Here is a 229,987-nt window from a genome sequence, read left to right on the forward strand (position 1 = left end):
TTCGCGTGACGACCGTGGTGGTGAGCGCAGGTACGGTTCGCGTGACGACCGTGGTGGTGAGCGCAGCAGGTACGGTTCGCGTGACGACCGTGGTGGTGAGCGCAGGTACGGTTCGCGTGACGACCGTGGTGGTGAGCGCAGCAGGTACGGTTCGCGTGACGACCGTGGTGGTGAGCGCAGCAGGTACGGTTCGCGTGACGACCGTGGTGGTGAGCGCAGCAGGTACGGTTCGCGTGACGACCGTGGTGGCGACCGGAAGTACGGTTCGCGTGACGATCGTGGTGGCGACCGGAAGTACGGTTCGCGCGATGATCGTGGTGGCGAGCGCACGTACACGCCGCGCGGCACGGGTGATCGCAGGTACGGCTCGCGCGATGACCGCGCCGGTCGCGACGAGCGCCGCTCGGACCGGCCCGGCGGCTCGCGCGACCACCGTTCTTCGCACGGCCGCGTCGCGGGACGCCCGGCGCAGCGCTCCTCGGACCGTGAGCGGACTCCGCGACAGGCCGGTCACGGAGCTGCCGAGCTCGCTGTCCGGCCGCGTCACGACGACCCGCCGATCGCCGACCGCATCACGCCGAGGGACCTGGACTCGGCCGCACGCGCCGAACTCAAGACGCTCTCGAAGGAGAACGCGGAGTGGGTCGCGCGGCACCTGGTCGCCGCAGCCGAGGCGCTCGAGGACGATCCCGCGCTCGCGCACCGGCACGCACTCTCCGCATCCCGCCGTGCCGGCCGTGTCGCCGTCGTCCGCGAGACACTGGCGATCACCGCGTACGCGACGGGCGACTTCGCCCTCGCCCTCCGCGAGCTGCGCACCTACCGACGGATCTCCGGCAGCGACGACCAGATCGCCCTCATGGTGGACAGCGAGCGCGGCGTCGGACGACCCGATCGCGCCCTGGAGCTCGGTCGGTCCGTCGATCGCGCGACGCTGCCGGCCGCAGTGCAGGCCGCACTCGCGATCGCGATGTCCGGGGCGCGGCTCGACCTCGAGCAGCCCGAACTGGCGCTCGCGGAGCTCGAAGTGCCGCAGCTCGATCCGGACCGCGCATTCTCGTACAGCCCGGCGCTGTTCTCCGCGTACGCGGAGGTGCTCGACGAACTCGGTCGTTCCGGGGATGCCGCGCGCTGGCGCGAGCTGTCGGATCGCGCCGAGGCCGCGCTCGAGGGCGCGCGTCCCGACTTCATCGAGGTCTTCGAACTCGAGGTCGAGGAGGAGCCGGTCGAGATCGAGGGCGACGCAGCGCAGGTCGTGACCGACGGCCCCGCCGGCACCGACGACGACGCGGCCACGACCGCGCCCGGGCCCGAGGCGGACACCGACGCCGAGGGCGACCCGGCCGACGCGATCGAGCCCGAGGTGGCCGCGATCCTGGCCGAGACCGCCGACCTCGACGACGAGACGGGCGCGGGCCCGGACGCCGGACGCGGATGAGCCCGCTCTTCGGCTCGCGCCGTGGCGCGTCAACGCCGCTCGACGGCGTCGACGCGGTCTTCGCCGACCTCGACGGCGTGGTCTACGCCGGACCGCACGCCATCCCGCACGCGGTGGAGAGCCTGAATCGGGTCGGCGAGTCGCTCCCGGTCGCGTACATCACGAACAACGCCTCGCGCAGCGACGAACAGGTCGCGGCGCATCTGACGTCGCTCGGGCTGTCGCCCACGCCACGCGATGTCGTGACCTCGCCGCAGGCCGCGATGCGGCTGCTCGCGGCATCCGTCGCCCCAGCGTCCCTGGTGCTCGTCGTCGGCGGGGACGGCATCGTCACGGAGCTCGAACGCGGCGGCTACCGGGTCACGCGCTCGGCCGACGACGCTCCCGATGCCGTCATGCAGGGATTCCATCCGGACGTCGGGTGGCGGCAGCTGGCCGAGGCCGCCTTCGCACTCAACGCGCACGGCGGGCCGGGGGAGCCCGGTGGCATCCCCTGGATCGCGACGAACATGGACTGGACGATCCCGGTCGAGCGTGGCATCGCGCCCGGCAACGGGACCCTCGTCTCCGCCGTGCACACCGCGGCGGGACGATTCCCGGAGGTCGCCGGCAAGCCCGAGACGCCGATCTTCGACGAGGCGCGTGAACGCTTCGAAGCGGAGCATCCGCTCATGATCGGCGACCGCCTGGACACCGACATCCGAGGCGCGAACCGCGCCGGCATCGCCTCGCTCGTCGTGCTCACGGGCATCGACCGGGCGAAGCAGGTGCTGGCAGCGGATGCCGCGAGCCGCCCGGATTTCATCGTCTCCGATCTCCGCGAGCTCCATGAGCCGTACCCGGAGATCGAACGTCGCCGAGGCGGTGTCCGCGTCCGCGGAGCGGAGGTGCGCATCGACGGGCGCCGCGTCGTGATCGAGCGGGACGGCGACGACGCGCTGGACCTCCTGCGTGCCGCGTGTGCGGCCATCTGGGAGAGCGGGACGGCGATCCACGCGCTCGACGTGCCGGAGCGTCTCTACCGCTGAATGCAGCGGATCCACGTGTCCGGGTCGGTCCCTCGCGCGCGTGGGCCGTGCGGAGTCGATCGTGGTACGAGGTAGCGTGGGGGTCGTGAGCACAGGAGACTTCGACGCAGGCGACCCGGCGGCGGCACCGGAGGATCTGGCGGCGGCGGCCGCCGATGCGCTCTCCGCGATCGAGGCGTCGCCCCTGGAGGAGCGCGCCGCCGGGTTCGACGCGATGGCGGAGCAACTCCGGCGCGAACTCGAGCGATCCGATCCCGCGCGATCCGCGAGCTGATCGGTGACGGCCCAGCGACTCGATGCGGCGTTGGCGGCGCGCGGCCTCGCACGGTCGCGCACGCACGCGGCGACCCTCATCGCCGAGGGCGCGGTCCGCGTCGACGGCGAGCCCGTCACGAAGGCCGCGCACCGCGTGGCGGAGGACGCCGTCCTCGAGGTCGCCGCAGCGGACCACTACGTGAGCCGCGCCGCGCACAAGCTCATCGCGGCGCTCGACGCCTTCGGCGTCGACCCGACCGGCCGGGTCGTGCTCGATGCGGGCGCCTCCACGGGCGGGTTCACCCAAGTGCTGCTCGAGCGTGGAGCGGCGACCGTGCTGGCGGTCGACGTCGGCCACGGCCAGCTCGCGCCCGAACTGCACGGGCTGCCCGGGCTGGTCCTGGTCGAGGGGTGCAACGTGCGGCACCTCGATGCGGTCGCGCTCGGCCGCCTGACGGGAGTCGACGCCCCGCCGACGCTCGTGACGGCCGACCTGTCCTTCATCTCGCTGACGACGGTGCTGCCCGCCCTGCGGGCGACCGCATCCCCCGATGCCGAGTTCGTGCTCCTCGTGAAGCCGCAGTTCGAGGTCGGGCGGAGCGGCACGAGGGAGGGCGTCGTGCGCGATCCCGCCGCGCGCGGCGACGCGGTGATGAACGTGCTCTGGGCCGCGCACGACCTCGGGCTGCGGACGGCGGGCGTCCTGTCCTCCCCGATCGCCGGAACGCACGGCAATCGCGAGGTCCTCGTGCTGCTCAGCCCGACGCGCGGCGCCGATCCGTCAGAATGGTCCAGTCAGGTCCGAGTAGCGACGGGAGGCGTCACGGCGTGAGCGATGCACGGTTCTTCCTCGTGGTCTCGCACACCGGTCGGTCGTCGGCCCTCGACGCCACGGCCGACGTGTGCGGGCAGCTGGTCGCGGCCGGCGCCGTGCCCGTCGTGGCCGCAGAGCAGTGGCACGACGTCATGACGGCACTGCCCGAGCTCGAGGGCATGGTCAAGCGGTTCGAAGAGGTCTCGCCGAAGCACATCGAGCTCGTCATCGTCCTCGGCGGCGACGGCACGATCCTCCGCGCGGCGGAGCTCACGCGCGAGCACCCCGTTCCGCTGCTCGGCGTCAACCTCGGCCACGTCGGGTTCCTCGCGGAGAGCGAACGCGACGATCTCGGCTACACGGTCGGCCGCGCGCTGGCGCGCGACTACACGGTCGAGGAGCGCATGACGCTCTCCGTGCGAGCGAAGATCGGCGAAGACGTCGTCTACGAGGGGTGGGCGCTGAACGAGGCGACCGTCGAGAAGGCCGAACGCGAACGCATGCTCGAGGTGGTCATCGAGGTCGACCGCCGCCCGTTGTCCTCGTTCGGGTGCGACGGCGTCGTCATGTCGACCCCGACCGGCTCGACGGCCTACTCGTTCTCGGCCGGCGGTCCCGTCGTCTGGCCGGCGGTCGAAGCGCTGCTGCTCGTGCCGCTCAGTGCGCACGCGCTGTTCGCCCGGCCGCTCGTCGTCGGCCCCGACTCGTCGCTCGCCGTCGAGGTGCTCCAGCGGACGGAGGCGGCGGCGGTGATCTGGTGCGACGGCCGGCGGATGTTCGAGCTCCCGCCGGGCGCCCGGGTCATCGTCCGACGGTCCACGGTGCCCGTGCGCCTCGCCCGGCTGCACCAGGCGCCGTTCACCGACCGGCTGGTGAACAAGTTCCAGCTGCCCGTCACGGGCTGGAAGGGGCCGGTCGCCGGTGATTGAGGAACTCGGAATCCGCGACCTGGGAGTCATCGCCGACGCCACGCTGCCGCTCGGTCCCGGCTTCACCGCCGTGACCGGCGAGACCGGCGCTGGAAAGACGATGGTGGTCACGGCGCTCGGCCTCCTGCTCGGAGCGCGCTCCGATGCCGGCACGGTCCGCTCCGGCGCGAAGCAGGCATGGGTCGAGGGTCGGTGGCTCCTCACCGACCCCGAGTCCGTGGCGGAACGCGTGGCCGATGCGGGCGGCGAGATCGACGCGGGCGAGCTGCTCCTCGGGCGCTCGGTGTCCGCCGAAGGTCGCAGTCGTGCCATCGTCGGCGGACGCAGTGCCCCGGTGGGCGTCCTCGCCGAGCTCGCGGACCACCTCGTCGTCGTGCACGGCCAGGCCGACCAGCAGCGACTCCGTTCGGCGACCGCGCAGCGCGATGCGCTCGACCGATTCGCCGGGCCCGCACTCGCCGACGCGCTGGCTGCGTACCGAGAGGCCTTCCGGGCCTGGCGCGTCGAGGCCGACGAGCTCCGGTCGCTGCGGGAACACCACGACGAGCGGCTCCGCGAGGCGGAGGAACTCCGCCTCGCCCTCGACGAACTCGAGACCGCCGACCCCCAGCGCGGCGAGGACGACGCGCTGCAGGAGCGCGCGGAGCGCCTCACCAACCTCGAGGACCTCCGCCTGGCCGCGGCCCAGGCGAGGGAGCTCATCTCGGCCGAGGTCGCCGGCGACGACACGCCCGACGCGATCACCCTCGTGGAGTCGGCGCGCCGCCAGGTCGACCGCGTGGTCGCCCACGATGCCGCGCTCGCGCCGATCGCCGAGGCGGTGGCGAGTGCCGGCTTCGCCCTCGCGGATGCCGCGACCGAGCTGTCCGGGTACCTCGCGGGGCTCGACGCCGACGGCGCCGCGGAACTCGAAGCGGTCCAGGAGCGACGCGCGGTCCTCGCGAACCTCGCGCGACGGCACGGCACGCTCGACGAGGCGATCGCGTTCCGGCACGACGGCGGACTCCGGCTCGTCGAACTCGACGGCGACGACGACCGGATCGATGCCCTCGAGCGCGCCGTCGAACGGCGCGCCGCCGAGGTCGACGAACTCGCCGACCGGATCTCCGCCCTGCGCGCCGACGCGGCATCCAGCCTCGCCGCCGCGGTGACGGCGGAACTGGCCGCGCTCGCCATGCCCGACGCCGAGCTGACCGTGACGGTCGAGTCGCTCGCCGAGCCCGCCTCGCACGGTCGCGACCAGGTCTCGATCCTGCTGCGCCCGCACCCCGGCACCGAGCCGAGGCCCGTCGCCAAGGGCGCCTCCGGCGGCGAGCTGTCGCGCGTGATGCTCGCGATCGAGGTCGTCATCGCGGGTGCCGATCCCGTGCCGACGTTCGTGTTCGACGAGGTCGACGCCGGCGTCGGCGGGGCCGCGGCGATCGAGATCGGCCGACGTCTCGCGCGACTCGCCGAGCGCTCGCAGGTCATCGTCGTCACCCACCTCGCTCAGGTCGCGGCGTTCGCGTCGAACCACCTCAGCGTCGTCAAGGGCACGGACGGCCGCGTCACCGCCTCGAGCGTGCGGCAGCTCGAGGGCGCCGAGCGGGAGGCCGAGATGGCACGACTGCTCTCCGGCCTCGCCGACTCCGCATCCGGCCTCGCGCACGCGCGCGAACTCCTCGAGATCGCCGACGCCGACGCCGCCTGACGACGACACGCCCGGCGGGTCGGTTCGGTGGGGCGAGTTCGACGCGTGATTCGCCCGCGATCTCGCGGGACGCGGCACCCGTCGTCGCAGTTCGGCGAAGGCTCGGACCATTCCCAGCCGGGAGTCGGATAGACTACAAGCCCGTGGTGGATGATCGCGGCGCAGACATTTCGAACACTGAACTCACGAACACCGTGACCAAGCACATCTTCGTGACTGGTGGTGTCGTTTCCTCTCTGGGCAAGGGCCTGACGGCGGCAAGCCTCGGCAACCTGCTCACGGCGCGGGGCCTGCGGGTGGTGATGCAGAAGCTCGACCCCTACCTCAACGTCGATCCGGGCACCATGAACCCGTTCCAGCACGGCGAAGTCTTCGTGACCGACGACGGAGCCGAGACCGACCTCGACATCGGGCACTACGAGCGCTTCCTCGACATCGACCTGTCGCAGGCCGCCAACGTCACGACCGGGCAGATCTACTCGACCGTCATCGCCAAGGAGCGGCGCGGCGAGTACCTCGGCGACACCGTGCAGGTGATCCCGCACATCACCGACGAGATCAAGCGCCGCATGCGCCTCCAGGCGACCGAGACGCCGAAGCCGGACGTCATCATCACCGAGATCGGCGGCACGGTCGGCGACATCGAGTCGCAGCCGTTCATCGAGTCCGCGCGCCAGGTCCGGCACGAGCTCGGGCGCACGAACGTGTTCTTCGTGCACGTCTCGCTCGTGCCGTTCATGGGCGCGTCGGGGGAGCAGAAGACGAAGCCGACGCAGCACTCGGTCGCCGCGCTCCGCTCGATCGGCATCCAGCCCGATGCCCTCGTGCTGCGCAGCGACCGCCCGGTCACCGAGGCGAACAAGCGCAAGATCGCGCTCATGTGCGACGTCGACGAGGCCGCCGTGGTGAACGCGGTCGACGTGCCGTCGATCTACGACATCCCCACGATGCTCCACGAGCAGGGCCTCGACGCGTACCTCATCGAGGCGCTCGGGCTCGGCGACAAGGCCGCCGAGGTCGACTGGTCGGCGTGGGCCGACCTGCTCCGCGTCGTGCACGACCCGGCGCACGAGGTCACGATCGGGCTCGTCGGGAAGTACATCGACCTGCCCGACGCCTACCTGTCGGTCACCGAGGCGCTCCGCGCCGGCGGCTTCGCCAACGAGACCAAGGTGAACATCGAGTGGATCCCGTCCGACGAGTGCCGAACCCCCGAGGGGGCGAAGGAGAAGCTGTCGCACCTCGACGGGATCTGCGTGCCCGGCGGCTTCGGCGTGCGCGGCATCGAGGGCAAGCTCGGTGCGCTGCACTTCGCACGCGAGAACGGCATCCCGACGCTCGGGCTCTGCCTCGGCCTGCAGTGCATGGTGATCGAGTACTCGCGGAACGTGGCGGGGCTCCCCGGCGCATCCTCGAGCGAGTTCGACCCCGACACCGAGTTCCCGGTCATCGCGACCATGGAGGAGCAGGTCGAGATCATCGCCGGCGGCGACCTGGGCGGCACCATGCGCCTCGGCCTCTACCCGGCGGCGCTCGACGAGGGCTCGATCGTCGCCGAGCTGTACGGCGCGACCGAGGTGTCGGAGCGGCACCGCCATCGGTACGAGGTGAACAACGCGTATCGCGACCGCATCGCCGAGGCGGGCATGGTCTTCTCCGGCATGTCGCCGAGCCGGCACCTCGTCGAGTTCGTGGAGCTGCCGCGCGACATGCACCCGTTCTACGTCGCCACCCAGGCGCACCCCGAGCTCCGGAGCCGCCCGAACGACGCCCACCCGCTGTTCCGCGGCCTCGTCGGGGCGGCGCTCGAGCGGCGCAAGGCGAGCCTGCTGTTCGACGACGTCGAGGACGCCTGACATGACGGCCGAGGTCGGCGGGCCGGTCGATCCGACCGCCGACCTGCCCGTCGACGAGTACGTCGACCTGCCGCTCCTCGACCGTGAGACCGTCTTCGAGGGGCGCATCTGGGACGTGCGCCGCGACCGGCTCGAGTACGGACAGGACGCGACCCCGATCGTCCGCGAGTACGTGGCGCACCCCGGTGCCGTCGCGATCCTCGCGCTCGGCGACGACGACCGCGTCCTGCTGATCAAGCAGTACCGCCAACCGGTCCGCGCGCGCGATTGGGAGATCCCCGCGGGCCTCCTCGACGTCGCGGGTGAACCGCCCCTCGAGGCGGCGAAGCGCGAGCTCGCCGAGGAGGCGGACCTCGTGGCATCCGACTGGGCGGTCCTGGCCGATTACTTCACGACCCCGGGCGGCAGCGACGAGGCCATCCGCATCTTCCTGGCCCGCGACCTCGCAGCGGCACCGGAGACGCACGCCCGCGAGGACGAGGAGGCCGACATGGAGGTCGGATGGGTCGGCCTCGACGACTGCGTCGACGCCGTCCTCGCCCGTCGGGTCGGCAATCCCTCGCTCACCGTCGGCGTGCTCGCGGCCGTCGCCGCGCGTGCTCGCGGCTGGGCGACGCTCGGACCCGCGGACGCGGCCTGGCCGGCGCATCCCGACCACAGGCCGGCCGCCGGGTGAGCTCGCGCGCGGTCGACGACTACCTGCGCCACCTCACGGTGGAGCGAGGACTCGCGCGCAACAGCCTCGCCTCGTACCGGCGCGACCTCGCGATCTACGCCGACTGGCTGGATCGCGCCGGCATCGCCGGACCCGAGGCCGTCGCCGAGGCCGACCTGTCGGCGTTCGTGCGCTACCTGGGCTCGGAGCGGGAGCCGACGCTCGCGGTCTCGTCGATCGCGCGGGTGCTCTCCGCGGTGCGGGGCCTGCACCGCTTCCTCGCCGAGGAGGGACGTACGCCCACCGACCCGGCCAAGGACCTCCGCCCGCCCAAGCTGCCGATGCGTCTGCCGAAGGCGATCCCCGTGGAGCAGGTCGCCGCGATCATCGAGGCCGCCCGCGTCGGCGAGGAGGTCACGGCGCTGCGCGACGTCGCGCTGCTCGAACTGCTCTACGCGACCGGCGCGCGCGTCTCCGAGGCCACGGCGCTCAACGTCGACGACCTCGTCGACGAGGAGGTCGTGCGGCTGTTCGGCAAGGGCGGCACCGAGCGGATCGTGCCCGTCGGCAGCTACGCGCGGGCCGCGCTCGACGCGTACCTCGTGCGGTCCCGACCCGTGCTGTCGGTGCGGGGGAGCGCGACGCCCGCGCTGTTCCTCGGCGTCCGCGGGAGGCGGATGTCGCGCCAGGCCGTGTGGCAGGTGCTGCAGGATGCGGCGGAGCGGGCCGGGGTCGCGGCATCCGTCTCACCGCACACACTGCGGCACTCCTTCGCGACGCACCTGCTCGCGGGCGGCGCCGACGTGCGCGTCGTCCAGGAGCTCCTCGGGCACGCGTCCGTGTCGACCACCCAGATCTACACCCTGGTCACGGCCGATACACTCCGGGAGATGTACACGGTCGCCCACCCCCGCGCTCGTTAGAATCGACCAAGCATTCCGGAATCGACGGGGAGAGAGAGCCGCACCGTGACCTACGAACACGACCCGGTGGACGGCACCGCCACGCTGGAGTCGTCGGACCTGGGTCCCACCGGCCGCCCCGCACGCGACTTCCCGGAGCCCGCACCGCTCCGGTCCCACGGACCGGCCCGGATCATCGCGCTCTGCAATCAGAAGGGCGGCGTCGGCAAGACCACGACGACGATCAACCTCGGCGCGGCACTGGCCGACTACGGACGTCGCGTGCTCGCGGTCGACTTCGATCCGCAGGGCGCGCTGTCGGCGGGCCTCGGCGTGCAGACGCACGACGTCCCGACGATCTACGACCTTCTCCTCTCGCGCAGCGTCTCGCCGGCCGATGCCATCCAGCGCACGGGGGTCGAGGGTCTCGACGTCATCCCCGCGAACATCGACCTGTCGGCCGCCGAGGTGCACCTCGTGACCGAGGTCGCGCGCGAGCAGATCCTCGCGGGCGTGCTCCGCAAGGTGTCCGCCGACTACGACGTGGTGCTGATCGACTGCCAGCCGTCGCTCGGCCTCCTCACCGTGAACGCCCTCACGGCGAGCCACGGCGTGGTGATCCCGCTCGAGTGCGAGTACTTCGCGCTGCGCGGCGTCGCGCTGCTCATCGAGACCATCGACAAGGTGCGCGACCGGCTGAACCCGGCGATCACGCTCGACGGGATCCTCGCAACCATGTACGACGCGCGCACGCTGCACTCCCGCGAGGTGCTCGAGCGGGTCGTCGACGCGTTCGACGAGAAGGTGCTCGAAACCGTGATCACGCGCACCGTGAAGTTCCCGGATGCCACGGTCGCCGCGACGCCGATCACGGAGTTCGCGCCCGAGCACCCCGCCTCGCGGGCGTACCGTCAGCTCGCGAGGGAGCTGGTCGACCGTGGCGCGGTCGCCTGAGCCCAGGGCGGCGACGAACACCCCGGCGGGCGACACGGGCGAGGCGCCCGAGCCGGCCGATGCCGCCGTCGCCGCCGAGCCGGCGCCCGAGCCCGGCTTCCGCGTCGCCCTGTCGAACTTCGAGGGGCCATTCGACCTGCTGCTCTCACTCATCGCCAAGCACGAGCTCGACATCACCGAGGTGTCGCTGTCGGCGGTGACGGACGAGTTCATCGCGTACCTCCGCGGCATCGACAGCGACGAGGAACTCGACCGAGCGAGCGAGTTCCTCGTCGTCGCGGCCACGCTCCTCGACCTGAAGGTCGCCGGGCTCCTGCCGCAGGGCGAGCTCGTCGACGCCGAGGACGTCGCGCTCCTCGAGGCGCGCGACCTGCTGTTCGCGCGACTGCTGCAGTACCGCGCGTTCAAGGAGGCGGCGCGCTGGTTCGGCGGCCGGATCGAGGTCGAGTCGCTGCGGCACGCCCGCACGGTCAAGCTCGAGGAGCGCTTCCGCCAGCGCACGCCCGAGCTGCGCTGGACGCTCGGGCCGGCCGACTTCGCCGCACTCGCCACGCTCGCGCTCACGCCGCGCGAACTGCCGACGGTGGGCCTCGACCACCTGCACGCCCCGCTCGTCTCGATCCGCGAGCAGGCGGCGCATGTCGTCGCCGTGCTCCGCCGCGGGGAGCCCGTCACGTTCCGGCGGCTCATCGCGGGCGTCGACCGGCCCGGCGTCGTCGTGGCACGGTTCCTCGCGGTCCTCGAGCTGTACCGGCACGACGCGATCGGGTTCGACCAGCTCGAACCCCTCGGGGAGCTGACGCTGCGCTGGGCGGGGAACGAGAACTGGTCCGACGATCGACTGGACAGCCTGGGAGCCGACTATGACGAGTGAGACGGATGCCGCGATGCCGACGGACGACGCGATGGCACGGGATGCCGAGGCGCCGACAGGCGACGCGGCGCGCGCCGAACCCGCGGCCGCGGCCGCGGCCGACGAGCGTCCCGAGGTGTCGGTCGCGACCCCCCTCGACGTTCCGGGCCAGCCCCGCCTCGACCTCGACCGCGCCATCGAGGCACTGCTGTTCATCGCCGACGAGCCCCAGGGCCTCGTGCACCTCGCCGCGGCCGTCGCGCGCCCGATCGCCGAGGTGAAGGCGTCGATCGCGCGCCTCGTCGCGGACTACGACGGCGGGGCGCCGTCCGGTGAGCCGCGCACCGACGCGGGCGAGCAGCCGGCGGCCGGCGGCATCCGTCGCGCCTTCGAACTTCGCGAGGTGGGCGGCGGCTGGCGCTTCTACGCCCGCACGGAGTACGACGCGCTGATCACCGACGCGGTGCTCGCGCAGACGTCGACGAAGCTCTCGCAGGCGGCGCTCGAGACGCTCGCGGTGATCGCCTACAAGCAGCCGATCTCGCGGTCGTCGATCGCCTCGATCCGCGCCGTGAACGTCGACTCGGTCGTGCGCACGCTCTACGGTCGCGGCCTCATCACCGAGGTCGACACCGACGAGGAGACCGGCGCGATCCTGTACGGCACGACCGACCTGCTGCTCACGAACCTCGGCATCGCGTCGCTCGACGACCTGCCGCCGATCTCGCCGCTGCTCGACGGCGGCCAGGAGGGATTCGAACGTGACCTCGTCTGACCGGCCGGGAGGCCACGGCGACGCACCCGAGGGCGTCCGGCTGCAGAAGGCGCTGGCCGCGGCCGGCGTCGCGAGCCGGCGCGTCGTGGAGAACCTGATCGTCGAGGGACGCATCGAGGTGAACGGCCGCGTCGTCACCGAGCTCGGCAGCCGCATCGACCCGCTCGCCGACCGGGTCTCGGTCGACGGCGTCGCGGTGCAGCTCGACCAGGACAAGCGCTACTTCATGCTGAACAAGCCGCGCGGCGTCGTCTCGACGATGCGCGACGAGCAGGGCCGCCCCGACCTGCGCCGATTCACCGACCCGCTCGACGTGCGCGTGTTCAACGTCGGCCGCCTCGACGGCGACACGAGCGGCCTGCTGCTGCTCACCAACGACGGCGAGCTCGCGCACGTGCTCGCGCACCCGTCGTTCGGCGTCGAGAAGACGTACATCGCGAAGGTGACCGGGCGGATGACGCCGCAGACGCTGCAGCGCCTGAAGCGCGGCGTCGACCTCGACGACGGCCCGATCCGCGCGGACCGCGCGAAGATCCTGCAGGCGCAGGGCGACCAGCGGCACACGATGGTCGAGGTCACCTTGCACTCCGGCCGCAACCGGATCGTGCGACGCATGCTCGACGCGGTCGGCCACCCGGTCGTCGAGCTCGTGCGCCGGCAATTCGGGCCGCTGCACCTCGGCACGCTGAAGTCGGGCGCGGTGCGCGAGTTGACTAGAGTCGAACTCGGCCAGCTGCTCACCATCGTGCGCGCGGCGGACGCCGAGCGGAAGGGGAACGGGTAGGTGGTCGAGTCACGACTCATCGGACCGGTCCGCGTCGTCGGCGCCGGCCTGCTCGGCACGAGCGTCGCGCTCGGGCTCCGCACTCGCGGAATCGACGTGATCCTCGCCGACGCGTCACCGACGCACGTCGCGATCGCCGTCGACCTCGGCGCCGGACGACGTGCGCAGCCCGACGATGCGCCGCAGCTCATCGTGGTGGCGGTGCCGCCCGATGTCACGGCGAGCGTCGTCGCGGCCGAGCTCGCGGCGTTCCCCGAGGCGATCGTGACGGATGTCGCGAGCGTGAAGTCCGGGATCCTCGCGGAGCTCGAGGCCGACGGTGCCGACGTGTCGCGCTACATCGGCTCGCACCCGCTGGCCGGACGCGAGCGCGGGGGACCGCTCGCCGCTCGCGCCGACCTCTTCGCCGGCCGCCCCTGGGTGGTCGCCGCGCACGACGAGATCAGCTACCGGCGCGCGAGCGCGATCGACGACCTCATCCTCGACCTCGGCGCGACGCTCGTCGAGATGACGCCGGAGGAGCACGATGCGGGCGTGGCGCTGATCTCGCACGTGCCGCAGGTGGTCTCGAGCATCATGGCGCGACGATTCCTCGACGCGCCGAACGCCGCACTGGGGCTCGCGGGGCAGGGCGTGCGGGACGTGACCCGCGTCGCCGCGAGCGACCCCGACCTGTGGGTGCAGATCCTCGGCGCCAACGCGTCGCCGGTGCGCGACATCCTCATCTCCTACCGGGAGGACCTCGACCGCTTCATCGACGCGCTCGCCGACCCGGCCGCGCCCGGCGCCCGTCGCCGCGTCGCCGAGGAGCTCACGGGCGGCAACACCGGCGTCGCCCGCCTGCCAGGCAAGCACGGCACCGACAAGCGGTTCACGACGATCATCGTCATGATCGACGACCGTCCGGGGCAGCTCGCGCGCCTCCTCGCCGAGATCGGCGAGATCGGCGTGAACCTCGAAGACCTCCGCCTCGAGCACTCGCCCGGCCGCCAGGTCGGCCTCGCCGAAGTGCAGGTCGTGCCCGAGGCGGCCGACCGACTGACCACCGAGCTGGCCGCACGCGGCTGGCGGATCGCAGGATGACCATGCAGCACCAGCCCGTCCACCCCGTCGTCGTCGCCGTCGACGGACCCGCCGGAAGCGGCAAGTCGAGCGTCTCGAAGGAGGTCGCGCGACGCCTCGGCTGGGGCTTCCTCGACACCGGCGCCGCGTACCGGGCGCTGGCCTGGCATGCGGAGGCGTCCGGAGTGGACACGGCGGACGCGGCATCCGTCGTCTCGTGCCTCGACTCGTTCGACTACCGCATCGGCACCGACCCGACGGGCTACACCGTGCACGTTGGCTCGACGGACGTCACGCAGGCGATCCGCGAGCCCGGGATCTCGGGCGTCGTGAGCCGGGTGGCGCGAGTGCCTGAGGTGCGTTCGCACCTCATCGAGCTGTTCCGGGCGATCATGGCGGCCGAGCGGCGCGGCGGGATCGTCGTCGAGGGCCGCGACATCACGACCGTGGTCGCGCCCGACGCGCCAGCGCGGATCCTGCTCACCGCGTCGGAGGAGGTGCGGATGGCGCGGCGCTCGGCGGAGCTGGTCGGGCACTCGGCCGCCGCCACCGGCCAGCAGCTGCGGGCGCGCGACGCGGCCGACTCGAAGGTCGTCGACTTCATGAACGCCGCGGACGGCGTCGTGACGGTCGACTCGACCGACCTCGACTTCGACGAGACCGTCGAGGCGATGCTCGCCGTCATCCGGGACGCTCAGGTTCGAACTGGTTGAATAGACAGGTTGTGCGCTCGCGCGCGCGACCCCGAGACACCCAGGAGTTGGAATGACCGATCGCGACGACGAGTTCGACGCCCCCGAGGACGATCTCGCCGAGCGCCTCGCCGGCGTCGACGAGGAGCTCGCCGAGCAGCGCGCCGCCGCCCTCCGGTCGGGCCTCGACGACTACGACCTGGCGGACGAGGACCTCGACCTGCTCGAGCTCTCCGAGGAGGGCGAAGAGGGCATCCGCTACCTCCCGGCGCTGCCGGTCATCGCCATCGTCGGCCGGCCCAACGTGGGCAAGTCGGCGCTCGTGAACCGCATCCTCGGCCGTCGCGAGGCCGTCGTCGAGGACACGCCGGGCGTGACCCGCGACCGCGTGTCGTACAAGGGCGAGTGGCTCGACCGCCGCTTCACGCTCGTCGACACGGGCGGCTGGGAGCCCGATGCGAAGGGCATCGACGCGTCCGTCGCCGCGCAGGCCGAGGTCGCGATCGACCTCTCCGACGTGGTGCTGTTCGTGGTGGACGCGACCGTGGGCGCGACCGCGACCGACGAGCACGTCGTCCGGCTCCTCCGCAAGACGAAGAAGCCCGTCTTCCTCGTCGCGAACAAGGTCGACGACGCCCGCCAGGAGCCCGAGGCCGCCGCGCTCTGGAACCTCGGCCTCGGCGAGCCGTACCCGGTCTCCGCGCTGCACGGGCGCGGGGTCGCCGACATGCTCGAAGAGGTGTTCAAGGTCCTCCCGCAGGTCTCGGCGGTCGCGAAGGACGAGTTCGGCGGTCCTCGCCGGGTCGCGATCCTCGGCCGGCCGAACGTGGGCAAGTCGAGCCTGCTGAACAAGGCCGCCCGCGAGGAGCGCGTCGTCGTCAACGACCTCGCCGGCACCACGCGCGACCCGGTCGACGAGCAGATCGAGCTCGGCGGCAAGGTGTGGCGGTTCGTCGACACGGCCGGCATCCGGCGCCGCGTGCACCTGCAGCAGGGCGCCGACTTCTACGCGTCGCTGCGCACGCAGGCCGCGCTCGAGAAGGCCGAGGTCGCGGTCGTGCTGCTCGACGTCTCCCAGCCGATCTCCGAGCAGGACGTCCGCATCATCGACCTCGTGCTCGAGTCGGGTCGCGCACTCGTCCTCGCGTACAACAAGTGGGACCTCCTGGACGACGACCGCCGTCGCTACCTCGAGCGCGAGATCGAGCAGGACCTGCACCACGTGCAGTGGGCGCCGCGCGTGAACATCTCCGCGAAGACCGGTCGTCACCTCGAGAAGCTCGTTCCCGCCCTGGAGACTGCGCTGGAGTCGTGGGACACCCGCATCCCCACCGGCAAGTTCAACGCGTTCCTCACCGAGCTCGTCCAGGCCCACCCGCACCCGCTGCGGGGCGGCAAGCAGCCGCGCATCCTGTTCGGCACCCAGGCTTCGACGCGTCCGCCGACGTTCGTGCTGTTCACGACGGGGTTCCTGGACCCCGGCTACCGCCGGTTCATCCAGCGGCGCCTGCGCGAGATCTACGGCTTCGTCGGCACGCCGATCGTGCTGAACATGCGCGTGCGCGAGCGCCGGCAGCGGCCGTAACGGGTCCGGTCGACGAGCCGATCGAACGGCGCGCGGATGCCTCGGTCGAACGGAACGCGATGGAACTGACCGTGCGCGTGAAGCCGGGCAGCCGGCGCGGGCCACTCGTCGAGCCGACGCCGGGCGACCCCGTTGCATCCGTCACCGTGCACGTTCGCGAGCGCGCCGTGGACGGCGCAGCGAACGCGGGCGTCGTCGCGGCACTCGCCGCGCACTACGGCGTCCGCAGGGCCGACGTCGAGATCCTGCGCGGGCACACCGCACGGATCAAGCGGGTGCGGGTCGACGGCGTGCGATCGGTTGGAGGGGCCACGCGGGCGCCTCGATCGCCCGGGGACGGCTGAAGGCCGTCGCCACGCCGGATGAGGCGAGCACCGAGTCGGGGTGACGCGTCGCGAGGTCGCCGAACCCGCACGCCGCGAGCAACCCGTCGTCGATCTCGAGGAGCTCGGCGCGCCGCAGCGACCACGGCTCGTGCGTGTTCCGTGCCCACGCCGTTCGGCCGAGATGTTGCTCGTGGAAGCCCCAGCGGGCGGTGAGGAACTGCGCGAGGCCTGCATCGGGGGCGTCGACGCGCACAGGCTCGCCGAGGCGGGCGCGGATGCGCGTCGACGGGCCGCCGGGGCCGTGACGACGGCTGTGGAAGTCGAGCTCGTGGCCGGAGGCATCCACCCGATGCACGACCCGTGAGCTCGCCCAGTGGTAGGGGAGGCCGAACGCGAGTCGGGCGGCGATGACCGGCAGCAGGCGCCCGGCCTCGAGGGTGCGGAACACCACGCCGCGGTTGCCGTCGTGGTCGATCGAGTAGAGGCGCACGTTGACCTCGACGAACGTCCCCAGGCGGTGCATCGGGGGCAGCGGCGGGAAGCGGGTGTCGGTCAGGACGAAGGGGATGAGGCCGACCCAGGTCGCGCGGTCGACGACGTCGGGCCGGGTCCCCGCCGGGAGGAGGGGCGCCACCCGCTCGGGCTCGACGCGCCAGTGGAGGAAGACGAGATCGCGCCAGCGCTGCTCGACCACGGTGCGGCCGGGCAGCGGCGGAGCTTCGAGCGGCAGTCCCTGCACGGTGCCATCTTCGCGCGACCGGCCGTACCGCCGGAAGGGCCCCCGGCGGTTGACTCGCCGCCGCGCCGCGCCGGACGATGGTCGCGTGGACGCAGCGGACGGCGAGGCATCGGCGGGGGAGCGCGTCGCCGATGCTGCTGACGACGACGCCGGCACCGTCGTCGTCGTCGCACTCCGCGCCGTCCGCGACCGACTCCGCGGGTTCCTTCCCGGCGCGCTCGCCGATGAGCCCGATGCGCTGCATCAACTCCGCACGAACGTGCGCCGGCTGCGGAGCGTGCTCGCGGCGTACGGCGCCGTGCTCGACGTGTCGGTCGTGACGGGGCTGCGACGACGACTCCGAGAACTCGGACAGGAGCTCGGAACGGTGCGCGACCTGGAGGTGCGCGTCCAGGTGGCCGAGGCGGCGCTCGCCGACGGCGACGAGGCCGGACGGTTCGCGTCCGAGGCGCAGCGCGAACGGGTCCGCGGCATCCTGGTCGACGACGAGCGGGCCGCACATGACCTCGCGCACGCCCGGTTCGTCGAGCGGCAGGAACTGCCGCGGGCCGTCGAGCGGCTCGAGGAGCTCGACCGGGTGCTCGCGGCGCCGCCGTTCACGCAACGCGCGACCCGGGACGTGACGACCGAGCTCGGGAGGCTGCTCGGCCGTGAGGCCGAGCGCGCCGGTCGGCGTGCTCATCGCCTGCCCGACCAACCGTCGCTCGACGAACTGCACGACCTCCGCAAGGCGTCCCGCCGCCTCCGCTACGCCGCGGAGGCGCTCTCCGAGGCGCCCGTGCGGCTGTTCGGGCAGCGCGCCGCCGATCTCGCGGATGCGGGCGACGACATCCACGACGTCCTCGGCGACCACCGCGACGAACTGCTGTTCGCCGAGCACCTCCGGCGCGCGGCCGCGCACGCGGCGCACGCGGGGGAACCGGCCGACGTGCTGCAGCGACTCGCCGAGGACGCGGACGCGCGCGCCGCGGCGCACCTCGCCGAGCTGCCGGGCGCGGTCAGGGCGCTGCGGAAGGCCGCGAGGGCCTGGAGCACGCACCGTCCGCATTGACCTCCTCGCCGGGTCGGCGTTCAGTCGAGCGGATGCTGCATGACCACCCGGTGCGGCTTCGGCCTGGCGACCTCGCTGAACCCCACCGCCTCGAACATCGACACGGTGCCCGGGAAGAGGTCTGCCGCGGGCGGCTTCGAACGTGCGGTCGGGTCGACGGCGTACGCCTCGAGCAGGGTCGCGCCGTGCTCGCGGGCGGTCTCGACGGCGGCGGCCGCGAGCGCACGCCCCACGCCGCGGCGCCGGAAGGCGCGAGGCACCACGAAGCACGTGACCGCCCAGATCGACGGGTCGTCGAAGTCGTCGTCGGGTGAGGCCGAGGCGACCGGGCTGTGTCGGAGCCGCTCGAGACCGCTGCGCGGCTCGACCGCGCACCACCCGACCGGGGTCTCGCCGTCGTACGCGATGATGCCCGGCCCCGTGCCGGGGGCGGCCAGTTGCTCCTCGAGGCGACCGCGCAGTTCGTCGCGGCTCGCCGACTCCCACGCGGAGCCCCGGAGCTTGTACCACTGGCACCAGCACGTCGCCGGATCGCCGCGCGTGCCGAAGACGGCCTCGACGTCGCCGAACGGCACCGATGACGCCGAGACCACGCGCAGGGTCGAGGCACCCTCGCCGTCGGCGGCGGCCCCATCGTCGGAGGCGTCGGTCGGGTCGGCAGGCAGGGCGGCGTCGCTCATGCAGTGACGCTAACCCGAGCCGGGGACATCCGTCACGCGTGCGTCGGATCGAGGCGCAGCGCGCGGAGGTCCTGTGCGAGGACGCGAAGATCGTCGGGATCCGCCGTGAACGCCTCGCCGAGCGCCGCCTTCCCGAGCATGGCCGCGGCGCGCGGGTACCTGCGCTGGTAGTCGGCGAGGAGCCCGACCCGCTCGTCCTCGTCGAGGTCGACGGCTCGGGCGTCGAACCGTTGCGAGCGCCAGTCGACACGCACGTCCGGGTGCACGAGCGCGTTGCGGTACCAGTCCGTCCTCGGCCCGCGACTGGCGACGACCCAGAGCGTCGGGGGAGCGGCCGGCGCGCTCGCGACATCGCCCTTCACGACCTCGAGCACGGTGGCGCGCGGGATCCCGCTCGTCCGCCCGCGCGCGGTGAGCATGAGGAACCGACCGCCCATGAGCCACCCGAGTCGCGCTCGATACAGGGTTGAGGGTGCGCGGTAGAACCAGGCGAGCAGGGGGCCGGGCTTCTTCATCGCCATGGGCCCACACTATGCAGCGGGCGCTGGGCGGTGCGGATGCCCCGCGGTGGAGTACCGCCGGAGCGAATCGTGCAGCAGGGTGATAGTGAAGTATCATCACGGTATGGATGCGCCCGTGACCGTGCTCGATCGGCTCCTCGAGATCAGCGACCTGTTCCAGCGCGACCTCGCCCGCGAGTTCGCGGGCAGTTCGCTGACGCCCGCGCGGACGCGCGTGCTGTGGGACCTCGTGCACGCGGGTCCCTCGACCCAGCACGCCCTCGCGACCCGGCTCGAGGTGAGTCCGCGAAACATCACGGGCCTCGTCGACGCGCTCGAGGCATCCGGGTACGTCCGGCGCGAGCCGCACCCCGGCGACCGCCGCGCCGTCCTCGTCTCGCTCACGCCGTCGGCGGCCGAGCTCATGCACGAGATGCAGCGCGACCACGCCGAGCTCTCCGACGTGCTCCTCGGTGCCGTCGCGCCGGCGGACCGCGAGGCGTTCCAGCGCGGGGTCGACGCGGTCGCCGACCGGCTGCGCGAACTCGTCGAGGCCGCCGAGGCCGGCCGGACGGCCGCCCGTGCGGGGGCCGAACGATGACCGCCGACGTCGACCGAGTGCCCGCGGCATCCGTCGCCCGCCGTACGGGCGGGTTCGTGCTGCGGGCGCTGAAGCTCGAACTCCGCATCTACGCGAGCATCGGGCGCCTCATCGCCCGTCGACCCGCCATCGCGCCGGGGGCCACCGGGTTCGGCTACCACGCGCCCGTCATCACGATCCTGTGGATCTTCATCGTGCTCTCGGCCGTCGAGATCCCCGTGCTCGACCTGATCGTGCACCGCTGGCCGGTCGTCCGCGTCGTCGTGCTCGTCGCCGGCATCTGGGGCCTCACCTGGATGCTCGGGCTGCTCGCCGCGTACCTCATGCGGCCGCACACGGTCGGCCCGGAGGGCATCCGCGTGCGCGAGGGTCTCGAGACCGACGTGCTGCTCGCCTGGGACGACATCGCGTCGATCGCGCGCGTGAAGCGCGTCGACGAGCCGAAGACGTCGAAGATCACTGAGACGGACGGCACGCGCACGCTGTCGCTCCGGATGCAGCACGAGACCGCCGTGGCGATCGAGCTCGAGCGGCCGACGCTCGTGCGGCTGCCGGGAACGGCACCGCGGGGCGGCGACCAGATGGTCGACGAGGTGCGGATCTGGGTCGACGACGTCGACGGGTTCATGGCCGCCGTGCGGCCTCATATCTGACGCCTGATCGGGTTCGCGGGGCGCCTGCGAGCGCGCACCCGCCGCAAGGACGCAGTGCCCCGCCGTGTGCACGAGCACTCCTCCGGATGCCGCTATGATGGTCGAGTTGCCTTCGACGGAGACGCTGAGGGCATCGGGCTGTGGCGCAGCTTGGTAGCGCACTTGACTGGGGGTCAAGGGGTCGCAGGTTCAAATCCTGTCAGCCCGACCGGGAAGAGGCCCGGAATCACGCGGAAGTCGCGGGTTCCGGGCCTCTTGCGTTTCCCGTGTAAACGCGCCGTACGCCAACGCGTACGCCAACGCGCTCAGGCGTTGCGGGCGCGCTCGGGCACGACAGCGTGAGCGACGCCGATGAGGATGGCCTCGCGGCGTCCGCATCGATGGCGCCGAGGTCACCGGAGTAGACGTTTACGCAACCGTTCGCCTGGTCGACCGCGAGCGCGAGCGCGGCGCCACCGGTGTTCTCGAACCGGACGAGCACGCGCGCGAGTGTCGAGTGAGGCATGGCGCCACGCTAGGTCGTGCCGCCGACGCCCTCGATGGATTCGACCCGTTCGCGTCACGCCGCCTCTGAGTAGCCGGTCAGGTGGCAGTGGAAGCGGCCATCCGGTGTGCGCTCGAGGTCGTGCGGCTCATCGCAGGAGGCACACGGGCGAACCTCTGCGTCCCTACCATTGCGCCAGTCAGAGGGCTCGGGGAAGTTCCCGTAGGGGCCGCTGGACTCCGTCGCGGTGGCTGTGATGGACATACAGGTAGTATACAGTCAACACTCAGGAAAACCTCAGGTAATGCTGGGTCGTTGGTCTGATGCTCCGAGCGCTCAGGTTGCAGGCTGCTTCAGGAGCAGGTAGACGTCCCGCTGGTCGGGATCACCGAGCCAGAACCCGAGTTCGGTGCCGCCGTATCCGCGGACGGCGAGCATGGTGCCGCGCTTCCCTGCTTCGAGGGCGAGGTCGATGGTGGAGTCCTCCTCGTCCACCCGCCACGTGCAGTCCCCCGTGTTGACCGGATTCCCGGTCGGCTTCCCATCGGGCCCGGGCGGGTCGAGCGAGAGTGCACCCTCAGGGATGTCTGTGAGTTGGCATGTGCCGTCGGCGTAAAAGGCGATCCGCCCACCGTCCTCCGGGTTCATCCAGGCGCCCACGACGTCCTCCGGTTCTGGGATCGGCGGGGGAACGAGGTACTCGGGCGCGTTCCAACATGCGGTGAGAGTAAGCACCAGGCTGGCTGCGGCGACGAACGCGATCGATCGGGTTTGCTGCTGTCGGGGTGAGGCAATCGCATGCGTCATGCCGGGCCTACCGCTTTCTGTCGATCCTGACGACATCTCTCGAGCACCTGAAGACCACGGGATGAGCACGAGGACATACTTCCAGCCAGCGGACGACGCCAGGAACACAAGGCTCGTGGATCACACCCTCGCTTGATCAACACGCCCTAGGAGTGCGCCGCTCGCGTCGTTGCGGATCGAGAGGAGCCGCGATTCGACTAGCGGCGTTGGCGACCCCGTGAAACACGAAAGGCCCCGCACCTCATGAGAGGGCGGGGCCTTGGTATGCGCGGTGTAGCGGCGCTGTGGTGGTCGCTCACGCCAGAACGTGCGGGACTGATGGGGTCATCATGTCTCCCGCACTTGAATCGTGAGCACGGCGTGTGGGTGTCTGTCCTACGCTGGGCCGGACAGGCGGGCGACTTCGACGACCTAGGGGCTCCGATGCAGTACAGCGAGGCGGATCGGCTCGCGTTTCTGCGACGCCAGGAGCCCGAGGCGAGCCCCGAGCAACTCCGGACGCTCCGAGCGTCACTATGGACGGATGCCCGGATCGATATGGCGATAGCGCTGGGTGGATAGCACCACTGGCGATGCGCGAGGTTGAACTCCCAGACTCGCGCGCGCACAGCCTCGCTATGCCGCACCGGGAGGGGAGTAAGGGGGAGGGGGGAGGCACCCCCCACCCGGGGGCCACGCACGATAGTGGGCCATTGGCGCCATGACATGGATTGAACACCGGCGTGTCGGACGGCTACATGTCGCCTGTCGATGGCACGCTCGTAGTGACAAAGAGAGCCCGAACTACGGGTTGTGTCACCCCGTATCGGGCCCTCTCGAACTTGGCGGTTCAAAGAGAAGGTAGCGGAACGGCGCGGTCAGGCCAAGTACCGTCGCCGGTTTGTTCGATGCCGGTCGCGGGTGGCGTTGTCGGATTGGAACACAAGATGTCCGCCTACCTGATCACCTACGACCTCAACAAGCCGGGTGCTAGGTACGACGACCTCTACGAGGCGATCAAGTCCTACGGGACGTACTGCCACCTCGTGGACTCCACCTGGATCGTTGTGTCGAACTCCTCGGCGAAGTCGGTCTACGAGAAGTTGAAGCCGAACCTTGACAGCGGCGACCACATCTTCGTGGTCGACATCTCCTCGCAGGACCGCTACGGCTGGCTGCCCAAGAACATCTGGGACTGGATCAACAAGCACGTGTAGTCGGGAGGACCGGGTGTCCGTGACAAGACACTCGGTTCACTGCCTGACCACACGGGGGCCCCGGGGAGAGGAAACCCGGGGCCCCGCCCATGAACGGGAGGGCGCTGTCCCGTTCGGGCGACGCTCGACCAACCCCATCCCGTCGAGCGTGCGCCGGGTCTACTTGCCCGGGGCTCGCCGCGCGGGACGGTCGTGTCCCGGCGCGGAGCGGACCACGGGACGCGGGCCACGAGACCTGACGAGGACGCCGCACAGGCGCACGGGACGCGCCACGCGGTCCAGGTGGGACGAACAGTCCCCCACCCGCGCGCCTATCGTCGAAGGCATGAGCCCACTCTTCGACCCGACCGAGAAGGCGCCGCCAGACGAGGCCATGCGATTGCGTATGTTCCTGTCGTGCGTAGATGACTACCGCGCGTTGTCATCCTCGCTCGCGTTGCCGACGGGCGTGAATCTGGTGTCGCGTTTGAATGCTGATGATGCGTACTGGCGGAGTGTGCTCCACAGCGCCGCGCTGCGGAAGTTCTACGCGCCGAGGGATCAAGTCGCGCTGACAAAGGTGCTCAAGGCGCTGCGCCAATGCGTCACGGTTACGCCTCAGGTCGAGGCTGTGCTCGAGGCGTTTGCCGAGCAGGCCGAGGAGGTCCCGAGCGCAGTCGTCTACGTGGTGAATGGAGAGCCGGTGAGCCTCTGGAACCTCTTGGAGGTCGACCTCTATGGCCGCCACCTCCATGCCGATTACGGCAAATGGGAGGCCTCGAAGCGTCGGGAGCCCAAGGGCTATCTCAGCGAGATGGTCGATTGGTGCAACGGCGCAGCAGGCGTGGCCTTGGCGCTGTCGGACTACGTTCGACACCTCGAGCAGGACGGTCACCTCGCACTCAACGAGGGCTAGGGGCGCGGCGGGGAGGGCAAGAGGCCACCTCTCGCTACCCTGTGGATCGTGGCAAGCGAGTGGTGGGTCCCGTTGACCGCGGTTATCGGCGCCGCGACGGGCATCTACGGCTCAGTGCGAGCGTGGCGAACCGCGCACGAGGACCGACGTCTGCGCGTGGAGTGGGACCTATCGCACTTCCAGAACGATGCATGGTCGCTCACGTCCCGACTGCCGTATACCGCTCTGGACGTCGACCTTGTGCCTCCCGCGCGCGGCGGCTTCGACAAGCCGCCGCCGTCGCCGCTTGTGCTGGGACCGAACGAGGGTGTCACGTTCCAACCGCTGCGACGCCTGACATTCGGTCCGGGCGAACCTGGGAGTGTGTGGACTGTCCGTTGGCGGCGTTTCCGGCGCGGGCGACTCAGGGAGCGCGCTCTGCTGCTTCCGCCTCCCGCGGAGCGCTAGGCCTCGTCGGTTGTGGCCGCCGCTGCAAGCAGGACAGCGGCGACCACAACCTCGTTGGGCGGCCATCCCGACCAAGGATGACCGCGCGGCGCCTCTCGACTTGTCTGACGCGAACACGACGAGGGAGGCCGCACGCCGCCGCAGCCGATAACCCCTCCGGTGCGCGCGTGGTCTCGGCGCCGCCTAGGAGGAGGCGGCGTGTTCCGAGCGCTCGCCGTAGTCGCCATGACACGCGACGCGACGAGGAACTCAGCCGCGTCATTGCGACTGAGGGGACTTGGGTAGCAGGCTTGGGCGTCGCCTTGCTGTGCGGCGGACTATCGCGCCCGTCGGCGGCGTTTCCTGCGCCGTTGGAGCCGTGCCACGAGTCCGGACTCGGTGACCAGCGGGGCAGGACGCGACCTTGGCCGCTTGCGGCGGCTCACTGGCCGTCCGCCGCCTCACGTGCGCGCAGCGCGAGCGCTCGAATCTCTCGTCGCGCGCTGAGGCGTGCGAGCGCGTCGCGGGCGGCGGAACGGCGGAGCGCGTGCGCAGCGTCGAACGTCACACCGAGGCGCCGTGCCTGTCTCTCGATGGCGGCGCGCTCGCTGGGTTCGAGGTCGGTCGGGTCAGAGGGGAGGGCGCCTGAGACGGCGTGCGCGACGGCGAAGTCGACGACGTCCTCGCGGCGAGGGGGGTGATTCATTGGCTCGGCTTTCCTTGAGGTGAGGTCGGGGTGTAGGCGCTGGCGCCGACACCCCCGACCGGTGTGCGCGGTTAGGCGGCGGTGTTGACTCGCACGGCGCCGCCGTCGGTCAGGAGGGTGACGGTTCCGTCTTCGTTGTCGACGGGGAGCGGCATGGGCTGCACGGCGACGAGTGCCTCGACGATGCTTCGGTCGGCGGCGGTGTTCGCGTCGAACGCGCGGAGGTGAGTCAGGGCGAATCCGTTCTCGCGGACGCTGGCGCCGTAGGGCGCGCCAGCCGGCACCTCGGGGGCGCGGACCACGAGCGCGTAGGCCTCGGGGATGAAGCCGATGACGTCGTCGGCGGCGATTCGGGTCGACTCGTGGACCTCGAAGCCGCGGACCTTGCCGTTCTCATCGAACGCGTCGGCGTCGAGCAGGTCGGCGTAGACGTTTGCGCCGACCGCGGCGATGAGGCGCGCGTCGGCGGGAACGCCGTTGCTGCGGAGCGTGCGGCGGATGGCGGTGAACGTCTTCGCCGGGTCGGCGGCGCTGTAGGTCAGGGCGGTGGCCGCGGTCGCGCTCATGGCGTCTGCCGTGGCCGCCTCGATGTGCTTCGCGATGCTCGACGCCTGGGGACGCAGGACCTGTGCGGCGTGGTCCTCGAGCGCGAGGTCGAGGTCTCCCGGGGCGAGCGCGACGTTGCTATAGGCGAGGGTGTCGAGGGTGACGCTGATGCCGACCTCGGCGATGGTGTCGACGGCCATGGCGGTGGTCGTGTCGAACGCGTTGCGGGTGCGGCTCGGGACGGCGCCGGGCACACGAACACGGACGGTCGAGCCGCGCCCGCCGACGAACTCGTTGGCGAGGTCCTTGTAGAGGAGTGCGGCGAGGTTCATGTCCTGGCCGACGATGTTGGCGGCGACGGAAGCGACGGCGTCGGCGGTGAGAATGTCGTTGGTCATTTCTGGGGGTCTCCGTTCGAGAGGGAAGGGGGTGAAGGGGACCGCGCTGCGGTGACGTGGTCGCTGGGCTCTTGCCGTTGGCGACGTCGGTCAGAGGTGGACGCCGAGGGCGCCGCGGGGAGGTGCGAGTGTTCCGGATGGCGCTGCCTGAGGGAACGGGGTTAGGGCGAGGCGCTTACGCGTACGGTCGTCTGCCGGTAGGGGGCGAGGGCCGTCTCGAGGGCGTCGCTGGCGCTGTTCAGGGCGTCGGCGGCGACCGCCAAGGCGGATTCGGCGCGGAGCACTGCGGCGCGCAGCGCGAGGCGGTCGGGATTGCCGCCCACGCTCGCGGTCGGGTCGGCATGGCCGGAGGTACGAACCGGGCCTCCGCCATTCGGTGACGACGGGCGCGCGGGCGTCGCCCATTGCTCGGCGGTGGCCTCAGTGAGGATGACCGCGAGTCGAGCGAGCGAATCGCAGTGGTGCCGGGTCGCGGTGGCGGTTGTGCTCACGGTGCTCCTTGGGAAGGGTCGGAGGTCGCCAGGACGGCCTCGAGAATGCGGGTGTACGCGGTCGCGCGCGCGCGGTGAAGCCGGGCGCGGCAGCGCCCCGAGCACGTGATCGCCGGTTGTGCGCTGTCGAACACGGCGCCGCAGGCGCGGCACCTCTGGGAAAACATCGGGGGAACTCCTTCGCGGGGCGTTCGTAACGCCGCACGCTCAAAAAGAGCCGCCCCTCTTGGGGGGGGGCTCACTATAGGAGGGCGCCAGTCACCCCGTACTTTCGGCCTCACGGGCCCGGGTGCGGATGGCGGCGGCCCGTTCACGGCATCCGCGGCACGTGCGGCGCCGCTCGAACTCCTCGATAGGCCTCGAGTGGCCGCCCATGGCGCAACGGCGGACGCCGCGCTCGATGGCGTCACGCTGCCGCCGACGGAGCCCCGCGAGGGCTTGCTCGACGTCGACGCCCGCGGCGAGGGCGGCGGCGGTGACGCGGGCGGTTGGAGTGGATGGGGTCGGGTTGGGAGTGTTCACGAAGTAGGAGGGCGCCAGCCCGGCGATCCCTGCCCAGGCGCCGCGGGCGCGGAGCCGCTTGGGGAAGGCTCGGCGCCGGGCGATGTAGGAAGTGTCGAAACTCCTACATTTCCCCTATTACTCATTGAGGAGGAGGAGCCTAGAGAGGCAATAGGGAGAATGTAGGAGTTTCGACACTTCCTACATGCGTCGGCTCCAACGGGCTCCGATCTGGCGCCGAAGGGCCCGCCGTCGCGGCGTAGGACCCGCCTAGACGCTGGCGCGCCCGGCGTCGGCGACGAACGCCTCGAGGGCCTCGCGCCTGATGCGGCGCGCGCGCCCGATCTTGAGTGACGGGATGGTGCCGTCGGCGAGGAGTTCGTAGACGGTCGACCGCCCGACTCCGAGGAGGCGGGCTGCGGCGTCGGGGCTGTAGAGGAGGGGAGTGTCGATCATTATGGGCGGGGCCTTTCCATGGCGAGCGGACATGCTCGGACTAGTGCGGACGCCAGAGGAGGGCGCCAGCCTCAGGGCCGGTGCCCATGTCGGGGGCGCATGACCCCTTGACTCGACGGGCTTGTGTTAACCTCGAGCCCGTCGAATGGAGAGGGATGCCAGGCAAGCAGGCGAACGGGGCGGGGTCGGTCAAGTACCGCGATGACAAGGGGCTCTGGGAGGCGCGGTTCACCTACGCCGACCCGGTGACGGGGGCCACCAAGCGGGCGACGTGCTACGGCAAGTCACGGCGCGAGGCGGTCGCCAAGATGCGGGAACGCCGCGAGCGCGTCGAGGCTGGCAAGCCTGTCCGCGACTCGCGGGAGACCGTCGGCGTTTACGTCGAGCGGTGGATCTCGACAACGCTCGAGGTGAGCGACCGGAAGCCGACCACCAAGTCGACCTACGCGACCCTCGCGCGTAAGCACCTCATCGGCGGTGAAGTCGGCGCCATCACGCTCGAGAAGTTGCGCCCCACAGACGTCGAGGCGCTCATCCTCTCGCTGCGGGAGGTCGGCCTCTCGTCCTCGACGATCCGCCAGACGTACACGGTGCTTCGCATGGCCCTCGACGCCGCGGAGCGCGATGGGCTCGTCGCTCGCAATGTCGCAGCGCTCGTCAAGCGCCCGGGGGTGGAACGAGTCGAGGCTCGGTCCCTGACTCCGGACGAGGTCGGGCGGGTGCTCGAGGCGGTCAAGGGCTCGCGCTATGAGCCCGTCATCGTCCTCCTCGCGCGCACCGGGATGCGGCGGGGTGAAGCGCTCGCGCTCCGGTGGCAGGACGTCGACCTCGAGGGCGCGGCGCTACGCGTGCGCTCGACGGTCTCGAGCATCGGTGGGCGGCTCGTCACCACCGAGCCGAAGACAGAGCGCTCACGACGCACGGTGAACCTCACGGCGGGGACTGTCGCCATGCTGCGGCGGCATCGAGCCGCGCAAGCCGAGACCCGTCTCCGCGCCGGAGCGCTCTGGCACGACCTCGGGCTCGTGTTTTCGACGGACGAGGGCAAACACCTCGACCCGCACAACGTCGCCCGCGCAATGCGGAAGGCGGCGAGCAATGCGGGGCTCGAGGGCGTCGGCCTCCACACGCTCCGGCACTCAGCGGCGTCGACCATGCTCGGCGCGGGCGTGCCCATCACGGACGTGTCGCGGATGCTCGGGCACTCGAGTGTCAGCATCACGGGAGACATCTACGGACACGTCACGACGGACGGGCAGCGTCGGGCCGCGGAGGTCCTCGCGGCGGCGCTCGGGGAGTAGCGCCGTACGCCAACGCGTACGCCAACGCCACCCCGCGAACGGCCCAGAACGGCCTTGGACGAGTGTGGACGCTCAGGCGGCGCGTTGGGGCTCTCTGCCCCGGAAATCCGGGCAAGTTGGCGGAGGTTGGTGGACCTCAGCGGACGCTCCCGGAAGCGCCGGGTTCATCTGGGGGTCAAGGGGTCGCAGGTTCAAATCCTGTCAGCCCGACCAGAGCGAAGTCCCGGCGGATCGAATCCGCCGGGACTTCTGCGTTCCGGCCGTGGTCATGGCCACCGCGAGCACCCGTATCGTGAGGCCATGGAGATCGTCCCGGCGGCGGGCGCCGTGATCACCGACGACGACGGGCGCGTGCTGCTCGTCAAGCGCGGCGCGGCGCCGCAGCGCGGCCGGTGGTCGGTGCCCGGCGGCCGGCTCGAGCCGGGGGAGTCGTTCGCGGATGCCGCGGCGCGGGAGGTGCTCGAGGAGACCGGGCTGCGCGTCGCCGTGGGGCGTGAGCTGTGGCGCCTCCGGTTGCCGACCGCGGACGGGCGCGAATTCGACATCCGCGACTTCGCCGCGACCGTCGAGGGCGGGGCGCTCGCCGCGTCCGACGACGCCGCGGACGCGCGCTGGTTCGCGCCGCGCGAGTTGCACCGCGTGCGGGTCACGACCCACCTGGTGGCGTACCTGCGTCGGGCCGGGGTCGTCGACCCCCTGCCGTTCGTCGACGAGCACGCCGTCGAGGCGGCGGCGGGCCGCGATGCGGCGTGGACGGCGCTCGTCGCCCTCGTCTCGCACGCGGCATCCGCTCGGTTCGCCCGCCTGCTCGGCGCCGAGGACGTCGCGAGCGGCGATGTCGCCGTGCCGGATCCCGGTGCGGTCGTGCCCGGCTTCCACGTCGCCACGGCCGAGCCGCCGGAGCGGCTGGCGCTCGCCGGCCGGCACCGGTTCTCCGACTACGAGCTCGTCTTCCGGATCGATGCGCTCGGGCCGGGTCGGAGCCGGCTCCGCGCCGAGACGAGGGCCATCTTCCCCGGATGGCGCGGCACCGCGTATCGCACCCTGCTCATGGGGCTCGGCCTGCACCGGGCCGCGACGCGGCGGATGCTGCGTTCCGTGCGGCGCCGTGCCGAGGCATCCGTTCGCGCGTGGTGACGAACCGACGGGGCGGGTTCAGTCGAGCACGGACGCGGTCTCGATCGTGCGACGCAGCGTCTCGGTGAACCGGGACGCGGGCGCGCCGTCGATGAGCGCGTGGTCGAAGCTGAGGGTGATCGGCAGCATGCGGCGCGCCACGACTCGGCCCTCTCGGACGACGGCACGATCGGCGACGCCGCCGACCGTCGCGATCACGGTCAACGGAGCGAGCGGAACGGCCCACCCCCAGCTGCGGGAGAACATGCCGATCGAGGTCACGCCGACGGCGGGCCCGAACGCCGCCGCGACGCCGGGCACGGTCCCCGCGACGCGGATCGCGGTGCGCCGGAGCGGCCCCGGCAGTGCGAGGACGGCGCGCATCGCACCCCGCGGGCGGTGATCCACGCCCGGCCCGGTCTTGACCGCATGCAGCAGCGCGGTGACCTCCGCGGGCGTCGTCCGGTCGGCGTCGCGGACGGTCACGACGTCGAGCGTCGCACGCCCCGCCCAGTGCCGCTCGACCGTGGCGCCGATGTCGACCCGGTCGAAGGCGAGCACGCGGCGGCCCGCCCGGCGGACGTTGACATCGGGATGCTCCGCGACGGCTCGCGCGAGCGAAGCGACGACGAAGCCCGTCCACGACACGTGCGGCTCGGCGGCCGAGAGCCGCGCATCGGCCTCCGAGACGTCGAGTTCGACCAGCGCGTGCACCTGGAAGCGGCGCCGCGCGCCCGCGAGGCGGTCGAGCACCGGGCGACGTTCGCGGGGGATCGGCGTGAGCGTGTAGCCGGGTGCCAGCCCGCCCTCGCCGCCGGGCGCGGACCCGGTCGACTGCCGAGCGGCGGGCCTCACCTGACGCCGTCCCACAGGCCGCGCTCCCAGGCGCGCGGGTCCACGACCACCCGCGACTCGGCGTCGAAGCGCATCGTCGCGCGCAGCTCTGCGTCGTACCGCGGCCAGTGCTCGCCCGGGTCGCCGGAGGTCGCGAACGCGACCCACGCGCCGTGCATCGCGTCGGCGAGCGGATGCGGCGGAGTCGCGCCGAGCATCGGGCCGAACAGCGGCGCATCGGGGGAGAGGGTGTCGAACACGAACGGGATCTCCAGGGCGTGCACCGCCCCGAGCCCCGGCGACGGCCAGGCGAACTCGTACATGTAGGTGCGGCCGCCGGCGGCCGTGCGCGCGTGTGCCTCCGCGAGTCGGATCGCGGGGATCCGCATCCACCAGTCGGTCTGCACGGCGGCGAGCAGGTCGCCCGGGACCGCTCCCGGATTCCGTTCGCGGTAGGCGGCGAGCGAGGTCACCGGCGGGAGGTCGTACGCCGCGCGCGACTGGGAGCCGAACCGTGCGACCGGCCCGGTGAGGATGTCGTCGGTGACCTGCGCGAACGCGCCGCTCACCACGAGCCACAGACGCCAGTCGTCGGCGTTCGTGCCGACGACGATGTCGACGTCGCGCGCGGCGCCCGCCCCGATGCGCTCGATCGGCGGCGCGGGGATCACCTCGCCGTCGACGACCGGCTGCCAGGGCATGGTCGTCGCCACGAGCGGCATGCCCCAGCGATCGGGGTCGGGGTGGGCCATCAGGTCGGCCTTCAGCTCGGCCTGGGCCGCGAGCAGGCGGGGCACGCCGACGGCGGCGATCGCATCGCGCGTCGCGGCCGCCCCGAGTCGCTCGGCGAGGAGCCCGGCCACCCGGGTCGCATCGGCCCTCGAGAGCACATGGTGCGCCGCACCGCTCTGCAGGATCGCGCGGCGGAACAGCCGGCCGGCGGCGGGCATCGCCAGGAGCGTCCCGATGCTCATGGCGCCGGCCGACTCGCCGAAGACCGTCACGTTCGCGGGGTCCCCGCCGAACGCGGCGATCCGATCGCGAACCCACTCGAGTGCCGCGACCTGATCGAGGAGGCCGCGGTTCGCCGTGCCGTCCTCGAGCATCAGGAACCCCTCGGCGCCCGGCCGCCAGTTGATGACGACGCACACGACACCGTCGCGGGCGAACCGGCGTCCGTCGTAGGCGGCCGTCGAACTGAGCTCGAACATCCCGCCCTGGATCCACACCATGACCGGGAGCCGCGCCGCGCCCGGGTCGGGCGTCCAGACGTTGAGGTTCAGCACGTCCTTCGCCGGTGCGGCGTGCTCGAGTCCGGCGAACGCGGCATCGACGCCTCGCCAGTCCTCCGCGGCGCCCGCCGCGGCGCCCGCCGCGGCGCCGCCCGTCGGCGGCGGGGCGACCTGCGGCGGTTCCGGCCCGAGCGCCCCGGCGTCGCGCACTCCGTCCCACGGCTCGACCGGTCGCGGCGGGAGCAGGCGGTTCGCACCGAACGGCGGTGCCGCGTACGGCACCCCGAGGAAGGTGTGCACGCCATCGACGATCCTGCCCCGCACCGCGCCGTGGTCGGTCCTGACCACCGTGTCCATGACCCCACGCTGCACCGCCGCCCCGCCGGCGTCCGGGGCGAAGGTCCCGCATCGACCCGTCGCGCCCGCGCAGTAGGCTGACGGCGGCATCCGCGCGAGGGAGGAGACCGAGATGGGCTTCACACGCGCCGAACTCGAGTCGTACCGCGACGCGACCGTCGACGACCTCATGCCCGAGCACCCGCGGCTCGTGTTCGTCGGCATCAACCCCGGGCTCTGGACCGCCGCGACCGGAACGCACTTCGCCCACCCGGGCAACCGGTTCTACCCCGCGCTCGTCGCGGCCGGGATCCTCCCGCACCGTCCCGACTTCGCCGAGGGCGTCACGGACGCCGACCGCCGCATGTTCCTCGACGCCGGCATCGGCATCACCAACCTCGTGCACCGCGCGACCGCGCGCGCCGACGAACTCGCCAGGACCGAGCTCCGTGAGGGCGCAGCGCGCCTCGAGCGCGACATCGCCGGGTGGCATCCGCGCGTCGTCGCCGTCGTCGGCCTCACCGCGTACCGGCAGGGCTTCGACCGCCCGAAGGCCCGCGCCGGGCGACAGGAGGAGCGGATCGCGGGCGCCGAGCTCTGGGTCGTCCCGAACCCCAGCGGGCTCAATGCCCACGCGACCGTCGACGACCTCGCGCGCGCCTACGCCGGGCCGGCGCTCGCCGCAGGCATCGTCGGCGTCGCGCCGCCCGCCGACTGAGCGCTCAGTCGCTCCGACGCGACCAGAGCTCGAGCCCGCCGATGCGCTCCACCACGGTGAACTCGCGCTCGAACTCCTCGCGGTGGGCGGGGTCGAGCCAGCCGAGCTCGTCGGGATCCAGTGCCGCGCCGTCGGCGTCGGCCAGGTAGGACCACCAGCGCTCCTGCCACTCCTCCGAGCCGAGGAAGCGGTCGCGGGTGAGACGGCCGGCATCGGGAAGCGTCAACGCGAGGCTCAGGGGATCGACGTCCATCGTGCATCTCGCTTCGATGTTCGCACCCACGTGATCGGCCACGACGAGCACCGAGGGCATCCCGGCGACGCACTCGTGTTCGGCCGCCCAGTCCGCGACGACGGATGCGGAGGGCCGCGGGCCGACGATCACGACGTCCCCCACGGCCATCAGCGCGATCACGGCGAGGCCGCCCGCGGCCACGAGACGACGGGCCCGCGCTCGCCGGATGCGGCCGACGGCGGCGCCGAGGGCGAGGGCGAGGGGCGCCATGAGCCACACCGCGTAGTGGTAGAACGAGACGCCGGATGCCGCGAGCACGATCGCGTGAGCGAGGGTCACGATCGCCCACCACGCCTCCGGCGGCCACGAGCCCGGGCGCGTCCGCCGGCCGATCTCTCCGACGAGGGGCAGGGCGGCGACGGCGAGCGCGACGACGACGCCGGCGGCCGACGCGGCGGTCGGAATGGCCTCGCGGACCGCCGGGAAGGCGAAGTAGGGCGAGAGGTAGTCCGCCCGCTCGGCGAGGTCGACGTCGTTCCCGGCCCGACCGAGCTGGGCGCTCACGGTGAGCTGCCACATCGCGCCGGGGTCGGCGATGAGGAACGGCAGGCCGATGACGGCGGCGACGAGCGCTCCCGATGCGAGGTATCGGAGCGCTGCACCGCGCCCGAGACGGCTCCAGATCATCCAGCCGACGATGGGGACGTCGATCGCGACCCAGAACTTGACCATGAGCGCCACGCCGAGTCCCGCGCCCGCGATGAACGGGGCGGACCGGCGGCCACCGAGGACGGCGAGGAGCGCGACGAGCAGTCCGAGGTTGAGGTAGGGCTCGAGCAGGTAGGTCCGCTCGGTCGCGACCGCCATGCCCCACGTGGCGTACAGCCCGGCGCCGACGAGCACGGCGGCGACGCCGAAGCGGCGGAGCAGGACGCCGATCAGCACGGTGTTCGCGGTGCCCACCGCGATCGTGAGCAGACGTGCCCCGGCGAGGCCGACGGCCTCGTTCGTGATCTCGGCCCACCCGGCGAACGGGAGGAGGAGCAGCAGCGACCCGGGCGGATGGACGTAGCCGAAGTCCGCGTACGGAAGCCGGCCGTGGAGCATCGAGACGGCGCCGGCGAACATCACGCCGTCGTCGTTCTCGCGCAGCCAGAGGAGGGCGTCCGGGAAGGCGAACGCCGCCGCGCGGATGACGAGCGCGACGACCCCGACGGCGATGATCGCGACCGTCGTCGCCTCACGGCGGGTTCCGGTCGCGCTCGTCGGCGCGGCGGTTGCCTCGGTCACGGTCTCCTCCTGGCGTGAGGTCGGCGCGGGAGCGTGGCGCGGGCGGCGCCGCTGCGGACGACCCTAGCGTCTCCGGCGACGGACGATGGGTCCGGGCATGGCGGTCGACTCGACGACCCGGCATCGGCAAGTCGGAACGACATCGCTATTATTCCGAGTTATCATCGCAACACGGAATACGATCGCGTTCATTCCGAGGAGAGGTGGCATGGCGAACGCAGGCACCGGTTGGCCCGCGCACGGTTCGCGCACGGTGCCCTGGCGGCAGTCCGGGCGCCACGGCACGCGGGCGGATCGGATGCTGCGCGAGATCACGGTCTCGTTGCCGCCCACGATCGCCCGCCTCGACTACCGCCCCGACCCGTCGCTCACGGTCGCGCTCGCCGATGCGGCGCGAGCGGTCATCGCCGTGGACACCGATCCGCGCGGGCAGCTCGGGGCGCTCGGCGGGCTCCTCCTGCGCACCGAGTCCGTGTCGTCGTCCCGTATCGAGCAGGTCGACGCGAGCATGGACGACTACGCCCGGGCGGTCGCCGGCATCCGCTCGAACGAGTCCGCGTCGTCGATGGTCGCCGCCACGCGGGCGCTCGGCCGGATGATCGATCGGGCGGGGACGTCGCGGCGGATCGAGCTCGACGACGTGCTCGACGCGCATCGCACACTGATGGCCGACGACCCGGTCGACGCGCGGTACGCCGGGAGGGTCCGCGACGTGCAGAACTGGATCAGCGGGTCCGACCACTCGCCGATCGGCGCGGTGCACGTCCCGCCGCCGCCCGAGCTCGTGCCGGAGCTGCTCGACGACCTTCTCGCCTTCAGCGCGCGCGACGACCTCGATCCGGTCGCCCAGGCGGCGATCGCGCACGCCCAGTTCGAGTCGATCCACCCCTTCACCGACGGGAACGGCCGGATCGGCCGGGCGCTCATCAACGCCGTCTTCCGGCGTCGGGGGCTCACGTCGCGCACCGTCGTGCCCGTGGCGTCCGCCATGCTCGCCGAGCGCGACCGCTACTTCTCGCTCGTCAACGGCTACCGCGACGGCCACGTCGACGCGTTCGTGGCCGACCTCGCGCGCGGCACGCGGATCGCCGCGGTCGAGTCGCGTGGGGCGGCCGACCGGCTCGCTGACCTGCCCGGCTACTGGCGGGACCTCACGCGGCCGCGAGCGGGGAGCGCGGCGGCGAAGCTGCTCGACGTGCTCGCCGAGCACCCGATCCTGGGCGCCGAGGAGGCGCAGGCGTTGACCGGTGCGCCGCTGTCGAGCGTGTACACCGCACTCGATCGCCTCGAGGCCGACGGCGTCATCCGCCAGGTCACCGCACGGCAGCGGAACCGCGTGTGGGGCGTCGTCGACCTGCTCGCCGAGCTCGACGACCTCGCGGCGCGGATCGCGGCTGCGGTGCGCTCGGACGAGTGAGGAGCCGTTCGCAGGGGAGGAGTCGGCGCGGATGAGCGCATAATGGATTGATGGATCCATCAATCCATCGAGGAGTCACCGTGTTCACCGACGCCAGCCGCCCGCTCTACGAGGTCAAGGCCAACCTCTTCAAGGGGCTCGCGCACCCCCTGCGCGTGCGCGTGCTCGAGGTGCTCGCGGCGTCGCCCGATTCCGAGACGCCGGTCTCCGCACTGCTGGACGCCACCGGGCTGGAGGCGTCCCACCTCTCGCAGCACCTCGCCGTGCTGCGCAACTACCGGCTCGTGACCGCCGAGCGCCGCGGCAACCAGGTGTCGTACCGGCTCGCCTACCCGCAGGTCGCCGACCTCCTGCGCGTCGCAAGGGCGCTCCTCGGCGAGATACTGCAGGCCACCGAACGTCAGCTCGTCGAGCAGGCGGGCCTGCCCGACCTGCCGGCACTGACGGATGGCCCGGCCGCAACGGCCGCGTCGACCGGCGCGGCGGCCCGGCCATGACGACGACGACCGAGCGGCGCGCACGCCGCGGCATCCGCTCGCTGCTGCCCGGCGTCGCGGACTACCGCGGCCTCCGGCGGACGTGGCGGGGCGACCTCGTCGCCGGCGTCACGGTCGGGATCGTGGCGCTGCCACTCGCGCTCGCCTTCGGCGTGAGCTCCGGCGCCGGCGCCGCGAGCGGCCTCGTCACGGCGATCGTCGCGGGCGTCGTCGCCGCGGTCTTCGGCGGCTCGAACGTGCAGGTCTCCGGGCCGACGGGGGCGATGGTCGTCGTGCTGGCGCCGATCATCGCGACCCACGGCGTCGGCGCGCTCGCGATCGTGGGGCTGCTCGCCGGAGCCATCGTGCTCGTGGCCGGCGTCCTGCGGCTCGGGCGCGCCGTCACGTTCATCCCCTGGCCGGTGATCGAGGGGTTCACTCTGGGGATCGCCGTGATCATCTTCCTGCAGCAGGTGCCGGCCGCACTCGGCGTCCCGGCCACCGAGGGCGCGAACGCGGTCGTCGGCGCGATCGACGCGGTGCTCGGGGCGTCCTGGCCGGATTCGGCGTGGGCGCTCGCCGTCGTCGCGACGGTCGCCGCGATCATGCTCATCGCGCCGCGCATCCATCCGCTCGTGCCCGGGTCGATCGTGGCGATCGTCGTCGTCACGCTGGTGGTCGTGCTCACCGGTATCCCCGTCGCGACGATCGGGGCCCTGCCCAGCGGCCTCCCGGCGCCGACGCTGCCGGCCGTCGACCCCGCGACCCTCGCCGCGCTCGCGCTTCCCGCGGCCACGGTCGCCGCCCTCGCCGCGATCGAATCCCTGCTGTCGGCGCGGGTCGCCGCATCCATCTCCGACACCGGGTCGTTCGACGCCGACCGGGAGCTCGTCGGTCAGGGCCTCGCCTCGATCGCCTCGGCGCTGTTCGGCGGCATGCCCGCCACCGGGGCGATCGCGCGGACGGCCGTGAACGTCCGCACGGGCGGGCGCACGAGGCTCTCGGCGATCGTGCACGCCGTGCTGCTCGCCGCGATCGTCGCGGTCGGGGCCTCCGTCGTGGCATCCATCCCGCTCGCGGCGCTCGCCGGCGTCCTCATGGTCACGGCCACGCGCATGATCTCGGTCGCGACCGTGCGCTCGGTCGTCGGGTCGACGCGGGCGGATGCGATCGTGTTCGTCGCGACGGCCGTCATCACGGTGAGCGTGGACCTCATCACGGCGGTGCTCGTCGGCATCGCCGTCGCGGCGTTCCTCGCGCTGCGCGCGCTCGCGCGTTCGAGCGGGGTGCATCGTGAGGAGCTTCCCGGGCCCGCCGAGGTCGGCGACGAGCGGGTCGCACTGTTCCGGCTCGACGGGGCGCTCTTCTTCGGGGCGGCCGAGCGCATGCTCGAGCGCGTCGGCGCGATGCGCGACGTCGACGTCGTCATCATCCGGATGTCGCAGCTCCAGATCCTCGACGCGACCGGTGCGCAGGTCGTCACCGAGCTGGTCCACGCCCTCGAGCGGCGCGGCGTGACCGTCCTGGTGAAGGGGATCCAGGACCGCCACCTCGAGCTCGCGCGGCGGGTCGGCGTCATCGACTCGCTGCGGCACCGCAACCACCTCTTCGACGACCTCGCCGGGGCGGTCGCGCACGCGCGAAGCCACGTCCGCCGCGCGTCCGCCGCGATGTGACGTCCGGGGGCGGCCCGACGTACGATCGAGTCACGCCGGCCGGGGCGCTCGGGAGGGAGCACCACTGGCCAGCTGGCATCCGATCCTCGCCGCCGACGAGCCCGAACCGGGGCGGTGGCGGCTCGTCGACTCGCTCGGTCGCGAGTACGGCCGGGTCGACATCGTGCGCCTCGACGGCGCCGTGCGCTACCGGGCCGAGTTCGAGGGGCGACTGCTCGGTTGGGGCACCACCTTGCGCGGCGCATGCGAGCGCGTGCACCAGGCGTTCGTTCGCTCGCACGGCCCGGGGGAGTGGCAGGGGTACCCCGATTTCACGCCTGCCGAGACCTGAGGATCGCTCTCCCATGGAGGTGAGCATCCGTCGACTGTTCGGATGACTTTCACAGGGAATGGGCACGACTCGTGGAGAAAGGGTGTGCAGACTGGCGACTTCGCCGCGGCGACCCCCCTTTCAAGCACCGAGACGAGAATCGCGGCGCCCGAGGACAGCACCTCGAGCGCCGCCCACGAGATTTCATGCGCAACCAGAACAGTTCCCCCAGCACCACCCCGACCACCACCGACGAGTCCGTCGTCGCCACGCGCGCCCGGGTGCGACGCACCCGTCGCAACCGCCGAGCCGCCTGGATCGCCTCCGGCGCGGTCGTCGCCGTCGGCGCGCTCGTCGGCTCGGGCTTCGCCGTCCAGTCGGCCGTCGCCGACCAGGAGCGTCGCGTCGCCGAGACCGCCGCCATCGCCGAGGGCGCCGACCGCGGGATCGACCAGCTCGACGCCGCAGGCGGCCTCCTCGAGGCCCACGCCGTGAAGACGGCCGAGGACACGCTCAAGGCCGCGGACGCCACGATCGCGAAGGCGAAGGGCAAGGCGGATGCCACCGAGCTCGCCTCGTCGGTCGCCAGCCTCGAGCACTACACCTACCTCGCCCCCGAGCGCGTGTTCGAGCTCGCGAGCCTCACGTCCGAGAAGGTCGACCAGGTGAAGGCCAAGGTCACGGCGTACGAGAAGAAGGCCGCGGAGAAGGCCGCCGCCGAGAAGGCCGCGGCTGAGAAGGCCGCCGCCGAGAAGGCCGCGGCCGAGGCCGCCGCCGCCGAGCAGGCCGCGCCCGCAGCGCCGTCCTACCCGAGCGGTCCTGCCAACCCGAGCGGCGCGCAGGCGACCGCGCGCGACCTGATGGCCTCGATGTACGGCTGGGGCGACGACCAGTTCGGCTGCCTCGTGGACCTCTGGAACAAGGAGTCGGGCTGGAACGTCTACGCCCAGAACCCGTCGAGCGGTGCGTACGGCATCCCGCAGGCGCTGCCCGGCGACAAGATGGCGACCGCCGGTGCCGACTGGGCCACCAACGCGGCCACCCAGATCACCTGGGGCCTCGGCTACATCGCCGGCCGCTACGGCACGCCCTGCGGCGCCTGGTCGCACTCGGTCTCGGTCGGCTGGTACTGATCCCGGCCGTCCGCGCGGACGGATTCGAACTCACCCAGTGGCGGTCGGCGTCTCGAACGTCGACAACCACCGGCTGAGCACACGCTCGAGCACCGCTCGTTCGCCGGCGTCGATCGCCGCGAGCAGGCGGTGCTCGTTCGTCATGTGGGCCGTCATGACCTCGTCGATGAGCTCGCGGCCGGCGGGCGTCAGCGCGATGACGCGCCCTCGTCCGTCGACGTCGCTCGCGCGCCGCGTCACGAGTCCGCGTGCGACGAGGCGATCGACGCGCTTGGTCACCGCGCCGCTCGTGACCATGGTCGAGGCCGCGAGGTCGCCCGGGGTCCGCTCGAACGGGTCGCCGGCCCGGCGCAGCGTGGCGAGCACGTCGAACTCGCCCTCTGAGAGCCCGAACCGGTCGTAGACGGCGACCAGTTCGTCGGTGAGTGCGTTCGCCAGTCGGTGCAGGCGGCCGATCACCCCCTGCGGGGAGACGTCGAGGTCGGGTCGCTCGCGGCGCCATTCGCGCATGATGCGAGCGACTCGGTCGTCCGTGCCATCCGTCGTCATGCCGGACACTATATCTTCCAAGGAAGGTATAGTGTCTTCCATGGAAACTACATGGCGCTGGGTGCTCGTGACGGCGATCGCGCCGATCGCATGGGGGAGCACGTACTGGGTGACGCGGGAGTTCCTCCCGTCGGACGCCCCGCTCTGGGGTGCCGCGTTCCGCGCGCTCCCGGCCGGGCTGCTCCTGCTCGCCGTGCGCCCGCGACGCCCCCGCGGGGCATGGTGGTGGCGCGCGGCCGTCCTCGGCACCCTCAACGTCGGCGTGTTCTTCGCACTCATCTACCTCGTCGCGCAACTGCTGCCGACGAGCCTGGCGTCGACGATCATGGCGACCTCGCCCGCCGCGATGATGCTGCTCGCCTGGCTGCTCGCGAGCGAGCGGCTCCGACTGCTCCCGCTCCTCGGCGCCGGGCTCGGCATCGCCGGGGTCGCGCTCATGCTCGCGGGCGACGGCGTCGCGCCGCCACCCCTCGGCATCGCCGCATCCGTCGGCGCCATGATCCTCTCGTCGTTCGGCTACATCCTCGCCAAGCGCTGGCGCGCGGGCACGGACGTGCTCTCGATCACGTCGTGGCAGCTGCTCGCGGGGGGCCTGCTCCTGCTGCCGGCGGCCCTCGTCGTCGAGGGGCCGCCGCCCGCGCTCGACGCGGAGGGCCTCATCGGCTTCGCGTACGTGAGCGCGATCGCGACGGCCGTCGCCTTCGCCGCGTGGTTCGCCGGGCTCTCCCGGCTGCAGGCCGGGACGGTCGGGCTCGTCGGACTCCTGAACCCGGTCACCGGCGTGCTGCTCGGCGTGCTCGTCGCGGGCGAGCGACTCGGAGGGTGGCAGGTCGCGGGCCTCGGCATCGTGCTCGTCGGGATCGTCATCGGGCAGCCCGCCGCGCAACGGCCCGTCTCGTGGGCCCGCGAGCGCCTCGCCCAGCGGGCGGTCGGGACGGTCACGCGCCCGAGGCCCGCGCTCGGGCACCGGACCGAAGTCCCATCGCCCCGTCCGGCCGACTGCTAGCCTGCGCCGAAGGTGCCGCGCCCGGTGCTCCGGCTGCGGCGGAACGGGGGGATCATGGCTCGCGGCCCGTGGCGTCGGAACACCGGATCTCCGTCGGAATCGGATCCTGGCCCGGAGGAGGCGGCACTCGTCCCTCGCGCCTCGGTCGCCCTGCCCCGCGCGAGCATCATCCTGCTCGGGTTCGCGGGTGCCGTCGTCGTCATGTTCGGACTCGCGGCGGCCCGATCCGTGGTCGCGCCGGCGTTCCTCGCGCTGGTCCTGACGATCTGCGTCCATCCGGTGCGGGTCGGACTCATCCGGCGGGGCGTCCCCGTGGGGATCGCCACCGGCGGCGCCATCGTCTCGGTCTTCGCCCTGCTCGCCGGCTTCGTCGTGACGCTCGTGTTCGCGCTGGCGCAGTTCGCGACCCTCCTGCCGGAGTACACGCCGCAGATCCAGGCGGCGGCCGCCAACATCGGCGACGCGCTCGAGGGCGTCGGCATCGGCTCGCAGCAGGCCCAGGCCATCGTCGACGGGCTGGAGCCCTCGCGCATCATCGACGTCGTGTCCGCGGTGCTCGGCGGCGTCGCCGGCATCACGTTCTCGCTGGTCGTCATCCTCACTCTCCTGATCCTCATGGCGATGGACGGGACCTACGCGCCGGCCATCCTCTCCCAGCTGCGGCCCCGTCGCCCAGCGCTCGTGGACGCGCTCGTCCTCTACACGCGGAACGTGCGGCGGTACATGGTCGTCACGACCGCCCTCGGCGCCGCGCAGGGCGTGCTGAACTGGATCGCCCTCCTGGTGCTCCAGGTGCCGGGAGCGCTCCTCTGGGGCGTCCTGTCGTTCATCTGCAGCTTCATCCCGAACATCGGCTACTTCATCGCGATCGTGCCGCCCCTCGTCTTCGGCTTCCTCTCGGGCGGCTGGCCGGTGTTCATCGCCGTCCTCCTCGTGTACGGCATCGTGAACGCGGTGGTGCAGTCGATCGTGCAGCCCAAGGTGGTCGGCGGCGCGGTTCGCCTGAGCGAGACCATCACGTTCGTCTCGGTCCTCTTCTGGGCGCTCGTGATCGGGCCGATCGGCGCCGTGCTCGCGGTGCCGCTCACGCTCCTCGTGCGTTCGGTGCTGCTCGACGCCGACCCGACCCTCGCCTGGTGGCGACCGGCGACGGGGGACGTCGACGAGACGAAGGGGATCGCCGCCGAGCTCTCCGCCCAGGCGCGCGCGCAGGCGAAGGCCGACCGCGCCGCGCGCCCGCCGCGGGGGCGGGCGGCGCGCACGTCAAGGCCGTGATCCCCGGCGGTGCGCTCGCTAGCCTGACGGGATGAGCGAGCAGACGGGCGAGACGGCCGCCGGCGGCGGAATCCGCGAGCGGGTCACCCGCATCGTGCGGTGGGTGCTCAGCACCAAGCCCGCACGCGCGTTCCTGCTGTACCAGGAGCAGCACGGGGCGATGCTCGCCGACAGCGTGACCTACCGGACGCTCTTCTCGGTCTTCGCGGGCACGTTCCTCGGCTTCGCGATCGCGGGGATCTGGCTCTCCGGCAATCCCGACGCGATCGACGCGATCGTGGCGACCGTGAGCGGAGTCATCCCCGGCCTGATCGGCGAGGGGGCGGTGCTCGACCCCGACACGCTGATCCAGCCCATCACGCTGAGCATCGCCGGAACGCTCGCGCTCATCGGTGTCGTCGGAGCGGCCATCGGCGCGATCCGCTCGCTCCGGATCGCGCTCCGCCAGCTCGCCGGGCGCCCCGACGACGACAGCTTCTTCCTCTGGCAGTTGCTTCGCGACCTCGCGATCGCGATCGGCTTCGGCGGGCTCCTCCTGGCGGGTGCCGCCGTGACGGTCGTCGGGACGGGTGCGCTCGATGCGGTCGTCGGCTGGCTCGGTCGCCCGTTCGGCGGGGTCCTGTTCGACACCGGATCGCGCACGCTCTCGGTGCTCGTCGCCTTCGCGATCGACACCGTGGTCATCGCCGGACTGTTCCGGTTGCTCGCCGGGCTCCGCCCCGGCGCCCGTGCGTTGTGGTCGGGGTCGCTCCTCGGCGGCGCCGGACTGACGGTGCTCCAGGTGCTCTCGAGCCTCTTCGTCGGGGGAGCGACGAGCAATCCGCTGCTGGCCTCGTTCGGTTCGCTCATCGCGTTGCTCATCTGGCTCAACCTGTCGAGCCAGGTGGTGCTCATCGCCAGCGCCTACATCGTCACCGGCGTCGACGAGGCGCGCGACCGGGTGGCCGCGAGGTACGGCGCGACGTCGATGGCGCTGCGACGCCTGAAGCGCGCCGAGCGACGGGCAGCGGATGCTGCGGCCGAGGTCGCCGCCGCTCGTGACGCTCTGCCCGGCGTGACCGACCCGGCGGCGGGCGGACGGCGTTGACCGGGGGCCGCGCGCGAACGGCGGCACGGCCGTCGACGAGCGGCAGGGAGTCGATGCCCGCCTCCGACGAGGATGCACGGGCGCTGGTGCCACTCGCGAGGCGCACGCCAGACTGGTCGCGTGCCGACCGTCCTCCAGCTCACCCGCTCCGTCGTCGCGCCGATCACGCGGACCCGGCTGTTCCGCGCCATCGCCCCGGTCCTCCTCCCGCCCCTCGAGGCGGTCCTCGGGGCGCTGAGCGGCGGGCGGCTGCAGCTGGCGTCCCTGCTCGTGCCGTCGCTGGTGCTGCACAGCGTCGGCGCGCGGACGGGCGCGGCCCGATCGGTGCACCTGATGTACACGCCCGACGGGCACGGGCGCGCGATCGTGGCGGGCACGAGCTTCGCTCGCGATCGCCATCCGGCCTGGACGTACAACCTGATGGCGCACCCCGACGCGTGGATCACCGTGCGCGGCCGGACGCTCAGGGTGCGCGCGAGCCGCGTGCGGGGGGCCGAACGCGACGCGGCGTGGTCCCGGATCGAGGCGCAGTGGCCCGGCTACCGCGGGTACGAGCGCGACTCGGGTCGCGTCGTGCGGCTGTTCGTGCTGCGCCCGGTGGGCGAGCTCGCAGCGCCGCCGCGCGACCCCGCTCCGGCCGCCGACGGACCCCTCGACGGCCCGCCGGCGTCGGATTAGGCTGCACCGCATGTGCAGGAACATCCGAACCCTCCACAACTTCGAGCCCGCCGCCACGAGCGACGAGGTCCGGGCCGCCGCGCTCCAGTACGTCCGGAAGGTCAGCGGCTCGACGCACCCCTCGAAGGCGAACCAGGCGGCGTTCGACGAGGCCGTCGAGGAGGTCGCGCACGTCACGCAGCACCTGCTCGACCACCTGGTCACGTCGGCGCCGCCGAAGGACCGCGAGGTCGAGGCGGCGAAGGCGCGCGCTCGTGCCGCCCAGCGCTACGCCACGGCGAGCGCGTGAGCGGCGTCGGGGGCGCGCGGTAGCGTCGCGTCATGGCCCGCGACGCGACGACCCTCGAGATCGACGGACCCCACGGCGTGCGCGTCGTGCGGGTCTCCAGCCCCGAACGGGTGGTGTGGCCCGAGGCGGGCATCACGAAGCTCGAGCTCGCCGAGTACTTCATCGCCGTCGGCGAGGCGTTCGTCGCAGCGAACGGCGACCGACCCGTCTCCCTCGAGCGCTTCCGCGACGGCATCGGCGGCGAGTCGTTCTTCTCGAAGAACCCGCCGAAGGGCGCGCCGGAGTGGATGCGCGACGTGATGGTGACGTATCCGAGCGGTCGCAGCCATCCGCAGCTCGTCATCGACGAACCCGCCGGTGCGGTGTGGGCGGCGCAGATGAACACGATCGTATTCCACCCGTGGGCCTCGCGCGCCGGCGCACCCGACTTTCCGGACCAACTGCGCATCGACCTCGACCCGCAACCCGGCACCGGGTTCGCCGAGGCGGTCCCGGCCGCGTTCGCGTTGCGCGACCTGCTCGAGGAGGTCGGGCTGACGGGGTTCGTCAAGACCTCCGGCAATCGCGGCATCCACGTCTTCGCGCCGATCGAGCCGGTGCACGAGTTCCTCGACGTGCGGCACGCGGTCATCGCCCTCGGGCGCGAACTCGAGCGGCGGATGCCCGACCGCATCACCACGGCGTGGTGGAAGGAGGAGCGCGGCGAGCGGATCTTCGTCGACTTCAACCAGGCCAACCGCGACCGGACGATGGCCGGCGCCTACAGTCCGCGCGCACTGCCCGGCGCCGCGGTGTCGTGCCCGCTCGAGTGGGAGGAGCTCGACGCGGCGGAGCCCGCGACGTTCACGGTGCGGACGGTGCCCGATCGGCTCCGCGAACTCGGCGACCCCTGGGCGGCGATGCACGACGCCCCCGGGCGCATCGACACGCTGCTCGAGTGGTGGCAGCGCGACCTGGACGACGGGCTGGGCGAACTGCCGTTCCCGCCGGACTTCCCGAAGATGCCGGGGGAGCCCACGCGCGTGCAGCCGAGCCGTGCGCGCAAGCCCGACGCCGACTGAACGTCAGGCCTCGGTCGCGAGGGCCCCGCGTACGGGCGACGGTGGTCCGTGCACCTCGCGGTGCAGTCGTTCCATGCGGGCGTCGAGCTCGGCGGCGGTGCGGGCGGCGTCGGTCAACTGGTCGAGCAGCTCGTCGGGCACCCGGCGATCGAACTTGTAGTAGATCTTGTGCTCGAGGCTCGCCCAGAAGTCCATCGCGATCGTGCGGATCTGCACCTCGACGGCGACCGGGTGGGCGCCCGTCGAGAGGAAGACCGGGACCTCGACGATGAGGTGGAGGCTCTGGTACCCGTTCGCCTTCGGCTCGGCGATGTAGTCCTTCACCGTGATGACGCGCACGTCCTCCTGCGCGGTGAGGAGTTCGGCGATCCGGTAGGCATCCGAGACGAAGCTGCACGTCACGCGGACGCCGGCGATGTCGGTGATCGTCGACCGGATCGCGTCGAACGAGGGCCCGATGCCCTTGCGGCGCATCTTGTCGACCACGCTGTCGAGGCTCTTCAGGCGGCTCGAGATGTGCTCGATCGGGTTGTACGCGTGGGCCTGGCTGAACTCCTCGCGCAGGATCGAGAGCTTCGTGATCACTTCGTCCATGCCGAACTTGTAGCGCTGCATGAACCGCTCGGTCTCGTCGCGAAGCGCCCGCATCTCGTCGAGGGTCTGCCCGTCGATCGTGTCGAGCGTGCGCTGCGCCCGGTCGGTCAGCATCGGCTGCGGGGCGGGGCGGGCTGGCGGGGTTCCGTCGAGCGGCGTCACGTCGCCAACGCTACGGTGCGAACCTCGGTGTTCCCTCTGCGGGACCGATGCGCGGGCCATGGATACGGCCGCCGCCCGATCACTCGACGGCGTCGAGGTATCGCCAGCGGTCCTCGCGCAGGAATCGGCTCGTCTCGCGCAGCACGCCGCGTTCGTCCCCGTGGGCGTACCTCGCGGCGAACTCCACGACGCCCTCGCGGTCGAGCGGGCCGCCGCGTTCCGTGCGCACGATCTCGAGCGAGCGCCAGCGCACCTCCGGGTCGAGTTCCAGTCGCTCGGGCCGGGTCGACGGGTGCCACGTGGCGAGCAGGTACCCGGCATCGCCGACGACGAACGCGGTGTAGCGCGAGCGCATGAGCTGCACCGCGGTCGGCGCGGCGCGGCCGACGAGGAGCGAACCGCAGCATTCGCCGTAGGTGCTTCCGCTCCCGCACGGGCAGCGGGCATCGTCGGTCGGCCTCGGGAACGTGCGGTCGGGCTCCATGCGTTCCAGTCTGGCGCAGCGACGGTCATGGTCTGCCCAGCAGAAGTCGAGGATTCGTTCAGGAATACCGTGCAGAGTAGGGGATTCGTGCGCCCGGGCCGTCGGCTCGGGCCCGTCCATGCCCTCGCTCGGAGGGCCACCGACCCCCAGGTTCCGAGCCACCCCACGCCTATGCAGTCTTCCAACTCGATCACGCCTGCCCCCACCGAGACCCCCGACACCGACGGGAGCATCCCATTCCGCACCGAGGCGGCGACCCGCCGCGTCGTGCGGCGGAACCGCGTCGGCCGTCGACGCCGCCTGATCCTCGCCGGCGCGCTCGTCGCCGTCGGCGCGATCGCCGGGACGGGGCTCACCGTCAACGCCTCGCTCGCCGCGCAGCGCGTCGCCGAGACCAGCGCACTCACGGCGTCCACCGGCCTCGCTGCGGAGCAGCTCGGCGCCTACGCCGGCGTCGCGCAGTCGAAGGTCCACGCCGAGGCGGAGGACACGCTGACCCTCGCCGAGAACACGCTCTCGGACGTGGAGGGCAAGATCGACGCCGAGCCGCTCGCGTCGTCGGTCGCCACGCTCGGCGACTACGAAGCGCTTCCGATCGACGAGGTCCGGGACCTCACGATCTCGACCCGTGCGGAGATCCGCAAGGCGGAGGAGGCCGCGACCGCGCACGACCGCGAGGTCGCCGAGCGCGAGGCCGCCGAGGCGCTCGCCCGCGCGAACACGCCGGAGGGCGCCAAGCAGACCGCGCGAGCCCTGGCCGCCTCCCAGTACGGCTGGGGCGAGGCCGAGTTCCAGTGCCTCGTGCAGCTCTGGACCAAGGAGTCCGGTTGGAACTACCAGGCCGTGAACGCCTCGAGCGGCGCCTACGGCATCGTCCAGGCCTGGCCCGCCGAGAAGCTCGCGACGGCCGGCGCCGACTGGCGCACCAACGCGGCGACCCAGATCAAGTGGGGCCTCGACTACATCTCCCGTGGCTACGGCAGCCCGTGCGCCGCATGGGGGCACTCGCAGTCCCTCAACTGGTACTGAGCGACCGAATCGTTCGTGAGCCGTCGATCCGACCGGGTCGGCGGCTCACGCCGTCCGCGGGTCCAGCAGGGCGCGCCGGGTCGGATGCCGGTCGAACCACTGCTCGACGTACCAGCAGCTCGGCACGATCCGCAGCCCGGAGCGGGCCTCCACGTCGTCGACCGCGAACCCCACGAGTTCGGACGCGAGGCCGCAGCCGCGGTACGGGGGATTCGTGAACGTCCGCACGAACGCGACGGTGCCGTCGAGTTCTCGGTAGTCCAGCGCACTGGCGACCTGCCCGTCGATGCGGAGCACGTAGCGCCGGTGTTCGGGTTCGTGGACGAGTTCCTTCACCCGCCCAAGGCTACGCCCGGGTGGGCGCATCGCCCGTCAGCGACCGCGGAGTCGATCGAGGTCGCGCCGTTCGCGCTTGGTCGGCCGCCCCGCTCCGCGATCACGCGACGGAACGGATGCCACGGCTTCGCGTGGCGATGGCGCGGGGGTCCGGTCGTCGACGGCCGCGGCGGCGAGCTCGGCCGAGACGCGCTTCACGATCGGCCGACGGACGATGAGGATGCGGTCGAACCCGTGCAGCCGGACGCGCACCTCGTCACCCGGCCGCACCGGCTGCGCCGCCTTCGCCCGCTCGCCGTTCACCCGCACGTGCCCGGCCCGGCACGCCGCGGTCGCGGCCGAGCGCGTCTTGCACACCCGCACCGCCCACAGCCACGCGTCCACGCGCGCCGCATCGAGGTCCGCCATCGTTCCAGCCTAGGACGGCGGCGGGCTCCGGATCACCGGGTCATCGCACCAGGGCCCACCAGATCATCAGCATCGTCACGAGGAACCCCACGACGTAGTTGATGAGGATGAAGTGCCGCCAGCCCCGGTTCGAGGCGCCGGATCCGGCATCCGTCACCGAACGGTAGGGCCATGCCGCCCACAGGTAGGGGAGCACGAGCACCGCCGCCAGCGGCCCCGGCCACTCGGTGGCGAGCATGAGGAGCCCCGCCGCCGCCCACAGTCCGAGGGCGATCCGCACCGTCGTCGCCGCGCCGAACGCCGTGGCGATCGACGCGATCCCCGCTTCCCGGTCGGGGACCACGTCCTGCACGGCGCCGAACGCGTGGCTCGCCATCCCCCAGAAGAAGAAGGCGACGAGCAGCGCTATGAGCGGCCACGTGAACTCCGCACCGGCCACGGCGAGGCCGTACACCGCCGGGCTCGCGAAGTGCGTGCTCGAGGTGACGGAATCGAGCACCGGGCGCTCCTTGAAGCGGAGTCCCGGCACCGAGTAGGCGAAGACCGCGAACAGGCTGATCGCGAGCACGACCCACGACCAGGGTTCGTCGGTCACGCCGAGCCAGAGCATGACCGCCACGAGCGGCGCAGCGGTCGCGATGCCAGCCCACACGACCGTGCGATGGAGGCTCGGATCGAGCAGCGCCCCCTCGGCGCCGCCCTTCCTCGGGTTGCGAAGGTCGGACTCGTAGTCGAAGACGTCGTTGACGCCGTACATGAGCAGGTTGTACGGCACGAGGAAGAAGAGCGTGCCGACGACGAGGAGCGCGTCGACGCGTCCCGTCGTCAGCACGTACGCGGCCGCGAACGGGAACGCGGTGTTGATCCAGCTGATCGGCCGTGACGAGAGCAGGACCTGCCCGGCGCGGTGCCTGAACCCGCCGCGGGGCTGTGCGGCGCTCATCCGCCCGTCCCCTCGGCGCCGCCGTCGGGGCGCACGCGACCGATGAGGCTCCAGATCGCCGGCAGGAGCAGTACGCCGGCGAGCGGGTACAGGAAGTCCTCGATCGGAGCGAGGCCGACGGCCAGGCCCGATCGATGCGCATCGTCGTACGCGACGATGCCCGTGCCGACGATCAGGGAGTCGAAGACGGCCGTGAGGACGAACAGCACGACGGCCGCGATCCCGGTGGCGATCGCGCGGTGACGTGAGGCCGTGCGTCCCCGTGGGCGCACCGCCCAGGCCGCGATCGCGGCGACGGCGAGGAACGGCAGGCTGATCAGCAGGTACGTCAACGGAGGCCCTCCCGTTCGGGCGCCGAGGCCCGGCGGTCGCGCGCCGCGAGGAGGCGCTCGCCGCCGAGCACCAGCACGAGCGTGAGGTAGCAGAGGAAGGTCAGGAACACCGGTTCTTCGAGGGGCAGTTCGGGCGCGAGCTCGATCCCGGTCACGATCGAGGATGCGCCGCGGAAGAACACGCCGGTGACGATGCCCGCCGCGTCCCACACCAGGAAGAACGCGACGCCCAGCGCGACGGTCGCCGCGGCACGGAGCGGCGCGCGCCAGAACACGAGCCGCCAGCGGGCGTCGATGAGCGCCATGCATCCGAGGACGACGAGGAGGCCCGCGAGGTAGGCGAACCCCGTCATGCGACGGTCGTGCTCGGGTCGGCGGGTTCGTGCTCGGTCGCGCCCGCGGGTTCGGCGATGGGCCCGGGCGACCGGTCGCCCCGCACCCGCTTCAGCACGTTCTCGGCGCTGATCAGGCACATCGGCAGGCCGATCCCCGGAACGGTCGACCCGCCGGCGTAGTACAACCCGTCCACCCGCCGCGACCGGTTCGTGCCGCGGAGGAAGGCGGACTGTCGGAGCGTGTGCGCGGGCCCCAGCGCGCCGCCCTGCCACGAGTTGAGGTCCGCTGCGAAGTCCGACGGTCCGACCGTGCGGCGCACGACGATGCGGTCCGTCAGGTCGCCGGCACCCGTGACCTCGGCGATCCGACGGATGGCGCGGTCCGCGGTCTCCTCGACGAGTCGGTCGCCGGTGCCGTCCTCGCCACCGCGGCCGATCGCGGTGTCGGCGGGCACCGGGACCAGCAGGAACAGGTTGGTGTCGCCGGAGGGCGCCACCGAGGCGTCCGTCGCACTGGGCATGCAGGCGTAGAACGACGCGGGGTCGGGAACGTGGGGATCGGATCCGAAGATCGCGCCGAAGTTCGCGTGCCAGTCCTCGGTGAAGAAGAGCGTGTGGTGGGCGAGGCCGGGCACCTGCCCGCGGATGCCGAGCATGGCGAGCACTGCGCCCGGGCCGGGGTTGCGGCGGCGCCACCAGGCCTCCGGGTACGTCTGCGCGAACCGGGGGAGCAGCTCGGTCTCCGTGTGGTGCAGGTCGGCCGCCGAGACGATGCGGTGCGCCGGTGCGACGACGACGCGACCGGATGCCGACCGGAAGCGGGCGCCCGCGACCGCGGGACGGGCGCCGCCCGACGTCAGCTCGATCGACTCGACGCGCGCACCGGTGATGATGTCGACGCCGGCCGCCACGGCGATCGCGGCGATGCGCTCGATGAGCTCGGCGAACCCGCCGCGCGGGTAGAACACGCCCTGCTCCAGGTCCATGTGGCTCATCAGGTGGTACAGCGCGGGCGTCGCATCGGGCGACGAGCCGAGGAACACCGCCGGGTAGCCGAGCACCTGCCGAAGGCGGCGGTCGTGCACGGCGCGGGCGGTGAACCGCTCGAGCGGCGTCGAGAGGAGCGACGCGAACCGCCGCGACTGCCGGAGGACCTCGCCGGAGAGGAGGGACCGGGGGTCGTCGAAGTTGGTGTACAGGAACCGTCGTCGGGCGATGTCGTAGGCGGACGCCGCCGAGTCGAGGTAGCGCTCGAGCGCGGCACCCGCCCCGGGCTCGATGGACTCGAACAGCGCGACGTTCTCCGCGCGCGTGGTCTGCACGTCGAGCGGTTCGTCATGGCCGTCGGCCCAGACCCGGTAGCCGGGATCGAGCTGCACGAGGTCGAGTTCTGCCGCGGCGCTGGTTCCGAACAGGCGGAAGAAGTGGTCGAAGACCTCGGGCATCAGGTACCAGGACGGCCCCGTGTCGAAGCGGAACCCGCGACTCGACCAGCTGCCGGCGCGACCGCCCAGGACGTCGCGCGCCTCCAGGAGCGTGACGCGGTGGCCGTCCCTGGCGAGGAGCGCCGAGGTCGCGAGGCCCGCGATCCCGCCCCCGATCACTACGATCCGCTCGGATTCCCCGATCATCGTCGATTCCCTCCGGTGGTGAGCGCTGAGCGGACGGCGATCGCGAGCTTCTCGCCGTCCGGGACGCGGATGCGCGTCGCGATGATCTCGGCGGCGGGCGTGGCGCGGCATCGCGCCGACAGGCTCGCGAACAGGCCGTGGGCCGCCGCGACCGCGCTCCGCGCGCGTCTCGGCAGGTCGGGGAGCGCGGTCGCGGCGATCGCGAGGTCGCGGTCGATGTCGTCGAGGATCGCCGTCTTGTCGGCCTCGGTGAAGGCGTCCGGGTCGACGCCCGGGAAGTAGTTCCTGCCGAGGGTCCGCCAGTCGACCGCGAGGTCCCGCAGGAAGTTGATCTTCTGGAACGCCGCGCCGAGGTGGATCGCGCCCCGCACGAGGCGTTCCCGTCGATCGGGGTCGACCGCCTCGGCGCCGCCGTGCGCACCGGCTGCGAGGAAGGTCGCCAGGCACATCAGACCGACGACCTCGGCGGAGCCGTGGATGTACGGTCCGATCTCATCCGGCGCGAACGGGGCGGGATCGAGGTCGCGGCGCATCGAGGCGAAGAAGGGGCGCGTGAGCTCGGTCCCGAAGCCCGTCTCGCGAGCGACCTGCGCGAACGCGTGCACCACGAGGTTCGCGGAGTACCCGCACGCCATCGCCCGCTCCGTCTCCGCCTCGAGTCCGTCCAGGACCTCGAGCTGCTCGCCCAGGGTGAGCCCGGCCTCGGCCGCGGCACCGTCCACGACCTCGTCCGCGACCCGGACGAGCGCATACACCGACCTGATGCGTCGCCGGGACTCCGGTTCGAGGAGCCGGGCGGCCGCACCGAACGAGGTCGAGTAGCGGGCGATGACCGTCGCCGAGCTCGCCTCGGCCGCATCGGCGTATCGCTCGAGGAGCGAGGGGTCGTGCCGCCGGCTCATCGCACCCGCTCCGTCGCGCGCTGGGCGAACTCGCCGAGCTCGGCGCGGAGCGCCGGCGGCAGGTCGGCGGCGTCGAGTTCGTAGCGGGCGAGCGTGACGTGCTCGTGGGCGAGGGCCAGTGCCGCGTCGAGTGCGCCGCACGCGCGGAGCTCGTCGCGGAGCCCCTCGGCCGACTCGTCGTCGAGCGACGGGTCACCGAGGCGGGCCCGGATGAAGGGCCACGACGACGTGGTCGCGGCATGGGCGATCAGCGCTGTCCGCTTGCCCTCCCGCAGGTCGGCCGACGCCGACTTGCCGGTGACCACCGGATCGCCGAAGACCCCGAGCACGTCGTCGACGATCTGGAACGCGACCCCGGCGAGCCGACCGAAGCGGCAGAGCGCCGCCACCGCGGCCTCCGGAGCACCGGCCAGCACGGCGCCGGCGGCGAGCGGCGCCTCGAACGAGTAGACGGCGGTCTTCTGCTCGAGCGTCGCGAGCACGCCGTCGAGCGCCGGCGCGGATCCGTCGAGCGTCGAGACGACGTCGGCGAGTTCCCCTGCGGCCGAGACGAACACCGCGCGGTCCAGGATGTCGAGCAGCGATTCGCGGCACGCCCGATCGACCGGCAGCATCGCGAGTTCGCGATGGGCGCGGCTGAGCGCGAGGTCGCCGGCGAGCACGGCGGCGGTCGCCGCCCACACCTCGCCCGTGCGTGCGTCGCCGCCGTGCGCCTCCGCTCGCGCCGCGAAACGGCCGGCGACGTTCGGAGCACCTCGGCGGACGGTGTCGCGATCGATCAGGTCGTCGTGGATCAGGAACGCGGTGTGGAGCAGTTCGAACGCGAGGGCCACGTGCGTGACGAGCGCACGGTCCGTGCCGCCGAAGCCGCGGTACGCGGCCCACACCAGGCGCGGTCGGACGCGCTTGCCGCCGGAGCTCTGCTGCTCGATCGACTCCCAGAGCGCCGTGTAGTGGCTCCCGTACGCTCCGGCCCGATCCCGCGCGTCGGCGAAGAACCGGCGGAGCTCCTCGTCGATGGCGGAGTCGAGCAGTTCAGGCACGGAACAGCTCCAGCTCCTTCGCCTGCAGCACGAGCCAAGGGCTGAAGGCCCACGGTGCCGCCCCCACAGCGGTGGCGAGCGCGCGCGGGTCGACCCAGCGGTACTCCGCCACCTCGCGCGGGTTCGGGTCGGGCTCGCCTGCGGCGGTCGCGACGTACACGGGGCACACCTCGTTCTCGACGATCCCGTTGGCGTCGGTGGCACGGTAGCGGAACAGGGGGAGTGCCAGCTCGACGGTGTCGAGCTCGAGCCCGAGCTCGAAGTCCGCGCGGCGGCGCACGGCGTGGATCAGCGGCTCGGCCGGCTTCGGGTGACCGCAGAACGAGTTCGTCCAGACGCCGGCCCAGGTCTGCTTCGTCACGGCGCGACGGGTGACGAGCACCTCGCCGATGGGGTTGACGATATGGCACGAGAACGCGAGGTGCAGCGCCGTGTCGGGTCCGTGCGCAGCGCTCTTCGGAGCGCGGCCGATGGGCGTGCCCGACTCGTCGAGCAGGACCACCTCGTCCTCGACGGTCTCGGTCGTGTGGTTCATGGTGGCCTCCTCGTCCGTTGGGCGATGCGCCGAACCTGGGGTTCGTGTCCCCGAAGCTAGCAGCGGCCGCGAGTCGGGCGGAACAACCGAAAGTTGGACCGGCACGTCTCGGGTGTGCGGCGGATGCCGCGCACGGACATCGTGCGTCATGCTTGACGGGTGACGGGCGAGAGCGGGGACGGATGGGCCGAGGGGCCCGATGGCGCGCGGTACTGGGGCCGGTACGGGGCGGCCGGCCTGCTGCTCGTCGAGCCCGGCGGGGCCGTGCTGCTGCAGCACCGAGCGGCCTGGAGCCACTTCGGCGGCACGTGGGGCATCCCCGGTGGCGCGCGCCATCGCGGCGAATCCGCGCTCGACGCCGCGGTGCGCGAGGCGACCGAGGAGACCGGCATGCCCCCGGGCGTCGTGACCGCGCGGTTCGAGAGCGTCCTCGACCTCGGCTTCTGGTCCTACACCACCGTCGTGGCGGACGCCGCGCGGCGCTTCGAGCCTCGCCTGGCCGATCCCGAGAGCATCGCCCTGCGCTGGACGCCGATCCTCGCCGTCGAGGGGCTGCCGCTGCATCCGCGATTCGCCGAGGCCTGGCCGGCGTTGCGCGACCGGCTCCACGACCCTGCCGCTCGCTAGGATCGGAGCGTGGCCGAGAAGAGCACGGGGGTGTCGGATCGGATCTGGACGCTGCCCAACGTCCTGAGCATGCTCAGGCTGCTGCTCGTGCCGGTCTTCCTCGTCCTCGTCGTCCTCGGCGACTACGTCCCGGCGCTCGTGGTGCTCATCGTCGCGAGCCTCAGCGACCTCCTCGACGGGTACCTCGCGCGTCGCCTCGGCCAGGTGACGCGTCTCGGCCAGCTGCTCGATCCCGCTGCCGACCGCCTGTACATCTTCGCCGCGCTCATCGGACTGGCCGCCAACGACCTCGTGCCGTGGTGGATCGTCGTGGTCATCGTGGCCCGCGACCTCTTCCTCGTGGTGCTGGGCGTCGTACTCGCGAACCACGGGTACGGTCCGCTCCCCGTCCACCAGCTCGGCAAGGCGGCGACGTTCGCGCTCTTCACCGGGCTGCCCATCATCATGCTCGGGCTGGCGTTCCCCGTCCTCCAGCCCGTGAGCGAGCCCTTCGGATGGGCGGTCACGATCTGGGGTGCGTTCCTGTACTGGTGGGCGGGCGTCATCTACGCGATCGAGACCGCGCGTGTCGTCCGCGAGACGCGGGTGTCCGGGCCACCGGCATCCGATACGCTTGAGCCGGGAGGTTAGCGGTGGCGGATTCCGACATGACCCAGACCGGTGCGAACGGCGGGGAGCGCGAGCCGTCGGCTGAGACGTCGGCGCATCGCGTCGGTCAGCCGAACGACACGACGATGGGGTTCAGCCGTGAGGCTGCAGCGCAGCTGAGCGCGCTCGACGCCGACGTGAGCGCGGCCGAGCAGGAGGCCATCGCGGCGTTGCCGTCGGCCTCGGCCCTGCTCATCGTCCGCCGAGGCCCGAACGTCGGCGCCCGGTTCCTCCTCGATACCGAGGTCACCTCGGTCGGACGGCATCCCGACGCCGACATCTTCCTCGACGACGTCACCGTGTCGCGCAAGCACGCCGAGTTCGTCCGGCACGGCACGGCGTTCGAGGTCCGCGACCTGAACTCGCTGAACGGCACCTACTTCGACGGCATCCGGATCGAGACGGCGCTGCTGAGCGACGGCGCCGAGGTGCAGATCGGCAAGTACCGCCTCACGTTCTACGCTTCGCGACACGACCTCGCGTCGACGGGCACCGGGTGAGCGAGGGCGCCGCGGCGCGGCGTCCGACTCACGCCCCACCACTGCTCGGCATCGGCCAGGTCCTGGCGAAGCTCCAACCGGAGTTCCCGGAACTGACCCCGTCGAAGCTGCGTTTCCTCGAGGAACAGGGACTCGTCGCCCCGGCCCGAACAGCGGCCGGGTACCGCAAGTTCTCGGCGGCCGACATCGAGCGGATCACCGTCGTGCTCTCGATGCAGCGTGATCACTACCTTCCGCTGAAGGTGATCCGGGCGCGCCTCGACGAGATCGATGCCGGTCGCACGCCCGCGCTGCCGGGTGTCGTGGACGCGGCCGCGTTCCGGGCGACCGCCGCCCGGTACTCCCGCGAGGACCTCCTCCGCGAGACCGGCGCAGGCGCGCCGCTGCTCGACGAGGCCATCAGCGCATCGCTCATCCGCCCTGCCGAGGTGTACGGACCGGCGGAGAGGGACCTGCTCACGGCGCTGGCCGCGCTGCGAGCGAGCGGCATCGAGCCGCGTCACCTGCGCGGACTCCGCGCTGCCGCCGAGCGCCAAGCCGAACTCGTCGAACGTGCGATCGCGCCCGAGCGCCGACCCGATCCGGCCGGCAGGGCTCGGAGCGCCGAACGCGCCAGGGAACTCGGCGACCGGCTCGCGACCGTGCACGCCGCGGTGATCCGCGACGTCCTCGATCGCCACGTGCACTGAGCGGGACGACACGCCGTGACGTTCGGCCCGATGTCCTCGACTCGGATGGTCGGCGTGGGTAGCGTTGACTCCGCGCCGCCGCGGCGACGACGAGAGTAGAGGGGCGACGGGATGAGCGAGCTCGATCGGAGCGAAGGAACACGCTACGACCTCGGACTGCTCTTCACCGACGGCCTCCCCGAGCACGACGACGGCACCGGCTATCGAGGCGCGGTCGCCGCCCGGGCCGCGGGAATCAGCTATCGACAGCTCGACTACTGGGCCCGCACCCAACTCGTGGAGCCCACGGTGCGCGGCGCTGCCGGCTCGGGCTCGCAGCGGCTCTACGGATTCCGAGACATCCTCGTGCTGAAGCTCGTGAAGCGGCTGCTCGACACCGGCATCTCGCTGCAGCAGATCCGGGTCGCCGTGACCCAGCTCCGCGAAGCGGGTATCGACGACCTCGCGCAGACGACGCTCATGAGCGACGGCGCGAGCGTGTACCTGTGCACTTCCGACGACGAGGTCATCGACCTGGTCAATCGCGGCCAGGGGGTCTTCGGCATCGCCGTCGGCAAGGTCCTGCGAGAGGTCGAGTCCACGCTCGTCGAGCTCGACACGCAGCAGGTCGAACAAGTCGACGAGCTGGCTGCGCGACGCGCACGCGCATCCCGCAGGATCTCCTGACTCGGCCCGAGCTCGTTCCGTCGTCTCGGATCCGTCGGTTCGATGCCGCGTGCCGGCCGCGGATGACGCCGTATGACGCCGGTGAGTCGGCTCAGCGCTGCGGCGCGTCGATCTCCATCTGCGGTGCGCCGGCCTGACCGAAGTCGCCGATCCGCGCCGCGCGCAGCACTCGCTCGAGGAGCTGGTCGAAGTGGCTCGACATCTCCTCGGCGCTCTCGCCCGGCCACATGTGGAGCGGCTTCGCCGCGCCCTGCGCCTGCTGGAGGGACGTGCGCTCCGGAAGCTGCGGGCTGAGCACGAGCGGGCCGAACATGTCGCGCAGTTCCTTGATGCGGAACTGGTGCTCGAGGGACTGCACGCGCGCGCGGTTCACGATGATGCCGAGCGGCTGCAGGCGGGGCGACAGCCCGCGACGGATCTCCTCGATCGCGCGGAGCGCGCGGTCGGCGGCCGCGACGGAGAACAGGCCCGGCTCGGTCACGACGGCGACACGGTCGCTGGCCGCCCACGCCGTGCGGGTCAGGGCGTTCAGCGACGGAGCGCAGTCGATGAGGACCAGCTCGTAGTCGGACTCGACGTTCGCGAGCGCCTCTTCGAGCTTCCAGATGTCGCGGATCGACGGATGCGGGCCGTCGTAGTTGATGGCGGACGGGCTCCCGATCATGACGTCGATGGTCGACTGCGGGTTCGACCTCGTCCAACCGCTCGGGGCGATCGCCGAACGGACGATCTTCTCCTTCGGTGATGCGAGGACGTCGGCCACGTTGAGGTGGCCGGACACTTGGATGTCCATGCCCGTCGAGACGTCGGACTGCGGGTCCAGGTCGACCACCAGGGTTCGCACGCCTCGCGCGAAGGCGGCCGACGCCAGCCCGAGGGTGACGGTGGTCTTGCCGACCCCGCCCTTCAGGGAACTGACCGAGAGAACGTGCACGAGCGAATACGTTACCGTTACTCGCACGGCGATACCTAAATGTTCGCTGTGCGGAAGACCCCCATCGGAAAGGCCTGCATGTTCTCGAAGATCCTGGTCGCCAATCGCGGTGAAATCGCCATTCGCGCGTTCCGAGCCGCCGTCGAACTCGGTGCGAAGACCGTCGCCGTGTTCCCCTACGAGGACCGCAACTCGCTCCACCGGCTGAAGGCGGACGAGGCGTACCAGATCGGCGAGCAGGGACATCCGGTCCGCGCCTACCTCGACGTCTCGGAGATCATCCGCGTCGCGCGGGAATCGGGCGCCGACGCGATCTACCCGGGCTACGGCTTCCTCTCCGAGAACCCCGAGCTCGCGCAGGCCGCCGCTGATGCCGGCATCACCTTCATCGGACCGCCGACGCGCGTACTCGAGATGGCCGGGAACAAGGTCACGGCGAAGCAGCAGGCGATCGCCGCGGGCGTGCCGGTGCTGAAGTCGACCGAGCCGTCCACCGATGTCGAGGCGCTCCTCGCGCAGGCCGACGAGATCGGCTTCCCGATCTTCGCGAAGGCCGTCGCGGGCGGCGGCGGTCGCGGCATGCGCCGCGTCGACCGCAAGGAGGACCTGCGCCGCGCGCTCGAGGAGGCGATGCGAGAGGCCGACAGCGCCTTCGGCGACCCGACCATGTTCCTCGAGCAGGCGGTCCTGCGCCCCCGGCACATCGAGGTGCAGGTGCTGGCCGACGGCGCGGGCGAGACGGTGCACCTCTTCGAGCGCGACTGCTCGGTCCAGCGACGCCACCAGAAGGTCGTCGAGATCGCGCCGGCGCCGAACCTCTCCGACGAGATCCGCAACTCGCTCTACCGCGACGCCGTCGCCTTCGCGAAGTCGATCGGCTACGCCAACGCGGGCACCGTCGAGTTCCTGCTCGACACGGCCGGCGACCGCGCAGGCGAGCACGTCTTCATCGAGATGAACCCGCGCATCCAGGTCGAGCACACCGTGACCGAGGAGGTGACGGACGTCGACCTCGTGGTCGCGCAGATGCGGATCGCGGCGGGGGAGACCCTCGAGGACCTCGGCCTGACGCAGGACCGCATCCACCTGCGCGGCGCGGCGCTGCAGTGCCGCATCACCACCGAGGACCCGACCGCGAACTTCCGGCCGGACACGGGCAAGATCACGACGTACCGCTCCCCGGGCGGTGCGGGCATCCGGCTCGACGGCGGCACGGTCAACCCGGGCGCGCAGATCAGCCCGCACTTCGACTCGATGCTGGCCAAGCTCATCTGCCGCGGACGCGACTACCAGCAGGCCGTCACGCGCACCAAGCGCGCCCTCGCCGAGTTCCGCATCCGCGGCGTGTCCACCAACATCCCGTTCCTGCAGGCGGTGATGGACGACGCGCAGTTCATGGCCGGCGACCTCAGCACGTCCTTCATCGACGAGCGCCCGCAGCTGGTCCGCGGCCGGGTCTCGAAGGACCGCGGAACGAAGATCCTGAACTGGCTGGCCGACGTCACGGTGAACCAGCCGAACGGCCAGGCGCCGACGACCGTCGCGCCCGCCGAGAAGCTGCCCGAGATCGACCTCACGGCGCCCGCGCCCGCCGGTTCGCGTCAGCGGCTGCTCGAGCTCGGACCGACCGGCTTCGCGGCCGCGCTCCGCGCCCAGACGCCGCTCGCGGTCACCGAGACGACCTTCCGCGACGCCCACCAGTCGCTCCTCGCGACCCGCGTCCGGACGAAGGACCTCGTGGCGGTCGCGCCGTACGTCGCCCGGATGACGCCGCAGCTGCTCTCCGTCGAGGCGTGGGGCGGCGCGACCTACGACGTCGCGCTCCGCTTCCTCGGCGAGGACCCGTGGGAGCGCCTCGCCGCGCTCCGCGAGGCCCTGCCGAACATCAACATCCAGATGCTCCTGCGCGGGCGGAACACGGTCGGCTACACGCCGTACCCGACCGAGGTCACGGACGCCTTCGTCCAGGAGGCGGCGGCGACCGGCGTCGACATCTTCCGCATCTTCGACGCGCTGAACGACGTCGCGCAGATGCGGCCCGCGATCGAGGCCGTCCTCGCGGCCGACACCCCGATCGCCGAGGTCGCGCTCTGCTACACGGGCGACCTGCTCGACCCGAACGAGGACCTCTACACGCTGGACTACTACCTCCGCCTCGCCGACGAGATCGTCGCGGCCGGAGCCCACGTCCTCGCGATCAAGGACATGGCGGGCCTCCTGCGGCCGGCCGCCGCCGAGAAGCTCGTCGCCGCGCTCCGCGAGCGGTTCGACCTGCCCGTCCACCTGCACACGCACGACACCGCCGGCGGCCAGCTCGCGACGCTGCTCGCGGCGAGCCGTGCCGGCGTCGACGCGGTGGACGTCGCCAGCGCGCCGATGGCCGGCACCACGAGCCAGCCCTCGGCCTCCGCGCTCGTCGCGGCGCTCGCGCACACCGAGCGCGACACCGGCATCCCGCTCGACGCCGTCTCCGACCTCGAGCCGTACTGGGAGGCCGTCCGGCGGATCTACCGCCCGTTCGAGTCCGGCCTGCCCGGCCCGACGGGCCGCGTGTACCACCACGAGATCCCCGGCGGCCAGCTCTCGAACCTCCGGCAGCAGGCGATCGCCCTCGGGCTGGCCGACGACTTCGAGCTCATCGAGGACATGTACGCCGCGGCGAACGAGATCCTGGGGCGCGTGCCGAAGGTCACGCCGTCGTCCAAGGTCGTCGGCGACCTCGCCCTGCACCTCGCTGCGGTGAAGGCCGACCCGGCGGACTTCGCCGAGAACCCCGAAAAGTACGACGTGCCCGACTCCGTCATCGGATTCATGGCGGGGGAGTTGGGCGACCTGCCGGGAGGATGGCCGGAGCCCTTCCGGACCAAGGTGCTCGCGGGTCGCGACGTGCGCGTCGGCGTCACCGAGCTCACGCACGCCCAGCGTCGCGGGCTGTCCGAGCCCGGCGTGGAGCGCCAGGCCCTGCTCAACTCGCTGCTCTTCCCGGCACCGACCCGGCAGTTCGAGCAGATCCGCGAGCTGTTCGGCGACCTGTCGGTCGTCGACACCGCCGACTACCTGTACGGCCTGCGCCCCGGGTCGGAGCACGTCGTCGAGATCGCACGCGGCGTCCGGCTCTACGCGGGCCTCGAGGCGATCGGCGAGGCCGACGAGAAGGGCATGCGGACCGTGATGACGATCCTCAACGGCCAGCTCCGTCCGGTCTTCGTTCGCGATCGCAGCATCACCGTCGAGTCCAGGGCGGCCGAGAAGGCGGATGCCTCGCAGCCGGGCCACATCGCGGCGCCGTTCTCCGGCGTGGTGACCCTCCAGGTCGAGGCGGGTGCCGAGATCGAGGCCGGCCAGGCCGTGGCGTCCATCGAGGCGATGAAGATGGAGGCCGCGATCACATCGCCGGTCGCCGGAGTCCTCGAGCGTGTCGCCATCCCGAAGACCCAGCAGGTGGAGGCGGGTGATCTGCTCGTCGTCGTGCGCCCGGGTTAGACTCGGGACTGTTCGGCACTGATGAGGAGGGGAAGTCGGTGGCAGAGCACGATGAAGATCCGGATCGCGGCGACCGCCGCCCCGTTTCCCGTACCACCGCTGGGCGAGCGCGCGCGGGCGGTGCGCACGCGGCCGACGACGTCGACGTGCGGGTGGACCTCCCGCCGGCCCCGGCGCGGGTCATGCCCGACGACGAGGTGGCCGTGGCCATCGACGACGTCGCGGTCGATCCGGGCGACCTGGGCGCAGTGACGACCGGGACGACGTCCGTCGACGTCGTGCCCGCCCTCGCCGGTGCCGGGGGGTACCGCTCCGCGGCACGGCACGACCCGTCGCCCTACGGTGCGCTGCTCGCCGCGGACGGTGCACGCCTGCGCCGCGAGCGCGTGACGACCGACACCGGCTCGCATGTCGCGATCGTGGCGGACGCGCAGTCGGCGGTCGCGCCCGTCGAGGTGCCGGAGACTGCGGAGTCGCTGACGGCGGATCGCCTGATCGACGTCAACCGCACGACGCGTCCGGCACCCCAGGGCGGCATGAACCGGTTCCTCTACGAGGCCACCTTCCACCTCGTGAACCTCGGTGACTCGGCGAAGGTCCGGGCCCATCGGGAGATGAGCGAGCGCATCCGCCGGCGTTTCGAGGGCGGTGCGCGCTTCGTCCCGGTCCTCACCCGCAAGGGGGGCGTCGGCAAGACGACCGTGACCACGCTGCTCGGCATGGCCCTCGCGGACGCGCGCGACGACCGGATCATCGCGATCGATGCGAACCCGGATCGCGGTACCCTCGCCGAACGCGTGGACCGGCAGACGAGGGAGACCGTGCGCGACGTCGTCGCGAAGGCGTCGTCCATCGGCGGCTACACCGACTTCTCGAGGTTCGTCTCGCGTGACGAGACGCGACTCGACATCCTCGCATCCGACACCGACCCCTCGCTGTCCGAGGCGTTCGACGACAACGACTACAACGTCGTCGCCGGGCTCGCGGCACGGTACTACTCGCTCGTGCTCACCGACTGCGGCACGGGCATCGTCCACTCCGTGATGCGGGCGACGCTGCAGCGGGCGGACTCGATCGTGGTGGTCTCCGGCGGCAGCGTCGACGAGGCGCGACTCGCGAGCGAGACGCTCACCTGGCTCGAGGCGAACGGGTACGGCGAGCTCGTCCGCAACGCCGTCGTCGCGATCAACCTGGCCACGCAGGGCACGCACCTCGTCAAGGTCGACGAGATCGAAGCCCACTTCCAGTCTCGCGTGCGCGAGATCGTGCGGATCCCGTACGACCCGCAGCTCGCAGCGGGGTCGGTGGTGAACTGGAGCGACCTGCGTCCGGTGACCCAGCACTCGGCCCGCGAACTCGCCGCCCTCGTGGTGGAAGGCCTGCCCGTCGAGCGCGGGCACTGAACACGGAGCACCATTGCCGGAACGTCCTATTCGCCTGTTCGGCGACCCCGTCCTGAAGACCGTCTCGAGCCCCGTCGACCTCGTCGACGACCGCGTCCGATCACTCGTCGAAGACCTCGTCGACAGCGTCCGGCTTCCCGGTCGCGCCGGCGTCGCCGCACCGCAGATCGGCGTGAACCTCCGCGTGTTCAGCTACAACGTCGAGGGCGAGGTGGGGTACATCATCAACCCGGTCCTCGTCGAGGTCACGGGCGATCCCGAGCTCGTCGACGAGGGCTGCCTCTCGGTCCCGGGGCTCTGGCACAAGACGCCGAGGCATCCGTACGCCCGCGTGCGCGGTATCGACCTCGACGGCAACGAGATCGAGCTCGCCGGCGAGGGCCTGATGGCGCAGGCGCTGCAGCACGAGACCGATCACCTCGACGGGGTGCTCTACCTCGACCGCCTCGAGAAGGACGAACGTCGGGCGGCCATGCGCGCCGTGCGCGAGTCCGACTGGTTCTGAGTCGCCCGGCCGGCCGCGGGCGGGGGCGCGTCGACGACGAATGCCCCGCGGCTCGCGCCGCGGGGCATTCGTCGTCGAACGGTCGGGTCAGCTGACGATCGAGTGGCCCTCGGTCGCCGGTGCGCCCGAGTAGAGGCCGTCGATCTCGTCGGAGAAGTCGTCGAGGATGACGTTGCGCTTGATGCTCATCTTCGGCGTGAGGTGACCGCTGTCCTCCGTGAACTCGATCGGGAGGATGACGAACTTGCGGATCGACTCCGCGCGCGAGACGTTCTCGTTCGCGGCGTCGATCGCGCGCTGCACCTCGGCGAGCACCGCAGGGCTCTTCGCAGCGTCGTCGACGCTCATGCCGGCATCCTCGCCGTGGTTGTTCAGCCAGACCGGCAGCATCTCGGGGTCGAGCGTCACGAGGGCCGAGATGAACGGCTTCTGGTCGCCGACGACGACCACCTGACCGACCAGCGGGTTCGCGCGGATGGGATCCTCGAGCGCGGCAGGGGCGACGTTCTTGCCGCCGGCCGTGACGATGATCTCCTTCTTCCGCCCGGTGATGGTGAGGAAGCCCTCGGCGTCGAACTCGCCGACGTCGCCGGTCTTGAACCACTCGCCGTCGAAGGTCTCCGCGGTGGCCTCGGGGTTCTTCCAGTACTCCTTGAAGACGTTGACGCCCTTGACCTGGATCTCGCCGTCGTCGGCGAGGCGCACCGACACGCCCGGCAGCGCCGGTCCCACCGTCCCGATCTTGGACCGGTGGGCGAGGTTGACGGTCGCCGGCGCGGTGGTCTCCGTGAGGCCGTACCCTTCGAGGATCGTGATGCCGAGCGCGTGGTAGAAGTGCCCGAGCCGGGGGCCGAGCGGGGCGGAGCCCGAGACCGCGTACTTGACGTTGCCGCCCATCGCCGCGCGGAGCTTCGAGAAGACGAGGCGATCGAACAGCGCGAACTTCAGCCGGAGCCCGAGCGGGATCTTCCCACCGGCCTCCTGTGCGGTCGAGTACGCGACCGCCGTCTCGGCCGCGGCGTGGAAGATCTTGCCCTTGCCACCGGCCTCGGCCTTCTGCTCCGACACGTTGTAGACCTTCTCGAACACGCGCGGCACCGCGAGCAGGAAGGTCGGCTTGAAGCTGCCGAGCGAGGGGAGAAGCTGCTTGGTGTCCGGCTGGTGACCCACGCGGACGCCGGCGTGGACGCAGAGCACCGAGATGAACCGGGCGAAGATGTGCGCCGTGGTGATGAAGAGCAGCGTCGAGGCGCCGTTCGGGTCGAGCACGACCTCGTCGAGCGCGACCGCCGAGTTGCGGCAGAGCTCGACGAAGTTCGAGTGGGTGAGCACGCAGCCCTTGGGCTTGCCCGTCGATCCCGACGTGTAGATGAGCGTGGCGATGTCGGAGCCGACGGCGAGGTTGCGGCGTCGCTCGATCTCGTCGTCGGGAACCTCGGTGCCCGACGCGGCGAGCTTGTCGAGGTCGCCGAGGTCGATCTGCCAGACGTTGCGGATCGCCGGGAGGTCGGGGTGCACCTCGTCGAATCGTGCGAAGTGATCCGCCGTCTCGAGGATGACCGCGATCGCCCCCGAGTCGCCGAGGTTCCAGCGCACCTGGGCGGGCGAGCTCGTCTCGTACACGGGGACGAGGATGGCGCCGGCGAACCACGCCGCGAAATCGATCAGCGTCCACTCGTAGCGGGTCTTGCTCATCAGCCCGATCTTGTCGCCGGGCTGGATGCCCGCGGCGACGAGGCCCTTCGCGAGGCGCACGACCTGTTCGTGGAACTCACGCGTCGTGACCGGGCTCCAGCCGCCGTCACCGGTCGGCAGGGAGAAGAGCACCGAGTCGGGCGTCGCCTTGACCCGGTCGACCAGCAGGTCGGTGGTGTTCGCGTCGGGGTCGGCGGGGACCAGGGGCGCGGTGGTGAACTCGATCACGGTAGCTCCTTCGGCACCGGAAGGGCCGGGCGGGTTCGGGGCCGCACGACCACTGCTGTGGGGTTGACTACACTCTAGTCGGTGCAGCGGGGAGCAGACCGGCTGTTCACACCCACTCACCCAGGCGAAAGGCGTTCGACGTGCACGCGATCGGCATCGACATCGGCGGCACCAAGATCGCGGGCGCCGTGGTCGACGAGCTCGGCGGCATCGTCCGCTCGGCTCGGGTCCCGACGCCGGTCGACACCGTGGCCCTCGAGGACGCGGTGGTCGCGATGATCGGCGAGCTCGCCGCCGGCGAGCGCATCGAAGCGGTCGGCGTCGCCGCGGCCGGCTTCATCGACGCCGCGCAGTCGACCGTGTACTACGCGCCGAACATCGACTGGCGCAACGAGCCGTTCCGCGAGAAGCTCGAGGCGCGCGTCGGCGGCAGCGTCGTCGTCGAGAACGACGCGAACGCCGCCGGCTGGGCGGAGTTCCGCTTCGGCGCCGGGCGCATGGTCAGCGACATGGTCATGCTGACGATCGGCACGGGCGTCGGCGGCGCGATCGTCGCCGGCGACCGGCTCTTCCGCGGCGGGTTCGGCGCCGGCGCCGAGCTCGGCCACCTGCGTCTCGTGCCGAACGGCGTCGCCTGCGGGTGCGGCCAGCACGGATGCCTCGAGCAGTACGGCTCCGGGCGGGCGCTCATGCGCATGGCGAACGAGATCGCCGACGCCGGCGGGATCGGGCAGAGCCTCGCTCGGGCACGTGAGGAGCACGGCGCGCTCGACGGCACGATCGTCGGCGGGCTGATCGCCGCCGAGGACCCGGGTGCGGTCGCCGCGCTGCGGCAGCTCGGACGCTGGCTCGGCGAGGCGTCGGCCAGCCTGTCGGCGGTCCTCGACCCGCAGCGCTTCGTGTTCGGCGGCGGGGTCGCGGTCGCAGGGGAGCTGCTGCTCGCGCCGATCCGCGAGTCGTTCCTCGAGCACCTCCCGGCGCGGGGCTACCACCCCGAGCCCGACTTCGTGATCGCCGAACTCGTCAACGACGCCGGCGTCGTCGGCGCCGCCGACCTCGCGCGCGTCTGGGTCGAGGAGCACGCCTGACGCCTCCGGCGATAGGCTTGCCGGGCAGCGGGACGAGACGGAGGACCTGGGTGTTCTACTGGATCATGAAGCACATCGTGGTGGGACCGCTGCTCCTCTCGGTCTTCCGGCCGTGGGTCGTCGGGCTCGAACGGGTGCCGAAGGATGGCCCCGTCATCCTCGCGTCGAACCACCTCTCCTTCATCGACTCGATCTTCCTGCCACTGGTCGTCGATCGACCGGTGGTGTTCCTCGCCAAGAGCGAGTACTTCACGGGCAAGGGCCTCAAGGGCTGGGCGACGCGCATGTTCTTCCAGGCGGCGGGGCAGCTGCCGATCGACCGTTCCGGCGGGAAGGCCTCCGAGGCGTCGCTCAACACGGGCCTGCGCGTGCTCGGCGAGGGACGCATCCTCGGCATCTACCCCGAGGGCACGCGCAGCCCCGACGGCAAGCTCTACCGCGGGCGCACGGGCGTCGCCCGCATGGTGCTCGAGGCCGGCGTCCCCGTCGTCCCCGTGGCGATGATCGGCACGGCGGAGATCATGCCGATCGGCACGCGGCTGCCCAAGGTGCGGCGCGTCGGGATCGTGTTCGGCGAGCCGCTCGACTTCTCGCGATTCCACGGCATGGAGGGGGATCGCTTCGTGCTCCGCTCGGTCACCGACGAGCTCGTCTACGACCTGCGGTCGCTCAGCGACCAGGAGTACGTCGACGTGTACGCGAGCACGCTCCGCGAGCAGCGGGCCGCCCAGACCCCGTCGCGGTAACGAGACTCCGCGCCGGGGTAGGCTGGGAGCACGGCGTCGCGACGTGCGGCGCCGGTCCCGTTTCCCGCGCCGTGTGCGCCCGAACCCTCAGGAAGTCCCAGTGGTACAGCTCGTCGAGCCGGTCGTGAATGCAGATCCCTCCGTGATTGCCGGCCTCGACTATTGGCGCACGCTGCCGATCAAGCAGCAGCCGAGCTGGCCCGACACCGAGGCCGCGCACGCGGCATCCGCCGAACTCGCCACGCTGCCGCCGCTGGTCTTCGCGGGCGAGGTCGACATGCTCCGCGACCGCCTCGCGGCCGCGTCGCGCGGCGAGGCGTTCCTGCTGCAGGGCGGCGACTGCGCCGAGACCTTCGCGGGCGCCACCGCCGACCAGATCCGCAATCGGGTGAAGACCGTGCTGCAGATGGCCGTCGTGCTCACCTACGGCGCGTCGATGCCCGTCGTGAAGATGGGGCGGATGGCGGGCCAGTTCGCCAAGCCGCGCTCGAGCGACACCGAGACCCGCGGCGGCGTCACGCTGCCCGCGTACCGCGGCGACATCGTCAACGGATACGACTTCACGCCCGAGTCGCGCGCGGCCGACCCGTCGCGCCTGCTGCAGGGCTACCACATGGCGGCCTCGACGCTGAACCTGATCCGCGCGTTCACGCAGGGAGGCTTCGCCGACCTGCGTCAGGTGCACGCGTGGAACCAGGGCTTCGCTGCGAACCCGGCGAACGCGAGGTACGAGAAACTCGCCCGCGAGATCGACCGCGCGGTGAAGTTCATGGACGCCTGCGGGGCCGACTTCGACGAGCTCAGGCGAACGGAGTTCTACACGGGCCACGAGGGCCTGCTCATGGACTACGAGCGCCCGATGACCCGCATCGACTCGCGCACCGGCACCCCCTACAACACGTCGGCGCACTTCATCTGGATCGGCGAGCGCACGCGCGAGCTCGACGGCGCGCACGTCGACTTCCTGTCCCGCGTGCGGAACCCGATCGGCGTGAAGCTCGGCCCGACCACGACGCCCGAGGTCATGCTCGAGCTCGTCGAGAGGCTCGACCCCAACCGGGAGCCGGGTCGACTCACCTTCATCACGCGCATGGGCGCCGGGAAGATCCGCGACGCCCTGCCGCCGCTGCTGGAGGCGATCACGGCCTCCGACGCGAACCCGCTGTGGGTGACCGACCCGATGCACGGCAACGGCATCACGACGCCCACGGGCTACAAGACGCGTCGCTTCGACGACGTCGTCGACGAGGTCAAGGGCTTCTTCGAGGCGCACCGGGCCGCCGGGACCCACCCGGGCGGCATCCACGTCGAGCTGACCGGCGACGACGTGACCGAGTGCCTCGGCGGGTCGGAGCACATCGACGAGGACACGCTCGCCACGCGCTACGAGTCGCTCTGCGACCCGCGACTGAACCACATGCAGTCCCTGGAGCTCGCGTTCCTGGTCGCGGAGGAGCTCGCGACGCGCTGATCGCGCATCGACGCCGACGGGCGGTCGTGGCATGACGGATGCCACGACCGCCCGTTCCGCGTCGGATGGCCCGCGGCCTCGCGACTCGGGCGCCCTCCGATCAGAGCGTGAGGGATCCGACGATGCGCACGCTGCTGCCGCGCGGCGCGAGTTCGCCCGCCGCGGGCGTCTGCTCCTTGACGGTCGCGAGCGGCAGGAAGAGGTCGGGGAGTTCGTAGGCCACGGAGAACCCGGCGGCCTCGAGCTCGGCGATGGCGTCGGACATGGTCGTGCCGACGACGTCCGGCACCTCGACGGGCGAGGGACCCTTCGACACGGTCAGCCGCACGGTGTCGCCGGGGTTCATGGGGTCGTCGAGCCACTCGGCGGTGATGACGGAGTCGACCGGCACGGCGTCGTCGTAGGCGGCGTCGGCGAACTCGATCTTCAGGCCCGCGCCGTCGAGTCGCGACTGCGCCTCGCCGACCGCGAGGCCCTCGACCGGCGGCACCGGCCCGACCGACACGACGAGGGTCAGCTCGCCGAGCTCGGCGTACTCCGAGCCGACCGCTGCGCCGTCGGCGTCGAGGACCGCGAGGACGAGTCCCTCCGCGACGTCCGCCGAGAACTGCGGCCTGCTGTCGTCCGCGACGGAGAAATCGGTCAGCTGGGCGCGCGCATCGTCCTCGGGCTGGCCCACGACGTCGGGAACCGCGAGGATCTGCGGACCGGTCGAGACGAACATGGTCACCGTCGACCCGCGGCGCGCGAGGTCGCCGGCCGGCGGGTCGGTGCCGATGACCTGGCCCGCCGGTACGACGGGGTCATTGCGGTCCACGGGGTCGACGCCGAAGCCGGCGTCCTCGAGGGCCTGCGTCGCGTTCTGGGGGAGCATCTCCGCGGTGTCCGGGATGGATGCGAGGGCCCCCGGGCCCGCGCCGAAGTACCACCCGGTGCCGACGGAGAGCCCGGTCAGCAGCAGTACGAGCGCGAGGAGCCAGTAGCCCCGGTTCCGACGGCGGTTCGCGGACCGCTCGAGCGCGGCGGCATCGTCGTCGTCCTCGTCGACCGCCGTCGCGACGGCGACGCCGCCTGGCGAGATCACCCGGGTCTCCGCGGTGGGCACGTCGGTGCCGCCGCCGATGACGAGCGTGTCGTGCATCGCCGTGTGCTGGCGTGCCGGGCGCAGGGCCGGCTCGATCTCGCGCAGGCGGTCGAGCATGATCCGGGCGTCGGCTGGGCGCTGGTCGGGATCGCGCGACGTCGCCCAGAGCACGAGCGCGTCGAGCTCGGGCGGGACCGACGGCGTCCTGGTGCTCGGCGCGGGGACCGACTCGTTGGCGTGCTGGTACGCGATCTGCATCGGCGCCTCGCCGACGTATGGCTGCTCGCCCGTCAGCATCTCGTAGGCCATGATGCCCAGCGCGTAGATGTCGCTGCGCGCGTCGGCGACGCCGCGTGTGACGAGTTCGGGGGAGAGGTAGGCGATCGTGCCGAGCAGGGCCTGGCCGGTCGCGGTGTTCGCACTCGCGGCGCGGGCCAGGCCGAAGTCGCCGAGCTTGATGCGACCGTCGTCGGCGAGCAGCACGTTCTCGGGCTTGAGGTCGCGATGGACGATCCCGGCCTTGTGCGCGGCCGCCAGGCCCGAGAGCACGGCGTCGAGGATGTCGACGGTCTGCTCCGGCGTGAGCCGCTTGTAGTCCTTGAGCAGGTCGCGGAGCGTGATGCCCGGGAGGTACTCCATGACGAGGTACGCCATGTCGGCGTCCTGGCCCTGGTCGAACACGTTGACCACGTTCGGGTGCGCCAGGCGCGCGGCCGAACGCGCCTCCTGCACGAAGCGGGTCTTGAACGTGTTGTCGTCCGCGAGGTGGCCGTGCATGACCTTGATCGCCACCCGCCGTTCGAGGCGGAGGTCGGTGGCGAGGTAGACGGTGGCCATGCCGCCGCGCGCGATGCGCGAGCGCACCTGATACCGGCCGTCGACGAGACGGCCGATCATCGGGTCGGCGGGCGGCGCGGTGGTCACCGTACGAGTGTACGAAGTGACATATGCCGTTCGGTGAACAAACGCCGGGACGGTCGCGATCGAAACGGCATCGTGACGATCGGACGCATCCCTCCGTTCAGCCGAGTTCGTCGAGCCAGCGGCGCGCCGACGCCTCCCACTTGGCGTAGTGCTCGGGGTGGGCGCTGCGCTGCACCGCCTGCGCGGCATCCGTCACCGACAGGTCGGCCCAGCCGGCGATGTCGAGCAGCCCGGGCGTCCGGCCCTCGTTCGGCGTCGACGGCCCGCCGTAGAAGGCCGTCGCGGCGCGCACGGGATCGAGCACCTGCTCCGGGGTGCCCCAGCCCTGGCTCGGACGCTGCTGGAAGAGCCCGAGCGAGTCGCGGTCACCGTGCCGGACGTTGCGCAGGCCCGACTCCTGCGCAGCGGCCGCGAGCGCGATCACGATGCCCCGGTCGGGGATCCCGAGTGACCGCCCCACGTCGACGATGACCCGCGCATTCGCCCGCATCTCGTCGTCGAGTCGGACGTCGAGCGCGGCGACGGTCGACGCCTCGACGACCGCGCCCCGGACGACGATGCGCTGGTCGGGGACGATGATGCTCGACGCGGTCAGCCCATTCAGCTCGAGCAGTCGATCGAGCCCGACCCCGTAGCGTTCGCCGATCCCGATGAGGGTGTCGCCCTCGGCGACGACGTGCGCCTGCTCCGGGGTCGGCGCCGGATCGGGTGCCGACGTCGAGTCGGCGGATGCCGCGGTGCGGACGCCGCCGGGGATCGTGATGGCCTGCCCGGGGAAGATGAGGCTCGCGCGACCGAGCCCGTTCGCGCTGAGCACCACCTCGACATCGAGGCCGTACTCGGCGGCGATGGCGATCATGGTGTCGCCCGGTGCGACGATGTGCCGGGCGATGCCCGTGTCCTGGGTCGCGGCGGCATTCGGCGTTCCTCCGGGCAGCGCGAGGCGTTGGCCGGGGAAGATCAGGCTGGACCAGCTGAGCCCGTTCTCGGCGAGCACCTCGGCGGTGGAGAGCCCGAAGCGCTCGGCGATCGCGCTCACGGTGTCGCCCTGCGCGACGACCACCTCCTGCGGGATCGCAGCGGAGGCCGGAGCCGCCTGGCGGGGCGTCGGCGTCCCGCGAGCCTCCTTCGCCTTCGGCTGCCGTTTCACGGACTGCGGCGCGGCCTCGGCGGGCTGGACGATCCCCAGGATCACGGCGACGGCGCCGACGACCGCGACGGGAACGGTGAGGAGCCGCCGCACGCCGACCCGGCGGTACGCGGGTGCCCGGTCGCCGGCCCCGGTCACGTCCCCCGTGGGCGAATCGCCCGGATGCTGCCTCATGTTCCCCCTCCGCCTGCGAGCGGATGTCGTCACGGTCTCACGACGGCGGGGGCGAGTCAAACTCATCGGCGCGCGTCGCGCCGCAGGGCCGGGGCGGTTCCGACGGACGCGCCTTCGTGGCAGGCTGGTGCTGTGACCGACGTCGAGCAGACCGAGTGGCTGACCATCCCCGAGCTGGTCGAGCGGATGGGGCAGAGCCCGGGCAGGATCCGCCGACTCATCGACGACCGGCACCTGCTCGGGGCGCGCGTCGACGGCGTCCTGAAGGTGCCCGCGTCCTTCCTCCGCGACGGCGCTCCGCTGCCGGAGCTCCACGGGACGGCGATCGTCCTCGCCGACGCGGGATTCTCCGACGACGAGGCGCTCGAGTGGTTCCTCGCCGACGAGGACAGTCTCGGCACGACGCCGATCGCGGCGCTCAGGGCCGGCCGCAAGGCCGAGGTCCGACGCGTCGCCCAGGCGCTGGCCTGAACGACCGCCGCGTCAGCTCTCGCGACGGGTGACGTCGCGCGCGAGGTCCGCGAGGTCACGCACGGCCGCCCGGTCCAGCTCGCTCGCCCTGAGCGCGGCCAGCGCGCGGTCGGTGTTCGACGCGATCTCGGCCTCGAGCTCGTCGACGGCACCGCATGCGCGGATCGTGTCCTGGAGCATCCGGATCTGCCCCGCGTCGAGGTCCGGGTCGCCGAGCAGCTCGTCGAGCAGCCTGCGCTGTCCGGTCGACAGCCGCTCGCGCGCGATCGCGATGAGCACCGTGCGCTTGCCCTCGCGCAGGTCGTCGCCGGCCGGCTTGCCGGTGACCGCGGGGTCGCCGTAGACGCCGAGGAGGTCGTCGCGGAGCTGGAACGCGATGCCGAGCGGGAGTCCGAACGCGCGCAGCGACTCGAGCTGGCGAGTCGACCCGCCGGCGATCGCGCCGCCGATGGTGAGCGGGGCCTCGATGCTGTACCGAGCGGACTTGTGGACGACGACCCGCTCGGCGCGCGAGCGCTGCTCGGACTCGGGGTGCGTGAGCCAGGCGCGCTCCTCGAGGATGTCGAGGTACTGGCCGACGGTGACCTCGGTGCGCATCCGGTTGAACTCGAGTCGGGTCTCGCGTGAGGCCGCCGGGTCGCGAAGCGCGGCGAGGCCCTCGTCGAGCAGTTCGTCGCTCCACCCGAGCAGCAGGTCGCCGAGCAGGATCGCGGTCGCCCGTCCGTACTCCTCGGCGTCGCCGGCCCAGCCTCCGTCGCGGTGCTGCGCCTCGTACACCCGGTGGGCGGCCGGTGCGCCGCGACGCGTGTCGGAGTTGTCGATCAGGTCGTCGTGGACGAGCGCCGCGGCGTGGAACACCTCGAGCGCGGCGCTGGCCGACACGACGGCGTAGCGCTCGGCGGTCGCGCCCGCCGGCTGCTCGCGTCGACCGCCTCGGACCGCGTCGAACCCGAGGCTGCAGAACCTCGCCCGGAAGCGCTTGCCCCCGCTGAGAAACCGCTTCGAGAATGTCGCCAGCGGGTCGAGGTCGTCGCTGATGGAGCGGAGAATGGTTGCACGGTCGGCGAGGAACTCCTCGAGGCGTTCGTTCACCGCATCGACGAGTCGGGGAGCAGGGGCCACTCGCCTAGCCTAGCGAGGCCGCGGAGGACTAGAATGGCCTCACGAAGCGTCGGTCCCGAGAACTGAGGGGAATGAGATGCCGCTTTCGGAGCAGGAGCAACGCCTTCTCGAGGAGATGGAGCGGAACCTCTACAAGAACGACGCCGACTTCGTCGCGACCGTCGGAGGTGGCGGGCGTGGGCGCCCGAATTACCGGGCGATCGTGCTCGGCGTCCTCCTCGCCGTGGCCGGAGCCGGCGCGCTCATCGGTGGCGTCGCCTCCCAGATCACGGTCGTGGGTGTACTCGGCTTCGCGCTGATGTTCGTCGGCGTCCTGGTGGCCATCACGCCGACGAAGCGCCGTGGTGCGAACCCGACGCCGATGCCAGGCGGGGGCGCGTCGTCGAAAGCGGCCAAGCCGCAGGCCGGCTTCATGGACCGGCTGAACGAGCGGTGGGACCGCCGGCAGGAGGGTCGCGACTGACCTTCGCGTTCGACTGATCGCAACCGACTGACGGGCTGATCTCGGATCAGCCCGTTTTTCGTGCGTCCGGCCGCCATCGCGTGCACGCCGCGGTGTCGGGCGGCGATCCTCCACCCGTGTGGGCCGAACGCCTCCACTTCCCACCACCTCGGCCGGAACGGCCGCGCATCGCGCTGGATCGGGGCGGCCGGCCGGGCCGGAATCCGCTTGCTCGGGCGTTGCGAGCGGCGCGTCGCGAGCGGCGCGCGCCCTGGGGCATCCACTTCCCTCCACCTTCGAGAAGCCGGAGAATCCGGGCCTGCACTGAGCCGAAACGCGTGAAAACGGAGGAATGTCGTTGTTCGGTGGAGGGTAGTGGAGTAAAGTGGGGATCGCACCTGGTTCCTGGCCGGAGGATGGGGGTGACGTGATGTTCCTCGGAAGCTACGAACCGAAGCTCGATGAGAAGGGTCGCGTCATTCTTCCGGCGAAGTTCCGGGATGAGTTGTCGAACGGCCTCGTGCTCACACGAGGTCAGGAGCGCTGCATCTACGTGTTCAGCGCGCGGGAGTTCGAGGACATGAGCGAGAAGATCCGCCAAGCCCCCGTCACGAGCAAGCAGGCGCGCGACTACATGCGCGTCTTCCTCTCAGGGGCCTCTGCGGAGACCCCCGACAAGCAGCATCGGGTCACCATCCCAGCGAACCTCCGCGCGTACGCGGGGCTCGACCGAGACCTGACGGTCATCGGCGCGGGGAGCCGGGTGGAGATCTGGGATGCGACGGCGTGGCAGACGTACCTCGCCGAGCAGGAGGCGGCCTTCGCGGAGACGGCGGAGGAGGTGATCCCCGGACTCTTCTGAGTCCCCGGGCCCCGACTCCCAGCCGTGCGAGCCTGCTGCACTTCCCCGCAGCAGGACGAACGGATGGGGATCGGGACCCGGAGGCCCGGAAGGAGGGAGTTTCCATGGACATCGAACGGATCCACACCCCGGTGATGCTCGAGCGGACGCTCGAGCTGCTCGCCCCGGCGCTCGAGCGCGAGGGCGCCGTGTACGTCGATGCGACGCTCGGCATGGGCGGTCACTCGCGGGCGGTGCTCGAACGGTTCCCGAACGCGACCGCGATCGGCCTCGACCGCGACACCGACGCGATCTCGATCGCGACGGAGCGGCTGGCGAAGTTCGGCGACCGGGCACGCTTCGTGCACACCGTCTACGACGGCATCGCAGAGGCGGTGCGTGGCGAGGGGTTCGCCGAGGTCGACGCGATCCTCTTCGACCTGGGCGTGTCATCGCTCCAGCTCGATCGCGCGGAACGCGGCTTCGCCTACTCGAAGGACGCGCCGCTCGACATGCGCATGGACCCCACGCGCGGTCGGACCGCGGCGGACGTCATCGCCGAGTACTCGGAGGAGGACCTGCGCCGGATCTTCCGCGACTACGGCGAGGAGAAGCTCGCCGCGCGGTACGCCCGAGCGATCGTGCGCGCGCGTGCCGAATCGCCGATCACCCGATCCGGTCGCCTCGTGGAGGTACTGCACGACGCCACGCCGGCGGCCGTCCAGCGCGCCGGACACCCCGCCAAGCGCGTGTTCCAGGCGCTTCGCATCGAGGTCAACGAGGAGCTCGCGGTGCTCGAGCGGGCGCTGCCCGCCGCGCTCGAGCTCATCGCCGTGGGCGGCCGCATCGTCGTGCTGTCCTACCAGTCGCTCGAGGACCGGCTCGTGAAGCGCGTCCTGGCCGCGGCATCCACCTCCACGGCACCCGCAGGGCTGCCGATGGAGCTTCCGGAGCATCGCCCGCAGTTCCGGCTCCTCGTCCGGGGTGCCGAACTCGCCGACGAGTCCGAGCAGGCGGAGAACCCGCGTGCGAAGCCGGTGCGCCTGCGCGCCGCAGAACGAGTGAGGAGGCCGTCGTGAGCGCACTGCCGGCCCAGACCCGACCCGCGCGGCGGTGGGCGCCCCCCGCCGCGCCCCGTCTCCGTCCGGCTCCCGAGCCGGGCGCGCGACGCACGCGCCCGCGCCTCGCCTACGCCGTCGTCGCGCTCGCCTCCATCGGGGCGATCGCGGTCGTCCAGCTGCTGCTGTCCATCGCGATGACCCAGGGCGCCTACGAGATGGACGCCCAGCTCCTCCGCCAGGCCGAACTGCAGCGCGAGCAGCAGAAGCTCTCCGACGACCTCGATCGACTCGAGTCGCCGCAGTTCCTCGCAGCGAATGCCGAGGCCCTCGGAATGGTGCCGAACGCCGCGCCGGTGTACCTCCGGCTCTCCGACGGCGCGGTGCTCGGAGACCCGACCGCCGCGGCGGGGGCCGCCCCCTCGTCGGCCGCGCTCGTGCCCAATGCCCTGATCGACGGCGTGCCGCTCGTGACCGAGCGCGGCGAGGGGGAGACTGCGAAGGGCGGGGAGGGCAAGCCCGCCACGCCCGCGGACGGCACGCCGGCCGCTCCGCCGGCGCTGACGGGCGGCCTTCCCACCCCGGCGACGCACTGACGCGTCGGCACCACACCACGACCCCACGCCGGACGGAGCGAACCTGCCGATGAACCGAGTGAGCCGCCACCCGATGCGTCGGATCGTCGCCGCGGGGCTCGCCCTCGTGCTGGTCGTCGGCTGGTTCGTGGTGCGGCTCGTCGACATCCAGGTCGTGCGTGCCGCCGAGCTCAACGAGGCCTCGAAGGACGTGCGCTCCGAGACCCGCGTGATCTACGGCGAGCGAGGCGCCATCCTCGACTCCGACGGCACGGTGCTCGCGGAGAGCGTGATGCGCTACAACATCACGATCTCGCCCAAGCAGGCGATGGCGACCGAGTCGTTCGAGCGGACCGGGTCCGACGGCGAGGAGACCGACGTGACGCTCGACGACGCCCTCGGCGAACTCGGCGCGGCGATCGGGCGGAGCGGGGGCGAGCTGCGCACGCAGATCGAGGGCGAGCTGGCGAAGGACCCGGGCGCCGACTTCTCCTACGTCGCCAAGCGGGTCGACACCGACGTGTACGAGCAGGTGAAGGCGCTGCGCATCCCCTTCGTCTACTCGGAGGAGGTGCCGAGCCGCCGGTACCCGAACGGCGCCGTCGCCGGCAACCTGCTCGGCTTCGTCACGGACGAAGGCGAGCCGGGCGCCGGCCTCGAGTACTCGGAGGACGCGTGCCTCGCGAGCGAGGACGGCGAGATGACCTGGTTGCACAGCCTGAAGGACTGGGTCGCCATCCCGGGTTCGGAGGTGGTCAACAAGACCTCGCACGACGGCGGCGACCTGCAGCTCACGATCGACGCCGACCTGCAGTACTTCGTGCAGCGCATCGCCGCCGCCCGCGTGGCCGAGACCGGGGCCGACTGGGCGACCGTCACCGTGATGGAGGCCAAGACGGGTCGGCTGCTCGCGGTCGCCGACGTCCCGACGGTCGACCCGAACTCGCCCAGCTCGGTCGACGCCGCCGACCGCGGCTCGCGCGCGTTCTCGGCGCCGTTCGAGCCGGGGTCGACCTTCAAGGCGCTGACGTCGGCATCGGTCATCGACGCGGGTGAGGGATCGCCCACGAGCGGGGTGACGGCCGACTACCGGTACCTGCCGCCGAACGGCGCGAACATCAACGACAGCCACTACCACGGTCCGACCAACTACACGATGACCGGGATGCTCATCGACTCGTCGAACACGGCCATGTCGATGTTCGGCGAGAAGGTGAGCGACGAGCGCCGCTACCAGGACATGCTCGACTTCGGTCTCGGCGAACTGTCCGAGGTCGGGTTCGCGGGTGAGGAACCCGGCGACCTCCACGGCGGACCCGACGGATGGGACAACCAGACCAAGTACGCGACGATGTTCGGTCAGGGCCTCACGACGACCGCGATCCAGATCACGAGCGCCTACCAGGCGCTCGCCAACGGCGGCGTGCGCATGCCGGTGACGCTCGTCGACGGCTGCCGCAACTCGGACGGGAGCGTCACCGACGCGCCGGCCGACGAGGGGCGGCGCGTCGTGTCCGAGAAGGCGGCCGACCAGACGAGCGAGATGCTCGAGCAGGTCTACCTGAACGGCTGGCTGGCCGACCAGTGGGAGGTCCCGGGCTACCGCGTCGCGGCCAAGACGGGCACGGCGCAGGTGCCCGACGGCAACGGAGGATACCAGTCGGGCTACCTGGTGTCGGTGTCCGGATTCGCACCGGTGGACGACCCGGAGTTCGTCGTTTCGGTCAGCATCATGAACCCCGTTAAGATGAACTCGTCCGCCGCATCGGCTCCCGTCTTCCAGCAGGTGATGAGCCAGGTGTTGAAGAAGTATCGGACCGTTCCGTCCGGCGCCCAGGCGCCCGAATTGCCAGCCACCTGGTGAGAAAGTTGGGTTCGTGACCGGATCGCCTCCCACGGCACTCCGGCCGCAGCACCCGAGTCCTCGATCGCTCCGCGGCCTCGCCGAAGCGTTCGGATTCGAGGTGCGCGGCGGGATCGACGACCTCGACGTGACCGGCGTCGCGATCGCCTCGGGCGCCGTCCACGGCGGCGACCTGTACGTGGGCGTCCCGGGCCGTCACGCCCATGGGGCCGACTATGCCGTCCAGGCCGCGGCGAACGGCGCCGTCGCACTCCTGACGGATGCCGCGGGCGCAGACCGTGCGGCCGACGCGGGGATCCCCGTGCTCGTCACTCCCGACGCTCGTGCAGCGCTCGGCGAGGTCGCGGCGTGGATCCACCGCACGGCCGAGAACCCGGCGACCCTGTTCGGCGTCACCGGGACGAACGGCAAGACGAGCGTCGTCTACCTGCTGTACGCGGTGCTCCGCCAGCTCGGCGTGACCGCCGGGCTCACCTCGACCGCGGAGCGCCGGATCGGCGATGAGGCCGTCACGAGCTCGCTCACGACGCCGGAGGCGAGCGAACTGCACGCCCTGCTCGCGCGCATGCGGGAGGTCGACGTGCGTGCGGTCGGCATCGAGGTCTCCGCGCAGGCGCTCAGTCGCCACCGGGTCGACGGCATCGTCTTCGACGTGGTCGGCTTCACGAACCTCTCGCACGACCACCTCGACGACTACGCGTCGATGCTCGAGTACTTCGACGCCAAGCGCGAGCTCTTCACGCCGGAGCGCGCCCGTCGCGGCGTCGTCACCGTGGACTCGGAGTGGGGCGAGCGACTCGTCGCCGAGTCGCGCATCCCGGTCGCGACCCTGGCGACCGAGCCCGGCGTGGACGCCGACTGGCGCCTCGAGGTGCTCGATGAGACGCCGACCGGGACCGGCTTCCGTCTGGAGGGGCCGGGCGGTCGATCGCTCGAGACCGGGATCCCGCTGATCGGCCGGTACAACGCCGCGAACGCGGCGCTCGCGATCGTGATGCTCGTCGAGGCCGGGTACGACCTCGACCTGATCGCCGCGGCGGTCGCCGGGCCGGGCATCGACGCCTACATCCCCGGCCGGACCGAGCGGGTCTCTGGCGAGCGCGGTCCGGTCGTCTACATCGACTACGGCCACACGCCGGACGCGTTCGCGCAGGCGCTCGAGGCGATCCGCCGTACCACCGAGGGGCGCGTCGTCATGGTCTTCGGCGCCGACGGCGATCGCGACACGACCAAGCGCGCCGACATGGGCGCGATCGCCGCCCGCGGTGCCGACGCGCTCGTGATCACTGACTTCCACCCCCGGTGGGAGGACCCGGCGGCCATCCGGGCGGCGCTGATCGCGGGCGCCCGGGCCGCCGTCCCCGATCGCGAGATCCACGAGATCGCCGATCAGCGTGCCGCGTTCCGGCACGCCCTCACCCTCGTCGGCGAAGGCGACGCCGTGCTGTACGCGGGGCCCGGTCACGAGGACTACCAGGAGGTCGCGGGAGTGAAGCATCCGTACTCGGCCCGGGACGACGCCCGGCTGGCACTGCAGGAAGCGGGGTGGCTCGAATGATCGCGCTGACCATGGCCGAGATCGCGGCGGCGACCGCCGGGCGGTTCGACCCGGCCGGTGCCGGCGCCACGCCCGACACCGTCGTCGAGGGCGCCGTGACCACCGACTCGCGCGAGGTCGAGCCGGGCGGGGTCTTCGTCGCGAAGCGCGGCGAGTTCGACGACGGCCACCGTTTCGCGCCGGCCGCCGTCGAGCGGGGCGCGTCGCTCCTGATCGTCGAGCACCTGCTCGACCTCCCCGTCGCGCAGATCGTCGTCGACGACTCGGTCGACGCGCTCGGCGCGCTCGCCACCGAGGTCGTGCGACGCGTGCGCGCACTCGGTCGCCTCCGGATCGTCGGCGTGACCGGCTCGAACGGCAAGACGACCACGAAGAACCTGCTGCGCACGGTCCTCGAGCAGGTCGGACCAACGGTGGCCGCGCGCAAGAGCTACAACAACGAGGTCGGCGCACCGACGACCATGCTCGAACTGGCCGAGGACACCGAGTTCCTCGTGGCCGAGATGGGCGCGTCGGGCGTCGGCGAGATCGCTCGACTGATCCGCATGGCCCGCCCCGACGTCGGCATCGTCCTGAAGGTCGGCCTCGCCCACGCCGGCGAGTTCGGCGGTATCGAGAAGACCGTCCAGGCCAAGTCCGAGATGGTCACCGACCTGCTGCCGACGGATGTCGCGGTGCTGAACGCCGACGACCCGCGAGTGGTGCCCATGGCCGGGAAGACGGCCGCCCGGGTGGTGTGGTTCGGGCTCGGCGAAGGCGCGGACGTCCGCGCGACCGACCTCGTCGTGCACCCGCAGGGCACGGAGTTCACGATCACCGCGCCCGGCGGCGAGTCCGCTCGGGTCCGATTCTCGGTGCTCGGCGAGCACCATGTCATGAACGCGCTCGCTGCGACATCCGCCGCACTCGAACTCGGCGTGCCGCTCGCCACGATCGTCTCGGGCCTCGAGCGGGTGACGCTCGCGGAGCAGTGGCGCATGCAGGTCATGGGCGGACGCGACGACATCACGGTGATCAACGATGCGTACAACGCGAGCCCCGACTCGATGGCGGCCGCGTTGAAGACCCTCGCCCAGGTGAAGCGGCCCGGTGCCCGCACGATCGCGGTGCTCGGCGAGATGAGCGAGCTCGGCGAGTTCTCCGGCGAGGAGCACGACCGCATCGGCCTGCTCGCCGTGCGGCTCGGGATCTCCCAGCTCGTCGTGGTGGGGGAGGGCGCCCGTCGCCTGCACATCACGACCATCAACGAGGGCTCGTGGGACGGCGAGTCCGCGTACGTGGACTCGGCCGACGAGGCGTTCGAGCTCGTCACGGGAATGGCACGACCGGGGGACACCGTGCTCGTGAAATCGTCGAACTCGGCGGGCCTCCGCCACCTCGGCGACCGACTGGGAGAATGGTTCGCGTGAGAGCACTTCTGACCGCCGGAGCCCTGTCGCTCTCGTTCACCCTATTCCTGACGCCGTTGTTCATCCGGCTGTTCACGCGACTCGGGTGGGGCCAGTTCATCCGCGACGACGGTCCCAAGACGCACCACGTGAAGCGGGGCACGCCCACCATGGGCGGCATCATCTTCATCCTCGGCACGCTCTTCGGCTACTTCATCGCGACCGCGCTCGTGGGGGACGGCCCGACCGCCTCCGGGCTGCTCGTGCTGTTCATGATGGTCGGACTCGGCCTGGTCGGATTCGTGGACGACTTCCTGAAGACGCGCAAGAAGCAGAGCCTCGGGCTCGGCGGTTGGGCGAAGATCGCGGGCCAGACGCTGGTCGCGGCCGTCTTCGCACTGCTCGCGCTGCAGTTCCCGAACGCGGAGGGCGCGACGCCGGCCTCGACGAAGATCTCGTTCATCCGCGACCTGCCGCTCGACTTCATGGTGCTCGGCACGATCGTCGGCATCATCGCGTACGTCGTCTGGATCGTGCTCCTCACCGCGGCCGCCTCGAACGGCGTGAACGTCACGGACGGCCTCGACGGACTCGCATCGGGCGCGTCGATCCTCGCGATCGGCTCGTTCATCATCATCGGGTTCTGGCAGTTCAACCAGTCGCGCTTCAGCGAGAACCTCAATCCGAGCGACCTGTATCGCAGCTACGACGTGCGCGACCCGCTCGACCTCGCGATCGTCGCGACCGCGATCGTCGGCGCCGTCGTCGGGTTCCTGTGGTGGAACACCAATCCCGCCCACATCTACATGGGCGACACGGGCTCGCTCGCCCTGGGCGGCGCCCTCGCGGCCCTCGCGGTCACGAGCCAGACCGAGCTGCTGCTCCTGCTCATCGGCGGCCTGTTCGTCATCGAGACGGGTTCGGTGATCGTTCAGCGCGCGTACTTCAAGGTCACGGGCGGCAAGCGGATCTTCCTGATGAGCCCGATCCACCACCACTTCGAGTTGAAGGGGTGGGCCGAGGTCACGATCGTGGTGCGGTTCTGGATCATCGCCGGGCTGTTCGTCGCCGCGGGCGTGGGCGCCTTCTACTTCGAGTGGCTGCAGCGGTGACGGATGCCGCGGCCGGGGCCGCACGGCTCGACGGCCTGACCACCTGGCACTCCGACGGCTGGCGCGACCTGCGCGTCGCCGTGCTGGGGCTCGGCGTCACGGGATTCGCCGTCGCGGACACCCTCGCCGAGCTCGGCTCGACGGTGACGGTCTACGCGTCGGCACCGGACGACGAGCGCGCCCGCATCCTCGAGGTGATCGGCGTCGGCTTCGTCGTGCACCCGCTCGATCGGGTACCCGACGAGCTCGCGACATCCGCCCCCGACCTCGTCGTCGTCTCGCCGGGTTTCCGGCCCGATCACCCGATGCTCCGGTGGGCGGCCGAGGCGGGCGTTCCCGTCTGGGGCGACATCGAGCTGGCGTGGCGCGTGCGCGACAAGGTGACGGCGTCCGAGTGGATGCTCGTCACGGGCACGAACGGCAAGACGACGACCGTGCAGCTGGCCGCGACGCTGATCGCCGCGGGCGGGGCGCGAGTGGCGCCCTGCGGCAACATCGGCGTGCCCGTGCTCGACGCGGTCCGCGATCCGATGGGGTACGACGTGCTCGTCGTCGAGCTCTCGAGCTTCCAGCTGCACCACCTGCCCACGAGCGGTCCCGGCGCGGTGCATCCTGTCGCGAGCGTCTGCCTCAACCTCGCCGACGACCACTACGACTGGCACGGTTCGCCGGAGGCCTACCGCGACGCCAAGGCGAAGGTCTACGCCAACACGAAGGTGGCGTGCGTCTACAACCGAGCCGACGAGGCGACGCGGTCGATGGTCGAGGACGCCGAGGTGGAGGAGGGCGCGCGGGCGATCGGCTTCGGCTTGGACACCCCCGGCCCGAGCGACTTCGGCGTGGTCGACGGCATCCTGTGCGACCGCGCGTTCCTCGAGGACCGGCGGACCGCGGCACTCGAGCTCACCACGCTCGAGGAGCTCGAGCCGAACGGCCTCGCCGTCCCGCACGTCGTGGCGAACATCCTCGCCGCCGCGGCGCTCGCACGCTCCATCGACGTCCCGGTCGCGGCCATCCACGATGCGCTCGCGGGCTTCCGCCTCGACGCCCACCGCATCCAGACGGTGGCGACGGCGGGCGGCGTGCGCTGGATCGACGACTCCAAGGCGACCAACCCGCACGCCGCCGAGGCCTCGCTGCAGGCGTTCAGCCCCGTCGTATGGATCGTCGGGGGACTCCTGAAGGGCGTCGACGCCGACGCGCTCGTGGCACGGCACGCACCGCGCCTCCGGGCCGCGGTGGTGATCGGCGTCGAGCGTGGGGCGCTCGTCGAGGCGTTCCGCCGACACGCGCCCGGACTGCCGCTCTTCGAGGTGGCCACGGATGACACTGAGAGGGTGATGCCCGACGCGGTCGCCCTCGCGGCCTCGGTCGCAGAGGAGGGGGACACCGTGCTCCTCGCTCCTGCCGCGGCATCGATGGACCAGTTCGCGGATTACGCCGACCGCGGCCGGCGCTTCCACGAGGCCGTCCGCGACCGTCTCGGATGGGAGGGGCATGACCAGCCCGCCTCGGACGACCCGACCGGCCAAGCGGACTGAGCCGAGGGGGCTCGCCGCCCGGATCCGGCTCGGCGCGTTCCGTCCCGAGTCGAAGGACTACTTCCTGCTCCTCGGCACGGTGCTCTTCCTCGTGGTGCTCGGCCTCGTCATGGTGCTCTCATCGTCCCAGGTCGAGTCGGCGCTGGCGAACGACGGCGACTTCACCTCGCGCGCGGCGCAGCAGGCGACCTACGCCCTCATCGGGGTGCCCGTGATGCTCCTCGCAGGCCGGATGCCCGAGGGCTTCTGGATGCGCATCGCCTGGCTCGTGCTCGGCGTCGCCTGCCTGCTGCAGTTGCTCGTCGTGGCCACGCCGCTCGGCGTCGAGGTCGGCGGCAACACGAACTGGCTGCGACTCGGGCCCGTGCAGTTCCAGCCGTCGGAGCTCATCAAGGTCGCGCTCGTGCTCTGGCTGGGCCTCATCGTGACCAAGAAGCAGGACCACCTCGGTGACTTCGGCAAGGGCGTCGTGCCGATCCTGCTCGTCGGGGGCGGCGCGATCGGGCTCGTGCTGCTCGGCGGTGACCTCGGGACGGTCATGGTGATGGCCGCGATGCTGCTCGGCACGCTCTTCCTCATCGGCGTGCCCCTCCGGTTGCTCGCGGTGCCCGTGCTGTTCGGCGCGGCCGCGTTCGCGCTCGTCGCGGTCTCGAGCGAGAGCCGGATGCGCCGGATCACCGCGTTCCTCGAGGAGGACTGCGCGAGGTACAACCTCGGCGACTGCTGGCAGATCCAGCACGGAACGTTCGCGATGGCGAACGGCGGCATCTTCGGGGTCGGACTCGGCAACTCGGCCGCGAAGTGGTCGTGGCTGCCCGCCGCCGACAACGACTTCATCTTCGCGATCATCGGCGAGGAGCTCGGGATGATCGGCGCGGTCGTCGTGATCGGGCTGTTCGTCGTGCTCGCGGTCGCCCTCGCCAGGGTCATGCGGTCCGCGGCGACCCCGTTCGGCCGGACGGTCGCCGCGGCCGTCCTCGTGTGGGTCGTCGGCCAGGCCTGTGTCAATATCGGTGTCGTGCTCGGCGTCTTCCCCGTCCTCGGTGTCCCGCTGCCGCTCGTGTCGGCCGGTGGCACCGCACTGCTCACGACCCTCTTCGCGATCGGGGTGGTGCTCTCCGTCGCGCGGGACCCCGGCGCGCCCGTCCGCGCGACCGCGCGGGCCGCCGCCCGCCGCACCTCGAAGGCGAACCGCTCGCGATGACGACGTACCTCCTCGCCGGCGGCGGCACCGCCGGCCACGTGAACCCCCTGCTCGCCGTCGCCGATCGCCTTCGAGAGCGCGACCCCGAGGCGATCGTGCTCGTGCTCGGGACCGCCGAGGGCCTCGAGTCCCGGCTCGTGCCCGCGCGCGGCTACGAGCTGCTCACGATCGAGAAGGTCCCCTTCCCTCGTCGGCCGAACGGTGCAGCGCTCCGCTTCCCGTCCCGCTTCCGGCGTTCGATCGCCGAGGTGCGCGAGATGATCGCCGCTCGCGGCGTCGACGTGGTCGTCGGCTTCGGGGGATACGTGTCGACGCCCGCCTACCTCGCCGCACGCCGCGCCGACATTCCCGTGGCGATCCACGAGGCCAATGCGCGACCCGGCCTCGCGAACCGCCTCGGCGCGCGGTTCGCCGCCCGGGTGGGCGTCGCGTTCGCAGGCACGCCGCTTCCGCACGCCGAGTTCGTCGGGATGCCCCTGAGGCGCGAGATCGAGACCCTCGACCGTGCCGCGCGTCGCCTCGAGGCGGCCGAGTTCTTCGGTCTCGATCCGGCGCGCCCGGTGCTGCTCGCGACCGGCGGCTCGCTCGGCGCCCGTCGCATCAACCGCACCACGGTCGACAGCGCCGAGGCGCTCACGGCAGCCGGCTGGCAGGTGCTGCACGTGACCGGGGCGAAGTCCGAGGTCGCCGACCCCGGCATCGCGGACTACCGCATGATCGAGTACGCGGATCGCATGGACCTCGCGCTCGCGATCGCCGACGCCGCGGTCTCCCGCGCCGGCGCCGCGACCGTGAGCGAGCTGTCCGCGCTCGGCATCCCTGCCGTCTACGTGCCGTACCCCGTCGGCAACGGCGAGCAGCGCTTCAACGCCGCCGGCCTCGTCGACACCGGCGGCGGAATCCTTGTCGACGACGCCGACTTCCTCCCCGGCTGGGTCGCGCGCGAGTTGGTGCCCCTGCTCGCCGACCGCGACCGCCTCGAGCGGATGGCGCGGGCCGCGTCATCCGTCGGCGTCCTCGACGGCACGGACCGCATGATCGCGCTCGTCGACGGCGCGCTGCACCGCGACGGCGGCGTCGACGCCGCAGGCGCGTAACGTTGAACCGACCGAACCCCTCTCCAGGAAGCACCGCGACACCGTGACGATCAAGCCCGACCCCTCCATCGCGATCCCCGCCGACCTCGGCGCCGTGCACTTCGTCGGCATCGGCGGGTCGGGCATGAGCGGCATCGCGCGGCTCGCTCTCGGCGCCGGCCACCGCGTGACCGGATCCGACGTCCGCGACTCGGCGAACGTCGCCGCCCTGCGCGAGCTCGGCGCGACGATCGCGATCGGCCACGCGGCCGAGAACCTGCCCGACGACGTCGACACGGTCGTCGTGACCGGTGCGCTCTGGCAGGACAACCCGGAGTACCAGCTCGCGCTCGAGCGCGGTATCCCGGTGCTGCACCGGTCGCAGGCGCTCGCCTCGGTGATCTCCGGCCAGCGCCTCGTCTCGGTCGCGGGTGCGCACGGCAAGACCACCTCGACGGGCATGATCATCACCGGGCTCCTCTCGCTGGGCCATGACCCGAGCTTCGTCAACGGCGGCGTCATCGAGGAACTCGGCGTGAGCGCGGCCTCCGGCTCGGGCGGGTTGTTCGTCGTCGAGGCCGACGAGTCGGACGGCTCCTTCCTGCTCTACGACACGTCGGTCGCGCTCATCACGAACGTCGACCCCGACCACCTCGACCACTACGGCTCGCTCGACGCCTTCGAGCAGGCGTTCGTCGACTTCGCCGACCGCGCGAACGAGTTCGTGGTCATCTCCTCGGACGACGCCGGGGCGACGCGCGTGCGTGAGCGGCTCTCGCACGAGCGGGTGCTCACCTTCGGGGAGGCGGCGGACGCGACGGTCCGGGTGCACTCGATCTCCACCGACGGACCGGTGTCGTTCGCGGTCGACCACGCGGGCGAGACCCACAGCGCGCGGCTGCGGATCCCCGGCCGGCACAACGCGATCAACGCGGCCGGCGCGTTCGCCGTGCTCGTCGGACTCGGATTCGACCCGGCCGCGTCGCTCGAGGGCATCTCGCGGTTCGCGGGGACCGGGCGGCGGTTCGAACTGCACGGCGTGGTCGACGGGGTCAGCGTCTACGACGACTATGCGCACCACCCGACCGAGGTCGCGGCGGCGCTCTCGGCGGCCCGCACCGTGGTCGGCGACGGCCGCATCATCGCCGTGCACCAGCCGCACCTGTACAGCCGCACGCGACTGTTCGCGAAGGAGTTCGCGGAGGTCCTGGAGCGCTACGCCGACGAGACCGTGGTCCTCGACGTCTACGGCGCCCGCGAGGACCCGGAGCCGGGGGTGACCGGCGCCCTGGTGAGCGAGCGTTTCGAGCATCCCGATCGGGTGGCCTTCATCGCCGACTGGCAGGACGCCGCCGACCATACGGCGCGGATCGCGCGCCCCGGCGACTTCGTGATCACGCTCGGGTGCGGTGACGTGTACCGGATCGTGCCCCAGCTCCTCGGATCGCTCGAACGCGAGCGGGACGCCTGATCGGAGTCCGGTGAAGCGGCCGCAGGGATTCGACGGGACGCGACCCGCTCGCCGCGGGGCCGGGTCGGCGACGGAGCCGACGGGCGCCTCGGGGTCGGTCGAGGCTGCGACGTCTGCCGGTTCTCGGCGCCCGGCCCGGAACGGACACTCGAAGCGGGCCGCGGCCGAGCAGGACGCGAACACGACCGAACCCATCACGCTGCCCGTGGGCGGCGTCGCGGTGCTCGAGCGGACGACGCCCGACGACGAGCGACGTGAAGCGGATGCCGCCGGCCCGTCGCGGCGCGACGATCGCGCCGTACGTCGCGCCCTCGCGGCCGCCGAACGGGCCCGACGCAGGTTCGAGCGACAGGAGGTTCGCCGCTTCACGCGGCGGAGCCGGCTCCGCCGCGCGACGTGGATCAGCGTGATCGCCTCGGTCGTCGCGATCGCCGTCGCCGCGGTCGCGATCGCGTACTCGCCGCTCATGGCGCTCCGCGAGGTGCGCGTCGAGGGGACGTCCCGGATCGCCGCCGCCGACGTCCGGGCCGCCTTCGACGATCGCGTCGGCACTCCGCTGCCGCTCATCGCCCCCGACGAGGTCCAGCGCGCGCTCTCGGCGTTCCCGCTCATCGAGACCTACTCGACCGAGACCGTGCCGCCGGGCACGTTGGTCGTGCGGATCACGGAGCGTACGCCGGTCGGCGTGCTCGACACGTCATCGGGACTGATGGCGGTGGACGCCGCCGGCGTGGTCGTGGAGCGCGTGGATGCGGTGCCGGACGGACTGCCGATGATCGAGGTCGAGGGGGGCGTCGGCGAGCCGTCGTTCCGCGCCGCGGGTCGCGTGCTGCGGAGCCTCCCGGCCGAGCTGCGGTCGGGGATCGCGTCGGTCACGGCGGAGTCCGCCGACGACGTGCGGTTCGTCCTGGACGGCGGCGCGACCGTGGTCTGGGGCAACGCGGATGACGCGGCCCTGAAGTCGACCGTGCTGCTGGACCTGATGGCGGCGGCACCGCCCGACCAGGTCGGGCGGTACGACGTCTCCGCACCGCTGAACCCGGTCACCGGGTGATCCCGCGCGACCGGGATCGCGACACGCCGGGCCTGCCGGTCGGGGCGAATCGTCGGCGCCCCTACCTTCGATTCAGGAATTGCATACTCGGCAAAACTTTAACCTTCGAGTAGAGGTTGAGGGTTGAGAGTTCGCAGAGAGGGCCGGACATGTCGACAAACCAGAACTACCTCGCCGTCATCAAGGTGGTCGGTATCGGCGGAGGCGGTGTCAACGCCGTCAACCGCATGATCGAGCTCGGCCTCCGCGGCGTCGAGTTCATCGCGATCAACACCGACGCCCAGGCGCTGCTGATGTCCGACGCCGACGTCAAGCTCGACGTCGGCCGCGACCTGACCCGCGGTCTCGGAGCCGGCGCCGACCCGGAGGTCGGACGGCGCGCCGCCGAGGATCACGCGGAGGAGATCGAGGAGGCGCTCGCCGGCGCCGACATGGTCTTCGTCACCGCGGGGGAGGGCGGCGGCACCGGCACGGGCGGCGCGCCCGTCGTGGCCCGCATCGCCAAGTCGATCGGCGCCCTGACGATCGGCGTCGTGACCAAGCCGTTCAGCTTCGAGGGCAAGCGTCGCCAGACCCAGGCCGAGCAGGGCGTCGCGCGGCTGAAGGAGGAGGTCGACACCCTCATCGTGGTGCCGAACGACCGTCTCCTCGAGATCAGCGACCGCGGGATCTCGATGCTCGAGGCGTTCGCCACCGCCGACCAGGTGCTCCTGGCCGGTGTCCAGGGCATCACCGACCTCATCACGACGCCCGGCCTCATCAACCTCGACTTCGCCGACGTGAAGTCGGTCATGCAGGGTGCCGGATCCGCACTCATGGGTATCGGATCCTCCCGCGGGGCCGATCGGGCGATCAAGGCCGCCGAGCTGGCGGTCGCGAGTCCGCTGCTCGAGGCGTCGATCGACGGTGCGCACGGCGTGCTGCTCTCGATCCAGGGGGGGTCGAACCTCGGGATCTTCGAGATCAACGACGCGGCCCGGCTCGTCCAGGAAGCCGTCCACCCCGAGGCGAACATCATCTTCGGCGCAGTCATCGACGACACGCTCGGCGACGAGGTCCGCGTGACCGTCATCGCCGCCGGGTTCGACGGAGGTGACCCGACGCCGAGACCCGCGGAGGTCCGCCAGCCGAGCGCCGTGCCCGCCGCGGTCGGCGCCGGCAGCTCCGCCGGAGCCGGAGCAGGGCTCCTCGGTGGCGAGGGCGTCGAGGGCATCACGGAGATCGACATCGAGGAGCTCGTCGAGACGGCCAACTGGGGCGAGGCGAGCTCCACGGCCGACCAGATCGTCTCGGACCCCGCCTTCGGGGACGACTCCGACGACCTCGACATCCCCGACTTCCTGAAGTGACCGCTCGCACCTCGCGGCGTCGCCCCGACACGATGGGCGGCGCCGCGTGAGCGCGCTCGCCGATCGGCTCGACGCCGTGCGCGCCGGTATCGCCGACGCGGCCCGCGACGCCGGTCGCGACACCGCCGAGGTCACCACGATCGTGGTGACCAAGTTCCACCCGGAGTCGCTCATCCGCGAACTCGCGAGCCTCGGGGTCCGCGACATCGGCGAGAACCGGCACCAGGAGGCGCAGGCCAAGGCCCGTGCCCTGGCCGACCTCGACCTGCGGTGGCACTTCGTCGGCCAGTTGCAGAGCAAGAAGGCACGGCAAGTGCGCGCCTACGCCTCGGTGATCCACTCGATCGACCGGGACTCCCTCGTCGACGCGCTGCGATCGGAGGAGCACGAGGTCGACGGCTTCATCCAGGTCAACCTGACGAGCGACCCCGACCGCGGCGGCGTCGCGCCCGAGGCCCTCGAGCCGCTGGTCGAGCGCGTGCTCGCCACGCCCGGGATCCGATTGCTCGGACTGATGGCGGTCGCGCCGCTCGACGAGCCGGCCCGCGCCGCCTTCGCGCGCGTGCGCGCGATGTCCGATCGCGTCCGCTCGCTCGCACCCGCGGCGACGTCGCTGTCGATGGGCATGTCCCACGACTATCGCGACGCGATCCTGGAGGGTGCGACACACCTTCGCATCGGCACCGCAATCACGGGCAACCGCCCGGCCTGAGGCTAGCCTCGAAGCACGGAACCACTGACGGAGGCAGCGATGTCGAACCCGCTCAAGAAGACCATGGTCTACCTGGGACTCGCCGACGAGGAGCTCGAGCCGGAGTCACCCCCGGCCACCGCGTCGCCGGCGCCGGTCATGCACGCCGCGCCTGCGCCCGCTGCCAAGGGCGGAGCCGCCGTCACCCCCCTCCGAAAGCACCATGTGCAACCGACACCCACGCAGGCGGAGATGAACGAGATCCTCACGGTGCACCCGCGCCAGTACCGAGACGCCCAGGTGATCGCCGAGTCCTTCCGCGAGGGGGTCCCGGTCATCATCAACCTCTCGCAGATGTCGGACGCCGACGCGCGTCGTCTCATCGACTTCGCGAGCGGCCTGTCGCAGGGCCTCCACGGCAAGATCGAGCGAGTGACGAGCAAGGTCTTCCTGCTCTCCCCGGCGCACGTCGTGGTGTCGGGCGAGGCCGGCGAGGCGGAGGGGGACGTGGACTCCTCCTTCTTCTCGCACGCGTAGACTCCCGGACGTGAGCGCACTCGCTGTCGTCTGGAACCTCGTCTACACGCTCCTCCTCATCTACTTCTTCGTGATGTGGGCGCGGTTCGTGCTCGACCTCGTGCGGACGTTCAACCGGTCGTGGCGCCCGCGCGGCGTCGTCCTGGTGATCGTCGAGGCGGTGTACACCGTCACCGACCCGCTCGTGCGGTTCTTCCGCCGACTCATCCCGCCGATCCGGCTCGGACAGGTCGCGCTCGACCTCGGATGGAGCGTCGCGATGCTCGTCGTCATCATCGCGATGACCGTCGTCTCGTGGCTCGCGGCGGGGGCTGCGGCGGCGGCCTGATCCTCGGCGCGGATCAGGGCGCGCCGACCGACCGGCGCACTGCACGAGCGAGGTTCTCTTGCTACCGTTAGCAGAACGTGATCGAACCGTTCGACAGATTTGAGGGTGGGAAGCCATGGCGCTAACTCCGGAAGATGTGGTCAACAAGCGCTTCCAGGCGACGAAGTTCCGGGAGGGCTACGACCAGGACGAAGTCGACGACTTCCTCGACGAGGTGGTCGTCGAGCTGCGCCGCCTGAACCAGGAGAACGAGGAGCTGCGTCAGCGCCTCTCCGCCGCCGAGTCGCGGGCCGCCGACGGTGCCGGAGCCGCCGCCGCTCCGACGTACGCCGAGCCCGCTCCCGCCGCTCCGACGGTCGCCGCCCCCGCGCAGGCCGCAGTCCCGCAGTCCGAGATCGATGAGCAGACGAGCACCACGAACCTGCTGCAGCTCGCGCGTCGCCTCCACGAGGAGCACGTCCGCGAGGGCGTCGAGAAGCGCGATGCGCTCATCGCCGAGGGCCACGCCACCGCCGCGCGCATCGTCGCAGAGGCCGAGGCGAAGCAGCGCGCGCAGATGGGCATCCTCGACCAGGAGCGGGTCGCGCTCGAGAAGCGCGTCGACGAGCTCCGCGTCTTCGAGCGCGACTACCGCGCCAAGCTGAAGAGCTACATCGAGGGCCAGTTGCGCGACCTCGACACGGCGCAGCCGGTCCAGGTCGGCGGCGCGGGCTACGCCCCGACGACGTCCGGCGAGCAGCCCGCACCGACCTTCCAGGGCTTTGGCGGCTGAGCGGGGGGCCAGGCTCGGCGTCACCGCACTGCTGATCCTGGTCGGCGTCTCGATCACGGTCTACGCCGTCGACCAGGTCAGCAAGTACTTCGTCGTCACCACCCTCGCCGAGGGCGAGACCGTCCGGGTGATCGGCGACGTGCTGCACTGGCAGTTCGTCCGGAACCCCGGTGCGGCCTTCTCGTTCGCCAGCGGCATGACGTGGGTGTTCACGATCCTCGCCGCGGGCGTGATCACCTTCATCATCTGGTTCGCACGTCGCATCCGCTCGGTCGCCTGGGCGCTCGTCTTCGGGCTCCTGCTCGGGGGCGTGCTGGGCAACCTCACCGACCGGCTGTTCCGCGAGCCGGGATTCGGCATCGGACACGTGATCGACTTCATCTCGACGCCGTGGATGCTCCCGGCGATCTACAACGTCGCCGACATCGCAATCGTGTCGAGCATGATCCTGTTCATGATCCTCACGATCCGGGGCATCGGGCTCGACGGGTCGCGCCCGGTCCGCGACGACGGCGGGACGGATGCCGCGTCGCCCGACGCAGGCCGCGAGGCACGCGGCGGGGGCGCACCGGCCGAGCTCGCCCACGAGTCCTGACGTGGAGCATCGCATTCTGCCCGTCCCCGACGGGCTCGACGGCGTCCGGGTCGACGCGGGGCTCGCGAAGCTGCTCGGCTTCTCGCGCACGCAGGCCGCCGAGTTCGCCGAGGCCGGCGGCGTCAGCCTGGACGGGCGGACGGTCGACAAGTCCGATCGGCTCCGTGCCGGAGCGTGGCTCGAGGTGAGCTGGACGCCCCCGCGGACGCTCGAGGTCGAGCCGATCCCGGTGCCCGACCTCGGGATCGTGCACGACGACGAGCACATCGTCGTCGTCGACAAGCCCGCCGGCGTCGCCGCCCACCCGTCGCTCGGATGGGAGGGGCCGACGGTGGTCGGCGCCCTCGCGGCATCCGGCTACCGCATCTCGACCTCGGGAGCGCCCGAGCGCCAGGGGGTCGTGCACCGGCTCGACGCCGGCACGAGCGGACTCATGGTCGTCGCGAAGTCCGAGACCGCGTACACCGCGCTGAAGCGCGCGTTCCACGACCGCGAGGTCGAGAAGATCTACCACGCGGTCGTGCAGGGCCACCCCGACCCGCTCGCGGGCACCATCGACGCTCCCGTCGGGCGGCACCCGCGTTCCGAGTGGAAGTTCGCGGTCATCGCCGACGGCAAGCACGCCGTCACGCACTACGAGACGATCGAGGCGTTCCCGTACGCCTCGCTCCTGGAGATCCACCTCGAGACCGGGCGGACCCACCAGATCCGAGTGCACATGTCGGCACAGCGGCATCCCTGCGCGGGTGACACGATGTACGGCGCCGACCCGACGTTGAGCGCCCGGCTGGGCCTCGCACGGCAGTGGCTGCACGCGAAGCAGCTGTCGTTCGCGCACCCTGGCACGGGGGACTGGTCGACCTACGAGTCGGACTACCCGGCCGACCTCCAGCACGCGCTCGACGTGCTCTCCGGCGACTGAAACGCCCGGCTCGGGAGGCCACCGTGCCGGTGGTCGCCAATAGACTGCAAGCACCCCGCAACCGCTCGCTGCACGACCGAAGAGGAGCCCTGTGGCCGCCGACTCCTTCGTCCACCTCCACGTCCATTCCGAGTACTCGATGCTCGACGGGGCGGCACGGGTCGGCGAGTTGATGAAGGCGGCCTCGGCCGAGGGCATGCCGGCCGTCGCGATGACCGACCACGGCAACGTGTTCGGCGCGTACGACTTCTGGAAGCAGGCGACGGATGCCGGGGTCAAGCCGATCATCGGCACGGAGGCGTACCTCACCCCCGGCACCCACCGCAGCGACAAGACGCGCGTGCGCTGGGGTAACGGCGGCGGCGACGATGTCTCGGGCTCGGGTGCGTACACGCACATGACCCTGCTCTCGGAGACCACCGAGGGCATGCACAACCTCTTCCGCCTCTCGAGTCGCGCGTCGATCGAGGGGTACTACTTCAAGCCGCGCATGGACCGCGAGCTGCTGCAGACGTATTCGAAGGGGCTCATCGCCACGACCGGGTGCCCGTCGGGCGAGGTCCAGACGCGACTGCGACTCGGCCAGTACGACGAGGCCGTGCAGGCGGCGGCGGAGTTCCGCGACATCTTCGGCAAGGAGAACTTCTTCGCCGAGATCATGGACCACGGCCTCGGCATCGAGAAGCGGATCATGGACGACCTGCTCCGGCTCGCGAGGGAACTCGACCTGCCGCTCGTCGCGACGAACGACCTGCACTACACGCACGCCCACGACGCGAAGAGCCACGCGGCGCTGCTCTGCGTCCAGTCGGGTTCGACGCTCGACGACCCGAACCGGTTCAAGTTCGACGCCGACGAGTTCTACCTGAAGTCCGCCGACGAGATGCGGCACCTCTTCCGCGACCACCCCGAGGCGTGCGACAACACCCTGCTCATCGCCGAGCGCTGCGACGTGCAGTTCAACACGAGCGCCAACTACATGCCCCGCTACCCGGTGCCGTCCGGGGAGGACGAGCAGAGCTGGTTCGTCAAGGAGGTCGAGAAGGGCCTCCACGAGCGCTACCCGGCGGGCATCCCGGACGAGGTGCGGAAGCAGGCCGACTACGAGGTCGGCGTCATCTCGCAGATGGGGTTCCCCGGCTACTTCCTCGTCGTCGCCGACTTCATCAACTGGTCGAAGGACAACGGCATCCGGGTGGGCCCGGGTCGTGGCTCGGGCGCCGGCTCGATGGCGGCGTACGCCATGCGGATCACCGACCTCGACCCGCTCCAGCACGGCCTCATCTTCGAGCGGTTCCTGAACCCCGACCGCGTCTCGATGCCCGACTTCGACGTGGACTTCGACGAGCGTCGTCGCGGCGAGGTCATCAAGTACGTCACCGACAAGTACGGCGACGAGCGCGTGGCGCAGATCGTCACCTACGGCACGATCAAGGCCAAGCAGGCGCTGAAGGACTCCAGCCGCGTGCTCGGGTTCCCGTTCGGCATGGGCGAGAAGCTCACCAAGGCCATGCCCCCCGCGGTCATGGGCAAGGACATCCCGCTCTCGGGCATCCTCGACAAGGACCACCCGCGCTACAAGGAGGCCGGGGACATCCGCGCCCTCATCGAGACGGATGCCGAGGCGAAGACCGTCTTCGACACGGCGCTGGGGCTCGAGAACCTCAAGCGCCAGTGGGGCGTGCACGCCGCGGGCGTCATCATGTCGAGCGAGCCGCTGATCGACATCATCCCGATCATGAAGCGGGAGCAGGACGGCCAGATCGTCACGCAGTTCGACTACCCCGCCTGCGAGTCGCTCGGCCTGATCAAGATGGACTTCCTGGGCCTCAGGAACCTGACCATCATCGACGACGCGCTCGACAACATCGAGGCCAACCGCGGCTTCCGCCCCGTGCTCGAGGACCTCGAGCTCGACGACCCCGAGGCGTACGCGCTCCTCTCCCGCGGTGACACGCTCGGGGTCTTCCAGCTCGACGGCGGTCCGATGCGATCGCTGCTGCGGCAGATGAAGCCCGACAACTTCGAGGACATCTCGGCCGTCATCGCGCTCTACCGTCCGGGCCCGATGGGTGCGAACTCGCACACGAACTACGCGCTGCGCAAGAACGGGCTGCAGGAGATCACGCCGATCCACCCCGAGTTCGCGGAGTCGCTGAAGGACATCCTCGACACCAGCTACGGCCTCATCATCTACCAGGAGCAGGTCATGGCCATCGCGCAGCGCGTCGCGGGCTTCAGCCTGGGCCAGGCCGACATCCTGCGTCGCGCGATGGGCAAGAAGAAGAAGTCCGAGCTCGACAAGCAGTACGAGGGCTTCTCCGGCGGGATGAAGGCGAACGGCTACTCGGACGCCGCGATCCAGAAGCTCTGGGAGATCCTGCTCCCCTTCTCCGATTACGCGTTCAACAAGGCGCACTCCGCGGCCTACGGCGTGCTCAGCTACTGGACCGCCTACCTCAAGGCGCACTACCCGGCCGAGTACATGGCGGCCCTGCTCACGAGCGTCGGCGACGCGCGCGACAAGCTGGCGCTCTACCTCAACGAGTGCCGCCGGATGGGCATCAAGGTGCTTCCGCCCGACGTGAACGAGTCGATCGGGTTCTTCGCCGCCGTCGGCGACGACATCCGCTTCGGCCTCGGTGCCGTCCGCAACGTCGGCTTCAACGTGGTCGATGCGATCCGCGCGGCACGCGACGCGAAGGGGCGCTTCGAGACCTTCCACGACTTCCTGAAGAAGGTGCCGACGCAGGTTGCGAACAAGCGCACGGTCGAGTCGCTCGTGAAGGCGGGTGCGTTCGACTCGCTCGGCCACACGCGACGTGCGCTCGTCGAGATCCACGAGGGTGCCGTCGAGGCGGCGGTGAAGGAGAAGCGCGCCGAGGAGAACGGCGACGTCGGCTTCGACTTCGACAGCCTCTTCGAGGACCACGAGAAAGAGTCGGCGCCGTCCCCGGTGCCCGATCGGCCCGAATGGGCCAAGCGCGACAAGCTGGCCTTCGAGCGCGAGATGCTCGGGCTCTACGTGTCCGACCATCCGCTGGCCGGCCTCGAGGCGACGCTCGCGAAGCACGCCTCGACGACGATCACCGACCTGATGAGCTCGGATGCCACGCAGGACGGCGAGGTCGCCACCATCGCCGGCCTCGTGACGAGCGTGCAGCACCGCGTCGCCCGCCAGTCCGGGAACCAGTACGGAATGATCCAGGTCGAGGACTTCTCGGGCGAGATCACCGTCATGTTCATGGGCAAGGCGTACCAGGAGTTCGCGCCGGCGCTGAAGGGCGACTCGATCGTCGTGGTGCGGGGTCGCGTCAGCATGCGCGACGACGGCATGAACCTGCACGCCTACAGCGTGTTCGAACCCGAGGTCGGCACCGACGACGGCACCGGGCCGGTCGTGATCTCCCTGCCCGACGTCCGGGCGACGACCGACACCATCACGGCGCTCGGCGACGTGCTCATCCGTCATCGCGGCGACACCGAGGTGCGGCTGAAGCTCACGAAGGGCCGCACGGCGCGGGTGTTCGAGCTGCCGTACCCGGTCGCGGTGAGTGCCGACTTCTACGGCGAGCTGAAGAGCCTCCTGGGGCCGAACTGCCTCACGTGACGTCGCTTCCAGCGACGATGCGGCGCGGCTCGCTAGGCTGAGCGGGCCATGCTACGCACGATCGACCTCCGCGGCACCCGCCCGACCCCGTCAGAACTGCTCGCGCTCGTGCCGAGGGCGGCAACCGACGTGGCCGCGGCCCTCGAGCCGGCCCGAGCCCTCATCGACGACGTGCGCGCGCGCGGCGAAGCCGCGCTGGTCGACCAGGCCGAGCGGTTCGACCGCGTCCGACCGACGGCCGTGCGGGTCGCCGCAGCCGAGCTCGCCTCGGCGCGTGCCGCGCTCCGACCCGACGTCCGGCGGGCCGTCGAGTCCACGATCGAGCGGGTCAGGGCCGCGAGCGCGGCGCAGGTCCCGGACCCGGTGCGGACGGTCCTCGCGTCCGGCGCCGTGGTCGAGCAGCGCTGGCAGCCGGTCGGTCGCGTCGGGCTCTACGTGCCGGGCGGCAAGGCGGTCTACCCCTCGAGCGTCGTGATGAACGTCGTGCCCGCGCAGGTCGCCGGCGTGCGGTCGATCGCCCTCGCCTCGCCCGCCCAAGCGGCGCACGGCGGCCGAATCCACCCGACGATCGCGGGTGTCGCGGCGCTCCTCGGCATCGACGAGGTCTACGCGATGGGCGGCGCCGGTGCGATCGGCGCCTTCGCGTACGGCGTTCCCGACCTCGGGCTCGAACCCGTGCAGCGCGTCACCGGTCCCGGCAACGTCTTCGTCGCGGCGGCCAAGCGCGTCGTGCAGGGCGTGACCGGCATCGACGCCGAGGCGGGGCCCACCGACATCCTCGTCATCGCCGATGATTCGGCCGACGCCGACTTCGTGGCATCCGACCTCGTGAGCCAGGCCGAGCACGACGAACTCGCCGCGGCGGTGCTCGTCACCGACTCGGCCGCCCTGGCCGAACGCGTGCTCGAGCGGCTCGTGGTCCGCGCCACCGAGACCCGCCACTCCGAGCGGATCCGCGCCGCGCTCGACGGCGCCCAGTCGGCGGTCGTGCTGGTCGACGACCTGGAGCAGGCGGCCGACTTCGCGAACGCGTTCGGAGCCGAGCACCTCGAGATCCAGGTGCGCGACGCCGACGCGGTGCTCGCGCGCATCGAGAACGCCGGGGCCATCTTCATGGGCCCGTACTCCCCGGTCAGCCTCGGCGACTACGCCGCGGGCTCGAACCACGTGCTGCCCACCGGGGGCCAGTCGCGTCACGCCGCCGGGCTGTCGGCGGCGACCTTCCTGCGCCCGCAGCAGGTCGTCCGCTACGACGAGGACGCGCTGCGCGAGGTCGCCCCCGTCATCGCGACGCTCTCCGAGGAGGAGGACCTCCCCGCCCACGGCGAGGCGGTGACCGCCCGCTTCGCCGAGCGACGCTGATCCCGACGCTACGCTGGGAGCACCATGTACTGCCCCTTCTGCCGCCACCCCGATTCCCGCGTCATCGACTCGAGGACGAGCGACGACGGACTCTCGATCCGGCGTCGACGCCAGTGCCCGGAATGCGGCCGCCGGTTCTCGACGACCGAGACGGCGAGCCTCGCGGTCATCAAGCGATCGGGCGTGATCGAGCCGTTCAGCCGCGAGAAGGTCGTGCTGGGCGTGAAGAAGGCCTGCCAGGGTCGCCCGGTCACGGATTCCGACCTGGCTGTGCTCGCGCAGAAGGTCGAGGAGACGATCCGGTCGACCGGCGCGTCGCAGATCGAGGCGAACGACATCGGCCTGGCCATCCTCCCGCCGTTGCGGGAGCTCGACGAGGTCGCGTACCTGCGCTTCGCGAGCGTGTACCAGGCGTTCGAGTCGCTCGACGACTTCGAGTCGGCGATCGAGGCGCTCCGCGAGGAGCACGGGCGGCTGCCCGCGCGGCCGGCCGAGTGACGTCGGCGTCGGGCGGCCCCACGCCGCTCCGGTAGCCTGATCCAGGCATGTATCGACTCCTCTTCTCCCTCGGCTTCTCGCGCATGGATCCCGAGCGCGCCCACCACCTCGCGTTCCGCGTCATCCGAGCCCTCCCCGCGCTCGGCGTCGGGCGGCTCGTGGAGCGCGCCACCGGCCCCGCGCCCGAACTCGCGGTCGATGCGCTCGGCCTGCGCTTCCCCTCGCCGTTCGGCGTCGCCGCCGGCTTCGACAAGGACGCGCTGGCGGTCGTGGGCCTCGGGAACCTGGGCTTCGGCCACGTCGAGGTCGGCACGATCACGGCCCTGCCCCAACCGGGCAACGAGCGGCCGCGGCTGTTCCGCCTCATCGCCGACCGTGCCCTCATCAACCGCATGGGCTTCAACAACGGCGGGGCGGATGCCGCGGCCGGCCGCGTCTCCCGACTCTCGCGTCGACGGCGCCGTCCGGTGCTGGGCGTGAACATCGGCAAGAGCCGGGTCACGCCCGTGGAGCGCGCGACCGACGACTACGTGCGGAGCACCAAGGTGCTCGCGCCGCACGCCGACTACCTCGTCGTGAACGTCAGCTCGCCGAACACGCCGGGCCTCCGCGGACTGCAGGAGCTCGACGCGCTCGCGCCGCTGCTCGAGGCCGTCCGCGCGTCCGCGGGTCGCACGCCGCTCCTGGTGAAGATCGCCCCCGACCTCGAGGACGCGGAGGTCGTGCGCATCTGCGAGCTCGTCGTCCGGCTCGGCCTCGACGGCATCATCGCGACGAACACCACGATCTCCCGTGCGGGGCTCGTCACGCCCGCCGCCGAGGTCGAGGCCATCGGTGCGGGCGGCCTCTCCGGGGCGCCGCTCGCGGCGCGCTCCCTGGCCGTGCTGAAGCTCATCCGCGAGCACGTGCCGGCCGGGCTCTGCGTGGTGTCGGTCGGCGGCGTGGAGACCGCCGAGGACGTGCAGGAGCGGCTCGACGCGGGCGCGACGCTGGTGCAGGGGTACTCGGCGTTCATCTACCGCGGACCGCTGTGGGCCCGCGAGGTGAACCGGGGCCTCGAGCGGATCCGACGCGAGCGTCGCGTCGCGGCATCCGTCGCCTGACCGGGGGCGCGGTCGGTCGACGGCGGGTCGATCGCGGATCTCGGAGTACGCCCGAGGCGCCTCAGAGCATCCCGACGTCGGACAGCCGGTCGGCGAGCGTCGCGCCGTCGCTCGCGGAGACCCAGGGGACGTCAGCGCCGTGCTGCTCGGACCTCGAGCGTCCGCCGGCGAGCACGGCCTCGCCGGGGGAGAGCTCGCGGATCGCGATCGCGGCGACGCGGTCCGGATGCTCTCGTGCGAAGGCGGCGTAGAGCTCCTCGTCGTGCTGGCCGTCGTCGCCGATCATCAGCCACCGGACATTCGGGAACTCCTCGGCGAGCCGCCGCAGGTTGTCGCTCTTGTGCTCCTGCCCGCTGCGGAACCAGCGGTCGTGCGTCGGGCCCCAGTCGGTGAGCAGCAGCGGACCAGCCGGGTAGAGGTTGCGGGACAGGAAGCGGGTGAGCGTCGGCGCGACGTTCCACGCGCCCGTGGAGAGGTAGATGACCGGAGAACCCGGATGCCGGCGCGCGAGGCGCTCGTACAGCACCGCCATCCCCGGGGTGGGGCTCCTGGCGTGCTCGTCGAGGACGAAGGTGTTCCAGGCCGCGACGAACGGGCGGGGGAGGGCGGTCACCATCACGGTGTCGTCGACGTCGGAGATGATCCCGAAGTCGACGTCGGGCCCCACGATCCGGATCGGAGCCTCGACCGGTTCGCCGCCGTGCACGCTCAGCACCGCGTGCGTCCATCCCGGCTCGAGTCGCGCCGGAACCCTCGTGTCGACGACCCCGCCGCGGTCGGCGAGCACCTCGATGCGCTGGCCGCCCACCTCGATGGTCACCGGCACGTCGCCGACGGGCACGCTGGTGAAGCTCCGCCAGCCGCGGATGCCCTGCTCGCGGCGCTGCCGGCGGCGCTTGGACGTCTCGTCGGGGCGGATCGGCTTCGAGAGCAGTACGCGGCAGAACACGCGGACCCACTCGGTCGAGCCGTACCCGGTGTACGGGACGACGGTCGGGATGTGGCCTCGGCCGCGCGCCCACCGCTCGCGCACCTCGTGGAACCAGTCCTCGGCGCGCGCGGCGCCGTGCCGGGCCGGCCGTTGCCGGGCACCGGCCGGGTCGGGGGAACGCTCCGGCATCCCGTCAGTCTTTCACGGACCCGGGGGCGGATGCGAAACCCGCCGCCCCCGGAAGCGGACTTCCCCTCAGACCCGGGTAGAGTGGTCCGGCGAACAAGGAGGACCCGTGCCGAACATCGACCTGATCCTGGGGGCCGATCACGGGCGGAGGCGCTCGGTGCGTACCGAGCCCACGCAGCGACGCAGCTCCCAACGGCTGGACGCACTGCTGGACGCCGCCGCCGAGATCGTGGACGAACTCGGATTCGAGCGCCTGACCACGCAGATGGTCGCCGAACGCGCCGGTGCGTCGATCGGCACCGTGTACCGGTACTTCCCGGATCGCGTGGCCGTCCTCCACGCGCTGCGGGAACGGAGCGTGCGACGCTTCCGCGAGCGGCTGGCCGAGGCGGTCGACGGGGTCGAGCTCTCCGCGTGGTGGGAGGTCGTCGACCTCGCGCTCGACGTCTGCACCGAGCTGTACCGCGAGGAGCCGGGCTTCGCCGTGGTCTACTCCGCACCGCGCGAGGCGTCCGAGCTCGACGGCGAGCCCGAGATCGCGCACCGCGTCGCGCGGCTCCTCGAGCACGACTTCGGCGTGATCGACGACGCCGAGGTCCGACTCCGGCTCGGCATCGCGCTCGAGATCGGCGCCACGCTCATCCACCGGGCGTTCGTTCGCGATGCCGTCGGCGATGCGCGCTACCTGGATGAGGCGCACCGCGTGGTCCGGGACTACCTCGGCCGCCACCTGGCCGATCAGCTCGCCGCCGCGCCCGCGGCCTGAGCATCCGCGGCGAACGGCCGCGCAGCCCGTTGCCACTCCGCCGCCGAGGTGTTTGGCTTGAGGACCGGCGCCGGTCGGCGCCCGTGACCGACGGAGAGGCAGCATGATCGAGTTCCGCGGTGTCACCAAGCAGTTCCCCGACGGGACGGTCGCCGTCCACGACGTGGACATCGTCATCCCGCCCCGGAAGACCACGGTCCTCGTCGGGTCGTCGGGTTCCGGCAAGACGACGCTCCTCCGGATGATCAACCGGATGGTCGACCCGACCGGCGGGCAGGTGCTCATCGACGGCACGGATGTCGCGACCGTCGACCCGGTCAAGCTCCGCCGCGGCATCGGCTACGTGATGCAGAACGCCGGGCTCCTGCCGCACCGGAAGGTCATCGACAACGTCGCGACCGTCCCTCTGCTGCGCGGCGTGTCGCGTCGCGCGGCCCACGCGCACGCGCTCGAGCTGCTCGACACCGTCGGACTCGACCGGTCATTGGCCGACAAGTACCCCGCCCAGCTCTCGGGCGGCCAGCAGCAGCGCGTGGGCGTGGCCCGCGGGCTCGCGGTGGACCCGAACATCCTGCTGATGGACGAGCCGTTCGGCGCGGTCGATCCGATCGTCCGGGCCGAGCTGCAGCAGGAGCTCCTGCGGCTCCAGGGCGAACTCGGCAAGACCGTGGTGTTCGTCACGCACGACATCGACGAGGCGTTCCTCCTCGGCGACCAGGTCGTCATCATGCAGCAGGGAGGCCTCATCTCGCAGGCCGCGTCGCCGGCGGAGATCCTCGCGCATCCCGCGGACGCGTTCGTCGCGGACTTCGTGGGCGCCGACCGCGGCAAGCGGGCGCTGCACGTCACCGAGGTCGACGGGCGCCGCGTCGTCGTGGATGCGGACGGCAGGGCCGCCGGGGTCCTGGCCTCGTGAACTGGCTCTGGTCGAACCTCGACCTCGTCGGCGAGCTCATGCTCGTCCACCTCGCATTGTCGGTGCCGGCGATCATACTGAGCTTCGTGATCTCCGTGCCGATCGGATGGCTCGCCCACCGCTACCGGTGGTCGAGAGGCGTCCTGCTGTCGATCTGCGGACTGCTCTACGCCATCCCGTCGCTCGCGCTGTTCATCGCCCTGCCGGCCTTCACGGGCCTCAGCCTGCGATCCCCGGTGAACCTCGTGATCGCGCTGACGCTCTACGGCATCGCGGTCATCGTGCGCACGTCGGCCGACGCGTTCGACTCGGTCGAGCGCGACATCCGGCAGTCGGCCACGGCGGTGGGCTACTCGGGAGCCGGCCGGTTCTGGGGCGTCGAGCTGCCGCTCGCCGGGCCGGTGCTCCTCTCCGGCCTCCGCGTCGTCATCGTGAGCACCGTGAGCCTCGCGACGGTCGGAGCGGTGATCGGCGTGCAGAGCCTCGGGAGCCTCTTCACCGACGGGTTCCAACGCGGCATCCAGGTCGAGATCATCACCGGGATCGTGGCGACGATCGTGCTCGCGCTCGGACTCGACGCGTTGAGCGTCCTGCTCGGCCGCCTCCTGATGCCGTGGACCCGGCGCGGGGCGTCGAACGGCCGGGTCGCGGCCTCCCGGCGCGCCAGGAGGGAGACGGCGTGAACCTCTTCCTCGACGCCTTCGCGTGGCTGGCCGACCCCGCGAACTGGACCGGGCCGGGCAGCATCCCGCAACGGATCGCCGAGCACCTGTGGGTCTCGGGCCTCGTGCTCGTGATCGCCTCCGTCATCGCCCTGCCCATCGGTGCGCTCGTCGGCCACACCGGCCGCGGTCGCGAACCGGCGGTCATGATCTCCGGCGGCCTGCGCGCACTACCGACGCTCGGCGTGCTGACCCTGTTCGGCATCTGGATCGGGATCGGCCTCGCGGCGCCCGTCATCTCACTCGTCATCCTCGCGATCCCGCCGCTGCTCGCCGGCGCGTACGCCGGCTTCGAGTCGGTCGACCGACGCACGATCGACGCGGCCCGGGCGATGGGGATGCGAGAACTGCAGGTGGTCGGAAAGGTCGAGCTCCCGCTGGGGATGCCGATCGTGGTCGGCGGCATCCGGTCGGCGACCCTCCAGATCATCGCGACCGCGACCCTCGCGGCGTACATCGCCGACGAGGGCCTCGGCCGCTTCATCTTCGCGGGGCTGAAGACCCGCGACTACGGCGAGATGCTGGGCGGGTCGATCCTCGTGATCGTGCTCGCGCTCGTCATCGACGGATGCTTCGCGCTCACGCAGCGCGTCGTCGTCCCCGCCGGCGTCCGCGCAACGCGAATCGCAGAGCTCCGTTCGCGGCCGACCCGGTCGCGAACGATCGTGGGGCGACCCAACACCGAAGGGAACCAGGAATGATCACAGCAGGAAAAGGCCGGCTCGTTGCGCTCGCAGCGGTCGCGGTCGGGGCGACAGTGGCCCTGGCAGGGTGTGCATCGGGCGATCCGCTCGACAGCGGATCGGATGGCGGCGACGCCGCCGGCGAGACCATCGTCGTCGGCTCGCAGGACTACTACTCCAACGAGATCATCGCCGAGCTCTACGCCCAGGCGCTCGAGGAGAACGGCTACACGGTCGATCGGCAGTTCCGCATCGGCCAGCGCGAGGTGTACATCCCCGAGATCGAGTCGGGCTCGATCGACGTCTTCCCCGAGTACACGGGCAACCTCCTCCAGTACTACGTGCCGGACACCACCGCCACGACGAGCGACGACGTCTACGACGAGCTCTCGACCTCGCTCCCCGACGGGCTGCGCGTGCTCGAGCAGTCGCCGGCGACCGATCAGGACTCCTACAACGTCACCCGGACGTTCTCCGAGGAGAACGGCGTGACCAGCCTCGCCGATCTGGCCGACGTCTCGACGCCGATCACGCTGGGCGGCAACTCCGAACTCGAGACGCGCCCCTACGGCCCCGAGGGGCTGCAGTCGGTCTACGGCGTCGAGGTGGCGTTCACGCCGATCGAGGACAGCGGCGGGCCGCTCACCCTCAAGGCGCTCGTCGACGATCAGGTGCAGATGGTGAACATCTACAGCGCCGACCCGAACATCGCCGCGAACGACCTCGTGACGCTCGAGGACCCGGAGGGGCTCTTCCTCGCCTCGAACGTCGTGCCCGTCGTGAGCGAGAAGGTCGACGACGAGATCGCCGCGATCATCGACACGGTGAGCGCGGCGCTCACCGCCGAGGACCTCGTCGCGCTGAACGCGCTGAGCGTCAACGAGCAGCAGTCCGCCGAGCAGATCGCGTCCGACTGGCTCGCGGAGCAGTCCCTCTTCTAGGAGGCGGAATCCTCTCGCGAGGGGTCGGCGGCTTCGGCGGCCGGCCCCTTCGCCGTGTCGGCGGGGGCGATGTGCGGCGGGATCACCGGATGCACCGTCGGCTCGGCCTCCGCCATGTGGCGCGCCTCGAGGCGCAGCAGGACCTTCTTCCCGAGCCAGGCCAGGACGAGGAAGAGGATGATGACGCCAACGAAGAGGTAGCCCGCCCAGTGCAGGTTGTCGCTCAGTTCGCGATAGCCGCCCGCTGCGGCCGAACCGACGCCGACATAGGCGAACGACCAGATGACGCAGGCGGGCGTGGTCCACGCCATGAACCGCCGGTAGGTCATGTCGCTCATGCCGACGGTCAGCGGAACGAGCGAGTGCAGCACGGGGAGGAACCTGGAGATGAAGACGGCCGGACCGCCGCGACGCGCCAGGTAGCGCTGCGCGCGATGCCAGTTGTGCTCGCCGATCCGGCGCCCGAGTCGGGAGTGCTGGATATGCGGCCCGAACCAGCGGCCCAGGGCGAAGCCGATGCTCTCGCCGATCAGGGCGCCGACGATGACCGCGATCGCGAGCGCGATGAACTCGACCGGACCCTCGACGCCGGTCGCCGCGACGATGACGATCGTGTCGCCCGGCACGATGAGGCCGATGAGCACTGAGGTCTCGAGCATGATGCCGATGCCCGCGAGCAGCGTGCGGATGACCGGGTCGACGCCCTGCACCGTCGCGAGGATGCCGTCCAGCAGCTCGTTCACGGTTCAGAGCCTATGGGCTGCGGCAGGGAAGTCGATCAGAATGCGATGGCGGCCAGCACGCACACCGGGACCGCGACGATCCCGGTGGCGAGCAGCCAGGTCGCATTCCGCGCGCGAGTGTCGAGCGGGTGCAGGTCGGCCTCGAGGCGCGCGAGCCGCCGTTCGAGGACGCGCTCGTCCGACTCGACCGCGTCGCCCGGCGCGTCGGCGTAGGCCGCCGCGGCCCCCGAACTGCCGACTCGCAGCAGGGCCGTGCGCAGCGGCTCGACGCCGACCCGACGGCGGGGCGCGTCGTCGGCCAGCATCTCGGTGAGCATCGCGACCGATCGCTCGGCCCGGTTCGCGATCGGGAACCAGGGCAGCGCGGCGTGCCAGGCCCGGAAGGCGAGCAGCACGAGGTGGTGGAGCTGGTCGAGGTGCGCGCGCTCGTGACCGACGACGGCCCGGAGTTCGTCCTCGTCGAGGAGGTCGACGAGACCGTCGGTGACGACGGTGGCCGTGCGCAGGCCCGGGACGCAATAGGCGACCGGCACCGGGTGGGCGAGCACTCGGGCGCCGGTGGTCTCGCTCGCGGGACTCGCCAGCAGGTCGATGAGCCGGTGCTGCCGGCGCCGGGTACGTTCGGCGCGCACGGCCGTGGTGCCGAGGTTCAGGGCGAGGTGGACCGTGAGCCCCACAGCGAGCGTGAGGGCGGCGAGGTGAACGACGCCGAATCCCTCGGCGATCGGTCCCGCGGCGAGGACCGGGACGAGCGCGGTCGCGGCGCCCGAGAGCGATCCGGCGGGCGACGCGCCGAAGGCCAGGAGCGCGCCGATCATCGCGAGGCCGCCGCCGAGCGCGATGCCCTGCCAGAGCACGAGCGCGGTCGCGGGGGAGCGGGCGGGCCACTCCGCGCGCGAGAGCGCGACGGGCACCGGCCAGGCGAGGGCGAGGGCGAGGGCGCCGAGCGCCAGTGCGGCGGCGATCACCTCAGTGGCGCACCAGGTCGTCGAGCAGGCGGCGCAGGGTGTTCGCCTCGCCGGCGCTCACGGTCCCGACGAAGCGCGCGAGCGCGGCGTCGCGGTCCGACGAGGAGGAGAGCACTTCGTGCATGAGCTCGGCCGTGTGCTCGGCGCGCGAGAGGAGGGCCGAGTACCGGTGGGGCCGCGTGTCGCGGCTCCGACCGACGAATCCCTTGCGCTCGAGTCGCGAGAGGACGGTCAGCACCGTGGTGGTCGCGGGCGCGCGTCCGGGTGCGGACCCGAGCGCGAGCCGGTCGCGGACCTCGTTGGCGGTGAGCGCTGCGTCGGTCATCCAGAGCTGCTCCATCACGGAGCGCTCCAGTTCGCCGAGACCTGCCATAGGACGAGGATACCGCGCAAGGGCCCAATGGTTCTACGTCGTGTAGAAAACATGCTCTACGCTCTGTAGAAGAATCGCGTCGACGATCGTTCCCATGAAAGGGGCTCCCGCGTGAACGAGTTGCTCGATCCGCTCCTGCTCGCCAGGTGGCAGTTCGGTCTCACCACGGTCTACCACTTCCTCTTCGTCCCGATCACGATCGGGCTGGCGACCTCCGCGGCGATCTTCCAGACCGCCTGGGTGCGAACCGGCAAGGTCGAGTACCTGCGGATCACGCGGTTCTTCGGCACGATCTTCCTCATCAACTTCGCCATGGGCGTCGTGACGGGCATCGTGCAGGAGTTCCAGTTCGGCATGAACTGGTCGGAGTACTCGCGCTTCGTCGGCGACGTGTTCGGCGCGCCGCTCGCGCTCGAGGGCCTGCTCGCGTTCTTCCTCGAGGCCACGTTCATCGGCCTCTGGATCTTCGGCTGGAACCGGCTGCCGCAGAAGCTGCACCTCGCCACCATCTGGGCGACGGCGATCGGCACCATCCTCTCGGCGTACTTCATCATCGCGGCGAACGCGTTCATGCAGAACCCGGTCGGCTACGAGATGAACGCCGAGCGCGGTCGCGCGGAGCTGGTCGACATCTGGGCCCTCCTGACGAACCCGGTCGCCCTGGCCGCATTCCCGCACACCATCGCCGCGTGCTTCATGGTGAGCTCCGGCCTCATCATCAGCGCCGCGGCCTGGCACCTCGCGCGCAACCAGCACCTCGACACGATGCGTCCGGCGCTGAAGTTCGGCCTGTGGGGCATGCTCATCTCCGGCGCGCTCACCACCTTCTTCGGCGACCAGCTCAGCCTCGCCATGGTCGCCACGCAGCCCATGAAGATGGCCGCGGCCGAGGCGACGTACGACACGGTCTGCGGCGCGGACGCCTCGTTCTCGCTGTTCACGCTCGGCACGCCCGACGGCACGAGCGAGCTCTTCTCCATCCGAGTGCCGTACCTGCTGTCGCTGCTGTCGACCCACTCGCTCGACGGGTGCGTCGAGGGCATCAACGACCTCCAGGCGCAGTACGCCGAGCTGTACGGCCCCGGCGACTACGCGCCCATCATCTGGGTCACCTACTGGGCCTTCCGCTGGATGATCGGCCTCGGCATGCTGCACGTGCTGATCGCGCTCGTCGGGCTCTGGCTCACCCGCAAGGGCCGCATGCCGAAGCAGCGCTGGGTCTGGACGGTCGCCGTGTGGAGCTTCCCGCTCTCGCTCGCGGCGATGATCGTCGGCTGGGTGTTCACCGAGATGGGCCGCCAGCCGTGGATCGTCTTCAGCCTCCTGCCGACCGAGTCGGCGGTCTCGCCCAACGTCACCGGCCTCGACGTGTTGATCTCGCTCGTCGCGTTCACGCTGATCTACGGCATCCTCGCCGTCGTCGAGGTGAAGCTCATCGTGCAGGCGGTGCGGAAGGGCCCGCCCGAGATCGCCCCGCCCGACCCGGAGACGGGCAAGGTCGAACACACCGCAACGGTCTACTAGGAGGACACGGACATGGATCTCGCAGTGCTCTGGTTCTGGATCGTCGCGTTCCTCTTCGTCGGCTACTTCGTCCTCGACGGGTTCGACTTCGGCGTCGGGATGTCGCTGCCCTTCCTCGGGAAGGACGACACCGATCGCCGGGTCCTCATCAACACCATCGGACCGGTCTGGGACCTCAACGAGACCTGGGTCATCGTCGCGGGCGCCGCGCTGTTCGCGGCGTTCCCCGAGTGGTACGCCACCCTCTTCTCGGGGTTCTACCTCGCCCTGCTGCTCATCCTGCTGGCGCTGATCGCGCGCGGCGTGTCGTTCGAGTACCGGCACCAGCGGCCGGAGGCCGCGTGGAAGCGGCGCTTCGACTGGATGATCATCGTCGGGTCGGCCGTGCCGGCGCTGCTGTGGGGCGTCGCGTTCGCCAACATCGTCCAGGGCGTGCCGCTCGACGCCGACCACAACTACACGGGCACGCTGTTCGACCTGCTGAACCCCTACGCGCTGCTCGGCGGGATCACGACGCTGCTCCTGTTCTTCACGCACGGCGTGGTGTTCGTCGCGCTGAAGACCGACGGCGACATCCGGGAGCGCGCGCGGCGGCTCGCGACGCGGGCGGGCGCGATCACGATCGTGGTCGCCGCATCCTTCCTGGTCTGGACGGGCCTCGCGCACGGCACGGCGTGGTTCTGGGGGCTGGCGGCGGTCGCGGCGCTCGCGCTCATCGGCTCGTGGCTCGCCAACGGTCGCGGAGCCGAGCGTGTCGCGTTCACGCTCATGGCGGTCACGATCGGCGCTGCGGTGTTCGCACTGTTCGCCGCCCTGTTCCCGGACGTCATGCCCGCGTCGAACGATCCGGCCAACAGCCTCACGATCGAGAACGCGTCGAGCACGCCCTACACGCTCACGGTCATGAGCTGGACGGCGCTCATCTTCCTGCCGCTCATCCTCGCCTACCAGGGCTGGACCTACTGGGTCTTCCGCAAGCGCGTCACCCGGCAGACGATCGACGCCGCCGCGCACTGACGTGCGCCCACTCGATCCCAGACTGCTCCGGCGCTCGCGCGCCGCTCGCGGCTTCATGGTCGCGGGCGGCGCGCTGGCACTGCTCCAGGCGGGCGCCACGGTCGCGTTCGCCTGGGCGCTCGCCACGCTCGTCGTCGGCCTGATCGATGGCGAGTTGGCGGCGGGTGGTGCGGGTCCGATCGCGACCGTGCTGCTCGCCGGGGCATCCTTTCGCGCGCTCTCGGGCTGGCTGTGGGAGTGGCTCGGTTCGGCCGGCGCGATGCGCGTCAAGGCCGAACTGCGGGATGCGCTGCTCGTCGGCCTCGAGGATCGGACCGCGCAGCGCGGCGTCACCACGGCGCGCGCGGCGACGCTGCTCGGACCCGGGCTGGACGCGCTCGACGAGTACTTCGGGCGCTACCTGCCGCAACTCGTGCTGACGGCGGTCGCGACCCCGGTGCTCGTCGCGGCGGCGTGGACCGCGGACTGGGTGTCCGGCCTGATCCTCGTCATCGTGCTCCCGCTGATCCCGGTGTTCATGGCGCTCATCGGCATGGCGACCGAGGTCGTCCAGCGCCGTCAGTGGGACCGCCTGCAGGCACTGTCGCGCGGGTTCCTCGAAGTGCTCGGGGGGCTCTCGACCCTCATGGTGTTCGGTCGGGCCGAACGTCAGGCGCGTCGCATCCGGACGGTCACCGGCGAGTACCGGTCGAGCACCATGAAGGTGCTCAGGGTCACGTTCCTCTCCGGGTTCACGCTCGAACTGGCGGGGAGCCTCTCGGTCGCGCTGGTCGCGGTCTCGATCGGACTGCGACTGGTCGCGGGCGACATGGCGCTCGCGCCGGGCCTGTTCGTGCTGATCCTCGCGCCCGACGTCTTCGTCCCGATCCGGAACGTCGGTGCCGCATTCCACTCCGCGACGGCGGGGCTCGAGGCGTCGCGGGACGCGCTCGACCTGCTCGACGCCGGGCCGGCGGGCCGGACGGCGACCGACGAGCCCGACGAGCGCGCGGGCAGCGACGCGACCCGGGTCCGCGACCGACGTCCCGGCGCGGGCGAAGCCGGCCTGCACGTGCGCGGACTCGTGGTCCAGCGGGATGGCCGTCCCGTCAGTGCACCGCTCGACCTGGAGGCCGGCCGCGGCGAACTCGTCGCCATCACCGGCGCGAGCGGGGTCGGGAAGTCGTCGGTGCTCGCCGCGATGCTCGGGTTCGCCGACCGCACCGGCGAGCTCGCGCTCGACGGCGTCCCGCTCGGCGCGGGGACGCGTCGGCACGTCGCCTGGGCGGGACAGGCACCGCAGCTCGTGGAGGGCACGGTCGCCGAGAACATCCGCCTCGGCTCGGCAGACGCGGACGCGGCGCTCCTCGACCGCGCGCTCGCGATCGCCGGCGTCGACGTCGATCCGGGGCTGCGGCTCGGCCCTGCCGGCGCCGGCCTCTCGGGTGGGCAGGCCCAGCGGGTCGCGGTCGCCCGTGCCGTGCACCGAGCGCTCGCGACCGACGCGCCGCTCGTCCTCCTCGACGAACCGACGTCGGCGCTGGACGCCGAACGGGAGGGGGCGATGGCGAATGAACTCCGCGACCTCGCGCGCTCCGGTCGGATCGTGGTCGTCGCGACGCACCGCGGCGGCCTCGCCGACGTCGCCGACCGGATCGTGCCGCTCCGGGAGGTCGTGCGTGCCTGACCGTTCACGTTCCGTGCTGCGGCAGGCGGTCCCACCGGTCCGCCGGCTCGTGCCCTCGGTGCTCCTCGGCGTGCTCGCCGGGCTCTCCAGCGTCGCACTCCTGGCCTCGAGCGCATGGCTCATCGCCCGAGCCGCCGAGCAGCCGCCGATCCTGTTCCTCTCACTCGGCGTCGTGGGCGTCCGCGCGTTCGCGATCGGACGTGCGGTGTTCCGCTACCTGGAGCGGCTCGCGGGTCACGATGCGGCGTTCCGCCAGCTCGCCGAGATCCGGGTCGGCGTGTTCGAGGCGATGCTCCCGCTCGCGCCCGACGGCCTGGCGTCGTCGCGGCGCGGGGACCTGCTCTCTCGATTCGTCGGCGACGTCGACGAGCTGCAGAACGTCAGCCTGCGGATCGTGCAGCCCGTCGCGAGCGCCGCGGTCGTCCTCGCTGCGGCGTTCGCCGGGCTCGCATGGCTCGCACCGGGCAGCGCCGTCGCCGTCGCCGTCGTCCTCGTGGTCGGCATCGGCGGCGCCGTGCTGGCCCAGATGCTGCTCGCCGCTCGAGCCGACGACCGACTCGCGCCGCTCCGCGGCGAACTGCAGGCTGCGATCGTCGAGCACGTGCAGGCGCTCGACGTGCTCGTGGCGTTCGACGCGGCCGCCGCCGGGCGCGACCGGATCCGTGGACTCGGTCGAGACCTCGAGCGCGCGACGCGCGCGCGGGCGTCCGCGGTCGGGCTCGCCGCGGCCGCGATGAGCGCGGTCGGGGCGTTCGCGGCCGCCGCGAGCCTCGGCGCCGCCCAACCGCTCCTCGAAGGGGGACGGATCGACGGGCCGACGTTCGCGGTCCTCTGCCTGGTGCCGCTCGCGATCGCCGAGGTCGCCGCGGCGATCCCGGTCGCGCTCGGGTCGTTGCGGGTGGTCCGCGCGAGCGCCCGACGCGTCGCCGACGCGGTGCCGGTATCCGTTCCGCCGGAGATCCCGGGGCGACCGGCGGTGGAGGCGGCCGCGACCGGTGGGCGTTCGACGCCGGCTCCCGGCAGCCGGCGCGTCCCCGCGATCCGCCTCAGGGATGCGAGCGCGCGTTGGCCGGCGGTCGCGGGCGACGTTCCGGAGATCCGCGATCCCGAGGCATCCGCTCGCCCGTCGCTCGCGCCGCTCGACCTCGACCTCGAGCCGGGGGAGCGGGTGCTCGTCACCGGACCGTCGGGCGCGGGCAAGACGACGCTCGCGCACGTGCTCGTCCGGTTCCTCGAGTACCGCGGCTCGTACCGGCTCGACGACGTCGAGGCGTGCGACCTCGACCCGCGCGACGTCCGGCGCGCGGTCGGACTCGTCGAGCAGCGACCGTGGCTGTTCGACGAGGACCTGCGGCAGAACCTCGTCTTCGCGCGCGACACCGCGACCGACGCCGAACTGCTCGACGTGCTCGGGCGCGTCGGGCTCGCGGAGTGGGCTGCGGCTCGCGGCGGACTCGACGCACGGGTGGGGGAGCGCGGCGCGCTCGTGTCCGGCGGTCAGGCCCAGCGGATCGCGCTCGCGAGGGCGATGCTCGCCGACTTCCCCGTGCTGGTGCTCGACGAGCCGACGGCGAGCGTCGACCCCGCGCAGGCCGAGGCGCTGCTGCGCGACCTGCTGGCGGCCGCGGGACGCGAACGGACGGTGCTGCTGATCTCGCACACGGGCGCGCCGGACGGACTCGTCGACCGGGAGGTTCGGATGACCGGACTCGCCGACGCGCCGCCTGCGCCCGGCTGAGCGGCGAGGCCCCCCGTGCGGGGGCCTGTCCGGTCGCCCCCGGCGACGAATTCGTGCGTGCTGCGCACGGTCGTTGCAGAGAACGGGGAACCCCCTAGTGGTACCGGTTGTCCGGTGCTTGACTCCCTCCAATCGACGCACCACCCCCGATTGCAGAGGAGCCATCACCCCCATGAGAGCACTACGCACCGGTACCGCCGTCGTCGCCGTCACGGCGCTCGCGCTCGGCGCCGGACCGGCCTTCGCCCACGACGACACGCCGTGGATCGACGACGGGGTCCTGGACTCCGGCAAGGAGACCCACCAGCACCACGCGCACGACCAGCAGCACGGCGAGGAGGAGGGGCACCTCCCCGCGTCGAGCGAGAACGTCACGAAGATCGCGAACCTGGACCTCTTCGAGGACGAGGAGCAGCCCGGACGCATCGCGGACGTCTCGGCCTACGGGAACTACGCCTACCTCACCGCGTTCTGGGAGCCGGAGTGCGACCGTGGCGGCGTCTACATCGTCGACATCTCCGACCCCGAGGCGCCCGAGCTCGTCACGCTGATCCCGAGCCACCGAGGCACGTTCAGCGGCGAGGGTTCGCAGGTCATCCACCTGGAGACGCCGTCGTTCACGGGCGAGCTGCTCGCGTACCAGAACGAGATCTGTCCCGGTGACACGCACGGCATCGGCGGCATCAGCCTGGTCGACGTGACGGACCCGACGAAGCCGAAGATGCTCGTCGAGGGCGCCGGCGACTTCACGTACTCCGGCCCGTCGACGAAGGTGTCCGGCAAGGCGCAGACGAAGGCGAACGAGACCCACTCGGTGCGCATGTGGACGGACGGCGACAGGGCGTACGCCGTGCTCGTCGACGACCTCGAGGACACCGACGTCGACATCCTCGACATCACCAATCCGTCGAAGCCGACGCTCGTCTCCGAGACCTCGCTCGACTCGGTCACCGCGCAGCCTCCGGGCGCCGTGCACGGCGACGCCGTCTTCCTCCACGACATCGTGGTCGAGGAGATCGACGGCGAGATGATCATGCTCGCCTCGTACTGGGACGGCGGCTACGCGCTGCTGAACGTCGACGACCCCGCGAACCCGGTGTTCCTCCGCGACACCGACTTCGAGGCGACCGACCCGGTGCGTGCGCTGTTCGGCCAGACCGTGACGCCGGAGGGCAACGCGCACCAGGCCGAGTTCACGAACGACCGCGAGTTCTTCATCGCGACGGATGAGGACTTCGACCCCTTCCGGGTCATCGCGACCATGGAGGACGGGACGGAGTTCACGGCGATCCAGGGCTCCGACGTGCCGCAGGTCGACACCGAGACCACGCTCGCGGGCGACACCCGGTTCGTGGGCCTCGCGTGCGACGCGGCGAGCGTGCCCGCTGCGGGCGACGCGGAGATCGCGGTCATCGAGCGCGGCGTGTGCGACTTCACCGTGAAGGTGCAGAACGTCGAGGCGGCGGGCTACGACGGCGCCGTCGTCTTCAACCGGACCGGCGTCGACGGCTGCGACACCCTCATCTCCATGCTCGTCTCGGCCGAGATCCCGGCGGTGTTCGTCTCGCGGACGGACGGATTCCGGATCCTCACGGGCGGCGTGCCGGGCGACTACACGTGCGACTCGTCCGGCGCGGGCACGACCGTTCCGACCCCGGTCGGCGACCTCGGGCAGGACGTCGCGATCCAGGCGGTCTTCGACGGCTGGGGCTACGTGCACCTGTACGACGCCGAGACGATGGAGGACCTCGACCAGTACTGGGTGCCGGAGAGCCAGGACGCGGACTACGCGTCGGGCTTCGGCGACCTCTCGGTGCACGAGGTCGCGACCGACCCCGACGATGAGCTCGCGTACATCTCGTACTACGCCGCGGGCTTCCGCGTCGTGAGCTACGCCGGCGGGCAGTTCGAGGAACTCGGCCACTACATCGAGGACGGCGGCAACAACTTCTGGGGCGTCGAGGTGCACCAGCACCCGAACGGCCGGGAGTACGTGCTCGCCTCCGACCGCGACAGCGGGCTGTACATCTTCCAGTACACGCCCTGAGCCGCTGATCGCACCACACGGCGGGCGGGTGCCGACGGCACCCGCCCGCTGCGTGCGCCCGGGCCGGGGCGCGGCCGTAGGCTGAGGGGATGCCGCGACGAATCCGCAGCACGGTGCTGCCCGGGTGGCGCGACCCGCGGGCCGTGTTCCTCGACCTCGCGGCCGCGGCGCCGCGCGTCGCGTGGCTGGACGGCGGAGACGACGCGACCACCGGGCGGAGCGTAATCGCGATCGCCGCGGAGGATGCTCCGCTCGTGCGGGCGGACGGCGGGGCCGAGCCGGATACGGTCTACGCGGCACTCGCGGCCCGACTCGGCGTGGACGCGTCGGCAGGGGGCGACGAGGGCCGCGCCGCCGTCGGGTGGTACGGGTGGTTCGGCTACGAGTTCGGTGCTCGGACGATCGGGGTTCCCGCGGCCCGGACCGCCGCACCGGAGGTCGCCTTCTTCCTCGCGGATCGCGTCATCGTGTTCGAGCACGGGCCCCGCGTCCTCCGGCTGGAGTGGTTCGAGGACGACGCAGCCGCGCCGGGTGCGGTCGGCGCGTGGGTGGAGCGCACGACCCGGGCGATCGACCGCATCGGATCCTCGGGCGGGGATGCCGCGGCATCCGCCGTGCACCGGCTCGCATCGCCCCCGGCTCCCGACACCCCGTCGGCGCGCACGCGCTGGCGTCATGAGCCGGCCGAGTACCGGCGCATGATCGCCGAGTGCCAGGCGGCGATCACCCGTGGCGACGCGTACCAGCTGTGCCTCACCAACCGTGTCGACGTCGACGTGCGGCCCGACCCGATCGCGACGTACCTCGCGCTCCGCGCCTCGAGCCCCAGCCACCACGGCGGGTTCGTCCGCATCGACGACGTGGCGCTCCTCAGCGCCTCGCCGGAGCAGTTCCTCCTCGTCGAGCCCGACGGCACCGTGGCGACGAAGCCCATGAAGGGCACGCGTCCCCGCTCGTCCGATCCGGCGGCGGATGCCGCGCTTCGCGCCGAGCTCCACGCGAGCGAGAAGGAGCGCGCCGAGAACCTGATGATCGTCGACCTCATGCGCAACGACCTCGGACGCATCGCCGAGCTCGGCACCGTCCGCGTGCCGCACCTGCTCGAGGTCGAGGAGTACCCGCACGTGCACCAGCTCGTCTCGACGGTCACGGCGCGGCTGCGCCATCCGCTGACGGCGCTCGACGCCGTGCGCTCGGCGTTCCCCGCCGGGTCGATGACGGGGGCGCCGAAGCTGTCGGCCATGACGATCCTGCACGGACTCGAGCAGGGGCCGCGCGGGATCTACTCCGGCGCGTTCGGATGCCTCGGGGTCGACGGCACGGCCGACCTCGCGATGGTGATCCGATCGATCGTGCTCACGCCGGAGGGTGCGTCGATCGGGACGGGCGGCGGCATCACGGCGCTCTCCGACCCGGACGAGGAGGTCGAGGAGACGCGTGTCAAGGCGCGCGCCCTCATCGCCGCGCTCGGAGGGGCGTCGCCCGGCGCCTGGACCGGCCCGTCGGGTGTGGTCGAGCCGGCGGCTGCGCCCGACGCGAACGTCCGACGCACGCCTCCGGGCATTGAGTAGGCTTGATCCTCGGGCGCCCGTCGCGCGCGCCCGTCTCCGGGCGGCTCGCCCGACCCCCGCGCATCACGATTGAGAGTCACGTGGCACACGAGCAGGACACCCCCCAGGCCGAGGCAGGCACCTACGACTTCGCGACGATCCAGGCGAAGTGGCTTCCGGTGTGGGAGGAGCTCGAACCGTTCCGTGCGGCGCAGCCGGGGGACACGCGCCCCCGCAAGTACATCCTCGACATGTTCCCGTACCCGTCGGGCGACCTGCACATGGGCCACGCGGAGGCGTTCGGCTTCGGCGACGCCGCGGCGCGTTATTGGCGTCACCAGGGCTTCGACGTGCTGCACCCGATCGGGTGGGACTCATTCGGCCTACCGGCCGAGAACGCGGCGATCAAGCGCGGCGCCGACCCGAAGGCGTGGACGTACGCGAACATCGAGCAGCAGAAGCGCTCGTTCAAGCAGTACGCGCCGTCGTTCGACTGGACCCGTGAGCTGCACACGAGCGACCCCGAGTACTACAAGTGGAACCAGTGGCTGTTCCTGAAGCTGTACGAGAAGGGCATCGCGTACCGCAAGGACGGCCAGGTGAACTGGTGCCCGGTCGACCAGACGGTGCTGGCGAACGAGCAGGTCGTCGACGGCCACTGCGAGCGCTGCGGCGCCGTCGTGACGAAGAAGGCGCTGACGCAGTGGTACTTCCGCGTCACCGACTACGCCGACCGGCTGCTCGACGACCTGAACCAGCTTGAGGGCAAGTGGCCCAACAAGGTCCTGACCATGCAGCGCAACTGGATCGGCCGATCGTCGGGCGCCGACGTCGACTTCGCGATCGAGGGGCGTGACGAGCCCGTCACGGTGTTCACGACGCGGCCCGACACGCTGTACGGCGCGACCTTCATGGTCGTCGCGCCCGATTCGGCGCTCGCGGAGGAGCTGGCCGCCGGCGCCTCCGGCGAGGTGCGCGCTCGATTCGACGAGTACCTCGGTTCGGTTCGCGCCGAGAGCGACATCGATCGCCTCTCCACCGACCGCCCGAAGACCGGCGTCTTCCTCGAGCGCTACGCGACGAACCCGCTGAACGGCGAGCGGCTGCCGATCTGGGCGGCCGACTACGTGCTCGCCGACTACGGCCACGGCGCGATCATGGCCGTGCCCGCGCACGACCAGCGCGACCTCGACTTCGCCCGCGCGTTCGAGCTGCCCGTGCGCGTCGTGGTCGACACGAACGCGCCCGTGACGGGCGTCATCCCCGTCATCCCGGTCGACGAGCACGGCGTGCCGCTGCCCATGGACGACCTGCCGACGCTCGACCCGGCGGGGACGGGCATCGCCCTGGCCGGCGAGGGCCGGCTCACGAACTCCGGGCCGCTCAACGGGCTCAGCAAGACCAACGCGATCCGGCGCGCCATCGAGATCCTCGAGGAGCGGGGCGTCGGCCGCGCCGCGAAGAACTACCGCCTGCGCGACTGGCTGATCTCCCGCCAGCGCTACTGGGGCACGCCGATCCCGATCATCCACTGCGAGCACTGCGGGGAGGTGCCGGTCCCCGAGGCCGACCTGCCGGTGCGACTGCCGGATGCCGCGGGGCTCGACCTCAGCCCCAAGGGCGCGAGCCCACTCGGCGCCGCCGAGGAGTGGGCCCGCGTGACCTGCCCGAACTGCGGCCGCGACGCGCGTCGGGACTCCGACACGATGGACACGTTCGTCGACAGCTCGTGGTACTACCTGCGCTACCTGAACCCGACCGACGACGAGCGGGCGTTCGACCCGGCCGAGGCCGAGAAGTGGATGCCGGTCGACCAGTACGTCGGCGGCGTCGAGCACGCGATCCTGCACCTGCTCTACTCGCGCTTCGTCACGAAGGTGCTCTTCGACCTCGGCTACCTCGGCTTCACCGAGCCGTTCACGTCGCTGCTCAACCAGGGCATGGTCATCATGGACGGCACCAAGATGTCGAAGTCGAAGGGCAACCTGGTCGAGTTCGCGTCGGAGCTCTCGGCGCACGGTGCCGACGCGCTGCGCGTGACGATGGCCTTCGCCGGTCCGCCCGAGGACGACATCGACTGGGCCGACGTGTCGCCGGTCGGTGCCGCGAAGTTCCTCGCGCGCGCCTGGCGCATCTCGGGCGAGGTCACCTCGAGCCCCGACGTGGAGTGGAAGTCGGGCGACCCGGCACTGCGCCGCGTCACCCACCGGCTGCTGGCGGATGCCCCGGGCCTCGCCGAGTCCTTCAAGTTCAACGTCATCGTGGCGCGCCTCATGGAGCTCGTGAACGCGACGCGCAAGGCGATCGACTCCGGTGCCGGCGCGGGCGACGCGGCGGTCCGCGAGGCCGCCGAGGTCACGGCGATGATCCTCGACCTGTTCGCGCCGTACACGGCGGAGGACATGTGGGAGCGGCTCGGCTACGAGCCCACGGTCGCGAACGTCGTGTGGCGCAAGGCCGACCCGGCGCTCCTCGTCGAGGAGTCCGTGACGGCGATCGTGCAGGTCGACGGCAAGGTGCGCGACCGCCTCGAGGTCTCGCCGAAGATCGGCGCCGAGGAGCTCGAGTCGCTCGCGCGCGCCTCGGCCGCGGTGGCGCGCTCGGTCGGCGAGCGCGAGATCGTCAACGTGATCGTGCGCGCGCCGAAGCTCGTCAACATCGCCACGCGCGGGTAGGTCCCGCGGCGGGACGAGCCGTCCTCCACATCGGGGCGGCTCGACCGGGCGACACCCGGCGCCCGCCGCGCCGTGCGTTCGAGGATGGATCGGGTCATAGCGTCACGGCGTGACCGACGAACGCCGCGCCGACCCGCTCGCCCCGCTCGCAGGCGCGCGTGCGCGTCCACGAGCGCGCGCGGCCGTCGGCGCGGCGGTCGTGCTGTTCGTGTCCGCGGTCGCGGTGTCGGCGATCCTGTCGATCTCCGCGGGCGGTGGTGGAGCGCAGGGCGAGATCGTCCGGGTCGAGGGTGATGGCGTGTCCGACGGGTCCCCGGCCGTCGCCGGCGAGGGCCTGCCGCCGAGCGGCGCGACGCTCGCGACGCCGTCGATCCTGGTCCACGTGCTCGGCGCCGTGGCGGAGCCCGGCATCGTCGAACTCGGTCCCGGAGCGCGCGTGGTCGATGCGATCGGGGCGGCCGGCGGCCTCGCGGGCGACGCGGACCCCGCCGGCGTGAACCTCGCCCGCGTGCTCGTCGACGGCGAGCAGCTCGTCGTCCCGCGCGAGGGTGAGTCACCGCCGCCCGGCACCGGCGCCGCGGGCGCGTCGGGCACTGCGGCGAGCGGCGGACGGGTGAGCCTCAACCACGCGGACGTCGCTGCGCTCGACACGCTCCCGAGGATCGGGCCGGCCCTCGCGCAGCGGATCATCGACTGGCGCGTGGCCAACGGGCCGTTCACCGACGTCTCGCAGCTCATGGAGGTCGCGGGCATCGGCGACGCCGTGTACTCCGGGTTGGTCGACCTCGTGAGCCTCTGAGTGGGCGCCTCCCACGACCTCCGACTGCTCGGCCCCGCGGTGGCCGCCTGGTCGACGGGGTGGTTCGCGACCAGGCTGCCCGACGCCGGAGTCCCGACGTGGGCCGCGCCGGTGATGGCGTGGGGCGTTGCGGCGATGGTGCTCGCCATCCTGCCGGCGCTGCGGTACCGCCGGCGTCGCGGCCGATCCCGCGTCGGACGTGCCGGCAGTGCGGGCTCGCTCGTGATCCGGTCCGCGGCCGCGCTCCTGGTGGCGGCCGCCGTGGCCGGCCTCGTGGCGACCTCGGCCTGGAGCGTGCTCGAGCGGCGCGACCCGGCGGTGGTCGCCGACGCGGCGTCCGCGCGTGCGGAGGTCCGTGCGACCGTGCGACTCGATGCCGCACCACGTCGATCGGGCGCGACGCCGTGGTCGGGCGAGCCGAGGCTGCGCGCCGCGGCGACGCTCATCGAACTGACGGCCGATGGCGTCCGGACCGGGACCGTGCCGATCCGCGTCGACCTGTCGCTGCCCGGCGACGCGGACGGGCTGGGCTTCGGCTCGAGCGTGATCGTGGAAGGCCGGCTGGCCGGGCTGCCGTCGTCCTCGCGCGCGGCGTACCGGCTGTCCGCTGCGAGGATCCTCGAGGTCGGACCGGCGCCGCCCTGGACCGCGTGGACGCATCCGCTGCGCGAGGGACTCGCGGAGGCTTCCGCCCGGCTCGGCGGGGACGGCGGTGCCCTCGTGCCGGGACTGGCGATCGGCGACACTTCGCGCGTCTCGGACGGATTGGGGGCCGCGATGACGCTCGCGTCGCTCACGCACCTGACGGCGGTCTCCGGCGCGAACTGCGCGATCATCACCGCCGCGGCGTTCTGGGTCGCCGGACTGGGCGGCCTCCCACGGGCCGGGCGGGTGCTCGCGGCGCTCGTCGCGCTCGGCGGCTTCGTTGCGCTCGTGACGCCGGAGGCGAGCGTCGTGCGGGCGTCCGCGATGGCCGTCGTCGTGCTCACGGCCTGCGCGACGGCGCGGGCCGCCGGGGGAGTGCCCGCCCTCGGCCTCGCGGTCGTCGCGCTGCTCGCGCTCGACCCGTGGTACGCCGCCGACGCCGGATTCGCGCTCTCCGTGTTCGCGACGGCGGGGCTCGTGCTCCTGTCGCGCCCGCTCGCGATCGCGCTCGGGAGGTGGATGCCGCGGCCGATCGCCGTCGTCGTGGCGATCCCGCTCGCCGCGCAGCTCGCATGCCAACCGGTGCTCGTGCTCCTCGAGGCGGTGATCCCGGTCTACGGCGTGCCGGCCAACCTCCTCGCGGCGCCGGCCGCCCCGATCGCGACGATGGCGGGACTCATCGGCTGCCTCCTGCTGCCGGTGCTGCCCTCCGTGGGCGTCGCCGCGCTCCAGGTCGCCTGGGTGCCGGCGTCGTGGATCGCGCTGCTCGCCCGCGGCGTGGAGGGCATGCCGCTCACCGGCGTGCCCTGGCCGCCTGACGCCGCGGGCGCGATCCTCGCGGCCATCGTGATCGGGGCCGCGCTCGTGCTCGCCATGGGGCAGGGTCGGTCGGCGAGCCGCGCACGGCGCGCCCTGCGACCGGTGTCGGCGGTCGTGCTCTGCGTGGGCATCGCCGTCCCGGTGGGCCTCGCCACCGGGCCGCCGCTCTTCGCGAGCGCCACGCGCCAGGCCGACTGGGACGTCTGGCAGTGCGACGTCGGGCAGGGCGACGCCGTCCTCGTCCGTAGCGCGGACGCCGTCATGCTCGTCGACGCCGGACCCGACGCGGAGGCGCTCGACCGATGCCTCGGGACCGCGGGCGTCGACCGACTCGACCTGGTCGTGCTCACGCACTGGGACGCCGACCACGTGACGGGCACCGCCGCGCTCGCCGGCAGGGTCGCCACCGTGCTGCACGGACCGCTCGACGGTGCGCGGTCCGCGCGAGCGCTTCAGCCTCTCGTCGACGGAGGTGCGACGCACGCCGAGGCCGTCGCCGGCGCGTCCGGCACGCTTGGCGATGCCGGTTGGCGGGTGGTCTGGCCCCGACCGAACGCCGTGCCGGGCAACGACGCGAGCGTCGTGCTCCAGCTCGTGGCGCCCGGGTACCGCGCGCTGTTCCTCGGTGACCTGGGTCGCGAGGCGCAGGACGCCATGCGCCGGACGACCGACCTCGGCCGCGTCGACCTCGTGAAGGTCGCCCACCACGGCAGCGCCGACCAGAGCGCCGCCCTCTACGCCGAGCTCGGGGCATCCGTCGGACTCGTCGGCGTCGGCGCCGACAACGGGTACGGGCACCCGACGACAGCGCTGCTGGAGATGCTCGAGGCTGCAGGCACCGTGCCGGTGCGGAGCGACGAGTCGGGCGCGGCGTCGCTTCGTGCCGCGCCCCGCGGCTTCGAGCTGTGGACCGAGCGGTCCGTCGGTGTCGTCGGCGCTCCGTAGACTGGACCGGCACGACGGGAGGAGCGCGGTGGCGTCACGACAGGGCACCAGCAGGTCGTCGAAGACCGCGATCCCGCAATTGGGGTGGAGCGAGGCTCGGCCGGCGCCGATCGTGCTCGTCTCCGGCGGTGAGGACGTGCTCGCGGAGCGCGCGCTCACGATGGTGCGCGAGACGCTCCGGGCGGAGGACCCGTCGCTCGAGGTGAGCGACCTCGAGGCCGACGGCTACACGCGCGGCACCCTGCTGACGCTCGCGAGTCCGTCGCTCTTCGGCGAGCCGCGCCTCATCCGCGTGAGCGGTGTCGAGAAGTCGAGCGACGAGTTCCTGCTCGATGCGCTCGAGTACCTCGCCGCCCCGGCCGAGGGCACCACCGTGGTGCTCCGCCACCGCGGCGGCAACCGCGGCAAGAAGCTCCTCGACGCACTTCGCGCGGGTCAGGGCGGCGGGATCGAGGTCGTCTGCGCCGAGCTCAAGCGCGACGCCGACAAGCAGGACTTCGCCGCGGCCGAGTTCCGGCTCGCGGGCCGCCGCATCGCCCCGGCCGCGCTCCGCGCCCTCGTGGGCGCGTTCAGCGACGACCTCGGCGAGCTGGCCGCGGCCTGCCGGCAGCTCATCGCCGACGCCTCGGGCGACATCGACGAGGCGACCGTGCGGAAGTACTACGGCGGGCGGGTCGAGACCACCGCGTTCGAGGTCGCCGATGCGGCGATCGCCGGCCGGCACGGCGACGCCCTCATCGCCCTCCGCCACGCGCTCGACTCCGGCGCCGACCCGGTGCCGATCGTCGCGGCATTCGCCATGAAGATCCGCACCATGGCGAAGGTCGCGGGGTCGCGCGGCGCCTCCGCCTCGTCGCTCGGCATCGCGCCGTGGCAGGTGGATCGCGCCCGACGCGACCTCGGCGGATGGAGCGACGAGGGCCTCGGCGTCGCCGTGCAGGCGCTCGCCGCCGCCGACGCGGCGGTGAAGGGCGCCGAGCGCGACCCGGTCTTCGCACTCGAACGACTCGTCGGCATCATCGCCGCACGCGGCCGCGCCCTCGCCTGAGCCGTCGGCTCCGGAACGACGAAGGCCCCGCACCGAACGGTGCGGGGCCTTCGAACGACACTCGGATCAGAGCGCGGCGACCTGCTTCGCGATGGCCGACTTGCGGTTCGCGGCCTGGTTCTTGTGGATCACGCCCTTGCTCGCGGCCTTGTCGAGCTTGCGGGTCGCGACACGGAGGGCGGCGGTGGCCTTCTCCTTGTCACCCTCGGCGATGGCCTTGCGGGTGGCGGTGATGACGGTCTTGAGCTCGCTCTTCACGGCCTTGTTGCGCTCCTGCGCCTTCAGGTTGGTGCGGATGCGCTTGATCTGCGACTTGATGTTTGCCACGTGGTTCGTCTTTCGTGTGTTCTGCGGGTACCGGAGTTGCCGCAATCGGTAGAGGGGCCGTCGCGGCGCATCGTGCGGGGTGGGACCCACACGCAAGCCAACAGGCAACGATACCAGCAACGCCCATGCGGCAGCAAAGCGGAACGGGGTCGAGCGGTGCGGCCGGCGCTATCCGGTCGTCGCCGCACGACGCGTCGAACGGAGCTCGAGCTCGGCCACCGCGCCGAGCACGGCCGCCGTGAACTCCTCGGGTCGGGCGAGGCTCACGAGGTGGGTGGCGCCTTCGATGTGCACCAGCCGGCCGTCGGCGGCGGCCCGCAGCATCCGTCGCTCCTCGAACCGGAAGTGGTCGTAGCGCCCGTTGACGAACCAGATCGGCACCTCGATCGCCGCGATCGAGGCCTCCAGGTCGAGCTCGCCGATCGCGGTGATCGCCGGGCGCATGACGTCGAGCGCGACGCCGCCCGCGACGATGTCGTCGACGGACGCGGGGGAGAGGAAGAGGCGCGCCATCCGGTCGTTGAGGCCCCGACCCTGGTCGGGGAGCCGACCGATGGCATCGGCGAGGCGCAGGTAGCCGTGCAGCCCGGGTCCACGCGGCCGGGTGCCGCACGAGGCCGCGACGAGCCCCTCGAGCGCGTGCGGATGGCGCGCCGCGAACTCGATGGAGAGGTAGCCGCCGAGGCTCAGGCCGACGAGCAGTCTCGGCACGCCGGGCACCTCATCGCCGAGCGCGTCGCCGATGGCGGCGAGCGCATCGTCGAGCGTGAACGGCTCGCCGAGCCGGCCGCCGTGCCCCGGGAGGTCGATGGGCACGACCTCGAGGTCGTGCCGCTCGAGTCGCAGCACCTGGCCGCGCCACATCGTCGCCGACGTGCGGATGCCGTGGACGAGGACGACGCGGGCGCGCGGCATCGCTCAGCCCGCCCGGATCGCCCCGAGCTCGCGGGCGCGCGCGACGGCGGCCGTCCGCGATCCCACGCCGAGCTTCGTGAAGATGTGCACGAGGTGCGACTTCACGGTCGCCTCGCTGAGGAAGAGCGCCTGGCCGATCTCGCGGTTGGTGCGCCCGGCGGCGACGAGTGCGAGCACCTCGGCCTCGCGCACCGTGAGGCGCTGGTCGCCGCCGCGCTGCGACTCGTCGAGCCGCGAGGCGACCGTCGGGGCGAGGGCGGACTCGCCGGCCGCCGCGGCGCGGATCGCCGCGACGAGCTCGCCCGGCGGGGCGTCCTTCAGGAGGTAGCCGCTCGCGCCGGCCTCGATCGCGCCGAGGATGTCGGCATCCGTGTCGTAGTTCGTGAGGACGAGCACGCGAGGGGCGTCCGGCAGGGAGCGGATCCGCCGGGTCGCGTCGACGCCCTGGAGCGCGCCGGGGAACTGCAAGTCCATGAGGACGAGGTCGATGCCCGGGGTCTCGGCGAGCCGTACGGCCTCCTCGGCGCTCGAGGCTTCGCCGACGACGTGGAGGTCGTCTTCGGCCTCGAGGAGCGCGCGCATGCCGGCCCGCACGACGGGATGGTCGTCGCTGAGGAGCAGCCCGATCATGCCGGCACCACCGGGATCCGCACCGAGAGCGCGGTCCCGCCCCCGGGAGCCGACTCGACGTCGACGGTGCCGCCGAGGCTCTCGGCGCGTCGGCGGATGGCGCGGAGGCCGAACGACGGCGCCGTCTCGTCGACGCCCCCCAGCGCGGTCGGGTCGAACCCGACGCCGTCGTCGACGACGTCGAGCGCGACCTCGTCGCCGAGGTAGCTCAGCGTGAGCTCGGCCCGTGCGGCGTCGGCGTGCTTGACGACGTTCGAGAGCGAGCCCTGGGCGAGCCGGAGGAGGGTCGCCTCGATCGACATGGGCAGCGGCACCGGGTCGCCGCTCAGCGAGAACGCGATGCGCGTGCGGGTGCCGGCCTGCCGCGCCTGCTCGTTCGTGGCATCCGCGAGTCGGCGCAGCGCGCCCGGCAGGGTCTGCTCGTCGAGCGCCGGCGGCGTGAGCTCGCGGATGAAGCGGCGGGTCTCCTGGAGGTTGTCGGCCGCCGTCTCCCGGGCGAGGCGGAGCTTGTCGCGCGTGCCGTCGTCGGCGATGTCGCGCTCGGCGGCGTGCAGCAGCATCTGGATGCTCGACAGGCCCTGCGCCACGGTGTCGTGGATCTCGCGCGCGATGCGCTCGCGCTCCGCGAGCGTGCCCGCCTCGCGGCTGGCCGCCGCGAGCTCCTCGCGCGTCGCGAGCAGGTCGAGGATGAGCGACTGGCGCTCGCGCGTCTCGACGGCCATGGCGCGGTACCCGAGCCCGATGATGACCGCGACGCCGGCCGAGATGAGCGGACCGAGCACGCTGCCGACCTCGAACCCGAGCTGCGAGGTCGAGCTCCACACGCTGATGAGGAAGGTGACGCCGACGAGCGGCACCGCCCAGCGGGCGGGCAGGACGTGGAGCTCGAGGAAGAACAGCGGGAAGGCGAGGAACGCCGCGTCGGGCGTGAGCGCGCTCAGCCCGAGCCACAGCCCGAGCAGGATGACCAGCCATCCCGCGCGCATCCACGGCGTGACCACCGAGTGCGCCGTGACGACGCCCACGAGGTACGCGCCGATGAAGGCGATCGAGAGGATCGAGATGGCGACGAGCTGCTCGCCGCCGGAGAGCACCGCGCGCGCGAGAACGAACAACGTGAGGCCGACCACGAGGACGTGGAGTCCGACCCGCAACGAGACGAACACGGGGCGCAGTGCGGACGGCTGCACCCGTCCGACGAGTGGGGCATCGAGCACGGTCATGGTGGAATTCAGCGTAGTCCGGGGCCCCTCGGGCGGCATCCGTCGAAAGTGGGATCGCCCGCATGGGAGAATCGTCGGGATGTCTCCGAGAGCCGCTGAACCACCGGTGCCCGCCGCCACCGATCCCGCGCTGATCCGCAACTTCTGCATCATCGCGCACATCGACCACGGCAAGTCGACGCTCGCCGACCGCATGCTGCAGATCACGGGCGTGGTCGCCGACCGCGACATGCGCGCGCAGTACCTCGACCGCATGGACATCGAGCGCGAGCGCGGCATCACGATCAAGAGCCAGGCCGTGCGCATGCCGTGGGAGCTCGGCGGCACGGGCTACGCACTGAACATGATCGACACCCCCGGGCACGTCGACTTCAGCTACGAGGTGTCGCGCTCCCTCGCGGCGTGCGAGGGCGCGATCCTCCTGGTGGATGCCGCGCAGGGCATCGAGGCGCAGACGCTGGCGAACCTCTACCTCGCACTCGAGAACGACCTCGAGATCATCCCCGTGCTCAACAAGATCGACCTGCCGGCGGCCGAGCCCGAGAAGTACGCGCGCGAGCTCGCCGACCTGATCGGCGGTTCGCCCGACGACGTGCTGCGGGTCTCCGGCAAGACCGGCATGGGCGTCGAGGACCTGCTCGACCGGGTCGTCGAGCGAATCCCCGCGCCGACGGGCGATGCGGATGCCCCGGCGCGGGCGATGATCTTCGACTCCGTGTACGACAGCTACCGCGGCGTCGTCACCTACGTCCGGATGGTGGACGGCCAGCTGAATCCGCGCGAGCGGATCCAGATGATGTCGACGAGGGCGACGCACGAGATCCTCGAGATCGGCGTGAGCGCGCCCGAGCCGACCCCGACGAAGGGGCTCGGCGTCGGCGAGGTGGGCTACCTCATCACCGGCGTGAAGGACGTCCGGCAGTCGAAGGTCGGCGACACGGTGACCACTGCGGTGAAGCCCGCTGCCGAGCCGCTCGCGGGCTACACCGAGCCGCTGCCGATGGTGTTCTCCGGCCTGTACCCGATCGACGGCAGCGACTACCCCGAGCTCCGCGAGGCGCTCGACAAGCTGAAGCTCTCGGACGCCGCGCTCGTCTACGAGCCCGAGACGTCCGTCGCGCTCGGGTTCGGCTTCCGTTGCGGGTTCCTGGGCCTGCTCCACCTCGAGATCGTCACCGAGCGACTCCGCCGCGAGTTCGACCTCGACATCATCGCGACCGCGCCGTCCGTGGTGTACGAGGTGACCACGGAGGACAAGAAGACCGTCACGGTGACGAACCCGAGCGAGTTCCCCACCGGCGGCAAGATCGCCGAGGTGCGCGAACCCATCGTGAAGGCCGCCATCCTGGCGCCGAAGGACTACGTCGGCACGATCATGGAACTCTGCCAGTCGCGTCGCGGCACGCTCCTCGGCATGGAGTACCTCGGCGAGGACCGCGTCGAGATCCGGTACCACATGCCGCTCGGCGAGATCGTCTTCGACTTCTTCGACAACCTGAAGTCGAAGACCGCCGGGTACGCGTCGCTCGACTACGAGCCCGCGGGCGACCAGGCCGCCGACCTGGTGAAGGTCGACATCCTGCTGCAGGGGGAGCAGGTCGACGCCTTCAGCGCGATCGTGCACCGCGACAAGGCCTACGCGTACGGCGTGCTGATGACGGGCCGCCTCCGCGAACTCATCCCTCGGCAGCAGTTCGAGGTGCCCATCCAGGCGGCGATCGGGGCGCGCATCATCGCGCGCGAGTCGATCCGGGCCATCCGCAAGGACGTGCTCGCGAAGTGCTACGGCGGTGACATCACCCGCAAGCGCAAGCTCCTCGAGAAGCAGAAGGAGGGCAAGAAGCGCATGAAGATGGTCGGCCGCGTCGAGGTGCCGCAGGAGGCGTTCATCGCCGCCCTGAGCGGGGACACCGAGAAGAAGGACGCCAAGAAGTAGGACCCCGGACGGCCTCGCGACGCATGACGCGACCGGGGCCCGAGGTTGCCGCCGTTCGGGGAGGATCGGCGTTCTAGGAGAGCATCCCGCCGTCGCCCATTCCGATCATCGTCAGTTCGACCACTCGCACCTTCTCGCAACGAGCGCACTCGTAGTACGGCTCGGTGTCGGGCTCACGGTGGAGCACCCACTTGTGGATCCCGATCCGACAGCGGAACGATGTCGTTCTCATACGCGGACCTCCTCGACACGGACGGTCTCGACTCAAGCCGAAGGCTACTCCGGGCGGTGGGGGGCGGCAATACGTCCCTCCGCGACTCCGTGATCGGGATATCGGGAAGGATGAGGGCCGATTCCGACCGTGGCGGGCCGCCGAAGTACGATGTTCGGATGACTCGACGCAGCACGTTCACCGATCAGTCGGTGACCTATGGCGCGATCGGCGCGACGCTCGACCCCGACCTGCTGCGGTACCCGCCGGCCGGGTTCACGCCGTCGGAGGACTCGGTGCGGCTGGGCTCCGGGCGGGAGCGCTTCGACGCCTCGGCCGAGGCGCTGATGACGTGGGGCATCCAGCAGGGCGCCGGCTTCACCGTGGTCGACCCCTCGCCCGGAACGGGCGCGCGGTACACGGGCATCGCGTACGACGAGTCCGGTGCGCCGCTCGCCGAGCAGCCGGCGCCGCGTGTCGAGCAGCGCTTCGGGCCGGACGGCACGCCGTACATCAGCGCCGGCATGACCGCGACGCTTCGGCGGCGCGGCCGGCTTCGCTCGCGCTCGACCCCGGTCCTCGTCGTCTACGTCGTCGACGAGCCGAACCGGATCGGCTTCGCGTACGGCACGACCGGCGACGCCTCGGAGAACGGTGAGGAGTCCTTCATCCTCGAGCACCGCGACGACGACTCGGTGTGGCTCACGATCCGGTCGGCGTTCGAGCCGAACGGCGGCCTGCGGCGAGTGTTCGGACCGCTCGTGCGCCGGCGGCGACGGGAGCTCACGAAGCGGGAGCTCCGGGCGCTGCACCCGGCGTTCCCCGTCTGATGGCGGGACCGCTTCCCATCGCCGATCCGGCGCCCGCCGACGGCCTGCTCCCGGCGAGCGCGACGACGGATGCCGCGACCCGCGCGTTCGGCGTGTACCTGCACGTGCCGTTCTGCCGGGTGCGGTGCGGCTACTGCGACTTCAACACGTACACGTCAGGCGAGTTGCGCGGTGCGCGGCAGGAGGACTTCGCCGACCGGGCCGCGGCCGAGGTCCGGTTCGCGCGCGACGTGCTCGAGGCATCCGGCGCCCCTGATCGCCCGGCGTCGACGGTGTTCTTCGGCGGCGGCACGCCGACCCTGTTGCCGGCCGCCGACCTCGTCCGGATGCTCGGCGCGGTGCGCGACGCGTTCGGCATCGCGGAGGGCGCCGAGGTCACCACCGAGGCGAATCCCGACTCGGTCGACGCCGACGACCTGCGGCGACTCGCCGACGGCGGGTTCACGCGCGTCTCGTTCGGGATGCAGTCGGCCGTGCCGCACGTGCTCGCGGCGCTCGACCGGACGCACGACCCGGCACGGGTCCCACTCGTCGTCGGGTGGGCGCGCGAGGCGGGCCTCGACGTGAGCCTCGACCTGATCTACGGCACGCCGGGGGAGTCGCTCGCCGATTGGCGCGCGAGCCTGGAGGCCGTGCTCGCCGAATGCCCCGACCACGTGAGCGCCTACGCGCTCATCGTCGAGGACGGCACGAAGCTCGCCGGGAGGATCCGCCGCGGGGAGCTCGCCGCGGTCGACGACGACCTCGCGGCCGACATGTACGAGCTGGCCGACGACCTCCTGGCTGAGGCGGGCTACGACTGGTACGAGGTCTCGAACTGGGCGACGGATGCCGCGCACCGGTCGCGACACAACCTCGGGTACTGGCGGGGCGACGACTGGTGGGGCGTGGGGCCCGGCGCGCACAGCCACGTGGGCGGCGTGCGGTGGTGGAACGCGAAGCACCCCGCGGCCTACGCCGAGCGACTGGCCGCGGGCGTCTCGCCCGCGGTCGGCCGCGAGACGCTCGACCAGGCGACCCGCGAGACCGAGCGCGTGCTCCTCGCGACGCGCATCCGCGAGGGCGTTGAGGTCTCGAGCCTTCACGCCGGTGGTCGGCACGCCGTCGCCGGCCTCATCGCGGACGGGCTCGTGGACGCACGAACCGCCCTCGCCGGGAGGCTCACGCTGACCCGACGAGGGCGGTTGCTGGCGGACGCCGTCGTGCGGCGCCTGCTCGAGGACTAGCTGACGAACTTGATGGCGACGGGGTACACGTAGTACTCGCCGTTGTTCGCCTTGATGGCGGCGATGATGCCGAACACGATCGCGGCGACCCAGGCCGCGATCAGCAGGAAGATGCCGATGATCACGAACGTCAGGATCGAGCCCACCACGTAGGCGATGAGCAGCGTGATCTGGAAGTTCAGCGCCGTCGCGGTGTGCTCGCGGATGAACGGGCCCTTGTCCTTCAGGACGAGGTAGCCGATCAGGGCGGGCAGGAAGCCGAACAGGATGCCGCCGATGTGGATCAGCGTGGCCCAGAGCTTCTCGTCGGCCGGGCTGAGCGGCTGGCTCTGCTGGTAGGGCCCGCCACCGGGCGGGGGCGGCGGGGTCGGACCACCGGGCGGCGGCGGCGGCGGGCCGCCGGCGGGCGGCGTGGGAGGCGTGGGAGGTGGTGCGTCGGACATGATGCGTGCTCCTCTGTGATCGCGCCCGGACAGGGGACGTCCACTCATGCTGGCACAGCACGACGCGCCGGTCGAGGGAGGCTCGACCGGCGCGTCGGAGGCTCGTCCGCGACCTACTTGATGAGGCGGATGGCGAAGGGGTAGCGGTAGTGGTTGCCGTCCTTCGCGGTCATGAAGGCGATGATCGAGAAGATCACGCCGAGGATCCACGGGATGTAAGTGAGGAAGCCGAAGAGCGCCCCGAACCCGAACGTGACCACGGTGATGATCGTGGTCAGCACCCAGAGCGCGACAGTGGCGAGCACCAGCGTGATCTGGAAGTTCAGCGCCTCCTTGCCCTCGGTGTTCGTGAACGAGCCACGGTCCTTGAAGACGAGCCAGATGATGAGCGACGGCAGGATGCCGAGGATGCCGCCGAGGTGCGCGAAGGAGCCCCACTGGACGTCCTGCTCGTGCGAGAGCGGGGCGGCGGGAGTCGGCTGCGGGGCCGCGTTCGGATCCTGCGGCGGGAGGTTGGAGTCGGTCATGTCGGGAGCCTTTCGATGTGGGGAACCGCACCGCCCGCGGGCGGGAACGGCGTCGCGGGGTGCGGGACGATGCACACGCTATCGGCGCGGCGGACCGACCGGCAACGGTGTGCGCCCTGAATCTCGCGATATGATTAGCAGTCACGTGGGCGGAGTGCCAAGCACGCGTCGTCCGGGTCCGATCGGTCGAGGGAAGCGAGGGTCATGGTCTCCGAACGCAGTCTCGCGGTCCTGCGCGCGATCGTGCAGGACTACGTCGAGTCGCGCGAGCCGGTCGGCTCGAAGTCGATCGTCGAACGCCACCAGTTCGGTGTCTCCGCCGCGACCATCCGCAACGACATGGCCCTCCTCGAGGAGGAGGAGCTCATCGCGGCGCCGCACACCTCGTCCGGGCGCATCCCCACCGACAAGGGCTACCGGGTGTTCGTCGACCAGCTCGCCGACATCCGCCCGCTCTCGGCGACGCAGCGGCACGCCATCGAGACCTTCCTCGGCGAGTCGAACGACCTCGACGAACTGCTCGGTCGCACGGTGCGCCTCGTCTCGCAGTTGACCCGCCAGCTCGCCGTCGTCCAGTACCCCAGCTTCGCGCGTGCCCGAGTGCGGCACGTCGAGCTCGTCTCGCTCGCCCCGACGCGCGTGCTGTGCATCCTCATCTCCGACAGCGGCCAGGTCGAGCAGCGCCTCGCCGAGCTCGACCAGCCGGCCGACGAGGCGACGCTCGCGCGCCTGCGCGACCGCCTCAACGAGGTGGCCGCCGGCCTGACGATGGCGGATGCCGCGACCGCCCTCTCGGCCGAGACCGAGCACGCCGACCGCGCCCACGCCGAGGTGCTGCACACGCTCGCGGCGACGCTCGCCGACCAGGCCAAGATCACCCGGTCCGACCGGCTCGTGGTCGCCGGCGCGGCGAACCTCGTGCGCACCGAGCAGGACTTCGCCGGGAACATCCTCGGCGTCATGGAGGCCATCGAGGAGCAGGTCGTCATCCTCCGGCTCTTCGGCGAGATGGCCGCCGACGACGGCATCGCCGTGCGCATCGGCCGTGAGAACGCCGCCTTCGGGCTCGGCGACACCTCTGTGGTGTCGACCGCCTTCGCGGTCCCGGGGCGCGACGTGTCGCGGCTCGGCATCGTCGGCCCCACTCGCATGGACTACTCCCAGAGCATGGCCGCCGTCCGCGCGGTCGCCCGCTACCTCTCCCGCACGCTCGGCGAGAGCTGAACCGCACGGGGCCGCCACGCGGCATCCGTCACCGGCAATCGAAAGGAACCCGCCTCACGTGGCCGACCACTACGAGGTCCTCGGCGTCGCACGCGACGCCTCCCCGGACGAGATCAAGAAGGCGTACCGCCGGCTCGCACGCGAGCTCCACCCCGACGTGAACCCGGGCGCCGAGGCGTCCGAGCGGTTCAAGGAGGTCACGCACGCGTACGACGTGCTCTCCGACCCGAAGCAGCGCCAGCAATACGACCTGGGCGGCCAGGGCGGGTTCGGCGGCGGGGGTGCGGGCTTCGGCGGCTTCGGCGACATCTTCGAGACGTTCTTCGGCGCCGGGCAGGCCAGCCGCGGGCCGCGATCGCGCCGCGAGCGCGGCCAGGACGCGCTGATCCGCCTCGAGGTCGGGCTCGACGACGTGATCTTCGGCACGCATCGCGACATCGAGGTCGATACGGCCGTCGTGTGCGAGACCTGCCACGGCTCGTGCTGCAAGCCCGGCACCTCGCCCGTCACGTGCGACATCTGCGGCGGCAGCGGGCACATCCAGCGCGCGGTGCGCTCCCTCCTCGGCAACGTGATGACCTCGAGCCCCTGCGGCTCATGCCGCGGCTACGGCACGATCATCGCGACGCCGTGCGTCACGTGCCAGGGCCAGGGTCGCGTGCGGGCGCGCCGGACCGTGCCCGTCGACGTCCCCGCCGGTGTCGACACCGGTGTGCGACTCCAGATGCCGGGCTCCGGCGAGGCCGGCCCCGCCGGCGGCCCGAACGGCGACCTCTACCTCGAGATCAAGGTGAAGAACCACGAGGTGTTCAGCCGCAACGGCGACGACCTGCTCTGCACGCTCGAGGTGCAGATGACCGACGCCGTGCTCGGCACGTCCACGAAGGTCGCCGCGCTCGACGGCGACGTCGACCTCGAGCTGAAGCCCGGCGTGCAGTCGGGCGAGATCCTCACCGTGAAGGACCGCGGCATCACGCACCTGCGCGGCAGCGGCCGCGGCGACCTCCGGGTCGCCGTGCACGTCGTCACCCCGACCAAGCTCAACCACAAGGAGCGCGAGCTCGTCGAGCAGCTGGCCAAGCAGCGCAAGGCGCAGCCGCCGCAGCTCGGGCACTTCCAGCAGGGGCTCTTCGCGCGCCTGCGCGACCGGTTCCTGGGCTGACGGCGGGGCGGATGCCGCGATGAGCCACCTCTACCTCGACGAGACGCTCGACCTCGGCCCGGTGCGGCCGGGGGACCCGGTCGAGCTCGACGGCGACGAGGCACGGCACGCGGTGACCGTGTCACGGCTGCGCGTCGGCGAGCGGGTCTCGATCGGCGACGGCCGCGGGCGGGTCGTGCACGGCCCGGTGACGGCGGCCGAGCCCCGCCGCCTCGAGATCGAGGTCGAATCGGTCGACGACGAACCCGAGCCGTCGCCGCGGCTCACGCTCGTCCAGGCGCTCGCGAAGGGCGATCGCGACGAGCTCGCCGTGCAGGCGGCCACCGAGCTCGGGGTCGACCGCATCGTGCCGTGGTCCGCGACCCGGTCGGTCTCCCGGTGGGAGGGTGCGAAGGCGGAGAAGGGCCGCGCCCGCTGGGCGAGCATCGTGCGCGAGGCCGTGAAGCAGTCGCTCCGCGCCCGCATCCCCGCGGTCGAGCCGGTCGCGTCGACGCGCGAACTGCCATCGCGGCTCGAGGGCGATCGGATGCTGCTCCTCGTGCCCGGCGCGGAGACGCCGCTCAGCGGCATCCGCCCCGACGGCCGCGACCTCGCGCTCGTCGTCGGCCCGGAGGGCGGCATGGACCCGGCCGAGATCGAGCGGCTCCGGGAGGCCGGCGCCGAGCCGGTCCGCCTCGGAGAGTCGGTGCTCCGCACCTCGACCGCCGGGCCCGCGGCGATCGCCGTGCTCTCGGTCGCGCTCGGGCGGTGGTGACGCATCCGTCGCTACGATGGAGGGATGAGCGGAACGGCTGAACCCACGGTCTTCGAGCGCATCGCGGCCGGTGAGATCCCGGCGAAGATGGTCGCAGAGACCGATCGCGTCATCGCGTTCCACGACATCGCGCCGCAGGCGCCCGTGCACGTGATCGTGACGCCGCGCATCGGCCGGCACCGCGACGTCGTCGAGCTCGCCGCCGACGACCCCGAGCTGCTCGCCGAACTCGTGGCGGTGGCCAAGGGCATCGCCGACGAGCTGGCCGACGGCCAGTTCCGCCTCGTCTTCAACACCGGCCCCGCTGCGGGCCAGACCGTGTTCCACGTGCACGCCCACGTCCTCGGGGGCGGCCTCAGGGAGGGATCGCTTGGCGGCTGACGACGCGGGGGACCTCCCGCTCTCCGGATCCGAGGTCCGCTCCGACGAGGAGCGACTGAAGATCGACGGCATCGCCATGGTCCGGCTCCTCGGACCGCAGGACCGCCTCCTCACGACGATCGAACGGGAGTACCCCGGCGTCGACGTGCACGTGCGCGGCAACGAGATCGCCATCCGCGGCGACGCCGAGGACCGCATCCGCGTCCGCCGCCTCGTCGAGGAGCTCCTCGAGCTCGTCCGCGGCGGCGGCGACCCGACACCCATCGAAGTGAGGAGCTCGGCCCGCATGCTCGACGCCGACCCGAATGCCCGCCCCTCCGAGCAGCTCGGACAGGTCATCGTCTCCAGCCGGGGCAAGTCGATCCGGCCGAAGACCGAGGGCCAGCGCGCCTACGTCGACGCGATCGACGAGCACACCATCGTGTTCGGAATCGGCCCGGCCGGCACCGGCAAGACGTACCTCGCGATGGCCAAGGCCGTCCAGGCGCTGCAGCGCAAGGAGGTCAACCGGATCATCCTGACGCGTCCCGCCGTCGAGGCGGGGGAGCGGCTCGGGTTCCTGCCCGGCACGCTCACGGAGAAGATCGACCCGTACCTGCGACCTCTCTACGACGCGCTCAACGAGATGATGGACCCCGAGCTCGTCCCGAAGCTCCTCGCCACGGGAACGGTCGAGGTCGCCCCGCTCGCGTACATGCGCGGTCGGACGCTGAACGACTCGTTCGTCGTACTCGACGAGGCGCAGAACACGACGCCCGAGCAGATGAAGATGTTCCTCACGCGCCTCGGCTTCGGATCCAAGATGGTCGTCACCGGCGACATCACGCAGGTCGACCTGCCGGGCGGATCGTCGGGCCTGCGACTGGTCACGCGCATCCTCGACGGCGTCGAGGACATCCACTTCGCCCGGCTCACGAGCGACGACGTCGTCCGGCACACCCTCGTCGGCCGCATCGTCGACGCCTACACCGAGTTCGACCAGCGTGCGCAGGCTCAGCGGTACGAGCGCGAGCAGGCGCGCGAGTTCGCGAACCGGGCCGAGCGGCGCGGCGCGGACCGGCGCGGCGCACCGGGCCCCCGTGACCACCTCCCCAGGAAGAGGCAGCCGTGAGCATCGAGATCAACAACGAGTCGTCGATCGAGGTCGACGAGTCCGCGCTGCAGCGCCTCGCGGTGTACGCGCTCGACATGATGCACGTGCACGCCGACGCCGAGCTCGCGATCGTGCTCGTCGACGAGGGCGCGATGGAGCAGCTGCACGTGCAGTGGATGGACGAGCCCGGCCCGACCGACGTGCTGAGCTTCCCCATGGACGAGCTGCGTCCAGGCACGGCCGACGAGCCCGCGCCGCCCGGCCTGCTCGGCGACGTCGTGCTGTGCCCGCAGGTCGCGGAGACGCAGGCGAAGGCCGCCGGTCACGCGCTGCTCGACGAGCTGCTGCTGCTCACCACGCACGGGATCCTCCACCTCCTCGGCTTCGACCACGCGGAGCCCGACGAGGAGAAGGAGATGTTCGGGATCCAGCGCGACATCCTCGTCGGCTTCTCGATGCAGGAGCGTCGACGCTGACCATGCTGCCCTGGCTCTTCCTCGCGGCCGCCTTCGTCCTCGTCGCGTTCGGCGGCCTCATGGCCGCGGTCGACTCCGCAATCGGCGTGAGCTCGCGGGCCGACCTCGTCGAGCTCTCGGTCGGCGCCCGCGCCGAGCGGTCCCTCCGGGCGATCGCGGAGGACACCGGCGCGCACGTGAATGCGGTGAACTTCATGCGCATCCTCGCCGAGACGACGGCCGCAGTGCTCGTGACGCTCGCGTTCACGTTCTTCCTCGACGACGTGTGGCTCGTCCTGCTCGTCTCGGCGCTCATCATGACCGCGGTGTCGTTCGTGCTCGTCGGTGCGAGCCCGCGGAGCGTCGGTCGCGCGCACTCCGTGGCGGTCCTCCGCCTGTCGGCGCCGCTCGTCCGGGGCGTGCGGCTCCTCCTCGGTCCCCTCGCGAACGCCCTCGTCTCGCTGGGCAACCGCGTCACGCCCGGCCGGATCCGGTTCGCCGGCGTCTCGAGCGAGGAGCAGCTGCTCAGCATCGTCGACGAGGCCACCGAGCTCGAGGTCCTGGAGCAGGCCGATCGCGAGCTCATCCACTCGGTCTTCGAGTTCAGCGACACGCTCGTGCGCGAGGTCATGGTGCCGCGCACCGACATGGTGACCATCGAGTCCACCGCGCACCTGCCGCAGGCGATGGCGCTGTTCCTCAAGGAGGGGTACTCGCGCATCCCGGTCATCGACCGCGAGGCCGACGACATCGTCGGCGTGCTGTACCTTCGCGACCTCGCCCGCCTCGGCTTCGAACGCCCGCTCGACGCGGCGACGCTCACCGTCGCCGACCTCGCGCGGCCCGCGGTGTTCGTACCCGAGTCGATGGGCGCCGACGCCCTGATGCGGCAGATGCAGCTGGAGTCGAACCACCTCGCGATGGTCGTCGACGAGTACGGCGGCATCGCCGGGCTCGCCACGCTCGAGGACCTGATCGAGGAGCTCGTCGGCGACATCTCCGACGAGTACGACCGCGAGGCCGCCCAGGTCGAGGAGCTCGGCGATGGCCGGTTCCGCGTGAACGCCCGCCTGCCCGTCGACGAGCTGGGGGAGCTCTTCGGGCTCGACCTGGAGGACGAGGACGTCGACTCCGTCGGCGGCCTCCTCGCGAAGGAGCTCGGCCGGCTGCCGCTCCGCGGCGACCGCGCGAGCGTCAGCGGCCTTCTCCTCGAGGCCGAGCGCACCGAGGGGCGACGCAAGCGCATCGCGACGATCCTGGTCGAGGCCGACCAGGCCCTGATCGACGTCCGCGCGGCCTTCGCGGCCGACGAGACCGCCACCCATGAGGGGATGCACCCATGACCGATTACCGCGCCGGTTTCGTCTCGTTCGTGGGACGCCCCAACGTCGGCAAGTCGACGCTCACGAACGCCCTCGTCGGCGAGAAGGTCGCCATCACGAGTTCGAAGCCCCAGACCACTCGCCGCGCGATCCGCGGCATCGTGCACCGCGACTACGGCCAGCTCATCGTGGTCGACACCCCCGGCCTGCACCGGCCCCGCACGCTCCTCGGCGAGCGCCTGAACTCGCTCGTGCAGTCCACGCTCGGCGACGTGGACGTGATCGGGTTCTGCGTGCCGGCGAACGAGGCCATCGGCCCCGGCGATCGATTCATCAACGAGCAGCTCGACCAGTACCCGCGTGCGAAGAAGGTCGCGATCGTGACGAAGACGGATGCCGCGGGCAAGGGGAAGGTCGCCGAGCAGCTGCTCGCGGTCTCGCAACTGCGCGAGTGGGACGCGATCATCCCCGTCTCCGCGCCGAGGGGCGAGCAACTCGACGTCCTGGTCGACGAGCTGCTGCAGCTCATGCCCCAGTCGGAGCAGCCGCTCTACCCGGCCGAGACCACGACCGACGAGGACACGGCCGAGCGCATCGCGGAGTTCGTGCGCGAGGCCGCGCTCGAGGGCGTCTCCGACGAGCTGCCCCATTCGATCGCCGTGACCGTGGACGACATGATCGAGCGCGACGACAAGGACCTGCTCGAGGTCTACGCGAACCTGTACGTCGAGCGCGACAGCCAGAAGGGCATCATCATCGGCAAGGGCGGCTCGCGGCTCCGCGAGGTCGGCGAGCGGGCCCGCGCGCAGATCGAGCAGCTGCTCGGCCGGAAGGTCTACCTGGCGCTGCACGTGAAGGTCGCGAAGGACTGGCAGCGCGACCCGAAGCAGCTCGGCCGGCTCGGGTTCTGAGTCGCACGATCCGCGCCGCGGGCGGCGGCCCGAGTCGAGTCAGGGGTGGCGAGTCGGCGCACGTCAGCCGATCGGATGACTTCGGGCCGACCCCCGGTTCCGGGTCCGGCGGAGGGCGTACCGTGGTGCGGTGAGCACCTCGAGCCAGCGGACGACCCTGATCGTCGACGGCGTGCTCGCCGCGGCCTTCCTCGCCGTGTGCTCGCTGTTCGCGCTCGTCGGCGGCTGGCAGGACGTGATCGTCACGGTGCTCTTCGCCGCCGCGCTCGCGATCCGCCGCCTCGCGCCCGGCGCCTCGCTCGTGGTCGCCTGGGTCGCGGCGTGCGTGCAGATGCTGCTGCTGCGCGATGTGCAGCCGGCGGATGTCGCGGTGTTCGGCGTCGTCTACTCGACCTCCGCGCACGGTTCGCGGGCCGTCCGCTGGTGGGGACTCGGGTCGGCGGGCGCCGGCGCGGTCCTCGCGGCGGTGTACATCGCGCTCGTGAAGCCGTTCGTCGACGGCTTCGGCATCGTCGCGACCTCCGAGGCGCTCGCCACGCTCGCGTGGACCGCACTCCTGTTCGGTGCCGCGCTGGCCGCGCTCGTGCTCGCCTGGACGATCGGGCTCCTCGTGCGCACCGTGCGCGACGCGCGCGAGCAGCGGCGGCGTGGGGAGTTCGACCGCCGCGAGCGAGAGCACGCCGAGTACCGGTACGTCGTCGAGCAGGAGCGCTCGCGCATCGCGCGCGACATGCACGATGTCGTCGCGCACTCGCTCGCGGTCGTGATCGCGCAGGCGGACGGCGCCCGCTTCGCCGCGCGGACCCGCCCCGAGGCGGCATCCGAGGCACTGCAGACCATCTCGGGGGTGGCGCGCGACGCGCTGGGCGACGTGCGGATGCTCCTCGGCGAGCTCCGGCATCGCGAGGGCTCGTCGCCGCAGCCGGCGCTCGACGACCTCGACGACCTGGTCGCGCAGGTGCGCTCGACCGGACTCGACGTGCGCCGGACGGAGCGCGGCGAACGGGTCGCACTCGGCACGGGCCACCAGATCGCCGTCTACCGCATCGTGCAGGAGGGGCTCACGAACGCGCTCCGGCACGGCGACCCGGCCGCACCGGTGCTGCTCGACCTCGACTGGGACGACGGCGGAGTCGCAGTGCGCGTCGAGAACGCCCTGCGCGGCGACGCCGACGCCGACGCCGACGGTGAAGCGTCGAGCCGACCCTCGGCGCCCCGACACGGCATCCCCGGCATGCGCGAGCGCGCCGAGCTCGCGGGCGGGTCGTTCGTCGCGGAGGCAGCCGGCGGGCGGTTCGTCGTGACCGCGCGGATCCCGGCGCAGGCGGCGGCATGAGCGCCATCCGCGTCGCGCTCGTCGACGACCAGGCCCTCTTCCGTGCGGGCATCCGCATGCTCGTCGAGTCGCAGGACGACCTCGTGTTCGCGGGCGATGCCGCCGACGGCCGCGCGGCGATCGCGCTCGCTGCCCGGAGCCGGCCCGACGTCGTGCTCATGGACGTGCGGATGCCGCAGCTCGACGGCATCGCGGCGACCGAGCGCATCCTGGCCGATGCGGAGCATGACGGCCGTGAGCCGCCGCGCATCCTCGTGCTGACGACGTTCGACCTCGACGAGAACGCGGCGCGCGCCATCCGCGCGGGCGCCAGCGGCTTCGTGCTGAAGGACGCCGATCCGGAGTTCCTGCTCGCCGCGATCCGGACCGTGCACCGCGGCAATGCGGTCATCGCGGCGAACGCGACGCGCGACCTCATCGCGCACACGTCGCCTGGGAACGGCCGACGTCCGGCGCCCGCGGCGTGGGGCGACCTCACCGGCAGGGAGCGGGAGATCTTCGCGCTGGCCGCGAAGGGACTCTCGAACGCGGAGATCGCCGCGGCCGAGTTCCTCGGCGAGGCGACGGTGAAGACGCACCTCAGCCGCGTGCTCGGCAAGCTCGGGCTGCGCGACCGGGTGCAGCTCGTCGTGTTCGCGTACGAGCACGACCTCCCCTCGGGCTGAGCCCGGCGGTCGCCGCGGCCGAGGTCATCCCAGCGGATGACGTCGGCGCGACGATCGGCGGACGCGGGCCGCCCCGGCCCGTCCGTAGCGTCGCCGACATGGAGATCAGACCCTCAGACCTCGGACTCGTCGCCCGCGTCGCCGGGCTCGGCAAGCGCTACGGAACGGGCGCCGGCGCCGTCACCGCGCTCGAGAACGTGTCGCTCGGCCTGCGCCGCGGCGAGTTCACCGCCATCATGGGCCCGTCGGGCTCCGGCAAGTCCACGCTCATGCACATCATGGCCGGGCTCGACTCGCCCACCTCGGGTCGGGTGTGGCTCGGCGACACCGACATCACCGACCTGCCGGACGGCGCGCTGACCGTGCTTCGGCGCCGCCGCGTCGGGTTCGTGTTCCAGGCGTTCAACCTCGTGCCGACGCTGGACGTCGAGGGCAACGTGCTGCTGCCGTTCGAGCTCGACGGGCGGCGGCCGAGCCGTGAGGAGCGCGCCGCCATCGACGCGTTCATCGCACGGCTGGGCCTCGCCGACCGGCTCGGGCACCGCCCGCACGAGCTCTCCGGCGGGCAGCAGCAGCGTGTGGCGATCGCTCGGGCCCTCGCGACGCGCCCCGACCTCGTGTTCGCCGACGAACCGACGGGCAACCTCGACTCCCGGACCGGCCGCGAGGTGCTGGAGATCCTCGCCGACGCGAGCCGTGCGCACGGGCAGTCGATCGCGATGGTGACGCACGACCCGATCGCCGCGAGCCACGCGGATCGCATCCTGTTCCTCGCCGACGGGCGGATCGTGCGCGACGCGCAGCGGACGAGCGCCGACGAGATCGCGACGTACATGCTCTCAATGGAGCGGGCCGCGTGATCGGCCACCTCCGCACCGAGCACGGCCCGACGCTCCTCGTCGCGACGCTCGCGTCGGCGTTCGGCGTCGCGCTGCTGCAGGTCACCGGCTACCTCGGCTCGGCGATGCGGGCCGACGACGTCACCGGATCGAGCGCCACAGCGGCGCTGATGCTCGCCATCGTCGCGTGGGTGTTCATCGTCATCGCGGTGTACGTGAGCGGGGTGGTGACGGCGAACACGGTCGCCACGGTCGTCGCCGGCCGGACCCGACAGATCGCGCTCCTGCGCCTGCTCGGGTCGACGGCGCGGTCGCAGCGCGGTCGCATCGCGCGGGAGGGACTTGCGATCGGAGCGATCGGCGCCGTGCTCGGCCTCGTCGGGGGCACGCTCGCAGCGATCGGGCTGGCCGAGTGGGCCGTCGCCGCCGACGTGCTGCCGCGCGTCGACCACGCATGGGGCGACCCCGTGGTGCTGCTGCCGGCGATCGTCGCCGTGCTGACGACCTGGCTCGCCGCGTGGGCGGGTTCGCGGCGCGTCCTCGCCGTCCGACCCTCGGAGGCGCTCGGGAACGCCGCTGCGCGATCCCACGACGAGCTCGCCCGGCGGCGCGGACGGAACGCGACCGCAGCGACCCTCGCGACGGTCGGCACCCTGCTCCTCCTCGCCGGCGTCGCGCTCGGCCTGGCCAGTCCGCTCGGCGTCCTCGTCGGGCTCGTGGGCGGAGTCCTGTCGTTCACCGGCATCGTGCTGGGGGCGCACATCGTCATGCCGCCGATCCTGCGCCTCGTCGGGCGCGCGCTCGGCCCCTCGCCGTCGGCGCGCCTCGCCGCGGAGAACGCCGTCCGGCACCCCGAGCGGAGCTCGCGCATGACGATCGGCCTCGTCATCGGCGTGACGCTCGTGACGATGTTCGCGGTCGCCATGGAGTCGTACCGCGACCTGCTCCTCGCGGCCACCGACGACCGGCCGGACCTCCGCGCGGGCATCGAGCAGATGGTCTCCGCGACGGTCGCCGTCTTCGGCGTGCTGGTCGGCTTCAGCGCGCTCATCGCCGCGGTCGGACTCGTGAACACGCTGTCGCTGAGCGTGCTCCAGCGGACGCGCGAGCTGGGGCTGCTCCGCGCGCTCGGCTTCGAGCGTCGGCAGCTCCGGACGATGGTCCTCGCCGAGAGCGCCGCGCTGACGGCCGCCGCGACGGTCACGGGGCTCGTCCTCGGCACCTTCTACGGCTGGGCGGGGGCGCAGTCGATGCTCGGAAGCGTGCAGGTCGAGCCGCTCCTCATCGTGCCGTCGATCCCGTGGAGCGTGGTCGGCGTGCTCATCCTCGCTGCAGGCGTCCTGACATTCGTCGCGTCGCTCGCGCAGTCGCGCCGGGCGACGACGGTCTCGCCGGTCGCGGCATTGGCCGTCGAATGAGATCGAGGGGATGACGCGTGGCGGGTGCCGGCACTGGGGGGGCGGCACCCGCCATCCGTCGTCCAGTGTGCGAGCATGCTCGGCATGAGCCAGCGCCCCGACGTCGACGTGTTCATGGTGTTCGACTGCGACGGGGTGCTCGTCGACTCGGAGCGGCTCGTGCAGCGGGTCGAGATGCAGCTGATCACCGAGCTGGGCTGGCCGATCACGATCGACGAGGTCCGCAGCGAACACCTCGGCAGGTCGGCAGCCGAGGTGATGGCCAACATCGAACGTCGGACCGGACGGGCGATCCCGGATGACTTCGTTCGACGCCGCGATGACCTGCTCAGGGTGTCGTTCACGACGGAGCTCGAGGCCGTGGCGGGTGTGCGCGAGGCGCTGGACGAGCTGGTCGCCCTGGGGTACCGCTCCTGCATCGCATCGTCCGGTACTCACGACAGGATGCGGCTCACGCTCGGGCGGACGGGCCTGCGGTCGCGGTTCGAGGGGCGGATCTTCAGCGCGAGCGAAGTGGAGAAGGGCAAGCCCGAGCCCGACCTGTTCCTGCATGCCGCACGGCGAATGGGGGTGGCGCCGTCGGACTGCGTCGTCGTCGAGGACAGCCCGTCGGGGATCGCGGCCGCCGCCCGCGCGGGCATGCGATCCATCGGGTTCGCCGCCGACACCCCCGTCTCCCTGCTCCGTGGGGCGGACCTCACGATCGAGCACATGGATTCGCTCGTCGAGGCGATCAGCCGGCTCGGGACGACCTGACCGCGGGCCGTTGTCTTCGATGCCGCCCGGTTCAGGTCCTGACGCCGAGTGCCGCGAACCCGTTGCCGGCCGCGAACACCGCCAGCGCGAGCACCAGCGCGACGGGCGGGATCCACGCTGCGCGGCGACCTGAGCGGATGAAGGCGATCGAGGCGACCAGGGCGAGGACGCCGACGGCGATCGTGCCGAACCTCGCGATGCGGTGGCCCGCGAGGATCACTCCGTAGTCGCACTCGGTCACCGGCGGGTTGCAACGGTCGCCGACGAAGAACGCGACGACCGCGAACCAGGCCAGGGCGGCGAGCGCCGGCGCGAGCATGACCAGGCCGACGACCGTCAGTCCGCGGTCGGCGGCATCGACGGGCGGGCCGGTCGCGGTGTCATGCACGGGTCGACCATGGGCCACTCGAGCCCGTCGTCACGGGCCGCCGCGCCACGACCGGTTCCTCCACGCCGCGGGCCACTATCGCCCGGGGGTCGATGGCGCTAGCGTGGGCGGCATCGAACACGTGTCGGACGACCGCATGGACGACGTCAGGGAAGCCCGACGCCGATTCCCGGTGACGGACGGGGCCACGTACCTCAACACCGCGGCGGTGGGCCTCGCGAGCCGGGCGCTGGGGGAGACCCTGCACCGCTTCGTCGACCGGTGGGTCGGCTCCGGCCTCGACTTCACCGAGGGCGAGACGGCCGCGGAGCACTGCCGGTCGATGGTCGCCGGCCTGATGGGGGTCGAGGCGTCCGAACTGGCGCTCATCGCCTCCGCGTCCGCGGCCGCCGGCCTCGTGGCCGCCCAGCTCGGCCTCGCCCGGCCGGGGGAGAACGTCGTCATCGGTGAGCGGGAGTTCAGCTCGAACCACTTCCCGTGGGTCCTCCTCGGGTCGAAGGGCTACGACGTGCGCCAGGTCCCGTTCCGCAACGGGGGACTCGAGCCCGGCGACGTCGAGCGTCACGTCGATCGGGGCACGCGCATCATCGCGCTGAGCGGAGTGCAGGCCGCCACCGGGCACCGCAGCGACCTCCCCGCGATCGGGGAGATCGCGGCGAGGGCGGGGGCGCTCGTGTACGTCGACGGCTCCCAGATGGTCGGGGCCGTCCCGGTGGCCGACGCGCTCGAATGGGTCGACGTGATGGCGACCGGCAATCACAAGTTCCTCCTCAATGCGGGAAGGGGCATGGGCTACTGCTACCTCTCGCCCAAGGCGCGCGAGCGCTTCACGCCGATCAGCGCGGGGTGGAAGGCCGCGCGGCGCCCGTACGAGAGTTACTTCGGTCCTGACATGGACCTGTCGCCCACCGCGTCCCGCTTCGACAACTCGATGAGCTGGCTCGGCGCGGTCGGCGACGAGGCGGCCCTCGCCGTGTTCGAGGACTACGGAGCCGAGGCCATCTACCGCCGCAACGAGGAGCTGGCGGAGGCCCTGCGCGACGTCCTGACGAGCGCGGGTTGGGCGCCCGTCGACCTCCCGCCGCGGAACCGGAGCACGATCGTCGCGGTGCCGCTCGGCGGACGCGACCCGGTCCGGGTCCTCGCCGACCTCCGAGCGCGCGGCGTCGTCTGCGCCGCCCGGGACGGCAACCTCCGGATCTCGGTCCACCTGTACAACCACGAGGACGACCTCTCGCGGCTCGGCGCGGCGCTGCGGGAGCTCTGAGCGGCGAGGACTGCCGCACGATACCCCGCGGGTGTCAGCCCTGCGGCGTGCTTCACGGTGTGCTTCTCCCTAGCTGCCGCAGCGAGTCCCAACCAGCTTCGACGACGACCGCCGTACTCGATGACGGTCCGCACTCCCGGACCGCCAGCTCGACTGGCGCGCGGCGGTGGATCGCTCGAACAGGACGTCGATCTCCTCGGGATCCAGGCCACGCCCGATCGCGACGATCCCGTACGCGGAACTCGGTCGGCCCAGCCACCCGACGCATCGAGGCGGGTGCGACGTCCGACGGCCTGCAGCACCAGGCGGGCGTCCTGCTGGTCGGCGGCATGGACGATGCCCTTGCACCGGTAGACCGACTCGGGGAGTTCTCGCGCGACCATGGCGCGGAGCGCCGACGACGACATCGGCTCCGACGTGCGGTACGCCCAGCGTTCGAGGTCCGGTCCGGCGCCCTCGTGCAACGTCGAACGCTCGCCGTGCGGGTGCGGCCGATCCTTCCGGCGTCGCGCGACTCCGACGAGCACCTCCGAGGGGATGTTCGCGTGGGTCGTGTCGAGGATCCGCACGCGATCCAGGTGCGGGCCGATCCAGTCGTGGACGACGTCGACGTGTGCGGCCGTGACGAGGTCGACCTTGTTGAGGACCACCAGGTCGGCCGTTCCCATCTGGCGGATCTTGAGTGCGGTCACTGCGGGATCGTAGGCCTGCGCGAAGACGCCCTCGGCGTCGACGAGGCAGATCACCCCGTCGAGGCGCATGAGCCGACGGTACCGGGGTCGAGGAAGGTCATGAGCAGCCCGGTCGGGTCCGCGACTCCGCTCGCCTCGACGATGACATGGTCGAGGCGGTCGGACCGGCTGAGCATCGCCTCGAGCGATCGTGCGAGGTCGTCGCGGAGTTCGCAGCAGATGCAGCCGTTCACGATGGTCATTGCTGCCTCGTCGGCGTCCTCGACCAGTTCGGCATCGATGTTGACAGCCCCGAAGTCGTTCACGAGTACGCCGATCCGCAGCCCGTGCCGGTCGCTGAGGATGCGGTTGAGCATCGTGGTCTTGCCGGCGCCGAGAAAGCCGGTGAGCAGGGTCACCGGCACGGGAGCCCGTCCATCGGGGCGCACGGGGTCGTCGCTGGGCGCCGGGGCGAGCAGCGACGATGCGTCCGTGAACGCCTGGCGCGGCGCTGCGGACGCCGGCGCTTCGGCCGAGGTCATGGCCGGCGCCATTCCGGGTCGACCTCGATGCCGCGCTGCGCGAGCATCTCACGCGGATCGATCGAGACGCCCGGCCATTCCTGCGTCGGCGAGCGGTACACGTCGGGCGGATAGGACAGCGCCGGGTCGATCTCGAGGCCCCTGACGAACTGCTCCTGCTGGATCCGCGGCTGGACCTGGTCGAACATGTACCCCGCCGCGTAGTACGGGCTGTGGTCGATGTCCATCGTGTACTCCCAGAGCTTCGCCGGAGCTCCGACCTTGAGCCCGGTCAGCCACGGCGTGTCCACCGTCCCCTCGCTGACGAACACGTCGGCGCCGCGCCCGAATTCGACGGACAGTTCGTCCGGTCGGCCGTCCCCGGTCCAGGCGAACGACAGCCCGGCGTCCTCCCAGTCCAGGCGGTAGGCGGACGCCCCGTCCTTGACGTGCGATCGCGGCCAGTGGCGCACCGTCACGCCGTCCTGCTGGTAGGCGATCCCGTTGCGCTCCCTCCAGTCGAACTCATGCACCTCGATCTCGAAGCCGTCGCCGATCGGGCAGGAGTCGAAGTTCTCCTCGTGCCATCGGTTCATCCTTCGCATGTTGGCGATCATCGCCTCGGTGCCGAGCTCGGGCGTGCGGCCCGACGGCCCGTAGACGCGCAATGCGCGGAAGCCGCCGGAGAACGCCCGGAACGGGTACATGTAGGGCAGGTCGGCGTAGTGGTCGGCGTGCAGGTGGCTGATGAAGATGTCGTTGATCAGGGCCGGAGGCAGCTGCATCGCGATCGCATGCCCGACGCCCCCGTTGCCGAGGTGGAAGAAGAACCGACGTGGCTGCATGGTGCCGTTCCCGAGTTCGACCAGGATCGAGGTGCCCGTCTGCAGTTCATTCGGCGGCCACGGCGAACTCCCGAGGAACGTGATCCGCATCTCGTGCTCGGGGAGCACCTCCGTTCCGGGGAGGAACATGTTCCGGTTCTGTATGGACGGCCACGGTCGGTAGTACTCGGGCAGCGTCACGCCTCCACCCGGTCGGCCCCCGAACGGGTTCGTCGTCGCCTCGCTCATGATCGCGCCCCGCGTCTCGGCTCGGTTCATGAGCAGGATCCGCCCTCTGCCTCGGGCCGCCGGGTCGAAGGTCATGTCGGGGTCTCCTGCCGACCCTGAGCGCCGCACCTCGGCCGCCGGCGAGCTGCCGCCCTGGTCGGCCCTCGGCATGCATCGTCGTCATCTTGCGCCCGCCCGCGCGCGCGGTGTTAGCCTAGATCCGTGCTTCACGGCGTGCTTCTCCTTAGCTGCCGCAGCGAGTCCTAGTTCACAGGCCTCCCTCGCTGCGGAGTTCGTCGTCGGCTGAAACCCCCGAATAGCGAGAAGAGCACCCCATGCAGAACCACCAGAAGCCGTCGCCGATGCCCGTGCACCGGTATCGCCCGTTCCACGAGCAGATCCGCGTCGAGCTGCCCGACCGCACGTGGCCGTCCAACCGCATCGAGAAGGCGCCGCGCTGGTGCGCGGTCGACCTGCGCGACGGCAACCAGGCGCTCATCGACCCGATGAGCCCCGAGCGCAAGCGCATCATGTTCGACCTGCTCGTGAAGATGGGCTACAAGGAGATCGAGGTCGGCTTCCCGAGCGCGAGCCAGACCGACTTCGACTTCGTCCGCAGCCTCATCGACGAGGGCGCGATCCCCGACGACGTCACCATCCAGGTCCTGACGCAGGCGCGCGATCACCTCATCGAGCGCACCTACGAGTCGATCCGCGGCGCGAAGCAGGCGATCGTGCACCTCTACAATTCGACGAGCGTGCTGCAGCGCGAGGTCGTGTTCCGCACCGACCAGCAGGGCATCATCGACATCGCCCTCCACGGTGCGCGCAAGTGCCGCGAGATGGAGGCGTCCGTGCCCGGCACGGCCGTCTACTACGAGTACTCGCCCGAGAGCTACACCGGCACCGAGCTCGAGTTCGCGGTCGACGTGTGCAACCAGGTCCTCGAGATCCTCGAGCCCACGCCGGAGCGGAAGGTGATCATCAACCTGCCCGCGACCGTCGAGATGGCGACGCCCAACGTGTACGCCGACTCCATCGAGTGGATGAGCCGGCACCTCGCGCACCGCGAGAACGTCCTGCTCTCGCTGCACCCCCACAACGACCGCGGCACCGCGATCGCGGCCGCCGAACTGGGCTACATGGCCGGCGCAGACCGCATCGAGGGCTGCCTGTTCGGCAACGGCGAACGCACCGGCAACGTCGACCTGGTCGCCCTCGCGATGAACCTGTTCACGCAGGGCATCGACCCGCAGGTCGACCTGTCCGACATGGACGAGATCAAGCGCACGGCCGAGTACTGCAACCAGCTGCCCGTCCCCGAGCGCAGCCCGTGGGCCGGCGACCTCGTCTACACGGCGTTCTCGGGATCGCACCAGGACGCCATCAAGAAGGGCTTCGAGGCCATGGAGGCCAAGGCCGCCGACCGCGGGGTCTCGGTCGACGACCTCGCCTGGGCCGTGCCCTACCTGCCGGTCGATCCCAAGGACATCGGCCGCAACTACGAGGCCGTGATCCGCGTGAACTCGCAGTCGGGCAAGGGCGGCGTCGCCTACCTGCTGAAGACCGACCACGCGCTCGACCTGCCCCGTCGCCTCCAGATCGAGTTCTCGGGCGTCGTGCAGGCCAAGACGGATGCCGAGGGCGGCGAGGTCACGAGCGAGCAGATCTGGGCGATCTTCACCGACGAGTACCTGCCCGCGGCACAGGACCGCCCCGATGAGAAGTGGGGCCGGTTCGAGCTGCTCTCGATGCGCAGCGAGAGCGACCTCACCGGCGAGGTCCGCGTGCGCGTCGGCCTCCGGGACGGCGACGAGCGCGTCGACGCCGACGGCTCCGGGAACGGACCCGTCGCGGCGTTCCTGTCGGTCCTCGCGGCCGAGGGCGTCGACGTGCGCGTGCTCGACTACAGCGAGCACGCGATGTCCGCCGGAGGCGACGCGATCGCCGCGGCCTACGTCGAGTGCCAGGTCGAGGGGCGCACGCTCTGGGGCGTCGGCATCGACGCCGACATCTCGACGGCGTCGCTGAAGGCCGTCGTCTCCGCAGTGAACCGCGCGTTGCGCGCGGTGCGCGTGCGCGAGGAGGCTGCAGAGCCCGCGCTCGCCTGAGCCGATCGTGCGCGGGCGGGCGCGGCATCCGTCGCCGCCCGCCCGCGACGACGCGGCGCCGTCACGGCCGTCGCGCGACGCGGACGTCTCCGGTCGGGATCAGGCGCGGCGCCACACGCGCCAGCTGCCGATCGCACGCTGCTCGGGCAGGCTCCATCCGAACCGGACCGACAGCAACCGGATGACGGTCGTCACGATCACGCACGCGATCGCAGCGACGAGGATGTTCGCGCCGACGAGCACCATCGTCACGAGCAGGACCGTGCCGCCGGCCGCGGCGACCGCGTAGAGCGATCCGACGTGCATGAGCGCGATCGGCAGGTTCAGCGTCACGTCGCGGAGGATCGAGCCGCCGACGGCGGCGACCACGCCGACGAAGACCGCCGGCACCTCGGGCACGCCGTAGGCGAGCGCCTTCGTCGTGCCGATGGCCGCGAACAGGCCGATCGTGACCGCATCGAGTGCGATGATCAGCGAGTTCAGCCGGTCGAAGATCCGGATGAGCAGCATGCCCACGAGCGCCGCGGCCGTCGCGACGACGAGGTACCAGTTGCTCCGCATCGCCGCGGGCAGCTGGTTCAGGAGCAGGTCGCGGAGAAGGCCCCCGCCGAGCCCCACGATGATGCCGATGAGCGCGACGCCGAGCAGGTCGATCCGGTGCTCCTTGATGCGCGAGGCGAACATCGCGCCCTGCAGGGCGCCGATGCCGACCGCCGCGAGGTCGGCCCAGAGCGGGATCGTGAAGGGCGCGACGGTCATGCTCCGGTTCTACCACGACGGATGCCGCGGCTCCCGTCAGCGCGCGCGGCTGAGGTACTGCTCGAACGTGATGCGTCCGTAGGGCTCGCCCGGCACGAGGTTCGCGCCCGATCGGAAGGCCTCGAACCGGGTCCCGGGGAGGCGGAACGCGGCCGTCGGTCGGTGCGAGCCGCGTGCCGCAAGCCACGCCCGCGCGAGGTCGCGCGCCGTGCGCACGTCGGGGCCGCCGATGTCGGGGGCGATGCCGAGGACCTCGTCGTCGAGGAGCTCGACGAGGCGCTTCGCCACGTCGTCGACCGAGATCGGCTGGAACGAGAACGCCGGCGCGAAGACCACGGGGGAGAAGCGCTGCACGCGGAACAGGGTCGCGACGAAGTCGTGGAACTGGGTCGCACGGAGCGTGGTCCAGCGCAGGCGCGACTCGGCGATGATCCGCTCGGAGGCGCGCTTGCCCCCGTAGTACGCCAACGGGATGCGGTCGATGCCGACGATCGAGGAGTACAGGATGCGCGGGCGTCCCTCGTGCTCGGCGGCCCGGACGAGCCGGCGCGTGATCTCGGTGTCGTCGCGGCTCGTCGTCGCCAGGTGCATCACGGCACCGATGCCCTCGAGTGCCGCCTCGACGCCCTCACCGGTCTCCAGGTCGCCGCGGAGCGTGTCGGGTGCGCCGGACCGGCTCAGGACGCGGACGTCGTCACCCCGTTCGCGGAGTCGGCGCACGACGGCGCGACCGAGGGTTCCGGTGCCCCCGGTGACGAGGACGGGCGTGGACGACGTGGTCACCCGACCATTCTGCCGCTCGGCGCGGCGCCCGCGGAAACGCGCGCCCGCGGCATCCGTCGTCGCACCGGCCGGACGGCTCGGCGCGACCGCTCGGCGTGCTCGCGGACCGGGGGAGGGCGGTCGGTGGGAGAATCGACGGGTGCCCGTGTATCGAGATGACGCCGTCGTGCTGCGCACGCACAAGCTGGGCGAGGCCGACCGGATCGTCACGCTGCTGACGCGCCGCCACGGCAAGATCCGCGCGGTCGCCCGCGGCGTCCGGCGCACGGCGTCGAAGTTCGGGTCCAGGCTCGAGCCGTTCATGGTCGCCGACCTGCAGCTCTACGAGGGCCGCACGCTCGACGTGATCACGCAGGCCGAGTCGATCGGCGCCTACGGCGCCGAGATCAGCCAGGACTACGCCGCGTACACCGCGGCGAACGCGATGGTCGAGGCCGCGGACCGGCTCACCGAGGCGGAGGGGTCGCTGCAGCAGTACCTGCTGCTCGTCGGCGCGCTCCGCTCGCTCTCGCGGCGCGAGCACGGCCCCGACCTCACGCTCGACTCGTACCTGCTGCGCGCGCTCGCGATCGCCGGGTGGGCGCCGAGCTTCGAGGACTGCTCGCGGTGCGGTGCACCGGGCCCCCACACGGCCGTCGTCGTGCAGCTCGGCGGCGTCGTGTGCGACGCGTGCGCCCCGCCCGGCACGCCGCGGATCGCCCCGACCACGGTGCACCTGCTCGGCGCGCTCCTCACGGGCGACTGGGAGGTCGCCGAGGCCGCCTCGCACCGCGACCGCGGCCAGGCGAGCGGTATCGTCGCGGCGTACGCCCAATGGCACCTCGAGCGCGGCCTGCGCTCGCTCTCCCACGTCTCCCGAGGAACGGCTCCAGAGTGACCCCCAAGCCCTACACCCACAAGGACGCGGTGCCATACCGCCCGCTCGACTGGACCGGCCTCACCCCGCCCGCGTTCCCGAAGGGCGCCGTGCCCGAGCACGTCGCGATCGTCATGGACGGCAACGGCCGCTGGGCGAACCGGCAGGGCCTCACGCGCATCGAGGGTCACAAGGCGGGCGAGGAGGTGCTGCTCGACGTCGTCGCGGGCGCCATCCAGGCCGGCGTGAAGCACCTCTCGGTGTACGCGTTCTCAACCGAGAACTGGAAGCGCTCGCCCGACGAGGTGCGCTTCCTCATGGGCTACAACCGCGACGTGCTCCACCGCCGCCGCGACCAGCTCAACGAGTGGAACGTGCGCATCAAGTGGGCGGGCCGCCGTCCGCGGCTCTGGAAGTCGGTCATCGACGAACTGCAGGTCGCCGAGCGGCTGACCGCCGGCAACACCGGCCTCCAGTTCACGATGTGCGTCAACTACGGCGGTCGCAACGAGCTCGTCGACGCCGTCCGCGCGATCGCCGACGACGTCGCCGCGGGCCGCATCCGTCCGTCGGCCGTCTCGGAGAAGCTCATCGAGCGGCACCTGTACGTGCCCGACATGCCCGACGTCGACCTGTTCGTCCGCAGCTCGGGTGAGCAGCGCACGTCGAACTTCCTCCTGTGGCAGTCGGCGTACGCCGAGATGGTCTTCCTCGACACGCTCTGGCCCGACTTCAGCCGCACCGAGCTCTGGAAGGCGATCGAGCTCTACGCGTCGCGCAACCGCCGCTTCGGCGGCGCGGTCGATGCACCGACGGCGGCGCCCGAAGGCCTGTAGGCGTTCGAGCGCACTCCGCGGGAGAATCCGCACGACACGCCGCACGGCGCCGGCGCGCCCGCTGGCATGTCCGTCGACGTGCGCGCGCCGGGTCGATTCGTGCCGTTCGGGGAATACGTGCGGCGAAGCATCCGTTCGCATACGTCGTGAGTTCCCCCATCAAGATCGACATCTGGTCCGACATCGCCTGCCCCTGGTGCTACATCGGCAAGCGCCACCTCGAAGCCGGGATCGCCGCACTCGGCGACGACGCGCCCGAGGTCGAGATCGAGTACCACTCGTTCGAGCTCTCGCCCGACACCCCGCTGGACTTCGAGGGATCGACGACCGAGTACCTCTCGAAGGCGAAGGGCCTGCCGCTCGACCGCGTCGAGCAGATGCTCGACCACGTGACCGGCGTCGCCGCGCAGGCGGGGCTCGACTACCACTTCGAGGCGGTCGCGCACACGAAGACGCTGAAGGGCCACGAGTTGCTCCACCTCGCGAAGGCGCACGGCGTGCAGCTCGAGATGAAGGAGCGCCTGCTGAAGGCCTACTTCACCGAGGGCGGGCGCGTGAACCGCGTCGACGAGCTCGTCGGCTGGGCCGAGGAACTCGGCATCGACGGCGTCGAGGCGCGCGAGGCGCTCGAGTCCGGACGGTACGCCGACGACGTGCAGGCCGACATCGCGCAGGCGCGAGCCTACGGCATCCAGGGCGTGCCGTTCTTCGTGTTCGAGGGCAAGTACGGCGTGTCCGGCGCGCAGCCCGCCGAGGTGTTCTCGCAGCTGCTCCAGCAGGTCGACGGCGAGCGCGACGGGGCCGCGGCGTGAGCGGCGAGCCGGCGCCGACGGATGCCGCCCCCGCGCCGTTCACGATGGTCGGCGCCGGCGCCGGCATGATCTGCGAGGGCGACGTCTGCTTCGTGCCGCCCGCCGACCCCGGAGACGCAATCGATCCAGCGAGGTGACGCGAACGGATCCTCCGGCCGGCACGCGCGATGGTTCGCGTCATCGCGATGCCATGCGCGCGGGGGTAGGGCGCGGCGCCCGCGCCTGGGGGCCGCGGGTCGGCTATTCGGGATCGCTGATGTCGGCGACCGTCGCGCCGAGCGCGGCGATGAGGGCGTCGGCGTCGACGAAGAGGCTGCGCCCGTGCTCGCCGGCGCCCATCGAGACGCGGCGGCCGACGATCGTCCCGTCGGCGACGACGGGCCAGTCGATGCTCGACCCGAGTGGGGTGATCGTGCCCCGTTCGTAGCCGGTTGCGGCGAGCGCGAGCGACGCGTCGGGGAGTTGGAGCTTGTTCACGGCGAGCAGCGCGCGCAGCTTCGGCCAGCTGATCTTCCGCCCGCCGGGCACGAGGGCGAAGACGTACGTGTCGTCGCTGCGCTTGACCACGAGCGACTTGACGATGTCGGCCGGCTCGATGCCGAGCAGCTCGGCGGCCTCCTCGAGGCTGCGTGCGGCCGGGCGCTCGATCACCTCGATGTCGAGGCCGCGCGCCGCGGCATCCGCCTGCACCCGCTCGACACCCGCCAACCCGGCGAAGCGCGTCATGCCGTCCTCCCCACTGCCGTCCTGCCCGCATCCTATTCGCCCGCGCCGCGAGCCCGGCCGGATCCGCCCGCTCGTCTGGGAGAATCGAAGGCGATGCCAACGACCACGACCCCCGCCCGCCCGCTCACGATCGGCGGCCTCGACCTCGAGGTGCCGGTCGTCCTCGCGCCCATGGCGGGCATCACGAACACCGCGTTCCGCCGGCTCTGCCGCGAGTTCGGCGCCGGACTGTACGTCTCCGAGATGATCACGAGCCGCGCGCTCGTCGAGCGCACGCCCGAGTCGATGCGCCTCATCACGCACCACGAGTCCGAGACGCCGCGGTCCATCCAGCTCTACGGGGTCGACCCGAAGACCGTCGCCGGGGCCGTCACGATGCTCGTCGCGGAGGACCGCGCCGACCACATCGACCTGAACTTCGGATGCCCCGTGCCGAAGGTCACCCGCAAGGGCGGGGGAGCGGCGCTGCCCTGGAAGTCGGGCCTCTTCCGCGACATCGTCGAGGGTGCGGTGAAGGCCGCCGGCGACGTGCCGCTCACGGTCAAGATGCGAAAGGGCATCGACGCCGACCACCTGACCTACCTCGAGGCGGGCCGCATCGCCGAGGGCGCGGGCGTCGCCTCGATCGCGCTGCACGCACGGACCGCGAGCGAGTTCTACTCCGGGCATGCCGACTGGCCCGCGATCGCGAAGCTGAAGGAGACGGTCACGACCGTGCCGGTACTCGGCAACGGCGACATCTGGTCGGCCGACGACGCGCTGCGCATGGTCGACGAGACCGGGTGCGACGGCGTGGTGGTGGGGCGCGGATGCCTCGGCCGGCCGTGGCTCTTCGGCGACCTCGCGGCGGCCTTCCGAGGTGAGCAGGCCAAGGCCGAGCCGACCCTCGGCGAGGTGGCCCGCACGTTCCGCCGGCACGCCGAACTGCTCGCGGACTTCTTCGACAGCGAGGAGCGCGGCTGCCGCGACATCCGCAAGCACGTCGCCTGGTACTTCAAGGGGTACCCGGTCGGCGGCGACCTGCGCGCCCGGCTCGCGACGGTCGAGTCGCTCGCGCAGCTCGACGACCTGCTCGGCACGCTCGACTGGTCGACGCCGTACCCGGGCGAGGGCGCGGAGGGGCCGCGCGGCCGCGCCGGCACGCCGAAGAACCCGGCGCTGCCCGACGGCTGGCTCGACTCGCAAGACCTGGCGGGCCACGACCGGGCCACGCTCGTCGATGCCGAGCTCGATACGAGCGGCGGCTGATCACGTGCGCGACCGACTCTTCGGCGGCTACGACGAGGCCGACGCCGAGCGATTCCTGCCCGAACAGCACGAGAACCGGCGGCGCAGCGACTTCGCACGCGACCGCGCGCGCCTCCTGCACTCGAGCGCGCTCCGCCGCCTCGCGGCGAAGACCCAGGTGCTCAGCCCGACCTCCGGCCTCGACTTCGCACGCAACCGGCTCACCCACTCGCTCGAGGTGGCCCAGGTCGGCCGCGAGCTCGCCGCGAGCATCGGGCTCGACCCCGACGTCGTCGACACCGCGTGCCTCGCGCACGACCTCGGCCACCCGCCGTTCGGCCACAACGGCGAGAAGGCCATGAACGCCTGGGCTGCGGACATCGGCGGCTTCGAGGGCAACGCGCAGACCCTGCGGATCCTCACGCGCCTCGAGCCGAAGGTCTTCTCGCCCGAGGGGCGCTCGCTCGGACTCAACCTCACCCGCGCGAGCCTCGACGCGAGCTGCAAGTACCCGTGGCCCGAGGACTCGGGCGTCGGCGACCCGAGCGGCCGCACGAAGTTCGGCTTCTACGCCGACGACGTCGACGTGTTCGAGTGGATGCGCCGGGGAGCGCCCGACCGGCGCCTCTGCATCGAGGCGCAGGTCATGGACCTCTCCGACGACATCGCCTACTCGGTGCACGACTTCGAGGACGCGATCGTGGGCGGCTACATCGACGTGGCGGCGCTCGGCCGCCGGGTCGACCATGACGAGCTCGTCGACGCGATGGTCGAATGGATCGGGGGAGCGTTCGGCCACGAGGAGCTCATCGACGCCTTCGACCGGCTCGACTCGCTCGACGTGTGGCTCTCCGAGTGGAGCGGGAGCCGCCGCGACCAGGCGGCCCTCAAGAACCTCACGAGCCAGCTCATCGGCCGGTTCGCGCACGCGGCGACCGAGGCGACGCGCGCCCACCATCCGGTCGCGAGCCTCATCCGCTTCGACGCCGACGTCGTCGTGCCGCGCGACATCCAGGCCGAGATCGCGGTGCTGAAGGGCATCGTCGCCGCGTTCGTGATGTCGAAGAACACGCGCCAGCCGATCTACTCGCAGCAGCGGCAGGTGCTCACGGCCCTCGCCGCCGTGCTCTGGGAGAGCGGCGACACCCACCTCGACGCCGGATTCGCCGAGGACTGGCGGGCGGCGTCGGACGATGTGGCGCGCCGTCGGGTGGTCGTCGACCAGGTCGCGAGCCTCACCGACCAGTCCGCGCTGTCGTGGTACGAACGCCTCGTGCAGCGATAACGGGCGCGCGGGGCCGACCCGCGACATCCGCGGAATAGGATTGACGACATGGCGGGCCGCATTCGACAGAGCGATGTCGAAGAGGTCAAGGCCCGCACGAACATCGCCGACATCGTCGGCGAGCACGTGTCCCTGAAATCCGCGGGCGTCGGCTCGATGAAGGGCCTCTGCCCGTTCCACGACGAGCGCAGCCCGAGCTTCCACGTGCGCCCGCAGCTCGGCTACTACCACTGCTTCGGCTGCGGTGAATCGGGCGACGTCTACACGTTCCTGCAGCGCATGGACCACGTGAGCTTCACCGAGGCCGTCGAGCGCCTGGCCGGTCGCATCGGCTTCGAACTGCACTACGAGGACGGCGGGGGCCCGGCCGAGGGCGCCGGCAACCGCGCGCGTCTCCTCGCCGCCAACCGGACCGCCGAGGAGTTCTTCGTCGAGCAGCTCGGCACCCCGGAGGCCGAGGTCGGGCGGCGGTTCCTCGGCGAGCGCGGCTTCGACTCCGAGGCGGCCCGCCACTTCGGCGTCGGCTTCGCGCCGAAGAGCTGGGAGACGCTCACGAAGCACCTGCGGGGCAAGGGCTTCACGACGGAGGAGCTCACCGCATCGGGGCTCGTCTCGCAGGGCGACCGCGGCGTCTACGACCGGTTCCGCGGTCGGCTCATCTGGCCCATCCGCGACGTGACCGGGCAGACCGTCGGGTTCGGCGCTCGCAAGCTGCTCGAGGACGACCCGGGCCCGAAGTACCTGAACACCCCGGAGACCGCCGTCTACCACAAGGCGCAGGTCCTCTACGGGCTCGACCTCGCCAAGCGCGAGATCTCCAAGACGCACCGTGTCGTCGTCGTCGAGGGCTACACCGACGTCATGGCGTGCCACCTCGCGGGCGTGACGACCGCGATCGCGACGTGCGGCACCGCGTTCGGCGTCGACCACATCAAGGTGCTTCGGCGCGTGCTCGGCGACGACACGGGCGTCGGCGAGGTCGTCTTCACGTTCGACGGCGACGCCGCCGGACAGAAGGCGGCGATGCGAGCCTTCGCCGAGGAGCGACGGTTCGCGGCGCAGACCTTCGTCGCGGTCGCGCCCGACGGCCTCGACCCATGCGACCTGCGACTGGCGCGCGGCGACGGCGCCGTGCGCTCGCTCGTCGAGGCGAAGACGCCGATGTTCGAGTTCGTGATCCGCACGACGCTCGCCCGATTCGACCTCGAGACCGTCGAGGGCCGGGTGGCGGCGCTCCGCGCGGCGGCGCCGATCGTCGCCGACATCCGCGATCCCGCGCTCCGTCCCGGATACACGCGCGAACTCGCCCGCATGCTCGGCATGGAACTCGACGAGGTCGGGCGGGCCGTCCGCGCGGCGGGTGCCCGGGCGCGCGACGGCGAGCGCGAACGACGGGGCGACCGAGCCCAGGGGGACCGTCGGCCCGAGCCGGCGGGTCGCCCGGCCGGGCCGGGCGCCGCGGGCGTCGATTCCGGGTCACCGAGGCGACCGGGCGACGCCGGGCCCGACGGGACCGCCGCGACCGGAGGCGGGGTCGCCTCCGAGGCCGGCGCGGGCGCGGCATCCGACCGGCCCTTCTCGATCACCATGCTGCCGAACGACCCGGCGACGCGGCTCGAGCGAGACGCGCTGCAGGTGATGCTGCAGTACCCCGACCTCGTGGGGCACGACCTGCTGCGCCACGGCGTGGACTGCCGGTTCGGCAACGGCACGCTCGCCGTGGTGCGCGACGGCATCGCGTCGGTACTGGCCGCGGCATCCGTCGGGTCGACGACGCAGGGGGAGGCGGGCCATCCGTCCGCGGTGGCGACGCAGCCCGTGACCGTGGACCGCGTCGTCGCCGAGGTCCCGCCGCCGTTCGCCTCGATCGTGCAGCAGCTCGCCGTGCTGCCCGTTCCGCAGCGCGACGGCACCGAGCTCACGGCGTACGTGCGCGGCGTCGTGGGGGCGCTCGTCGACCGCGAGCTGCTGCGCCAGAAGCAGGAGCTGCTCGGCCGGCTCCAGCGCACCGATCGCGCCGACACGACGACGTACGCGATGATCCAGCGCGCCCTCGTCGACATCGAGCGCGAACGGCGGTCCCTGCGAGGCGACTGACGCGGTGACCGGGCGGCGCCCCGAGTGCGGATCGATCGATGCCGGATCCGAGGACTGCTCATCGTGTGCAGCTCGTGCCGCCGCGAAGGTTGCAGATCGGTCACATTCGGGCTCCACCGGCCCCCGCTCCGGGTGTCACGACCAGCCGCCTGTGCTAGCTCTGAGAGATACACGATCGCGACGCGGCGAACCCGCGCGCGCTCACCGACAGGAAGAGGTAGACGGATATGGCATCCGCATCCACGAACCGCCGGCGCGGCCTCGCACTCGCCGCGGGCTTCTCCGCCGCCGCGCTCGCCCTCGCGGGCTGCTCCGCCGGCGGCGACGACGAGGGGTCGACCGGTGGCGGCACGCTCACCATCGGCACCACCGAGCAGATCACGGCCCTCGACCCGGCCGGCTCGTACGACAACGGCTCCTTCGCCGTCATGAACCAGGTCTACCCGTTCCTGCTGAACACCCCGTACGGCAGCCCCGACGTCGAGCCCGACATCGCGGAGTCGGCGGAGTTCACCTCCGAGAACGAGTACACCGTCACCCTCAAGGAGGGCCTGACCTTCGCCAACGGCAACGAGCTCACCTCGTCCGACGTGAAGTTCACCTTCGACCGCCAGCTCGCGATCGCCGACCCGAACGGCCCGTCGTCGCTGCTCTACAACCTCGAGAGCGTCGAGACGCCCGACGACCTGACGGTCGTCTTCACGCTGAAGTCGCCGAACGACCAGATCTTCCCGCTCATCCTCTCGAGCCCGGTCGGCCCGATCGTGGACGAGGACGTGTTCGCGGCCGACGCGCTGACGTCGGACGACGACATCGTCGCGGGCGAGGCCTTCGCCGGCCAGTACACGATCTCGAGCTACGACTTCAACAACCTCGTGGCGTACAAGGCCAACCCCGACTACCAGGGCATCCTCGGCGACGCGAAGACGGAGACGGTCAACGTCAAGTACTACACCGACGCGTCGAACCTGAAGCTCGACGTCCAGGAGGGCAACATCGACGTCGCGCACCGCACGCTCAGCGCGACCGACATCGAGGACCTCCGCGGCAACGACAACGTCAAGGTGGTCGACGGCCCCGGCGGCGAGATCCGCTACCTCGTGTTCAACTTCAACACGATGCCGTTCGGTGCGACGACGGCGGAGGCAGACGAGGAGAAGGCCCTCGCAGTGCGCCAGGCGGTCGCCGACCTCATCGACCGCGAGGCCATCTCGGAGGACGTCTACAAGGGCACCTTCACGCCGCTCTACTCGTACGTGCCCGAGGGGCTCACGGGTGCCAACGAGGCGCTGAAGGACCAGTACGGCGACGGTGCGGGCCAGCCCGACGCCGACAAGGCCGCGCAGCGCCTCGAGGACGCCGGCATCGAGACGCCCGTCGACATCTCGATCCAGTACGTCGCCGAGCGCTACGGCCCGTCCTCGTCCGACGAGTACGCGATCATCAAGGACAACCTCGAGGCGAGCGGCCTGTTCACCGTGAACCTGCAGTCGACCGAGTGGGTCCAGTACTCCGACGACCGTGTCGCCGACCTGTACCCGGCGTACCAGCTCGGCTGGTTCCCGGACTACTCCGACGCCGACAACTACCTGTCGCCGTTCTTCCTCACGGAGAACTTCCTCGCCAACCACTACGAGAACGCCGAGGTCAACGACCTCATCCTCGAGCAGTCGGTGACCGGCGACGCCGACGAGCGCGCGGCGCTGATCGGCGAGATCCAGGACGCGGTGGCCGCCGACCTGTCGACCATCCCGTACATGCAGGGTGCGCAGATCGCGGTCGTGGGCGCCGACGTCGAAGGTGCGGAGGACACCCTCGACGCGTCGTTCAAGTTCCGCTACGCCGCGCTCTCGAAGGGCTGAGTCCCGACTAGAGTCGTCGCAGCACGACGACGGGGGCGATCTGCTACCGCGGGTCGCCCCCGTCTCCCTGCACCCCGTGAGGAACCCATGAGCACTGTTGACACCGCGCCCTCATCCGAGGCGCCGGCCGCGGCCCGACCCAGGCCGAAGGCCACGGGGGGAGGATTCGGGCGCTACCTGCTCGTCCGCTTCCTCCTGATCTTCCCGACCATCTTCATCCTCGTCACCGTCGTCTTCTTCCTGGCGCGGACGACGGGCGACCCCATCACCGCGGCCCAGGGCGGACGCCTCGGGCCCGAGCAGCTCGCAGAGCTGCGCGCCGCCGCCGGGTACGACCGGCCCCTGATCGTCCAGTACCTCGAGTACCTCGCGCAACTGGCGACCGGTGACTTCGGCCGGACGCTGACCACCAACCGTCCCGTGATCGAGGTGCTGACGACGTACGGTCCGGCGACCTTCGAGCTCGTGTTCTACTCGCTCATCGTCGCCTTCGCCGTCGGCGTGCCCCTCGGGCTGTACGCGGCCTACCACCGCGACAAGGCGCAGGACGCGATCGCCCGCGTGCTCGCGATCATCTGGTACGCGGTACCGATCTTCTTCGCCGGCCTCCTGCTCAAGCTCATCTTCGCCGTCTGGCTCAAGTGGCTGCCGGTCGCAGGTCGCGCCAGTGTCGGCGCGGAGCTGCAGATGCAGACTCTGCCGAACCCGACCGGCTTCTACACGATCGACGCGATCCGCACCGGCGATCCGGAGGTCCTCGTCGACGTCCTGTCGCACGCGGTGCTGCCCGCGATCGCGCTCGGGCTGCTCACCGCGGGAATCTTCCTCCGCCTGGTGCGGACCAACGTGATCGGCACCCTGGCCACCGACTACGTCGACGCCGCCCGGTCGCGCGGCGTCGCCGAGTCCCGACTCCTCCGCAAGCACGCGTACCGCCCCGCGCTCATCCCGATCATCACCGTGATGGGCCTCCAGATCGCACTCCTGCTCGCGGGCGCGGTGCTCACCGAGACGACGTTCGAGTGGAAGGGCCTGGGCTTCATCCTCGCCGAGTTCCTCGAGTCGCGGGACTTCGCGGCCGTGCAGGGCATCGTGGTGCTCCTCGCCGTGATCGTCGCGCTCACCAACTTCATCGTCGACGTGATCGCGGCGTTCATCGACCCGCGAGTGAGGTACTGACATGGCCGTCGCCGTTCCCTCGCGCCCCGGGCACCGCTGGCGCGACCGCATCCCCGTCGTCCACCAGGTGCGCCAGAGCGTCGGGCTCCAGCGGGGCATGCTCGTCGCGGGCCTCCTGATGCTCCTCGTCTTCGTGCTGTGCGCGATCTTCGCGCCGCTGCTCGCGCCGTACGGGTTCGCGCAGCGTTCCGACGCCGCCGGCGGGTTCGGGACGCAGCAGCCCCCGTCCGCAGCGCATCCGTTCGGCACCACGGTCGGCGGCTACGACGTGCTGTCCCGCGTCATCTGGGGCACGCAGACCGCGATCCTGGTCATCATCGTCGCCGTCGTCCTCGCGATCTTCATCGGCGTCGCACTGGGCCTCTACGCGGGCTACTTCGGCGGATGGCTCGACCGCATCCTCGTCGTCGTGTTCGACGCGATCTACGCGTTCCCGTCGCTGCTGCTCGCGATCGTGCTCTCGATCGTGATCTCCGGCGGGCAGTCGAACCTGTGGGGCGGCGTGCTCGCCGCGGCCGGGTCGATCACGGTGGTGTTCATCCCGCAGTACTTCCGCGTGATCCGCGCGGAGACCGTGCGGATCAAGGCGGAGGCGTACGTCGAGTCGGCGAAGGTGCTCGGAGCACCGAACCACCGCATCGTGTTCCGTCACGTGTTCCGCAATGCCACGCGCACGCTTCCGCTCATCATCACGCTGAACTCGTCCGAGGCGATCCTCACGCTCGCCGCGCTCGGCTTCCTGGGCTTCGGCATCGAGCCGACCGCGGCGGCCGAGTGGGGCTACGACCTCAACAAGGCGCAGTCCGACGTCACGAGCGGCATCTGGTGGACCGCGCTCTTCCCCGGCCTGGCCATCGTGTTCACGGTGCTCGCCATCACGCTCGTGGGCGAGAGCCTCAACGACCTCGCCGACCCGCGCCTGCGCGGACGGCGTCGGGTCGCGCAATCCGCGGGTCAGGTCGCGGAGACCTCGGTCGTGCCGGGCGGCACCCTCGACGCGGGCCCCGGAGGGCTCGCGGGCCTCGAGGACGGGGAGACGTTCGACGAGCACGGGATCGAGGTCAAGCGATGAGCACGGTGGTCGACATCAGGAACCTCGGCGTCTCGTTCTCGACGGATGCCGGAGCGGTCAAGGCCGTCGACGACGTCAGCCTCACCGTCGAACGCGGCGAGGTGCTCGCCATCGTCGGCGAGTCGGGCTCGGGCAAGACGGTCACGGCGAAGACGATCCTCGGGCTGCTGCCCGAGACGGCCACGACGAGCGGTGCCGTGGTGCTGTCGAACCGGGCGGGCACGGCGGAACAGGACGTCATCTCGCTGAGCGGCGCGAACCTCCGGGCCATCCGCGGCACGGACGTCGCGATGGTCTTCCAGGAGCCCTCCACCGCGCTGAACCCGGTCTACACGGTCGGGTGGCAGATCATGGAGGGCCTGCGTGCGCACGGCCGCGTCTCCAAGGCCGAGGCGCGGACGCGGGCGATCGAGATCCTCGGTCGCGTCGGCATCCCCGACCCCGAGCAGCGCGTCGACCACTACCCGCACCAGTTCTCGGGCGGGCAGAAGCAGCGCATCGTCATCGCGATGGCGCTGGTGCTCGAGCCGGGCCTCATCGTGGCCGACGAGCCGACGACGGCGCTCGACGTCACGGTTCAGGCCGAGATCCTCGACCTGCTGCGTCGCGTGCGCGACGAGTTCGGGACGGCGATCGTGCTCATCACGCACAACATGGGAGTCGTGGCCGACCTCGCCGACCGGGTCGCGGTCATGTACCAGGGCAGGGTCGTGGAGGAGGCGCCGGCACGCGAGCTCTTCGCCGACCCGAAGGCGGACTACACGAAGGCGCTGCTCGCCGCCGTGCCGTACGTCGGCCACGGCGTCGCACGCGCGGCGGAACGCGCCGCCGCGCGTCCGGCCGACTGGGCCGAGCAGGCGCCGGTCGTCGAGGCCCGCGGCCTCGAGATCGAGTACCCGGGTCGGTTCGGCCGCGCGGGGTTCCGCGCCGTCGACGGCGTCGACCTGGTGATCCGGCCCGGCGAGGTGCTCGGCCTCGTCGGCGAGTCCGGGTCCGGCAAGACGACGATCGGTCGTGCGATCGCGGGCCTCACCAAGGTCACGGGCGGTTCGCTGCAGGTGCTCGGCCACGAGATGCTCGGCATCCGCGAGCGGCGGTTCCGGCCGACCCGCAGCCGGATCGGCTTCGTCTTCCAGGATCCGGCGTCGAGCTTCAACCCGCTGCTCACGATCGCCGAGTGCGTGGCCGAGCCGCTGGTGATCCACGATCGCGCCGTCGACGCGCGCGATGCGCGCCCGCGCGTGAATGAGCTGCTCGAGGCCGTGCAGCTGCCGGCGTCGTACGGCGACCGGTACCCGCACGAGCTGTCCGGCGGGCAGCGGCAGCGCGCGAGCCTGGCCAGGGCGATCGCGCTCGAGCCCGAGCTGCTCATCGCCGACGAGCCCACGTCGGCGCTCGACGTGTCGGTGCAGGCGCGCGTGCTCGAGCTGTTCGCCGAACTGCAGCGCGAGTTCGGGTTCGCGTCGCTGTTCATCAGCCACGACCTCGCCGTCGTGGACCTGCTGGCCGACCGCATCGCGGTGCTCTACCGCGGCCGGCTGGTCGAGGAGGGGACCGGCGCCGAGGTGCTCGGGGCGCCCGCGGATCCCTACACGCAGCGCCTGCTCGCCTCGCTTCCCGTGCCCGATCCGGTCGCACAGGCCGACCGACGCGAGGAGCTCCGGCGACTGCGCGAGGCGGCGGGACGATGAGCCGCGACGCCGCCCACGGCTACCCGGTGGTCGTCAGCGACCTGTCGGTCGAGTACCCGGGGCGCGGGCCGAGCGCCGCACACGTCGCCCTGCACGGGGTCAACCTGCGGGTCGCGCCCGGTGAGGTCGTGGGCCTCATCGGGTCGGCCGGGAGCGGCGCGTCGACGCTCGCGCGAGTGCTCTCGGGCGCCGCATTCGAGCCGACCCTCGCCAGCGGCGAGGTCCGACCGGTCATCACGGGCGGCGACGCGATGGTGCTCGGCACCCCGCTCCGCGGCGTCTCGCGGCGCAAGCTCAACGCGTTGCGGTTCCACGTCGGCTACCTCGCGCAGGATGCGGCCGCCCGGTTGCCCGCCGACCGGACGGTCGCCGAGATCATCGGCGAACCGATCCTGGAGCGGGACCACCGGTACAACCGGGCGGCGCTCGCGACGCGGGTCGCCACGATGCTCGACTCGGTGCGACTGCCGCTCGGGATGCTCGAGAAGTTCCCGTATCAACTGAGCGGCGGGCAGCGACAGCGGGTCGCGCTCGCGCGCGCGCTGGTGCTCGGCCCGAAGGTGCTCATCGCCGACCAGCCGACGGCGGGGATCGACGTCACCGTCCGCGACGCTGTCGCCGGACTGTTCACCGAGCTCCGCGCGGGCCACACGTTCTCCGCGATCGTGATCTCGCACGACCTGCCGGTGCTGCGTCGGGTCTCCGACCGGATCGCGGTGCTCGACAAGGGCGAGATCGTCGCCGACGGCACGATGGAGGAGGTCCTCGACGACCCACTGCACCCGTACGTCAAGGCGCTCGCGAGCGCGATCGACGACGGGCACGCCATCACCGACGACCTCTCGTCCAACGGTCGGCAGTGACCGCGGCAGGAGGCCCCCGCCCGCGGCACGAACCGGTCGCGGGCGCGTCCGGCACGACCGAGCCGCGCGCGTCCCACAGTCACGGGGAATCGCCCGAGGTCGGCCCGATCGCGGTCGTACCGGACGCCGCTCCCGCCTTCGTCGACGCCGTCACGGCGTCGGGCGGGCGGGTCGAGCCCCTGTCGCCGGCGACGCGCGGGCTGGTCTGGACGAGCTCGGCGGAGGCGGATCGCCTCGAGCGGATCCTGGCCGAGCATCCGGCCATCTCGTGGGTGCAGCTGCCGTGGGCGGGCGTCGACGCGTTCGCCGACCTGCTCGCCCGGCACCGCGACGACGGCCGCGTGTGGACGAGCGCCAAGGGCGCCTACGCGCAGCCCGTCGCCGAGCACGCGCTCGGCCTCGCCCTCGCCGTGCTCCGGGAGTTCCCACGGCGGGTGCGCGCACCGGGATGGGAGGCCGACGAGCGCGGCCGCACGCTGTACGGCAGCGACGTCGTGATCGTCGGCGCGGGCGGGATCGCCGTCGAACTGCTTCGCCTCCTGGAGCCGTTCCGCGTCCGCGCGACCGTGGTGCGACGAGCGGATGCGGCGGTGCCGGGTGCCGCCCGGACCGTCACGACCGATCGACTCGCCGAGGTCCTCGGCACGGCCGAGGTCGTGTTCGTCGTCGCCGCCCTCACCGAGGCCACCCGCGGCCTGATCGGCGCGACCGAGCTAGCGGCCGTGCCCGCGGGCACCGTGCTCGTCAACGTCGCCCGCGGGGGCCTGGTCGACACCGACGCGCTCGTCGCGGCGCTCGAGTCGGGCCGGCTCGGCGGTGCCGGGCTCGACGTCACCGATCCCGAACCGCTGCCGGCGGAGCATCCGCTCTGGAGGGCGCCGAACTGCCTCATCACGCCGCACGTCGCCGACACCGACGCCATGACCGTGCCGCTGTTCGCGCGTCGGATCGCGGCGAACGCGGCCGCCTTCGTCGGGGGCGCGACCTTCGACGGACGGATCGACCTGGACGCCGGATACTGACGGCAGCTGAGCCCGGCTCGGATTGGGAGTCCGGCGCTCGCTTTGCTACAGTATCTCTGCGCCCAGCGTGATCCTCCATAGCTCAATTGGCAGAGCAATCGGCTGTTAACCGATAGGTTCTTGGTTCGAGTCCAAGTGGGGGAGCTTCCCCGGCCCGGACCACACAGTCCGGGCCGTTCTCGTTCCCGGGTCCACCCGATTTGCGCGCAGGCGCCGGGTGAGGGTCAACTTGGATCCGTGCCAGGACCCGACGTCGACGCCTCCATCCGGAGGGCGCGACGCGACGGCATCGCCGTCGGGCTCGCGACCGCCGCGTACGGCATCTCGTTCGGCGCGCTCTCGGTGGCGTCGGGTCTCGACGTCTGGCAGACGTGCGTCCTCAGCCTCGTGATGTTCACTGGCGGCTCGCAGTTCGCGCTCGTCGGCGTGATCGGCGCGGGGGGCGCCGCCGCCGGGGGGTCCGCGATCGCGGCCGCCGCACTGCTCGGCGTGCGGAACGTCGTCTACGGCATGCGCATGCGGCCCGTGGTCGGCGAGCACGGCCTCGCGCACAAGGTCGCCGCGGCCTGGCTGACGATCGACGAGTCGACGGCGGTGGCGCTCGCGCAGACGAACGAGCGTGCGGCGCGCGTCGGGTTCTGGGTGACCGGCCTCGCGATCTTCGTCGGGTGGAACCTCACGACGCTCGCCGGCGCCCTCATCGGCGACGCGCTCGGCGACACCCGGGCGTACGGCCTCGACGCCGCCGCGGCCGCGGCGTTCCTGGGCCTGCTGTGGCCTCGACTGAAGCGCGTCCAGGCCGGCGCGACGGCGGTGCTCGCGGTCGTGCTGGCGACGGTGACCACGCCGGTCCTCACGCCGGGCGTGCCGGTGCTCGTGGCGGCGGTCGTGGCGCTGGTCGTGGGGTGGTTCGACCTCTTCCGCAGGCGGGAGGCGGCCCGGTGACGACGTGGCACGTGATCTTCCTCGCCACCGCGGCGACGCTTGCCCTGAAGCTCGCGGGGCACCTGGTGCCCGCGTCGTTCCTCGAGCGCGAGCGTCCGGCGCGGATCGCCGACCTGCTCACCGTGGCGCTCCTCGCGGCACTCATCGCCGTGCAGACGCTCGCGGTCGGGCAGGCGCTCGTCGTCGACGCGCGCGTGCCGGCGCTCGTGGTCGCCGCCGCGCTCTACGCGGTGCGCACGCCGTTCATCGTCGTGGTGGCGGTGGCCGCGGCCGTGGCGGCGGGCATCCGCTTCTTCGCCTGAGCAGGCGCGCGGCGGCGCCGCGTCGATCGGGCAGAGCGGATGCCGCGGCTCACGCGTCGAGGTCGTCGATCCCCGGCGTCCAGCTCGAACCCTGCCGGCCCCAGCCGCGCTTGCGCGTGATCTTCTGCACGATGCGCTGGTCGTGGTCGTCGAGCCGGTCCATGTAGAGCACGCCGTCGAGGTGGTCGTACTCGTGCTGGAAGATGCGCGCGAGCCATCCGTCGGCGACGATCTCGAACGGTTCGCCCTCGAGGTCGGTGGCGCGCAGGATGGCGCGTTCCGCGCGCCTCAGCCCGAATCGCTCGCCCGGGAACGACAGGCACCCCTCGGACTCGTCGTCCTCGTCGGGCATGCCGGGCACGGGCGGCGAGATCCACAGCTCGGGGTTGATCGCGACGCCGCGCCACTCGCGGTCCTCCTCGTCCGTCCAGCCGAACGTGAACAGCCGGAGCGGGACGCCGACCTGCGGGCCGGCGAGACCGACGCCGGGCGCGGCATCCATCGTCTCGAACATGTCGCGCACCAGGGTGCGGATCTCGTCGTCGATGGACTCGACCGGCGAGGCCGGCGCATGGAGCACGGGGTCGCCCGTGATTCGGATCGGGAGCACGGCCATTCGCCAAGGATATCGGCGGGGCAGCCGGTAGGGTCGAGGGGTGGATCCGGACCTCAGCGAACTCACCGAGCTGATCCCGCTCGATCCGACGCAGTTCATCGGCATCCCGCTCGCGCTCGTCGGGGCGGTCTTCCTGTCGCTCGGGGCCCAGTTCCAGCACCGCGGCGTCGTCAAGGTCGAGGCGAACACCGCCGACACGCTCGGCAAGGGGCTGAACGGCAGGCAGCTCGCGCTGCTGCTCGCGCGACCCTCGTGGGTGCTCGGCACGCTCATGCTCGGGCTCGCGATCGTGTTCCAGCTCTCGAGCCTCTACTTCGCGCCGCTCATCGTGGTGCAGCCGCTCGGCGCGCTGGCGCTCGTGATCACCTCGATCCTGAACTCGCGCATCAACAAGGTGAAGCTGAACCGCAAGTCGATCATCGCCATCGTGATGTGCGTGGGCGGCGTGTTCGTCTTCGTCGGCGTCGCGGCGTTCACGGCGGTCGACAAGCCGGTGCAGGTGCGCCAGCTCATCACGATCCTCATCATCCTGCTCGTGGTGCTCACCGCGGCGGCGATCACCTTCGCCCTGTTCCGTCGACGCATCCGCGCGGTCTTCTACGTGCTCATGGCGGGCGTGCTCTACGGCTTCGTCGCGACGCTCGCCAAGGTCGTGCTCTCGCGCGTCGACCAGGGCGAGTTCGACTGGCTGACGGTCCTCTGCGTGATCGCGCTGCTCGCGGCGACGGGGCTCGGCGCGTACTTCGTGCAGAACGCGTACGCGAGCGGCCCGCCCGACCTCGTGATCGCCGGGCTCACCGTCGTCGACCCGATGGTCGCGGTGCTCATCGGCATCGTCGTGCTCGACGAGGCCTCGCAGGCACCGCCGTGGGCGATCGCGGTGTTCGTCCTGACGGGCGCGATCGCGATCTGGGGCGTGTTCCTGCTGGCGAAGAACCATCCGCAGACCCGGCTCTGAGTGCGGTGCGCTGCGCGCCGCCTCGGTGCGTCGCACCGCTCATCCGAGCACGCTCAGGCGTGTGAGATCGTCGCTGCGGAGGGTGCTCTCGTAGACTAGGGTCGGATGAACCCCGCCCACGCGGCCAGTCCTCACTCCCCGACGGGCCAGGTATACGGCCCCACCCCGTTCACGAACAGCGAGGTACAGCACCACGTGTCCGACTCATCGAGCGTGTCCGCCGACCCCGGCGCGGAGCGCCCGCTCCGGATCCTGATCGGCGCCGACACCTTCGCGCCCGACGTCAACGGAGCCGCGCGCTTCGCCGAGCGGCTCGCCGCCGGACTCGTCGAGCGCGGCCACGACGTGCACATCGTCGCTCCTGCCGCGAGCCGCAAGCACGGCACGTGGAAGGAGGTCCACGAGGGCCAGGAGCTCACGGCGCACCGACTGCTGAGCTGGCGCTGGTACCCGCACGACTGGCTGCGCTTCGCGCTCCCGTGGCGGATCAAGCAGAACAGCGCCCGGATCCTCGACGAGGTGAAGCCCGACGTCGTGCACTTCCAGTCGCACATCGTGGTCGGTCGCGGCCTCTCGATCGAGGCGGCGAAGCGCGGCATCCGCATCGTCGGCACGAACCACTTCATGCCCGAGAACATGCTCGAGTTCACGCTCATCCCGAAGGCGTGGCAGGACTGGGCCGTCGGCCTGGCCTGGAAGGCGGCACGACGCACGTTCGGCCGCGCCGAGTCGGTCACGACGCCGACGCGCCGTGCGGCCGACTTCCTCGAGAAGTACACGGGCCTGCGCGGCGTCCACGCGATCTCCTGCGGCATCGACGCGCACAAGTACTCCCCGAACTGGGAACCGCGCACCGACAACCGCATCGTCTTCGTCGGCCGTGTCACGGGCGAGAAGCAGATCGACGTGCTGCTCCGAGCCGTGACCCTGCTGCCGGCCGAACTCGACGTGAAGGTCGACATCGTCGGTGGGGGCGACCAGAAGCGCAACCTGGAGCACATGGCCGTCGAGCTCGGCATCGCCGACCGCGTCACCTTCACCGGCTACGTCACCGACGAGGAACTTCGCGAGGCGTACCACCGTGCGTCGGTGCTCGCGATGCCGTCGATCGCCGAGCTGCAGAGCATCGTGACCATGGAGGCCATGGCCTCGGCGCTCCCCGTCGTCGCCGCGAACGCGATGGCGCTGCCGCACCTCGTGCACCACGGCGAGAACGGCTACCTCTTCGAGCCCGGCGACCCGCAGGACCTCGCCGACAAGCTGCGCACGGTGCTCGAAGCCACGCCAGACGACTACAACGCCCTCAAGGCGCAGTCGCTCAAGCTCATCAAGGCGCACGACATCACCCGCACGCTCGACACCTTCGAGAGTCTCTATCGTGGTCAGCGCGTGACCGATCCGGTCACCGAGTCGATCCCGGTCATCGTGCCGGAATGAGCTCGCTCGCGGGCTGAGGAGCACGACCGTCTGGTCGTGGCCCGCATGCCCGGTCTCGAGCCGCCGTCAGGGCGAGGGAACCGTCGGTCGCCACGGTCCCTCGATCACCGTGGCCTCCGCGTCTCCCGGCCACGGCGGCATCGTCACGCAGAGGAACCGGAGTGGTTCGTCGCTGTCGCAGCGGTACTGGAACGCGGTGCCGACCGGGATGTCGATCGATACCCCCTGCATGAGCTCTGTCGTCAGTTCGCCGGTGGCGTCCCGTCGCCAGAGCCGCCCGGAACCGGAGAGGATGTACCAGAATTCGCTCACCGTGGCGTGGACCGTCCCTCGGTTCACTTGACCAGGTGGGACCGTCGAGTGGATCATCCCACCGGCCGCGCCGTCGATGAGGTACCGTATCTCCGCGCCGGCGGGGGAGCGGTCGTCCGGGGTGGGAGGGAACTGACGAGTCTGCATCGGAAGCCTCCTGTGCTCTCCCGTATTCTCCCAGCCCGCCCCATCCGTGATCGCGTCGGCCCGCTCCGATCCGCTCGCATTCGGGCAGCGACGACGCCGCTCGGCCAGGATGACGACGCGCACGACATCACGTGAACCATCGACACGTTCGAGAGTCTGTATCGTGGTGAGCGCGTGACCGATCCGGTCACCGAGTCGATCCCGGTCATCGTGCCGGAATGAGGTCGCTCGCGGGGCGGTAGCTCAGCCGGTTAGAGCAGTGGACTCATAATCCATCGGTCACGGGTTCAAGTCCCGTCCGCCCTACTCGTACCGACGGCGACGAGTTCCTCGAAGCCGGTCCGCCGCGCGGTCGGCGCATCCGCGGGCCACGCACGGCCTCGCCCGGTGACTCGTCCGCGCGAGGTCGCGGCATCCGCGTCAAACCCGGCGTCAAACGCCGAGGTGCTGTGCTGTCAGCATGAGATCCGGCGAGTCGCGTCGGTCGTGACGAGGAACGAGCACATCATGTCGCTGTTCATGGACGTACACACCATCGATGGAGGCGTTTCGGAAGCGGATGTCGCCAGCGCGCACCAGGCCGACCTGGCCACCCAGGGCGCGCACGGGGTCAACTACCTGCGCTACTGGGTGGATCAGCAGGCGGGGAAGATCTTCTGCCTGGTGGAGGCGCCAGATGCGGATACCGCCCACACGGTCCACCGCGAGGCCCACGGCCTCGTCGCCGACGAGATCTACGCGGTGCAGGAGCATTCCTGACCATTCCTCAGGGATGTGCGGGAGTATGGGGGGATGGCGGCGGACATCGATCGTCCGAGCCTGACCGTACAGCTCCTCGGACACCCCCGGATCATCCGGAGCGCCGGCAAGGCGTACGAGTTCCGCAGCCGCAAGAGCTGGGCCGTGCTGGCGTGCCTGCTCCTGAGCGAGCGGGCGCCGAGTCGGGTCCAGCTCACCGGGATGCTGTTCGGTGAAGCCGACGACCCGGCTCGTGCGCTGCGCTGGTGCCTCGCCGAGATCCGACGAGGACTCGGCGGGGACGCCTCCGTCGACGGGGACCCCGTGGTGTTGACCCTGCCCTCCGCCGCCGTGGTCGACGTCCACGTGCTCCTTCGCGGCACGTGGGCCGAGGCGGTTCGCCTGCCCGGACTCGGCGAGGAGCTCCTCGCCGGCCTCAGCCTCCGCTACGCCGGTGCCTATGAGACTTGGCTGGTCTCGAAGCAACGTCACGTCGCGGCGGTCTCCGAGGCCGTCGTGCACGAGGCCGCGCTCGGATCGATGTCGAGCGGCGACCTGAATGCGGCACTCGGCTACGCGGTGCGCGCCGCGAACATGAGCCCGTTCGACGAGAACCACCAGGCGCTGCTCATCCGGCTGTACCGGCTCGCCGGGGACGACGAGGCGGCGGAACGTCAGTACGCCGCGTGCGTGGAGATGCTCCGCGGTGAACTGGGAGTCCCGCCGGGACCTGCGCTCGATGCGGCGTACCGAACGCGCGTCGAGGTGCCCGCTGCGGCCGTCGACGAAGCCGCCATCGATGCGCTCACCGAGGCGGGTTCGGCCGCCGTGGCCGCCGGCTCGATCGAGTCCGGCATCGTGTCGCTCGGTGCTGCGGCAGAACTGGCGGACCGGGCCGGAGAGCCCCGACGACAGGTCGTCGCCCGCCTTGCCTTGGCGAAGGCGTTCATCCACGGGCTCGGCGGCCTCGACCAGCAGGGTCTGGCTCGCCTGTACGAGGCCGACGAGATCGCGCGAGCCTCGCAGTCGTGGACGACGGTTGCCGAGATCCGGGCTGAGCTGGGGTACGTCGACTTCCTCCGTGCCCGCTACGACCGCGCCGAGCGTTGGCTGAGCGATGCGCTCTCATACGCGCACGGTGCGCCGGCGGTGCACGCGAGGGCCACCACCTACCTCGGAGCAGTGGCGAGCGACCGGGGCGACTTCGGCCGTGCCCGGGTGCTGCTCGAGTCGGCAGTGGCGCGCTCGGAGGCTGCAGGCGAACCCCGTACGCAGGCGTACGGTCTCTCCATGCTCGGGCGCGTGGCACTGCTGACGGGTCGTCTGACGGAGGCGGAAGCGTGGCTCACCCGGGCGATGGCCGTGGCGCAGCACGACCACTGGCTCGCGTTCCTTCCCTGGCCGCAGGCCATCCTCGGCGAGGTGAAACTCGTCCGGGGCGACGTCGTGGGCGCGTCGACGGTCCTGGAGCAGGCGTTCGCTCGCGCGTGCCAGCTCAGGGATCCCTGCTGGGAGGGGATGTCCGCCCGTGCGCTCGCCCTCGTCGCCGAGGCCGACGGCGATCCTGATCGCGCGTTCGCCATCATGATCGACGCGCACGCCCGCTGCAGGCGCCTCGCCGATCCGTACGTCTGGTTGGAGGGATACATCCTCGCCGCGCTCTGCGAACTCGGCCGCGCGCACGGGCATCCGCAGACGCAGGAGTGGACGGATGCGTTGGGGGTGCTCACCGATCGGACTCGGATGCGGGTTCAGCACGCCCCGGGTCCGACTCCTCAGCTCCGGCCGTGAGCGCGCGTCGGCCGCGACGCTCCGGCCGATTGCGACGATGAGCGCTGCGACGCGACGCGACGCAGGAGGCGATCGCGCCGCCGATGTGCCACGGTGGAGGCACCGACCGGGAGGCCACCATGCCGAGTGAAGAGCAACTGCGGGACTACGCGCGCGTCGCGATCGAGGTGGGGTTGGGGGTGGAGCCCGGCGATCGGGTGCTCATCTCGGCCCCCGTCGTGCGACCCGAGTTCGCGCGGATGGTGGTCGAGGCCGCCTACGATGCCGGGGCGATCTCCGCCGACGTGCTCTGGTTCGACGATGCGGTCGACCGGTCGCGGTTCACCCACGGCTCGGCCGATGCCGCCGGCGCGCTGCCGGGGAGCGCCCTGTTCCGCCTCGCCGACTTCGAGGCCGGCGCCTCGTTCCTGCGCGTCCACGCGGCCGACCCGGCCAAGTTCGCCGGGGTCGACCAGGCTCTCGTGCAGCAGCAGAACCGCCGTGAGATGGAGTACGTCCGGCCCCAGATGGAGGCGATGGGCATCGGGCAGGTGCCCTGGACGGTCGTCGGGGTGCCGATCCCCGCGTGGGTGTCGAGCGTGTTCCCGGAGGATGACGCCGAGGAGGCGGAGGAGCGCCTGTGGCAGGCGATCCTCCGCGCCGCTCGCGTCGACACGCCGGATCCGGTCGGTGGCTGGCGCGCGCACATCGCGGACCTGGAGGCGCGGGCCGCCTACCTCGATTCCCGCGACTACCGTCGGCTTCGCTACGAAGGCCCCGGGACCGATCTCGTCCTCGGCATGACGGATCGCGCCCGCTGGCGCGGCGGCGGCATGACGACCCCCGCCGGGAAGCCATTCGCGCCCAACCTGCCGACCGAGGAGGTGTTCACCTCCCCGCACCGGATGAGGGCGGAGGGCACGGTGCGCGCGACGAAGCCGCTGAGCTACTTCGGCGACCTCATCGAGGACTTCTCCTTCGAGCTCTCGGAGGGGAAGGTCGTCGGTTCGCATGCCGGAGTCGGCGAGGCGACGCTGCGGGCGATCCTCGGCAGCGACGAGGGAGCCGTGCGCTTCGGCGAGGCCGCGATGGTGCCGCAGTCGGGGGCGGTGGCCGCCGAGCGGCTGGTGTGGAGGAACATCCTCTACGACGAGAACGACGCGTGCCACATCGCCCTCGGACAGTCGTATGCGTCGTGCTATGACGGCGCCGACGCCCTGAGTCCCGACGAGCGGCTCGAAGTCGGCCTCAACCGCAGCTCGGTGCACGTCGACTTCGTGCTCGGTTCCCCCGAGCTGAGTGTCTTCGGCGTGTTCGACGACGGCAGCGAGGAGCCGATCATCGCGGCCGGCGAGTGGGGGTTCAACGTCTGAGGCGTCGACGCGCGGGCCCGGATCGCGGCACCCCGACGAGTGGACACGACTCACTCGTGTTCGGGCAGCATCGGTGCCGACCATCCCGGATCGCGACCGAGCTGCGCTGCACGGGCGACGGAGGTCGCGCCGAAGCGATCGCGGACGGCGTCGAGCACCGTGTCGAGGCGCTCGCCCTCGTCCCAGTCGATCGGCAGCTCGGGCTGGAGGCGGTCGCCGCGGGCCAGATGGGAGAACGAGACGCCGACCAGGGTGATGCCGCGCTCGGCGATCTCGGGCAGGGCGGCGGCGAGCAGTTCTCGCGCGATCGCGAGCAGGACCGCGGTGCGGTCGGTCGCGGAACGGAGGGTGCGAGATCGGGTGGCCCTCGCGAAGTCGCCGTAGCGGAGTCGCAGCACGACCGTGCGGCACCCCCGATCGCCGTCGCGGAGCCGGCGGGCAAGTCGGTCGATGATCTGGGTCAGGATGCGGTCGAGCTCATCGGCCGTCCGGGGGTGCGTGCCGAGCGCGCGTTGCGAGCCGATGGACCCGCGGCGGTGCGCGGCGTCGACCGGGCGCGGATCTCGAAGCCGTGCGAGCGCGTGCAGGTGCGCACCCGCCGCTCGGCCAAGCAGTCGCTCCGCGGTCGCGGCTTCGAGCTCCGCCAATTGTCCGACGGTACGGATGCCGAGGCGGTGCAGCTTCTCCGCAGTGACCGCCCCGACGCCCCACAGCCGTTCCACCGGCAATGGGAGGAGGAACGCGGACTCCCGCTCGGGCTCGACGACCAGGAGCCCGTCGGGCTTGCTCACCGCGCTTGCGACCTTCGCGAGGAACTTGGTCCGCGCGATCCCGACCGAGATGGCCAGCCCGACCTCCGCACGGACCCGCTCGCGCAATCGAATCGCGATGTGCTCGGGCGTGCCCGCGATGCGCCGAAGGCCGCCGACCTCCAGGAACGCCTCGTCGATGGAGAGTCCCTCGACGAACGGCGTCGTGTCGCGGAAGATCGCGAACACGGCTCGACTGGCCTCCGAGTACGCCTCCATCCGCGGCGGGACGACGACCGCATCCGGGCAGAGGTCCCGAGCATGCCGGCCGCCCATCGCGGTGCGCACCCCGCGGGCCTTCGCCTCGTAGCTCGCCGCCAGGACGACCCCGCCACCGACGATGACTGGCCGGCCGCGCAGCTCGGGCGCGTCGCGCTGCTCGACCGAGGCGTAGAACGCATCGAGATCGGCGTGCAGCACGGTCGCCTCGCCCCGCATCCCGTCCTCCCGCCGATCATCCGTCACGCGGATCGTCGCACGCACCGGGGACACGAGATGCTCCGTCGACACGACGAGGGAGGGTGGTCGCGTGCAGATTCACACCAGAAATGGGGGTCGGCGATGGTTGACGAACGACCACACGCCTGAGTACTTCTGGTATGCGAAGCATCCAAGCCGCTACGAGAGGAACACCTCATGCCGAAGCTGCGCAGGATCACCGAGCACCCATCGCAGCTTCCCGGCTGGACGATCGAGTTCGGCGATGACGGACGCACGATGACCGTGATCGCGCCGGAGGGCGTGCGTCTGACCGGCGACCTGCTCCGCGGCATCGGATGGGCCGACGCGGTCCAGGCCGCAGGCATGAACTCGCCCGAGGTCGATGCGCGCTGGCTGGAGGCGTTCACGTCGGAGCGACCCCTGCGGCGTCCCCGCGGCGGGTCCGAGGAGTTCGACGCCGAGGTGGGGCGGCTCTACCGAAAGGCGGTGCTCGCGGGCCTGACACCGCGCGAGGCCATCGCGGCGCTGCACGGGGTCGACGCGCAGACGGCGGGCAAGTGGATCACCGAAGCCAAGCGCAACGGGGTCATCGGTTCGCTCGCCGAAGAGCGTTCACGCGCGCTGCGCGAGAACGAGGAGGGCTGAGTCGCACGCGGTTGCCCGGCGACGTCGACCACCTCGTCGAGCCTGGATCCTGCGGCGGGTCGCCTGCCGTCGGGAGCGGCGAGTCGCGGCATCCGGCCCCCTGACCAGGGCGCGCACGAACGCGACGCCCGCCGCGATGATGCCGATCGCGGATCCCACGATCGCGAGGATGAGGAGCGTGCGCACGACGATCTCCCACGGGAAGGTCGAGGCGCCGAAGTCGAAGGGGAAGACCGCCCAGAGCTGGATCGTGGCGGCGAGGCCGACGCTGGTCGTCGCGACGTCGCCGAGCGCCTTCAGCCATGCCTGGTCGAAGACGAGGTCGATCAGGTTGACGAGGACGCCGGTCGCGAGGGAGGCGTTGATCCAGGGGAGGACCTCGGCGGTCTCGGCAGTGAGGAACGGGAGCACCTGCCACCCCGGCCAGACGTTGCCCAGGTAGAGCAGCAGCAGGTTCACGAACACCGCGACCGCGAAGCCGAATCGTCGCGCCGCGGGACCGCGCGGCTCACGCCGTCGCGGCATATGGCGCGGGATCTCCGGCGAGTTCGAGGTCATGCGTCCCAGCCTGCCGGGCGACCGGATGGCGCACCGGGCCGAACGGCCTTTGCGCGCGGGGGCGGGCCGGACTCGGCCGGAACGGAGCGACGGTCGCGTCGACCGCGAGGACGCGTCGCCGCGACACCCAGTTCAGCGATGACGCGTCGAGCGGCGGATCTCCGCGGCGTAGTCGTCGAGCGCGTCGAGGATGCCTGTGTGCTGCCAGATCCGATTGCGCGCCCGCCCGGAACGCTCGACGAGGATGCCGCGATCGACGAGGGTCTCGATCCTGCGCTTGGCGGTGACGTCGCTGAAGCCGAGCTCACGGGTGAGGTACCGGCTGTTGACGATCGGCTGCGCGATCAGGCGAGGGAGAAGCGCCCACGCCTTCGAAACCGACCTGACGCCGGGGGTTCTGCCGGGAGCCCTCGAGCTGGTCGGCGAGCGCGTCGACCAGGGCGCGTCCGGAGGTTGCCGCATAGCGGGATGCGTCGGCGAAGCTGTGCGCGATCGGGCCCGCGTCGCCGTCGCGGAAGGCCCGGAGCGCCTCGAAGTATCGGCTCACGTCGACGAGCAGCCCGGCCGAGAGCGGCACCGTGGTGTAGGTGGCGAGGCCCGTGTTGCGCAGCATGGACACCACGCGCGAGGTCTACCTACATATGAACCGCTATGTGCAAGGAAAAAGCGAGACTGGCTTGCGGTCGACGGATGCCGCGGCGATGCGTCAGCGGACCGCGGCCGCCTCCACCTCGGGGGCGTCGGAGAACGCGAGCTTCGGCACGAAGGCGAGCACGACGGCGGCGACGGCCGCGGTCAGGCCGCAGACGAGCCAGACGGTCACGTAGCCGGCGAAGCTCCCGGCGGTGCCGGTGGCGGCCTCGCCCGCCGCGCCGAGCAGCGCGATGCCGAACACGCATGACGCGATCGCCCCGCCCACGGTCTTCACCGAGTTCGTGAGGCCGGTCGCGACGCCCGTCTGCTGCTGCGGGGCCGCGGCCGCGGCTGCCGCCGGGAGCGCCGCTACGAGCGCCCCGGAGCCGATACCCGCGATGATCATGTTCGTGAGCGCCTGCCAGTACGCATCGTGGAACGGCAGGAAGAGCAGGTAGCCGACCGAGACCAGCGTGCTCGCCCCGATGAGCGCCACGCGAGGCGACACCCAGCGGGTGACGAACGGGAACAGCATGGCGCCGACCACGAGCGAGAGCACGTACGAGCCGATCAGCAGCGAGGTCTGGAAGCTCGTCGCGCCGAGGCCGTAGCCGTAGGTCGCGGCATCCGTCCTGGCGAACGTCGAGAGCGGAGCCTGCGCGCCGAGCACGCTGACGCCGAAGAGGCCGGCGGTGAGGAAGACCGGCCACAGCGTCGGCGAGCGGAACATGCGCACGTCGATGAGCGGGTCCGGATGCCGCAGCTCGTATCGCGTGAACGGTACGACGAGCAGTACGCCGAGCGCCACCAGCGCCCACGACAGCACGTCGGCGGGGCCGTTCAGGCGCATGAAGCTCAGGCCGCCGGTGAGCAGGATGAGCGCGAGGGAGATGAGGACGAGACCGCCCGTGTCGAGCGTGCCGCCCGTGAGGTCGGGCGACTCCTTCACGCCGAACAGGATCACGAAGAAGCATGCGATGACGGCGACCGCCGGCACCAGCAGCAGCACGCGCATCGGCAGCGCCTCCGCGAGGGCGCCGGCGGAGAGCGCGCCGGCGATGGCGCCGAGCTCGAGCGCCGCGACGAGGAGCCCCGCCGCCCGTCGGGTCATCGCCGCGGGTCGGTCGGCCGACCGGCTGCGCGACCAGACCAGGGCGATCTCCAGCGGGAGCCAGACCACGTAGAAGCCCTGCAGCGCCCATGCGACGAGGAACACCCAGAAGACGTCGGTGAACGCGAGGGCCGTCGACGCGACGGCCGTGATCGCGGTCGACCAGACCAGCATCCGCTTGTGGCCGACCATGTCGCCGAGCTTCGCGAACGCCGGCACCACGAGCGCGGAGAGCATGAGCTGCGAGCCCTCGAGCCAGTTCACGTCGGCGTCGTGCACGCCGAGGTGGCGGGCGATGTCGGTCAGCAGTGGCGTGTAGTAGCCCTGGATGATGCCGCTCGTGAACTCGACGAAGGCGAGGAAGCCGACGATCGCGGCGACGGGTCCGAGTTTCGCAGCGCGCTTCATTGCGGGTCCTTCGGGTGGGTCGTGGAGCAGGGGGCGGGGTGGTGCATGGGCCGATCCGGAGGCGGATCCGAGGGCGGATTCACCCTAGTGCGTCGGATGTCTCATTCCGGCAACGAACGGATGAGCGCACGGTGGAACCGCTCCCCCCGTTCGAGGCTGTCGATGGCCACGCGCTCGTCGACCCCGTGGATGGAGGCGCGCTGGCTCGCCGTCATCGCGAGCGGCGCGAAGCGGTAGACCGCCGGCGCGAACCGGTGGAAGTGGCGCGAGTCGGTCGCCGCCATCATCAGGTACGGTGCCGTGATCGCGTCGGGGTACGAGACCGCGACCGCGTCGGCGATCGCACGGAACTGCGGGGCGTCCACCGGTGACTCGGGCGACGGCTCATCGCCCTCGAGCACCTCGACGACGACGTGGCGGTCGCGGATGACACGACGCAGGCGCCGGACGACGGAGGCCACGTCCTCGCCGATCGCCACCCGGAGGTTGATCGTCGCGGACGCCTCGGCGGGCAGTACGTTCGCCGCCGAGCCGCCGCCGAGCATCGTCGGTGCGACCGTGGTCTGCACGAGCGCGGCGGGTTCGCCGCCGAGCCGCGCGAACACGTGCGCGGTGAGCCGGGGGAGCGCGGTCAGCAGGCGGAGGAGCAGGCGGGCGCCGCCCCTCGCGTGCGGAGTGAAGGTGGAGAGCATCGACCGCATCGACCGCGGCATCCGCTTGGGGAACGGGTTGGGGGAGAGTCGCGCGACCGCTCGGGCGATCCGACCCGTCGCGGTCACGCGGGGCGGCGCCGAGGCGTGCCCGCCCTCGCCGCGGGCCCGCAGGCGCACGGTCATGACGCCCTTCTCGCCGACGCCGACCATCGCCGCGGGCACCTTCAGGAACGGCAGCGGCGCGTCGACGACCGCACCGCCCTCGTCGAGCACGAGCCAGGGGATGACGCCCCGCTCGCGCAGGAGGTCGGCGGCGGCGATCGCGGCGCCGCCGTACGATTCCTCGTTGCCGCCGAACGAGAGGTAGACGTCGCGGGCGGGGACGAATCCCTCGGCGAGCAGGTTCTCGACGGCCTCGAGCAGCACCAGCAGCGGTCCCTTGTCGTCGAGCGTGCCGCGGCCCCACACCGATCCGTCGTGGATCCGTCCCTCGAACGGCGGGAACGTCCACCCGTGCGACGCGTCGGCCGGCACCACGTCGAAGTGCGCCATGAGCACGACCGGGTCGCCGTCGCCGCGGCCCCGCCAGTGGTAGAGCAGTCCCAGGTCGGTGACGCGCTCGAGCGACAGGTACTCGTGCACGAGCGGGTACAGCTCGGCGAGGAGTTCCCGGAACCGCTCGAAGTCGCCGAGGCCGCGCTCGTCGAGTTCGGCGGACACCGTCTCGAGCCGGATCATGCGCGACAACCGCTCGGGAGCGCCGGCGCGCACGACGGGGGAGTGGGACATGCGTCCCACTCTAGGGCTCCGGATGACGCCGGGATGGATCACCCCCGTGCGGGGCACGGACGATCCATCCGACCCGGTGGGATGATGAGTCGGATGACCGGGGTCCCCACGGCAGCCATGATCGGACGCGATGCGGAGATGCACGCGCTCCGCGAGGCGTACGCACGCTCGCGCGATGGCGACCCGACGGTCGTCGTGGTGGGCGGTGAGGCCGGAATCGGCAAGACCCGCCTCGTCGAGGAGTTCCTCCGCGTCCTCGACGACGCGGCGATGGTCGCTCGGGGACAGTGCGTGGAGCTCGGCGACGACGGCGCCCCGTTCATCCCGATCCGCGCGGTGATGCGTTCTCTCGTCGACCTCGCCGGCGCGGAGGTCGTGCGTGCGGCCGCCGGACCGTCGCTCGACACCGTCGCACCCCTGCTGCCGGCGGAGCTCGGCGGGGGAGCGCCGGAGACGGACCTCCGCGTCGGCCGCCTGCACGACGAGTTCACCCGCATGGTCGAGCGCATCTCGGACGTCGACCCCGTCGTCGTGGTCGTCGAGGACGTGCACTGGGCGGATGCGCCGACGATGCAGTTGCTGGGGTACTTCGCGCGCATGCTCCACGACGGCCGGGTCATGCTGGTGATGACCGCGCGGACGGCCGAGCTCCCCAGGCGCCATCGGCTCCGCGAGGACCTCGCGGAACTCGAGCGCCTCAGGTCGGTCTCGGAACTCGAGCTCCCGCGACTCTCCCGCGAGGAGGTGTCGCGGATGGTCGCGGACACCGATGCAGCGTCGGACGCCGCGGTGCTCTTCGAGCGCAGTGGCGGCGTGCCGTTCTTCGTCGAGGAACTGCTCGGCGCGGGCGTCGGCGGTGCGCTCCCTCGGCGGTTGAGCGACCTGCTCGCGGCGCGCTACGAACGGGCCTCGGCCGCGACCCGAGCCGTGCTGCGACTCATGGCCGTCGGCGGCGCACGCGCCGAGCACGACCTGCTCGAGCGCGTGCACGGCGGCGACCCGGCCGCACTCGATTCCGCGATGCGCGAGGCCGTCGAGGTGGGCCTCGTCGTCGCAGACGACTCCGGTTACGCGTTCCGGCACGCACTGGTGCGCGAGGTCGTCGACGCGGAGTTGCTGCCCGGTGAGCGCGCGCGTCATCATGCGACCTATGCGCGCGTGCTCGCGGAGGGTCCCGCCCGCCCCGGGGTCTCGGTGGAGGTGTCGACGCACTGGCTCGCAGCCCGCCGCTTCCCCGAGGCGTTCGACGCGGCCGTGACCGCGATGCAGGAGGCGTCGGCGACGTACGCGCTCACGACGGCGGCGGCGATGGGCGAGCGGTGCCTGGAGCTGTGGGACCTCGTGGACGAGCCGGAGCGGCGTGCGGGCGTCGATCACGCCGGGATGGCCGGCCGGACGGCGCGGGCGCATCGTCGGGCGGGCGACATGGAGCGTTCGGTCGCGTTGTCCGACCTCCGGATCTCGCTGGCCGACCCGGAGGACCCCGTCGAACTGGCGGACCTCCTGTTCGAGAAGGCACTGGGCATGGGCCTGATGGGGATGCCGGGTGCCGCCGACGTCCTCATCGAGGCACTCGACCTCGTCGCCGATCGTGACGACCCGCGCGCCCTGGCCGTCAGGGCGCGCGTGCGCTCTGAGCTCGCTGCGCGACGCATGCTGGCCGGCGACCTGCGCGAGGCCATCGACCAGGGCATGCTCGCCGTCGCGGACGGACTCGCCGCGGGCGAGGACGGTCGGCGCGCCGCATCCATTGCGGCGAACATCGCCGCCACGACCCTGGCCGACCTCGATGACGCGGGGCCGGAGGAGGTGGCCCGATCGCTCGAGCTCTTCGAACGGGCACGGGAGTACGCCGGGGACGACTGGGACGCCCGGGTCAGGCTCGCCATCAACCGCTCGGACACGCTGATCAAGCTCGGCCGGTACCGCGATGCGCTCGAGGTGGCGCGGGAGGCGCTGGACGAGGCGCGCCGCCGCGGGGAGGAGGGCAACGTCGGCGCCATCCTCGCCACGAACGCGATCGAGCCGCTCATCGCCCTCGGCGACTGGGATCGCGCGCAGACGCTGATCGACCGCGCCCTCCGGTACGAGACGCCGCTCGTCTTCCGCCTCGGCCTCGAGGACCTGAAGCTCGTGCCGCTGATCTGGTCCGACGCCATCGACGATGCGCGCGAGTTCGTCGAGCAGATCAGGGAACGCCACACCGAGCTCGCGCGCGTCGACCGACAGATCGAATTCGGCTGGGTGCGGGACCAGTGCGAGCTCCACCTGGCGCTCGACGAGCCCGAGCGCGCATGGGCCTCCGTGGAGCCACTCCTCTGGGACGGGCGCACGGAGCGCGCCACCGACCGGATGCGCCTGCTCGCCTTCGCTGCGCGCGCGCACGGCGCGATCTCGCGCCGCGGCGGCCGGCCCTCGCGGACGGCTGAGGAGCTCCGGTCGGCGATGGCGGAGTTCGACGGGTGGGAGCCGGCCGCCGCGTGGCGGGAACTGGGCGAGGCCGAGATCGCTGACGAGCTCGACGATCGCATCGCCGGGTTCGGTCGTGCCGCGGCGCGCTTCGAGTCGGGGTCGGGATGGCGCCACCTCGCCGGGTATGCGCTCGTGCAGCGCGCGATCGCGGAGCTCGAGTCCGGTGATCGCGAGGCGGCCGAGCAGAGCCTCGCCGCCGCTCGCGAATCGGCTGCGGAGATCGGCGCGCACCTCGTGACGAGGATGGCCCACGAGGTCGCCGCACGCGGGCGGCTCAGCGGGGACCGCTCCGGCGGCGGCGATGAGTTGACGGCCCGCGAGCGGCAGGTGCTCGCGCTCGTCGTGGAGGGCTACTCGAACCGCCAGATCGGCGAACGGCTCTTCATCAGCGTCAAGACCGTGTCGGTGCACGTGTCGGCGATCCTCCGGAAGCTCGGCGCCGCGAGTCGGACGGAGGCCGCGGCGATCGCGCGGTCGACCGGCGTGACGGACCGACCGGGATCCCCTTGACCGGGACTACCGTGCGTCGTTCGCGACGGGATGCCAGGCGAGCCCGGTGAAGTCGCCCGTTCCCATCTGCTCGACGAGGATGCGTCGGTCCGATCCGTCGGGACGCATCACGACGACGCTGTGCCGCCCGGCCACCGCCTGGTCGATGGCGGCGATCGACTCGCCGTCGGGTGACCACGCGGTCGCCATGAACGAACCGGTCGCGACGGGGTCCGGCACCGCCGGATCGCCCGAGGTCGCGCGCGCGATGTCGATCAGGTACAGGTCCGTCTCGAGCGGGCGGTAGAGGGGATTCGACTGCATCTCACCCGTCGTCCACGGCGACGTCCGAGCGGTCACGAGGAGGCGCGCGCCGTCCGGGGACCAGGCCATGTGCCGGATGAGGCTGAAGACCGGGCCGACGAGTTCCCCGGTGGCTCCCGTCCGGAGGTCGACGAGGTGGATGGACCGGCGCGACTCGGGACCGTCGCCGTGGATCACCTCGACGGCGACGTGCGTGCCATCGGGCGACCACGCAGTTGCGTCGGCCCACTCGTTCTCGCCGGCGGCGAGCGGTGGGGCGATCGTGATCAGCCGGGCCGCCGCGGCATCGTCCAGCGAGTCGAGCCTGAGCCGGTCCGGAGCGACGAGGTCGAGGGTGCTGGCGCCGTCCGGCGCGAGCCAGGACTCCCTCACGAAGAGGCAGCATCCCTGCAGCGGGCCGATCCATGCGACCGCGCCGCGTGCGTCGAGGAGGTAGCGGCGTCCGGCGTCCTCGGAGGTCAACGCGAGCCGCGTCCCGTCGGCGGACCATCCCGACACGACGGCCCTGGAATCGACGGCGTCTGGAAGCGCCAGGCGCGCGACATCCGTCGGGTCGACCGGATCGACGGCCCGGAGTTCTCGATCTGCGGCCCAGACGATGCGTCCGCCCAGCGGGGCGAACCATCCGAGCGGCGCCTCGCCGATCGATACCTGGCTCGTCGCACCCCGGCTGCCGAGCGGCCCCCCGGTGCCGAGGGCCGTCGAGACGGAGATCGCGGCGAGGCCGACGGCCGCGGCGGCGACGAGACCGACGATGACACGGCGCCGGCGGCCGTGGCGGCGAGCCTCCTCGATCAGGACCTCGACCGGCGCCCGCGTGGCGGACTCGTCGAAGGCGACCCCGGCGGGCGGAGCCTCCGCCGCACGGTTCGCGGTGAGGCGAGCCGGCGCGTCGGCGTCATGCGGTGGCGTCGGAGCTGACGGCGAGGGTGGGAGCGGAGTCGTGACGGTCATTCGAGCACCTGCTTCGGTTGCCTGCGGAGCCTATTGCGCCGGGCCGGGATTCGGATGCCACGCGAGTCCGGTCCAGGCCCTCGTGCCCAGGCTCTGGACGATCCGATCGGCGTTCGTCCCGTCTCGGTTCATGATGACGATGCCGTGCCCGCCCGGCCCGCCGGCGTGGTCGATGGCCGCGATCTGCTCGCCGCCAGGTGCCCAGGTGGCCGCGATGAAGTGGCTCGTCGCGATGGGCTCAGGGGCCCGGGCCGCACCGGATGCGTCGACCTCGGTGTCGATGACGTAGAGGCTCGTGTTCTGCGGGCCGATCGGAGGACCGGTCAGGTTCACCCCGTTCTCCTGGAGGTACCAGCCTGCGACGATGAGGAGGCGCTTCCCGTCCGGAGACCAGGTCGCGTGCCGGATGAAGTCGATCTCGGGAAGGAGCAGTTCTCGAGTGGTTCCCGTGGCGAGGTCGAGGACGTGGATCGACGGCCGGGTCCACGTCACTTCATCCTCGTAGACCCAGCGCGCGATCCGGGTGCCGTCCGGTGACCAGGCCCCCTCGAGGATGCCGGGGCCGTCGTCGCTCCCGAATACGGGATCGACATCGACGTGCCGCGGTTCCATGAGCCCGCTGACGTCACGGAGCTGCAGCCGGCCCGGCGCGACGAACTCGGCGACGGTGACGCCATCGGGCGCGAGCCAGGGTTCGCTCACGAAGAGGCAGCAGCCGGTTCCGCCGGCGGAGTCGACCGTGCCTCGGGCATCGAGGACGTAGAGCCTCCCCGCATCCTCGGAGGTGAGGGCGAGCCGCGTCCCGTCGGCCGACCAACCCGACACCATCGCCAACGAGTCCACCTCGTCGGGGAGGGCGACTCGTCGGACGTCCGTCGGATCGGCCGGGTCCACGGCACGCAACTCCCCGTCGGCGGCCCAGACGATGCGACCGCGCATCGGCTCGAACATGCCGAGCGCAGTCTCGCCCACGGGGTCGCTCAGCGCCGCGCCCGGAGCGTCCGGGGGCGCTGCGCCGCCGAGCGTCGCCGTGACGGAGATCGCGGCGACGGTCACGACCGCGGCCGCGACTCCGCCGATGGCGAGCCGGCGCCGTCGGGCTCGATGCTTCGCCTCGTCGATGAGCACCTCGACCGGTGGCCGCGTGGCGGTCTCGTCGACGACGTCGCGGACGCGTGCGGCACTCGGAGTGCCGTCGTCGACCAGGCGGCGGGTTCCGGCCTCGTCCGGCTCGGCCGGAGCGGACGGCTGCGGTGGGAGGTGAGTCGTGGTGGTCATCAGGACACCTGAGCTTTGGTGCTAATGATACTAGCATCATGATTCATGTCAAGCGCGATCGAGCCGCCGCGACTGGATGCCTTCGGAACCGGCACCTGCACGGCGACGGGCCGGGCCCGCGGATGCGGTCCCGGCCCGTTCGGTGGCGCTCCGAGGATCAGTCGCCGGCAGTGTGGCGCGCGCCGTCGCGCCCTGCGATGGAACCGCCCGCGAGCCCGGCCAGGATGGAGCCCACGTCGAGCCCGGTGAGCGACTTGACGACCTCGGTGCCCTCGCCGAGCACCTGGCCGACGGTCTTCGTCATGGCCGACGCGCCGTCGGTCGAGACGACGGTGAGCGAATCGATGCTGCCGATCGGTTCGGCGGCGGCGCGCACGATCTCGGGCAGGCGCGAGATGATCTCCTGCGCGAGCGCGGCTTCGCCGTACTTCTTCAGCGCCTCGGCCTTCGCGTCCGTCGCCGCGGCGTCGGCGACGCCCTCGGCCTGGATCGCGTCGGCGCGCGCCTCGCCCTCGGCGCGGATACCGGCGGCGAGGGCCACCTGGCGGTCGCGCTCGGCCTCACCGGCGAAGCGGACGGCGGCCGCGGCCGCTTCGGCGTCCTGCACCGCGGCGACCTTGTTCGCCTCGGCGATCTTGGTGCGCTTGAACGCTTCGGCCTCGGTGGAGGCGTTCGCGGCGTCGCGCTTCGCGGTGGCCCGCTGCACCTCGGCGTAGGCCTCGGCCTCGGCGGGCTTCCGGATCTCGATGTCGAGGCGCTCCTGCGTCACGAGCGCCTGCTCAGACAGCGCATCGCGCTCCTCGACGGCGACGAGCTTGTCCTGCGCGGCCTTCGCCAGCTGGCCCGCCGCCTCGGCCTCCGCGTTGGCGCGATCGGTCTCGGCCTTGATCGTGGCCTGCTTGAGGCTCAACGCCTTCTGCCGCTCGGCGATCTGCTCGGCGGCCTCGATGCGCGCGAACTCGCTCGCCCGCGCGGCCTCGGCCTCGCTGACCTCGGCGACCTGGCGCGCCCGCGCCGATTCCGCTCGCCCGAGGTTCGCGAGGTAGTCGCTGCCCGGGGTCGAGATGTCGCTGATGTTCAGCAGGTCGACCTGCAGGCCCTGCTCGGCGAGGTCGGCCTTGGTCTCGGCGACGACCCGGTCGGAGAGCGACTTGCGGTCGGAGATGATCTGCTCGATCGTCATGTCGCCCACGATCGACCGCAGCGACCCCTCGAGCGACTCGGAGATGATCTCGGTCAGCAGGTGCTGCTGGGAGAGGAACCGCTGGGCCGCGCGGCGCACGCCCTCCTCGGTGCCGCTGACCTTGAAGTTGATGGAGGCCTTGATCGCGATCTTGATGCGATTGCGATCGACGCCCTCGACCGTGATGCCGATCTGCCGCTGCTCGAGGGAGATCGGGAAGCCCTGCTGGAGGATCGGCCAGACGAATGTGCGTCCGCCGATGACGACGCGCTGCCCGGCGGAGTCCGCCGTCGGCCGCCCGCCGGCACGGCCGACGATGACGAGCGCCTCGTTCGGCGGCACGCGGCGGATGCGGCCGGCGATGAAGCCGAGCAGGCCGAGGAATGCGACGACGATCGCGAGGATCGCGCCGATCTGGATGATCTCGGGGGTCATGGGTCCTTCCGGTGCGGGTCGGTGGTGCGGGGGTGAGGGAGATCGCGGCGCGACGACCGAGGGTCAGGAGTCGGCGACGACCTTCACGCGGCTGCCGGCCTGTGCGATCACGCGCACTCGGACGCCCTCGCCGATCGCGGCGTCGGCGTAGGCCAGGCGCCGCTCGACCTCGCCCGGGCCGTCGAGGCTGACCTCGCCGCCGGCGGGCGTGATCGAGGCCGTCGCGACGCCCGTCAGGCCCATCGCCGATGCGGGCGCTCCATCGGACGACCGCGCGAGCGAACGCACCGTGACGACGGCGACGACGTAGGCGACGATCGCGAGCGCGCCCGCCACGACGTACGCCCAGACGAGCTCGAGCCCGCTGCTCGCCGTGAGCGCCCCGGCGGCGCCGAACACGGTCATGCCGATGGCGAGGGCGGTGCCGGAGATCGCGCCGTCGCCGATCTCGAAGTGGTCCAGCACGTCGCCGATGACGAGCGAGATCAGGAGCAGGGCGAGGCCGAGGCCTCCGACGATGAGGAAGGGGAGCAGCACGAGGGGCCTCTCTGCACGACGATGTCCCCGCCCGGGTCAAGCGGAGACGGTCCTCACCCTATCGGCGAGGCTCCACGACGCGCCAGCCTCAGGAGGCGGCTGCGGGCCGGACGAGCAGCGCCTCGACGGCGGCATCGCCTCGGATGGCACGCAGCAGACGGACGACCTCGTCGGCGACCGCCGGGGTGATCCCACGGCAGGGGATGCTGTACGGCCCGAGCGGAGGCAGGCCGCCGCCGCGGATCCGGATGACCTCCCATCCGACCTCGCGGAGCGCCTCGTCCTTCTCGACGTCCGAGCCCTCCTTCACCCCGCGGTGGGCGCGCCCGGACCTGCCCGGATCGTCGTACTCGATCGCGACGCGCAGCTCGGCGACGAGGATGTCGGGCCAGACCTCCTGCCGGCCGTGGAACATGCGCGCGATGCGCACGGCGTTCGCGCGGTGATGGAGCCTGATGCGCTCGGCGAGCAGGACCCGCAGCCGCTGCTCGGTCATCGACGTGCCCACCCTGAGGCCGTGCTTCATGAACGGCATGCCCGCCTCGCGGGCGGCGCCGGGCGAGGCGGCGTTCGCGCGGCACTTCGCGCACCCGGTGCCGGTCAGCACGTCCATCACGCTCGCGCGGTAGCGGTCGTGGCCGCGGACGCAGCTCCAGTCGTACTCGGCGCCGATGCGCGTCTCGGCGGCGAGCCGACGTCGCTGCGCGGGAGCGACACGACCGAGCAGCTCGCCGCGGCTCCGCTGCGTCTCGTGGACGAGCATGCACACCGGGCAGGCGCGCCGCAGCGCGACCGCCCCGAGGTCGTCGAGGGCGGCGCCGTGTCCGCATCCGAACCTCACCGCGACCATTCGACCCGACGTCCTCGCATGTCGCCATGCTGGCGGATGCCACCGACATCACGCCGCCGGCGGCCCCGGACTCATGCCCTGCCCGCACCGCGGCGTCGGTGTCGGCGGCGCGAGGCAGAATCGACACGTGCGGATCGCGATCGCGAAGACGGGCGCGGGGCGCGTGCAGTTCGTCGACCCCGACGGCCACCTGCGGCGCGAGTGCGATGCCACCGACGCTCCGCGCGAGGCGGCGCGCCTCGAGGCGGAGGTCGCGCCGCGCTGGATCTGGCGCGACACGCGCGAGTGGGCGCCCGTCCTGCTCGACGCCGGAGTGCGCGTCGCGCGATGCCACGACCTGCGACTGTGCGGCGCGATCCTCGCCGCGTCGACGGCGGTCGCCGCGGCCGGGTCCGTCGTGCGGGACCGTCCAGCCTGGCTGCCCCCGGGTCCCGCCGAGGGCGGGAGCGGGGCCGACGCCGCCCCCGCGGCATCCGTCGATCGCGGGCCCGCACTGTTCGACGTCGACCCGGGACCCGACGTCGCGGCCCTCGCAGCTCCGTCGGCGGCCGACCTCGTCGACGAGCACGATCGGCAGGTCGCCCTCGCCGAGGCGTCCGATCGTCCCTCGGCGATGCGCCTGCTGCTCGCCGCCGAATCCGCCGGCGCGCTCATCGCGGCGGAACTCCACGCCGCGGGCCTGCCGTGGCGCCGCTCGGTGCACGAACGCGTGCTCGAGGAGGTGCTCGGCCCTCGGCCGCCGACCGGGCGCAAGCCGGTGCGGATGGACGAACTCGCCGCACGGGTGCGTGGGGAACTCGACGCGCCGTCGCTCCGCCTCGACTCGCAGGCCGACCTCCTCCGTGCGCTGCGCGCCGCGGGGATCGGCGTCGACTCGACCGCGAAGTGGGAGCTCCGCGAGCACGGGCATCCCGCGGTCGCCCCGCTCCTCGCGTACAAGCGCCTCGCGCGTCTCCTCTCCGCGAACGGCTGGGCGTGGCTCGACGAATGGGTCGTCGACGAGCGGTTCCGTGCCGACTACGTCGCGGGCGGCACCGCGACGGGGCGATGGGCCACCTCGGGCGGCGGAGCGCTGCAGCTGCCGAAGGCGGTGCGCGCCGCGGTGGTCGCCGACCCGGGGTGGAGCCTGGTCGTGGCGGATGCCTCGCAGCTCGAGCCGCGCGTCCTCGCGGCGCTCGCGCGCGACCCGGCGATGGCGGCGGCGGGCCGCGGCCGCGACATGTACCGCTCGATCGTGGATGCGGGCGTGGTCGCGACGCGCGACGAGGCGAAGGTCGCGCTCCTCGGCGCGATGTACGGTGCGACGACCGGCGACAGCGGCCGGCTCGTGCCGCAGCTCGCCCGCGCCTATCCGCGGGCCATGGCGCTCGTCGATCGCGCGGCGCGCGACGGTGAGGCGGGTCGACAGGTGACCACGCTCCTCGGGCGCTCGTCGCCGTTGCCGCCGCCGTCGTGGCACGCGGCGCAGGCGGCGGCGTCCCAACCCGACGCCACGGCCGTCGACGAGCGTCGCGCCCGGTCGTGCGCGCGCGACTGGGGTCGCTTCACGCGCAACTTCGTGGTGCAGGGCACCGCCGCGGAGTGGGCCCTCTGCTGGCTCGCCGGCGTGCGCACCCGGCTGACGGCGCTGGCACCGGGTGGCGCCCCGGCCGCGGGTTCCGGCGTCGCGTTCGAGCGCGCGCCCCACCTCGTCTACTTCCTGCACGACGAGCTCATCGTGCACACGCCGTCCGAGACGGCGGAGGCCGTGGCCGACGCGGTCCGCGAGTCGGCCGCGGAGGCGGGCCGGCTGCTGTTCGGCGACGCTCCGGTCGAGTTCCCGCTCGACCTCGCGGTGACCGCGAGCTACGCGTCGGCCGGGGCCTGATCGGCGGCGGCCCGCCCGCGCCCCGGGCGTCGCCCTCGCCTGGGGCGCTCGGCGCTCGGCGCGAACGCCGACGCGTCAGGGTCGGATGCCTCGATCCCGTCGAGCCAGGTCAGCATCGCGTCGGCACGAGCGAGTTCGGCCGTCGTCGCGGCGGCGGAGAGACGTGCTCGCGGGTCCGGCTCGCCGTCGCCGGAGTCGCCACCGTGCGGCGATCGGGCCTCGTCGCGCCGGCTCCGCCACCGCACCCGTTCCGCCTCGATGATCGCTGCGGCATCGACGGCGGGCATCGACACGGCGATGAGCACCCGATCGATGCTCTCGTGCCACGGGTCGGCGCCGGTGCCGTCGGCGCCGCCGAGCCACGCGCCCGCCGCGGTCCGCCCGGCGTCGGTGAGTCGGTGGAGGGGGAGGCCGTCGTCGGTCGAACCGGCCGGTTCGACCAGCCCCTGCGTCGTCAGCCGCTCGAGCGTCGCGTAGGTCTGCCCGACGTTCACCTCGCGGCGGCCGCCGGTACGAGCGGCGAGGTCCCCGTGGAGCTGGAATCCGTAGGCGGGTCCGTTGATGAGCAGCACGAGCAGCGCATCGCGGACGGCCACGTCGCCTCCTCAGGGTCGGGTGGAATCACTCACCGAGTAGGGAGTTTAGCGCCTGCGCCGCGGATCGCCGCGGATTCTCCTTGTCAGCCCGGGCGAAGCGGGGCATACTCGACCTGACGACTCGCTCGTCACAACAGAACACGCCACCGCCACCAGGCACTGTTCCAGAGGTCGTAGGGGAAGACGCACCTCACGAGGAACGGAGCAGGAGATGGCGGAACACGTCACGCGGGCCCAGCGCGCCGCGCGAGGCATGCTGTTCGTGCACTCGTCCCCGCGGGCGGTCGGCCCGCACGTCGAGTGGGCGGTCGGTCGCGCCCTCGGCACCCCCGTGAACTTCGAGTGGACCGAGCAGCCGGTGCTGCCGGGCACGGTGAGGACCGAGTTCTCGTGGATCGGCGAGCCCGGGTCGGGTGCGCGGATCGCGTCAGCGTTGCGCGGCTGGGAGCAGCTGCGCTTCGAGGTGAGCGAGGACCCGGGCGCGGACACCGACGGGGCCCGGTGGATGCACACGCCGGAACTCGGCGTGTACTACGCGCAGACCGACACGGCGGGCAACGTCGTGATCCCCGAGGACCGCATCCGCTACGCAATGGAGGTCGCCTCGTTCGACGCGGGCGAGCTGCATCGCGAGCTGAGGCTCGCGCTCGGCCAGGCGTGGGACGACGAGCTCGAGCCGTTCCGGCACGCGAGCGACTTCGCCCCGGTGATCTGGTTGCATCGCGTGGGCTGACGCGCACCGCGCGGTGGCGTGACGCGTCGACCGGTCGACCGAGGTCCCGGAGGCGTACGAGCGAAACCGCAGGCGGTGGACTGCAACGGGCCCCGACGCCGTGAGGCGATCGGGGCCCGATGCATGCGACGGATGTCACGCGGCATCCGTCGGGTCGTCAGACGGCGCGGAACGCGGCGACCGCGTTGTGCCCGCCGAAGCCGAACGAGTTGCTGATGGCGATCAGGTCGCCCTCGCCGAGCGAGCGCGGCGAGGTCACCACGTCGAGCGGGATCTCCGGATCCTGGTCGTCGAGGTTGATCGTCGGGGGAGCGGTGCGCTCGTGGAGCGCGAGCACCGTGAAGATCGACTCGATCGCGCCGGCTCCGCCGAGGAGGTGCCCGGTCGACGCCTTGGTCGCGGTCACGGCGATGCCGTCGAGCGCGTCGCCGAACACGCGGCGCAGCGCGTTGTACTCGGCGATGTCGCCGACGGGCGTGCTCGTCGCGTGCGCGTTGACATGGCGCACGTCGGCGAGGCTCGCGCCGGCCCCCTCGATCGCCGCCTTCATCGCGCGAGCCGCCGCGGACCCCTCGGGGTCGGGCGCGGTGATGTGGTACGCGTCGCTCGTGATGGCGCCGCCGAGCAGCTCGGCGTAGATGCGAGCGCCGCGGGCCTTCGCGTGCTCCTCGGTCTCGAGGACGAGTGCGGCCGCACCCTCGCCCATGACGAACCCGTCGCGGCCCACGTCGTACGGACGCGAGGCGATCGTCGGGTCGTCGTTGCGGCGCGAGAGCGCCTGCATCGACGAGAACGACGCGATGGTGACCGGGTGGATCGCGGCTTCGGAGCCACCCGCGATGACGACGTCGGCGACGCCGTCCTGGAGGTGCTCCCACGCGTTGACGAGCGACTCGGTGCTCGAGGCGCAGGCCGACACGACGGTGCGGATGCCCGCCCGGGCGTGCAGGTCCATGCCGACCGCGGCGCCTGGGCCGTTCGGCATGAGCATGGGCACGGTCATCGGCAGCACGCGACGGGGACCGCGGTCGCGCAGGGTGTCCCACGCGTCGAGCAGCGTCCACACGCCGCCGATGCCGGTGGCCCAGTCGATGGCAAGGCGCTCCGGGGCGACCTCGGGCGCACCGGCGTCCGCCCAGGCCTCGCGCCCGGCGATGAGGGCGAACTGGCTGGACGGATCGAGGCGCTTGATCTCGTGTCGCTCGAGCACGTCGGCGGGTTGCACCTCGGCCGTGGCGGCGAAGGTCACGGGCAGGTCGTACTTCTCGACCCACTCCTGCTCGAGGGTGCGTGCGCCGGACTTGCCGGCGAGCAGGGCCTTCCAACTGTCACGGGCGGTGCCGCCGATCGGCGTGGTCGCGCCGATGCCCGTGATCACGATCTTCTTGGTCATACGAAGTCACTCCGATGGGGCGATGGGAACGAAGGACCTGGAACGGAACGGACGGGCCGGCGGACGCCGGCCCGTCCGAACGTCACTAGGCCTGCGCGTTGACGATGAAGTCGACGGCGTCACCGACGGTCTTGAGGTTCTTGACCTCTTCGTCGGGGATCTTGACGTCGAACTTCTCCTCGGCGTTGACGACGATCGTCATCATCGAGATGGAGTCGATGTCGAGGTCGTCGGTGAACGACTTGTCGAGCTCGACCGTGTCGGTCGCGATGCCGGTCTCGTCGTTGATGAGCTCCGCCAGGCCGGCAAGCACTTCTTCGCGGGTCGATGCCATGGTTCTTCTCCTTGCAGGGGTGTGTCTCGTATGACCGAGACACAGTCTAGATGGACGGGGGTCGGCGGCTCAGGGCAGAACCACCACTTGGGCGCCGAAGACGAGTCCGGCGCCGAAGCCGATCTGGAGGGCGAGGCCTCCGGAGAGCTCGGGGTGCTCCTCGAGCAGTCGGTGCATCGCGAGCGGGATGGACGCGGCCGACGTGTTGCCGGTGGTCGCGATGTCGCGGCCGATCACGACCGAGTCGGGGAGCTTCAGCTGCTTGGCGAACTCGTCGATGATGCGCATGTTCGCCTGGTGCGGGATGAAGGCGGCGAGGTCGTCTGCGGTGATGCCGGCGGCGTCGAGCGCCTGCTTGGCGACCTTCGCCATGTCCCACACGGCCCACCGGAAGACCGTCTGGCCCTCCTGGCGGAGCGTCGGCCACTCCGAGGCGCCGTCGCGGAACTGCACGAGCGTGTGGTTCATGCCGACGGCGCCCGCCTTCGAGCCGTCCGAGCCCCAGACGGTCGGCGCGATCGCCGGCTCGTCGCTCGGTCCGACCACGACGGCGCCCGCGCCGTCGCCGAGCAGGAACGAGATGGTGCGGTCGGTCGGGTCGACGACGTCGGAGAGCTTCTCGGCGCCGATGACGAGGGCGTACGTCGCCGCGCCCGCGCGGACGAGGGCGTCGGCCTGCGCGACGGCGTAGGCGTAGCCGGCGCACGCGGCGTTCATGTCGTACGCGGCCGCCGGGTTCGCGCCGACCCGGTCGGCGACGACCGCGGCGATCGACGGCGTCTGCTGCACGTTCGAGATGGTCGCGACGATCACGAGGTCGATCCGGTCGGCGGGCACGCCCGAGCGATCGATCGCCTCGCGCGCGGCATCCGTCGCCAGGTCGACGGCGAGCACGTCGGCACCTGCGCGGGCGCGGGTGATGATGCCCGTGCGCTGTTGGATCCACTCGTCCGACGAGTCGATCGGGCCGACGAGGTCGTCGTTCGGGACCGCGTTCTCGCCGCGCGCGGCGCCCACCGAGTACAGGCGGGTGTAGGCGGGACCGGTCGACTGGCTGAGCGTGGGGTGCGTCATGCGTTCTCTCGTGTCGTGGGATGCGGGGTTCAGGCGGTCTGCTGCTCGAGGAGCTCGATCGCGGCGGGCAGGTCCTCGGGGGTCTTGACGGCGACGGTCGGCACGCCCTTCAGCGCACGCTTCGCCAGGCCGACGAGGGCGCCGGCCGGGGCGAGTTCGATGATGCCCGTCACACCCGCGTCGGCGAAGGACGCCATGCAGCGGTCCCATCGGACCGGCGAGGCCACCTGTCCGACCAGCAGGTCGACGAAGGCGCTGCCGGATGCCACGGTCGAGCCGTCGCGGTTCGTCCAGAGCGTGAGGGCGGGGTCGGCCGGCGACGACGCGGCGGCCACCGCGGCGAGGCGCTCGCGGGCGGGCTGCATGTACCGCGTGTGGAAGGCGCCGGCCACCTGCAGCGGGATGACGCGGGCGCCGGCGGGCGGCTCCGCCTTCAGCTGCTCGAGCGCGTCGAGCGCACCCGCGACGACGATCTGGCCGCCGCCGTTGAAGTTCGCGGGCTCGAGGCCGAGGGCGTCGAGCCGGCCGAGCAGTTCGCTCTCGTCGGCGCCGATGACGGCGCTCATGCCGGTGGCGACGAGCGCCGCGGCATCCGCCATCGCGCGGCCCCGCTCCGCGACGAACCGCATCGCGTCGGCGTCGCCGAGGACCCCGGTCGCGGCCGCGGCGGTGATCTCGCCGACGGAGTGGCCCGCGACGCCGCCGATGCGGTCGGCGCGGCCGTCGGCGGCGAGGGCGTCGAAGGCGAGGATGCCGGCCGCGACGATGAGCGGCTGGGCGATCGCGGTGTCGCGGATCGTGTCGGCGTCGCTCTCGGTTCCGTGCAGCGCGAGGTCGACGCCGGCCGCCTCGGAGAGCGCCGAGAGGCGCTCGGCGAATGCCGGCTCGGCGAGCCAGGGTGCGAGGAAACCGGGGGTCTGGGAGCCCTGACCAGGGCAGACGACGACGATCACCGTCTCAGTCTGCCAATCCCGCGCAGGTGATGTGTGTGCACTCAGTACAAGGTATTCGGCGGACCCTTGTTCCGCCCTCACATACCGTGAGTCAGTTCGACGGACGACGGCGCGGCGTCGAGTCGTGATCGCTCATCGACCCGATGATGAGCGCCGACTGCAGGATGAGCGCCTCACGGGCACCCGTGGCATCCCACCCGATCACGTCGGAGACGCGCTTCAGCCGGTAGCGGACCGTGTTCGGGTGGACGAAGAGCTCGCGAGCGGTCGCCTCGAGCGACCGGCCGTTGTCGAGGTAGCTCCAGAGCGTCGTGAGGAGCTCGGTCGAGTGGGCCTGCAGCGGCCGGTAGATCCGGTGCACGAGCGTCGCCCGGGCGAGCGGATCGCCCGCGAGGGCGCGCTCGGGGAGGAGGTCGTCGGCATGCACCGGCCGCGGCGCATGCCGCCACGACCGGGCGACGGCGAAGCCCGCCAGCGCGGCCTTCGCGCTCTTCGACGCGTCGACGAGGTTCGGGACCTCGTGGCCGAGCACGAGGTGGCCGGCGCCGAAGTTCGACTCCAGCTGCGTCGCGATCTCCATGAACGACAGCGCGGGGGCGGTGCCGACCGACTCGTCGGACTCGCCGCCGCGCGGCTCCGCCCGGCCGATGACGACGACCAGCCGATTGCCCTGCACGCCGATGAGGACATCGGCGTGCATGTGCCGCGCGGCCCGGCGCACCTGGTCGACGTCGAACAGCTTCGGGGCCGTGCCGACGAGCACCGCGACCTCGCCGTGGCCGTGCCAGCCGAGCGCCGCGATGCGGCTCGGCAGCTCGTCGTCGTACTCGCCCGAGAGGATCGAGTCGACGACGAGCGCCTCGAGGCGCGCGTCCCAGAGGCCGCGCGCCTCGGCCGCACGAGCGTAGACGTCGGCGGCGGCGAACGCGATCTCGCGCGAGTAGAGCAGGATCGCCTCGCGGAGCGGCTCGCCGCCGTCCTTCACGCGCTCCTCGACGACCTCCACCGTGACGCGGATGAGCTGCAGCGTCTGCTGCAGGCTCACCGAGCGGAGGAGTTCCCGCGGTGCCGCGCCGAACACGTCGGCCGCGATCCACGGCGTCGACCGCGGATCGTCGAACCAGGCGATGAACGACGAGATGCCCGCCTGCGCGACGAGGCCCACCGCCGAGCGTCGGCTCGGCGGCATGTCGCCGTACCAGGGCAGGGTGTCCTCCAGGCGCTTCAGCGTCTGGGTCGAGAGCTCACCCGAGATGGTTCGCAACCACGCGAGGGTCTCCGCCTTGGTCCTGGGCTTCGTCGCCACCGTCTGAACGCCTGCTAGCTCTCGCCGCCGGCGTTGCCGGTCGTGCCCGCGTTCACGTCGTGGAGCCGGTACCGTTCGATCGCCTGCGCCGGGAGCGAGCGATCGACCTCGCCGCGCTCGGCGAGCATCTGCAGGGTCCGCACCACGACCGAGGGGCCGTCGATCTTGAAGAACCGACGCGCCGCCGGGCGGGTGTCCGAGAAGCCGAAGCCGTCGGCACCGAGCGTGGCGTACTGGCCCGGCACGTACGGCCGGATCTGCTCCTGCACCGCGTGCATGAAGTCGGACACGGCGACGAACGGGCCGCGGGCGCCGGCGAGCTTCTGCGTGAGGTACGGCACGTGGCGCTCGGCATCCGGGTGGAGGAAGTTGTGCTCGTCGGCGGCGAGGCCGTCGCGGGCGAGCTCGGACCAGCTGGTCACCGACCACACGTCGGCCGAGATCCCCCAGTCCTGCGCGAGCAGGTGCTGCGCCTCGATGATCCACGGCACCGCGACGCCCGAGGCCATCAGCTGCGCCTTCGGTCCGTCGCCGGAACCCTCGGAGATGCGGTGGATGCCGCGGACGATGCCGTCCACGTCGACCGACTCGGGCTGGGCGGGCTGCACGAGCGGCTCGTTGTAGACCGTCAGGTAGTACATGACGTTCGGGTCCGGGTGGGTGCCGCCGTACATGCGGTCGAGGCCCGAGTGCATGATGTGCCCGATCTCGTACCCGTACGCCGGGTCGTACGAGACGACCGCGGGGTTCGTCGCCGCGAGGAGCGGCGAGTGGCCGTCGGCGTGCTGCAGGCCCTCGCCCGTGAGCGTGGTGCGCCCCGCGGTGGCGCCGATGATGAAGCCGCGCGCCATCTGGTCGCCGGCCGCCCACATCGCGTCGCCCGTGCGCTGGAACCCGAACATCGAGTAGAAGACGTAGATCGGGATGAGCGGCTCGCCCTGGGTCGAGTAGGACGTGCCGACCGCGGTGAACGCGGCGAGCGCGCCGGCCTCGTTGATGCCGACGTGCACGATCTGGCCCTGCGGGCTCTCCTTGTAGGCCAGGAGCAGCTCGCGGTCGACCGACGTGTAGTGCTGGCCCATCGGGTTGTAGATCTTCGCGTTCGGGAAGAACGCGTCCATGCCGAAGGTGCGGGCCTCGTCGGGGATGATCGGGACGATGCGGTTGCCGAAGTCCTTGGACCGCATGAGGTCCTTCAGGAGCCGGACGAACGCCATGGTCGTCGCGACCTCCTGCGTACCCGACCCCTTCTTCGCGATCGCGTAGGCCGAGTCGTCGGGCAGCGAGATCGCCGTGTGGTTCGACCGGCGCTCGGGCAGGTAGCCTCCGAGCTCGCGGCGACGCTCGTGGAGGTACTGGATCGCCTCGTCGTCGTTGCCCGGGTGGTAGTACGGCGGGAGGTAGGGGTTCTCCTCCAGCTGCGCGTCGGAGATCGGGATGCGCATGGTGTCGCGGAACGTCTTGAGGTTGTCCAGCGTCATCTTCTTCATCTGGTGGGTCGCATTGCGCCCCTCGAAGGCCGGACCGAGGCCGTAGCCCTTGATGGTCTTGGCGAGGATGACGGTGGGCTGGCCCTTGTGCTCGGTCGCGGCCTTGAACGCCGCGTAGACCTTGCGGTAGTCGTGGCCGCCGCGCTTGAGGTTCCAGATCTGCTCGTCGGAGAGGTCCTTGACGAGCTCGAGCGCGCGGGGGTCGCGGCCGAAGAAGTTCTCGCGCACGTACGCGCCCGACTCCGCCTTGTAGGTCTGGTAGTCGCCGTCGGGCGTGACGTTCATCAGGTTGCGGAGCGCGCCGTCCTGGTCTCGCGCGAGCAGGTCGTCCCACTCGCGGCCCCAGACGACCTTGATGACGTTCCAGCCGGCGCCGCGGAAGAAGCTCTCGAGCTCCTGGATGATCTTGCCGTTGCCGCGCACGGGGCCGTCGAGGCGCTGCAGGTTGCAGTTGATGACGAACGTGAGGTTGTCGAGCCCCTCGTTCGCGGCGACCTGGAGCTGGCCGCGGCTCTCGACCTCGTCCATCTCGCCGTCGCCGAGGAACGCCCAGACGTGCTGGTCGGAGGCGTCCTTGATGCCGCGGTTGGTGAGGTACTTGTTCGCCTGCGCCTGGTAGATCGCGTTGATCGGACCGAGGCCCATCGACACGGTCGGGAACTGCCAGAACTCCGGCATGAGGCGGGGGTGCGGGTACGACGAGAGGCCGGCAGGTGCGTGCGACTTCTCCTGGCGGAAGCCGTCGAGCTGGTCGGTCGACATCCGGCCCTCGAGGAACGCCCGGGCGTACGTGCCGGGGGAGGCGTGGCCCTGGATGAAGATCTGGTCGCCGCCGCCCGGGTGGTCCTGGCCGCGGAAGAAGTGGTTGAAGCCGACCTCGTACAGCGCGGCGGACGAGGCGTACGTCGAGATGTGGCCGCCGACGCCGATGCCGGGGCGCTGCGCACGGTGCACGAGCATCGCGGCGTTCCAGCGGATCCAGGCGCGGTAGCGGCGCTCGAGCTCCTCGTCGCCGGGGAACGCGGGCTCGTTCTCGGGCGCGATCGTGTTCAGGTAGTCCGTGGTCGGCACCATGGGGACGCCGAGGTGGAGCTCCTTCGAGCGCTTGAGCAGGCTGAGCATGATCTCGCGCCCGCGCTGGTGGCCCTTCTCGGCGACGAGGGCGTCGAGGGACTCCGCCCACTCGTTGGTCTCCTCCGGATCGGAGTCCATCGCCTCGACCGAGTACGGGTCCTGGTCGTTGACAGTCACACTCGACCTCTCTCTTCAGCAGATCGTGCCTCTCGACCGTGCGTTGCGCACGACGAAGACCGGGTCAGGGTCGGGGGCACCACGCCATCCTAGTGATTCTACGGCGGCCCATGGCGGGCTAGGCTGGCGCGCGTCCGGCCAGACCCCGAGGGAGGCGCCCGTGATCCGCGGCCCGGGCGCGCTCGCGCCCGCATTCGCACTGCCCGACCAGCACGGCGCCCCGCACCGGCTCGCGTCGCTGCGGGGCCGACGCGCGGTCGTGCTCGCGTTCGTGCCGTTCGCGTTCTCGCGCATCTGCACGCGCGAGCTGGGCGAGCTGGATGCCGCGGCGCCGATGTTCGAGGCGGCCGGCGCCGACCTGTTCGTGGCCTCCGTCGACTCGAAGCACGCGCTCCGTGCCTGGGCCGAGGAGGAGGGCGTTCGACTGACGCTCCTGTCCGACTTCTGGCCGCACGGTGCGGTGGCGCGCGCCTACGGCGCGTTCGACGAGGAGGCGGGATTCGCTCGACGCGCCTCGTTCGCGATCGGTGCCGACGGCGTCATCCGCTCCTCGTTCGAGGCGCCGCCGGGGGAGGCGCGCCCCGTCGGGGCGTACCGCGAGGCGCTCGCGGCGCTCCGGTAGCCGCGGGCGGACGGATGCCGCGCCGGCGCGACGCTACGATCGAAGTGCCGCCGCGCGCGGCGAGGGCCTTTAGCTCAGTTGGTAGAGCGCCACGCTTACACCGTGGATGTCGTCGGTTCGAGCCCGGCAGGGCCCACCCGTCACGTCGGCTCGCCGCTCAGGTCGGCAGCACCCACTCGTCGTCCGCGATGATCGGCACGGTGCGCCCGTCTACGGTCGCGCCCGAGATCGAGACCCCGGCGCCGCCGCCGACGACGTCCGTGTGCACCGCGGCGACGCGGTGCACCCCGCCCGTCGCGTCGCCGTCCGGCACGACCACGGGAAGCCCTGGCCCCCCGCGATGTGCGAGCCCGCGTTCTCGTCGTGGAGCATGTCGTGGAACAGCACGCCCGCGCGGCGCACGCGGGAACCGCCCTCGACGAGCGCGACCTCGCCGAGCCGACGCGCGTTCGGATCCGAGTCGAGCTGCGCGTGGACCGCGCCCCGGCCGCGGTCCGCGCGCGCGTCGACGATCCGGCCTCCCTCGAACGTGAGCGTCAGCCCCTCAACGAGCACCCCGCTCGGCAGCAGGAGGAACGGTCGGGTCGTCGCGATCGTGCCGTCGGCGCGCGTCCGGTCCGGCGAGGTGAACACCCCCTCGGTGGGGATGTTCGGGCTGAACTCCACGCCTTCCGAGGTCTGCATGGTCGCCGCCAGCCAGCGCCACTCGGGGACGAGGCCGATCTCGAGGTCGGTTCCCGGGCCCGCATAGCGCACGGCCGTGAGGTCGAGCGCCTCCACCGCGGCCGCACGACGGCGGAGCCGTGCCGTGTGCGCCGACCAGTCGCCGACCGGGTCGTCCGAATCGAGGCCGACCGCGGTGCCGACCGCCTGCCAGGGCCGCTCGACGTCGGGCTCCCCGAACACCGCGCTGGCCCAGCCCGGGTTCGGTGCGGCCACGATGCACCACTGGAGGCCGCCCGCCATCACGGCGGCGCGCTCGCGCGCCGCGAGTTCGACGGGGTTCGCGGCCACCACCGAGGCGACGTCGACGTCGTCCATCAGGTGCGGGTCGGGGTTCCCGGTGATGCGGAGGAACGCGAGGCCGGGCTCCTCGAGACGCTCGGTCGCGGCGCGATCGCGGGCGGTCCCGGCCGCCAGCGCCTGACCGGCACCGTGCAGGATCCCGGATCGCCGCACGTGGTCGTCCTGGTACTCGACGTCGACGAGCCCCGCACCCGCGGCGTAGGCGTCGTCGGTGATCGCCCGCACGAGCCCGGCGTGCTCCACGAGGGCGCGGACCACGAGCGTCTGGCCGGGTTGGAGGTTCAGCCCGCCACGGACCACGACGTCCGAGTAGCGGGTGAGGAGCTCAGGGGTCGTCAGGTCCGCCATGCCGCGGATGCCAACGACACCCGGCGGATGCGGCAACAGCCGTCCCGGCAGCCCGGGCCTCACGGCGTAGGCTGGGGCGCGTGCCAGTCCGCCTCGCCGACGTCCTCTCGACCGTGGAACGACTCTGGCCGGCCTCCGGCGCCGAGCCGTGGGATGCACCCGGTCTCGTGACCGGCGATCCGGCTCGCGAGGTCGCGCGCGTCCTGCTGACGGTCGACGCCGTCGCGGCGACCGTCGACGAGGCCGTCTCCGCAGGCGCCGACCTGGTCGTGGCGCACCACCCGCTGCTGCTCCGCGGCGTCACGTCGATCGCCGAGGACCGCTACAAGGGCGCCCTGCTCGCGAAGCTCATCCGCGCCGACTGCGCCCTCGTCGGCGCGCACACGAACGCCGACATCGTCGAAACCGGCACGTCCGCGGTGCTCGCCGACCGCCTCGGCCTCGTCGACGTCGCCCCGATCGTCCCGAACGCGGCGGACGGCTCACGCGGCCTCGGTCGCGTGGGTCGCCTCGCCGAACCGACGACGCTCGGTCGCCTCGCCCGACGCCTCGCGGAGCTCCTGCCGCCGACGGCGACGGGAGTGCGAGTCGCCGGCGGGTTCGACGACCCGGTCGAGAACGTCGCCGTCTGCGGCGGCGCCGGCGACTCGCTCCTCGCGCACGAGGCCGTGCGCACCGCCGACGTCTACGTCACCGCCGACCTGCGGCACCACCCGGCGTCTGAGGCGCGCGAGCAGGCGATGCTCGGCGGCGGGCCCGCGCTCATCGACGTCTCGCACTGGGCGAGCGAATGGCTGTGGCTGGATGCCGCGGCCCGCGAGCTCCGGGAGGCGCACCCCGACCTCGAGGTCGTGGTGAGCGACCTCCGCACCGACCCGTGGGACTTCCAGGTCGTCCAGTGACCCGTCCCGCCACGACCGCGATCCGCCCAGACCCGAATCCCACGAGGAGCACCACGTGAAGGCCAGTCCCGCCGACCAGGAGCAGCTGCTCCGCCTCCAGGCCATCGACACCCGCCTGCAGCAGCTCGCGCACCGACTGCGCTCGCTGCCGCAGACGGCCGAGCTCGCCTCGCTCGCCGAGCGCGACACCGCCGTCCGAGGCCGGCGCGCCGAGGCCGTCGGCGCACTCGAGGACGCACGCACGGAGCTCGGACGCATCGAGTCCGACGTCGAGGTCGTCGAGAAGCGCATCGCGCGCGACGGCGACCGCCTGACGCGCACGTCGTCGATGAAGGACGTGCAGGCGCTCGAGGCCGAGCTCGCGTCGCTCCGGAAGCGCCTCAGCGACCTCGAGGACGCCGAGCTCATCGTGATGGAGAAGGTCGAGGAGGCCGAGGCCCGCGTCGCCGGGATCGATCGCGAGCGGGCCGAGCTCGCCGAGGCGACCGCAACGCTCGAGGCGGCCCGCGACGAGGCGGCCGGTGGACTCGGCACCGAGCGGGAGCAGGCCGAGCGCGACCGCTCGACCCTGGCCGGGACGATCCCCGGAGACCTGCTCCGGTTCTACGAGGACCGCCGGGTCAGGGGCGGCGGCATCGGCGCGGCGCTACTGCGTCAGCGCACGTGCGGCGGCTGCACGATCACGCTCACCGGGTCCGACCTCGAGTCCGTCCGCCGTGCGGCCGACGACGAGGTCGTGCAGTGCCCCGAATGCGATCGGATCCTCGTGCGGACGTCCGAATCGGGACTCTGACCGGCGCACCCGGTTCGGAGCGGTAGCCTTGAGGGGCGAGCGGGTCGGCAAGACGGCCGCGTCGCCCGAGCGATCGGGTGCCGAGGAACGTCCGGGCTCCGCAGGGCAGGACGGTGGGTAACGCCCACCCGGGGTGACCCGCGAGACAGTGCCACAGAAAGCAGACCGCCACGGGCCTCGGCCCGCGGTAAGGGTGAAACGGTGGGGTAAGAGCCCACCAGCGGCCGCGGTGACGCGGTCGGCTCGGTAAACCTCGTCCGGAGCAAGGTCAGACAGGGGACCATGGGGCTGCCCGTCCCGTCCCCGGGTAGACCGCTGGAGGGCTGCGGTGACGCAGCTCCGAGAGAGATGGTCGTCCAGCCGGTGTCGCGCAAGCGCCCGGTGAACAGAACCCGGCGTATCAGCCGGCCCGCTCGCCCCGCCCGCCCCGCGCGGGCACCCGGTTCAGAACTTCGCCGCGAGCGCGGCGGCGCCGAGGATGCCCGCATTGTTGCGGTGCACGGCCGGCACGATCGGCGTCTTCAGGTCGAGCAGCGGCAGGAAGTGCTCGTGGTGCTTCGACACGCCGCCGCCCACGATGAACAGGTCGGGCGAGAACAGGAACTCCACGTGCGCGTAGTAGCGCTGGAGCCGACCCGCCCAGTCCTCCCACGAGAGGCCCTCGCGCTCCATCGCGGAGTACGCGGCGCGCGTCTCGGCGTCGTGGCCGTCGACCTCGAGGTGCCCGAGCTCGCTGTTCGGCACGACGACGCCGTCGAAGATGAGCGCCGATCCGATTCCGGTGCCGAGCGTCGTGAGGATGACGAGGCCGTCCTCGTCCTTCGCGGCACCGAAGTTCGCCTCGGCGTAGCCGGCGGCATCCGCGTCGTTGATGAAGTGGATCTCGCTTCGGAGCTCCTTCTCGAACATCCGCTCCGCTTCGAGCCCGATCCACTCGTCCGACACGTTGGCCGCAGACAGCGTGCGGCCGTGCTTGACGATCGCGGGGAAGCACACGCCGAGCGGGAGCGACGTGTGGCCCCGGTCCGCCACCTCCGCGAGGAGTTCGCCGGTGGCCTCCAGGATGTCGGCCGGCCGGCCGCCGGGCGGGGTCTTCACCTTGATCCGGTCGGTGACCAGTTCGCCGGTGCCGAGGTCGACCACCGCGCCCTTGATGCCGGTTCCGCCGATGTCGATGCCGATCGCGCGTTCAGTCGCCATGGCGCCACGATACCGCGCACCGACGGCGCGCCCAGGGAGACCTGACCGACGGGCCGCCGCGCTCAGGGCAGGGTGAGGATCTCCGCGCCGCGCTCGGTGACGACGAGGGTGTGCTCGAACTGCGCGGTGAGCGACCGATCGCGCGTGACGACGGTCCAGTCGTCCTCCCAGAGGTCCCACTCGGTCGTTCCGAGGGTCAGCATGGGCTCGATCGTGAAGACCATGCCGGGCTCGATCACCGCGGTCGCGTTCGGGTCGTCGAAGTGCGGGATCACCAGCCCGGTGTGGAACGCCCGCCCGACGCCGTGTCCCGTGTAGTCGCGGACCACGCCGTAGCCGAACCGCCTGGCGTACGACTCGATGGCTCGGCCGATGACGTTCACCTGTCGGCCTGCGGCCACGGCGCGGATGCCGCGGGCCAGCGCCTCGCGCGTGCGCTCGACGAGCAGGCGCGCCTCCTCGTCGGCGTCGCCGACGAGGAGCGTCGCGTTCAGGTCGCCGTGCATGCCGTCGAGGTAGGCGGTCACGTCGATGTTGACGAGGTCGCCGTCGGCGAGCACGGTGTCGTCGGGGATGCCGTGGCAGATCACCTCGTTCACCGAGGTGCACGACGACTTCGGGTACCCGCGGTAGCCGAGCGTCGACGGGTAGGCGCCGTGCGAGACCACGTACTCGTGCGCGATCCGGTCGATCTCGTCGGTCGTCACCCCTGGGCGGACGGCTGCGCCAGCGGCCTCGATCGCCCCGGCCGCGATCCGCCCGGCGACGCGGATCCGCTCGACCTCGTCGGGGGAGTACCGGTCGCCGCCCGTGTTCGGCGACGGCGCCGCCCGGCCCACGTACTCGGGGCGCGCGATCGTCGCGGGCACGGGGCGCGTCGGTGAGAGTCGGCCGGGGATCAGGTGGCCGGCGGGGTCCTTGGGCATAGGATCAGCCTATGTCGAGGGACGTCGAGCATCAGTTCTGGTACAACCTCAACACGGGCGAGGTCGAGGAGGGGTTGGTCTCGCCGGCGGTCGAGCGCGTCGGTCCGTTCGAGACGCGCGCCGAGGCCGAGCAGGCCCTCGAGATCCTCCGTGCCAACAGTGCGAAGTGGGCCGAGGAGGAGGCCGCCGAGGAGTGACGCTGCCCGACCCGGGTCGGGCCCGTCAGTACGAGTGCTCCTCAGTTGGATAGGCGCCTGAGGCGACATCCGCCGCCCATTCGCGCGCGGCGTCGCCGAGGATCCCCGCGAGGTCGGCGTACTGCTTGACGAATCGCGGGATGCGACCCGTCGTCAGGCCCGCCCAGTCCGTCCACACGAGCAGCTGGCCGTCGCAGTGCGGTCCGCCGCCCACCGAGATGGTCGGGATGTGCAGCATCTCGGTGACCTGCCGTGCCGCGTCCGCCGGGACCATCTCGAGCACGACCGCGAACGCGCCCGCGTCCTGGACGGCCTGCGCGTCGGCGAGCAGCTGGTTCACGCCCTCGCCGCGACCCTGGATGATGTGACCCCCGAGGCCGTGCTCGCTCTGCGGCGTGTAGCCGATGTGGGCCATGACGGGGATCCCGGCGCCGACGATGCGACGGATCTGCTTCTGGCTGCGCTCGCCGCCCTCGAGCTTGACCGCGTGCGCGCCGGCCTCCTTCATGAAGCGGATGGCGGTGTGCAGCGCCTCGTCGGGCCCGTTCTCGTACGAGCCGAACGGCATGTCCGCGACGACGAACGCGCGCTCGACCGCGCCGGCGACCGCGCGGGTCAGGGGGATCAGCTCGTCGACCGTGACGGGGAGGGTCGTCTCGTAGCCGAGGACGTTGTTGCCCGCGGAGTCCCCGACGAGCAGGAAGTCGATGCCCGCCCGGTCGAAGATGCGCGCGGTGAGCTGGTCGTAGCTCGTGAGGCCCGTGATCTTGATGCCGTCGCGCTTGGCGGTCTGGAAGTGCCGGGTGCGGACCCGCTTGGGGCCGCTCGCGGTACGCGAGGCGCCGCCGTAGGGGTTCTCGGCCACGGGGGCCTCGGAGGGGGTCGCTGCGCCGTCGGATGCGTGGTCGGACATGGCGCCAGTCTCGCACAGCCCCACCGTCATGCGGGCGGGACGGCAGGGCCCGACCGACTACGCTGAGAGCATCGAGGAAGGGTGTGCATGGACAAGCAGCGCGACTTCGTTCTCCGGACCATCGAGGAACGAGGAGTCAAGTTCGTCAGGCTCTGGTTCACCGACGTGGTCGGCACGCTGAAGTCGGTCGCCATCGCGCCGGCCGAGGTCGAGGGCGCGTTCACGGAGGGCATCGGCTTCGACGGCTCCGCGATCGAGGGCCTGAGCCGGACCTTCGAGTCCGACCTGCTGGCCTACCCCGACCCGACCACCTTCCAGACGCTGCCCTGGCGGGGCGACATCGACCCCACGGCGCGCATGTTCTGCGACATCACGACCCCCGACGGCGAGCCGGCCGTGGCCGACCCGCGCAACGTGCTGAAGCGCACCCTCGCCCGGGCGGCCGACGCCGGGTTCACGTTCTACACGCACCCCGAGATCGAGTTCTACCTCCTCAAGTCGTCGAAGTACGGCGCGGAGGGCCCGCAGCCGGTGGACTCGGCGGGCTACTTCGACAACGTCCCCGGCGGCACCGCGCACGACTTCCGACGGCGGTCCGTCCGGATGCTCGAGGACCTCGGCATCTCGGTCGAGTTCAGCCACCACGAGGCCGGTCCCGGCCAGAACGAGATCGACCTCCGCTACGCCGACGCCCTCACGACGGCCGACAACATCATGACGTTCCGGACGGTCGTGAAGGAGGTCGCGATCGAGCAGGGCGTCTACGCGACGTTCATGCCGAAGCCGTTCTCCGACAAGCCCGGCTCGGGCATGCACACGCACCTGTCGCTCTTCGAGGGCGACGCGAACGCCTTCTACGAGCCCGGCGCGCAGTACCAGCTCTCCAAGATCGGCCGGCAGTTCATCGCCGGCCTCCTCCGCCACGCGAACGAGATCTCGGCGGTCACGAACCAGTTCGTGAACTCCTACAAGCGCCTCTGGGGCGGTGACGAGGCCCCCAGCTTCATCTGCTGGGGACACAACAACCGGTCCGCGCTCGTGCGCGTGCCGCTCTACAAGCCGAACAAGGGCCAGAGCGCCCGTGTCGAGTACCGGGCCATCGACTCCGCCGCGAACCCGTACCTCGCGTTCTCGCTGCTGCTCGCCGCCGGCCTGAAGGGGATCGAGGAGGGCTACGAGCTGCCCTCCGAGGCCGAGGACGATGTCTGGGCGCTGAGCGACAGCGAGCGCCGCGCACTCGGCTACCGCCCGCTGCCCGCGAGCCTCGACCACGCGATCGAGTACATGGAGACCTCCGAGCTCGTCGCCGACACGCTCGGCGAGCACGTCTTCAACTACGTCCTCGCGAACAAGCGGGCCGAGTGGCGCGACTACCGCACTCAGGTCACGCCGTTCGAGCTGCACCGCAACCTCGAGATCCTCTGACGGTCGGCAACGGATGACGCGCACCGCCCCGACCTTGGGTGCGCTCGCGCGCGCCGGCTTCGACGACCTCGACCTGGCGGCGGTCCACGCGGGCGAACTCGCCGGGGCCGCGGGCGTCGAGCCGGAATCGCTCGTGGAGTCGCTCGGCGCGGCCGCCGACCCCGATCAGGCGCTCGCGGAGCTCCGCCGGCTCCACGAGCGCGCTCCGGAGGCCGTCGGCGCCGTGATCCGCGATCCCGCCGCGCTCGACCGCGCCGCACGCCTGCTCGGCGCCTCGCGCGGCTTCGCCGAGTTCTTCCTGCGGAACCTGGACGAGCTGGCGCTCCTGCACGAGCGGCCGGCGCCGCCGCCCTCGGAGGCGGACGCCGCTGACGAGCTCGTCGCGGCCGTGGCATCCGTCGACGCGCCGCTCGCGCGACTGGCGGATGTCGCCGCGCGCGCGTTGCGCGTCCGATACCGGCGACTCCTCGCGGGCGTCGCGATCTGGGACCTCACCCGCGCGGACGCGGTCGACGCGCTCGACACCGTCGCGTCAGGCCTCGCCGACCTGGCCGGGGGAGCGATCGAGGCCGCGCTGGCGCTGGCCAGGAGGCTCGCCGCACGCGTCGACGGCGAGCCGGCCGCACCCGGGCGGTTCCCGGCGACCGAGGTGGCGGCGACCAGGCTCTCGGTGATCGGCATGGGCAAGGCCGGCGCGCACGAACTCAACTACGTGAGCGACGTCGACGTCATCTTCGTGGCGGAATCCGCCGACGAGGAGGTCGCGTCGACCGCTCGCGCGCTGGAGATCGCGACCAGGCTCGCGATGACGATGATGCGCGCGATCGGGGAGCCCGGGATCGAGCCGCCGCTGTGGGAGGTCGACCCGAACCTGCGACCGGAGGGCAAGGACGGCGCGCTCGTGCGCACCCTCGAGTCGCACCTGCAGTACTACGACCGCTGGGCGAAGAGCTGGGAGTTCCAGGCGTTGCTGAAGGCCCGGCCGCTCGCCGGCGACCCGGACCTCGGCGCGCGGTACGCCTCGGGCGTCGCGCCGAAGGTCTGGTCGAGCTCATCGCGCGAGGGCTTCGTCGAATCGGTCCAGCGCATGCGGGAGCGCGTGACCGACCACATCCCGTCCGATGAGGTCGACGTCCAGCTGAAGCTCGGCCCCGGCGGCCTCCGCGACATCGAGTTCACGGTGCAGCTCCTTCAGCTCGTCCACGGGGCGACCGACGAGACGATCCGGCAGGCCGGCACGCTGCCCGCCCTCGCGGCCCTCGCCGAGCACGGCTACGTCGGGCGGGAGGAGGCGGCCGAGTTCTCGCGCGACTACCGGGTGCTTCGCGTGCTCGAGCATCGGCTGCAGCTCGCGCGGCTCCGCCGCACGCACCTCATGCCCCGCGACGACGCGGAGCGGCGGGTCCTCGCCCGCGCGTCGGGGCTCGCCCGGACGGCCGGCGAGGTCACCGAGACCTGGCAGTCCACGCGGCGACGCGTGCGCGGGCTGCACGAGCGCCTGTTCTACCGCCCGCTGCTCTCCGCGGTCGCCGCACTCCCCGCCGAGGGGCTCGAACTCACGAGCGCGCAGGCCGAGGCCCGGCTCGCCGCGATCGGCTTCCAGGACCCGCGCGGCGCGCTGGCGCACATCGCGGCGCTCACCGCGGGCGTGTCCCGCCGGGCGACGATCCAGCGTCACCTCATGCCCGTGCTGATCTCGTGGTTCGCGGGCGGCGCCGACCCCGACTACGGCCTGCTCGCCTTCCGGAGGATCAGCGATGCGCTCGGCACGACGCACTGGTATTTGCGCCTCCTCCGCGACTCGTCCGACGCGGCGCTGCGGCTCACGCGCGTCCTGTCCGGTTCCCGTTTCGCCGGCGAACTGCTGGAGCGCATCCCCGAGGCGGTCGCCTGGCTCGAGGACGTCGACGAGCTGCGCCCGCGCCCGCTCCGGGCCCTCCGTGAGGAGGGCGATGCCGTCCTCGCCCGACACGGCGACCTCGAGGCGGCGGCGAAGGTGCTTCGCGCGATGCGCCGTCGCGAGGTGCTCCGGCTCGCCCTTGCCGCGATCCTCGACGTCTGCACGATCGAGGAACTCGGCCGCGGCCTGAGCGACGTCGTCGAGGCCCACCTGACCTCGTTGCTCCGAGCGATCAGACGCGGCGACGACGGCATCGAGTTCGCCGTGATCGGCATGGGTCGCTTCGGCGGACGCGAACTCGGGATCGGCTCCGACACCGACATCCTCTACGTGTACCGCCCCACGACCGCCGAGCCGGATGCCGCGCACACGCGTGCCCTGAAGATCGTGTCGGAACTCGTGCGGACGAGCGAGGACGCGCGCCTGCCGTTCGAGCTCGACGCCGGCCTGCGCCCCGAGGGACGCAACGGGGTCGTCGCTCGCTCACTCGACGCGTACCGCGCGTACTACGCGCGGTGGTCGCTCACGTGGGAGGCCCAGGCGCTGCTCAGGGCGCGCGGCGTCGCCGGGGACTCGGCGCTGATCGACGACTTCACGGAGGTCGCGGACGGCGTTCGCTACCCGAGCGATATCGGCGACCAGGAGGTCCGCGAGGTCAAGCGCATCAAGGCGCGCGTCGAGAACGAACGCCTGCCGCAGGGCGCGGATCCGACCCGGCACCTCAAGCTCGGCCGCGGCTCGCTGAGCGACGTCGAGTGGTTCGTCCAACTCATCCAGCTCGAGCATGCGGCGCGGATCCCGGCGCTCCGGACCGCCTCGACGCTCGGAGCCCTCACGGCCGCTGTCGACGCGGAACTGGTCGACGCCGCCGACGCCGAGACGCTGCGCTCGGCCTGGGTCCTCGCCTCCCGTGCACGCTCCGCGCTGACCCTGTGGCTCGACAAGACGACCGATGTGCTCCCGGTCGAGCGCACCCAGCTCGAGGGCGTGGCGCGGATCATGGGCTACCCGCCGGGCTCGGCGACGGCGCTCGAGCACGACTACCTCGCCGTCACCCGTCGGGCGCGCGCGGTCTTCGAGCGCGGGTTCTACGGCGTCGAACCGCGGCGCGAGCCGACGGTCGGCTGAGCGGTTCCCCGCGCACCCGAGAGATGGGCGCGCTCTTCCCCGACGAGCGGGCCGTCGGCCGTTCGGCTCGATCAGGGGCGCCAGTGGTCGCGCTCGGATCGTGCGGCCGCATCCGATGACGCCTTCCTCATGGCGTCATCCTCGATGTCGTGCGGCGCGTTCCGGTCCGCGCGGATCCGTCGCACGAGCACGATGAAGATTGCGACGACGCCGAGCGCCACGAGCACGATCGGGATCCATGCGTCCATGGAACAGAGGCTACGCCGGCCCCGCACGGAACACGAGCAATCCTCGCGCATGAGGCGGGCTCGTGCTGTGCTGCGGGAGGAGGCCGGTCCGGCTTCGCGCGCCGTCCCCGTCGTCGGATGTCCCAACCGCATCCGCCACGGAATCCGATCCCTCGTCGCAGCCGTCGCGGCGGTGAGACGACACGAGGGCCCGTGTCGCAGAACGCGACACGGGCCCTCGGCTCTCTGGGGGGGGGATGGGGGGAGAGAGTCTAGACGCCGAAGTACAGCTCGAACTCGAACGGGTGCGGACGCTGGGCCAGCGGCTTCAGCTCCTTCTCGCGCTTGTAGTCGATCCAGGTCTCGATGAGCTCCTTGGTGAACACGCCGCCCTCGAGGAGGAAGTCGTGGTCCGCCTCGAGGGCGTCGAGCACGGCGTCGAGCGAACCCGGAACCTGCGGGATCGCCTTGGCCTCCTCGGGCGGGAGCTCGTAGAGGTCCTTGTCGACGGGCTCGTGCGGCTCGATGCGGTTCTTGATGCCGTCGAGGCCGGCCATGAGCTGCGCGGCGAAGGCGAGGTACGGGTTGCCCGAGGCATCCGGCGCGCGGAACTCGATGCGCTTGGCCTTGGGGTTCGTGCCCGTGATCGGGATGCGGATCGCGGCGGAACGGTTGCCCGCCGAGTACACGAGGTTGACGGGCGCCTCGAACCCCGGGACCAGCCGGTGGTACGAGTTCACCGTCGGGTTCGTGAAGGCGAGCAGCGCGGGGGCGTGGCGGAGGATGCCGCCGATGTACCAGCGCGCGACGTCCGACAGGCCGCCGTAGCCGGCCTCATCGTAGAACAGCGGCTTGCCGTCGTTCCAGAGCGACTGGTGGGTGTGCATGCCCGAGCCGTTGTCGCCGAAGAGCGGCTTCGGCATGAAGGTCGCCGTCTTGCCCCACTCGTTCGCGGTGTTCTTGACGATGTACTTGAACTTCAGGATGTCGTCCGCCGCGTGGACCATCGTGTCGAACTTGTAGTTGATCTCGCCCTGGCCGGCGGTGCCGACCTCGTGGTGCGAGCGCTCGACCTCGAGGCCGGCCTCGATGAGCTTCAGGACGATGTCGTCGCGGAGGTCGGCGTGCTGATCGACCGGCGAGACCGGGAAGTAGCCGCCCTTGTAGGCGGTCTTGTTGGCCAGGTTGCCGCCCTCTTCGGCGCGGCCGGAGTTCCAGGCGCCCTCGCTCGAGTCGACCGAGTAGAAGCTCGCGTTCTGCTTCACCTCGTAGCGGACGTCGTCGAAGATGTAGAACTCGGCCTCGGGCGCGAAGAACGCGGTGTCGGCGATGCCGGTGGAGGCCAGGTACTTCTCGGCCTTCTTGGCGACCTGGCGCGGGTCCTTGCCGTAGATCTCGCCGTTGCGCGGGTTGTAGATGTCGAAGACCATGATGAGCGTCCGCTCGGCGCGGAACGGGTCGATGTAGGCCGTCGAGACGTCGGGGATCAGCTGCATGTCGGACTCGTGGATCGACGCGAAGCCGCGGATCGAGGAGCCGTCGAACAGCTGGCCGACGGTGAAGAAGTCCTCGTCGACGGTGGAGGCCGGGATGTTGAAGTGCTGCTGCACGCCCGGGAGGTCGGTGAAGCGGATGTCGAGGAACTTGACGTCCGTCTCCTTGATGAACTTGAGGACTTCGGAAGAATCACTGAACATGTGACGGTGCTCCAAGGGAAGGTTGGGGACGAGGACGCAGTCGTTCGACCGGTTGCGACGCTATCCGGGCGGGGTTTCCCTGCCGTGACACCAATGTTTCGAGCGTGTTACACGGTGGCCGATCGGTAGACTCGTCCGGTGCCAGACCCCTCGAACCCGACCGGCGACGTCCCACCCAGCACCTATCCCGGCGAACGGCTCGGCCTCCCAGAGGAGGGCACGGGGTCCGTCGGCCGCATCGGACGACGCATCGCGGCGATCATGGTCGACTGGCTGATCGCGAACGTCATCGCGCTGCTCGTCGGCCCCTACGCGTCGACGGCGCAGTCGTGGGCGGCGCTCGGCGTGTTCGCCCTCATGCAGGTGATCTTCATCCCGACGATCGGCGGCAGCGTCGGCCACCGGCTGCTGGGAATGCGCGTCGTCCCGATCCGCGGGGGCTGGGTCGGCCTGTGGCGACCGGTCGTCCGCACGCTCCTGCTCGTCGTCGTCGTTCCCGCGCTGGTCTGGGACTCGGACCAGCGCGGATTCCACGACAAGGTCGCCGGCACCGTCCTGATCCGCGCCTGATCGGCGTTCCGCGCCGCACGCGGCTGCGGCATCCGCTCTCGTGAACGGATGCCGCAGGATGTGGTCGCAGGTCAGCGCATGCGACCGCGCTGCGGGCGCACCCGCATCGGGTCGACGCCCTTCGGGATCGGGAGCGGCGCCTGGAGGGAGTTCAACCGGTTGGTCACCGCGAGCACCTCGGGCTTGGTGAGGCTGCGCTTCGTCTTCCGGAGCGTGGCCGCGAGACGGTGCAATTCGACCGAGCCATCCTCGTGGCCGACCGAGAACGTCGTCACGGGCACGTTCGGCAGCACGCGCTCGACCTTGCGCTTCTCGTCGGCGAGCATGCGCTCGGTCCGCGACCGGGGCCCCTCGCTGATGAGGGCGACGCCGCCGCGACCGACGGCGCGGTACACGGCATCCTGCGTCTTGCCGTTCACGGCGACGGGCATCTCGTTGCCGACCCAGCTGCCCCGCAGGCCGCTGCGGAGGACCGCACCCACCGCGCCAGGCTGGCCGTCGATCTGCGAGTACGCGGCGCGCTCGGCACGCCGGCCGAGGATGACCAGCGCGATGAGGAGGCCCGCGAGCACGCCCGCGATGATCCAGAGCGCGATCGTGAAGCCGTTCCCGCCACTCAGCCACAGGGCGAGGCCGAGGCCGACGGCGACCGGCGCCAGGAAGCCGAGGAGCATGAGCCACTGGGCGCTGGAGTCGTAGCGGCGGGTCATCTGGAAGACCTGCCACATCTGCTTCATGCGGCCGGGCTCCTTCGGGGGCTTGGGAGCGGACCCGGCGTCCTTGGTGCGTGCCATGCGTCAAGGATACCGGCGGCGAAGGGGCCGCCCGGACCGCGAACGCGGATCCGGGCGGCCCCGTGCCATCGGCCGTTCGGGCGTCGTTCAGCCGACCGCCTGCGCGAATCCGAGCGACGTGTCGGCCAGATGCGCGAGCTCCTGCGGAAGTTCGCGGCCCTTGGCCCGCATCGACTGCGCCCAGAGGCGTCCGGCGCGGTAGGAGGACCGCACGAGCGGTCCGGCGAGGACGCCGAGGAAGCCGATCTCCTCGGCCTCCTCCTTGAGCTCGACGAACTCCTCCGGTCGCACCCAGCGCGCGACCGGGAGGTGCCGCGGGCTCGGGCGGAGGTACTGCGTGATGGTGATGATGTCGGTACCGGCGTCGTGCAGGTCGCGGAGCGCCTGCGACACCTCGGCCCGTTCCTCGCCCATGCCGAGGATCAGGTTGGACTTCGTGATGAGGCCCGCGTCGCGCCCCTGCGTGATCACGTCGAGCGAGCGCTCGTACCGGAAGGCCGGGCGGATCCGCTTGAAGATGCGCGGCACCGTCTCGACGTTGTGCGCGAACACCTCGGGACGGGCGGAGAAGACCTCGCCGAGCAGCTCCGGGTTCCCGGAGAAGTCGGGGACGAGGATCTCCACGCCCGTGCCGGGGGACTGCGCGTGGATCTGCCGGATCGTCTCGGCGTAGAGCCAGGCTCCCTCGTCGGGCAGGTCGTCGCGCGCGACGCCCGTCACGGTCGAGTAGCGCAGCTGCATCCGCACCACCGACTCGGCGACACGTCGCGGCTCGTCCACGTCGTAGTCCGCGGGCTTGCCCGTGTCGATCTGGCAGAAGTCGCACCGCCGCGTGCACTGCGAGCCGCCGATGAGGAAGGTCGCCTCCCGGTCCTCCCAGCACTCGTAGATGTTGGGGCAGCCCGCCTCCTGGCAGACCGTGTGCAGCTCCTCGCTCTTGACGAGCTGCTGGAGCTGGCGGTACTCCGGTCCCATCCTCGCGCGGGTCTTGATCCACTCGGGCTTGCGCTCGATCGGGGTCTCGGCGTTGCGGACCTCCAGGCGCAGCATGCGCCGCCCGCCGGGGTCGGCGCTCATGCGGCCACCACCGGCGCGAACTCGGCATCGAGCCGTGCGCGCACGGCGTCGGCGACGTCGGCGGGGGTGACCGTTCGGCCGAGGACTCGCGACATCGTGGTCACTCCGGCGTCGCGGATGCCGCAGGCGATGATCTTCGCGTACGGCTCGAGCGAGTTCGAGCAGTTCAGGGCGAATCCGTGCATGGTCACGCCCTCTGCGACGCGGATGCCGATCGCGGCGATCTTCTCCTCGAGGCCGCCGCGGACGATCCACACGCCCGATCGTCCGTCGACGCGGGTGCCGTCGATGCCGAACCCGGCGAGGACGTCGATGAGCACGCCTTCGAGCCGTCGGACGTATCCGACGACGTCGATCGGCTCGGCGAGGTGCAGGATCGGATAGCCGACCAACTGGCCCGGTCCGTGCCACGTGATCTTCCCTCCTCGGTCGACGTCGATCACGGGCGTGCCGTCGATCGGACGTTCCTCCGGGGAGGTCCGCTTGCCGGCGGTGTAGACCGGCTCGTGTTCGAGCAGGATGACGGTGTCCGGTCGCTGGCCGGAGACCACCGCCTGATGGACGGCGCGCTGGAGGGTGAGGCCCTCGCTGTACGGCACGGAGTTGGCGCTTAGCCCCGTGTCGACGTAGTCGAGCATGGGCACCAGTCTAGGCGGCGTCCCGTCCTCCACCGGCCGGTCGGCTCGGCGGGGGTCCCCGGCGCACGCCACGCCGTGGTCCCGGCCGGGTGCGCGCGGCATCCTCGGTCGACATGGCCCCCCGCTCGCGACGCGAGGCCCGCCTCGGCGGCCGACGCTCCCGTCCATCCGTCCCCGAACCGCGCCCCGTCGCGCACCCGCCGACCACGGCGGACGCGGTGCTCGCGGGATACCGGCTCCTCCGCAGGCTCGGGTCGGGCGAGCGCGCGGACGTGCACCTGGCGGTCGCCGCGCAGCCGACTGCCGGGTCACCCGACGAACCCGAACCCGCGCCCGCGCTCGTCGTCGTCCGCGTGTACGATCGCTCGGCCGACGACGACGCGATCGCGACCGAGATCCACGCGATGGAGCACGATCCGACGGCGACCGTTCCCCGGCTCCTCGACGTCGCGACGCTCCCCGACGGCCGTGCCTGCCTCGTCGTCGAGCGCATCGGCGGGCGAACGCTCGCGACCATGCTCGACGACGCGCACCTCTCGCCCGGCCAGGTGGTCACCGCGCTCGCTCCGCTCCTCGTCGCCGTGCGCGAACTCGGAAGCCGCGGACTCGTGCACGCGCGGCTCGCGCCGTCGGACGTGCTCGTCGACGAGGCGGGCCGGCCGCGCCTCATCGGGCTCGGCGCGCTCGAGCGGACCGATGCGAGGGTCCCCGCCTCCGAACGGACCGAGCGAGCTCGGCGCGCGCATGCCGCGCTCCTCGCCCTCATGGAGGTCGTCGTGGCCGCCTCGATCACGCCCACCCGCTTCGAACCGCCGATCGAGCTCGCCCGGTCGATGCTGCTCGGCCGCCCGTTCGCCCCGGACCACGAGGCGATCGAACGCGCGCTCTTCGCCGTCGCCGAGCCCGTGCCGCTCGTCATTCCGATGGGATCGAGAGCCGCTGGACCACTGCCGTCGCGGATGCCGGCGGTGATTCCCGGAACGGGCCCGGTCCCGTTCGAGTCGGAGGTCGGGGCCCTCGATGGCGTGCGATCGACGGACCCGACGCAGCATGCCGAGACGGGGACGGAGGCGCCTCCCGTCGTCCTGTCCCGTCGGAGCGCGGCACGGTGTCTCGCCGAGCTGGCGCAGCTGCCCGGCATCGTCGACGGACTGGAGGGAGCGCCCGACGAGGGCGTCGGTGCCGCCGCGCGGCGGCGGCTCCTGGACTGGATCCGACGGCGTCCGGCCGTCCTCGCCACGGGCGGGTTCATCGGCACGGGCGCGCTCGTCCTCGTGCTCACCGCGGTGCCGCCCGCCGCGGCGGGTGACGGCGATCGCGCCGCGAGCGAGGCGGTGCGGGGCGCGCCGGCCACCGCGCAGGCGGCTCCGACCTCCGGCCCGTCGACCCAGACGGCGATCGGGGCGGCCGACGAGGTCGTCGAAGATGCGGCGGCGGTCGACGGAACCGACGGATCCGGCGAGGTCCGACCCGGCGGGACCGAGCCGGTCGAGGCCGCGGCCGCCCTGCTCGAGATCCGAGCAGGGTGCCTCGTCGGCCGCGACCTGGCGTGCGTCGCGTCCTACGCGCAACCCGCCTCGCCCATCGAGGCGCGCGACCTCGCCGCGATCGCGTCGGGCGAGCCCGCGGCCGCCGGCACGGCGGACCTGTCGGCGATCTCGGTGACCTCCGACCTCGGCGACGCGGTCGTGCTGAGCGTGCCCGCGATCGGCGAACGCGAACCGGCCTCGCTCCTGATGATGCGGAGCGAGGCCGGTTGGCGTCTACGGGAGTGGTTCGACTAGATGCCGAGGTCGCCCTCGAAGTCGCCCTCCTCGAGGCGGGCCTTGACCGCCGTGAGGAAGCGGGCCGCGTCGGCGCCGTCGATGATGCGGTGGTCGTACGACAGTGCGAGGTAGACCATCGAACGGATCGCGATCGCGTCCGAGCCGTCCTCGGAGATCACGACCGGGCGCTTGACGACGACGCCGGTGCCGAGGATCGCGGTCTGCGGCAGGAACACGACCGGCGTGTCGAACAGCGCACCGCGCGATCCGGTGTTCGTCAGCGTGAACGTGCCGCCCGCGAGCTCGTCGGGCTTGAGCTGGTTGTTGCGGGTGCGCTCGGCGAGGTCGGCGATCTGCCCGGCGAGGCCGGCGATGTCGAGCTCGCCCGCGTCGCGGACGACCGGCGTGAGCAGGCCGCGCTCGGTGTCGACCGCGATGCTCAGGTTCTCGCGCTCCGGGTAGACGATGGCATCGCCGTCGACCGTCGAGTTGATGATCGGGTAGGCGCGCAGCGCCTCGACCGCGGCCAGGGCGAAGAACGGCAGGAACGAGAGCTTGGTGCCGGTCTTCTCCTGGAACGTGCCCTTGACGCGGTCGCGCAGTCGGGCCACTCGAGTGACGTCGACCTCGACCACCGAGGTGAGCTGGGCGGTCGACTGCATCGAGACGACCGCACGCTCGGCCACGACCTTGCGAAGGCGCGTCATCGGCTGCGTGGTGCCGCGCAGCGGCGACGTCTCGAGCGGCTGGCGCTCGGCCTTCGCGGCAGGCGCCTCGGCCGCGGCAGGCGTGCCGGCCGAGAGCACGTCCTGCTTGCGGATGCGCCCGCCGACGCCGGTGCCGGTCACCGAGGCGAGGTCGACGCCCTGCTCGTTCGCGAGCTTGCGGACGATCGGGGTCACGTAGCCGGAGGTGCCGGCGTGCGCGCCGCCGCTCGGTGCGGCGGGAGCCGGCTGCGCGGCGGGCGCCGGAGCGGCGGGTGCCTCCTGTGCGGGCGCGGGCGCGGGCGGCGCAGCGGGAGCCTCCTGGGCTGGCGCGGCCGGGGCGGCGGGAGCCTGCGCCGGGGGAGCGGCCTGGGGTGCAGGAGCCGCCGGGGCAGTCTCCGGGGCCGGGGCGGCGGGAGCAGCCTCGGGGGCCGGGGCGGCTTCCTGAGCAGGGGCTGCCGGGGCGGCCTCGGGGGCCGGAGCGGCCGGGGCCTGCTCGGCGGCCGGCGCGGGTGCCTCCTGTGCCGGAGCCTCGGGTGCGGCGGGAGCCTCGGCGGCCGGGGCCGCCGCGGGCTCCGCAGCTCCAGAGCCGTCGCCGATCGTGACGAGCGCGGTTCCGACCTCGACGGTCTCGTCCTCCTGGACGAGGATCGCCTCGATGACACCCGCGACGGGCGACGGGATCTCGGTGTCGACCTTGTCGGTCGAAACCTCGAGCAGCGGCTCGTCGACCTCGACTCGGTCTCCCACGTTCTTCAGCCAGCGGGTGACCGTGCCCTCGGTGACACTCTCGCCGAGTGCCGGGAGGCTGACGGATTCGCTCATTCGCTTGTCTCCTTCACAGCGTGTGACGCGTTCTAGCTTATTGCAGTCGTATTTCGGCGCGACGGGATCAGAGCGCGTGGAGCGGCTTGCCCGCGAGCTTCAGGAACGCCTCGCCCAGCGCCTCGTTCTGCGTCGGGTGCGCGTGGATCAGGGGGGCGATGTCCTCGGGGTACGCCTCCCAGTTCACGGCCAGCTGCGCCTCGCCGATCAGCTCGCCGACGCGAGCGCCGATCATGTGCACGCCGACCACGGGGCCGTCGTTGACGCGGACGACCTTGATCGATCCACTGGTCTCGAGGATGTGGCTCTTGCCGTTGCCCGCGAGGTTGTACTCGTACGAGGAGACCTGGTCGGCGCCGAACTTCTCGGCGGCGCGCGCCTCGGTGTAGCCGACCGACGCGACCTCGGGCTCGCAGTAGGTGACCTTCGGGATGTTGACGTCCTCGACGATGATGGGGCTCAGGCCCGCGATCTCCTCGGCGACGAAGATGCCCTGCTGGAAGCCGCGGTGGGCGAGCTGGAGGCCGGGGACGATGTCACCGACGGCGTAGACGCCTGGGACGCTCGTCTCGAGGCGCTCGTTCGTGATGACGAAGCCGCGGTCGACGGTGACGCCCGCCTCCTCGTAGCCGAGGTTCTGAGTGACCGGGCCGCGACCGACGGCGACGAGCAGGAGCTCGGCCTCGACCGTGTCGCCGTTCTCGAGGGTCACGACGACGCCGTCGTCGTGCTGGGTCACGCCCTGGAAGCGCACGCCGAGCTTGTAGTCGATGCCGCGCTTGCGGAACGCGCGCTCGAGCTGCTTCGAGATCGACTCCTCCTCGTTGGGCACGAGGTGGGGGAGGGCCTCGATGATGGTGACGTCGGCGCCGAACGAACGCCAGACGCTCGCGAACTCTACGCCGATGACGCCGCCGCCGAGGATCGCGACCTTCTTCGGCACGAAGTCGAGTTCGAGCGCCTGCTCGCTGGTGATCACGCGGCCGGCGATCTCGAGGCCGGGCAGCGAGCGCGAGTAGGAGCCCGTCGCGAGGACCACGTTCTTGCCGGTGAGCCGCTCGTCGCCGACGACGACCGTCTTGGCGCCCTCGAGCCGACCCTCGCCCTCGAACACGGTGATGCCGCGGGCCTTGATGAGGCCCTGCAGGCCCTTGAACTTGCTCGCGACGATGCCCTCGCGGTACCGCGTCACGGCCGGGATGTCGATGCCCTCGAAGCTCGACCGGACGCCGAACTTCTCCGACTCGCGCGAGTTGTCCGCGACCTCGGCCGCGTGCAGCAGCGCCTTCGTCGGGATGCACCCACGGTGCAGGCACGTGCCGCCGAGCTTGTCCTTCTCGACGAGGGCCACGCTGAGGCCGAGCTGGACGGCGCGCAGCGCCGCTGCGTACCCTCCGCTGCCGCCTCCGAGGATGACGAGGTCAAAGTTCTGCTCGGACAAAGAGAATCTCCCTTGCGCATCGGATCTGCGGCGCGAGTCACCCGGTTTCGTGGCCGGGGAACGTCTGGGGCGTGGATCGCCCCACACGACTGTACTACCTGGCGACGGCCCGCTCGCCCAGCGCGATGAGGGTCCGCACGGCGGCCCCGGTGCCGCCCGCTCCGGTGAATCCCCACGGCGCCGCGGTGTTGTAGGAGGGCCCGGCGATGTCGAGGTGCGCCCACGGGATCCTGGGGGCGTTCTCGCCGTCGCGTCGGCCGACGAACTGCTGGAGGAACACCCCGGCGAGCAGCATGCCGGGCACCACGGTCCCGAGCTTGGTGTTCGCGAGGTCCGCGACATCCGACTTCAGCAGGGGGAGGAGGTCCTCGGGCAGGGGCATCGGCCACGTCGGCTCGCCGGCGGCCTCCGCCGCGCCGCGGAGCTCCGCGACGAGCTCGTCCTCGCCCATCAGGCCCGTGATGCGATTGCCGAGCGCGACGACCTGCGCGCCGGTGAGCGTTGCGACATCGATGATCGCGTCGGGCTGCTCCTCGCTCGCCGCGGCGAGCGCATCGGCCATGACGAGGCGCCCCTCCGCGTCGGTGTTCAGCACCTCGACGGTGGTGCCGCCCTTCATCCGGATCACGTCGTTCGGTCGTGCCGCGGTGCCCGACGGCATGTTCTCGGCGAGGCAGAGCCATCCGGTGACCCGCACGGGCACCTCGAGCTCCGCGAGCGCCACGATCGCGGAGAGCACGGCGGCCGCGCCGGCCATGTCCGACTTCATGCCGACCATGGAGGCCCCGGGCTTCAGCGAGAGCCCGCCCGAGTCGAAGGTGATGCCCTTGCCGACCAGGGCGAGGTGAGCGGATGCCCCGGCCGGGGCGTACTCGAGGCGGACGAGCCGCGGCGGGCGCGACGAGCCCCCGCCGACCGCGAGGATGCCGTTGAAGCCGCCCTCGGCGAGCGCGGCCTCGTCGTAGGTCCTGACCATGATGCCGGCCGATTCGGCGGCCGCCGCCGCGAGGTCGGCCAGGACGGTGGGAGGCAGGTCGTTGGGTGCGGTGTTGACGAGATCCTTCGTTCGCGCGACCGCCGCCACGACGCTGCGGATGCGGTCGAGGCGGACGGCTTCGGCGTCGTGCTCGGTGTGCACGACGAGCCGGTCCGGGCCGGTCGGCCCGTCCTTGTACTCGGTGAACGTGTAGGCGCCGAGGGCAGCGCCCTCGGCGAACGCCTCCGCGAGCGGCGCGTCGAGGCCGACGCCCGCGAGCGAGACGGTCGAGGCGGAGGCGAGTGCGCGGAGCGCTGCCCCTCCCGCGTGCCGCAGCGACTCGGCATCCGTGGTCTCGCCGACGCCGGTGGCGACGACCAGGAGGTCGACGTCGGGCGCCGTGAGCTTCGTCACCTCGTCCAGCCCGCCCTTGGCGCCGAGCCGGGCGAGGGCGGCGCCGACCCACGCGAAGCCGCCCTCGACGATCGGCACGGGGCCGTCGCCGGTGCGTCGGACGGGCAGGACCACGGCGTCGACGTCGGTCGGAGCGGCGGGGGAGGCGGTGAGTTCGATCGAGGGAACGGACATGGCTTCGATCGTAGGTGTTCGCCCCGCCCGGGCCGGCATCCGCTGTTCGCTCTCGGCATGGTCGCCGCGGTGCGCTCGAGGGCGGGCGCGGTCCCTGCCTCGGTACCCTTGGACCATGCGCGATCCCCGCTCCCTGTACGAGCTCAACGCCGACGTCGAGGTGCCCCTCGGACTCCCGCTCGTCGCCGGGCTCACGGGGTTCGCCGACGCGGGATCGGCCGTCGCCCAGACGACGGAGTACCTTCTCACCACCCTCGACAGCGAGGTCGTGGCGACGTTCGACGCCGACGAGCTGCTCGACTACCGCGCACGGAGGCCCGTGATCCTCTTCGAGGGGGACCACCTGACCGACTACCGACCCCCGAGGCTGTCGCTCGACCTGGCGCGCGACGAGCTCGGCCAGCCGTTCCTGCTGCTGACGGGCTTCGAGCCGGACTTCCAGTGGGACCGCTTCGGCGCCGCGGTGCTCGGCCTCATCGAGCGCTTCGAGGTGTCGTCGACCACGTGGATCAACTCGATCCCGATGCCGGTGCCCCACACGCGACCGATCGGCGTCACGGTGAGCGGCAACCGGACCGACCTCATCGAGGCGATGTCGGTGTGGCGGCCGACGACCCAGGTTCCGGCGAACGCGCTGCACCTCGTGGAGTACCGGCTGCAGTCGCAGGGGCACCCGACGACGGGGTTCGTGCTCCTCGTGCCGCACTACCTGTCGGATGCGGAGTTCCCGTCCGCGGCGGTCACGGCGCTCGAGGCGGTGAGCGCCTCGACGGGTCGCATCTTCCCCACGGACTCGCTGCGCGAACAGGGTCGCGAGTTCACGGCGCGGATCGACGAGCAGGTCGCCGAGAACGGCGAGCTCGCCAAGCTCGTGCACACGCTCGAGGAACGTCACGACGACTACATGGAGGGCACCAGCCTGCGATCACCGCTCACCGATGAGGACGGCGAGCTGCCGTCTGCGGACGAGATCGGCGCCGAGCTGGAGAAGTTCCTCGCCCGCCGCCGAAGCCGCGACGCCGACGAGGGCTGACGCCGATCCGGCGACGGCGCCGGGGGAATGCCGCCGACGCCGGACGCGTTGGACTCTGGTGCAGGTCGGATCGCGCCCGGAACCCGCGTCGTTGCGGACGGTCGACGCGTCGCGGCCTGTATAATGGGGGGAAGGACCCGTTCTGGTCCGCCGTGCGACTCGCGTCGCCACCGTTGCGGACTTGACATGGGTCCTCATCGTGTCCGAAATCACCCGGGTCGCGACGCAGACAGAGATCCCGGCAGGCCCGCCCAGGGGCCATGCGCCGCGCGACGGTGAGGAAGAGGTTCAGTACACATGGCAGCCAAGACCACCACGGCGACGACCGACGAGTCGGCCGAGGCGCCCCGCGCCACGGGCACGACCAAGCGGGCGTCGGCGTCGAAGTCGACGAAGGCCACGACCGCGAAGGCCGCGTCGACCAAGAGCACCGCATCGAAGAAGAGCGCCACGACGGCGTCGAAGACGCCCCGCACGTCGACTGCGAAGGGCGGCAAGGCGAAGGGCACCAAGGCGAAGGGCGCCGACGGCGCCGACGAGGAGGAGCTCGACGACGCCGAGGACGAGGAGGTCGCGGTCGAGGACGGCGCCGACGAGACGACGGGCGACGAGTCGACCGACGACTCAGGCGACGAGGAGGCGAAGCCCGCCGCCGCGGAGCCCCACCCGACGGGTGCGATCGTGCTCCGCGCCTCCGACGACGAGGACGAGATCCCCGTCTACTCGACGACGATCACCGGCGCGACGGCCGATCCGGTCAAGGACTACCTGAAGCAGATCGGCAAGGTCGCGCTCCTGAACGCGGCCGAAGAGGTCGAGCTGGCGATGCGGATCGAGGCGGGCCTCTTCGCCGAGGAGAAGCTCTCGCACATGTCCGACGCCGAGAAGCGCTCGCAGCTCGGCCGCGAGCTCCAGTGGGTCGCCCGCGACGGTCAGCGCGCCAAGAGCCACCTGCTCGGCGCGAACCTGCGCCTCGTGGTCTCGCTCGCCAAGCGCTACACGGGTCGCGGCATGCAGTTCCTCGACCTCATCCAGGAGGGCAACCTCGGCCTCATCCGCGCGGTCGAGAAGTTCGACTACACCAAGGGCTTCAAGTTCTCGACCTACGCGACCTGGTGGATCCGTCAGGCGATCACGCGCGCGATGGCCGACCAGGCCCGCACCATCCGCATCCCGGTGCACATGGTCGAGGTCATCAACAAGCTCGCGCGCGTCCAGCGGCAGATGCTGCAGGACCTCGGGCGCGAGCCCACCCCCGAGGAGCTGTCGAAGGAACTCGACATGACCCCCGAGAAGGTCATCGAGGTCCAGAAGTACGGCCGCGAGCCCATCTCGCTGCACACGCCGCTGGGCGAGGACGGCGACAGCGAGTTCGGCGACCTCATCGAGGACACCGAGGCGGTCGTCCCGGCCGACGCGGTCGGCTTCACCATGCTGCAGAAGCAGCTCGAGTCGCTGCTCGACTCCCTGAGCGAGCGCGAGGCCGGCGTCATCCGCATGCGGTTCGGCCTCGGCGACGGCATGCCGAAGACGCTCGACCAGATCGGCGACACCTTCGGCGTGACGCGCGAGCGCATCCGCCAGATCGAGTCGAAGACGATGGCGAAGCTCCGCCACCCGTCCCGGTCGCAGTCGCTGCGCGACTACCTCGAGTAGGCCGCCAGTGAAGTACGCGCCGGCGATCCTCGTCGGCCGGCTCACCAGGATCGCCGCCCGGCTGCGCAAGCCGGGCGGCGGTTCGGCGGTGCCCGGCCTCGTGGTCAACTCCATCGCCCCCGGCTACCTCCGCACCACGCTCTCCGGATTCCCGCGCGGCCTCGTCGTCGTCACCGGTTCGAGCGGCAAGTCGACGACGACGAAGATGCTCGTCGCGATCCTGCGCGCCCACGGCGAGGCGGTCTTCACGAACCCCTCGACCGCGAACATCAGCCAGGGCCTCACGTCCGCGCTCCTCGAGCAGGCGGACTGGCGCGGCCGAGTGCCCGGCGACGTCGCGGTGCTCGAGATGGACGAGGGCCACGGCGCCCGCGTGATGGAGGGCGTCGACGCCCGCGTCGTGACCCTCACGAACGTCATGGTCGACCAGATCGACCGGTTCCACGACTCGGAGATGGTCGCCGGCATGCTCGCGAAGATCGCATCCCGCGCGCACGGCTCCGTCGTCGTGAACGCCGACGACGCGTACCTCGAGCGGATCGCCGACGGACTCGACGACGGCGTCGCGGTACGGCGATTCGGCGTCTCCCCGACGGTCCTCGCCGCCTCGCCGCGCGGACTCGGGCACACCGAGACCAGCCCCGAGCGTCTCGATCCGACGGCGGGCGTGGTCGTGGCATCCGTCGACGGGGCGTCGGCGGTGCTCGCGGACGGCGGACGCGACGTCGCGATCGGACTGCCCGCGCGCGGCACGCACTACGCGGTCGATGCGGCCGCGGCGTACTCGACGGCACACGCTGTGCTCGGCGAGCAGTTCGACCCCGAGGTCGCGGCCCGCGCACTGAGTGGCATCCCCGCGGTCTTCGGACGCGGCGAGCGGGTCACGGTCCGCGGGCAGGAGGTCGACTTCGTCCTCGTGCAGAACCCCGCGAGCTACCAGTTGAACGTCGACAGCATCGCACCGGGGACGGACCGGATCCTCTTCGCCATCGGGTCCGACGTGCGCGATCCGTCCTACTTCTGGCCGACCGATGCCTCCTCCCTCGGCCGAGTCTCGATCGTGAGCGGCTCCAAGGCCGACGAGGCCGCGCTGATGCTCGCATACGACGGCGTCGAGATCGACCGCGTCGAGCACGACCTGGGTCGCGCCCTCGACGACTTCCTCGCCGCGCCCGCCCCGACGAACGGCGTGAAGACCATCGTGTTCTCGGCCGACGCCATGCGGCGCACGCGGGCGCACCTCGGATTGACGGGAGCGGAATGACCCTCACGATCGTCTCGCTGCTGCCCTCGTTGCAGAACACGAACGGCGACGCGGAGAACGCGGCCGTGCTCGCGGCGCGCGCTCGATGGGCCGGAATCGATGCACGGGTCGTGCCGGTCGAGCGCGCGGCGGACTTGCCGGAGCGGGTCGACGTGGTCGTCCTCGGCTCGGGCAGCGATTCCTCGCTCGAGCGCAGCCGCGAGGTCCTGCTCGGACTCCACGACGAGCTCCGTCGTTGGGGCACCGAGGGCGTGCCGATCCTCGCGATCGGCACCGGGTGGGAGCTGCTCAGCTGGGGCATCGAGCTCGAGGACGGCCGCAGCGTCGAGGGCCTCGGCGTCCTCGCCGGTCGAGCGGTGCCGCGCGAGGGCCGCGTGGCGGGCGACCTCGTCGTGAAGGCGGCAGGCGGCCTCGGGCTGCTCGTGGGCTTCGAGAACCACGCACGCGACTACGTCGGCGCGGAGGCGTCGCCGGTCGGGCGCGTCCAGGCGGGATCGGGCAACGGTCGCGGCTCCGGGCAGGAGGGAGTTCGGATGGGCGACGTCATCGGGACGCACCTGCACGGACCGGTGCTGGCGAAGAACCCGCGCCTGGCCGACGCGATGCTCGTCCGGGCGTGCGAACGAGTCGGGCTGGACTATGCACCGGGGGGGCGGTCGGCCGAGGTCGACCGGTTCGCCGAGGCCGCCCGCACGCTGCAGCTGCGCGCTGCGGGAGTCGCGGCATCCGCCGACGCCTGAGCCGACGCGAACGACGGCAGCGACGACGAACGCCCCCG

217 protein-coding genes, 4 tRNA genes, 1 other RNA gene and 1 pseudogene are annotated in these 229,987 nt (G+C 71.7%); 147 read left to right on the top strand and 76 right to left on the bottom strand.

All coding sequences use genetic code 11. From position 1 onward, the window contains the following. The 17 genes from ABME02_RS03155 to ABME02_RS03235 all read left to right on the top strand — a co-directional run. On the top strand, positions 1–1,438 hold a 1,438-nt coding region (locus ABME02_RS03155; RefSeq protein WP_353813832.1), incomplete at its 5' end, for a hypothetical protein. Continuing rightward, entirely contained in the window at positions 1,435–2,466 is a 1,032-nt protein-coding gene (locus ABME02_RS03160; protein ID WP_353813833.1) for an HAD-IIA family hydrolase, read from the top strand. The genes ABME02_RS03155 and ABME02_RS03160, both read left to right, overlap by 4 nt. Positions 2,467–2,551: 85 nt before the next feature. Then, positions 2,552–2,740: a hypothetical protein gene (locus ABME02_RS03165; protein ID WP_353813835.1), complete on the top strand. Its 189-nt coding sequence runs from the start codon at positions 2,552–2,554 to the stop codon at positions 2,738–2,740. A 3-nt stretch (positions 2,741–2,743) separates the two neighbouring features. Beyond that, positions 2,744–3,553, top strand: a complete 810-nt coding sequence (locus ABME02_RS03170) for a TlyA family RNA methyltransferase (protein WP_353813836.1) — start codon at positions 2,744–2,746, stop codon at positions 3,551–3,553. Continuing rightward, on the top strand, positions 3,508–4,464 hold the full coding sequence (locus ABME02_RS03175; protein WP_436408233.1) for an NAD kinase: 957 nt from the start codon (positions 3,508–3,510) through the stop codon (positions 4,462–4,464). The genes ABME02_RS03170 and ABME02_RS03175 overlap by 46 nt, the downstream gene beginning before the upstream one ends. Next, entirely contained in the window at positions 4,457–6,154 is a 1,698-nt protein-coding gene (recN, locus tag ABME02_RS03180) for a DNA repair protein RecN (RefSeq protein ID WP_353813838.1), read from the top strand. The genes ABME02_RS03175 and recN overlap by 8 nt, the downstream gene beginning before the upstream one ends. A gap of 194 nt (positions 6,155–6,348) precedes the next feature. Next, complete coding sequence (gene pyrG / locus ABME02_RS03185) at positions 6,349–8,010, top strand: CTP synthase (RefSeq protein WP_353813839.1); 1,662 nt, start codon at positions 6,349–6,351, stop codon at positions 8,008–8,010. Between the two features lies 1 nt (position 8,011). Then, the gene (locus ABME02_RS03190; protein WP_353813840.1) at positions 8,012–8,686 is read left to right on the top strand and encodes an NUDIX domain-containing protein; all 675 of its coding nucleotides are present in this window, start codon (positions 8,012–8,014) and stop codon (positions 8,684–8,686) included. Further along, entirely contained in the window at positions 8,683–9,588 is a 906-nt protein-coding gene (xerD, locus tag ABME02_RS03195; RefSeq protein ID WP_353813841.1) for a site-specific tyrosine recombinase XerD, read from the top strand. Before ABME02_RS03190 ends, xerD begins: the two co-directional genes overlap by 4 nt. A 45-nt stretch (positions 9,589–9,633) precedes the next feature. Then, entirely contained in the window at positions 9,634–10,521 is an 888-nt protein-coding gene (locus ABME02_RS03200; protein ID WP_353813842.1) for a ParA family protein, read from the top strand. Continuing rightward, positions 10,505–11,395, top strand: a complete 891-nt coding sequence (locus ABME02_RS03205) for a segregation and condensation protein A (RefSeq protein WP_436408234.1) — start codon at positions 10,505–10,507, stop codon at positions 11,393–11,395. The genes ABME02_RS03200 and ABME02_RS03205 overlap by 17 nt, the downstream gene beginning before the upstream one ends. Further along, positions 11,385–12,149 (top strand): SMC-Scp complex subunit ScpB, encoded by a 765-nt coding sequence (scpB, locus tag ABME02_RS03210; protein WP_353813843.1) that lies wholly within the window; start codon positions 11,385–11,387, stop codon positions 12,147–12,149. Before ABME02_RS03205 ends, scpB begins: the two co-directional genes overlap by 11 nt. Further along, the gene (locus ABME02_RS03215) at positions 12,136–12,933 is read left to right on the top strand and encodes a pseudouridine synthase (RefSeq protein ID WP_353813844.1); all 798 of its coding nucleotides are present in this window, start codon (positions 12,136–12,138) and stop codon (positions 12,931–12,933) included. The genes scpB and ABME02_RS03215 overlap by 14 nt, the downstream gene beginning before the upstream one ends. Continuing rightward, on the top strand, positions 12,934–14,016 hold the full coding sequence (locus tag ABME02_RS03220) for a prephenate dehydrogenase (protein ID WP_353813845.1): 1,083 nt from the start codon (positions 12,934–12,936) through the stop codon (positions 14,014–14,016). It begins immediately after the preceding gene. After that, positions 14,013–14,708, top strand: a complete 696-nt coding sequence (gene cmk / locus ABME02_RS03225) for a (d)CMP kinase (RefSeq protein ID WP_353813846.1) — start codon at positions 14,013–14,015, stop codon at positions 14,706–14,708. Before ABME02_RS03220 ends, cmk begins: the two co-directional genes overlap by 4 nt. 52 nt (positions 14,709–14,760) lie before the next feature. Then, the gene (gene der, locus ABME02_RS03230; protein ID WP_353813847.1) at positions 14,761–16,272 is read left to right on the top strand and encodes a ribosome biogenesis GTPase Der; all 1,512 of its coding nucleotides are present in this window, start codon (positions 14,761–14,763) and stop codon (positions 16,270–16,272) included. A gap of 59 nt (positions 16,273–16,331) precedes the next feature. Next, entirely contained in the window at positions 16,332–16,616 is a 285-nt protein-coding gene (locus tag ABME02_RS03235) for a DUF167 domain-containing protein (RefSeq protein ID WP_353813848.1), read from the top strand. Here the strand turns inward: ABME02_RS03235 and ABME02_RS03240 are convergent. Then, positions 16,540–17,337 (bottom strand): YqjF family protein, encoded by a 798-nt coding sequence (locus ABME02_RS03240; protein WP_353813849.1) that lies wholly within the window; start codon positions 17,335–17,337, stop codon positions 16,540–16,542. The two genes, ABME02_RS03235 and ABME02_RS03240, sit on opposite strands and share 77 nt — an antisense overlap. An 85-nt stretch (positions 17,338–17,422) precedes the next feature. Between ABME02_RS03240 and ABME02_RS03245 the strand changes: the two genes are divergently transcribed. Continuing rightward, the gene (locus tag ABME02_RS03245; protein WP_353813850.1) at positions 17,423–18,388 is read left to right on the top strand and encodes a CHAD domain-containing protein; all 966 of its coding nucleotides are present in this window, start codon (positions 17,423–17,425) and stop codon (positions 18,386–18,388) included. A gap of 20 nt (positions 18,389–18,408) precedes the next feature. On the opposite strand, the gene ABME02_RS03250 is transcribed toward ABME02_RS03245, so the two are convergent. Both ABME02_RS03250 and ABME02_RS03255 read right to left on the bottom strand, forming a co-directional pair. Further along, entirely contained in the window at positions 18,409–19,068 is a 660-nt protein-coding gene (locus tag ABME02_RS03250) for a GNAT family N-acetyltransferase (protein WP_353813851.1), read from the bottom strand. Between the two features lie 32 nt (positions 19,069–19,100). Beyond that, positions 19,101–19,589, bottom strand: coding sequence for a nitroreductase family deazaflavin-dependent oxidoreductase (locus tag ABME02_RS03255; protein ID WP_353813852.1), 489 nt, complete (start codon positions 19,587–19,589; stop codon positions 19,101–19,103). 103 nt (positions 19,590–19,692) lie between these two features. Between ABME02_RS03255 and ABME02_RS03260 the strand changes: the two genes are divergently transcribed. The 3 genes from ABME02_RS03260 to ABME02_RS03270 all read left to right on the top strand — a co-directional run bounded on the left by ABME02_RS03260 (position 19,693) and on the right by ABME02_RS03270 (position 21,030). After that, positions 19,693–20,169, top strand: a complete 477-nt coding sequence (locus ABME02_RS03260; protein WP_353813853.1) for a MarR family winged helix-turn-helix transcriptional regulator — start codon at positions 19,693–19,695, stop codon at positions 20,167–20,169. Continuing rightward, positions 20,166–20,822, top strand: coding sequence for a hypothetical protein (locus tag ABME02_RS03265; protein WP_353813854.1), 657 nt, complete (start codon positions 20,166–20,168; stop codon positions 20,820–20,822). The genes ABME02_RS03260 and ABME02_RS03265 overlap by 4 nt, the downstream gene beginning before the upstream one ends. A gap of 134 nt (positions 20,823–20,956) precedes the next feature. Next, a tRNA-Pro gene (locus ABME02_RS03270) sits at positions 20,957–21,030 on the top strand. A 612-nt stretch (positions 21,031–21,642) separates the two neighbouring features. On the opposite strand, the gene ABME02_RS03275 is transcribed toward ABME02_RS03270, so the two are convergent. Then, positions 21,643–22,041, bottom strand: coding sequence for a hypothetical protein (locus ABME02_RS03275; protein WP_353813855.1), 399 nt, complete (start codon positions 22,039–22,041; stop codon positions 21,643–21,645). Between the two features lie 998 nt (positions 22,042–23,039). Between ABME02_RS03275 and ABME02_RS03280 the strand changes: the two genes are divergently transcribed. Both ABME02_RS03280 and ABME02_RS03285 read left to right on the top strand, forming a co-directional pair. Then, positions 23,040–23,309 (top strand): hypothetical protein, encoded by a 270-nt coding sequence (locus ABME02_RS03280; RefSeq protein WP_353813856.1) that lies wholly within the window; start codon positions 23,040–23,042, stop codon positions 23,307–23,309. 325 nt (positions 23,310–23,634) lie between these two features. Then, the gene (locus tag ABME02_RS03285; protein ID WP_353813857.1) at positions 23,635–24,204 is read left to right on the top strand and encodes a hypothetical protein; all 570 of its coding nucleotides are present in this window, start codon (positions 23,635–23,637) and stop codon (positions 24,202–24,204) included. A gap of 868 nt (positions 24,205–25,072) precedes the next feature. Here ABME02_RS03285 and ABME02_RS03290 read toward each other — a convergent pair. From ABME02_RS03290 to ABME02_RS03305, 4 genes are all read right to left on the bottom strand, one after another. Beyond that, the gene (locus ABME02_RS03290) at positions 25,073–25,336 is read right to left on the bottom strand and encodes a hypothetical protein (protein WP_353813858.1); all 264 of its coding nucleotides are present in this window, start codon (positions 25,334–25,336) and stop codon (positions 25,073–25,075) included. A 71-nt stretch (positions 25,337–25,407) separates the two neighbouring features. Then, positions 25,408–26,280, bottom strand: coding sequence for a P22 phage major capsid protein family protein (locus tag ABME02_RS03295; protein ID WP_353813859.1), 873 nt, complete (start codon positions 26,278–26,280; stop codon positions 25,408–25,410). 161 nt (positions 26,281–26,441) lie between these two features. Next, a complete protein-coding gene (locus tag ABME02_RS03300; RefSeq protein WP_353813860.1) occupies positions 26,442–26,771 on the bottom strand; it encodes a DUF7169 domain-containing protein in 330 nt (109 codons plus the stop codon). Between the two features lie 771 nt (positions 26,772–27,542). Then, the gene (locus ABME02_RS03305; RefSeq protein WP_353813861.1) at positions 27,543–27,728 is read right to left on the bottom strand and encodes a helix-turn-helix domain-containing protein; all 186 of its coding nucleotides are present in this window, start codon (positions 27,726–27,728) and stop codon (positions 27,543–27,545) included. A gap of 155 nt (positions 27,729–27,883) precedes the next feature. On the opposite strand from ABME02_RS03305, the gene ABME02_RS03310 reads away from it, so the two are divergent. Together ABME02_RS03310 and ABME02_RS03315 are read left to right on the top strand one after the other, a co-directional pair. Then, positions 27,884–29,029, top strand: coding sequence for a tyrosine-type recombinase/integrase (locus ABME02_RS03310; protein ID WP_353813862.1), 1,146 nt, complete (start codon positions 27,884–27,886; stop codon positions 29,027–29,029). A 300-nt stretch (positions 29,030–29,329) separates the two neighbouring features. Then, positions 29,330–30,166 carry an NUDIX hydrolase gene (locus ABME02_RS03315; RefSeq protein ID WP_353813863.1) on the top strand — a complete coding sequence of 279 codons (837 nt, stop codon included), beginning with the start codon at positions 29,330–29,332 and terminating at the stop codon, positions 30,164–30,166. 18 nt (positions 30,167–30,184) lie between these two features. On the opposite strand, the gene ABME02_RS03320 is transcribed toward ABME02_RS03315, so the two are convergent. Together ABME02_RS03320 and ABME02_RS03325 are read right to left on the bottom strand one after the other, a co-directional pair. Then, positions 30,185–31,000 carry a 2-oxo acid dehydrogenase subunit E2 gene (locus tag ABME02_RS03320; protein ID WP_353813864.1) on the bottom strand — a complete coding sequence of 272 codons (816 nt, stop codon included), beginning with the start codon at positions 30,998–31,000 and terminating at the stop codon, positions 30,185–30,187. Continuing rightward, positions 30,997–32,568 (bottom strand): carboxylesterase/lipase family protein, encoded by a 1,572-nt coding sequence (locus ABME02_RS03325; protein ID WP_353813865.1) that lies wholly within the window; start codon positions 32,566–32,568, stop codon positions 30,997–30,999. Before ABME02_RS03325 ends, ABME02_RS03320 begins: the two co-directional genes overlap by 4 nt. Positions 32,569–32,680: 112 nt before the next feature. Between ABME02_RS03325 and ABME02_RS03330 the strand changes: the two genes are divergently transcribed. Then, positions 32,681–33,265, top strand: a complete 585-nt coding sequence (locus ABME02_RS03330; RefSeq protein ID WP_353813866.1) for a mismatch-specific DNA-glycosylase — start codon at positions 32,681–32,683, stop codon at positions 33,263–33,265. Between the two features lie 4 nt (positions 33,266–33,269). On the opposite strand, the gene ABME02_RS03335 is transcribed toward ABME02_RS03330, so the two are convergent. Continuing rightward, positions 33,270–34,790, bottom strand: a complete 1,521-nt coding sequence (locus ABME02_RS03335; RefSeq protein WP_353813867.1) for a glycosyltransferase family protein — start codon at positions 34,788–34,790, stop codon at positions 33,270–33,272. Between the two features lie 208 nt (positions 34,791–34,998). Between ABME02_RS03335 and ABME02_RS03340 the strand changes: the two genes are divergently transcribed. The 5 genes from ABME02_RS03340 (at position 34,999) to ABME02_RS03360 (ending at position 39,802) form a co-directional block, all read left to right on the top strand. Then, complete coding sequence (locus ABME02_RS03340; RefSeq protein ID WP_353813868.1) at positions 34,999–36,207, top strand: Fic family protein; 1,209 nt, start codon at positions 34,999–35,001, stop codon at positions 36,205–36,207. A 50-nt stretch (positions 36,208–36,257) separates the two neighbouring features. Continuing rightward, entirely contained in the window at positions 36,258–36,704 is a 447-nt protein-coding gene (locus ABME02_RS03345; RefSeq protein ID WP_353813869.1) for an ArsR/SmtB family transcription factor, read from the top strand. Then, positions 36,701–38,359 carry a SulP family inorganic anion transporter gene (locus ABME02_RS03350; protein ID WP_353813870.1) on the top strand — a complete coding sequence of 553 codons (1,659 nt, stop codon included), beginning with the start codon at positions 36,701–36,703 and terminating at the stop codon, positions 38,357–38,359. The genes ABME02_RS03345 and ABME02_RS03350 overlap by 4 nt, the downstream gene beginning before the upstream one ends. Positions 38,360–38,522: 163 nt before the next feature. Beyond that, positions 38,523–38,690 carry a hypothetical protein gene (locus ABME02_RS03355; RefSeq protein WP_353813871.1) on the top strand — a complete coding sequence of 56 codons (168 nt, stop codon included), beginning with the start codon at positions 38,523–38,525 and terminating at the stop codon, positions 38,688–38,690. Positions 38,691–38,875: 185 nt separating this feature from the next. Beyond that, positions 38,876–39,802 (top strand): aggregation-promoting factor C-terminal-like domain-containing protein, encoded by a 927-nt coding sequence (locus ABME02_RS03360; RefSeq protein ID WP_353813872.1) that lies wholly within the window; start codon positions 38,876–38,878, stop codon positions 39,800–39,802. Between the two features lie 30 nt (positions 39,803–39,832). Here the strand turns inward: ABME02_RS03360 and ABME02_RS03365 are convergent, their stop codons facing one another. Beyond that, positions 39,833–40,351, bottom strand: coding sequence for a MarR family winged helix-turn-helix transcriptional regulator (locus ABME02_RS03365; RefSeq protein WP_353813873.1), 519 nt, complete (start codon positions 40,349–40,351; stop codon positions 39,833–39,835). 40 nt (positions 40,352–40,391) lie between these two features. Between ABME02_RS03365 and ABME02_RS03370 the strand changes: the two genes are divergently transcribed. The 6 genes from ABME02_RS03370 (at position 40,392) to ligD (ending at position 45,747) form a co-directional block, all read left to right on the top strand. After that, positions 40,392–41,357, top strand: coding sequence for a DMT family transporter (locus ABME02_RS03370; protein ID WP_353813875.1), 966 nt, complete (start codon positions 40,392–40,394; stop codon positions 41,355–41,357). A 54-nt stretch (positions 41,358–41,411) separates the two neighbouring features. Then, a complete protein-coding gene (locus ABME02_RS03375; protein ID WP_353813876.1) occupies positions 41,412–42,632 on the top strand; it encodes an AI-2E family transporter in 1,221 nt (406 codons plus the stop codon). Positions 42,633–42,663: 31 nt separating this feature from the next. Beyond that, positions 42,664–43,719, top strand: coding sequence for a YihY/virulence factor BrkB family protein (locus ABME02_RS03380; RefSeq protein WP_353813877.1), 1,056 nt, complete (start codon positions 42,664–42,666; stop codon positions 43,717–43,719). Positions 43,720–43,839: 120 nt separating this feature from the next. Further along, positions 43,840–44,397 (top strand): nitroreductase family deazaflavin-dependent oxidoreductase, encoded by a 558-nt coding sequence (locus ABME02_RS03385; RefSeq protein WP_353813878.1) that lies wholly within the window; start codon positions 43,840–43,842, stop codon positions 44,395–44,397. 10 nt (positions 44,398–44,407) lie between these two features. Next, on the top strand, positions 44,408–44,686 hold the full coding sequence (locus ABME02_RS03390; RefSeq protein ID WP_353813879.1) for a DUF2277 domain-containing protein: 279 nt from the start codon (positions 44,408–44,410) through the stop codon (positions 44,684–44,686). A 32-nt stretch (positions 44,687–44,718) separates the two neighbouring features. Beyond that, positions 44,719–45,747, top strand: coding sequence for a non-homologous end-joining DNA ligase (gene ligD, locus ABME02_RS03395; RefSeq protein WP_353813880.1), 1,029 nt, complete (start codon positions 44,719–44,721; stop codon positions 45,745–45,747). 3 nt (positions 45,748–45,750) lie between these two features. Here ligD and ABME02_RS03400 read toward each other — a convergent pair whose 3' ends face one another. Together ABME02_RS03400 and ABME02_RS03405 are read right to left on the bottom strand one after the other, a co-directional pair. Beyond that, positions 45,751–46,395 (bottom strand): GTP pyrophosphokinase, encoded by a 645-nt coding sequence (locus ABME02_RS03400; protein ID WP_436408239.1) that lies wholly within the window; start codon positions 46,393–46,395, stop codon positions 45,751–45,753. Positions 46,396–46,582: 187 nt separating this feature from the next. Next, positions 46,583–46,987, bottom strand: coding sequence for a YchJ family protein (locus ABME02_RS03405; RefSeq protein ID WP_353813881.1), 405 nt, complete (start codon positions 46,985–46,987; stop codon positions 46,583–46,585). A gap of 171 nt (positions 46,988–47,158) precedes the next feature. On the opposite strand from ABME02_RS03405, the gene ABME02_RS03410 reads away from it, so the two are divergent. Beyond that, entirely contained in the window at positions 47,159–48,016 is an 858-nt protein-coding gene (locus tag ABME02_RS03410) for an aggregation-promoting factor C-terminal-like domain-containing protein (RefSeq protein WP_353813883.1), read from the top strand. Positions 48,017–48,061: 45 nt separating this feature from the next. Here the strand turns inward: ABME02_RS03410 and ABME02_RS03415 are convergent, their stop codons facing one another. Genes ABME02_RS03415 through idi form a run of 9 tightly spaced genes read right to left on the bottom strand, consistent with a single transcriptional unit; the run spans position 48,062 to position 54,481 of the window. Further along, positions 48,062–48,352, bottom strand: a complete 291-nt coding sequence (locus tag ABME02_RS03415; protein ID WP_353813885.1) for a GNAT family N-acetyltransferase — start codon at positions 48,350–48,352, stop codon at positions 48,062–48,064. A gap of 36 nt (positions 48,353–48,388) precedes the next feature. Next, on the bottom strand, positions 48,389–48,760 hold the full coding sequence (locus ABME02_RS03420; protein ID WP_353813886.1) for an RNA-binding S4 domain-containing protein: 372 nt from the start codon (positions 48,758–48,760) through the stop codon (positions 48,389–48,391). 40 nt (positions 48,761–48,800) lie between these two features. Next, the gene (locus ABME02_RS03425; protein WP_353813887.1) at positions 48,801–49,703 is read right to left on the bottom strand and encodes a prenyltransferase; all 903 of its coding nucleotides are present in this window, start codon (positions 49,701–49,703) and stop codon (positions 48,801–48,803) included. Next, complete coding sequence (locus ABME02_RS03430; protein WP_353813888.1) at positions 49,700–50,035, bottom strand: lycopene cyclase domain-containing protein; 336 nt, start codon at positions 50,033–50,035, stop codon at positions 49,700–49,702. The genes ABME02_RS03425 and ABME02_RS03430 overlap by 4 nt, the downstream gene beginning before the upstream one ends. Continuing rightward, positions 50,032–50,388 carry a lycopene cyclase domain-containing protein gene (locus tag ABME02_RS03435; protein WP_353813889.1) on the bottom strand — a complete coding sequence of 119 codons (357 nt, stop codon included), beginning with the start codon at positions 50,386–50,388 and terminating at the stop codon, positions 50,032–50,034. Before ABME02_RS03435 ends, ABME02_RS03430 begins: the two co-directional genes overlap by 4 nt. Continuing rightward, positions 50,385–52,001 carry a phytoene desaturase family protein gene (gene crtI / locus ABME02_RS03440; protein ID WP_353813890.1) on the bottom strand — a complete coding sequence of 539 codons (1,617 nt, stop codon included), beginning with the start codon at positions 51,999–52,001 and terminating at the stop codon, positions 50,385–50,387. The genes ABME02_RS03435 and crtI overlap by 4 nt, the downstream gene beginning before the upstream one ends. Further along, positions 51,998–52,903: a phytoene/squalene synthase family protein gene (locus tag ABME02_RS03445; RefSeq protein ID WP_353813891.1), complete on the bottom strand. Its 906-nt coding sequence runs from the start codon at positions 52,901–52,903 to the stop codon at positions 51,998–52,000. Before ABME02_RS03445 ends, crtI begins: the two co-directional genes overlap by 4 nt. After that, positions 52,900–53,946, bottom strand: coding sequence for a polyprenyl synthetase family protein (locus ABME02_RS03450; RefSeq protein WP_353813892.1), 1,047 nt, complete (start codon positions 53,944–53,946; stop codon positions 52,900–52,902). Before ABME02_RS03450 ends, ABME02_RS03445 begins: the two co-directional genes overlap by 4 nt. After that, positions 53,939–54,481 carry an isopentenyl-diphosphate Delta-isomerase gene (gene idi / locus ABME02_RS03455; protein ID WP_353813893.1) on the bottom strand — a complete coding sequence of 181 codons (543 nt, stop codon included), beginning with the start codon at positions 54,479–54,481 and terminating at the stop codon, positions 53,939–53,941. The genes ABME02_RS03450 and idi overlap by 8 nt, the downstream gene beginning before the upstream one ends. Positions 54,482–54,640: 159 nt before the next feature. Between idi and ABME02_RS03460 the strand changes: the two genes are divergently transcribed. From ABME02_RS03460 to ABME02_RS03480, 5 genes are all read left to right on the top strand, one after another. Next, a complete protein-coding gene (locus ABME02_RS03460; RefSeq protein WP_353813894.1) occupies positions 54,641–55,108 on the top strand; it encodes an NUDIX domain-containing protein in 468 nt (155 codons plus the stop codon). Between the two features lie 9 nt (positions 55,109–55,117). After that, entirely contained in the window at positions 55,118–55,738 is a 621-nt protein-coding gene (locus ABME02_RS03465) for a CDP-alcohol phosphatidyltransferase family protein (RefSeq protein WP_353813895.1), read from the top strand. Between the two features lie 17 nt (positions 55,739–55,755). After that, positions 55,756–56,256 carry an FHA domain-containing protein gene (locus tag ABME02_RS03470; RefSeq protein ID WP_436408235.1) on the top strand — a complete coding sequence of 167 codons (501 nt, stop codon included), beginning with the start codon at positions 55,756–55,758 and terminating at the stop codon, positions 56,254–56,256. Next, positions 56,253–56,945, top strand: a complete 693-nt coding sequence (ftsR, locus tag ABME02_RS03475) for a transcriptional regulator FtsR (RefSeq protein ID WP_353813896.1) — start codon at positions 56,253–56,255, stop codon at positions 56,943–56,945. Before ABME02_RS03470 ends, ftsR begins: the two co-directional genes overlap by 4 nt. Positions 56,946–57,056: 111 nt before the next feature. Beyond that, positions 57,057–57,611, top strand: coding sequence for a MerR family transcriptional regulator (locus ABME02_RS03480; RefSeq protein WP_353813897.1), 555 nt, complete (start codon positions 57,057–57,059; stop codon positions 57,609–57,611). A 91-nt stretch (positions 57,612–57,702) separates the two neighbouring features. On the opposite strand, the gene ABME02_RS03485 is transcribed toward ABME02_RS03480, so the two are convergent. Then, the gene (locus ABME02_RS03485; RefSeq protein ID WP_353813898.1) at positions 57,703–58,545 is read right to left on the bottom strand and encodes a ParA family protein; all 843 of its coding nucleotides are present in this window, start codon (positions 58,543–58,545) and stop codon (positions 57,703–57,705) included. A 78-nt stretch (positions 58,546–58,623) separates the two neighbouring features. Between ABME02_RS03485 and ABME02_RS03490 the strand changes: the two genes are divergently transcribed. The 3 genes from ABME02_RS03490 to def (ABME02_RS03500) are packed head-to-tail and all read left to right on the top strand — an operon-like array spanning position 58,624 to position 63,936. Further along, the gene (locus ABME02_RS03490; protein ID WP_353813899.1) at positions 58,624–62,028 is read left to right on the top strand and encodes a pyruvate carboxylase; all 3,405 of its coding nucleotides are present in this window, start codon (positions 58,624–58,626) and stop codon (positions 62,026–62,028) included. A 38-nt stretch (positions 62,029–62,066) separates the two neighbouring features. Further along, on the top strand, positions 62,067–63,431 hold the full coding sequence (locus tag ABME02_RS03495; protein WP_353813900.1) for a MinD/ParA family ATP-binding protein: 1,365 nt from the start codon (positions 62,067–62,069) through the stop codon (positions 63,429–63,431). Positions 63,432–63,444: 13 nt separating this feature from the next. Then, a complete protein-coding gene (def, locus tag ABME02_RS03500; RefSeq protein WP_353813901.1) occupies positions 63,445–63,936 on the top strand; it encodes a peptide deformylase in 492 nt (163 codons plus the stop codon). 87 nt (positions 63,937–64,023) lie between these two features. On the opposite strand, the gene ABME02_RS03505 is transcribed toward def (ABME02_RS03500), so the two are convergent. Then, positions 64,024–65,859 (bottom strand): AMP-dependent synthetase/ligase, encoded by a 1,836-nt coding sequence (locus ABME02_RS03505; RefSeq protein WP_353813902.1) that lies wholly within the window; start codon positions 65,857–65,859, stop codon positions 64,024–64,026. A gap of 140 nt (positions 65,860–65,999) precedes the next feature. On the opposite strand from ABME02_RS03505, the gene ABME02_RS03510 reads away from it, so the two are divergent. The 3 genes from ABME02_RS03510 to ABME02_RS03520 all read left to right on the top strand — a co-directional run bounded on the left by ABME02_RS03510 (position 66,000) and on the right by ABME02_RS03520 (position 69,164). Further along, on the top strand, positions 66,000–66,947 hold the full coding sequence (locus ABME02_RS03510; protein WP_353813903.1) for an ROK family glucokinase: 948 nt from the start codon (positions 66,000–66,002) through the stop codon (positions 66,945–66,947). A 50-nt stretch (positions 66,948–66,997) separates the two neighbouring features. Further along, complete coding sequence (locus tag ABME02_RS03515) at positions 66,998–67,693, top strand: lysophospholipid acyltransferase family protein (RefSeq protein WP_353813904.1); 696 nt, start codon at positions 66,998–67,000, stop codon at positions 67,691–67,693. 142 nt (positions 67,694–67,835) lie between these two features. Beyond that, positions 67,836–69,164, top strand: coding sequence for a class II 3-deoxy-7-phosphoheptulonate synthase (locus tag ABME02_RS03520; protein ID WP_353814392.1), 1,329 nt, complete (start codon positions 67,836–67,838; stop codon positions 69,162–69,164). A 100-nt stretch (positions 69,165–69,264) separates the two neighbouring features. Here the strand turns inward: ABME02_RS03520 and pknB are convergent, their stop codons facing one another. Both pknB and ABME02_RS03530 read right to left on the bottom strand, forming a co-directional pair. Then, a complete protein-coding gene (gene pknB, locus ABME02_RS03525) occupies positions 69,265–71,145 on the bottom strand; it encodes a Stk1 family PASTA domain-containing Ser/Thr kinase (protein WP_353814393.1) in 1,881 nt (626 codons plus the stop codon). Between the two features lie 124 nt (positions 71,146–71,269). After that, positions 71,270–72,496, bottom strand: a complete 1,227-nt coding sequence (locus ABME02_RS03530) for a LysM peptidoglycan-binding domain-containing protein (RefSeq protein WP_353813905.1) — start codon at positions 72,494–72,496, stop codon at positions 71,270–71,272. Positions 72,497–72,628: 132 nt separating this feature from the next. Here ABME02_RS03530 and ABME02_RS03535 point away from each other — a divergent pair, with 132 nt between their 5' ends. Then, positions 72,629–72,967: an Rv2175c family DNA-binding protein gene (locus ABME02_RS03535; RefSeq protein WP_353813906.1), complete on the top strand. Its 339-nt coding sequence runs from the start codon at positions 72,629–72,631 to the stop codon at positions 72,965–72,967. Positions 72,968–72,979: 12 nt separating this feature from the next. On the opposite strand, the gene ABME02_RS03540 is transcribed toward ABME02_RS03535, so the two are convergent. Then, positions 72,980–74,089: a polyprenyl synthetase family protein gene (locus ABME02_RS03540; protein WP_353813907.1), complete on the bottom strand. Its 1,110-nt coding sequence runs from the start codon at positions 74,087–74,089 to the stop codon at positions 72,980–72,982. A 76-nt stretch (positions 74,090–74,165) separates the two neighbouring features. Between ABME02_RS03540 and ABME02_RS03545 the strand changes: the two genes are divergently transcribed. From ABME02_RS03545 to ABME02_RS03660, 24 genes are all read left to right on the top strand, one after another. Continuing rightward, the gene (locus ABME02_RS03545; RefSeq protein WP_353813908.1) at positions 74,166–74,552 is read left to right on the top strand and encodes an SCO2097 family morphological protein; all 387 of its coding nucleotides are present in this window, start codon (positions 74,166–74,168) and stop codon (positions 74,550–74,552) included. Positions 74,553–74,961: 409 nt separating this feature from the next. Further along, positions 74,962–75,393, top strand: coding sequence for a division/cell wall cluster transcriptional repressor MraZ (gene mraZ / locus ABME02_RS03550; RefSeq protein WP_154344783.1), 432 nt, complete (start codon positions 74,962–74,964; stop codon positions 75,391–75,393). A 104-nt stretch (positions 75,394–75,497) separates the two neighbouring features. After that, on the top strand, positions 75,498–76,451 hold the full coding sequence (gene rsmH, locus ABME02_RS03555; protein WP_353813909.1) for a 16S rRNA (cytosine(1402)-N(4))-methyltransferase RsmH: 954 nt from the start codon (positions 75,498–75,500) through the stop codon (positions 76,449–76,451). Continuing rightward, a complete protein-coding gene (gene ftsL, locus ABME02_RS03560) occupies positions 76,448–77,026 on the top strand; it encodes a cell division protein FtsL (protein WP_353813910.1) in 579 nt (192 codons plus the stop codon). The genes rsmH and ftsL overlap by 4 nt, the downstream gene beginning before the upstream one ends. Before the next feature lie 49 nt (positions 77,027–77,075). Beyond that, positions 77,076–78,869 (top strand): peptidoglycan D,D-transpeptidase FtsI family protein, encoded by a 1,794-nt coding sequence (locus ABME02_RS03565; RefSeq protein WP_353813911.1) that lies wholly within the window; start codon positions 77,076–77,078, stop codon positions 78,867–78,869. Between the two features lie 13 nt (positions 78,870–78,882). Beyond that, positions 78,883–80,427 carry a Mur ligase family protein gene (locus ABME02_RS03570; protein ID WP_353813912.1) on the top strand — a complete coding sequence of 515 codons (1,545 nt, stop codon included), beginning with the start codon at positions 78,883–78,885 and terminating at the stop codon, positions 80,425–80,427. Continuing rightward, positions 80,424–81,836, top strand: a complete 1,413-nt coding sequence (locus ABME02_RS03575) for a UDP-N-acetylmuramoyl-tripeptide--D-alanyl-D-alanine ligase (RefSeq protein WP_353814394.1) — start codon at positions 80,424–80,426, stop codon at positions 81,834–81,836. The genes ABME02_RS03570 and ABME02_RS03575 overlap by 4 nt, the downstream gene beginning before the upstream one ends. After that, positions 81,833–82,927 carry a phospho-N-acetylmuramoyl-pentapeptide-transferase gene (gene mraY, locus ABME02_RS03580; protein ID WP_353813913.1) on the top strand — a complete coding sequence of 365 codons (1,095 nt, stop codon included), beginning with the start codon at positions 81,833–81,835 and terminating at the stop codon, positions 82,925–82,927. The genes ABME02_RS03575 and mraY overlap by 4 nt, the downstream gene beginning before the upstream one ends. After that, a complete protein-coding gene (murD, locus tag ABME02_RS03585; protein WP_353813914.1) occupies positions 82,912–84,468 on the top strand; it encodes a UDP-N-acetylmuramoyl-L-alanine--D-glutamate ligase in 1,557 nt (518 codons plus the stop codon). Before mraY ends, murD begins: the two co-directional genes overlap by 16 nt. After that, positions 84,425–85,672 carry a putative lipid II flippase FtsW gene (gene ftsW / locus ABME02_RS03590; protein ID WP_353813915.1) on the top strand — a complete coding sequence of 416 codons (1,248 nt, stop codon included), beginning with the start codon at positions 84,425–84,427 and terminating at the stop codon, positions 85,670–85,672. The genes murD and ftsW overlap by 44 nt, the downstream gene beginning before the upstream one ends. After that, positions 85,669–86,769: an undecaprenyldiphospho-muramoylpentapeptide beta-N-acetylglucosaminyltransferase gene (murG, locus tag ABME02_RS03595; RefSeq protein ID WP_353813916.1), complete on the top strand. Its 1,101-nt coding sequence runs from the start codon at positions 85,669–85,671 to the stop codon at positions 86,767–86,769. The genes ftsW and murG overlap by 4 nt, the downstream gene beginning before the upstream one ends. A gap of 43 nt (positions 86,770–86,812) precedes the next feature. Continuing rightward, positions 86,813–88,219, top strand: a complete 1,407-nt coding sequence (gene murC / locus ABME02_RS03600; RefSeq protein WP_353813917.1) for a UDP-N-acetylmuramate--L-alanine ligase — start codon at positions 86,813–86,815, stop codon at positions 88,217–88,219. A 10-nt stretch (positions 88,220–88,229) separates the two neighbouring features. Next, positions 88,230–89,273, top strand: coding sequence for a cell division protein FtsQ/DivIB (locus ABME02_RS03605; RefSeq protein ID WP_353813918.1), 1,044 nt, complete (start codon positions 88,230–88,232; stop codon positions 89,271–89,273). A 149-nt stretch (positions 89,274–89,422) separates the two neighbouring features. Continuing rightward, a complete protein-coding gene (gene ftsZ, locus ABME02_RS03610) occupies positions 89,423–90,622 on the top strand; it encodes a cell division protein FtsZ (protein WP_353813919.1) in 1,200 nt (399 codons plus the stop codon). A gap of 46 nt (positions 90,623–90,668) precedes the next feature. Continuing rightward, a complete protein-coding gene (locus ABME02_RS03615) occupies positions 90,669–91,334 on the top strand; it encodes a YggS family pyridoxal phosphate-dependent enzyme (protein WP_353813920.1) in 666 nt (221 codons plus the stop codon). 39 nt (positions 91,335–91,373) lie between these two features. After that, a complete protein-coding gene (locus ABME02_RS03620) occupies positions 91,374–91,850 on the top strand; it encodes a cell division protein SepF (protein ID WP_353813921.1) in 477 nt (158 codons plus the stop codon). Positions 91,851–91,860: 10 nt separating this feature from the next. Further along, positions 91,861–92,178 carry a YggT family protein gene (locus ABME02_RS03625; RefSeq protein WP_353813922.1) on the top strand — a complete coding sequence of 106 codons (318 nt, stop codon included), beginning with the start codon at positions 91,861–91,863 and terminating at the stop codon, positions 92,176–92,178. Between the two features lie 115 nt (positions 92,179–92,293). Beyond that, the gene (locus ABME02_RS03630; RefSeq protein WP_353813923.1) at positions 92,294–92,950 is read left to right on the top strand and encodes a DivIVA domain-containing protein; all 657 of its coding nucleotides are present in this window, start codon (positions 92,294–92,296) and stop codon (positions 92,948–92,950) included. Next, on the top strand, positions 92,940–93,545 hold the full coding sequence (lspA, locus tag ABME02_RS03635) for a signal peptidase II (RefSeq protein ID WP_353813924.1): 606 nt from the start codon (positions 92,940–92,942) through the stop codon (positions 93,543–93,545). Before ABME02_RS03630 ends, lspA begins: the two co-directional genes overlap by 11 nt. Position 93,546: 1 nt before the next feature. Next, entirely contained in the window at positions 93,547–94,467 is a 921-nt protein-coding gene (locus ABME02_RS03640) for an RluA family pseudouridine synthase (protein ID WP_353813925.1), read from the top strand. A 139-nt stretch (positions 94,468–94,606) separates the two neighbouring features. Continuing rightward, positions 94,607–98,077, top strand: a complete 3,471-nt coding sequence (dnaE, locus tag ABME02_RS03645; RefSeq protein ID WP_436408240.1) for a DNA polymerase III subunit alpha — start codon at positions 94,607–94,609, stop codon at positions 98,075–98,077. Positions 98,078–98,125: 48 nt separating this feature from the next. Then, positions 98,126–99,439, top strand: a complete 1,314-nt coding sequence (gene hisD / locus ABME02_RS03650; protein ID WP_353813927.1) for a histidinol dehydrogenase — start codon at positions 98,126–98,128, stop codon at positions 99,437–99,439. A gap of 24 nt (positions 99,440–99,463) precedes the next feature. Next, positions 99,464–99,937 (top strand): transcriptional regulator NrdR, encoded by a 474-nt coding sequence (gene nrdR, locus ABME02_RS03655; protein ID WP_129233566.1) that lies wholly within the window; start codon positions 99,464–99,466, stop codon positions 99,935–99,937. A gap of 47 nt (positions 99,938–99,984) precedes the next feature. Further along, positions 99,985–101,040 carry a quinone-dependent dihydroorotate dehydrogenase gene (locus ABME02_RS03660; protein ID WP_353813928.1) on the top strand — a complete coding sequence of 352 codons (1,056 nt, stop codon included), beginning with the start codon at positions 99,985–99,987 and terminating at the stop codon, positions 101,038–101,040. 61 nt (positions 101,041–101,101) lie between these two features. On the opposite strand, the gene ABME02_RS03665 is transcribed toward ABME02_RS03660, so the two are convergent. Continuing rightward, entirely contained in the window at positions 101,102–102,160 is a 1,059-nt protein-coding gene (locus ABME02_RS03665) for an App1 family protein phosphatidate phosphatase (protein WP_353813929.1), read from the bottom strand. A gap of 106 nt (positions 102,161–102,266) precedes the next feature. Here ABME02_RS03665 and ABME02_RS03670 point away from each other — a divergent pair, with 106 nt between their 5' ends. The 5 genes from ABME02_RS03670 (at position 102,267) to ABME02_RS03690 (ending at position 106,188) form a co-directional block, all read left to right on the top strand. Continuing rightward, a complete protein-coding gene (locus ABME02_RS03670) occupies positions 102,267–102,926 on the top strand; it encodes a TetR/AcrR family transcriptional regulator (RefSeq protein ID WP_353813930.1) in 660 nt (219 codons plus the stop codon). A gap of 103 nt (positions 102,927–103,029) precedes the next feature. Then, positions 103,030–103,842: an ABC transporter ATP-binding protein gene (locus ABME02_RS03675; RefSeq protein WP_353813931.1), complete on the top strand. Its 813-nt coding sequence runs from the start codon at positions 103,030–103,032 to the stop codon at positions 103,840–103,842. Next, a complete protein-coding gene (locus ABME02_RS03680) occupies positions 103,839–104,525 on the top strand; it encodes an ABC transporter permease (RefSeq protein WP_353813932.1) in 687 nt (228 codons plus the stop codon). Before ABME02_RS03675 ends, ABME02_RS03680 begins: the two co-directional genes overlap by 4 nt. Next, positions 104,522–105,265 (top strand): ABC transporter permease, encoded by a 744-nt coding sequence (locus ABME02_RS03685; protein ID WP_353813933.1) that lies wholly within the window; start codon positions 104,522–104,524, stop codon positions 105,263–105,265. Before ABME02_RS03680 ends, ABME02_RS03685 begins: the two co-directional genes overlap by 4 nt. Further along, complete coding sequence (locus ABME02_RS03690; RefSeq protein WP_353813934.1) at positions 105,262–106,188, top strand: ABC transporter substrate-binding protein; 927 nt, start codon at positions 105,262–105,264, stop codon at positions 106,186–106,188. Before ABME02_RS03685 ends, ABME02_RS03690 begins: the two co-directional genes overlap by 4 nt. Here the strand turns inward: ABME02_RS03690 and ABME02_RS03695 are convergent. From ABME02_RS03695 to ABME02_RS03705, 3 genes are read right to left on the bottom strand one after another with little or no spacing between them, the layout of a single operon-like run. Beyond that, positions 106,185–106,931, bottom strand: a complete 747-nt coding sequence (locus ABME02_RS03695) for a DedA family protein (RefSeq protein WP_353813935.1) — start codon at positions 106,929–106,931, stop codon at positions 106,185–106,187. The two genes, ABME02_RS03690 and ABME02_RS03695, sit on opposite strands and share 4 nt — an antisense overlap. Before the next feature lie 35 nt (positions 106,932–106,966). Then, positions 106,967–107,899, bottom strand: coding sequence for a M56 family metallopeptidase (locus ABME02_RS03700; RefSeq protein ID WP_353813936.1), 933 nt, complete (start codon positions 107,897–107,899; stop codon positions 106,967–106,969). A 1-nt stretch (position 107,900) separates the two neighbouring features. After that, entirely contained in the window at positions 107,901–108,272 is a 372-nt protein-coding gene (locus ABME02_RS03705) for a BlaI/MecI/CopY family transcriptional regulator (protein ID WP_353813937.1), read from the bottom strand. A 111-nt stretch (positions 108,273–108,383) separates the two neighbouring features. On the opposite strand from ABME02_RS03705, the gene ABME02_RS03710 reads away from it, so the two are divergent. The 10 genes from ABME02_RS03710 to holA all read left to right on the top strand — a co-directional run bounded on the left by ABME02_RS03710 (position 108,384) and on the right by holA (position 124,745). Beyond that, the gene (locus tag ABME02_RS03710; RefSeq protein WP_353813938.1) at positions 108,384–109,796 is read left to right on the top strand and encodes a cytochrome ubiquinol oxidase subunit I; all 1,413 of its coding nucleotides are present in this window, start codon (positions 108,384–108,386) and stop codon (positions 109,794–109,796) included. Between the two features lie 12 nt (positions 109,797–109,808). Next, complete coding sequence (cydB, locus tag ABME02_RS03715; protein WP_353813939.1) at positions 109,809–110,813, top strand: cytochrome d ubiquinol oxidase subunit II; 1,005 nt, start codon at positions 109,809–109,811, stop codon at positions 110,811–110,813. 1 nt (position 110,814) lies between these two features. Then, positions 110,815–112,479, top strand: a complete 1,665-nt coding sequence (gene cydD / locus ABME02_RS03720; RefSeq protein ID WP_353813940.1) for a thiol reductant ABC exporter subunit CydD — start codon at positions 110,815–110,817, stop codon at positions 112,477–112,479. Further along, positions 112,472–114,217 (top strand): thiol reductant ABC exporter subunit CydC, encoded by a 1,746-nt coding sequence (gene cydC / locus ABME02_RS03725; RefSeq protein WP_353813941.1) that lies wholly within the window; start codon positions 112,472–112,474, stop codon positions 114,215–114,217. The genes cydD and cydC overlap by 8 nt, the downstream gene beginning before the upstream one ends. A gap of 172 nt (positions 114,218–114,389) precedes the next feature. Next, on the top strand, positions 114,390–116,264 hold the full coding sequence (locus ABME02_RS03730; protein WP_353813942.1) for a PA domain-containing protein: 1,875 nt from the start codon (positions 114,390–114,392) through the stop codon (positions 116,262–116,264). Between the two features lie 89 nt (positions 116,265–116,353). Continuing rightward, positions 116,354–117,835 (top strand): aminodeoxychorismate synthase component I, encoded by a 1,482-nt coding sequence (pabB, locus tag ABME02_RS03735; RefSeq protein WP_353813943.1) that lies wholly within the window; start codon positions 116,354–116,356, stop codon positions 117,833–117,835. An 80-nt stretch (positions 117,836–117,915) separates the two neighbouring features. Further along, the gene (leuS, locus tag ABME02_RS03740) at positions 117,916–120,489 is read left to right on the top strand and encodes a leucine--tRNA ligase (protein ID WP_353813945.1); all 2,574 of its coding nucleotides are present in this window, start codon (positions 117,916–117,918) and stop codon (positions 120,487–120,489) included. A gap of 109 nt (positions 120,490–120,598) precedes the next feature. Next, positions 120,599–121,288 (top strand): ComEA family DNA-binding protein, encoded by a 690-nt coding sequence (locus tag ABME02_RS03745; RefSeq protein ID WP_353813946.1) that lies wholly within the window; start codon positions 120,599–120,601, stop codon positions 121,286–121,288. After that, a complete protein-coding gene (locus ABME02_RS03750) occupies positions 121,289–123,697 on the top strand; it encodes a ComEC/Rec2 family competence protein (protein WP_353813947.1) in 2,409 nt (802 codons plus the stop codon). Positions 123,698–123,725: 28 nt separating this feature from the next. Further along, positions 123,726–124,745, top strand: a complete 1,020-nt coding sequence (holA, locus tag ABME02_RS03755; protein ID WP_353813948.1) for a DNA polymerase III subunit delta — start codon at positions 123,726–123,728, stop codon at positions 124,743–124,745. A 66-nt stretch (positions 124,746–124,811) separates the two neighbouring features. Here the strand turns inward: holA and rpsT are convergent, their stop codons facing one another. The 4 genes from rpsT to ABME02_RS03775 form a co-directional block, all read right to left on the bottom strand. Next, positions 124,812–125,072, bottom strand: coding sequence for a 30S ribosomal protein S20 (rpsT, locus tag ABME02_RS03760; RefSeq protein ID WP_353813949.1), 261 nt, complete (start codon positions 125,070–125,072; stop codon positions 124,812–124,814). A 168-nt stretch (positions 125,073–125,240) separates the two neighbouring features. Beyond that, positions 125,241–125,987, bottom strand: coding sequence for an alpha/beta fold hydrolase (locus tag ABME02_RS03765; RefSeq protein ID WP_353813950.1), 747 nt, complete (start codon positions 125,985–125,987; stop codon positions 125,241–125,243). Positions 125,988–125,990: 3 nt separating this feature from the next. Continuing rightward, a complete protein-coding gene (locus ABME02_RS03770; protein WP_353813951.1) occupies positions 125,991–126,617 on the bottom strand; it encodes a response regulator in 627 nt (208 codons plus the stop codon). Continuing rightward, entirely contained in the window at positions 126,614–127,840 is a 1,227-nt protein-coding gene (locus ABME02_RS03775; RefSeq protein WP_353813952.1) for a sensor histidine kinase, read from the bottom strand. Before ABME02_RS03775 ends, ABME02_RS03770 begins: the two co-directional genes overlap by 4 nt. A gap of 79 nt (positions 127,841–127,919) precedes the next feature. Here ABME02_RS03775 and lepA point away from each other — a divergent pair, with 79 nt between their 5' ends. Continuing rightward, complete coding sequence (gene lepA, locus ABME02_RS03780) at positions 127,920–129,776, top strand: translation elongation factor 4 (protein ID WP_353813953.1); 1,857 nt, start codon at positions 127,920–127,922, stop codon at positions 129,774–129,776. Positions 129,777–129,849: 73 nt separating this feature from the next. Here lepA and ABME02_RS03785 read toward each other — a convergent pair whose 3' ends face one another. After that, the gene (locus ABME02_RS03785; protein WP_353813954.1) at positions 129,850–130,008 is read right to left on the bottom strand and encodes a hypothetical protein; all 159 of its coding nucleotides are present in this window, start codon (positions 130,006–130,008) and stop codon (positions 129,850–129,852) included. Between the two features lie 158 nt (positions 130,009–130,166). Between ABME02_RS03785 and ABME02_RS03790 the strand changes: the two genes are divergently transcribed. After that, positions 130,167–130,817: a DUF1990 domain-containing protein gene (locus ABME02_RS03790; RefSeq protein WP_353813955.1), complete on the top strand. Its 651-nt coding sequence runs from the start codon at positions 130,167–130,169 to the stop codon at positions 130,815–130,817. Further along, the gene (gene hemW, locus ABME02_RS03795) at positions 130,817–132,043 is read left to right on the top strand and encodes a radical SAM family heme chaperone HemW (RefSeq protein WP_353813956.1); all 1,227 of its coding nucleotides are present in this window, start codon (positions 130,817–130,819) and stop codon (positions 132,041–132,043) included. Before ABME02_RS03790 ends, hemW begins: the two co-directional genes overlap by 1 nt. On the opposite strand, the gene ABME02_RS03800 is transcribed toward hemW, so the two are convergent. Beyond that, entirely contained in the window at positions 132,040–132,486 is a 447-nt protein-coding gene (locus ABME02_RS03800; RefSeq protein WP_353813957.1) for a DUF4870 domain-containing protein, read from the bottom strand. The genes hemW and ABME02_RS03800 overlap by 4 nt on opposite strands. Positions 132,487–132,599: 113 nt before the next feature. Continuing rightward, positions 132,600–133,013 carry a DUF4870 domain-containing protein gene (locus tag ABME02_RS03805; RefSeq protein ID WP_129235505.1) on the bottom strand — a complete coding sequence of 138 codons (414 nt, stop codon included), beginning with the start codon at positions 133,011–133,013 and terminating at the stop codon, positions 132,600–132,602. A 204-nt stretch (positions 133,014–133,217) separates the two neighbouring features. Between ABME02_RS03805 and hrcA the strand changes: the two genes are divergently transcribed. The 13 genes from hrcA to ABME02_RS03870 all read left to right on the top strand — a co-directional run bounded on the left by hrcA (position 133,218) and on the right by ABME02_RS03870 (position 145,329). Beyond that, positions 133,218–134,237 (top strand): heat-inducible transcriptional repressor HrcA, encoded by a 1,020-nt coding sequence (hrcA, locus tag ABME02_RS03810; RefSeq protein ID WP_353813958.1) that lies wholly within the window; start codon positions 133,218–133,220, stop codon positions 134,235–134,237. A 58-nt stretch (positions 134,238–134,295) separates the two neighbouring features. Further along, positions 134,296–135,399, top strand: a complete 1,104-nt coding sequence (gene dnaJ / locus ABME02_RS03815; RefSeq protein WP_353813959.1) for a molecular chaperone DnaJ — start codon at positions 134,296–134,298, stop codon at positions 135,397–135,399. A gap of 19 nt (positions 135,400–135,418) precedes the next feature. Beyond that, the gene (locus ABME02_RS03820; RefSeq protein ID WP_353813960.1) at positions 135,419–136,153 is read left to right on the top strand and encodes a 16S rRNA (uracil(1498)-N(3))-methyltransferase; all 735 of its coding nucleotides are present in this window, start codon (positions 135,419–135,421) and stop codon (positions 136,151–136,153) included. A gap of 24 nt (positions 136,154–136,177) precedes the next feature. After that, positions 136,178–136,534, top strand: coding sequence for an HIT domain-containing protein (locus ABME02_RS03825; RefSeq protein WP_353813962.1), 357 nt, complete (start codon positions 136,178–136,180; stop codon positions 136,532–136,534). Positions 136,535–136,610: 76 nt separating this feature from the next. Further along, positions 136,611–137,645 carry a PhoH family protein gene (locus tag ABME02_RS03830; RefSeq protein WP_353814395.1) on the top strand — a complete coding sequence of 345 codons (1,035 nt, stop codon included), beginning with the start codon at positions 136,611–136,613 and terminating at the stop codon, positions 137,643–137,645. Continuing rightward, positions 137,642–138,103: an rRNA maturation RNase YbeY gene (ybeY, locus tag ABME02_RS03835; RefSeq protein ID WP_353813963.1), complete on the top strand. Its 462-nt coding sequence runs from the start codon at positions 137,642–137,644 to the stop codon at positions 138,101–138,103. Before ABME02_RS03830 ends, ybeY begins: the two co-directional genes overlap by 4 nt. A 2-nt stretch (positions 138,104–138,105) precedes the next feature. Then, complete coding sequence (locus ABME02_RS03840; protein ID WP_353813964.1) at positions 138,106–139,425, top strand: hemolysin family protein; 1,320 nt, start codon at positions 138,106–138,108, stop codon at positions 139,423–139,425. Further along, positions 139,422–140,315 (top strand): GTPase Era, encoded by an 894-nt coding sequence (gene era / locus ABME02_RS03845; protein ID WP_353813965.1) that lies wholly within the window; start codon positions 139,422–139,424, stop codon positions 140,313–140,315. Before ABME02_RS03840 ends, era begins: the two co-directional genes overlap by 4 nt. Before the next feature lie 130 nt (positions 140,316–140,445). Further along, positions 140,446–141,651 (top strand): sensor histidine kinase, encoded by a 1,206-nt coding sequence (locus ABME02_RS03850; RefSeq protein WP_353813966.1) that lies wholly within the window; start codon positions 140,446–140,448, stop codon positions 141,649–141,651. Beyond that, entirely contained in the window at positions 141,648–142,316 is a 669-nt protein-coding gene (locus ABME02_RS03855; RefSeq protein ID WP_353813967.1) for a response regulator, read from the top strand. The genes ABME02_RS03850 and ABME02_RS03855 overlap by 4 nt, the downstream gene beginning before the upstream one ends. A gap of 98 nt (positions 142,317–142,414) precedes the next feature. After that, positions 142,415–143,176: an ABC transporter ATP-binding protein gene (locus tag ABME02_RS03860; RefSeq protein WP_353813968.1), complete on the top strand. Its 762-nt coding sequence runs from the start codon at positions 142,415–142,417 to the stop codon at positions 143,174–143,176. Beyond that, a complete protein-coding gene (locus ABME02_RS03865) occupies positions 143,173–144,573 on the top strand; it encodes an ABC transporter permease (RefSeq protein WP_353813969.1) in 1,401 nt (466 codons plus the stop codon). Before ABME02_RS03860 ends, ABME02_RS03865 begins: the two co-directional genes overlap by 4 nt. Positions 144,574–144,657: 84 nt before the next feature. Next, positions 144,658–145,329, top strand: a complete 672-nt coding sequence (locus tag ABME02_RS03870; protein WP_353813970.1) for an HAD family hydrolase — start codon at positions 144,658–144,660, stop codon at positions 145,327–145,329. A 31-nt stretch (positions 145,330–145,360) separates the two neighbouring features. Here ABME02_RS03870 and ABME02_RS03875 read toward each other — a convergent pair whose 3' ends face one another. Continuing rightward, the gene (locus ABME02_RS03875; protein ID WP_353813971.1) at positions 145,361–145,717 is read right to left on the bottom strand and encodes a hypothetical protein; all 357 of its coding nucleotides are present in this window, start codon (positions 145,715–145,717) and stop codon (positions 145,361–145,363) included. Between the two features lie 103 nt (positions 145,718–145,820). Between ABME02_RS03875 and ABME02_RS03880 the strand changes: the two genes are divergently transcribed. Further along, positions 145,821–146,984 carry an aminotransferase class V-fold PLP-dependent enzyme gene (locus ABME02_RS03880; RefSeq protein WP_353813972.1) on the top strand — a complete coding sequence of 388 codons (1,164 nt, stop codon included), beginning with the start codon at positions 145,821–145,823 and terminating at the stop codon, positions 146,982–146,984. A gap of 257 nt (positions 146,985–147,241) precedes the next feature. Here ABME02_RS03880 and ABME02_RS18450 read toward each other — a convergent pair. Then, positions 147,242–148,209: pseudogene (locus ABME02_RS18450) on the bottom strand (CobW family GTP-binding protein); the annotation flags it as partial. Then, positions 148,194–149,324 carry a guanitoxin biosynthesis MBL fold metallo-hydrolase GntH gene (gntH, locus tag ABME02_RS03895; protein WP_353813974.1) on the bottom strand — a complete coding sequence of 377 codons (1,131 nt, stop codon included), beginning with the start codon at positions 149,322–149,324 and terminating at the stop codon, positions 148,194–148,196. The gene gntH and the pseudogene ABME02_RS18450, both read right to left, overlap by 16 nt. A gap of 239 nt (positions 149,325–149,563) precedes the next feature. On the opposite strand from gntH, the gene leuA reads away from it, so the two are divergent. Further along, on the top strand, positions 149,564–151,339 hold the full coding sequence (leuA, locus tag ABME02_RS03900; RefSeq protein ID WP_353813975.1) for a 2-isopropylmalate synthase: 1,776 nt from the start codon (positions 149,564–149,566) through the stop codon (positions 151,337–151,339). A 99-nt stretch (positions 151,340–151,438) separates the two neighbouring features. Here the strand turns inward: leuA and ABME02_RS03905 are convergent, their stop codons facing one another. Together ABME02_RS03905 and ABME02_RS03910 are read right to left on the bottom strand one after the other, a co-directional pair. Continuing rightward, entirely contained in the window at positions 151,439–152,098 is a 660-nt protein-coding gene (locus ABME02_RS03905) for a trimeric intracellular cation channel family protein (RefSeq protein ID WP_353813976.1), read from the bottom strand. A 36-nt stretch (positions 152,099–152,134) separates the two neighbouring features. Continuing rightward, positions 152,135–152,881 (bottom strand): SDR family oxidoreductase, encoded by a 747-nt coding sequence (locus ABME02_RS03910; RefSeq protein ID WP_353813977.1) that lies wholly within the window; start codon positions 152,879–152,881, stop codon positions 152,135–152,137. A 139-nt stretch (positions 152,882–153,020) separates the two neighbouring features. On the opposite strand from ABME02_RS03910, the gene recO reads away from it, so the two are divergent. From recO to ABME02_RS03930, 4 genes are all read left to right on the top strand, one after another. After that, positions 153,021–153,758: a DNA repair protein RecO gene (gene recO, locus ABME02_RS03915; protein WP_353813978.1), complete on the top strand. Its 738-nt coding sequence runs from the start codon at positions 153,021–153,023 to the stop codon at positions 153,756–153,758. Continuing rightward, complete coding sequence (locus ABME02_RS03920) at positions 153,755–154,573, top strand: isoprenyl transferase (RefSeq protein ID WP_353813979.1); 819 nt, start codon at positions 153,755–153,757, stop codon at positions 154,571–154,573. Before recO ends, ABME02_RS03920 begins: the two co-directional genes overlap by 4 nt. A 146-nt stretch (positions 154,574–154,719) precedes the next feature. After that, positions 154,720–155,385, top strand: coding sequence for a DsbA family oxidoreductase (locus ABME02_RS03925; protein WP_353813980.1), 666 nt, complete (start codon positions 154,720–154,722; stop codon positions 155,383–155,385). After that, entirely contained in the window at positions 155,382–155,522 is a 141-nt protein-coding gene (locus tag ABME02_RS03930; RefSeq protein ID WP_353813981.1) for a hypothetical protein, read from the top strand. Before ABME02_RS03925 ends, ABME02_RS03930 begins: the two co-directional genes overlap by 4 nt. A 103-nt stretch (positions 155,523–155,625) precedes the next feature. Here ABME02_RS03930 and ABME02_RS03935 read toward each other — a convergent pair whose 3' ends face one another. Then, positions 155,626–156,111 (bottom strand): aminoacyl-tRNA deacylase, encoded by a 486-nt coding sequence (locus tag ABME02_RS03935; protein ID WP_353813982.1) that lies wholly within the window; start codon positions 156,109–156,111, stop codon positions 155,626–155,628. Positions 156,112–156,204: 93 nt separating this feature from the next. Here ABME02_RS03935 and dusB point away from each other — a divergent pair, with 93 nt between their 5' ends. From dusB to ABME02_RS03995, 12 genes are all read left to right on the top strand, one after another. Then, a complete protein-coding gene (gene dusB / locus ABME02_RS03940; RefSeq protein ID WP_353813983.1) occupies positions 156,205–157,359 on the top strand; it encodes a tRNA dihydrouridine synthase DusB in 1,155 nt (384 codons plus the stop codon). Next, complete coding sequence (locus ABME02_RS03945) at positions 157,331–158,623, top strand: deoxyguanosinetriphosphate triphosphohydrolase (protein ID WP_436408236.1); 1,293 nt, start codon at positions 157,331–157,333, stop codon at positions 158,621–158,623. Before dusB ends, ABME02_RS03945 begins: the two co-directional genes overlap by 29 nt. A gap of 48 nt (positions 158,624–158,671) precedes the next feature. Further along, the gene (gene dnaG, locus ABME02_RS03950; RefSeq protein ID WP_353813985.1) at positions 158,672–160,720 is read left to right on the top strand and encodes a DNA primase; all 2,049 of its coding nucleotides are present in this window, start codon (positions 158,672–158,674) and stop codon (positions 160,718–160,720) included. 227 nt (positions 160,721–160,947) lie between these two features. Further along, positions 160,948–162,582, top strand: a complete 1,635-nt coding sequence (locus ABME02_RS03955; protein ID WP_353813986.1) for an ABC transporter substrate-binding protein — start codon at positions 160,948–160,950, stop codon at positions 162,580–162,582. 87 nt (positions 162,583–162,669) lie between these two features. Beyond that, complete coding sequence (locus ABME02_RS03960) at positions 162,670–163,761, top strand: ABC transporter permease (protein ID WP_353813987.1); 1,092 nt, start codon at positions 162,670–162,672, stop codon at positions 163,759–163,761. 1 nt (position 163,762) lies between these two features. After that, positions 163,763–164,833, top strand: coding sequence for an ABC transporter permease (locus ABME02_RS03965; protein WP_353813988.1), 1,071 nt, complete (start codon positions 163,763–163,765; stop codon positions 164,831–164,833). Next, complete coding sequence (locus tag ABME02_RS03970; RefSeq protein ID WP_353813989.1) at positions 164,830–166,524, top strand: ABC transporter ATP-binding protein; 1,695 nt, start codon at positions 164,830–164,832, stop codon at positions 166,522–166,524. The genes ABME02_RS03965 and ABME02_RS03970 overlap by 4 nt, the downstream gene beginning before the upstream one ends. Continuing rightward, positions 166,521–167,387, top strand: coding sequence for an ABC transporter ATP-binding protein (locus tag ABME02_RS03975; RefSeq protein WP_353813990.1), 867 nt, complete (start codon positions 166,521–166,523; stop codon positions 167,385–167,387). Before ABME02_RS03970 ends, ABME02_RS03975 begins: the two co-directional genes overlap by 4 nt. Then, a complete protein-coding gene (locus ABME02_RS03980) occupies positions 167,384–168,409 on the top strand; it encodes a D-isomer specific 2-hydroxyacid dehydrogenase family protein (protein ID WP_353813991.1) in 1,026 nt (341 codons plus the stop codon). Before ABME02_RS03975 ends, ABME02_RS03980 begins: the two co-directional genes overlap by 4 nt. Positions 168,410–168,480: 71 nt before the next feature. Then, positions 168,481–168,553, top strand: a tRNA-Asn gene (locus ABME02_RS03985). 93 nt (positions 168,554–168,646) lie between these two features. Next, positions 168,647–169,354 carry an AzlC family ABC transporter permease gene (locus ABME02_RS03990; protein ID WP_353813992.1) on the top strand — a complete coding sequence of 236 codons (708 nt, stop codon included), beginning with the start codon at positions 168,647–168,649 and terminating at the stop codon, positions 169,352–169,354. Then, positions 169,351–169,656 carry an AzlD domain-containing protein gene (locus ABME02_RS03995; protein WP_353813993.1) on the top strand — a complete coding sequence of 102 codons (306 nt, stop codon included), beginning with the start codon at positions 169,351–169,353 and terminating at the stop codon, positions 169,654–169,656. Before ABME02_RS03990 ends, ABME02_RS03995 begins: the two co-directional genes overlap by 4 nt. Before the next feature lie 49 nt (positions 169,657–169,705). Here the strand turns inward: ABME02_RS03995 and def (ABME02_RS04000) are convergent, their stop codons facing one another. Continuing rightward, positions 169,706–170,272 carry a peptide deformylase gene (def, locus tag ABME02_RS04000; protein WP_353813994.1) on the bottom strand — a complete coding sequence of 189 codons (567 nt, stop codon included), beginning with the start codon at positions 170,270–170,272 and terminating at the stop codon, positions 169,706–169,708. Positions 170,273–170,312: 40 nt separating this feature from the next. Between def (ABME02_RS04000) and ABME02_RS04005 the strand changes: the two genes are divergently transcribed. After that, positions 170,313–171,230, top strand: coding sequence for a DMT family transporter (locus ABME02_RS04005; RefSeq protein ID WP_353813995.1), 918 nt, complete (start codon positions 170,313–170,315; stop codon positions 171,228–171,230). Between the two features lie 195 nt (positions 171,231–171,425). Continuing rightward, positions 171,426–172,667 carry a glycosyltransferase gene (locus tag ABME02_RS04010; RefSeq protein WP_353813996.1) on the top strand — a complete coding sequence of 414 codons (1,242 nt, stop codon included), beginning with the start codon at positions 171,426–171,428 and terminating at the stop codon, positions 172,665–172,667. Between the two features lie 66 nt (positions 172,668–172,733). Here ABME02_RS04010 and ABME02_RS04015 read toward each other — a convergent pair whose 3' ends face one another. Then, positions 172,734–173,249, bottom strand: a complete 516-nt coding sequence (locus ABME02_RS04015) for a cupin domain-containing protein (protein ID WP_353813997.1) — start codon at positions 173,247–173,249, stop codon at positions 172,734–172,736. Positions 173,250–173,358: 109 nt separating this feature from the next. On the opposite strand from ABME02_RS04015, the gene ABME02_RS04020 reads away from it, so the two are divergent. The 4 genes from ABME02_RS04020 (at position 173,359) to ABME02_RS04035 (ending at position 177,007) form a co-directional block, all read left to right on the top strand. After that, a tRNA-Ile gene (locus ABME02_RS04020) sits at positions 173,359–173,432 on the top strand. A gap of 201 nt (positions 173,433–173,633) precedes the next feature. Beyond that, complete coding sequence (locus tag ABME02_RS04025; protein ID WP_353813998.1) at positions 173,634–173,885, top strand: DUF4242 domain-containing protein; 252 nt, start codon at positions 173,634–173,636, stop codon at positions 173,883–173,885. A 33-nt stretch (positions 173,886–173,918) separates the two neighbouring features. Then, positions 173,919–175,655, top strand: a complete 1,737-nt coding sequence (locus ABME02_RS04030) for an AfsR/SARP family transcriptional regulator (RefSeq protein ID WP_353813999.1) — start codon at positions 173,919–173,921, stop codon at positions 175,653–175,655. Between the two features lie 119 nt (positions 175,656–175,774). Beyond that, positions 175,775–177,007 (top strand): aminopeptidase, encoded by a 1,233-nt coding sequence (locus ABME02_RS04035; protein ID WP_353814000.1) that lies wholly within the window; start codon positions 175,775–175,777, stop codon positions 177,005–177,007. Between the two features lie 50 nt (positions 177,008–177,057). On the opposite strand, the gene dinB is transcribed toward ABME02_RS04035, so the two are convergent. Then, entirely contained in the window at positions 177,058–178,254 is a 1,197-nt protein-coding gene (gene dinB, locus ABME02_RS04040; protein ID WP_353814396.1) for a DNA polymerase IV, read from the bottom strand. Between the two features lie 198 nt (positions 178,255–178,452). On the opposite strand from dinB, the gene ABME02_RS04045 reads away from it, so the two are divergent. Beyond that, positions 178,453–178,902, top strand: a complete 450-nt coding sequence (locus ABME02_RS04045; protein WP_353814001.1) for a hypothetical protein — start codon at positions 178,453–178,455, stop codon at positions 178,900–178,902. Here the strand turns inward: ABME02_RS04045 and ABME02_RS04050 are convergent. From ABME02_RS04050 to ABME02_RS04065, 4 genes are all read right to left on the bottom strand, one after another. Next, positions 178,870–179,460 (bottom strand): hypothetical protein, encoded by a 591-nt coding sequence (locus ABME02_RS04050; RefSeq protein WP_353814002.1) that lies wholly within the window; start codon positions 179,458–179,460, stop codon positions 178,870–178,872. The genes ABME02_RS04045 and ABME02_RS04050 overlap by 33 nt on opposite strands. 304 nt (positions 179,461–179,764) lie before the next feature. Next, entirely contained in the window at positions 179,765–180,082 is a 318-nt protein-coding gene (locus ABME02_RS04055) for a Fic family protein (protein WP_353814003.1), read from the bottom strand. Between the two features lie 84 nt (positions 180,083–180,166). Then, positions 180,167–181,612, bottom strand: coding sequence for an MFS transporter (locus tag ABME02_RS04060; RefSeq protein WP_353814004.1), 1,446 nt, complete (start codon positions 181,610–181,612; stop codon positions 180,167–180,169). Between the two features lie 101 nt (positions 181,613–181,713). Beyond that, positions 181,714–183,054 (bottom strand): M20/M25/M40 family metallo-hydrolase, encoded by a 1,341-nt coding sequence (locus tag ABME02_RS04065; protein ID WP_353814005.1) that lies wholly within the window; start codon positions 183,052–183,054, stop codon positions 181,714–181,716. Positions 183,055–183,147: 93 nt separating this feature from the next. Between ABME02_RS04065 and ABME02_RS04070 the strand changes: the two genes are divergently transcribed. Beyond that, complete coding sequence (locus tag ABME02_RS04070; protein WP_353814006.1) at positions 183,148–186,036, top strand: helix-turn-helix transcriptional regulator; 2,889 nt, start codon at positions 183,148–183,150, stop codon at positions 186,034–186,036. 6 nt (positions 186,037–186,042) lie between these two features. Here ABME02_RS04070 and ABME02_RS04075 read toward each other — a convergent pair whose 3' ends face one another. From ABME02_RS04075 to ABME02_RS04095, 5 genes are all read right to left on the bottom strand, one after another. After that, positions 186,043–187,293 (bottom strand): hypothetical protein, encoded by a 1,251-nt coding sequence (locus ABME02_RS04075; RefSeq protein ID WP_353814007.1) that lies wholly within the window; start codon positions 187,291–187,293, stop codon positions 186,043–186,045. A gap of 30 nt (positions 187,294–187,323) precedes the next feature. Next, positions 187,324–188,571 (bottom strand): hypothetical protein, encoded by a 1,248-nt coding sequence (locus ABME02_RS04080; protein ID WP_353814008.1) that lies wholly within the window; start codon positions 188,569–188,571, stop codon positions 187,324–187,326. Positions 188,572–188,728: 157 nt separating this feature from the next. Next, positions 188,729–190,189 carry a flotillin family protein gene (locus ABME02_RS04085; RefSeq protein WP_353814009.1) on the bottom strand — a complete coding sequence of 487 codons (1,461 nt, stop codon included), beginning with the start codon at positions 190,187–190,189 and terminating at the stop codon, positions 188,729–188,731. Between the two features lie 63 nt (positions 190,190–190,252). Continuing rightward, positions 190,253–190,726, bottom strand: coding sequence for a hypothetical protein (locus ABME02_RS04090; protein WP_353814010.1), 474 nt, complete (start codon positions 190,724–190,726; stop codon positions 190,253–190,255). Between the two features lie 88 nt (positions 190,727–190,814). Further along, entirely contained in the window at positions 190,815–191,567 is a 753-nt protein-coding gene (locus tag ABME02_RS04095; RefSeq protein ID WP_353814011.1) for a putative endonuclease domain-containing protein, read from the bottom strand. Positions 191,568–191,703: 136 nt separating this feature from the next. On the opposite strand from ABME02_RS04095, the gene ABME02_RS04100 reads away from it, so the two are divergent. Next, a complete protein-coding gene (locus ABME02_RS04100) occupies positions 191,704–193,443 on the top strand; it encodes a bifunctional 3'-5' exonuclease/DNA polymerase (RefSeq protein WP_353814012.1) in 1,740 nt (579 codons plus the stop codon). Here the strand turns inward: ABME02_RS04100 and ABME02_RS04105 are convergent. After that, positions 193,422–194,039, bottom strand: coding sequence for a PadR family transcriptional regulator (locus tag ABME02_RS04105; RefSeq protein WP_353814013.1), 618 nt, complete (start codon positions 194,037–194,039; stop codon positions 193,422–193,424). The genes ABME02_RS04100 and ABME02_RS04105 overlap by 22 nt on opposite strands. Positions 194,040–194,250: 211 nt before the next feature. On the opposite strand from ABME02_RS04105, the gene ABME02_RS04110 reads away from it, so the two are divergent. Continuing rightward, positions 194,251–194,772 carry a DUF3145 domain-containing protein gene (locus tag ABME02_RS04110; protein WP_353814014.1) on the top strand — a complete coding sequence of 174 codons (522 nt, stop codon included), beginning with the start codon at positions 194,251–194,253 and terminating at the stop codon, positions 194,770–194,772. A 157-nt stretch (positions 194,773–194,929) separates the two neighbouring features. Here the strand turns inward: ABME02_RS04110 and ABME02_RS04115 are convergent, their stop codons facing one another. From ABME02_RS04115 to aceE, 6 genes are all read right to left on the bottom strand, one after another. After that, positions 194,930–196,165 (bottom strand): beta-ketoacyl-[acyl-carrier-protein] synthase family protein, encoded by a 1,236-nt coding sequence (locus tag ABME02_RS04115; RefSeq protein ID WP_353814015.1) that lies wholly within the window; start codon positions 196,163–196,165, stop codon positions 194,930–194,932. A gap of 85 nt (positions 196,166–196,250) precedes the next feature. Further along, positions 196,251–196,499 (bottom strand): acyl carrier protein, encoded by a 249-nt coding sequence (locus ABME02_RS04120; protein ID WP_353814016.1) that lies wholly within the window; start codon positions 196,497–196,499, stop codon positions 196,251–196,253. Between the two features lie 69 nt (positions 196,500–196,568). Then, complete coding sequence (locus ABME02_RS04125) at positions 196,569–197,573, bottom strand: beta-ketoacyl-ACP synthase III (protein WP_353814017.1); 1,005 nt, start codon at positions 197,571–197,573, stop codon at positions 196,569–196,571. 29 nt (positions 197,574–197,602) lie between these two features. Beyond that, positions 197,603–198,526, bottom strand: a complete 924-nt coding sequence (locus tag ABME02_RS04130) for an ACP S-malonyltransferase (protein WP_353814018.1) — start codon at positions 198,524–198,526, stop codon at positions 197,603–197,605. A gap of 91 nt (positions 198,527–198,617) precedes the next feature. Next, positions 198,618–199,832 carry a PucR family transcriptional regulator gene (locus tag ABME02_RS04135; protein ID WP_353814019.1) on the bottom strand — a complete coding sequence of 405 codons (1,215 nt, stop codon included), beginning with the start codon at positions 199,830–199,832 and terminating at the stop codon, positions 198,618–198,620. Between the two features lie 14 nt (positions 199,833–199,846). Next, positions 199,847–202,573, bottom strand: coding sequence for a pyruvate dehydrogenase (acetyl-transferring), homodimeric type (gene aceE / locus ABME02_RS04140; RefSeq protein ID WP_353814020.1), 2,727 nt, complete (start codon positions 202,571–202,573; stop codon positions 199,847–199,849). A gap of 160 nt (positions 202,574–202,733) precedes the next feature. On the opposite strand from aceE, the gene ABME02_RS04145 reads away from it, so the two are divergent. Together ABME02_RS04145 and ABME02_RS04150 are read left to right on the top strand one after the other, a co-directional pair. Further along, the gene (locus tag ABME02_RS04145; protein WP_353814021.1) at positions 202,734–203,195 is read left to right on the top strand and encodes a peroxiredoxin; all 462 of its coding nucleotides are present in this window, start codon (positions 202,734–202,736) and stop codon (positions 203,193–203,195) included. Between the two features lie 63 nt (positions 203,196–203,258). Further along, a tRNA-Val gene (locus ABME02_RS04150) sits at positions 203,259–203,331 on the top strand. A 74-nt stretch (positions 203,332–203,405) separates the two neighbouring features. Here the strand turns inward: ABME02_RS04150 and ABME02_RS04155 are convergent. Further along, positions 203,406–204,569 (bottom strand): aminopeptidase, encoded by a 1,164-nt coding sequence (locus ABME02_RS04155; RefSeq protein ID WP_353814022.1) that lies wholly within the window; start codon positions 204,567–204,569, stop codon positions 203,406–203,408. Positions 204,570–204,649: 80 nt separating this feature from the next. Between ABME02_RS04155 and ABME02_RS04160 the strand changes: the two genes are divergently transcribed. The 3 genes from ABME02_RS04160 to rnpB all read left to right on the top strand — a co-directional run bounded on the left by ABME02_RS04160 (position 204,650) and on the right by rnpB (position 206,680). Continuing rightward, complete coding sequence (locus ABME02_RS04160) at positions 204,650–205,471, top strand: Nif3-like dinuclear metal center hexameric protein (RefSeq protein ID WP_353814023.1); 822 nt, start codon at positions 204,650–204,652, stop codon at positions 205,469–205,471. 55 nt (positions 205,472–205,526) lie between these two features. After that, on the top strand, positions 205,527–206,264 hold the full coding sequence (locus tag ABME02_RS04165; protein WP_353814024.1) for a zinc ribbon domain-containing protein: 738 nt from the start codon (positions 205,527–205,529) through the stop codon (positions 206,262–206,264). Positions 206,265–206,304: 40 nt separating this feature from the next. Further along, positions 206,305–206,680: RNase P RNA component class A (gene rnpB / locus ABME02_RS04170), an RNA gene on the top strand. 28 nt (positions 206,681–206,708) lie between these two features. Here rnpB and ppgK read toward each other — a convergent pair. Both ppgK and map read right to left on the bottom strand, forming a co-directional pair. Next, positions 206,709–207,464: a polyphosphate--glucose phosphotransferase gene (ppgK, locus tag ABME02_RS04175; RefSeq protein WP_353814025.1), complete on the bottom strand. Its 756-nt coding sequence runs from the start codon at positions 207,462–207,464 to the stop codon at positions 206,709–206,711. Between the two features lie 62 nt (positions 207,465–207,526). Then, positions 207,527–208,390, bottom strand: a complete 864-nt coding sequence (map, locus tag ABME02_RS04180) for a type I methionyl aminopeptidase (RefSeq protein WP_353814026.1) — start codon at positions 208,388–208,390, stop codon at positions 207,527–207,529. 11 nt (positions 208,391–208,401) lie between these two features. On the opposite strand from map, the gene ABME02_RS04185 reads away from it, so the two are divergent. Then, the gene (locus ABME02_RS04185) at positions 208,402–208,587 is read left to right on the top strand and encodes an SPOR domain-containing protein (protein WP_129233531.1); all 186 of its coding nucleotides are present in this window, start codon (positions 208,402–208,404) and stop codon (positions 208,585–208,587) included. Positions 208,588–208,612: 25 nt separating this feature from the next. On the opposite strand, the gene panB is transcribed toward ABME02_RS04185, so the two are convergent. After that, complete coding sequence (gene panB, locus ABME02_RS04190; RefSeq protein WP_353814027.1) at positions 208,613–209,500, bottom strand: 3-methyl-2-oxobutanoate hydroxymethyltransferase; 888 nt, start codon at positions 209,498–209,500, stop codon at positions 208,613–208,615. A gap of 87 nt (positions 209,501–209,587) precedes the next feature. Between panB and glnA (ABME02_RS04195) the strand changes: the two genes are divergently transcribed. Together glnA (ABME02_RS04195) and ABME02_RS04200 are read left to right on the top strand one after the other, a co-directional pair. Next, the gene (gene glnA / locus ABME02_RS04195) at positions 209,588–210,925 is read left to right on the top strand and encodes a type I glutamate--ammonia ligase (protein WP_353814028.1); all 1,338 of its coding nucleotides are present in this window, start codon (positions 209,588–209,590) and stop codon (positions 210,923–210,925) included. A gap of 13 nt (positions 210,926–210,938) precedes the next feature. Then, positions 210,939–213,953: a bifunctional [glutamine synthetase] adenylyltransferase/[glutamine synthetase]-adenylyl-L-tyrosine phosphorylase gene (locus ABME02_RS04200; RefSeq protein WP_353814029.1), complete on the top strand. Its 3,015-nt coding sequence runs from the start codon at positions 210,939–210,941 to the stop codon at positions 213,951–213,953. A 71-nt stretch (positions 213,954–214,024) separates the two neighbouring features. On the opposite strand, the gene ABME02_RS04205 is transcribed toward ABME02_RS04200, so the two are convergent. Beyond that, complete coding sequence (locus tag ABME02_RS04205) at positions 214,025–214,201, bottom strand: hypothetical protein (protein ID WP_353814030.1); 177 nt, start codon at positions 214,199–214,201, stop codon at positions 214,025–214,027. A gap of 251 nt (positions 214,202–214,452) precedes the next feature. Next, positions 214,453–215,877: a type I glutamate--ammonia ligase gene (glnA, locus tag ABME02_RS04210; protein WP_129233535.1), complete on the bottom strand. Its 1,425-nt coding sequence runs from the start codon at positions 215,875–215,877 to the stop codon at positions 214,453–214,455. Between the two features lie 138 nt (positions 215,878–216,015). Here glnA (ABME02_RS04210) and ABME02_RS04215 point away from each other — a divergent pair, with 138 nt between their 5' ends. Beyond that, entirely contained in the window at positions 216,016–216,447 is a 432-nt protein-coding gene (locus ABME02_RS04215; protein WP_353814031.1) for an RDD family protein, read from the top strand. Between the two features lie 71 nt (positions 216,448–216,518). On the opposite strand, the gene ABME02_RS04220 is transcribed toward ABME02_RS04215, so the two are convergent. The 3 genes from ABME02_RS04220 to lipB all read right to left on the bottom strand — a co-directional run bounded on the left by ABME02_RS04220 (position 216,519) and on the right by lipB (position 218,956). Then, complete coding sequence (locus ABME02_RS04220; RefSeq protein ID WP_353814032.1) at positions 216,519–217,241, bottom strand: DUF4191 domain-containing protein; 723 nt, start codon at positions 217,239–217,241, stop codon at positions 216,519–216,521. Between the two features lie 87 nt (positions 217,242–217,328). Beyond that, positions 217,329–218,318: a lipoyl synthase gene (gene lipA / locus ABME02_RS04225; protein ID WP_353814033.1), complete on the bottom strand. Its 990-nt coding sequence runs from the start codon at positions 218,316–218,318 to the stop codon at positions 217,329–217,331. Beyond that, complete coding sequence (gene lipB / locus ABME02_RS04230) at positions 218,315–218,956, bottom strand: lipoyl(octanoyl) transferase LipB (protein ID WP_353814034.1); 642 nt, start codon at positions 218,954–218,956, stop codon at positions 218,315–218,317. The genes lipA and lipB overlap by 4 nt, the downstream gene beginning before the upstream one ends. Before the next feature lie 113 nt (positions 218,957–219,069). Here lipB and ABME02_RS04235 point away from each other — a divergent pair, with 113 nt between their 5' ends. Next, a complete protein-coding gene (locus ABME02_RS04235; protein WP_353814035.1) occupies positions 219,070–220,740 on the top strand; it encodes a protein kinase in 1,671 nt (556 codons plus the stop codon). Here ABME02_RS04235 and sucB read toward each other — a convergent pair. From sucB to ABME02_RS04250, 3 genes are all read right to left on the bottom strand, one after another. Further along, positions 220,737–222,251: a 2-oxoglutarate dehydrogenase, E2 component, dihydrolipoamide succinyltransferase gene (gene sucB, locus ABME02_RS04240; RefSeq protein ID WP_353814036.1), complete on the bottom strand. Its 1,515-nt coding sequence runs from the start codon at positions 222,249–222,251 to the stop codon at positions 220,737–220,739. The two genes, ABME02_RS04235 and sucB, sit on opposite strands and share 4 nt — an antisense overlap. A 67-nt stretch (positions 222,252–222,318) precedes the next feature. Continuing rightward, a complete protein-coding gene (gene lpdA / locus ABME02_RS04245; RefSeq protein ID WP_353814037.1) occupies positions 222,319–223,692 on the bottom strand; it encodes a dihydrolipoyl dehydrogenase in 1,374 nt (457 codons plus the stop codon). Positions 223,693–223,786: 94 nt separating this feature from the next. Continuing rightward, the gene (locus ABME02_RS04250) at positions 223,787–225,256 is read right to left on the bottom strand and encodes a leucyl aminopeptidase (RefSeq protein ID WP_353814038.1); all 1,470 of its coding nucleotides are present in this window, start codon (positions 225,254–225,256) and stop codon (positions 223,787–223,789) included. A 115-nt stretch (positions 225,257–225,371) separates the two neighbouring features. Between ABME02_RS04250 and ABME02_RS04255 the strand changes: the two genes are divergently transcribed. The 4 genes from ABME02_RS04255 (at position 225,372) to ABME02_RS04270 (ending at position 229,949) form a co-directional block, all read left to right on the top strand. Beyond that, positions 225,372–226,289, top strand: coding sequence for a proteasome assembly chaperone family protein (locus tag ABME02_RS04255; protein WP_353814039.1), 918 nt, complete (start codon positions 225,372–225,374; stop codon positions 226,287–226,289). A 297-nt stretch (positions 226,290–226,586) separates the two neighbouring features. Continuing rightward, positions 226,587–227,945: an RNA polymerase sigma factor gene (locus tag ABME02_RS04260; protein WP_353814040.1), complete on the top strand. Its 1,359-nt coding sequence runs from the start codon at positions 226,587–226,589 to the stop codon at positions 227,943–227,945. 7 nt (positions 227,946–227,952) lie between these two features. Then, positions 227,953–229,209, top strand: coding sequence for a Mur ligase family protein (locus ABME02_RS04265; protein WP_353814041.1), 1,257 nt, complete (start codon positions 227,953–227,955; stop codon positions 229,207–229,209). After that, entirely contained in the window at positions 229,206–229,949 is a 744-nt protein-coding gene (locus ABME02_RS04270) for a type 1 glutamine amidotransferase (RefSeq protein ID WP_353814042.1), read from the top strand. Before ABME02_RS04265 ends, ABME02_RS04270 begins: the two co-directional genes overlap by 4 nt. The last annotated feature ends 38 nt before the right edge of the window (positions 229,950–229,987 follow it).

This window comes from Agromyces zhanjiangensis (assembly GCF_040496055.1).
Classification (GTDB): domain Bacteria; phylum Actinomycetota; class Actinomycetes; order Actinomycetales; family Microbacteriaceae; genus Agromyces; species Agromyces zhanjiangensis.

Coding starts and splice junctions, on each gene's coding strand:
- ABME02_RS03160 (WP_353813833.1), top strand. CDS start 1,435: ATGAGCCCGCTCTTCGGCTCGCGCCGTGGCGCGTCAACGCCGCTCGAC.
- ABME02_RS03175 (WP_436408233.1), top strand. CDS start 3,508: ATGGTCCAGTCAGGTCCGAGTAGCGACGGGAGGCGTCACGGCGTGAGC.
- ABME02_RS03190 (WP_353813840.1), top strand. CDS start 8,012: ATGACGGCCGAGGTCGGCGGGCCGGTCGATCCGACCGCCGACCTGCCC.
- scpB (WP_353813843.1), top strand. CDS start 11,385: ATGACGAGTGAGACGGATGCCGCGATGCCGACGGACGACGCGATGGCA.
- cmk (WP_353813846.1), top strand. CDS start 14,013: ATGACCATGCAGCACCAGCCCGTCCACCCCGTCGTCGTCGCCGTCGAC.
- der (WP_353813847.1), top strand. CDS start 14,761: ATGACCGATCGCGACGACGAGTTCGACGCCCCCGAGGACGATCTCGCC.
- ABME02_RS03235 (WP_353813848.1), top strand. CDS start 16,332: ATGGAACTGACCGTGCGCGTGAAGCCGGGCAGCCGGCGCGGGCCACTC.
- ABME02_RS03250 (WP_353813851.1), bottom strand. CDS start 19,068: ATGAGCGACGCCGCCCTGCCTGCCGACCCGACCGACGCCTCCGACGAT.
- ABME02_RS03255 (WP_353813852.1), bottom strand. CDS start 19,589: ATGGCGATGAAGAAGCCCGGCCCCCTGCTCGCCTGGTTCTACCGCGCA.
- ABME02_RS03260 (WP_353813853.1), top strand. CDS start 19,693: ATGGATGCGCCCGTGACCGTGCTCGATCGGCTCCTCGAGATCAGCGAC.
- ABME02_RS03265 (WP_353813854.1), top strand. CDS start 20,166: ATGACCGCCGACGTCGACCGAGTGCCCGCGGCATCCGTCGCCCGCCGT.
- ABME02_RS03280 (WP_353813856.1), top strand. CDS start 23,040: ATGTCCGCCTACCTGATCACCTACGACCTCAACAAGCCGGGTGCTAGG.
- ABME02_RS03285 (WP_353813857.1), top strand. CDS start 23,635: ATGAGCCCACTCTTCGACCCGACCGAGAAGGCGCCGCCAGACGAGGCC.
- ABME02_RS03290 (WP_353813858.1), bottom strand. CDS start 25,336: ATGAATCACCCCCCTCGCCGCGAGGACGTCGTCGACTTCGCCGTCGCG.
- ABME02_RS03295 (WP_353813859.1), bottom strand. CDS start 26,280: ATGACCAACGACATTCTCACCGCCGACGCCGTCGCTTCCGTCGCCGCC.
- ABME02_RS03305 (WP_353813861.1), bottom strand. CDS start 27,728: ATGATCGACACTCCCCTCCTCTACAGCCCCGACGCCGCAGCCCGCCTC.
- ABME02_RS03310 (WP_353813862.1), top strand. CDS start 27,884: ATGCCAGGCAAGCAGGCGAACGGGGCGGGGTCGGTCAAGTACCGCGAT.
- ABME02_RS03315 (WP_353813863.1), top strand. CDS start 29,330: ATGGAGATCGTCCCGGCGGCGGGCGCCGTGATCACCGACGACGACGGG.
- ABME02_RS03325 (WP_353813865.1), bottom strand. CDS start 32,568: ATGGACACGGTGGTCAGGACCGACCACGGCGCGGTGCGGGGCAGGATC.
- ABME02_RS03330 (WP_353813866.1), top strand. CDS start 32,681: ATGGGCTTCACACGCGCCGAACTCGAGTCGTACCGCGACGCGACCGTC.
- ABME02_RS03340 (WP_353813868.1), top strand. CDS start 34,999: ATGGCGAACGCAGGCACCGGTTGGCCCGCGCACGGTTCGCGCACGGTG.
- ABME02_RS03345 (WP_353813869.1), top strand. CDS start 36,258: ATGGATCCATCAATCCATCGAGGAGTCACCGTGTTCACCGACGCCAGC.
- ABME02_RS03350 (WP_353813870.1), top strand. CDS start 36,701: ATGACGACGACGACCGAGCGGCGCGCACGCCGCGGCATCCGCTCGCTG.
- ABME02_RS03360 (WP_353813872.1), top strand. CDS start 38,876: ATGCGCAACCAGAACAGTTCCCCCAGCACCACCCCGACCACCACCGAC.
- ABME02_RS03365 (WP_353813873.1), bottom strand. CDS start 40,351: ATGACGACGGATGGCACGGACGACCGAGTCGCTCGCATCATGCGCGAA.
- ABME02_RS03370 (WP_353813875.1), top strand. CDS start 40,392: ATGGAAACTACATGGCGCTGGGTGCTCGTGACGGCGATCGCGCCGATC.
- ABME02_RS03375 (WP_353813876.1), top strand. CDS start 41,412: ATGGCTCGCGGCCCGTGGCGTCGGAACACCGGATCTCCGTCGGAATCG.
- ABME02_RS03380 (WP_353813877.1), top strand. CDS start 42,664: ATGAGCGAGCAGACGGGCGAGACGGCCGCCGGCGGCGGAATCCGCGAG.
- ABME02_RS03390 (WP_353813879.1), top strand. CDS start 44,408: ATGTGCAGGAACATCCGAACCCTCCACAACTTCGAGCCCGCCGCCACG.
- ligD (WP_353813880.1), top strand. CDS start 44,719: ATGGCCCGCGACGCGACGACCCTCGAGATCGACGGACCCCACGGCGTG.
- ABME02_RS03400 (WP_436408239.1), bottom strand. CDS start 46,395: ATGCGGGCGCTTCGCGACGAGACCGAGCGGTTCATGCAGCGCTACAAG.
- ABME02_RS03405 (WP_353813881.1), bottom strand. CDS start 46,987: ATGGAGCCCGACCGCACGTTCCCGAGGCCGACCGACGATGCCCGCTGC.
- ABME02_RS03410 (WP_353813883.1), top strand. CDS start 47,159: ATGCAGTCTTCCAACTCGATCACGCCTGCCCCCACCGAGACCCCCGAC.
- ABME02_RS03420 (WP_353813886.1), bottom strand. CDS start 48,760: ATGGCGGACCTCGATGCGGCGCGCGTGGACGCGTGGCTGTGGGCGGTG.
- ABME02_RS03425 (WP_353813887.1), bottom strand. CDS start 49,703: ATGAGCGCCGCACAGCCCCGCGGCGGGTTCAGGCACCGCGCCGGGCAG.
- ABME02_RS03435 (WP_353813889.1), bottom strand. CDS start 50,388: ATGACGGGGTTCGCCTACCTCGCGGGCCTCCTCGTCGTCCTCGGATGC.
- crtI (WP_353813890.1), bottom strand. CDS start 52,001: ATGATCGGGGAATCCGAGCGGATCGTAGTGATCGGGGGCGGGATCGCG.
- ABME02_RS03445 (WP_353813891.1), bottom strand. CDS start 52,903: ATGAGCCGGCGGCACGACCCCTCGCTCCTCGAGCGATACGCCGATGCG.
- idi (WP_353813893.1), bottom strand. CDS start 54,481: ATGAACCACACGACCGAGACCGTCGAGGACGAGGTGGTCCTGCTCGAC.
- ABME02_RS03470 (WP_436408235.1), top strand. CDS start 55,756: ATGACCCAGACCGGTGCGAACGGCGGGGAGCGCGAGCCGTCGGCTGAG.
- ABME02_RS03480 (WP_353813897.1), top strand. CDS start 57,057: ATGAGCGAGCTCGATCGGAGCGAAGGAACACGCTACGACCTCGGACTG.
- ABME02_RS03490 (WP_353813899.1), top strand. CDS start 58,624: ATGTTCTCGAAGATCCTGGTCGCCAATCGCGGTGAAATCGCCATTCGC.
- pknB (WP_353814393.1), bottom strand. CDS start 71,145: ATGATCGGCCGTCTCGTCGACGGCCGGTATCAGGTGCGCTCGCGCATC.
- ABME02_RS03530 (WP_353813905.1), bottom strand. CDS start 72,496: ATGAGGCAGCATCCGGGCGATTCGCCCACGGGGGACGTGACCGGGGCC.
- ABME02_RS03545 (WP_353813908.1), top strand. CDS start 74,166: ATGCCGCTTTCGGAGCAGGAGCAACGCCTTCTCGAGGAGATGGAGCGG.
- mraZ (WP_154344783.1), top strand. CDS start 74,962: ATGTTCCTCGGAAGCTACGAACCGAAGCTCGATGAGAAGGGTCGCGTC.
- rsmH (WP_353813909.1), top strand. CDS start 75,498: ATGGACATCGAACGGATCCACACCCCGGTGATGCTCGAGCGGACGCTC.
- ABME02_RS03565 (WP_353813911.1), top strand. CDS start 77,076: ATGAACCGAGTGAGCCGCCACCCGATGCGTCGGATCGTCGCCGCGGGG.
- ABME02_RS03575 (WP_353814394.1), top strand. CDS start 80,424: ATGATCGCGCTGACCATGGCCGAGATCGCGGCGGCGACCGCCGGGCGG.
- ftsW (WP_353813915.1), top strand. CDS start 84,425: ATGACCAGCCCGCCTCGGACGACCCGACCGGCCAAGCGGACTGAGCCG.
- murG (WP_353813916.1), top strand. CDS start 85,669: ATGACGACGTACCTCCTCGCCGGCGGCGGCACCGCCGGCCACGTGAAC.
- ftsZ (WP_353813919.1), top strand. CDS start 89,423: ATGTCGACAAACCAGAACTACCTCGCCGTCATCAAGGTGGTCGGTATC.
- ABME02_RS03620 (WP_353813921.1), top strand. CDS start 91,374: ATGTCGAACCCGCTCAAGAAGACCATGGTCTACCTGGGACTCGCCGAC.
- ABME02_RS03630 (WP_353813923.1), top strand. CDS start 92,294: ATGGCGCTAACTCCGGAAGATGTGGTCAACAAGCGCTTCCAGGCGACG.
- dnaE (WP_436408240.1), top strand. CDS start 94,607: ATGCTCGACGGGGCGGCACGGGTCGGCGAGTTGATGAAGGCGGCCTCG.
- hisD (WP_353813927.1), top strand. CDS start 98,126: ATGCTACGCACGATCGACCTCCGCGGCACCCGCCCGACCCCGTCAGAA.
- nrdR (WP_129233566.1), top strand. CDS start 99,464: ATGTACTGCCCCTTCTGCCGCCACCCCGATTCCCGCGTCATCGACTCG.
- ABME02_RS03660 (WP_353813928.1), top strand. CDS start 99,985: ATGTATCGACTCCTCTTCTCCCTCGGCTTCTCGCGCATGGATCCCGAG.
- ABME02_RS03665 (WP_353813929.1), bottom strand. CDS start 102,160: ATGCCGGAGCGTTCCCCCGACCCGGCCGGTGCCCGGCAACGGCCGGCC.
- ABME02_RS03675 (WP_353813931.1), top strand. CDS start 103,030: ATGATCGAGTTCCGCGGTGTCACCAAGCAGTTCCCCGACGGGACGGTC.
- ABME02_RS03690 (WP_353813934.1), top strand. CDS start 105,262: ATGATCACAGCAGGAAAAGGCCGGCTCGTTGCGCTCGCAGCGGTCGCG.
- ABME02_RS03705 (WP_353813937.1), bottom strand. CDS start 108,272: ATGGCAGGTCTCGGCGAACTGGAGCGCTCCGTGATGGAGCAGCTCTGG.
- cydB (WP_353813939.1), top strand. CDS start 109,809: ATGGATCTCGCAGTGCTCTGGTTCTGGATCGTCGCGTTCCTCTTCGTC.
- ABME02_RS03730 (WP_353813942.1), top strand. CDS start 114,390: ATGAGAGCACTACGCACCGGTACCGCCGTCGTCGCCGTCACGGCGCTC.
- pabB (WP_353813943.1), top strand. CDS start 116,354: ATGCCGCGACGAATCCGCAGCACGGTGCTGCCCGGGTGGCGCGACCCG.
- ABME02_RS03765 (WP_353813950.1), bottom strand. CDS start 125,987: ATGCCGCGCGCCCGCGTCGTCCTCGTCCACGGCATCCGCACGTCGGCG.
- ABME02_RS03770 (WP_353813951.1), bottom strand. CDS start 126,617: ATGATCGGGCTGCTCCTCAGCGACGACCATCCCGTCGTGCGGGCCGGC.
- ABME02_RS03775 (WP_353813952.1), bottom strand. CDS start 127,840: ATGACCGTGCTCGATGCCCCACTCGTCGGACGGGTGCAGCCGTCCGCA.
- lepA (WP_353813953.1), top strand. CDS start 127,920: ATGTCTCCGAGAGCCGCTGAACCACCGGTGCCCGCCGCCACCGATCCC.
- ABME02_RS03785 (WP_353813954.1), bottom strand. CDS start 130,008: ATGAGAACGACATCGTTCCGCTGTCGGATCGGGATCCACAAGTGGGTG.
- ABME02_RS03790 (WP_353813955.1), top strand. CDS start 130,167: ATGACTCGACGCAGCACGTTCACCGATCAGTCGGTGACCTATGGCGCG.
- hemW (WP_353813956.1), top strand. CDS start 130,817: ATGGCGGGACCGCTTCCCATCGCCGATCCGGCGCCCGCCGACGGCCTG.
- ABME02_RS03800 (WP_353813957.1), bottom strand. CDS start 132,486: ATGTCCGACGCACCACCTCCCACGCCTCCCACGCCGCCCGCCGGCGGC.
- ABME02_RS03805 (WP_129235505.1), bottom strand. CDS start 133,013: ATGACCGACTCCAACCTCCCGCCGCAGGATCCGAACGCGGCCCCGCAG.
- hrcA (WP_353813958.1), top strand. CDS start 133,218: ATGGTCTCCGAACGCAGTCTCGCGGTCCTGCGCGCGATCGTGCAGGAC.
- ABME02_RS03820 (WP_353813960.1), top strand. CDS start 135,419: ATGAGCCACCTCTACCTCGACGAGACGCTCGACCTCGGCCCGGTGCGG.
- ABME02_RS03825 (WP_353813962.1), top strand. CDS start 136,178: ATGAGCGGAACGGCTGAACCCACGGTCTTCGAGCGCATCGCGGCCGGT.
- ABME02_RS03830 (WP_353814395.1), top strand. CDS start 136,611: ATGGTCCGGCTCCTCGGACCGCAGGACCGCCTCCTCACGACGATCGAA.
- ABME02_RS03840 (WP_353813964.1), top strand. CDS start 138,106: ATGCTGCCCTGGCTCTTCCTCGCGGCCGCCTTCGTCCTCGTCGCGTTC.
- era (WP_353813965.1), top strand. CDS start 139,422: ATGACCGATTACCGCGCCGGTTTCGTCTCGTTCGTGGGACGCCCCAAC.
- ABME02_RS03855 (WP_353813967.1), top strand. CDS start 141,648: ATGAGCGCCATCCGCGTCGCGCTCGTCGACGACCAGGCCCTCTTCCGT.
- ABME02_RS03860 (WP_353813968.1), top strand. CDS start 142,415: ATGGAGATCAGACCCTCAGACCTCGGACTCGTCGCCCGCGTCGCCGGG.
- ABME02_RS03870 (WP_353813970.1), top strand. CDS start 144,658: ATGAGCCAGCGCCCCGACGTCGACGTGTTCATGGTGTTCGACTGCGAC.
- gntH (WP_353813974.1), bottom strand. CDS start 149,324: ATGACCTTCGACCCGGCGGCCCGAGGCAGAGGGCGGATCCTGCTCATG.
- leuA (WP_353813975.1), top strand. CDS start 149,564: ATGCAGAACCACCAGAAGCCGTCGCCGATGCCCGTGCACCGGTATCGC.
- ABME02_RS03905 (WP_353813976.1), bottom strand. CDS start 152,098: ATGACCGTCGCGCCCTTCACGATCCCGCTCTGGGCCGACCTCGCGGCG.
- ABME02_RS03935 (WP_353813982.1), bottom strand. CDS start 156,111: ATGACGCGCTTCGCCGGGTTGGCGGGTGTCGAGCGGGTGCAGGCGGAT.
- dusB (WP_353813983.1), top strand. CDS start 156,205: ATGCCAACGACCACGACCCCCGCCCGCCCGCTCACGATCGGCGGCCTC.
- ABME02_RS03945 (WP_436408236.1), top strand. CDS start 157,331: ATGCCGAGCTCGATACGAGCGGCGGCTGATCACGTGCGCGACCGACTC.
- dnaG (WP_353813985.1), top strand. CDS start 158,672: ATGGCGGGCCGCATTCGACAGAGCGATGTCGAAGAGGTCAAGGCCCGC.
- ABME02_RS03955 (WP_353813986.1), top strand. CDS start 160,948: ATGGCATCCGCATCCACGAACCGCCGGCGCGGCCTCGCACTCGCCGCG.
- ABME02_RS03960 (WP_353813987.1), top strand. CDS start 162,670: ATGAGCACTGTTGACACCGCGCCCTCATCCGAGGCGCCGGCCGCGGCC.
- ABME02_RS03965 (WP_353813988.1), top strand. CDS start 163,763: ATGGCCGTCGCCGTTCCCTCGCGCCCCGGGCACCGCTGGCGCGACCGC.
- ABME02_RS03970 (WP_353813989.1), top strand. CDS start 164,830: ATGAGCACGGTGGTCGACATCAGGAACCTCGGCGTCTCGTTCTCGACG.
- ABME02_RS03975 (WP_353813990.1), top strand. CDS start 166,521: ATGAGCCGCGACGCCGCCCACGGCTACCCGGTGGTCGTCAGCGACCTG.
- def (WP_353813994.1), bottom strand. CDS start 170,272: ATGGCCGTGCTCCCGATCCGAATCACGGGCGACCCCGTGCTCCATGCG.
- ABME02_RS04025 (WP_353813998.1), top strand. CDS start 173,634: ATGTCGCTGTTCATGGACGTACACACCATCGATGGAGGCGTTTCGGAA.
- ABME02_RS04030 (WP_353813999.1), top strand. CDS start 173,919: ATGGCGGCGGACATCGATCGTCCGAGCCTGACCGTACAGCTCCTCGGA.
- ABME02_RS04035 (WP_353814000.1), top strand. CDS start 175,775: ATGCCGAGTGAAGAGCAACTGCGGGACTACGCGCGCGTCGCGATCGAG.
- dinB (WP_353814396.1), bottom strand. CDS start 178,254: ATGCGGGGCGAGGCGACCGTGCTGCACGCCGATCTCGATGCGTTCTAC.
- ABME02_RS04045 (WP_353814001.1), top strand. CDS start 178,453: ATGCCGAAGCTGCGCAGGATCACCGAGCACCCATCGCAGCTTCCCGGC.
- ABME02_RS04050 (WP_353814002.1), bottom strand. CDS start 179,460: ATGACCTCGAACTCGCCGGAGATCCCGCGCCATATGCCGCGACGGCGT.
- ABME02_RS04060 (WP_353814004.1), bottom strand. CDS start 181,612: ATGAAGCGCGCTGCGAAACTCGGACCCGTCGCCGCGATCGTCGGCTTC.
- ABME02_RS04065 (WP_353814005.1), bottom strand. CDS start 183,054: ATGTCCCACTCCCCCGTCGTGCGCGCCGGCGCTCCCGAGCGGTTGTCG.
- ABME02_RS04070 (WP_353814006.1), top strand. CDS start 183,148: ATGACCGGGGTCCCCACGGCAGCCATGATCGGACGCGATGCGGAGATG.
- ABME02_RS04075 (WP_353814007.1), bottom strand. CDS start 187,293: ATGACCGTCACGACTCCGCTCCCACCCTCGCCGTCAGCTCCGACGCCA.
- ABME02_RS04080 (WP_353814008.1), bottom strand. CDS start 188,571: ATGACCACCACGACTCACCTCCCACCGCAGCCGTCCGCTCCGGCCGAG.
- ABME02_RS04085 (WP_353814009.1), bottom strand. CDS start 190,189: ATGACCCCCGAGATCATCCAGATCGGCGCGATCCTCGCGATCGTCGTC.
- ABME02_RS04110 (WP_353814014.1), top strand. CDS start 194,251: ATGGCGGAACACGTCACGCGGGCCCAGCGCGCCGCGCGAGGCATGCTG.
- ABME02_RS04115 (WP_353814015.1), bottom strand. CDS start 196,165: ATGACCAAGAAGATCGTGATCACGGGCATCGGCGCGACCACGCCGATC.
- ABME02_RS04120 (WP_353814016.1), bottom strand. CDS start 196,499: ATGGCATCGACCCGCGAAGAAGTGCTTGCCGGCCTGGCGGAGCTCATC.
- ABME02_RS04125 (WP_353814017.1), bottom strand. CDS start 197,573: ATGACGCACCCCACGCTCAGCCAGTCGACCGGTCCCGCCTACACCCGC.
- ABME02_RS04155 (WP_353814022.1), bottom strand. CDS start 204,569: ATGGCGGACCTGACGACCCCTGAGCTCCTCACCCGCTACTCGGACGTC.
- ppgK (WP_353814025.1), bottom strand. CDS start 207,464: ATGGCGACTGAACGCGCGATCGGCATCGACATCGGCGGAACCGGCATC.
- map (WP_353814026.1), bottom strand. CDS start 208,390: ATGCCCAAGGACCCCGCCGGCCACCTGATCCCCGGCCGACTCTCACCG.
- ABME02_RS04185 (WP_129233531.1), top strand. CDS start 208,402: ATGTCGAGGGACGTCGAGCATCAGTTCTGGTACAACCTCAACACGGGC.
- panB (WP_353814027.1), bottom strand. CDS start 209,500: ATGTCCGACCACGCATCCGACGGCGCAGCGACCCCCTCCGAGGCCCCC.
- glnA (WP_353814028.1), top strand. CDS start 209,588: ATGGACAAGCAGCGCGACTTCGTTCTCCGGACCATCGAGGAACGAGGA.
- ABME02_RS04200 (WP_353814029.1), top strand. CDS start 210,939: ATGACGCGCACCGCCCCGACCTTGGGTGCGCTCGCGCGCGCCGGCTTC.
- ABME02_RS04205 (WP_353814030.1), bottom strand. CDS start 214,201: ATGGACGCATGGATCCCGATCGTGCTCGTGGCGCTCGGCGTCGTCGCA.
- glnA (WP_129233535.1), bottom strand. CDS start 215,877: ATGTTCAGTGATTCTTCCGAAGTCCTCAAGTTCATCAAGGAGACGGAC.
- ABME02_RS04220 (WP_353814032.1), bottom strand. CDS start 217,241: ATGGCACGCACCAAGGACGCCGGGTCCGCTCCCAAGCCCCCGAAGGAG.
- lipA (WP_353814033.1), bottom strand. CDS start 218,318: ATGAGCGCCGACCCCGGCGGGCGGCGCATGCTGCGCCTGGAGGTCCGC.
- lipB (WP_353814034.1), bottom strand. CDS start 218,956: ATGCTCGACTACGTCGACACGGGGCTAAGCGCCAACTCCGTGCCGTAC.
- ABME02_RS04235 (WP_353814035.1), top strand. CDS start 219,070: ATGGCCCCCCGCTCGCGACGCGAGGCCCGCCTCGGCGGCCGACGCTCC.
- sucB (WP_353814036.1), bottom strand. CDS start 222,251: ATGAGCGAATCCGTCAGCCTCCCGGCACTCGGCGAGAGTGTCACCGAG.
- ABME02_RS04250 (WP_353814038.1), bottom strand. CDS start 225,256: ATGTCCGTTCCCTCGATCGAACTCACCGCCTCCCCCGCCGCTCCGACC.
- ABME02_RS04255 (WP_353814039.1), top strand. CDS start 225,372: ATGCGCGATCCCCGCTCCCTGTACGAGCTCAACGCCGACGTCGAGGTG.
- ABME02_RS04260 (WP_353814040.1), top strand. CDS start 226,587: ATGGCAGCCAAGACCACCACGGCGACGACCGACGAGTCGGCCGAGGCG.
- ABME02_RS04270 (WP_353814042.1), top strand. CDS start 229,206: ATGACCCTCACGATCGTCTCGCTGCTGCCCTCGTTGCAGAACACGAAC.